Source organism: Ensifer sp. ENS02, from assembly GCF_014851885.1.
GTDB classification, from domain to species: Bacteria; Pseudomonadota; Alphaproteobacteria; order Rhizobiales; family Rhizobiaceae; genus Ensifer; species Ensifer adhaerens.
The window spans coordinates 1-226,893 of record NZ_JACVAO010000008.1; the positions used below are offsets into that span (position 1 = coordinate 1).

At 63.4% G+C, this 226,893-nt stretch carries 201 protein-coding genes, 1 tRNA gene and 1 pseudogene (1 of these 203 only partly in view); 94 read left to right on the forward strand and 109 right to left on the reverse strand.

Annotated elements, in window-relative coordinates:
- The first annotated feature begins 450 nt into the window (after positions 1-450).
- Complete coding sequence (locus tag IB262_RS17595) at positions 451-1,599, forward strand: AI-2E family transporter (protein ID WP_034787228.1); 1,149 nt, start codon at positions 451-453, stop codon at positions 1,597-1,599.
- On the opposite strand, the gene IB262_RS17600 is transcribed toward IB262_RS17595, so the two are convergent.
- Together IB262_RS17600 and IB262_RS17605 are read right to left on the reverse strand one after the other, a co-directional pair.
- Complete coding sequence (locus IB262_RS17600; RefSeq protein ID WP_112976339.1) at positions 1,600-3,366, reverse strand: hypothetical protein; 1,767 nt, start codon at positions 3,364-3,366, stop codon at positions 1,600-1,602.
- A gap of 294 nt (positions 3,367-3,660) precedes the next feature.
- Positions 3,661-5,658: an EAL domain-containing protein gene (locus IB262_RS17605; RefSeq protein ID WP_034787225.1), complete on the reverse strand. Its 1,998-nt coding sequence runs from the start codon at positions 5,656-5,658 to the stop codon at positions 3,661-3,663.
- A gap of 313 nt (positions 5,659-5,971) precedes the next feature.
- Between IB262_RS17605 and IB262_RS17610 the strand changes: the two genes are divergently transcribed.
- Positions 5,972-7,015 carry a class I SAM-dependent methyltransferase gene (locus IB262_RS17610; RefSeq protein ID WP_112976340.1) on the forward strand — a complete coding sequence of 348 codons (1,044 nt, stop codon included), beginning with the start codon at positions 5,972-5,974 and terminating at the stop codon, positions 7,013-7,015.
- A 99-nt stretch (positions 7,016-7,114) separates the two neighbouring features.
- On the opposite strand, the gene IB262_RS17615 is transcribed toward IB262_RS17610, so the two are convergent.
- A complete protein-coding gene (locus tag IB262_RS17615; RefSeq protein ID WP_112976341.1) occupies positions 7,115-7,714 on the reverse strand; it encodes a TetR/AcrR family transcriptional regulator in 600 nt (199 codons plus the stop codon).
- A 270-nt stretch (positions 7,715-7,984) separates the two neighbouring features.
- On the opposite strand from IB262_RS17615, the gene IB262_RS17620 reads away from it, so the two are divergent.
- Entirely contained in the window at positions 7,985-9,142 is a 1,158-nt protein-coding gene (locus IB262_RS17620; RefSeq protein WP_162728813.1) for an efflux RND transporter periplasmic adaptor subunit, read from the forward strand.
- Entirely contained in the window at positions 9,139-12,237 is a 3,099-nt protein-coding gene (locus IB262_RS17625; RefSeq protein WP_192493719.1) for an efflux RND transporter permease subunit, read from the forward strand. The genes IB262_RS17620 and IB262_RS17625 overlap by 4 nt, the downstream gene beginning before the upstream one ends.
- 98 nt (positions 12,238-12,335) lie before the next feature.
- Here IB262_RS17625 and IB262_RS17630 read toward each other — a convergent pair whose 3' ends face one another.
- Genes IB262_RS17630 through IB262_RS17640 form a run of 3 tightly spaced genes read right to left on the reverse strand, consistent with a single transcriptional unit; the run spans position 12,336 to position 14,993 of the window.
- A complete protein-coding gene (locus IB262_RS17630) occupies positions 12,336-13,094 on the reverse strand; it encodes an ATP-binding cassette domain-containing protein (RefSeq protein WP_060517449.1) in 759 nt (252 codons plus the stop codon).
- On the reverse strand, positions 13,091-14,059 hold the full coding sequence (locus tag IB262_RS17635) for an iron chelate uptake ABC transporter family permease subunit (protein ID WP_112976343.1): 969 nt from the start codon (positions 14,057-14,059) through the stop codon (positions 13,091-13,093). Before IB262_RS17635 ends, IB262_RS17630 begins: the two co-directional genes overlap by 4 nt.
- Positions 14,049-14,993: an ABC transporter permease gene (locus IB262_RS17640; RefSeq protein WP_112976402.1), complete on the reverse strand. Its 945-nt coding sequence runs from the start codon at positions 14,991-14,993 to the stop codon at positions 14,049-14,051. The genes IB262_RS17635 and IB262_RS17640 overlap by 11 nt, the downstream gene beginning before the upstream one ends.
- A gap of 253 nt (positions 14,994-15,246) precedes the next feature.
- Between IB262_RS17640 and IB262_RS17645 the strand changes: the two genes are divergently transcribed.
- The 7 genes from IB262_RS17645 to IB262_RS17675 all read left to right on the forward strand — a co-directional run bounded on the left by IB262_RS17645 (position 15,247) and on the right by IB262_RS17675 (position 24,161).
- Positions 15,247-16,176: a siderophore ABC transporter substrate-binding protein gene (locus tag IB262_RS17645; protein ID WP_034787212.1), complete on the forward strand. Its 930-nt coding sequence runs from the start codon at positions 15,247-15,249 to the stop codon at positions 16,174-16,176.
- Positions 16,177-17,287: 1,111 nt separating this feature from the next.
- Positions 17,288-18,088, forward strand: coding sequence for a response regulator transcription factor (locus IB262_RS17650; protein WP_060517453.1), 801 nt, complete (start codon positions 17,288-17,290; stop codon positions 18,086-18,088).
- Positions 18,089-18,628: 540 nt separating this feature from the next.
- A complete protein-coding gene (locus IB262_RS17655) occupies positions 18,629-19,669 on the forward strand; it encodes a UDP-glucuronic acid decarboxylase family protein (RefSeq protein ID WP_082566281.1) in 1,041 nt (346 codons plus the stop codon).
- 1 nt (position 19,670) lies between these two features.
- Positions 19,671-20,654, forward strand: coding sequence for a UDP-glucose 4-epimerase GalE (galE, locus tag IB262_RS17660; protein ID WP_034787210.1), 984 nt, complete (start codon positions 19,671-19,673; stop codon positions 20,652-20,654).
- On the forward strand, positions 20,651-22,615 hold the full coding sequence (locus IB262_RS17665; protein WP_112976344.1) for a glycosyltransferase family 2 protein: 1,965 nt from the start codon (positions 20,651-20,653) through the stop codon (positions 22,613-22,615). Before galE ends, IB262_RS17665 begins: the two co-directional genes overlap by 4 nt.
- Positions 22,616-22,665: 50 nt before the next feature.
- Entirely contained in the window at positions 22,666-23,181 is a 516-nt protein-coding gene (locus tag IB262_RS17670) for a DUF995 domain-containing protein (protein WP_034787207.1), read from the forward strand.
- 23 nt (positions 23,182-23,204) lie between these two features.
- Positions 23,205-24,161 (forward strand): glycosyl hydrolase, encoded by a 957-nt coding sequence (locus IB262_RS17675; protein WP_112976345.1) that lies wholly within the window; start codon positions 23,205-23,207, stop codon positions 24,159-24,161.
- Positions 24,162-24,319: 158 nt separating this feature from the next.
- Here the strand turns inward: IB262_RS17675 and hppD are convergent, their stop codons facing one another.
- The gene (gene hppD, locus IB262_RS17680) at positions 24,320-25,432 is read right to left on the reverse strand and encodes a 4-hydroxyphenylpyruvate dioxygenase (protein WP_112771875.1); all 1,113 of its coding nucleotides are present in this window, start codon (positions 25,430-25,432) and stop codon (positions 24,320-24,322) included.
- Positions 25,433-25,563: 131 nt separating this feature from the next.
- Here hppD and IB262_RS17685 point away from each other — a divergent pair, with 131 nt between their 5' ends.
- Positions 25,564-26,043, forward strand: a complete 480-nt coding sequence (locus IB262_RS17685) for an Lrp/AsnC family transcriptional regulator (protein WP_034787199.1) — start codon at positions 25,564-25,566, stop codon at positions 26,041-26,043.
- Positions 26,044-26,047: 4 nt separating this feature from the next.
- Here IB262_RS17685 and IB262_RS17690 read toward each other — a convergent pair whose 3' ends face one another.
- Positions 26,048-26,512: a MarR family transcriptional regulator gene (locus IB262_RS17690; RefSeq protein ID WP_060581235.1), complete on the reverse strand. Its 465-nt coding sequence runs from the start codon at positions 26,510-26,512 to the stop codon at positions 26,048-26,050.
- A gap of 176 nt (positions 26,513-26,688) precedes the next feature.
- On the opposite strand from IB262_RS17690, the gene hmgA reads away from it, so the two are divergent.
- The 5 genes from hmgA (at position 26,689) to purU (ending at position 31,759) form a co-directional block, all read left to right on the forward strand.
- A complete protein-coding gene (gene hmgA, locus IB262_RS17695; RefSeq protein WP_112976346.1) occupies positions 26,689-28,056 on the forward strand; it encodes a homogentisate 1,2-dioxygenase in 1,368 nt (455 codons plus the stop codon).
- Positions 28,053-28,922 carry an MBL fold metallo-hydrolase gene (locus IB262_RS17700; protein ID WP_192493720.1) on the forward strand — a complete coding sequence of 290 codons (870 nt, stop codon included), beginning with the start codon at positions 28,053-28,055 and terminating at the stop codon, positions 28,920-28,922. The genes hmgA and IB262_RS17700 overlap by 4 nt, the downstream gene beginning before the upstream one ends.
- Before the next feature lie 69 nt (positions 28,923-28,991).
- Positions 28,992-30,017 (forward strand): fumarylacetoacetate hydrolase family protein, encoded by a 1,026-nt coding sequence (locus tag IB262_RS17705; RefSeq protein ID WP_034787188.1) that lies wholly within the window; start codon positions 28,992-28,994, stop codon positions 30,015-30,017.
- Positions 30,018-30,037: 20 nt separating this feature from the next.
- Positions 30,038-30,676, forward strand: a complete 639-nt coding sequence (gene maiA, locus IB262_RS17710) for a maleylacetoacetate isomerase (RefSeq protein WP_112976348.1) — start codon at positions 30,038-30,040, stop codon at positions 30,674-30,676.
- A 198-nt stretch (positions 30,677-30,874) separates the two neighbouring features.
- Positions 30,875-31,759 (forward strand): formyltetrahydrofolate deformylase, encoded by an 885-nt coding sequence (purU, locus tag IB262_RS17715; RefSeq protein ID WP_034787183.1) that lies wholly within the window; start codon positions 30,875-30,877, stop codon positions 31,757-31,759.
- 99 nt (positions 31,760-31,858) lie between these two features.
- Here the strand turns inward: purU and IB262_RS17720 are convergent, their stop codons facing one another.
- The 6 genes from IB262_RS17720 to IB262_RS17745 all read right to left on the reverse strand — a co-directional run bounded on the left by IB262_RS17720 (position 31,859) and on the right by IB262_RS17745 (position 39,877).
- Complete coding sequence (locus tag IB262_RS17720) at positions 31,859-33,040, reverse strand: acetyl-CoA C-acyltransferase (RefSeq protein WP_112976349.1); 1,182 nt, start codon at positions 33,038-33,040, stop codon at positions 31,859-31,861.
- 135 nt (positions 33,041-33,175) lie between these two features.
- The gene (lpdA, locus tag IB262_RS17725; protein WP_112976350.1) at positions 33,176-34,570 is read right to left on the reverse strand and encodes a dihydrolipoyl dehydrogenase; all 1,395 of its coding nucleotides are present in this window, start codon (positions 34,568-34,570) and stop codon (positions 33,176-33,178) included.
- Positions 34,571-34,577: 7 nt separating this feature from the next.
- Entirely contained in the window at positions 34,578-35,876 is a 1,299-nt protein-coding gene (locus tag IB262_RS17730) for a dihydrolipoamide acetyltransferase family protein (protein WP_112976351.1), read from the reverse strand.
- Between the two features lies 1 nt (position 35,877).
- Positions 35,878-36,891 carry an alpha-ketoacid dehydrogenase subunit beta gene (locus tag IB262_RS17735; RefSeq protein ID WP_034787163.1) on the reverse strand — a complete coding sequence of 338 codons (1,014 nt, stop codon included), beginning with the start codon at positions 36,889-36,891 and terminating at the stop codon, positions 35,878-35,880.
- Position 36,892: 1 nt separating this feature from the next.
- Complete coding sequence (locus IB262_RS17740) at positions 36,893-38,125, reverse strand: 3-methyl-2-oxobutanoate dehydrogenase (2-methylpropanoyl-transferring) subunit alpha (RefSeq protein WP_034787158.1); 1,233 nt, start codon at positions 38,123-38,125, stop codon at positions 36,893-36,895.
- A 420-nt stretch (positions 38,126-38,545) separates the two neighbouring features.
- On the reverse strand, positions 38,546-39,877 hold the full coding sequence (locus IB262_RS17745; protein WP_112976352.1) for an FAD-binding oxidoreductase: 1,332 nt from the start codon (positions 39,875-39,877) through the stop codon (positions 38,546-38,548).
- 185 nt (positions 39,878-40,062) lie between these two features.
- On the opposite strand from IB262_RS17745, the gene IB262_RS17750 reads away from it, so the two are divergent.
- Positions 40,063-40,464 (forward strand): winged helix-turn-helix domain-containing protein, encoded by a 402-nt coding sequence (locus IB262_RS17750; RefSeq protein ID WP_112976403.1) that lies wholly within the window; start codon positions 40,063-40,065, stop codon positions 40,462-40,464.
- 100 nt (positions 40,465-40,564) lie between these two features.
- Here IB262_RS17750 and modC read toward each other — a convergent pair whose 3' ends face one another.
- From modC to modA, 3 genes are all read right to left on the reverse strand, one after another.
- Positions 40,565-41,638 (reverse strand): molybdenum ABC transporter ATP-binding protein, encoded by a 1,074-nt coding sequence (gene modC / locus IB262_RS17755; protein ID WP_112976353.1) that lies wholly within the window; start codon positions 41,636-41,638, stop codon positions 40,565-40,567.
- On the reverse strand, positions 41,635-42,336 hold the full coding sequence (gene modB, locus IB262_RS17760; RefSeq protein WP_034787131.1) for a molybdate ABC transporter permease subunit: 702 nt from the start codon (positions 42,334-42,336) through the stop codon (positions 41,635-41,637). The genes modC and modB overlap by 4 nt, the downstream gene beginning before the upstream one ends.
- 164 nt (positions 42,337-42,500) lie before the next feature.
- Positions 42,501-43,292, reverse strand: coding sequence for a molybdate ABC transporter substrate-binding protein (gene modA / locus IB262_RS17765; protein ID WP_112976354.1), 792 nt, complete (start codon positions 43,290-43,292; stop codon positions 42,501-42,503).
- 235 nt (positions 43,293-43,527) lie between these two features.
- Between modA and ung the strand changes: the two genes are divergently transcribed.
- The 6 genes from ung (at position 43,528) to IB262_RS17795 (ending at position 48,708) form a co-directional block, all read left to right on the forward strand.
- A complete protein-coding gene (gene ung / locus IB262_RS17770; protein WP_112976355.1) occupies positions 43,528-44,232 on the forward strand; it encodes a uracil-DNA glycosylase in 705 nt (234 codons plus the stop codon).
- A 97-nt stretch (positions 44,233-44,329) separates the two neighbouring features.
- Positions 44,330-45,100 (forward strand): precorrin-6A synthase (deacetylating), encoded by a 771-nt coding sequence (gene cobF / locus IB262_RS17775; protein ID WP_089044913.1) that lies wholly within the window; start codon positions 44,330-44,332, stop codon positions 45,098-45,100.
- Between the two features lie 110 nt (positions 45,101-45,210).
- Entirely contained in the window at positions 45,211-46,578 is a 1,368-nt protein-coding gene (cobG, locus tag IB262_RS17780) for a precorrin-3B synthase (protein ID WP_112976356.1), read from the forward strand.
- 2 nt (positions 46,579-46,580) lie between these two features.
- Entirely contained in the window at positions 46,581-47,213 is a 633-nt protein-coding gene (locus IB262_RS17785; protein WP_112976357.1) for a precorrin-8X methylmutase, read from the forward strand.
- On the forward strand, positions 47,210-47,947 hold the full coding sequence (locus IB262_RS17790; protein ID WP_112976358.1) for a precorrin-2 C(20)-methyltransferase: 738 nt from the start codon (positions 47,210-47,212) through the stop codon (positions 47,945-47,947). Before IB262_RS17785 ends, IB262_RS17790 begins: the two co-directional genes overlap by 4 nt.
- Positions 47,944-48,708, forward strand: coding sequence for a precorrin-3B C(17)-methyltransferase (locus IB262_RS17795; RefSeq protein ID WP_060517485.1), 765 nt, complete (start codon positions 47,944-47,946; stop codon positions 48,706-48,708). Before IB262_RS17790 ends, IB262_RS17795 begins: the two co-directional genes overlap by 4 nt.
- Here the strand turns inward: IB262_RS17795 and IB262_RS17800 are convergent.
- On the reverse strand, positions 48,687-49,472 hold the full coding sequence (locus IB262_RS17800) for a cobalt-precorrin-6A reductase (RefSeq protein WP_082566283.1): 786 nt from the start codon (positions 49,470-49,472) through the stop codon (positions 48,687-48,689). The genes IB262_RS17795 and IB262_RS17800 overlap by 22 nt on opposite strands.
- On the opposite strand from IB262_RS17800, the gene cbiE reads away from it, so the two are divergent.
- Positions 49,441-50,682: a precorrin-6y C5,15-methyltransferase (decarboxylating) subunit CbiE gene (gene cbiE, locus IB262_RS17805; RefSeq protein WP_112976359.1), complete on the forward strand. Its 1,242-nt coding sequence runs from the start codon at positions 49,441-49,443 to the stop codon at positions 50,680-50,682. The two genes, IB262_RS17800 and cbiE, sit on opposite strands and share 32 nt — an antisense overlap.
- A 67-nt stretch (positions 50,683-50,749) precedes the next feature.
- On the forward strand, positions 50,750-51,511 hold the full coding sequence (gene cobM / locus IB262_RS17810) for a precorrin-4 C(11)-methyltransferase (protein ID WP_060517490.1): 762 nt from the start codon (positions 50,750-50,752) through the stop codon (positions 51,509-51,511).
- A 52-nt stretch (positions 51,512-51,563) separates the two neighbouring features.
- Here cobM and mnhG read toward each other — a convergent pair whose 3' ends face one another.
- The 11 genes from mnhG to IB262_RS17865 form a co-directional block, all read right to left on the reverse strand.
- Positions 51,564-51,935: a monovalent cation/H(+) antiporter subunit G gene (gene mnhG / locus IB262_RS17815; protein ID WP_112771886.1), complete on the reverse strand. Its 372-nt coding sequence runs from the start codon at positions 51,933-51,935 to the stop codon at positions 51,564-51,566.
- Positions 51,932-52,213 carry a K+/H+ antiporter subunit F gene (locus IB262_RS17820; RefSeq protein WP_034787089.1) on the reverse strand — a complete coding sequence of 94 codons (282 nt, stop codon included), beginning with the start codon at positions 52,211-52,213 and terminating at the stop codon, positions 51,932-51,934. The genes mnhG and IB262_RS17820 overlap by 4 nt, the downstream gene beginning before the upstream one ends.
- Positions 52,210-52,695, reverse strand: coding sequence for a Na+/H+ antiporter subunit E (locus tag IB262_RS17825; protein ID WP_112976360.1), 486 nt, complete (start codon positions 52,693-52,695; stop codon positions 52,210-52,212). Before IB262_RS17825 ends, IB262_RS17820 begins: the two co-directional genes overlap by 4 nt.
- Before the next feature lie 3 nt (positions 52,696-52,698).
- Positions 52,699-54,315, reverse strand: a complete 1,617-nt coding sequence (locus IB262_RS17830) for a monovalent cation/H+ antiporter subunit D (RefSeq protein ID WP_034787084.1) — start codon at positions 54,313-54,315, stop codon at positions 52,699-52,701.
- Positions 54,308-54,655, reverse strand: a complete 348-nt coding sequence (locus tag IB262_RS17835; RefSeq protein ID WP_034787081.1) for a Na+/H+ antiporter subunit C — start codon at positions 54,653-54,655, stop codon at positions 54,308-54,310. Before IB262_RS17835 ends, IB262_RS17830 begins: the two co-directional genes overlap by 8 nt.
- Positions 54,655-57,573, reverse strand: a complete 2,919-nt coding sequence (locus tag IB262_RS17840) for a monovalent cation/H+ antiporter subunit A (RefSeq protein WP_318841761.1) — start codon at positions 57,571-57,573, stop codon at positions 54,655-54,657. Before IB262_RS17840 ends, IB262_RS17835 begins: the two co-directional genes overlap by 1 nt.
- A 311-nt stretch (positions 57,574-57,884) precedes the next feature.
- Positions 57,885-60,524, reverse strand: coding sequence for an EAL domain-containing protein (locus tag IB262_RS17845; RefSeq protein ID WP_113553367.1), 2,640 nt, complete (start codon positions 60,522-60,524; stop codon positions 57,885-57,887).
- Positions 60,525-60,656: 132 nt separating this feature from the next.
- Positions 60,657-60,842: a DUF3008 family protein gene (locus tag IB262_RS17850; RefSeq protein WP_034787077.1), complete on the reverse strand. Its 186-nt coding sequence runs from the start codon at positions 60,840-60,842 to the stop codon at positions 60,657-60,659.
- 63 nt (positions 60,843-60,905) lie between these two features.
- On the reverse strand, positions 60,906-62,525 hold the full coding sequence (locus tag IB262_RS17855) for a cisplatin damage response ATP-dependent DNA ligase (RefSeq protein WP_192493721.1): 1,620 nt from the start codon (positions 62,523-62,525) through the stop codon (positions 60,906-60,908).
- Between the two features lie 4 nt (positions 62,526-62,529).
- Entirely contained in the window at positions 62,530-63,540 is a 1,011-nt protein-coding gene (locus IB262_RS17860; RefSeq protein WP_192493722.1) for a ligase-associated DNA damage response exonuclease, read from the reverse strand.
- Positions 63,541-63,628: 88 nt separating this feature from the next.
- Positions 63,629-64,582 (reverse strand): nucleoside hydrolase, encoded by a 954-nt coding sequence (locus tag IB262_RS17865; RefSeq protein ID WP_089044921.1) that lies wholly within the window; start codon positions 64,580-64,582, stop codon positions 63,629-63,631.
- A gap of 204 nt (positions 64,583-64,786) precedes the next feature.
- Here IB262_RS17865 and IB262_RS17870 point away from each other — a divergent pair, with 204 nt between their 5' ends.
- Entirely contained in the window at positions 64,787-65,164 is a 378-nt protein-coding gene (locus IB262_RS17870; RefSeq protein WP_192493723.1) for a hypothetical protein, read from the forward strand.
- Between the two features lie 141 nt (positions 65,165-65,305).
- Positions 65,306-65,965: a hypothetical protein gene (locus IB262_RS17875; protein WP_192493740.1), complete on the forward strand. Its 660-nt coding sequence runs from the start codon at positions 65,306-65,308 to the stop codon at positions 65,963-65,965.
- Positions 65,966-66,063: 98 nt separating this feature from the next.
- On the opposite strand, the gene lysS is transcribed toward IB262_RS17875, so the two are convergent.
- Together lysS and gltX are read right to left on the reverse strand one after the other, a co-directional pair.
- Positions 66,064-67,560, reverse strand: a complete 1,497-nt coding sequence (gene lysS / locus IB262_RS17880; protein ID WP_112976364.1) for a lysine--tRNA ligase — start codon at positions 67,558-67,560, stop codon at positions 66,064-66,066.
- 10 nt (positions 67,561-67,570) lie between these two features.
- On the reverse strand, positions 67,571-69,028 hold the full coding sequence (gene gltX / locus IB262_RS17885) for a glutamate--tRNA ligase (protein ID WP_112976365.1): 1,458 nt from the start codon (positions 69,026-69,028) through the stop codon (positions 67,571-67,573).
- A gap of 257 nt (positions 69,029-69,285) precedes the next feature.
- On the opposite strand from gltX, the gene IB262_RS17890 reads away from it, so the two are divergent.
- Positions 69,286-69,633 (forward strand): metalloregulator ArsR/SmtB family transcription factor, encoded by a 348-nt coding sequence (locus tag IB262_RS17890; RefSeq protein WP_043618487.1) that lies wholly within the window; start codon positions 69,286-69,288, stop codon positions 69,631-69,633.
- A gap of 225 nt (positions 69,634-69,858) precedes the next feature.
- Positions 69,859-70,239, forward strand: a complete 381-nt coding sequence (locus tag IB262_RS17895; protein ID WP_034787050.1) for a VOC family protein — start codon at positions 69,859-69,861, stop codon at positions 70,237-70,239.
- Between the two features lie 239 nt (positions 70,240-70,478).
- On the opposite strand, the gene IB262_RS17900 is transcribed toward IB262_RS17895, so the two are convergent.
- The 3 genes from IB262_RS17900 to IB262_RS17910 form a co-directional block, all read right to left on the reverse strand.
- The gene (locus IB262_RS17900) at positions 70,479-71,228 is read right to left on the reverse strand and encodes a TerC family protein (protein WP_034787044.1); all 750 of its coding nucleotides are present in this window, start codon (positions 71,226-71,228) and stop codon (positions 70,479-70,481) included.
- Between the two features lie 169 nt (positions 71,229-71,397).
- Positions 71,398-72,237 (reverse strand): AraC family transcriptional regulator, encoded by an 840-nt coding sequence (locus IB262_RS17905; RefSeq protein WP_034787039.1) that lies wholly within the window; start codon positions 72,235-72,237, stop codon positions 71,398-71,400.
- Positions 72,238-72,348: 111 nt separating this feature from the next.
- Complete coding sequence (locus IB262_RS17910; RefSeq protein ID WP_226020723.1) at positions 72,349-73,020, reverse strand: TetR/AcrR family transcriptional regulator; 672 nt, start codon at positions 73,018-73,020, stop codon at positions 72,349-72,351.
- Positions 73,021-73,211: 191 nt separating this feature from the next.
- Between IB262_RS17910 and IB262_RS17915 the strand changes: the two genes are divergently transcribed.
- From IB262_RS17915 to xylB, 5 genes are all read left to right on the forward strand, one after another.
- On the forward strand, positions 73,212-74,423 hold the full coding sequence (locus tag IB262_RS17915; protein WP_034787034.1) for an HlyD family secretion protein: 1,212 nt from the start codon (positions 73,212-73,214) through the stop codon (positions 74,421-74,423).
- A 148-nt stretch (positions 74,424-74,571) separates the two neighbouring features.
- The gene (locus IB262_RS17920) at positions 74,572-76,161 is read left to right on the forward strand and encodes a DHA2 family efflux MFS transporter permease subunit (protein WP_089044924.1); all 1,590 of its coding nucleotides are present in this window, start codon (positions 74,572-74,574) and stop codon (positions 76,159-76,161) included.
- An 89-nt stretch (positions 76,162-76,250) separates the two neighbouring features.
- The gene (locus IB262_RS17925; protein ID WP_192493724.1) at positions 76,251-77,366 is read left to right on the forward strand and encodes a metallophosphoesterase; all 1,116 of its coding nucleotides are present in this window, start codon (positions 76,251-76,253) and stop codon (positions 77,364-77,366) included.
- 145 nt (positions 77,367-77,511) lie between these two features.
- Entirely contained in the window at positions 77,512-78,549 is a 1,038-nt protein-coding gene (locus tag IB262_RS17930) for a LacI family DNA-binding transcriptional regulator (RefSeq protein ID WP_112976367.1), read from the forward strand.
- A 50-nt stretch (positions 78,550-78,599) separates the two neighbouring features.
- Positions 78,600-80,054 (forward strand): xylulokinase, encoded by a 1,455-nt coding sequence (xylB, locus tag IB262_RS17935; protein ID WP_112976405.1) that lies wholly within the window; start codon positions 78,600-78,602, stop codon positions 80,052-80,054.
- A gap of 35 nt (positions 80,055-80,089) precedes the next feature.
- Here the strand turns inward: xylB and IB262_RS17940 are convergent, their stop codons facing one another.
- Positions 80,090-80,452 carry a nuclear transport factor 2 family protein gene (locus IB262_RS17940; RefSeq protein WP_060581313.1) on the reverse strand — a complete coding sequence of 121 codons (363 nt, stop codon included), beginning with the start codon at positions 80,450-80,452 and terminating at the stop codon, positions 80,090-80,092.
- A gap of 142 nt (positions 80,453-80,594) precedes the next feature.
- Here IB262_RS17940 and xylA point away from each other — a divergent pair, with 142 nt between their 5' ends.
- From xylA to IB262_RS17960, 4 genes are all read left to right on the forward strand, one after another.
- Entirely contained in the window at positions 80,595-81,905 is a 1,311-nt protein-coding gene (gene xylA / locus IB262_RS17945) for a xylose isomerase (protein ID WP_034787018.1), read from the forward strand.
- Positions 81,906-82,231: 326 nt separating this feature from the next.
- A complete protein-coding gene (locus IB262_RS17950) occupies positions 82,232-83,284 on the forward strand; it encodes a sugar phosphate isomerase/epimerase (protein ID WP_034787015.1) in 1,053 nt (350 codons plus the stop codon).
- Between the two features lie 260 nt (positions 83,285-83,544).
- Positions 83,545-84,726, forward strand: a complete 1,182-nt coding sequence (locus tag IB262_RS17955; RefSeq protein ID WP_112976368.1) for a Gfo/Idh/MocA family oxidoreductase — start codon at positions 83,545-83,547, stop codon at positions 84,724-84,726.
- Positions 84,727-84,872: 146 nt separating this feature from the next.
- On the forward strand, positions 84,873-86,240 hold the full coding sequence (locus tag IB262_RS17960) for a GH1 family beta-glucosidase (protein ID WP_112976369.1): 1,368 nt from the start codon (positions 84,873-84,875) through the stop codon (positions 86,238-86,240).
- A gap of 54 nt (positions 86,241-86,294) precedes the next feature.
- Here IB262_RS17960 and IB262_RS17965 read toward each other — a convergent pair whose 3' ends face one another.
- Entirely contained in the window at positions 86,295-87,167 is an 873-nt protein-coding gene (locus IB262_RS17965; RefSeq protein WP_192493725.1) for an NAD(P)-dependent oxidoreductase, read from the reverse strand.
- A 414-nt stretch (positions 87,168-87,581) separates the two neighbouring features.
- Here IB262_RS17965 and IB262_RS17970 point away from each other — a divergent pair, with 414 nt between their 5' ends.
- From IB262_RS17970 to IB262_RS17985, 4 genes are all read left to right on the forward strand, one after another.
- Positions 87,582-88,664, forward strand: coding sequence for a methionine ABC transporter ATP-binding protein (locus IB262_RS17970; protein ID WP_034787001.1), 1,083 nt, complete (start codon positions 87,582-87,584; stop codon positions 88,662-88,664).
- Positions 88,654-89,319 carry a methionine ABC transporter permease gene (locus tag IB262_RS17975; RefSeq protein ID WP_034786999.1) on the forward strand — a complete coding sequence of 222 codons (666 nt, stop codon included), beginning with the start codon at positions 88,654-88,656 and terminating at the stop codon, positions 89,317-89,319. The genes IB262_RS17970 and IB262_RS17975 overlap by 11 nt, the downstream gene beginning before the upstream one ends.
- Positions 89,320-89,356: 37 nt before the next feature.
- Positions 89,357-90,133 carry a MetQ/NlpA family ABC transporter substrate-binding protein gene (locus tag IB262_RS17980; RefSeq protein ID WP_034786995.1) on the forward strand — a complete coding sequence of 259 codons (777 nt, stop codon included), beginning with the start codon at positions 89,357-89,359 and terminating at the stop codon, positions 90,131-90,133.
- 113 nt (positions 90,134-90,246) lie between these two features.
- On the forward strand, positions 90,247-90,654 hold the full coding sequence (locus IB262_RS17985; protein ID WP_246802664.1) for a GFA family protein: 408 nt from the start codon (positions 90,247-90,249) through the stop codon (positions 90,652-90,654).
- Positions 90,655-90,917: 263 nt separating this feature from the next.
- On the opposite strand, the gene IB262_RS17990 is transcribed toward IB262_RS17985, so the two are convergent.
- The 3 genes from IB262_RS17990 to IB262_RS18000 all read right to left on the reverse strand — a co-directional run bounded on the left by IB262_RS17990 (position 90,918) and on the right by IB262_RS18000 (position 93,362).
- On the reverse strand, positions 90,918-91,874 hold the full coding sequence (locus IB262_RS17990) for a rhodanese-related sulfurtransferase (RefSeq protein WP_060604650.1): 957 nt from the start codon (positions 91,872-91,874) through the stop codon (positions 90,918-90,920).
- A 109-nt stretch (positions 91,875-91,983) separates the two neighbouring features.
- Positions 91,984-92,892: a CHAD domain-containing protein gene (locus tag IB262_RS17995; protein ID WP_112976372.1), complete on the reverse strand. Its 909-nt coding sequence runs from the start codon at positions 92,890-92,892 to the stop codon at positions 91,984-91,986.
- Positions 92,889-93,362: a CYTH domain-containing protein gene (locus IB262_RS18000; RefSeq protein WP_034786982.1), complete on the reverse strand. Its 474-nt coding sequence runs from the start codon at positions 93,360-93,362 to the stop codon at positions 92,889-92,891. The genes IB262_RS17995 and IB262_RS18000 overlap by 4 nt, the downstream gene beginning before the upstream one ends.
- Positions 93,363-93,563: 201 nt before the next feature.
- Here IB262_RS18000 and IB262_RS18005 point away from each other — a divergent pair, with 201 nt between their 5' ends.
- The 4 genes from IB262_RS18005 (at position 93,564) to IB262_RS18020 (ending at position 96,187) form a co-directional block, all read left to right on the forward strand.
- On the forward strand, positions 93,564-94,202 hold the full coding sequence (locus IB262_RS18005; protein WP_034786978.1) for a 2-dehydro-3-deoxy-phosphogluconate aldolase: 639 nt from the start codon (positions 93,564-93,566) through the stop codon (positions 94,200-94,202).
- A gap of 206 nt (positions 94,203-94,408) precedes the next feature.
- Positions 94,409-95,122, forward strand: coding sequence for a tellurite resistance TerB family protein (locus tag IB262_RS18010; RefSeq protein WP_112976373.1), 714 nt, complete (start codon positions 94,409-94,411; stop codon positions 95,120-95,122).
- Positions 95,123-95,242: 120 nt separating this feature from the next.
- Complete coding sequence (locus IB262_RS18015) at positions 95,243-95,938, forward strand: GNAT family protein (protein ID WP_060517647.1); 696 nt, start codon at positions 95,243-95,245, stop codon at positions 95,936-95,938.
- A 42-nt stretch (positions 95,939-95,980) separates the two neighbouring features.
- Entirely contained in the window at positions 95,981-96,187 is a 207-nt protein-coding gene (locus IB262_RS18020; RefSeq protein ID WP_034786975.1) for a hypothetical protein, read from the forward strand.
- Positions 96,188-96,209: 22 nt separating this feature from the next.
- Here the strand turns inward: IB262_RS18020 and IB262_RS18025 are convergent, their stop codons facing one another.
- The 3 genes from IB262_RS18025 to IB262_RS18035 form a co-directional block, all read right to left on the reverse strand.
- The gene (locus IB262_RS18025; RefSeq protein WP_089044932.1) at positions 96,210-97,253 is read right to left on the reverse strand and encodes a nickel/cobalt transporter; all 1,044 of its coding nucleotides are present in this window, start codon (positions 97,251-97,253) and stop codon (positions 96,210-96,212) included.
- A complete protein-coding gene (locus IB262_RS18030; protein WP_034786971.1) occupies positions 97,247-97,891 on the reverse strand; it encodes a DUF1007 family protein in 645 nt (214 codons plus the stop codon). Before IB262_RS18030 ends, IB262_RS18025 begins: the two co-directional genes overlap by 7 nt.
- A 101-nt stretch (positions 97,892-97,992) precedes the next feature.
- Complete coding sequence (locus IB262_RS18035) at positions 97,993-98,886, reverse strand: LysR family transcriptional regulator (protein WP_112976374.1); 894 nt, start codon at positions 98,884-98,886, stop codon at positions 97,993-97,995.
- A 695-nt stretch (positions 98,887-99,581) separates the two neighbouring features.
- On the opposite strand from IB262_RS18035, the gene odc2 reads away from it, so the two are divergent.
- The 3 genes from odc2 (at position 99,582) to IB262_RS18050 (ending at position 102,224) form a co-directional block, all read left to right on the forward strand.
- The gene (odc2, locus tag IB262_RS18040) at positions 99,582-100,721 is read left to right on the forward strand and encodes an ornithine/lysine decarboxylase (RefSeq protein WP_218686560.1); all 1,140 of its coding nucleotides are present in this window, start codon (positions 99,582-99,584) and stop codon (positions 100,719-100,721) included.
- Positions 100,722-100,809: 88 nt separating this feature from the next.
- Positions 100,810-101,400, forward strand: a complete 591-nt coding sequence (locus IB262_RS18045) for an N-acetyltransferase (RefSeq protein ID WP_112976375.1) — start codon at positions 100,810-100,812, stop codon at positions 101,398-101,400.
- Positions 101,401-101,597: 197 nt separating this feature from the next.
- Positions 101,598-102,224 carry a LysE family translocator gene (locus tag IB262_RS18050; RefSeq protein ID WP_112976407.1) on the forward strand — a complete coding sequence of 209 codons (627 nt, stop codon included), beginning with the start codon at positions 101,598-101,600 and terminating at the stop codon, positions 102,222-102,224.
- 6 nt (positions 102,225-102,230) lie between these two features.
- On the opposite strand, the gene IB262_RS18055 is transcribed toward IB262_RS18050, so the two are convergent.
- The 3 genes from IB262_RS18055 to IB262_RS18065 form a co-directional block, all read right to left on the reverse strand.
- Positions 102,231-102,638, reverse strand: a complete 408-nt coding sequence (locus tag IB262_RS18055) for a VOC family protein (protein ID WP_034786961.1) — start codon at positions 102,636-102,638, stop codon at positions 102,231-102,233.
- A 144-nt stretch (positions 102,639-102,782) separates the two neighbouring features.
- Positions 102,783-103,355 (reverse strand): hypothetical protein, encoded by a 573-nt coding sequence (locus tag IB262_RS18060; protein ID WP_090297973.1) that lies wholly within the window; start codon positions 103,353-103,355, stop codon positions 102,783-102,785.
- Between the two features lies 1 nt (position 103,356).
- Positions 103,357-103,989 carry a LysE family translocator gene (locus IB262_RS18065; RefSeq protein ID WP_192493726.1) on the reverse strand — a complete coding sequence of 211 codons (633 nt, stop codon included), beginning with the start codon at positions 103,987-103,989 and terminating at the stop codon, positions 103,357-103,359.
- Positions 103,990-104,263: 274 nt separating this feature from the next.
- Here IB262_RS18065 and IB262_RS18070 point away from each other — a divergent pair, with 274 nt between their 5' ends.
- The 3 genes from IB262_RS18070 (at position 104,264) to IB262_RS18080 (ending at position 107,329) form a co-directional block, all read left to right on the forward strand.
- On the forward strand, positions 104,264-104,710 hold the full coding sequence (locus IB262_RS18070) for a glyoxalase superfamily protein (RefSeq protein WP_112771898.1): 447 nt from the start codon (positions 104,264-104,266) through the stop codon (positions 104,708-104,710).
- Between the two features lie 310 nt (positions 104,711-105,020).
- On the forward strand, positions 105,021-106,148 hold the full coding sequence (locus IB262_RS18075) for a multicopper oxidase domain-containing protein (RefSeq protein WP_112976376.1): 1,128 nt from the start codon (positions 105,021-105,023) through the stop codon (positions 106,146-106,148).
- A complete protein-coding gene (locus IB262_RS18080; protein ID WP_060581269.1) occupies positions 106,145-107,329 on the forward strand; it encodes a metal transporter in 1,185 nt (394 codons plus the stop codon). Before IB262_RS18075 ends, IB262_RS18080 begins: the two co-directional genes overlap by 4 nt.
- A 16-nt stretch (positions 107,330-107,345) precedes the next feature.
- Here IB262_RS18080 and cysE read toward each other — a convergent pair whose 3' ends face one another.
- The 3 genes from cysE to IB262_RS18095 are packed head-to-tail and all read right to left on the reverse strand — an operon-like array spanning position 107,346 to position 110,273.
- Positions 107,346-108,173 (reverse strand): serine O-acetyltransferase, encoded by an 828-nt coding sequence (cysE, locus tag IB262_RS18085; protein WP_112976377.1) that lies wholly within the window; start codon positions 108,171-108,173, stop codon positions 107,346-107,348.
- A 10-nt stretch (positions 108,174-108,183) separates the two neighbouring features.
- Positions 108,184-109,173 carry a WD40 repeat domain-containing protein gene (locus IB262_RS18090; protein WP_060604675.1) on the reverse strand — a complete coding sequence of 330 codons (990 nt, stop codon included), beginning with the start codon at positions 109,171-109,173 and terminating at the stop codon, positions 108,184-108,186.
- Positions 109,173-110,273, reverse strand: a complete 1,101-nt coding sequence (locus IB262_RS18095) for a GTP-binding protein (RefSeq protein WP_112771902.1) — start codon at positions 110,271-110,273, stop codon at positions 109,173-109,175. Before IB262_RS18095 ends, IB262_RS18090 begins: the two co-directional genes overlap by 1 nt.
- A 187-nt stretch (positions 110,274-110,460) precedes the next feature.
- Here IB262_RS18095 and IB262_RS18100 point away from each other — a divergent pair, with 187 nt between their 5' ends.
- Positions 110,461-111,552 (forward strand): glycosyltransferase family 1 protein, encoded by a 1,092-nt coding sequence (locus tag IB262_RS18100; protein ID WP_112976378.1) that lies wholly within the window; start codon positions 110,461-110,463, stop codon positions 111,550-111,552.
- 15 nt (positions 111,553-111,567) lie between these two features.
- On the opposite strand, the gene IB262_RS18105 is transcribed toward IB262_RS18100, so the two are convergent.
- The 3 genes from IB262_RS18105 to IB262_RS18115 form a co-directional block, all read right to left on the reverse strand.
- Positions 111,568-112,446: a glycosyltransferase gene (locus tag IB262_RS18105; protein ID WP_112976379.1), complete on the reverse strand. Its 879-nt coding sequence runs from the start codon at positions 112,444-112,446 to the stop codon at positions 111,568-111,570.
- Positions 112,447-112,523: 77 nt separating this feature from the next.
- The gene (locus IB262_RS18110; RefSeq protein WP_192493727.1) at positions 112,524-113,927 is read right to left on the reverse strand and encodes a hypothetical protein; all 1,404 of its coding nucleotides are present in this window, start codon (positions 113,925-113,927) and stop codon (positions 112,524-112,526) included.
- Between the two features lie 79 nt (positions 113,928-114,006).
- Positions 114,007-114,798, reverse strand: a complete 792-nt coding sequence (locus IB262_RS18115) for a creatininase family protein (RefSeq protein WP_060581276.1) — start codon at positions 114,796-114,798, stop codon at positions 114,007-114,009.
- Positions 114,799-114,911: 113 nt separating this feature from the next.
- Here IB262_RS18115 and IB262_RS18120 point away from each other — a divergent pair, with 113 nt between their 5' ends.
- The 3 genes from IB262_RS18120 to IB262_RS18130 all read left to right on the forward strand — a co-directional run bounded on the left by IB262_RS18120 (position 114,912) and on the right by IB262_RS18130 (position 117,594).
- Complete coding sequence (locus IB262_RS18120; protein ID WP_034786917.1) at positions 114,912-115,409, forward strand: MarR family transcriptional regulator; 498 nt, start codon at positions 114,912-114,914, stop codon at positions 115,407-115,409.
- A gap of 169 nt (positions 115,410-115,578) precedes the next feature.
- Positions 115,579-116,601: a LacI family DNA-binding transcriptional regulator gene (locus tag IB262_RS18125; protein ID WP_034786913.1), complete on the forward strand. Its 1,023-nt coding sequence runs from the start codon at positions 115,579-115,581 to the stop codon at positions 116,599-116,601.
- A 27-nt stretch (positions 116,602-116,628) separates the two neighbouring features.
- Positions 116,629-117,594, forward strand: coding sequence for a 2-hydroxyacid dehydrogenase (locus tag IB262_RS18130; protein ID WP_112976381.1), 966 nt, complete (start codon positions 116,629-116,631; stop codon positions 117,592-117,594).
- A gap of 42 nt (positions 117,595-117,636) precedes the next feature.
- Here the strand turns inward: IB262_RS18130 and IB262_RS18135 are convergent, their stop codons facing one another.
- Complete coding sequence (locus IB262_RS18135; protein ID WP_034787271.1) at positions 117,637-118,395, reverse strand: gamma-glutamyl-gamma-aminobutyrate hydrolase family protein; 759 nt, start codon at positions 118,393-118,395, stop codon at positions 117,637-117,639.
- 429 nt (positions 118,396-118,824) lie between these two features.
- Between IB262_RS18135 and IB262_RS18140 the strand changes: the two genes are divergently transcribed.
- From IB262_RS18140 to IB262_RS18165, 6 genes are all read left to right on the forward strand, one after another.
- Positions 118,825-121,134 (forward strand): EAL domain-containing protein, encoded by a 2,310-nt coding sequence (locus IB262_RS18140; RefSeq protein ID WP_112976382.1) that lies wholly within the window; start codon positions 118,825-118,827, stop codon positions 121,132-121,134.
- Positions 121,135-121,366: 232 nt separating this feature from the next.
- Entirely contained in the window at positions 121,367-122,140 is a 774-nt protein-coding gene (locus IB262_RS18145) for a hypothetical protein (RefSeq protein ID WP_060517561.1), read from the forward strand.
- 235 nt (positions 122,141-122,375) lie between these two features.
- Positions 122,376-122,600 (forward strand): aa3-type cytochrome c oxidase subunit IV, encoded by a 225-nt coding sequence (locus IB262_RS18150; protein ID WP_034786900.1) that lies wholly within the window; start codon positions 122,376-122,378, stop codon positions 122,598-122,600.
- Positions 122,601-122,988: 388 nt separating this feature from the next.
- Positions 122,989-124,134 (forward strand): Re/Si-specific NAD(P)(+) transhydrogenase subunit alpha, encoded by a 1,146-nt coding sequence (locus IB262_RS18155; RefSeq protein WP_113505630.1) that lies wholly within the window; start codon positions 122,989-122,991, stop codon positions 124,132-124,134.
- On the forward strand, positions 124,134-124,544 hold the full coding sequence (locus tag IB262_RS18160) for a proton-translocating transhydrogenase family protein (protein WP_034786897.1): 411 nt from the start codon (positions 124,134-124,136) through the stop codon (positions 124,542-124,544). Before IB262_RS18155 ends, IB262_RS18160 begins: the two co-directional genes overlap by 1 nt.
- Before the next feature lie 10 nt (positions 124,545-124,554).
- Entirely contained in the window at positions 124,555-125,955 is a 1,401-nt protein-coding gene (locus IB262_RS18165; protein WP_112976384.1) for an NAD(P)(+) transhydrogenase (Re/Si-specific) subunit beta, read from the forward strand.
- Positions 125,956-126,067: 112 nt separating this feature from the next.
- Here IB262_RS18165 and IB262_RS18170 read toward each other — a convergent pair whose 3' ends face one another.
- The 3 genes from IB262_RS18170 to rpsU all read right to left on the reverse strand — a co-directional run bounded on the left by IB262_RS18170 (position 126,068) and on the right by rpsU (position 128,042).
- Positions 126,068-126,544: a DUF992 domain-containing protein gene (locus tag IB262_RS18170; RefSeq protein ID WP_034786890.1), complete on the reverse strand. Its 477-nt coding sequence runs from the start codon at positions 126,542-126,544 to the stop codon at positions 126,068-126,070.
- Positions 126,545-126,678: 134 nt separating this feature from the next.
- Positions 126,679-127,566, reverse strand: a complete 888-nt coding sequence (locus IB262_RS18175; protein ID WP_034786887.1) for a tetratricopeptide repeat protein — start codon at positions 127,564-127,566, stop codon at positions 126,679-126,681.
- 263 nt (positions 127,567-127,829) lie between these two features.
- A complete protein-coding gene (rpsU, locus tag IB262_RS18180; RefSeq protein ID WP_034786884.1) occupies positions 127,830-128,042 on the reverse strand; it encodes a 30S ribosomal protein S21 in 213 nt (70 codons plus the stop codon).
- Positions 128,043-128,366: 324 nt separating this feature from the next.
- Between rpsU and IB262_RS18185 the strand changes: the two genes are divergently transcribed.
- From IB262_RS18185 to IB262_RS18200, 4 genes are read left to right on the forward strand one after another with little or no spacing between them, the layout of a single operon-like run.
- Positions 128,367-129,620: a sarcosine oxidase subunit beta family protein gene (locus IB262_RS18185; RefSeq protein ID WP_034786880.1), complete on the forward strand. Its 1,254-nt coding sequence runs from the start codon at positions 128,367-128,369 to the stop codon at positions 129,618-129,620.
- 10 nt (positions 129,621-129,630) lie between these two features.
- Positions 129,631-129,966 carry a sarcosine oxidase subunit delta gene (locus IB262_RS18190; RefSeq protein ID WP_034786877.1) on the forward strand — a complete coding sequence of 112 codons (336 nt, stop codon included), beginning with the start codon at positions 129,631-129,633 and terminating at the stop codon, positions 129,964-129,966.
- Entirely contained in the window at positions 129,963-132,956 is a 2,994-nt protein-coding gene (locus IB262_RS18195; RefSeq protein WP_089044948.1) for a sarcosine oxidase subunit alpha, read from the forward strand. The genes IB262_RS18190 and IB262_RS18195 overlap by 4 nt, the downstream gene beginning before the upstream one ends.
- On the forward strand, positions 132,949-133,500 hold the full coding sequence (locus IB262_RS18200; RefSeq protein ID WP_112976385.1) for a sarcosine oxidase subunit gamma: 552 nt from the start codon (positions 132,949-132,951) through the stop codon (positions 133,498-133,500). Before IB262_RS18195 ends, IB262_RS18200 begins: the two co-directional genes overlap by 8 nt.
- A 67-nt stretch (positions 133,501-133,567) precedes the next feature.
- Here the strand turns inward: IB262_RS18200 and nudI are convergent, their stop codons facing one another.
- From nudI to IB262_RS18270, 14 genes are all read right to left on the reverse strand, one after another.
- A complete protein-coding gene (nudI, locus tag IB262_RS18205; RefSeq protein WP_034786869.1) occupies positions 133,568-134,005 on the reverse strand; it encodes a nucleoside triphosphatase NudI in 438 nt (145 codons plus the stop codon).
- A 49-nt stretch (positions 134,006-134,054) separates the two neighbouring features.
- Positions 134,055-134,594 carry a GNAT family N-acetyltransferase gene (locus tag IB262_RS18210; protein WP_034786865.1) on the reverse strand — a complete coding sequence of 180 codons (540 nt, stop codon included), beginning with the start codon at positions 134,592-134,594 and terminating at the stop codon, positions 134,055-134,057.
- Positions 134,595-134,617: 23 nt separating this feature from the next.
- Positions 134,618-135,106 (reverse strand): MaoC family dehydratase, encoded by a 489-nt coding sequence (locus IB262_RS18215; RefSeq protein WP_034786863.1) that lies wholly within the window; start codon positions 135,104-135,106, stop codon positions 134,618-134,620.
- A gap of 74 nt (positions 135,107-135,180) precedes the next feature.
- Positions 135,181-137,145: a glycogen debranching protein GlgX gene (gene glgX, locus IB262_RS18220; RefSeq protein WP_112976386.1), complete on the reverse strand. Its 1,965-nt coding sequence runs from the start codon at positions 137,143-137,145 to the stop codon at positions 135,181-135,183.
- Positions 137,146-137,433: 288 nt separating this feature from the next.
- The gene (locus tag IB262_RS18225) at positions 137,434-139,062 is read right to left on the reverse strand and encodes an alpha-D-glucose phosphate-specific phosphoglucomutase (protein WP_034786858.1); all 1,629 of its coding nucleotides are present in this window, start codon (positions 139,060-139,062) and stop codon (positions 137,434-137,436) included.
- Positions 139,063-139,068: 6 nt separating this feature from the next.
- Entirely contained in the window at positions 139,069-140,511 is a 1,443-nt protein-coding gene (gene glgA / locus IB262_RS18230; protein ID WP_034786855.1) for a glycogen synthase GlgA, read from the reverse strand.
- A 7-nt stretch (positions 140,512-140,518) separates the two neighbouring features.
- Positions 140,519-141,781 carry a glucose-1-phosphate adenylyltransferase gene (gene glgC / locus IB262_RS18235; RefSeq protein WP_034786853.1) on the reverse strand — a complete coding sequence of 421 codons (1,263 nt, stop codon included), beginning with the start codon at positions 141,779-141,781 and terminating at the stop codon, positions 140,519-140,521.
- A 112-nt stretch (positions 141,782-141,893) separates the two neighbouring features.
- Positions 141,894-144,104 carry a 1,4-alpha-glucan branching protein GlgB gene (gene glgB / locus IB262_RS18240; RefSeq protein WP_112976387.1) on the reverse strand — a complete coding sequence of 737 codons (2,211 nt, stop codon included), beginning with the start codon at positions 144,102-144,104 and terminating at the stop codon, positions 141,894-141,896.
- Complete coding sequence (locus IB262_RS18245) at positions 144,101-146,566, reverse strand: glycogen/starch/alpha-glucan phosphorylase (protein WP_089044955.1); 2,466 nt, start codon at positions 146,564-146,566, stop codon at positions 144,101-144,103. The genes glgB and IB262_RS18245 overlap by 4 nt, the downstream gene beginning before the upstream one ends.
- Before the next feature lie 204 nt (positions 146,567-146,770).
- Positions 146,771-148,135 (reverse strand): pilus assembly protein TadG-related protein, encoded by a 1,365-nt coding sequence (locus tag IB262_RS18250; RefSeq protein ID WP_348272370.1) that lies wholly within the window; start codon positions 148,133-148,135, stop codon positions 146,771-146,773.
- A gap of 136 nt (positions 148,136-148,271) precedes the next feature.
- Complete coding sequence (locus tag IB262_RS18255) at positions 148,272-149,150, reverse strand: transglutaminase family protein (RefSeq protein WP_112976388.1); 879 nt, start codon at positions 149,148-149,150, stop codon at positions 148,272-148,274.
- Between the two features lie 2 nt (positions 149,151-149,152).
- Entirely contained in the window at positions 149,153-151,561 is a 2,409-nt protein-coding gene (locus tag IB262_RS18260; RefSeq protein ID WP_060517588.1) for a circularly permuted type 2 ATP-grasp protein, read from the reverse strand.
- Positions 151,562-154,888, reverse strand: a complete 3,327-nt coding sequence (locus IB262_RS18265; protein WP_192493728.1) for a transglutaminase family protein — start codon at positions 154,886-154,888, stop codon at positions 151,562-151,564.
- Positions 154,889-155,050: 162 nt separating this feature from the next.
- Entirely contained in the window at positions 155,051-156,085 is a 1,035-nt protein-coding gene (locus IB262_RS18270) for an aldo/keto reductase (RefSeq protein ID WP_192493729.1), read from the reverse strand.
- 129 nt (positions 156,086-156,214) lie between these two features.
- Between IB262_RS18270 and IB262_RS18275 the strand changes: the two genes are divergently transcribed.
- Complete coding sequence (locus tag IB262_RS18275; protein WP_192493730.1) at positions 156,215-157,126, forward strand: LysR family transcriptional regulator; 912 nt, start codon at positions 156,215-156,217, stop codon at positions 157,124-157,126.
- Here IB262_RS18275 and IB262_RS18280 read toward each other — a convergent pair.
- From IB262_RS18280 to IB262_RS18295, 4 genes are all read right to left on the reverse strand, one after another.
- Positions 157,098-158,915 carry a GGDEF domain-containing protein gene (locus IB262_RS18280; RefSeq protein WP_192493731.1) on the reverse strand — a complete coding sequence of 606 codons (1,818 nt, stop codon included), beginning with the start codon at positions 158,913-158,915 and terminating at the stop codon, positions 157,098-157,100. The two genes, IB262_RS18275 and IB262_RS18280, sit on opposite strands and share 29 nt — an antisense overlap.
- Before the next feature lie 452 nt (positions 158,916-159,367).
- Positions 159,368-160,135: a VOC family protein gene (locus tag IB262_RS18285; protein ID WP_034786835.1), complete on the reverse strand. Its 768-nt coding sequence runs from the start codon at positions 160,133-160,135 to the stop codon at positions 159,368-159,370.
- A gap of 128 nt (positions 160,136-160,263) precedes the next feature.
- Positions 160,264-160,740 (reverse strand): DUF1579 domain-containing protein, encoded by a 477-nt coding sequence (locus IB262_RS18290; RefSeq protein WP_192493732.1) that lies wholly within the window; start codon positions 160,738-160,740, stop codon positions 160,264-160,266.
- Positions 160,741-160,840: 100 nt separating this feature from the next.
- A complete protein-coding gene (locus tag IB262_RS18295; protein WP_034786831.1) occupies positions 160,841-161,569 on the reverse strand; it encodes a thioredoxin family protein in 729 nt (242 codons plus the stop codon).
- Positions 161,570-161,630: 61 nt separating this feature from the next.
- On the opposite strand from IB262_RS18295, the gene IB262_RS18300 reads away from it, so the two are divergent.
- Positions 161,631-162,077, forward strand: a complete 447-nt coding sequence (locus tag IB262_RS18300; protein ID WP_034786829.1) for a MarR family winged helix-turn-helix transcriptional regulator — start codon at positions 161,631-161,633, stop codon at positions 162,075-162,077.
- 11 nt (positions 162,078-162,088) lie between these two features.
- Here the strand turns inward: IB262_RS18300 and IB262_RS18305 are convergent, their stop codons facing one another.
- Complete coding sequence (locus IB262_RS18305) at positions 162,089-162,562, reverse strand: helix-turn-helix domain-containing protein (protein WP_034787245.1); 474 nt, start codon at positions 162,560-162,562, stop codon at positions 162,089-162,091.
- 95 nt (positions 162,563-162,657) lie between these two features.
- Between IB262_RS18305 and IB262_RS18310 the strand changes: the two genes are divergently transcribed.
- The gene (locus IB262_RS18310) at positions 162,658-163,065 is read left to right on the forward strand and encodes a GFA family protein (RefSeq protein WP_034786827.1); all 408 of its coding nucleotides are present in this window, start codon (positions 162,658-162,660) and stop codon (positions 163,063-163,065) included.
- A gap of 141 nt (positions 163,066-163,206) precedes the next feature.
- On the forward strand, positions 163,207-163,611 hold the full coding sequence (locus IB262_RS18315; RefSeq protein WP_034786825.1) for a GFA family protein: 405 nt from the start codon (positions 163,207-163,209) through the stop codon (positions 163,609-163,611).
- Positions 163,612-163,629: 18 nt separating this feature from the next.
- On the opposite strand, the gene IB262_RS18320 is transcribed toward IB262_RS18315, so the two are convergent.
- Together IB262_RS18320 and ilvD are read right to left on the reverse strand one after the other, a co-directional pair.
- Positions 163,630-164,058 carry a lipocalin-like domain-containing protein gene (locus IB262_RS18320; RefSeq protein ID WP_034786824.1) on the reverse strand — a complete coding sequence of 143 codons (429 nt, stop codon included), beginning with the start codon at positions 164,056-164,058 and terminating at the stop codon, positions 163,630-163,632.
- A gap of 160 nt (positions 164,059-164,218) precedes the next feature.
- Positions 164,219-166,057 (reverse strand): dihydroxy-acid dehydratase, encoded by a 1,839-nt coding sequence (gene ilvD / locus IB262_RS18325; RefSeq protein ID WP_034786822.1) that lies wholly within the window; start codon positions 166,055-166,057, stop codon positions 164,219-164,221.
- 301 nt (positions 166,058-166,358) lie between these two features.
- Here ilvD and IB262_RS18330 point away from each other — a divergent pair, with 301 nt between their 5' ends.
- From IB262_RS18330 to IB262_RS18345, 4 genes are all read left to right on the forward strand, one after another.
- Positions 166,359-166,850: a hypothetical protein gene (locus tag IB262_RS18330; protein WP_162728814.1), complete on the forward strand. Its 492-nt coding sequence runs from the start codon at positions 166,359-166,361 to the stop codon at positions 166,848-166,850.
- Between the two features lie 11 nt (positions 166,851-166,861).
- A complete protein-coding gene (gene dapA, locus IB262_RS18335; protein WP_112976396.1) occupies positions 166,862-167,800 on the forward strand; it encodes a 4-hydroxy-tetrahydrodipicolinate synthase in 939 nt (312 codons plus the stop codon).
- Positions 167,801-167,884: 84 nt separating this feature from the next.
- Positions 167,885-168,076: a hypothetical protein gene (locus tag IB262_RS18340; protein WP_112976397.1), complete on the forward strand. Its 192-nt coding sequence runs from the start codon at positions 167,885-167,887 to the stop codon at positions 168,074-168,076.
- A 33-nt stretch (positions 168,077-168,109) separates the two neighbouring features.
- Positions 168,110-168,385, forward strand: coding sequence for a hypothetical protein (locus tag IB262_RS18345; RefSeq protein ID WP_051659088.1), 276 nt, complete (start codon positions 168,110-168,112; stop codon positions 168,383-168,385).
- A 91-nt stretch (positions 168,386-168,476) separates the two neighbouring features.
- On the opposite strand, the gene IB262_RS18350 is transcribed toward IB262_RS18345, so the two are convergent.
- The 3 genes from IB262_RS18350 to cpdR1 all read right to left on the reverse strand — a co-directional run bounded on the left by IB262_RS18350 (position 168,477) and on the right by cpdR1 (position 170,445).
- Positions 168,477-169,169 carry an alpha/beta hydrolase gene (locus IB262_RS18350; RefSeq protein ID WP_112976398.1) on the reverse strand — a complete coding sequence of 231 codons (693 nt, stop codon included), beginning with the start codon at positions 169,167-169,169 and terminating at the stop codon, positions 168,477-168,479.
- A 575-nt stretch (positions 169,170-169,744) separates the two neighbouring features.
- Positions 169,745-169,819, reverse strand: a tRNA-Val gene (locus IB262_RS18355).
- A gap of 260 nt (positions 169,820-170,079) precedes the next feature.
- Entirely contained in the window at positions 170,080-170,445 is a 366-nt protein-coding gene (cpdR1, locus tag IB262_RS18360) for a response regulator CpdR1 (RefSeq protein ID WP_034786813.1), read from the reverse strand.
- Between the two features lie 200 nt (positions 170,446-170,645).
- Between cpdR1 and IB262_RS18365 the strand changes: the two genes are divergently transcribed.
- Together IB262_RS18365 and hisN are read left to right on the forward strand one after the other, a co-directional pair.
- Entirely contained in the window at positions 170,646-171,527 is an 882-nt protein-coding gene (locus tag IB262_RS18365) for an N-formylglutamate amidohydrolase (RefSeq protein ID WP_112976399.1), read from the forward strand.
- Between the two features lie 439 nt (positions 171,528-171,966).
- The gene (gene hisN / locus IB262_RS18370) at positions 171,967-172,740 is read left to right on the forward strand and encodes a histidinol-phosphatase (RefSeq protein ID WP_112976412.1); all 774 of its coding nucleotides are present in this window, start codon (positions 171,967-171,969) and stop codon (positions 172,738-172,740) included.
- A gap of 113 nt (positions 172,741-172,853) precedes the next feature.
- Here hisN and IB262_RS18375 read toward each other — a convergent pair whose 3' ends face one another.
- Positions 172,854-173,819 carry an alpha/beta hydrolase gene (locus IB262_RS18375; RefSeq protein WP_060604764.1) on the reverse strand — a complete coding sequence of 322 codons (966 nt, stop codon included), beginning with the start codon at positions 173,817-173,819 and terminating at the stop codon, positions 172,854-172,856.
- Positions 173,820-174,208: 389 nt separating this feature from the next.
- On the opposite strand from IB262_RS18375, the gene IB262_RS18380 reads away from it, so the two are divergent.
- Positions 174,209-174,670 carry an Hsp20 family protein gene (locus IB262_RS18380; RefSeq protein WP_034786801.1) on the forward strand — a complete coding sequence of 154 codons (462 nt, stop codon included), beginning with the start codon at positions 174,209-174,211 and terminating at the stop codon, positions 174,668-174,670.
- Positions 174,671-174,754: 84 nt separating this feature from the next.
- On the opposite strand, the gene IB262_RS18385 is transcribed toward IB262_RS18380, so the two are convergent.
- Positions 174,755-175,747, reverse strand: coding sequence for a bile acid:sodium symporter family protein (locus IB262_RS18385; RefSeq protein WP_112976400.1), 993 nt, complete (start codon positions 175,745-175,747; stop codon positions 174,755-174,757).
- Positions 175,748-175,842: 95 nt separating this feature from the next.
- Here IB262_RS18385 and IB262_RS18390 point away from each other — a divergent pair, with 95 nt between their 5' ends.
- On the forward strand, positions 175,843-176,700 hold the full coding sequence (locus IB262_RS18390) for a LysR substrate-binding domain-containing protein (protein ID WP_034786796.1): 858 nt from the start codon (positions 175,843-175,845) through the stop codon (positions 176,698-176,700).
- Between the two features lie 24 nt (positions 176,701-176,724).
- Here IB262_RS18390 and IB262_RS18395 read toward each other — a convergent pair whose 3' ends face one another.
- Complete coding sequence (locus tag IB262_RS18395) at positions 176,725-177,771, reverse strand: low specificity L-threonine aldolase (RefSeq protein ID WP_089044967.1); 1,047 nt, start codon at positions 177,769-177,771, stop codon at positions 176,725-176,727.
- Between the two features lie 554 nt (positions 177,772-178,325).
- Here IB262_RS18395 and gltB point away from each other — a divergent pair.
- Together gltB and IB262_RS18405 are read left to right on the forward strand one after the other, a co-directional pair.
- A complete protein-coding gene (gene gltB, locus IB262_RS18400; RefSeq protein WP_034786790.1) occupies positions 178,326-183,050 on the forward strand; it encodes a glutamate synthase large subunit in 4,725 nt (1,574 codons plus the stop codon).
- Positions 183,051-183,158: 108 nt separating this feature from the next.
- Complete coding sequence (locus IB262_RS18405) at positions 183,159-184,616, forward strand: glutamate synthase subunit beta (protein WP_034786787.1); 1,458 nt, start codon at positions 183,159-183,161, stop codon at positions 184,614-184,616.
- A gap of 87 nt (positions 184,617-184,703) precedes the next feature.
- Here the strand turns inward: IB262_RS18405 and IB262_RS18410 are convergent, their stop codons facing one another.
- A complete protein-coding gene (locus tag IB262_RS18410) occupies positions 184,704-185,879 on the reverse strand; it encodes a DUF459 domain-containing protein (protein ID WP_246802671.1) in 1,176 nt (391 codons plus the stop codon).
- A gap of 209 nt (positions 185,880-186,088) precedes the next feature.
- Positions 186,089-187,309, reverse strand: a complete 1,221-nt coding sequence (locus IB262_RS18415) for a lytic murein transglycosylase (protein WP_060581304.1) — start codon at positions 187,307-187,309, stop codon at positions 186,089-186,091.
- Between the two features lie 398 nt (positions 187,310-187,707).
- On the opposite strand from IB262_RS18415, the gene galU reads away from it, so the two are divergent.
- Complete coding sequence (gene galU / locus IB262_RS18420) at positions 187,708-188,595, forward strand: UTP--glucose-1-phosphate uridylyltransferase GalU (RefSeq protein ID WP_034786782.1); 888 nt, start codon at positions 187,708-187,710, stop codon at positions 188,593-188,595.
- Positions 188,596-188,673: 78 nt separating this feature from the next.
- On the opposite strand, the gene IB262_RS18425 is transcribed toward galU, so the two are convergent.
- The 8 genes from IB262_RS18425 to IB262_RS18460 form a co-directional block, all read right to left on the reverse strand.
- On the reverse strand, positions 188,674-190,137 hold the full coding sequence (locus IB262_RS18425; RefSeq protein ID WP_112771923.1) for an outer membrane beta-barrel protein: 1,464 nt from the start codon (positions 190,135-190,137) through the stop codon (positions 188,674-188,676).
- Between the two features lie 94 nt (positions 190,138-190,231).
- Positions 190,232-190,702, reverse strand: a complete 471-nt coding sequence (locus tag IB262_RS18430) for an NfeD family protein (protein ID WP_034786778.1) — start codon at positions 190,700-190,702, stop codon at positions 190,232-190,234.
- A 3-nt stretch (positions 190,703-190,705) separates the two neighbouring features.
- The gene (locus IB262_RS18435; protein ID WP_089044972.1) at positions 190,706-191,704 is read right to left on the reverse strand and encodes an SPFH domain-containing protein; all 999 of its coding nucleotides are present in this window, start codon (positions 191,702-191,704) and stop codon (positions 190,706-190,708) included.
- Between the two features lie 194 nt (positions 191,705-191,898).
- Entirely contained in the window at positions 191,899-192,936 is a 1,038-nt protein-coding gene (gene hemH, locus IB262_RS18440; protein ID WP_192357152.1) for a ferrochelatase, read from the reverse strand.
- Between the two features lie 122 nt (positions 192,937-193,058).
- Positions 193,059-194,933 carry a bifunctional UDP-sugar hydrolase/5'-nucleotidase gene (locus IB262_RS18445; RefSeq protein ID WP_112976716.1) on the reverse strand — a complete coding sequence of 625 codons (1,875 nt, stop codon included), beginning with the start codon at positions 194,931-194,933 and terminating at the stop codon, positions 193,059-193,061.
- Between the two features lie 230 nt (positions 194,934-195,163).
- Positions 195,164-195,535, reverse strand: a complete 372-nt coding sequence (gene omp10 / locus IB262_RS18450) for an outer membrane lipoprotein Omp10 (protein ID WP_034806089.1) — start codon at positions 195,533-195,535, stop codon at positions 195,164-195,166.
- A gap of 173 nt (positions 195,536-195,708) precedes the next feature.
- A complete protein-coding gene (locus IB262_RS18455) occupies positions 195,709-197,160 on the reverse strand; it encodes a homospermidine synthase (RefSeq protein WP_034806092.1) in 1,452 nt (483 codons plus the stop codon).
- A gap of 191 nt (positions 197,161-197,351) precedes the next feature.
- Positions 197,352-198,230 carry a DUF3445 domain-containing protein gene (locus IB262_RS18460; protein ID WP_112976715.1) on the reverse strand — a complete coding sequence of 293 codons (879 nt, stop codon included), beginning with the start codon at positions 198,228-198,230 and terminating at the stop codon, positions 197,352-197,354.
- A 148-nt stretch (positions 198,231-198,378) separates the two neighbouring features.
- On the opposite strand from IB262_RS18460, the gene IB262_RS18465 reads away from it, so the two are divergent.
- The gene (locus tag IB262_RS18465; RefSeq protein WP_034806098.1) at positions 198,379-199,329 is read left to right on the forward strand and encodes a sensor domain-containing diguanylate cyclase; all 951 of its coding nucleotides are present in this window, start codon (positions 198,379-198,381) and stop codon (positions 199,327-199,329) included.
- On the opposite strand, the gene IB262_RS18470 is transcribed toward IB262_RS18465, so the two are convergent.
- Genes IB262_RS18470 through IB262_RS18480 form a run of 3 tightly spaced genes read right to left on the reverse strand, consistent with a single transcriptional unit; the run spans position 199,294 to position 203,027 of the window.
- Complete coding sequence (locus tag IB262_RS18470) at positions 199,294-199,926, reverse strand: aminotransferase class IV family protein (RefSeq protein ID WP_112976714.1); 633 nt, start codon at positions 199,924-199,926, stop codon at positions 199,294-199,296. The two genes, IB262_RS18465 and IB262_RS18470, sit on opposite strands and share 36 nt — an antisense overlap.
- Positions 199,923-201,122, reverse strand: coding sequence for an aminodeoxychorismate synthase component I (locus IB262_RS18475; protein ID WP_112976713.1), 1,200 nt, complete (start codon positions 201,120-201,122; stop codon positions 199,923-199,925). Before IB262_RS18475 ends, IB262_RS18470 begins: the two co-directional genes overlap by 4 nt.
- A 45-nt stretch (positions 201,123-201,167) precedes the next feature.
- The gene (locus IB262_RS18480; RefSeq protein WP_089044563.1) at positions 201,168-203,027 is read right to left on the reverse strand and encodes a M3 family oligoendopeptidase; all 1,860 of its coding nucleotides are present in this window, start codon (positions 203,025-203,027) and stop codon (positions 201,168-201,170) included.
- Between the two features lie 187 nt (positions 203,028-203,214).
- Here IB262_RS18480 and IB262_RS18485 point away from each other — a divergent pair, with 187 nt between their 5' ends.
- Complete coding sequence (locus tag IB262_RS18485) at positions 203,215-204,759, forward strand: sigma-54 dependent transcriptional regulator (RefSeq protein ID WP_192493733.1); 1,545 nt, start codon at positions 203,215-203,217, stop codon at positions 204,757-204,759.
- 180 nt (positions 204,760-204,939) lie between these two features.
- Positions 204,940-206,796, forward strand: a complete 1,857-nt coding sequence (locus tag IB262_RS18490) for a DUF882 domain-containing protein (protein ID WP_034806108.1) — start codon at positions 204,940-204,942, stop codon at positions 206,794-206,796.
- A gap of 179 nt (positions 206,797-206,975) precedes the next feature.
- Here IB262_RS18490 and IB262_RS18495 read toward each other — a convergent pair whose 3' ends face one another.
- The 3 genes from IB262_RS18495 to IB262_RS18505 all read right to left on the reverse strand — a co-directional run bounded on the left by IB262_RS18495 (position 206,976) and on the right by IB262_RS18505 (position 208,586).
- Positions 206,976-207,239: a DUF2312 domain-containing protein gene (locus IB262_RS18495; RefSeq protein ID WP_034806111.1), complete on the reverse strand. Its 264-nt coding sequence runs from the start codon at positions 207,237-207,239 to the stop codon at positions 206,976-206,978.
- 232 nt (positions 207,240-207,471) lie between these two features.
- Complete coding sequence (locus IB262_RS18500) at positions 207,472-207,780, reverse strand: DUF1244 domain-containing protein (RefSeq protein WP_112976712.1); 309 nt, start codon at positions 207,778-207,780, stop codon at positions 207,472-207,474.
- On the reverse strand, positions 207,777-208,586 hold the full coding sequence (locus IB262_RS18505; RefSeq protein WP_112976711.1) for an N-formylglutamate amidohydrolase: 810 nt from the start codon (positions 208,584-208,586) through the stop codon (positions 207,777-207,779). The genes IB262_RS18500 and IB262_RS18505 overlap by 4 nt, the downstream gene beginning before the upstream one ends.
- A gap of 297 nt (positions 208,587-208,883) precedes the next feature.
- Between IB262_RS18505 and IB262_RS18510 the strand changes: the two are divergent.
- Together IB262_RS18510 and pyk are read left to right on the forward strand one after the other, a co-directional pair.
- Positions 208,884-209,255 (forward strand): annotated as a pseudogene (locus tag IB262_RS18510) (DUF1036 domain-containing protein); the annotation flags it as partial.
- Positions 209,255-210,694 carry a pyruvate kinase gene (gene pyk / locus IB262_RS18515; protein WP_112976710.1) on the forward strand — a complete coding sequence of 480 codons (1,440 nt, stop codon included), beginning with the start codon at positions 209,255-209,257 and terminating at the stop codon, positions 210,692-210,694. The pseudogene IB262_RS18510 and the gene pyk, both read left to right, overlap by 1 nt.
- Before the next feature lie 155 nt (positions 210,695-210,849).
- Here the strand turns inward: pyk and IB262_RS18520 are convergent, their stop codons facing one another.
- From IB262_RS18520 to IB262_RS18550, 7 genes are all read right to left on the reverse strand, one after another.
- Complete coding sequence (locus IB262_RS18520; protein ID WP_112976709.1) at positions 210,850-211,854, reverse strand: alpha/beta hydrolase; 1,005 nt, start codon at positions 211,852-211,854, stop codon at positions 210,850-210,852.
- Between the two features lie 30 nt (positions 211,855-211,884).
- Positions 211,885-212,310, reverse strand: coding sequence for a lasso peptide biosynthesis protein (locus IB262_RS18525; RefSeq protein ID WP_162728845.1), 426 nt, complete (start codon positions 212,308-212,310; stop codon positions 211,885-211,887).
- A 109-nt stretch (positions 212,311-212,419) separates the two neighbouring features.
- Positions 212,420-213,034, reverse strand: a complete 615-nt coding sequence (locus IB262_RS18530; protein ID WP_034806119.1) for a hypothetical protein — start codon at positions 213,032-213,034, stop codon at positions 212,420-212,422.
- 78 nt (positions 213,035-213,112) lie between these two features.
- Positions 213,113-213,238 (reverse strand): type B 50S ribosomal protein L36, encoded by a 126-nt coding sequence (gene ykgO / locus IB262_RS18535; RefSeq protein ID WP_034806120.1) that lies wholly within the window; start codon positions 213,236-213,238, stop codon positions 213,113-213,115.
- Between the two features lie 171 nt (positions 213,239-213,409).
- On the reverse strand, positions 213,410-214,465 hold the full coding sequence (locus IB262_RS18540; protein WP_060581099.1) for a 5-(carboxyamino)imidazole ribonucleotide synthase: 1,056 nt from the start codon (positions 214,463-214,465) through the stop codon (positions 213,410-213,412).
- Positions 214,462-214,926: a 5-(carboxyamino)imidazole ribonucleotide mutase gene (purE, locus tag IB262_RS18545; protein ID WP_034806641.1), complete on the reverse strand. Its 465-nt coding sequence runs from the start codon at positions 214,924-214,926 to the stop codon at positions 214,462-214,464. Before purE ends, IB262_RS18540 begins: the two co-directional genes overlap by 4 nt.
- A 54-nt stretch (positions 214,927-214,980) precedes the next feature.
- Positions 214,981-215,184, reverse strand: coding sequence for a DUF465 domain-containing protein (locus IB262_RS18550; protein WP_034806122.1), 204 nt, complete (start codon positions 215,182-215,184; stop codon positions 214,981-214,983).
- 213 nt (positions 215,185-215,397) lie between these two features.
- On the opposite strand from IB262_RS18550, the gene IB262_RS18555 reads away from it, so the two are divergent.
- Positions 215,398-215,571, forward strand: coding sequence for a DUF465 domain-containing protein (locus IB262_RS18555; RefSeq protein ID WP_034806123.1), 174 nt, complete (start codon positions 215,398-215,400; stop codon positions 215,569-215,571).
- A 156-nt stretch (positions 215,572-215,727) separates the two neighbouring features.
- Here the strand turns inward: IB262_RS18555 and IB262_RS18560 are convergent, their stop codons facing one another.
- Together IB262_RS18560 and IB262_RS18565 are read right to left on the reverse strand one after the other, a co-directional pair.
- Positions 215,728-215,988 carry a metalloregulator ArsR/SmtB family transcription factor gene (locus IB262_RS18560; protein ID WP_034806124.1) on the reverse strand — a complete coding sequence of 87 codons (261 nt, stop codon included), beginning with the start codon at positions 215,986-215,988 and terminating at the stop codon, positions 215,728-215,730.
- A 100-nt stretch (positions 215,989-216,088) separates the two neighbouring features.
- Positions 216,089-216,868: a sulfite exporter TauE/SafE family protein gene (locus tag IB262_RS18565; protein ID WP_034806126.1), complete on the reverse strand. Its 780-nt coding sequence runs from the start codon at positions 216,866-216,868 to the stop codon at positions 216,089-216,091.
- Between the two features lie 106 nt (positions 216,869-216,974).
- Between IB262_RS18565 and IB262_RS18570 the strand changes: the two genes are divergently transcribed.
- From IB262_RS18570 to IB262_RS18595, 6 genes are all read left to right on the forward strand, one after another.
- Positions 216,975-217,622: a thiamine phosphate synthase gene (locus IB262_RS18570; RefSeq protein WP_060605949.1), complete on the forward strand. Its 648-nt coding sequence runs from the start codon at positions 216,975-216,977 to the stop codon at positions 217,620-217,622.
- A 9-nt stretch (positions 217,623-217,631) separates the two neighbouring features.
- Entirely contained in the window at positions 217,632-218,771 is a 1,140-nt protein-coding gene (locus tag IB262_RS18575; protein ID WP_034806130.1) for a tetratricopeptide repeat protein, read from the forward strand.
- Between the two features lie 271 nt (positions 218,772-219,042).
- Positions 219,043-219,843, forward strand: a complete 801-nt coding sequence (locus IB262_RS18580; protein WP_034806132.1) for an inositol monophosphatase family protein — start codon at positions 219,043-219,045, stop codon at positions 219,841-219,843.
- A gap of 253 nt (positions 219,844-220,096) precedes the next feature.
- On the forward strand, positions 220,097-221,194 hold the full coding sequence (locus tag IB262_RS18585) for a MotA/TolQ/ExbB proton channel family protein (protein ID WP_034806134.1): 1,098 nt from the start codon (positions 220,097-220,099) through the stop codon (positions 221,192-221,194).
- Between the two features lie 3 nt (positions 221,195-221,197).
- A complete protein-coding gene (locus IB262_RS18590; RefSeq protein ID WP_034806136.1) occupies positions 221,198-222,229 on the forward strand; it encodes a peptidoglycan -binding protein in 1,032 nt (343 codons plus the stop codon).
- A 160-nt stretch (positions 222,230-222,389) separates the two neighbouring features.
- On the forward strand, positions 222,390-224,036 hold the full coding sequence (locus IB262_RS18595; protein WP_112976708.1) for an FAD-binding dehydrogenase: 1,647 nt from the start codon (positions 222,390-222,392) through the stop codon (positions 224,034-224,036).
- Positions 224,037-224,285: 249 nt separating this feature from the next.
- On the opposite strand, the gene IB262_RS18600 is transcribed toward IB262_RS18595, so the two are convergent.
- Together IB262_RS18600 and IB262_RS18605 are read right to left on the reverse strand one after the other, a co-directional pair.
- A complete protein-coding gene (locus tag IB262_RS18600; protein WP_112976707.1) occupies positions 224,286-225,278 on the reverse strand; it encodes a tripartite tricarboxylate transporter substrate binding protein in 993 nt (330 codons plus the stop codon).
- Between the two features lie 136 nt (positions 225,279-225,414).
- Positions 225,415-226,893 carry the 3' portion of an ABC transporter transmembrane domain-containing protein gene (locus tag IB262_RS18605; protein ID WP_112976706.1) on the reverse strand. Its footprint extends 324 nt past the window's final position, so 1,479 of the gene's 1,803 nt are visible here — the last part of the coding sequence; its start codon lies off the right edge, out of view; the stop codon is at positions 225,415-225,417.

Below are 226,893 nucleotides of genomic sequence, written 5' to 3' on the forward strand. Positions count from 1 at the left end.
TGAGCGGCTCGGGTGCTGTCTGTTGTTCCTGAGCAGCCGGTGCGGCTGCCGTCTGCTGTGCAAGAACCGCCGTGACGGGTGTTGTTATCAAAACCGCGATTGCGCTGCCGAGCGCGATGATCGTCTTTTTGATCATCTATCCAGCCTCCCTCGTGTATTGGGCAATGGCACGGGCGCTTGGACTGGCGCGCGGGACAGCCCCCTGTCGACGCTTCTTGTTCTGCAATTTCAAGCTGATCGCGCAGCAGTCTCTGACCACAGCCGTCATCAGTCAATGGAATCTCTAGAGGAGGCCGGCGGATCGGGAAGCCCGGCAGGCGTATTCTACTGTATGTTACTGCCCCACGGTTGCCGTGGGCGTGCCATCCACGTGACGGTAGAGCTTGCAAGGTGCCGGCGAGCATAGAGCTGCGGGTGTCGGCTGTTTCGCGTCAGGGGGAAGGGGCTAGCATGGACGAGGATCCTTCCCGATCGAATGTGGTCCGCAATGGAACGAACGGGTCGCCTTCCATCGAGGCGAAGATCACGGATATCGCCCGGATCGGCATCGTCGGGCTTCTGGCCTACTGGTCTCTGACGCTGATCGCACCCTTCGCGATCATTCTGATATGGGCGGCAATCCTCGCGGTGGCGCTCTTTCCCGCCTATGCCCGGCTGGGACGCTTGCTCGGCTCGCGGCGCCTTGCCTCATTCCTGATCACGCTGATATGCCTCGCCGTCATCGTCGCCCCGCTGACTGCGATCGCGGTCAGTTTTGCCGAAGGGTTGCAGGCGCTGCTTGCCAGGCTTGCCGACGGTTCGCTGAGCGTACCGGTCCCGCCGGAATATATCCGCACGTGGCCTGTCGTCGGCGAGCGCATACATGCGGTCTGGAGCATGGCGTCGGGCAATATCGAAGCACTGCTGAGCAAGATCGAACCGGCGCTGATGCAAGCCGGGACCAAGGTTCTCGGCAAGGTCGCGAGCGTCGGCGCCGAGGTCTTAAGTTTCGTGGTCTCGGTGTTGATCGCAGGTTTTCTCTTCGGTTCGGCGGAGCGGCTGGCGGAAATGGCACAGCGCTTTGCCGGCAGGATCGGCGGCCAGCGGGGCATCGGTTTCCTCAAGCTGGCGACGGCGACGATCCGCAACGTGGCGCGCGGCGTCATCGGCGTGGCGCTGCTACAGGCATTTCTGTGCGGACTGGTGCTCAGCCTGTTCGATGTTCCGGCGCCTGGCGCGATTGCCTTCGTCGTGCTGATCCTCTGCATCATCCAGATCGGCCCCGCGCTGGTGTTGCTGCCCGTCATGATCTGGGCCTGGTTCACCATGGATTTCGGTCCGGCGCTGTTGCTGACGATTCTGTTGATCCCGCTGTTCGTCATCGACAATGTGATGAAGCCGATCCTGGTGGCACGCGGGCTGTCGACGCCGACGCTGGTGATCCTGCTCGGGGTGCTTGGCGGCACGCTGTCCTATGGCCTGATCGGTCTTTTTCTCGGGCCGATCGTGCTGAGTGTCGCGCATGATCTGCTGATGGTCTGGGCGCGCTCTGATGCGGCGCCAGAGAAGGCGGCTGCACCCGCCGTCCGTGACGGCGAGCTTGAACCCGGCAATATCTGATCAGCGTATCGCGCTGGTGGTACCTGCCTGCTGATACTCCGCTTCGGGCACAGCAACGCCGGCGGCGCGCAGGCCGTCGAACAGGCGGTGCTGATCCTCGGGACGGTGAAACTGAAGGGCAATCGCTTGCCCGAGGTTACCGAAGAGAGCCGGGGCGTTGGTCTCGAACCACTTTCGCTCCTCACGCGCCTGGTCCGCCTTGCCGAGCTTTCCGAGAATCGCAAGCAGCAGGACCCGGTCGGCCGGGTTGGCGCCCGGATTGGCGAGGCGCGTCCACCGTTCGGCGGCGACGTAGTCGCCGGCGAAATAGGCGCAGCTTGCCAACCCCCTTTCGAAAACGCCAGTCTGGCCGAGGTTGCGTTCGATTGCGTCCGACAGGAGCTTGCAGCCCGCATCCCATTGGCCCGACTGCGCGAGCCGGAGGCCGTATGCGCCGGCAAGTTCGGTGTCGTTGGGATTGATGGCAAGCGCGCGGGCGCCGACGGCCAGGGCAGCATCGACTTCGCCGCGAGCGAAGAGGACGAGCATCTGTGCTTCGAGGGCGCGAACGTCGAAGGGGGCAAGATCGACGGCGTGCGCCGCCGCTTCGCCAGCCTGTTCCAGCAGCCCTGCTGAGGCCGAGGGATCGAGGCCATTGCTCAGCGCATCTATATAGCTCATCGACAGAAGCGCCCAAGCGGTGGCGTAGGTCGGGAATTGCCGGGTCGCGCGCTGCAGGCACTCCTCGGCGGAGCGACGGGATTGCGGATCGATGTCGCCGCGATGGTCGTAGTAGGTGAGGGAGCAGGCATAGGCCTGCCAGCCCTCGGGAACCGAACGCCTGAGTTCGGCTGCGCTTGCCTGGAAGATGGCGCCATAGGGTTCTGCCACCGCGCTCGAGACCGCGGCCGCCGTCCTTGCCTGCTGATCGATGACGTCGCCGGACTGCAGTCGTTCGTCGTAGGTGTTCGCCCAGACGACCGCCCCGTCGGATCGCTGGATGAGCCTCACGACCAGCCGCAGCCGCTCTGCCTCGAGCCTTACCCGTCCCTCAAGCGCATAGGTTTGATCGGCCGGTGTCCGTAACGGATCGCTGACCGTGACCGGTACGATCTCCTTGAATTTGGCGAGGTTGCTCACGACTTCGTCCGTCAGCCCCTGCGCCATCATCGCCGATTGCCGCGTCCCCGAGATGTCCTCGAAAGGCGTGACGATCACCTTCGGAATATTTGGCCGACTGGCCGCCGTACTGTTGTCACCGGAAAGAAGCAGCAAGCCGGCCGACAGACCGGCGAGGCCACAGACAAGCGCCGCAGCGCCAAGCAGGATGCGGCGGAGATGACGCCAGCCGACCGGCGCGGCTTCGGACGGTGGCATTCCGCTTTCTCTAACGGGTGCTGGCTGCTTTTCGGCTCGTCTTTCGAAGGTCGGCACATAGGCGCCCTTCGGCATCCGGATCACGATCGGGTCGCTGCGTCCGGCGACGAGGTAATAGCGTTCGAGTGCCCGACGAATGCGGCCCGCCTCGATCCGAACGGCGGGATCCGTTTGCGGGTCGAAGGAGGAATCCCGGCCGAAAACCTCGGTGGCAATGGAATAGGCCTTGATGCGGTCGCCGCGCCCGGCCAGCGTTTCCTCGATGACATAGGCCAGGAATTTACGGTCGCGGTCTGGAGCATCGAATTCGGCGCTCAGGCGAATGCGCTCAAGCTGTGCCAGAACCTCCACGCTGCTGGGCGGAGATATGGTCTGTTCGACGCCGACGTCCTGCTGGTCCCCGATGGCCATCACGCGCCTCCATGGGCACAATGTGAGATTGTATCCGGCGGCAGTGTAGTCTCCCGTATCCTACGCACCGGTTCGGTCGGAGCGCAACATTTATTCGCGTCGGGCTTCACGTTCCTTGCCGAGGTTGCGCGGGCGCGCGCTGACGATGCCGAAGACGCGGGGCGCGGCCGGGCGTTTCGCTTGCCGATGTCATTGATCAGCGCCGAACGGGAAGCGGCAGCGGCATGCCCGTTCGCCGATACCGGTTTGCCTTCTGTCGACCGCAAATCGTGGCAAATGAAGTCGACAAGGCTTCTAGTTACGGACGCCGTTTCGAAGCGGGAGACGTGGCTTGTCGGTGGGCGTGCGGAACATGTCCGCTGGCGCCGGGCGTCCGACGTGGAAACCCTGGACATGGTCGATCCGAAAGCGCCGCATCAGGGCCAGTTGCTCGTCGGTTTCCACGCCCTCGATCAGGATCTTGTGGCCGCGGTTGCGCACGAGCCCGATGATGTCCTGCAGCATCGCGCGGCCCTTCGGCGTGGCGCAATCGTGCAGGAACGACCGGTCGATCTTCACCGTGTCGAAATCGATCAGGCGCAGCCAGGAGAGGCCGGCGAAGCCGGTTCCAAAATCGTCCAGCCAGATGCGGATGCCAAGGGTCTCCAGGTCGCTGATGCAGCGCAGGATGCCCGAGTGCATCTCCATCTCCAGCCCTTCGGTGATTTCGAAGGCGAGCCGGCTTCCGGCAACCCCGGTTTCTCCCAGGATCGCCGCGACCGAGGTCGCAAAGCCCGGCGTCTTCAGCTGGATCGGCGAGACATTGACGCTGACCAAGGGAACGTGATTGTCGACAAGCAGTTCGCGGCACACGGTCTTTATCGCCCAGCGGCCGAGATCGAGAATGGCGCCGGTCCGCTCGGCGACCGGGATGAACAGGCTTGGCGGAACCGAGGTGCCATCCAGCATCGTCAGGCGCATCAGCGCCTCGACGGCATCGACCTCGCCGGTCGTCACGTTCGTGATCGGCTGGTAGACGAGGGATACCAGGTTCTGGTCGACGGCGATCTTCAGGAGGGCCGCGATGTTCTCGCTCTCGTCGCTGCTCTGCGGATCGTTCGGATCGAACAGCTTCGAGCAGTTTCGCCCGCTCGCCTTGGCGGCGTAAAGCGCGCGGTCGGCCTCGTGGATGATTTTCTCGAGCTTGGCGCCGGTGTGGTTGCGGGTGAAGGCGGCGCCGACGCTGACGGTGACGATGGACACGCCGTCGCGTCGCTGCTCGTGGATCAGCCCCATGCTTTCAACCGTGCGGCAGATGACCTCCGCAAGCTCGGCCGCCTGCTCGCGCGTATCCAGGCGAGCAAGGACGATGAACTCCTCGCCGCCGTAGCGGCCGATCGAGCCGTGATAGTTCCTGATCGCTTCGCCGAGCGCATTGGCCACGAGAATGAGGCAGCGGTCGCCCTCCTGGTGGCCGTAGCAGTCGTTGTATTTCTTGAAGAAATCGACATCGATCAGCATGGCGGTGAAGTTCTTGCCGAGCTTCTGCCAATCGTTCCAGTAGTCGCGCAGCTGCTGATCGATGGCGCGGCGGTTGTCGAGACCGGTCAGCGGATCGGTGTTGGACAGCCGCAGAAGCGCCATTCCCCGCTCGGATGCTTCGTTCTGCTGGATCTTCGCCTCGAAGGCGTTGAGGAAAACCTTGTAGCGCTCGCGGTTGAGCTTCCAGTTCACATAGGAGGTGAAGACGAAGCAGGAGACGTAGAACGTTCCGAAGGCGATCAGGTAGGCCGGATCGTGTTCGGAGAAGAACGACAGCGCGATGAAAAACGTCACCAGCACGATGCTGGAGGCGACCACCGAGAGGCGGAACCGTAAGCTGAAAAAGAGATTGGCGCCCATCATGAAGATGGCGCCGAAGATCATGTAGTAGGACATGCTGCTCGTATCGGCCGTCATCATCGCCGGAACGAGCCAGCCTATGTAGCCGAAGACGAGGGCTGCGGCGCAGGTGCCGTCGAGCCATTTGGTCTGAGCCTTCAGCCGAAACAGGATCTCGAAGGTCAGAAGCGAGCCGATGCCGACAAAGAGGCGCGAGACGATCGTGTAGAAGGCGACGTCGGGGACGAGCAGGATGTCCGGGATGAAGAAGAGCAGGTAGACGACGACGGCAACCCACAGCCCCTGCCGGGTCGAGGCGCGCCGGCCAGCCTCGCCCTCCATACGATAGAGAGTCTGAAGCTCAGCCAGGTGCGGCCTGTGCGGCTGCTTGTGTAGGTCGATGTCAACTACGTCGGCCAACGTGTGCTTCATGCACTGATCCATCGCGCTGCGTCACGGTCAACGGAAATCTGTCGTCGCTTTTCCATCAATGGACGTTGTTTCGGACACTCCCTGCGTGTTCGCCGCGGCCCATATGCAACAAGGGCGGGAAACGCTGCGAGGCATGATAGGAGGTGTCCATTAAGTTTTGTTAAATTAATGGGTCAGGGCATCTGCGAATCGGTATCACCCAAAGGGGTGAGCTCCGAGTATTTACCTTATTATATACAAAAACTTGCATTCCGAGCCGTAATGCGCGCATCTTCGCGACTATTGTTAACAAAGCTTTAACGGATGGTCTCGCGTGCGCCAATTTCAGACTGTTTTCGACGGTCAGAGCCTCATTACTCCCAAGGCAATGGCTGATGAGTTCGTTTCGCCCCGCGGCGAACGACATGACGAACAGCTCTCGACCGCCAAGGCCGAGCTCGCATTGATTCTCAGGGTCGCTCAGGAACAATTCATTCAAGGAACGGATGCGTCGAAAATTATCGACCGGCTCGCGGCCTCCCTCCACCATACCCGTGCCAAATACCACCCGAGCGTGTGGCAGGAGCTAATCCCGATTGCCCAGGATCACCCGGTTTCGGAGTACTTCCTGCAGGATCCGTTCACCCGGTGGTCGTTCGACAAGCCCAGGGGATATTCGGGTGACGCGCAGTTGCTCGACTTCATCTACGGCCATGCGAGCGTTGCCGGCGAAATCGAGCAGGCGTCCCCGGTCGGGCGCGCCCTTTACGACTACACGAAGGACGCTTCGTCCTCGGTGGCGGTGCGCGAGCGCCGCGATATCCTCACGCGCCACGTCGACGAGATCGCGGCGAGCCGGGGTTCCGAGGCGGAGATCCTGACGATTGCCGCGGGTCATCTGCGGGAAGCCAACCGCTCCAAAGCGCTCGAGGAACGCCGCATCAAGCGTTGGGTGGCGCTCGATCAGGATCCTCTCAGTGTCGGATCGATCAGCCGCGATTTCTCCGGCACGGCGATCGAAGCGGTCGACGGTTCCGTTCGCAGCCTGCTCGGCCGCGACCAGAAGCTCGGCACGTTCGACTTCATCTATGCGGCCGGTCTCTACGACTATCTCGCCGACAAGGTGGCCATCAAGCTGACGCATCGCTGCCTGCAGATGCTGAAGCCGAACGGCGTCTTCCTTTTTGCCAACTTCGCCCAGGACATCGGTGTCGACGGTTACATGGAGACCTTCATGAACTGGGCGTTGCTGCTGCGTTCCGAAGTGGACATGTGGAACATCATCCACAAGAGTGCCGGGAAGTCTGCAATCGATGCGCGCGTCTTCTTCGGTGCCAACCGCAACATCGTCTACGGCGTCATCCAGAAGCATTCCTGAGATTGCTTCGACGAACTGCCTCGGCTTCAAGCCGAGGCGGGCCGGCAACAGGAGACCGCAGGGTGCCGAAGGGCCGCTGCGGTTTCGTATTTCTCACGCTCAGTCTTGCGTGCGCAGAAAGCGGCTCAACAGGCGGTGTAGCAGCACGCCTTCCTCCTTCGGCTTGAAGCCGGGATCGACCGCGACCCTGCTGAAGATGCCGTCGATGATCGCGCCGATCCAACGGGCAGCGCCCTCCGCGTCGAGGGTCCTGTCGATCTGGTTTCGGCTGGCGGCGTTGCGCAGGAGTGCCACGAGCGCCGACTGGAGTTCCGCGTCGTTCGTCGCCGCGAGCGTCCCGATGCGCTCGTCACGCATCGCTTCGGCGGCGATTTCGAGCGCGAGGCTCGAATAGGCAGGATCGCCCGCGAGTTCGAGAACGCTATCCATAAAGCCCAGCAAGGCGGCGAACAGATCCTCCTCTTCGCCCAGCTTTCGGAAAATCTCCGCCGTTTCTTGACGTTCCTCTTCCACGATCGCCGCGATGATGGTGTGCTTGGTCGGAAAATAATGGAAAAGATTTCCCGGGCTCATGCCTGCCTCGGCGCAGATCTCGGCCGTCGACGTGCCGTGAAAACCCTTGCGCGAAAAGCAGGCGATTGCCGCATCGAGAATCAGCCGACGCCTGGCCGCATGTTTTTCGGGGTCGATCTTGCGCATCGCCGGTTCTCCTTGCATGCCGTTCAATTATTAGATCAAGCACTCTGATTTCGGTGGGCAGACGATCGGTGTCAAGGCCGCCGGCCGTTTGCACGATCTCCGCCATCTTCCCGCAATGCTCGTGTGTGATCTGCCTTACAATTGTCGCGTTTGATGAATTCTATTGTTAGATTGAATGATCTAATAAATTATCGACGCCCTTTGCCCGACCCGGGATCCGGTATCGCAGGCGCATCACGCCGCCGGCCCCGCCAATGGAAAGCCAATGAAATGAGACGTACAGTTGAGTTGAACGTCGCTCTCGCAGCGTTGCTTGTGATTGCGGCGGCTGCTGGTCCGGCGCGCGCCTCGGGGGAGGCCGCCGCCTCCGTTCCCGCCCCGTCTGCCACCCGCACGGTAACGACGCTCGTTGCCGACAGCCGCCCACAGCAATGGACACGCTCCTTTGCCGGCATCTTCGTTGCCCGCGAGGAGATTGCCGTCGGCACAACCTTGACTGACCAGCGTATCGCCAGTGTCGAGGTCGAGATCGGCGATCGGGTAGCCGCGGGGCAGGTGCTCGCCCGGCTGGAAACCGACATGCTGGAGAACCTGCTGCGCGAGGCCAAGGGCCGCGTCGCGCGCGCCAGTGCAGCGATGGCGCGGGAGGAAGAGACGGTCACGCAGGAACAGCGAAAACTCGCGCGCGCCCGCCAGTTGAGCCACCTTCAGGCCGCGACCATTCTCGAGGAACGCGTCTCCGCGCTCGCCCTTGCCGAACAGGCTGTCGAGGTCGCGCGGGCCGATTACGACCAGGCGGAAGCGCTTGAGGCCGAGGCGCGCCGGAGGCTCGATCGTGCCGTGATCGTGGCACCTGCCGACGGGATCGTTTCGGAACGGCTGGCGCGCGCCGGTGCGCTTGCGGGCTCGGACCCGCTGCTCAAGCTCATTCGTGGTGGCGAAATCGAGTTTGCGGCCGAAGTGCCGGAAACCGAACTGCCGTTGCTCGCGGTCGGCCAGACCGTGAAGGTCAAGCTTTCGGGCCGAGCCGACTGGCTCCAGGGGCATGTGCGGGTGATCAACCCGAAGATCGACCGCGAGACCCGCCTCGGCACCGCGCAAGTCACGCTGTCCACCGAGCGCCCGCCTTTCGCGGGCACGTTCGGCCGGGCGGAGATCGTGGTGGGCGAGCGCAAGGCGATCATGGTCGACGATTCCGCCCTGCTTTTCGGTGCGCCGGATGGCGCCGTCTCGGTCTTCGTCGTCGATGGGGGCCAGGTCGTGCGCAAGTCGGTCAAGCCGGGCATGCGCCAGGGCGGCAAGGTGGAGATTACCTCGGGCCTTTCGACCGGCGAACGGGTCGTCCTTAAATCCGGGGCGTCGCTGCGCGAAGGCGAAGCGGTCGCAACGAAAGACGTCCAGCCGACGCAGACGGGCGACCAGCAATGACGAGCAACATCTCCGCCTGGGCGATCCGCAAGCCGGTTCCGACGATCGTTCTCTTCGTCGTGCTGACGCTGATGGGGATCGCCTCGTTTCTGAGGCTGCCAGTCAACGCCAATCCGAGCGTATCCTTCCCGATCGTCACGGTGACGATCACGCAACCGAGCGCGCAGCCGGGCGAAATGGAAACGCAGGTGACGCGCCGCGTCGAAGGGGTCGCCTCCGGCCTTGTCGGGGTCAGTCACATCCGCTCGACCATTACCGACGGCGTCTCCACGACCACGGTCGAATTCAAGATCGGCACGGATCCGGACCGGGCGGCAAACGACGTGCGCGAGGCCGTGGCGCAGATCCGCGCCGACCTGCCGCAATCCATTCAGGAGCCGATCGTCTCGCGCCTCGACGTCGACGGTAGCGCCATCGTCTACTACGCCGTGCGGGCGCCCCACATGTCGGAAGTGGAGCTGTCCTGGTTCGTCGATGACACGATCACCAGCGAACTGCTGACACTGCCCGGCGTGCAGAAGGTGCAACGCCTCGGCGGCGTCAGCCGCGAAGTGCGCGTTTCGCTCGATCCCGAACGGCTGCTGGCGCTTGGCGTAACGGCCGACCAGGTGAACACGGCGCTCAGGGAAATCAACATCAACATCCCGAGCGGTCGCGGCGAAATCGGCGGGCGCGAGCAGTCGATCCGCACCGTCGGCAGTGCCGGCTCGGTGGACGAGCTCCGGCAGCTTTCGATCCCGCTTGCAGGCGGCCGCTGGCTGCAGCTCTCCGACATCGCGACGATCGAGGACACTTCGTCCGAGCCGCGCAGCTTTGCCCATTTCGATGGCGAACCGATCGTGAGCTTCTCGGTTTCGCGCAGCAAGGGAGCGAGCGACACGGTCGTTGCCGAGCGCGTCATCGAGCGGCTGAAGGAGATCCAGGCGCGCACCCCCGGCGTCGAGATGACCGAGCTGATCTCTCTCGTCGAGTATACGCAGGAGAGCTACGATGCGGCCGTCACGGCTTTGATCGAAGGCGCACTTTTGACCATCGTCGTCGTCTTCGCCTTCCTGCGAAACTGGCGGGCGACGCTGATCTCGGCGCTTGCCATGCCGCTTTCCATCCTGCCGACCTTCGCGGTGATGGACCTGCTCGGCTTCACGCTCAACGGCATCAGCCTTCTGGCCCTGACGCTGGTCATCGGCATTCTTGTCGACGATGCGATCGTCGAAATCGAGAATATCGAGCGGCATGTCGACATGGGCAAGCGGCCGTTCATCGCGGCAATCGATGCGGCCGATGCGATCGGCCTTGCGATCGTCGCAACGACGCTGACGATCGTCGCCGTCTTTGCGCCGGTGAGCTTCATCGGTGGTGCGGTCGGGCAATATTTCAAGCAGTTCGGCCTGACCGTCGCGATCGCCGTTCTGTTCTCGTTGCTGGTGGCACGCCTGCTGACGCCGCTGATGGCGGCCTATCTGTTGCGGCCGAAACCTGGTCACGGCCATGCCGTCAAGCCGTCGCGCATCAGCGACGCCTATCGCAGCATGCTCGGCTGGACCCTCGATCACCGCAAGACCGCGCTTTCGATGGTCGCGCTGATCTTCGTCGGCTCGATCGCGCTTTTGAGCATGCTGCCGACGGGTTTCATGCCGACGAGCGACAGCAACGTCTCGCAGCTAAAGATCACGCTGCCGCCCGGCACAAGGCTCCAGGAAACCGCGCGCATTTCCGACGATCTGGTGGCCAAGCTCAAGGAACGCAAGGAAGTCGAGAACGTTCTGGCGACGACCGACAGTCTCAACGAGGTATCGCTGCGCATCAAGCTCAAGCCGCGCAAGGAGCGTGAACTCGACCGCAAGTCCTTCGAACTGTCGTTGCGGCCCCTGCTGGCAGAGACCCCCGACATTCAGGCAACCTTCTCCTCGACCGAAGGCGCGAAGGACCTCTCCATCTACCTGACGGGCGATGACCCGGAAACGTTGATGGCTTCGGTGCGGCGTCTGGAAAACGAGATGCGTGCACTCCCCGGGCTGGTCAGCGTTCGGTCGACCGAGCCGCTGCTTTCGCCCGAGCTTCTGGTCAAGCCGCGCTTCGACGAGGCGGCAAGGCTCGGCGTGTCGGTGACCTCGATCGGCACTGTCGCCCGTATCGCGACGATGGGCGACAGCGAGAGCAACTCCGCGCGGTTCAACCTCGGTAACCGCCAGGTGCCGATCCGGGTGATGCTCGACCGGTCGGCCCGCGGCGATTTCGACACCTTGCGCAATCTGCGGGTGGGCACGAATGCGGGTGCCCTGGTGCCGTTGACTTCCGTCGCCGACGTCTCCTTCGGTGCCGAGGAAAGCAGCGTCGAGCGTCTCGATCGCAAGCGTCTGATCGCCGTCGAGGCAAACCTCAACGGCATGACGCTCGGCACGGCCTTCGAGGCGATTTCGGCATTGCCGGCCATGAAGGAACTGCCCGCGGGCGTGTCGCAGGCCAACTATGGCGACGCGGAATACATGTCGGAGATGTTCCGCAACTTCGCCCTGGCGCTGCTTGCCGGCATCCTGATGGTCGTGGCGGTTCTGATCCTGCTGTTCAAGGATTTCCTGCAGCCGGTGACCATCCTCGTTGCCCTGCCGTTGTCGATCGGCGGCGCGGCGCTGGCTTTGATCCTGTTCGGTGCGGCACTCGACCTTTCGTCGATGATCGGGATCCTGATGCTGATGGGGATCGTCTGCAAGAATTCGATCCTGCTGGTCGACTATGCGATCGAGTGCCGCAACGAAGGTGCCGACCGGCGCACGGCGCTGCTGACGGCGGGCGTCACCCGCGCGCGGCCGATCATCATGACGACGATCGCCATGGTGGCGGGCATGGTCCCGGCAGTCATCGGCGTCGGCGCCGGTGCCGCCTTCCGCGCGCCGATGGCGGTTGCGGTGATCGGCGGCCTGATCACCTCGACGATGCTGAGCCTTGTCTTCGTGCCGGTGATGTTCACCGTGATGGACGACATCAACACGAAGATGGGCCGCTGGCTGAAGCGCTTCTCCTCCGTGACGGACGAGGACCACGCAGCGGATGCGGCCCGGATCGGCAAGGAGGGCGCACCCGGCGCGGCCGGATAGCGTCCGCGCTGTTCCCGGCATGATCATTGTCGAAGCGCGCTGCATGGGTGTCCGCGCAGCGCGCTTCGCGCATTCGGGCCAAGGCGTATGTCTGCGTTCTAGTCGAAATAGTTGACGAGGCGCGTGTCGCCGACGGCATGGACGCGGCAGTCGACATCGAAGATCGCCTGCAACCGCGACGGCACGATCATGTCTTGCGGCGGTCCCTCGAAGGCGAGGCGGCCGCCCTGCATGGCGACGATGCGGTCGGAATAGGCGGAGGCGAAGTTGATGTCGTGCAGCACGACGACCACCGTCTTGGCGAAATCGTCGGCCAACCGGCGCAGGAGCTTCATCGTCTCGACCGCATGCTTGATGTCGAGATTGTTGAGCGGCTCGTCGAACAGCATGTAGTCGGTGTCCTGGCACAGCACCATGGCGATGAAGGCGCGCTGGCGCTGGCCGCCGGAGAGTTCGTCGAGAAAGCGGTTCTGGTAGGGTTCGAGCCCGAGATAGGCGATCGATCGGTCGATATGCTCCGCATCGGCCGCGGTCACCCGTCCCTTGGAATAGGGATAGCGGCCGAAGGCGACGAGGTCGCGCACGCTCAGCCGCGCGCTGATGTGGTTGTCCTGGCGCATGATCGACAGTCGCCGGGCTAGCACGTCGCCGGCGGCGCGGCTGACGTCGAGGCCGTCGACCAGCACCTTGCCCGTATCCATCGGCATCAGCCGGCTGACGATCGACAAAAGCGTCGACTTGCCGGCACCATTTGGGCCGATGATCGAGGTCAGGCCGCCTGCGGGTAGCGTCAGCGACACCCGGTCGACGACCGCGGTGCCGCCATAGGATTTCGTTACCTCTTGGATCTCGATCATCGCGCGGAGCCTCGGACGAGCAGGAAGATGAAGACTAGGCCACCGAAGAATTCGATGACGATGCTGAGCGCCGTGTTGAAGGAAAACAGCCGCTCGAGGATGACCTGGCCGCCGACGAGCGTCGCGACCGCGATAAAGACTGCGACCGGCAGGACGAAGCGGTGGCTGGCGGTGGGTGACAGCTGCCAGGCGAGACTTGCAACGAGCAGACCGAAGAAGGTGACCGGCCCGACGAGCGCGGTGGAGACCGAGACCAGCACGGCGATCAGCACCAGGAGAAGCGTCACCACGCGCTGATGGTCGACGCCAAGCCCGATCGCCGCCTCGCGCCCGAGCGAGAGCACGTCGAAGGTGGGCGACAACCGCCACAGGACGAAGGTCACGGCGAGGGTGGCTGCGGCGGCAATGCCGAGCAGGTTGGCATCGATACTGTTGAAGCTTGCAAACAACCTGTCCTGCAGGACGATGAAGTCGTTGGGGTCGAGAATGCGCTGCAGGAACGAGGAGAGGCTGCGGAACAGGCCCCCGAGAATGACGCCGACCAGCATCAGGAGATGCAGGCTACGGCTGCCGCCCGAAAAGAGGGCGCGGAACAGGAGCAGCGACAGGCCGACCATCACGGTCGTTTCGAGCGTGAACTGCATCTGCGGGTTCATGCTTGCCGCGCCGGCGGCGCCGAGGAAGAACACCATGACCGTCTGCAGCAGCGTGTACATGGCGTCGAAACCGATGATCGACGGCGTCAGGACGCGGTTACCGGAAATTGTCTGGAACAGCACCGTCGAGACCGCGATCGCGTAGGCGACCAGCACCATGCCGAGAAGCTTTGTGCCGCGGAAAGAGAGGATGAAGCTCCAGCTTCCCTTCGCGCCGATGGTCATGAAGGCGAACATCGACAGCAGCGCCAACGCAGCGGACGCAAGAAGGACGGTCGACGGAGAGATCCGCTTGGCATCAGCCTGCATGGGACCGCCTCGAAAGCAGGAGATAAAGGAAGACGAGGCTGCCGATCACGCCCATGACCGTGCCCACCGGCACCTCGTAGGGCGCAATCACCATCCGCCCAACGATGTCGCAGGCGAGAACCAGCCCAGCACCGGAGATGGCGACCACTGGCAATGTGCGCCTGAGATTGTCGCCAAGGGTCAGGCTGACGATATTGGGAACGACGAGGCCGAGGAACGGGATCATACCGACGGTCGCAACCACCGTCGCCGTGACCATGGAGACGATGGCAAGTCCGAGGGTGACCACCTTGTCGTAGTCGAGCCCGACATTGCGGGCGATCGCCTCGCCCATGCCAATGACGGTGAAGCGCGCGGCGGTCGCGTAGGCGACCAGCGTCAGCGCGAAACCGATCCACAGCAGCTCGTAGCGTCCGCGAAGGACGACCGAGAAATCGCCGGACATCCAGGCGCCCATCGACTGCATCAGGTCGTAGCGATAGGCGATGAAGGTGGTAACGGCGTTGACCACGCCGCCGAGCATGAGGCCGATCAGCGGCACCATCAGCGCCGAGCGCAGCGGAACGCGGCGCAGGATCTGCAGGAACAGCGCGGTTCCGGCAAGCGCGGTCAGGGTGGCGAAGGCCATCTTGCCTGCCACCGGCAGGCCCGGTGCGATCAGCATGGCCAGAAGCATTCCGAGGGCGGCGGACTCGGCGGTGCCGGCGGTCGACGGCTCGACGAAGCGGTTGCGCGCCAGCATCTGCATGATCGTGCCGGACACGGCGAGGCCGGCGCCTGCGAGCATCAGCGCCAGTGTGCGTGGCAGGCGGCTTTCGACGACCAGAAGCCAGCCGCGGCCGTCGTCGCTGGCCGCAAGACTGCCGACACCGGTAAAAACGCTGACGGCGGCAAGCAACAGGACGATCGGGATGGCGAACAGGACCGGCCTCATGGTTGCGTCACGCTCCAGCTGCTTTTCGTTCTGATCACCGCTCTCGTATCCGTGGCTGCATTTTTCCATCGACCGCCGTAACGAAACCCCTGAGGCTTGCGGCCGTGAGGAGGTGCTCGATCGAAGGCTCGCCTTAGTCATATATATGATCGGCTTCGTCAAGTTTTGTGAGGCGGGAATGACGCGGAATGCGCGCATTGCCCTCCCGGCAAAATCGCGCTAGGGAGGAGGAGAAAACATGAGGTAAATAGTCATGAATATATCTCCCTTCTCTAATGGTTTGCGCGGACTGCTCGTCGCGGCCGTGATGACGGTTGGCGGCGCATCGGTGGCGATGGCCGAAACACTGAAGATCGAACACAGCAGCGGCGTCACCGAGGTGGAGAAAAACCCGAAGACCGTGCTGGTCTATGATTTCGGCATGTTGGAAACGCTGGATATGCTCGGCGTCGCCGTCGCCGGCGTCCCCGGATCGGCCGTCCCGCCGTCGCTCGAAAAGTACAAGGCCGACACCTATGCGAAGATCGGCACGCTGTTTGAACCCGACTTCGAGGCGATCAATGCGGCGGAGCCCAACCTCGTCATCGTCGGCGGGCGGTCGCAGGCGAAATATGCTGAAGTCGCCAAACTGGCACCGACGATCGACCTGACCTCGGACGACAAGGATCTGATCGGCAGCGTCAAGAAGAATGCAGAGATCCTCGGCGAGATCTTCGGCAAAGAAGCCGAGATCAAGGCAAGCATCGCCAAGCTCGATTCCTCGATCGAGGCGCTGCGTGGCCTTGCTGCGGAACGTGGAACGGGTCTCATCCTGCTGACGACCGGCGGAAAGATCAGCGCCTATGGCAAGGGATCGCGCTTCGGCGCGTTGCATGACGTCTTCGGGATCAAGCCGGCCGATCCCGAGCTGCAGGTCGCGACCCACGGCCAGGCGGTTTCCTACGAATACATTCTCGAAACCAACCCCGACTGGATCTTCGTCGTCGATCGCGATGCAGCCATCGGCCAGCAGGCACAGCCGGCAGCGGCCCTGCTCGACAACGAACTCGTGCGGCAGACCAAGGCCTGGAAGGACGGACACGTCGTTTATCTCGACTCCGCCAAGCTTTACCTCACGGCATCGGGCCTGAAGTCGCAACAGGACATTGTCGATCAGCTGGCGCAGGCGCTGAGCAAGAAGTGATCGCAGCGGCGAGCCGCCTTGCGGTGTCGCCGCGTGGTGCCCGATTGCATCATTGAGTGACAGGCAGCGCGCCGCTTTCCAGGCGCGCTGATCATAGCTGCCTCTTTCGGCGTTGCCTGACGTCGCCGGGCGCGGTTTTCGTTGCTGGAGCGGATTTCGGAAAAAGGGGAGGCCAACACCAAATACCCTTAACTCTTACGGTATTTTTCCGGTGTTGGCTCCGTTTGGAAGAACGATAATATCTTGATTTAGAGATTTTCGCTTTTTTGCTAAATTTATTTTAGTTTTTACTTTTTTATATAGTTTATGCCCGGATTTAGATCCGGTCTTTATGTTGACTTGCTTTACGCTTACTCGGTGGAACGCTGACGCTACTCTCCGGAGGTCGAGGCTTCTCACGGCTGGAAGCGCTTGGTGGCGCTCAGCCGGTCCCTTTTGATCTTCCGGAACGAACGCTCAATTTGACACCAAATGGCGTGGCGCGGAAGATACCAATTCTAGTTAGTGGTTTGTAATTACTGACACTTTCTCGCCTAGCCATCGACCGCAAGCCATTGGCGCAGCGAGGAAATCCCCTGCTTTTTCAGGGGCATCTGCCGACCGGTACCTCCGCGCTTTCCACGCTTTGCGCTTGGCTTCGGGCTATCGTCGACAGCAGCGGACGGGCCTCCTAGTACCAACTAAGTATTCCTGCGTATATCGGAGCGGAAGAGGGGGGTTAAGCGCGGCTGCACGAGGCCGCCTAACTAATCCATTTATCGCGTGCCGTCGGGTCCGTCTTGGCAGAAATGCATAGGACGCTCGCTCTGCTGGGGGTATCCTAGAGGCTTGTTTTTGAGAGCGTTCCGCGTCTTGGTAAACAGAACGTTAGCAATATAACCCAAAGATGGTTCGATTTATAACGATTTAAGTGCCCTTCCGGCGCTTCTCTAATCCTTTTGGGCTGTTTCGTTGCGGAGATCTTTACGTTACATTAGCTATCGCGAATTTTATCGCACAGGAATAATCGTGACGCATAAGTGGTTCCGAATAAATTTTTTGAAAGTGGGGCGTGCCCACGGCCAGACCGGGGCACCCATAAAAATAAATGGAAAAATCCTAGGAGGGCGTAATGTATCCTGGAAGCTCCAAAGTGGGTGATTTTGAAGATAACAACAAGGCTTTGTCACAAAAGAAAAAAATCGTAATGCTCGCCAAGATCGACCTGTTCGCCGAATGCCTGATGCAGGCCGTCGGGTCCAGGTTTCAAGGGCACGATATCGTCAGCTTCTCCGATCCCGACAATCTGCTTGACGGTAGTCTCGTCGATGTCACGCTGATCATGCTGTACCGGATGCCTCCCAAGTCCTTTCCGGCTATCTTGCGGACCATTCACGAGTTCCACCCGCGGGCATCGATTGGCCTGGTGGTGGAGAATGCCGAGGAACTCGATCCGTCGATTGCCGGCTTCGTCGAAGAGCGCCTCATCCACGGCGTCCTGCCGTTGAACCTCAATCTGGATGTCTGCCTTGCAGCCATCGACTTACTGATGAAGGGCGGCGAACATTTCCCGGCGGCTCTGCTGCGGCGGCTTTCTCCCGAGCCTTTCGCGGCGAACAGCCTTTATGGCCGGCGCGGAGAGGCCCCGGGCCAGACGACCGTTTCGGGAACAGGACGGCGCAAGCGCGATGCTGGCCCCGACGGCCTGACGACACGCGAGGTCCAGATCCTCGATCTGATCTGCAAGGGCACGCAGAACAAGATCATCGCGGACCGGCTCGGGCTGTCGGAAAATACCGTCAAGGTTCACGTCCGCAACATCTATAAGAAGATGAACGTTCGCAACCGTACGGAAGCGGCGTCTCGATACTTCACCAACGATGCGGCGACGGAGCGCAACGGCGACGTTCTCCTGTCGCGTTGGAAGAACTAGGCGCGACGTAAGGCAGACATTTGTCTGCTTGAGGGCTTGGCCGTCGTCGAAGGCGTGCCAAGTTCTATTCGGCCCCAGGTGCGTTCTCCTGGGGCTGATTCCCGAAATCAAATGCTACTTTGAACCTGCCCCGGCGATTGGCCGGGCGGTCCCGCTGTGGCATGTCTCCTCGACAGGTGCGTGAAAGTTCGAAAGATCACACCGAAAATTACCCTAGAATATACTGGTAAATATTTCGTTACTTTTGGCCTGGATTGGCTGAAATGTAATCACATATGATTATGTCAATAGTAATTTGTTGTAATTTTGGATTATTTACTGGAAATAAATTCCATAAATATTGACTGGACGGTTCGTATTTGATAATTAGCTAATATTGAAATTGAGAATCTAAAAAATATTGATTGAAATTGAATAGTTTATTTTTTGTCGGGTTGTGCGTGTCGTTGTAATAAAGAGAATATTTTTATTATCTATTGCGCTCGCATCCCGTCTCCAAATCACCAACGAAAATGGTGAGTTTAATAATTGGAGGTGCGCATGCGAAAGGTCGTCACGGGACCGCTGTCCGTGGTCGGACAGCGGGAGTTTCTTAAGAAGATCGCAGGAATACCGAAGAGAATACTAGTAACGGGTGGAAGTGGTTTTCTCGGATCTCATATTTGCGAAAGACTTATTTCCCTGGGTCATACGGTCATCTGTCTTGACAACTTTTCGACCGGCCGGCGCGAAAATCTCTCTCATCTGGCGCAGGACCCCCATCTCCACATCATCGATCACGACGTTCGAAAGCCCTACCTGATCGATGCCGATGTCATCTTCAACTTTGCCTCCCCCGCGTCACCACCGGACTATCAGGCGGACCCGGTCGGGACATTGATGACGAACGTTCTCGGCGCGCTGCATGCGCTCGAAAACGCCAAGGCCACTGGCGCCACCGTCATCCAGTCCTCGACTTCGGAAGTCTATGGCGATCCGCTGACCAGTCCGCAGCGGGAAACCTATTTCGGCAACGTCAACACGATCGGGCCGCGAGCCTGCTATGACGAAGGCAAACGGTCGGCCGAGACGCTGTTCTTCGACTACCACCGGACTTACGGCGTGAAGATCAAGGTCGCGCGTATCTTCAACACCTACGGTCCGCGCATGCGTCCCGACGACGGGCGGGTGATATCGAACTTCGTCGTCCAAGCCCTGCAGGGCAAGGACCTGACGATCTATGGTGACGGGCACCAGACCCGGTCCTTCTGCTATGTCGACGACCTGATCGACGGTTTCCTCCGTCTTTCGGTCTCGGCCGACCCGTGCACCGGGCCGATCAACCTCGGCAATCCCGGAGAGTTCACGGTTCTCGAGCTCGCGCGAATGGTGCTTTCGATGACGGGCTCGCGCTCGCGCATCGTGCATCTGGCGGCGGCCACCGACGATCCCCGCCAGCGGCGACCCGATATCACCCAGGCGCGTGGTGAGCTCGCATGGGAGCCGAAGGTGATGCTGCGCGAAGGCCTTGAGCGCACGATCGCCCATTTCGACGAGCGCCTCAGTGCGGCCGGTCGCGCAGTGGCCGGAGAGGCGGTATGACATGTCTCGCGTCGCACTGGTCACCGGCGGAGCCGGCTTCATAGGCAGCCACACCTGCAAGCGTCTGGCTGAGCAGGGCATCGTTCCCGTCGTCTACGACAATCTCTCGACGGGGCATCGAGCCAACGTGAAATGGGGCCCCCTCGTGGAGGGGGCGATCGAGGACAAGGAACGGTTGGCGGCGGCTATCCGGACCCATTCGCCCGAATGCCTCATCCACTTTGCCGCATCCGCCTATGTCGGGGAATCGGTCGAGGATCCCGGAAAATACTACACCAACAATGTCGCCGGCAGCATCGCGCTTCTGGAAGCCTGCCGGGCGACCGGACTTGGACGCATCGTCTTTTCCAGCTCGTGCGCCACCTACGGCATCCCGCCGCAGCTGCCGATTACCGAGGACATGGTTCAGCTGCCGATCAATCCCTATGGCCGCACCAAGCTGATGATCGAACTGATGCTTGGCGACTATGCCCGTGCCTACGGCATCCGCTCGGTGGCGCTGCGCTACTTCAATGCGGCCGGCGCCGATCCGGAGGGGCAGCTGACCGAAAAACACGATCCGGAAACGCATCTCATTCCCCGTGCGCTGATGGCGGCGGCCGGGCGGATCGACAGGCTCGATGTCTTCGGCGACGACTATGCGACACCGGATGGCACCTGCATCCGCGACTACATCCACGTGACCGATCTTGCCGACGCGCATGTGGCGGCGGTGAACTATCTGCGCGACGGCGGCGAGGTGCTGCACGCCAATCTCGGTTCTGGCCATGGGACGTCGGTCCGGCAGGTGCTGTCGGCCATCGACCGGGTCACCGGTCGGCCGGTTCCGGTGCAGATGCTGCCGCGCCGGCCTGGCGACCCGCCGGTTCTCTATGCCGACACAAACTGGGCGCGCCAGAGGCTGGGTTTCCGTCCGCAGCTTTCGGACATCGACACGATCATCGCGACGGCCGCGCCGAGCTTCGGCCTGGAGGTGCGCTCATGAACTGGTCGCTGGAAACCGCGAAACCGGATGAGACGATCGCCTTCGGGCAGAGCCGGAAGGCCGCTTCGGCGCCCGCCGCCCTGTTTTCGGGCCGGCTGCGACTGCTCCATGTCCTCGGCATTGCCGCATGGTTTGGCGCCCTCCTGTATTTCTGGCAGTGGTGGCTTGATCCTGCCCACGTCGTCGACTGGCCGTCCTATGTGCTGATCACGGTGGTCGTCGGATGGATCACGCTGCTGCCGGTCTATTTCATCGTGATCTTTTCCGGCGCGAAGGTTATGGCGGCAAGCGCCGGCCCGGTGCCGCAGGGGCGGGTCGCGATGGTGGTGACCAAGGCGCCTTCGGAACCCTTTTCGGTGGTGCGCAAGACGCTGCTCGCCATGCTCGACCAGATCGGCTGCGAATTCGACGTGTGGCTCGCAGACGAAGATCCGTCACCGAACACGATTGCCTGGTGCGCGGCGCGCGGGGTGATGATCTCCACGCGAAAGGGCGTCGCAGACTACCATCGCTCTTCCTGGCCGCGCCGGACCCGGTGCAAGGAGGGAAACCTCGCCTATTTCTACGATCACTATGGCTACGAGCGCTACGATTTCGTCGCCCAGTTCGATGCCGATCATGTGCCGGAAACCACCTATCTCGTCGAGGTGCTGCGCCCGTTCAACGACCCGTCGGTCGGTTATGTCTCGGCGCCGAGCATCTGCGATGCCAACGCCGCCACCAGCTGGGCAGCGCGCGGGAGGCTCCACGCGGAGGCCAGCATGCACGGCTCGCTGCAGGCCGGCTACAACAACGGCTGGGCGCCGCTGTGCATCGGTTCGCACTATGCCGTTCGGACCAAGGCCCTGAAGCAGATCGGTGGGCTTGGGCCCGAACTTGCCGAAGACCATTCGACAACGCTGATCATGAATGCCCATGGCTGGCGCGGCGTGCATGCGCTGAACGCGATCGCCCATGGCGACGGACCGGCCAATTTCGCCGATCTCGTGGTTCAGGAGTTCCAATGGTCGCGAAGCCTCGTCACGATCCTGTTGAAATACTCGCCGGTCTACGTGCCGAAGCTGTCGCCGCGGCTGAAGTTCCAGTTCCTGTTCTCGCAGCTCTGGTATCCGCTGTTTTCGTCGTTCATGGCGCTGATGTTCCTGATGCCGATCGTGGCGCTCGTCTCCGGCCGGACCTTCGTCGCTGTCACCTATCCGGAATTTCTGCTGCATTTCGCGCCGCTCTCGCTGGTGCTGATCGCGCTTGCCTATTTCTGGCGCTCGACGGGCACGTTCCGGCCCTATGACGCACGCGTCCTGAGCTGGGAAGGCACGCTGTTCCTGTTTGCACGCTGGCCCTGGTCGCTGCTCGGTTGCCTTGCGGCGGTGCGCGATCATCTGACGGGCTCCTTCGTCGACTTCCGCATCACGCCGAAGGGTGGCGGTGCCGCCGCGCCTTTGCCGCTACGGGTGCTGATGCCCTATCTGGTGCTCGCCTTGGCGTCGGCTCTGGTCGCCTGGGGTATCTCCGATGCCGGCACGGCGCGCGGGTTTTATGTCTTCGCCGGCATCAACGCGCTCATCTATACGGGGTTGGTGGCGGTGATCCTCATTTGCCACGCACGCGAAAACCGGTTGGCCCTGATCCCGCGGTCGACGATGACGGCGGCGACGGCCGGGTGCCTGGTGCTGGTCTCGGTGCTCTCGGCTCAATCGGCCGTGCGCCATGGGGCCGAGGCAACCCAGGCGCTGTCGCACGGCCTGCAGTTCGTGAGCTTCACCGAAACGAGATACACGGTCGCCGGTGCCGGCAGCGGCACCAATCTCAAAACCGTTCGCTTCCGCCTGAAATGGAGAGGGTTTTCACAGCCATCCGACGGGCAGGCGCGCGGCGAAATCAGTGCATCGAATGTCATCCAGCAAAGTAACAGGGAAACGATAACGACCAGGAAGGTCGGTCGGTTTCATGTGCCGTCATGACGACGGCAAGCAGTCGAGTGTGTGTGGTCTCCAATGCGAGGAGAAATGCAATGAAAGGGTCGTTGAAAGTCATAGCTCTCCCGCTGCTGGTGCCTTTGGCAGCGGCCGCGGTCTATTTCGGCGCCGAGCCGGTCAAGGCGAAGATGGAAGTCAAGCCAAAGCCGCTCAGCGCCTATGAGGTCTACTCGCTCTACCGCAACAAGACCTGGGAATGGTCGACAGGCGGTGCCCGGTTCGAAGCCCACGGGCGCAAGCTCGTGGCGTTCGTCGACAAGGGCAAGGGCGATCGTTCCTTTGCCGAAGGCAACTGGTACGTCAGCGACCTCGGCATGATGTGCATGCAGGCCACCTGGACGACCTCGGCCAATGCCGGCAACGCCCGGAGCTGCTTCGGTCACGCCCGGATCGGCGACACGGTCTATCAACGCAAGGTGCCCAACGGGAAGTGGTACGTCTTCAGCCATGCCAAGCCCCGCGCCGGTGACGAGTACAAACGCTTCGTCGCACACGACAACATCACGGCCAAGGCACTCCGGCTGAAGGAACAGTTCCTGGCCAAGAAATAGACGTTCTGCTGCAGGAGGATGAAATGAAACGCAAATTGGCATTCGCGCTATGCACGGCTCTGGCTCTCCAGCTGGATCTCAGTGCAAGCTTGGTATCCGCGTTGGCGCAGGAGAAAGCCAATCCTGCGACCAGTGCAGAACAGACGATGAGCGATAAACGTCCGGTCATTCACCCGGGCGGAACGAAGTTCGGTGCCTATGATCCGCATGGCGATTTCGGCGCCCAGAGCGATGTCTCGACCGAGGCGCTGTTCCTGCCTTGGGAAGACGTGGACCTCGCCTCTCTGCAGGTCGCCGACGAGTACGCGCTCCAGCGCAATCGCAACCTGCTGATCACCATCGAACCCTGGTCCTGGTCGCTGGACTGGAAACTGACGCCGACGCAGCTTCGCGACCGCATGCTCAGAGGTGAGTATGACGCCAACATGGAAGCAATCGCCAACACGATTGCCGGGCTGAAGAGCCCAGTCATCGTGCGCTGGGGCCAGGAAATGGAAGATACGTCCGGGCGTTTCTCCTGGGCCGGCTGGGATCCCCAGGACTGGATCAAGGCCTACCGGCACGCGATGGACATCGTGCGGGCGAAAGCGCCAAAAGCGCAGATCATGTGGTCGCCCAAGGGGCTGCCGAACCTGGTCGATTACTATCCGGGCGATGACTACGTCGATCTCGTCGGCCTCTCGGTCTTCGGGCTCGAACCGTTTGACAAGATCGAATACGGCGCGCCGAAGACCTTCACCGAGGCACTGAAACCCGGCTACGACCTGGTCGCCAAATACAACAAGCCGATCTGGGTGGCCGAGCTCGGATGGGAAGGCAGCCAAGCCTATATGCAGCCCTGGATGAACGCCGCGACGCAAGCGGATTCGCAGTTCCCCAATCTCGCCGAGGTCGTCTACTTCAACGACCGCGACGTCATCGATTGGCCGCACGACCTTGGTCGGCCAAACTGGCGGGTGGTCAACGACGCCACGAACTGAGGCTCTCGCCGATGCGTGCCCCTCTTGGGGCACGTTGGGGTGTACACTGGGCGCGGCTGGCTCGCAGGCGCCTCAGGTCTCCAAAGTAAAAAGCCCCTCGCTTGAGGCGAGAGGCTGATTTGATTGGGCGGTGCCGTCCGGCCGATGCCGGACCTGACTTACTCGGCCGCCTGCGGACCCAGTTCGCCGCGACGGATCTGGTCGGCTTCGATCGACTCGAACAGAGCGCGGAAGTTGCCCTCGCCGAAACCCTCGTCGCCCTTGCGCTGGATGAATTCGAAGAAGATCGGGCCGATTACGGTTTTCGAGAAGATCTGCAAGAGGATCTTTGTCATGCCACCGTTCACGACACCTTCGCCGTCGATGAGGATGCCGTGCTTCTTCATCCGCTCGATCGGCTCATCATGGCCGTGCACACGGTCGTGAGACATGTCGTAGTAGGTCTCCGGCGGGCCCGGCATGAACTTCAGGCCATTGTCCGACAGCTTGTCGGTGGCATCGTAGATGCCTTCGGTGCCGACGGCGATGTGCTGGATGCCTTCGCCCTTGTACTTGCGCAGATATTCCTCGATCTGGCTCGTATCGTCCTTGGACTCGTTCAAGGGGATACGGATCTTGCCGCAGGGCGAGGTGATCGCGCGACTGACGAGGCCGGTGATGCGGCCGTCGATGTCGAAGAAGTGGATCTGCGTGAAGTTGAACAGTTCGCGGTAGAAGGCCCACCACTTGTCCATATTGCCGCGATAGACGTTGTGGGTCAGGTGGTCGAGATAATAGAAGCCGACGCCCTCGGGCTTCGGATTGCGCTCCCCGGTCCACTCGAATTCGGCCTCGTAGGCCGAGCCCTTGGCACCGTAAGTCTCGACGAAATAGAGCAGCGAACCGCCGATGCCGACGATCGCCGGGACATCGAGACACTTGTCCTTGCCTTCGTAAGGGATGGCGCCCTTCGAGACTGCATGCTCGAAGGCGTGCTTGGCATCGACGACGCGCCAGGCCATCGACGGGGCGCAGGGGCCGTGTTCGTCGACGAAGCGCATGGCGTGCGAGCCAGGCTCGGCGTTCAGGATGTAATTGATGTCGCCCTGGCGCCAGACGGTGATGTTCTTGCTTCTGTGTTTGGCGACCGGGCTGTAGCCCATGCGAGTAAAGAGCTCGGCCAGCTTTTCCGGTTCCGGATGGGCGAATTCGACGAACTCGAAGCCGTCGGTGCCGGCGGGATTGTCAGCGGTAATCGTTGCCGGCGGGGCGTCATGCGGGAAGGGGCCCATCGGAAGTCTCCTCTTATTCTTCCAAACTTTGCTGGAGTATGACGCAATTCCCATGCATGATGCTTGTATTCTTGCGCGGTTTAGACAGAATGGCGCACGAAACATGCAAAATTGCGTATTAGGATGCACGAATGGAGCAGCTTGACGGGTTCGATCTCAAGATCCTCAGCGAATTGCAGCGTGACGGGCATCTGACCAACAACGAACTGTCGGAACGCATCGCGCTTTCGCCGTCGCAATGTTCGCGCCGGCGCACCCGGCTTGAAGCGGAAGGCTACATCACCGGCTACCAGGCACAGATCGACCGGCAGAAGCTCGGCCTCGATCTGATGGTGGTGATCTCGGTCACGCTCGCCACCCACAATCGCGACAATGCCAAGCGCTTCGGCAAGCTCATTTCCGGCCTGCCGGAGGTGCTGGAGGCCTATGCGCTCACCGGCGAGATGGACTACCACATGCGGGTGGTGACGCCGGATCTTGCGGGGCTATCGCGCTTCGTCAACGACGTGCTTCTGCCGCACGACAGCGTGCAGCATGTGAAGACGTCGATCGTGCTTGAAACCTTGAAGAGCTTCGAGGGCGTGCCGATCCCCGAGCGGATGAAGGGCTGAAGCCTCAGGCAGAGGGCGGAGGGTCGAACCTGCCGATAGCGCGTTCCACTGCTTCCAGCCCGACGGCGAGCGCCTGTATCCCGGCCGGCCCCATCAGCGTGTCGAGTTCCGCCTGATAGCGGACGGCGAGCTCCGTCAATTCGCCATAGGCCCGGATGCCGGTCTTCGTCAGTTCCAGATGTTCGATGCGGCGGTCGTTTTCGTCTTCGCGCCGCGTCAGCCAGCGGCGTTTTTCGAGCAAGGCGACGGCGCGGCTGACCTTGGTCTTGTGCATGGCCGAGTGCGCGCCGACTTCGGTGGCCGTCATCGGGCGGCTTGTGCTGCCGAGGGCGGCCAGAGTGCGCCATTCCGGGCGCGTGAGCTGGTAGCGCGCCTTGTACTGGGCGGCAAAGCGCAGCGCGACGAATTCCGCGGCGCGGTTCAGCCGATAGGGTAGGAAGGCATTGAGTTCGAAGCCATCGGCGGCCATCGGGCATCCTTGATAGTTACAAAATCGATAGTTACGATTGCAACTAATATGCCGAAGGCGACGCCTGCGTCCACCCTGGGAAAAGGCCGCCGCCGCGGTATTTGGAATTGCGCCGGACCTGTGAACAGGTCGCTTCGCGAAGCCGAAGCAGGGTGCCATGAGGAGGAGGATCGACGATGCTGGACAAGGCAGGAAAACAGGCCGGGACACAGGCCAAGGCCAACGAAGCGCTTGGCTACATGCCCGGCTTCGGCAATGATTTCGAGACCGAGAGCCTGCCGGGCGCCCTGCCGCAAGGGCAGAACAGCCCGCAGAAATGTGCCTATGGCCTCTATGCCGAGCAGCTTTCGGGCTCCCCCTTTACCGCGCCGCGCGGCACCAACGAGCGGTCCTGGCTTTATCGCATCCGCCCGAGCGTTCGCCACACCGGACGTTTCAACAAAATCGACTATCCGCATTGGAAGACGGCGCCGCACGTCGCCGAGCATTCCCTGGCGCTTGGCCAGTTGCGCTGGAATCCGCTGCCGGAGCCGACGGAAAAGCTGAACTTCCTGCAGGGCATCCGCACGATGACGACGGCGGGCGATGCGCCGACGCATTCGGGCATGGCAGCGCATGCCTATGCCTTCAACGCCGACATGGTGGACGACTATTTCTTCAATGCCGACGGCGAGCTGCTGATCGTTCCGGAAATGGGCGCGATCCAGGTGTTCACCGAGCTCGGCAAGATGGACGTCGAACCCTCCGAGATCTGCATCGTGCCGCGCGGCACCATGTTCAAGGTGACGCGGCTTGGCGACGAGAAGGTCTGGCGCGGCTATATTTGCGAAAACTACGGCGCCAAGTTCACGCTGCCGGATCGCGGTCCGATCGGCGCAAACTGCCTGGCCAATCCGCGCGATTTCAAGACGCCGGTCGCCGCCTTCGAGGAGAAGGAGACGCCCTGCCGCGTGCATGTGAAGTGGTGCGGCGGTTTCCACGTAACCGAGATCGGCCATTCGCCGCTCGACGTCATCGCCTGGCATGGCAACTACGCGCCCTACAAATACGACCTCAAGACCTATTCGCCTGTTGGCGCGATCCTCTTTGACCATCCGGATCCGTCGATCTTCACGGTGCTGACGGCGCCCTCGGGCGAAGAGGGCACGGCGAATATCGATTTCGTAATCTTCCCGCCGCGCTGGCTGGTGGCTGAACACACTTTCCGTCCGCCCTGGTACCACCGCAACATCATGAGCGAATTCATGGGGCTGATCTACGGTCGCTACGACGCAAAGGAAGAGGGCTTCGTGCCTGGCGGCATGAGCCTGCACAACATGATGCTGGCGCATGGGCCCGATGCGTCGGGCTACGACAAAGCGACGAATAGCGAGTTGAAACCGGTGAAGCTCGACCATACGATGGCCTTCATGTTCGAGACCCGCTTCCCGCAGCAACTGACCCGCTACGCCGCCGAACTGGAGACGTTGCAGGACAACTACATCGACTGCTGGACGGATCTGAAGAAGCGGTTCAACGGGACGCCGGAAGGCGATTGGTCTTGAGTACACGCCTGGTTTTGCTCGGCAGCAAGGGCGGTCCGGCGATCCGGCCGGGCGGCCCGTGGCCGACGTCGTCTCTGCTTCAAATCGGCGGCCGGACGGTTGTCGTCGATTGCGGCCTTGGCGTCACGCGCGGACTGACCGATGCCGGTGTGGCGCTGAAGACGCTGGACCTGATCGTCATTACCCATCTGCATTCGGATCATGTGCTGGAACTCGGGCCGCTCATTCACACGGCCTGGACCGCGGGGTTGTCGCAGCCGGTACGTGTGTTCGGCCCCGCAGGCACCCGCGCTTACTGGCAGGGCTTCCTGCAATCGATGGCCTTCGACATCGAGATCCGTATCGTCGATGAGGGCCGGCCCGACCTGCGGATGCTGGTCGAGGTCATCGAGTTTTCGGAAGGCGAGATCTTCTCCGAGAACGGCCTGACGCTCTCGGCGCTGCGCGTCGACCATCCGCCGGTGACCGATTGCTTTGCGCTTCGGTTCGACGATGCGGAAGGCTCGGTCGTGTTCTCGTCCGATACAGCCTATTTCCCGCCGCTTGCTGATTTCGCCAAAGGAGCTGACATCCTCGTGCATGAGGCGATGCTCGCCGAAGGCGTCGACCGGCTGGTGGCGCGCACCGGCAATGGCGCGCGGCTGAAGGAGCATCTGCTGGCGAGCCACAGTTTCGCCGAACAGGCGGCGGCGATCGCGGCGGCTGCCGGCGTCGGCCGGCTGGTGCTGCATCACCTCATCCCCGCCGACGACCCCGAGATATCTGAGGCCCACTGGATTGCGGCGGCTCGCAAAAACTGGGCGGGCGCCTTGACGATCGCCACCGACGGCCTTGTTGTGAAGATTGCGGACGATTCGTCCGCGTAAAGGAATTCCGCGACGGCCGCGAAGCGGTCTTCGGTCTGGAACAATGAGAAGTTTGAGAGGGAGGACTGCATGAAACTGGCGACACTCAAGGACAGTACGCGCGACGGAAAGCTCGTGGTCGTCTCCCGCGATCTTACCCGCTGCTCGGAGGTCGGGCACATCGCCCGCACGCTGCAGGCAGCGCTCGACGACTGGGCGCATGCGGGCCCTCGGCTTGCGCGCGTCGCCGAAGGGATCGAGACCGGTTCGCAGCCGACGATCCGCTTCCATGAACATGATGCGCTGTCGCCGTTGCCGCGCGCTTACCAATGGGCCGACGGCTCGGCCTACGTCAATCACGTCGAGCTGGTGCGCAAGGCCCGCAATGCCGAGATGCCTTCAAGCTTCTGGACCGATCCCTTGATGTACCAGGGCGGCTCCGACAGCTTCATTGCGCCGCGCGATCCGATCCCGCTTGCCGACGAGACCTTTGGCGTCGACATGGAGGGCGAGGTCGCCGTCATCGTCGACGACGTGCCGATGGGTGCGACCATCGACGAGGCACGGGCGGCGATCCAGCTCGTCATGCTCGTCAACGACGTGTCGCTGCGCGGGTTGATCCCGGCCGAGCTTGCCAAGGGTTTTGGTTTCTTCCAGTCAAAGCCGTCGTCGGCCTTTTCGCCGGTTGCCGTTTCGCCGGATGAACTGGGCGACGCCTGGGACGGCGGCAAGCTGCACCTGCCGCTCCAAGTCGACCTCAACGGCAAACCCTTCGGCCGCGCCAATGCCGGCATCGACATGACCTTCGATTTTGCGCAGCTGGTCGCGCATGCGGCCAAGACCCGGCCGCTTTCCGCCGGCACGATCATCGGTTCGGGCACCGTTTCCAACAAGCTCGACGGCGGACCGGGCAAGCCCGTTGCGGAAGGCGGTGCCGGCTATTCCTGCATCGCTGAACTCCGGATGATCGAGACGATCGCCGGCGGTGCGCCGAAAACCCAGTTCCTGAGGGTCGGCGACGTCGTGCGCATCGAGATGAAGGACAAAACCGGTCATTCCATCTTCGGAGCTATCGAGCAGACCGTCGAAGCTTACAACACAGTCGCAAACGGCTGACTGACACGAACGGGCAAGGCATGAGCGAGACCGTCCTTTACGATTACTGGCGTTCGTCGGCGAGCTATCGGGTGCGCATCGCGCTCAACAGCCTCGGTGAAAGCTATCGTTCTGTGCCGGTCGACCTGCTTGCCAAGGCACACAAGGCGCCGGAGCATCTGGTCCGCAACCCGCAAGGGCTCGTGCCTGTCCTTGAGATCGATGGCGAGCGCTTCACGCAATCGCTCGCCATCATCGAGTACCTCGCCGAGACCTGGGCAACCTCCGGCTTCCTGCCGGATGACGCCATCGGTCGTCAGCGGGTGCGCAGCCTGTCCTATGCGATAGCCATGGACATCCACCCCGTCTGCAATCTCAGCGTTGTGTCCCACGTCATGGCCAATGCCGAGGACAGCGAGGCGGCGCGGCGCAACTGGATGCGCAAGTTCATCGGCGAGGGGCTTGCCGCCTTCGAACGGTTGCTCGACCATTCCGCGACCGGGCGCTTCTGCCATGGCGACATGCCGACCATGGCGGATTTCTGCCTTGTGCCGCAGGTCTACAATGCCCGCCGATGGGACGTCGATCTTTCGGCCTGTCCGCGGCTGGTCGCGATCGACCAGAACTGCGCGGAGATCGAGGCTTTCGCCCGCGCGCACCCGGACCGCACGCCGCGCTGAGGGGCCACGCGGCTTCTCGCTTGATCCCTTCTCCTAGCACCTTCGGGCGCGCCCGCATCCTGCGGGCCGCCTTCTCTGGCCGGTTCCGTCAAGCGAATGTCGCGAATGGATCGACGGCGGCGAAAAGGCCGCGCTAGTTTTTGTATGACTGGCCGTATAAGGGGGGCCGGAAAAACCTCTGGAGCGAGAGACATACCGATGAAAAGCTATGTGCTGAACGTCAGCTGCAAGACCACCCGTGGCATCGTCGCCGCGATCACCGGCTATCTCGCCGAAAAGGGCTGTTATATCTCCGACAGTTCGCAGTTCGATGACCTCGAAACCGGCCTGTTCTTCATGCGTCTCAGCTTTATCAGCCAGGAAGGCGCAAAACTCGACGAGTTGAAGGCAGGTTTCGAAGCGGTGGTGAAGCGCTTCGACATGAACGCCGAGATCCGCGACAGCGAGGAGCGCATGAAGGTGCTGCTCATGGTGTCGCGTTTCGGCCATTGCCTCAACGACCTGCTCTATCGCTGGAAGATCGGCGCACTGCCGATCGACATCGTCGGTGTCGTCTCCAACCACTTCGACTACCAGAAGGTGGTGGTCAACCACGATATCCCGTTCCACTGCATCAAGGTGACGAAGGAGAACAAGCCGAAGGCGGAAGCCCAGCTGCTGGAACTGGTCGACCAGACCGGCGCCGAACTGATCGTGCTTGCCCGCTACATGCAGGTCCTGTCCGACGCGCTCTGCAAGAAGATGTCGGGCCGCATCATCAACATCCATCACTCCTTCCTGCCGTCGTTCAAGGGCGCCAACCCCTACAAGCAGGCCTATGAGCGCGGCGTGAAGCTGATCGGCGCGACGGCGCATTACGTCACCGCCGACCTCGACGAAGGTCCGATCATCGAGCAGGACATCGCCCGTATCACTCATGCCCAGAGTGCTGAGGACTATGTCTCGATCGGCCGTGACGTGGAAAGCCAGGTGCTGGCGCGCGCCGTGCACGCTCATATCCACAACCGTTGCTTCATCAACGGCAACCGTGTCGTCGTCTTCCCGCCGAGCCCGGGCTCCTATGCTTCCGAGCGTATGGGGTGAGGCGTCAGGCAAATCGCATGCTGAAAACGAGAAACGCCGCCGGTTCGACCGGCGGCGTTTCTCGTAGGTTGGAGCGCGAGGCGACCGGAACGCGCTACGCTATTGCAACAGCTCTAGCCCGACCGCCGTCGCCTCGCCGCCGCCGATGCAGAGCGAGGCGATGCCGCGCTTGACGCCGTTGGCGCGCATGGCGTGAAGCAATGTCACGATGATGCGGGCGCCGGATGCGCCGATCGGATGGCCGAGTGCGCAGGCGCCGCCGTTGATGTTGACGATCTCGTCCGACAGGCCGAGGTCGCGGATCGCCGCCATCGCCACCACGGCGAAGGCCTCGTTGATTTCGTAGAGGCCGACGCTGCCCTTCTCCCAGGCGAGCTTTGCCAGCAGCTTGTCGATTGCGCCAATCGGGGCGGTCGTGAACCAGGCCGGCTCCTGCGCGTGGCCCGCATGGCCCGCGACGATAGCAAGCGGGGTCAGCCCACGCTTTTCCGCTTCGCTGGCGCGCATCAGGATCAGCGCCGCTGCCCCGTCTGATATCGACGACGAATTGGCGGCCGTCACGCTGCCGCCGTCGCGGAAGGCGGGTTTCAGCTTCGGGATCTTTGACGGATCCGATTTGGTCGGCTGTTCGTCGCGGTCGAGATTGGCGGTCTGGCGCTTGCCGGCGCCAGCGACTGACACGACTTCCGCGGCAAAGGAACCATCCTCAGCTGCGCGGGTTGCGCGCTCCAGAGATCGCAGCGCAAAGCCGTCCTGATCGGCGCGCGAGAACTGATAGTGCTCGGCCGTGTCCTCGGCATAGGTGCCCATCAGCCGGCCGGAATAGGCGTCTTCGAGGCCGTCGAGGAACATGTGGTCCTTGACTTCGCCATGACCCAGGCGGAAGCCGCCGCGCGCTTTCGGCAGCAGATAGGGCGCGTTGGTCATCGACTCCATGCCGCCGACCGCAAGCACCGACGCGCTACCGGACAGCAGAGCATCGTGGCCAAGCATCAACGCCTTCATGCCGGAGCCGCAGACCTTGGAGATGGTCGTCGACGGCGTTTCCTTGCCGAGGCCGGCGCCAAGGGCTGCCTGGCGCGCCGGGTTCTGGCCAATGCCGGCCGGCAGCACATTGCCCATCAACACCTCGTCGACAGCATCAAGGCCGGCACGATCGAGTGCGGCTTTGAGCGCTATGGCGCCGATTTCCGGCGCGGTCAAATCCTTGAGGCTGCCCTGAAAGGCGCCCATTGGTGTGCGGGCCGCCGAAACGATGACGATCGGGTCAGTTCTGCTCATGTCTTTCTCCCATACGGCAAAAGGCAATGGTTGGCGCGAGTGCGTGCCCCGCGTGTGTCCTTCTCCCCGCGTGGCGGGGAGAAGGTGGCCGGCAGGCCGGATGAGGGGCACTTTTGCCCCAACCGCCCCTCGACGTCAGATATGCAGCGCGTGCCCCAGCGCCTTCAACGCAGACTCCTGGAAAGCTTCCGATTGCGTCGGATGCGCATGGATCGTACCGGCGATGTCTTCGAGGCGCGCGCCCATTTCGATCGCCAGGCTGAAGCTTGCCGAGAGTTCCGAGACGCCGTGGCCGACGGCCTGGATGCCGAGCACCAGGTGGTTGTCGGCGCGAGCGACGATGCGAACGAAACCGTCTTCGGCAAGCGTCGTCATGGCGCGGCCATTCGCCTGGAAGGGGAACTGGCCGATCTTGATCTCGATGCCGCTCGCACGCGCCTCGTCGGGCGAGAGCCCTGCGGTGACGATCTCCGGATCGGTGAAGCAGACGGCCGGGATGCAGCGCTTGTCCCAGCTACGCTTGTAACCGGCGACGATCTCCGCCACCATTTCCCCTTGCGCCATGGCGCGGTGCGCCAGCATCGGCTCGCCGGTGACGTCGCCGATCGCATAGATGCCGCGCATGGACGTCCGGCACTGGTCGTCGATGCGGATGAAGCGGCCAGTGCGGTCGAGGTCGATTTCCTCAAGGCCGAAGCCCTCGGTCACGGGTTTGCGGCCGACGGTGACCAGCACCTTTTCGGCGGCGACATCGATTGCGCGGCCGTTGTGTTCGGCTTGCAGGCTGCCGGTTTCGGCGGAGTAGCTCTTGGCGACCGTCTGGGTGAAGACCTCGATGCCGAGTTCGCCGAGACGCTTGGCGATCGGTTTCGTCAGATCGGCGTCATACAGCGGCAGAATGCGCGGCTGCGCTTCGAGTACGGTCACGTGGCTGCCGAGCTTGGCGAAAGCGGTGCCAAGTTCGAGACCGATGTAACCGCCGCCGATGACGGCGATGCTCTTCGGCACGCTTTTCAGCGACAGGGCCTCGGTCGAGGAAATGATCGACCCGCCGAAAGGCAGGTCGGGCAGCTCGACCGGCGCCGAGCCGGTGGCAATGACGATCGTCTCGGCGCGGATGCGCTGCAGTCCGATCTCGGTCTCGACATCGACGGTCTTGCCGTCGACGAAACGGGCGGTGCCGATCACCGCCTTGACACCCGCCTTCTTCAGAAGGCCGATGACGCCGCCGTTCAGCCGTCCGACGATGCCGTCTTTCCAGGCGATGGTGCGGGCGAGGTCGATTGTCGGATTGGCGAGCGACAGACCGAGCGGGCTGCGGCCGGAAGCGGCCGAGCGCAGCTTATGAAACTCTTCCGCCGCGTGGATGAGGGCCTTGGAGGGAATACAGCCGACATTGAGGCAGGTGCCGCCGGCTTTCGCCTTTTCGACGATGACCGTGTCGATGCCGAGCTGGCCGGCGCGGATTGCGCAGATGTAGCCGCCGGGGCCGGCGCCGATGACGAGCAGCTTGCAGGAAATTTCCTTCATGATCGCCTCAGGCCTCCACGAAAATAAGCGCCGGCGTTTCGAGCAGGGTCTTCAGCCGCTGCACGAAGACGGCCGCATCCCAGCCGTCGATGACGCGGTGATCGAAGCTCGAGGACAGGTTCATGATCTTGCGCGGCACGAACTGCGTGCCATCCCAGACCGGGCGGACGGCGAGCTTGTTGACGCCGATGATCGCGACTTCCGGATGGTTGATGACCGGCGTGGAGACGATGCCGCCGAGCGCGCCGAGCGAAGAGATGGTGATGGTCGATCCGGTGAGCTCGTCGCGGGTGGCCGTGCCGGTGCGGGCAGCGTCCGCCAGGCGATTGAGCTCGTTGGCACAATCCCAGATGCCGCGGGCTTCGGCATGGCGCACGACCGGAACGGTGAGGCCGGCCGGGGTCTGCGTCGCGATGCCGATATGCACGCCGTGATGGCGGCTGATGATGCCGGCGCCGTCGTCGAAAGTGGCATTGACGGCGGGTTGATCGGCAATGGTGCGCACGAGCGCGCGCATCAGATAGGGCAGGATGGTCAGCTTCGGCTGGTCGGGTTTGCGGTCGCGGTTCATCGTCGTCCGCAGGTCCTCGAGCGCCGTCATGTCGACCTCTTCCACATAGGTGATGTGGGGAATGCGCGAGGTCGAAAGCGACATCTTCTCGGCGATGCGACGGCGAAGGCCGGTTACCTTGATCTCGTCGACGGCGGTCTTGCGCTGCAGGCCGGCCGGCGCAAGCGCCGGCTGAGCGCCGCGGGCGATGAACTGATCGAGATCGTCATGGGTGATGCGGCCAGCCGGACCGGTGCCGGTCACCTGGCGCAGATCGACGCCGCTTTCCTTGGCGCGCAGGCGCACCGCCGGCGAGGCAAGGGCCTTCTCCAATCGTTCGCCGGCGGCATGTGCGCCGTTGGCGTGGACACCGTTCGTGGTCGGTGCCTTGACCTCGACCTTGGCGGGCTGGGCCGGCTTGGAGACCGACGCGGGCGCCTCAGTCTTCACTGCGGGTTTTTCTTCCACCTTCGCGACAGGCTTCTCTTCCACGGGAGCAGCCGTTTCGCCTTCGCCTGATATTTCGATGCGCACGAGCGGCGCCTTCACCGCAACGGTGTCGCCCACCTCGGCGCCGAGCCAGAGCACGGTGCCGGTGACGGGCGAGGGGATTTCGACGGTCGCCTTGTCGGTCATCACGGCGGCGAGCACCATGTCCTCGCGCACGGGGTCACCGGGCTTCACATGCCATTCGACGAGTTCAGCCTCGGCCACGCCTTCGCCGACATCGGGCATCTTGATTACGAATTCGCCCATGTCAGGCCTCCATCACTTCGACGAGCGCGCGTCCGACGCGCGCGGGGCCGGGGAAATAGTCCCATTCCTGGGCGTGCGGGTAGGGCGTGTCCCAGCCGGCGACGCGCACGACGGGCGCTTCGAGATGGTAGAAGCAGTGCTCCTGCACGAGGGCGGCCACTTCGCCGCCGAAGCCCGACGTCAGCGTCGCTTCGTGCACGACGACGCAGCGCCCGGTCTTTTCCACCGACTTGACGATCGTATCGAGGTCGAGCGGCAGCAGACTGCGCAGGTCGATCACCTCGGCGTCGATGCCGGTTTCCTCGGCAGCCGCGAGCGCCACGTGCACCATGGTGCCATAGGCGACGACGGTGACGGCGGAGCCCTCTCGGCGGACTTCCGCCTTGCCGATCGGAACGGTGTAGTGGCCTTCCGGCACCTCGCCGAGATCGTGTTTCGACCAGGGAATGACTGGCCGGTCATGGTGGCCGTCGAAGGGACCGTTGTAGAGCCGCTTCGGTTCCAGGAACATCACCGGATCGGGATCCTCGATCGAGGCGATCAGCAGGCCCTTGGCGTCGTAGGGATTGGAGGGCACGACGACTTTCAGGCCGCAGACATGGGTGAAAAGCGCTTCGGGGCTCTGGCTGTGCGTCTGGCCACCGAAGATGCCGCCGCCGGTCGGCATGCGCAGGACGATCGGGCAGGTGAAATCACCGTTGGAGCGGTAACGAATACGGGCCGCTTCCTGGGTGATCTGGTCGTAGGCCGGATACATATAGTCGGCGAACTGGATCTCGACGCAGGGCTTCAGCCCGTAGGCGGCCATGCCGATCGCCGTGCCGACGATGCCGCTTTCGCTGATCGGCGCGTCGAAACAGCGGGTCTTGCCGTATTTCGCCTGGAGGCCTTGCGTGCAACGGAAGACGCCACCGAAATAGCCGACGTCCTCGCCGAAGACGACGACATTGTCGTCGCGCTCCATGGAGACATCCATGGCGCTGCGCACGGCTTCGATCATTGTCATTCTGGCCATATCAGTATCCTGCCTTCTGCCGCTGGCGGCGAATGTGCGGCGGCATCTCGGCATAGACGCCCTCGAAGATATCGCGCACCGACGGCTTGCCGCCGGCATGCAGCGTGCCGTGGCCCTCGGCCTGTTTCTGGGCCTGGATCACTTCGTCTGTGATCTCGGCTTCCGCCTGCGCATGACGCTCTTCCGACCAGGCGCCGCGCAGAATTAGGTGCTTCTTCAATCTCAGGACTGGGTCGCCGAGCGGCCAGGCCTCGGATTCCGTCTTCGGGCGATAGGCGCTCGGATCGTCGGAGGTCGAATGGGCGCCGACGCGGTAGGTGACGTATTCGATCAGGGTCGGGCCGAGATTGCGCCTTGCACGCTCGGCCGCCCATTTGGCGACGGCGTAGACGGCGAGATAGTCGTTGCCGTCGACGCGCAGGGCCGGAATGCCGAAGCCGAGGCCGCGGGCGGCAAAGGTGCCGGAGCCGCCGCGGGCGATGCCCTGGAAGGTCGAGATCGCCCACTGATTGTTGACGATGTTGAGGATAACGGGCGCCTTGTAGGTGGAGGCAAAGACGAGCGCCGAGTGGAAGTCCGATTCCGCCGTCGAGCCGTCACCGATCCAGGCGGCTGCGATCTTGGTGTCGCGCTTGATGGCCGACGCCATCGCCCAGCCGACCGCCTGCACATATTGGGTGGCGAGGTTGCCGGAGATGGTGAAGAAGCCATGCTCCTTGGAGGAATACATGATCGGCAGCTGCCGGCCGCGCAGAGGGTCGCTCTCGTTCGAGAAGATCTGGTTCATCATCTCGACCATGGGATAGCCGTCGGCGATCAGAAGACCGGCCTGTCGATAGGTCGGGAAGTTCATGTCGCCCTTCACCAACGCCTTGCGGAAGGCGCAACTGACGGCCTCTTCGCCCAGATGCTGCATGTAGAAGGAGGTCTTGCCCTGGCGCTGCGCCATGACCATGCGCGCATCGAAGGCGCGCAGCAGCATCATGTGCCTGAGGCCGGAGAGCAACTCGTCATCCGAAAGCAGCCCGGCCCAGGGACCGACCGCTTCGCCGTCGCGGTTCAAGACGCGGATGATCGAATAGGCGAGGTCGCGCATCTCTTCCGGCGCGACGTCCACCTCCGGGCGCGGCACGGAGCCGGCCTTCGGGATCTTGACGTTGGAGAAATCCGGCTGGCCGCCGGGCCGAACGGCGGGTTCGGGGACATGCAGGCTAAGTCGATCGAGATCGCTCATGCGGTTTCCGGCCTCCTCCGGAGTGCGCAGTGCACCAAATCAAGATCGGTTCGAGTCGAACCGCTCTTCATTTCTGTTCTCACGCATTTCCGGACGCAAAGGCGCTAGGACCCTCGCTGGAAATGCTCTGGGACGGGATAACGATGGGCCTGAGGTGTACGAGGACGTGCAATGTGACCGGCAAGGCTCCTCCGCCCAAGGTCTGCACAGACTCCTCCTAAAAACCCCCGCTCTCCCGACGGGAATGCTCACAGACTGCCACGAGTTCCGGGGCTTATGAAGGTCTTTCCGTGTTGCGGGGCAGGGGCAGGCGAAGAAAGATAGAATCCTGCCGGGAGTGCGCCCACGCGTTGTGTCGTTCACCTTCCTGCCGGTCGTTGCCGGTAATTTTCTTTCGCGGCGATCCGTCGGCGGTAGCGCTCAGACCGGCGGGGCGATGGTGACCGGCGTTCCATCGAGGAAGCGCGAGAGCCGGAATGGCGTCGGATCGACGATCGGTTTCTCGCCGGTTACGAGGTCGGCGACGAGGTGTCCGGCGCCAGGCCCGATGCCAAAACCGTGGCCGGAAAAACCCGTCGCGACAATGAGGCCCGGAACGGTTTCGGCGGGTGAGATGACGGGGACGGCATCGGGCATCACATCGATCAGTCCTCCCCATATCTGTTGCACCTTGGTTTTGCGCAGGAATGGCAAGGCCCTGCCGGCGGCGTCGAGGGCCCGCAGGGCGCGCCGCGAATCCGGATTGGGATCGAGCACGCGGTGGCGCTCGAAGGCGCCGGGCCGGTCGAGCGGGACGGTGCCGATCTCGAACAATTCGTTCCAGCTCTGGGCGTTGATGCCCACCTGCACGGCATCGCCCTCCGCCTTTCGCGCCGGCTGGAAATCCCGGAAGAATGCGAAGCTGTCGGGCACGACCGCGTGCAGGTTGGCGGCACCGTCGGCAATCGTGTAACCGCCATCGAGGCGCTTGCGATAGGCATAGGTCGCGGTTGCCCCGGCCCCTTCCGGACCGCCGGAGACCGGCCCGGTTCTCAACACCGTATTCCGCACCTTCAGCTGCGGCAGCCGGATGCCGAGGCTTTTGAGAAAGAGCCTGGACCAGGCGCCGCCGGCGACGATGACGGTCGACGTCTCGATGCGGCCTCTCTCGGTGACGACGGCGGAGATCCGGCCCGCTGCCTTTTCGACCCCGCGCACGGCGCAGCCCGTCAGGATACGGGCACCGGCGCGGCGTGCACCGGCGACAATCGCGGGCACCGCCTTCTGCGGTTCTGCCCGGCCGTCGCTCGGCGTGAAGAGCCCGCCTTGGTAGCGGATGGCGGCGCCCGGCATCATCGCCTCTGTCATGTCGGAGCTGAGTTGTACGCTGTCGACGCCGTAGGGTCGGGCCATGGCAAGCCAGGCGTCGCGATTGGCGATGTCGCGCTCATTCTCTGAGACATAGAGAATGCCGCTGCGACGAAAGCCGGTCTCGCCACTGATGCGCGCGTCGAGCGTGTCCCAGATCTTCAGCGCCTCGATCGCCAGCGGGATTTCGCGCTCGTCACGGCCCATCACCCGAACCCAGCCCCAGTTGCGGCTCGATTGCTCGGCGCCGGGCGTGCCCTTCTCGCAGAGCACGACGTCGATGCCGCGTTCGGCAAGGAAGAGCGCGGTGCTGACGCCGATGATGCCGCCGCCGACGATGACGACGTCAGCCCTGGCGGGCAGGGTGGTGTCTGTGGCGATGGGATCGAGCGTGGGACCGGGCATGGGGAGGGCACTTTCGGGCAGGAGGTGTCGTGGCCATCGGTGCATGCCGCCGCCGCGAGATCAAGACCTGCAATCTGGCCGTCGTCGGCCGGCGCTCGGTTGCTGGCAATCTTTTATCGCCAACCCGTCCGGTTCGCCGCGAGACGGTCTTTCGGAATTTTGCGCGTGCTTCTATGCTCGCGCGCATGAGTGAGAGCCGCCCCGATCTTCGCCCCGTCCTGCGCATCGATTTTCCGCCCGCCGACCGGCTCGGCCGCGGCAAGATCCTCTTGCTCGAACTGATCCGCGAGACCGGCTCCATCTCCGCCGCCGGCCGGGCGATGGACATGTCGTACCGCCGCGCCTGGCTGCTGGTCGATGCCCTGAACCGGATGTTCAGCGAGCCTTCGGTAGAATCACAGCGCGGCGGCAAGCAGGGTGGCGGAGCCTTGGTGACGCCGTTCGGCGAAGAGCTTATCCGGCGCTACCGCGAGATGGAGGAGAAGGCACGCCTTGCGATCGGCGAGGATCTGGCCTGGCTCGAATCCGTTCGGAGCAGCGATACACCAGCGTTCCATACGGCCGAGGCTGTTTCCAAAAAGGCCTAATGCATGTCGCGCAAAAGTGTGCAGCGGTATCGCGGCAACGACATGCATAAAAACAAGAGCTTAGAGCCTGGCGCGCGAATGCGTTTTCATGTGACAGGCTTTAGTGATCGATCGCGACCGACTTGATGACGGCATAGACGGTTTTGCCGGGAACAAGCTGCAGCGCGTCGCAGGAAAAGCGGGTGATGCGGGCGGCAATCGTCGCATCGCCGCAAGTCACCCGGACATCGACGCTGCCATCCTCCTCCGATGTCAGCGTCAGAATGCGCCCTTCGAGTACGTTGAGCGCACTGATTTCCACTGGCCTTGAGGTCGCCAGCATGACGTCGCGGGCGGCTATGTGAAGGCGAAGCCTGACGCCGGCCGTCGCGCTGACACCGGCGATGCGCAGCCGTTCCCGTCCGACCCGGACGGTCGTCGGTTCGTGCACCGGATCGGTTCCCTCGACTTCGCCCTCCAGCAGGACACCGGCTTCGCGCCTGCCGGTGGCAAGCGTTGCGGCGGGCGCGCTCAACACCTCGGCGGCCGCGCCCGATGCGGTGACCCGACCGTTTTCGAGCACGACCACGCGCCGGGCCAACCGGGCGACTTCGCCGACCGAGTGGCTGACATAGACGATCGGTATGCGGGCATCGTCGCGCAGCCGTTCGAGATAGGGCAGGATTTCGGCCTTGCGCGCCTCGTCGAGCGCGGCCAGCGGCTCATCCATCAAAAGCAGGCGCGGTGCCGCGAGCAAGGCGCGGCCGATGGCGACGCGCTGCTTTTCGCCGCCGGAAAGGGCCGAAGGGTTGCGTTCGAGCAGATGGCCGATGCCGAGCAGGTCGACGATGCGGGTAAACTCATTGCTGGTGCCGCTCTTGCCGGCGAACCAGCGGCCATAGGCGAGGTTGCGGCGTACGCTCAAATGCGGAAACAGCCGGGCCTCCTGGAAGACATAGCCGAAGCGCCGGCGATGCACCGGCGTGAAGATTCTCCTCTCGCTGTCGGCGATAACGTCGCCATCGAGCAGGACACGTCCGCTTTCGGGCTTCATAAGCCCGGCGATGATGTTGATGAGCGAGGTCTTGCCGGAGCCGGAGCGGCCGAACAGTGCGGTCACGCCTCCATCCGAGGTGAAGGCGGCGTCGAGCGCAAAATTGCCGAGTTGATGATGAGCTTCGACGGTAAGGCTCATTGGGCTGCCACCCGGCGCGCGGCAAATGTCGCCAGCAGTTCCGAGAGGATCAGCGCGGCCATGGAAATGATGACGGAAATGATTGTCAGCCGCATGGCGCCGGCATCGCCACCGGGCACCTGGGTGAAGGTGTAGATGGCGGCCGAAAGCGTCTGCGTCTCGCCGGGAATGTTGGAGACGAAGGTGATCGTGGCGCCGAACTCGCCCATCGCCTTGGCAAAGGCGATGATCATGCCGGCGATGATGCCGGGAATGATCAGCGGCAGCGTGACGGTGGCAAAGACCCAGAGGGGGCTCGCGCCGAGCGTGGTCGCTGCGTCCTCGAGCTTGCGGTCGACCGCCTCGATCGACAGGCGGATGCTGCGCACCATCAACGGGAAGGCCATGACGGCGCAGGCAAGGGCGGCACCGGTCCAGCGGAAGGAAAAGACGAGGCCAAAATAATCGGCGAAAAAGGCGCCGAGCGGGCCGCGGCGGCCGAAAAGCAGGAGCAGCAGGAAGCCGGTGACGACAGGCGGCAGGATCAGCGGCAGATGAACGAGGCCGTTCAGCAGTGTCTTGCCCCAGAAGCGCCCGCGGGCAAGCAGCATGGCGACCACGAGTGCGAAGGGCAGGCTGCAGATCATTGCGACGGTTGCGACACGCAGGCTCAAGAGGATCGCCGTCCATTCCGCATCGCTCACTGCAAGCCAGTCCAATGGATATCGCTCCCCGATACGAGGCTTGTGGGACGCGGCTGTCTGCCCCCTATTGCCTCTGACAAATGTTCGCGTCGTCCGCGTTTGGGCGCGGGCGACGCGAACATGACGTTAGATGCTTCGCCTGCCTCTGGACAGACGGCACTAGCGCCTATTTCAGCCGGCTACTTCAGGACTGTGAAGCCCTGCTTTTCAAAGAGTTCAGCAGCCTTTGCCGACTTGACGAAGTCGATGTAGGCGGCCGCATCAGGGCTCTTGCTCTCGGCCGTGATCGCGATCGGGTAGATGATCGGCGGATGGCTGTCTTCCGGGAAGGTGCCGACGACCTTGACGCCCGGGTCTGCCGCGGCATCGGTCTGGTAGACGATGCCGTACGGCGCTTCGCCGCGCGAAACGAGCAGGAGGGCGGCACGCACGCTTTCAGCGCCGGCGACCTTGCCCTCTACGGCCTTCCAGGCGTCGAGCTTTTCGAGCGCAGCCTTGCCGTACTTGCCGGCCGGAACGGAATCGACGGCACCCATGGCAAGGCGACCGTCACCGAGAATGGCTGCGAGATCGAAGCCCTGCTTGATTTCGACCGGGGCAGCGTCCTGCTTGCCGGAGACGAGCACGATGCGGTTGCCGAGCAGGTTTGCGCGGGTGTCGTCCTTGATCAGCTTCTTTTCGGCGAGGTAGTCCATCCAGGCGAGGTCGGCAGAGATGAAGACGTCGGCGGGCGCGCCCTGTTCCACCTGCTTGGCCAGTGCCGAGCTGGCCGCGTAGGAAGCGGTCGTTTCCTTGCCACTTTCCTTCTGCCACTCGGCATTGATCGCATCGAGCGCGTTCTTCAGGCTCGCAGCCGCAAAGACCGTCACCTTCTCTTCCGCCTGTGCGGACGCCGGCAGAACACTTGCGCCGGCCCAGGCGAGGCCGAGCGCCAGCACCAGTCCCTTCAGCCAGTCTCTTCTCTTGATCATCGATTTCCCTCCAACGATGCGTGATATCTCTTAGGATACAACGATATCGCCTCCTGATTACCGTTGTATCTGTTGAAATACAATGCTCCTCAAAAGGGCTAGCGTAATACCCGTGTGGTTGTGGCCGCCCGGCAAAACCGGTGCAGCATTCCCGCGGCGGGCGCGATTGGGCTTGCGATGATGTCCGGGCGGCCTAAATTGCGGCCTCGATCCCCTGACATGGAGCGGACGTGCAATGGAAACGGCAGTGAAGCTTGAAGAAAGCTGGAAGGAAGCGTTGGCACCGGAATTCGCCAGCGCCTACATGGCTGACCTCAAGCAGTTCCTCGTGGCCCAGAAGAACGAGGGCCGGCAGATTTTCCCTCGCGGGCCTGAGTATTTTCGCGCGCTCGACCTGACGCCGCTCGACAAGGTGCGCGTGGTCATTCTCGGCCAGGATCCCTATCACGGTGACGGCCAGGCGCATGGGCTCTGCTTCAGCGTTCGCCCCGGTGTCAGGACGCCGCCGTCGCTGGTCAACATCTACAAGGAACTGAATACCGATCTCGGTATTCCGCCGGCGCGTCACGGTTTTCTCGAAAGCTGGGCAAGGCAGGGCGTGCTGCTTTTGAACAGCGTGCTGACGGTAGAGCGCGGGAACGCTGCGTCACACCAGGGCCGCGGCTGGGAAAAATTCACGGATGCGATCATCCGTGCGGTCAACGAGGCCGAGCATCCCGTCGTCTTCATGCTCTGGGGCTCCTATGCGCAGAAGAAGGCGGCCTTCGTCGACCGCTCGCGCCATCTTGTCCTGAGGGCACCGCATCCATCGCCGCTCTCGGCCCATTCCGGCTTTCTCGGCTGCCGGCATTTTTCCCAGGCCAATGCCTTCCTTGAAGGCAAAGGCTTCGATCCGATCGACTGGCGGTTGCCGGAAAATCCGGCTGCGGACATCAACTGAAGGCTTGGCGCGAATGACGGCTTTGTCGTCGCCCCGAGGCCTTGCCTTGGCGGCGGCGATCCGCCTAAGACGCCCGAACGAAATGGCGGAGGCGGGCATGCGCAAAATTCTGATCATCGGCATCGGTTCGGGCAATCCCGAACACATGACCGTGCAGGCGATCAACGCGCTGAACCGCGCCGACGTGCTCTTTATCCCGACCAAGGGAGCGAAGAAGACCGAGCTTGCCGAAGTGCGCCGCGACATCTGCGCCCGCTACGTCACGCGCAAGGACAGTCGCACCGTCGAGTTCGCGGTGCCCGTGCGGCGCACCGAAGGCGTCAGCTATGACGGCAGCGTCGATGACTGGCACGCCCAGATCGCTGGGATTTACGAAGCGCTTCTGTCGAAGGAGTTGGGCGAAGAGGGAACTGGCGCGTTTCTCGTCTGGGGCGACCCGATGCTCTATGACAGCACCATTCGCATCGTCGAGCGGGTCAGGGCACGCGGTGAGGTCGCCTTCGCCTACGACGTCATTCCCGGGATCACCAGTCTGCAGGCGCTTTGCGCCAGCCACCGCATTCCGCTGAACCTCGTCGGCAAGCCGGTGGAGATCACCACGGGGCGTCGGCTGCACGAAAGCTTTCCCGAGAAGAGCCAGACCTCGGTCGTCATGCTCGATGGCGAACAGGCGTTTCAGCGGGTCGAGGACCCGGAGGCGGAGATCTATTGGGGCGCCTATCTCGGCACGCCGGATGAGATCGTCATTTCCGGCCGCGTGGCTGAGGTGAAGGACCGGATCCTTGAAACGCGGGCGGCGGCGCGCGCGAAGATGGGATGGATCATGGACATCTATCTCCTGCGCAAGGGCGCCGACTTCGACGAGTGACGGGGAGGGCCGATCTGCGTCGTGTTTGATCTCACTCAAGGTTTGCGGCTGTGTTATAGCGTCTTAAGAGGCTTCTTCAGGGAGGAGAGCCTCAAGTGATGACGGATTTGATGACCAGCTGCGCCCTTCCATTGACCGGAGAAACCGGCACCGTCGCTTCGATGCGCCGCGGCGCCTGCCCGTCCTTGGCAGAGCCGATGCAGACCGGCGACGGCCTGCTCGTCAGGCTGAGGCCAACGGATGACAGTCTGACGCTACCGAAGGTCATTGCCCTTGCCACGGCTGCCGAGCGCTTCGGCAATGGCATCATCGAGATTACCGCGCGCGGAAACCTGCAGCTTCGCGGCCTGAGTGCGGCTTCGGTGCCAATGCTGGCGCAGGCGATCGGCGATGCGGAGATCGCCATTGCCGAGGGGCTCGCGATCGAGGTGCCGCCCCTGGCCGGCATCGACCCGGACGAGATCGCCGATCCGCGGCCGATTGCCACCGAGCTTCGTGAAGCGTTGGGTGCGCGCCAGGTGCCGTTGAAGCTTGCACCCAAATTATCCGTCGTCATCGATAGCGGTGGCCGGTTTGGTCTCGGCGCTGTCGTCGCCGACATTCGCCTTCAGGCGGTTTCGACTGTCGTGGGGGTGGCCTGGGTGCTGTCGCTTGGCGGCACGTCAACGAAGGCATCGATCGTCGGGACGTTGGCCGGCAACGCGGTCGTGCCGGCCCTGGTCACCATTCTCGAGAAACTGGCGATCCGGGGCACGACGGTGCGCGGGCGCGATCTGGACCCGTCGGAAATCCGCGCGCTCTGTCGCTGTGAGACATCGTCCGAACGCCCGGCCGCTCCGCGTTCGGCCGCAATACCCGGCATTCATGCGCTGGGTAACGCCGACACCGTTCTCGGCCTCGGTCTGGCCTTTGCTCAGGTGGAGGCCGCCGCGCTGGCATCCTACCTGCATCAGGTCCAGGCGCTTGGCGCCAATGCGATCCGGCTTGCGCCCGGGCACGCCTTCTTCGTCCTCGGCCTTTGCCCCGAGACCGCGGCTGTGGCGCAGAGCCTGGCAGCGTCACACGGTTTTCGCATTGCCGAGCAGGATCCGCGCAATGCGATCGCCACCTGCGCCGGCAGCAAGGGTTGCGCCTCGGCGTGGATGGAAACCAAGGGCATGGCCGAGCGCCTCGTCGAGACGGCGCCGGAATTGCTCGACGGGTCGCTCACCCTGCATCTCTCCGGCTGCGCCAAGGGTTGCGCCCGGCCGAAGCCGTCCGAACTGACGCTTGTCGGTGCGCCATCAGGATACGGGCTTGTCGTAAATGGGGCTGCCAATGGCTTGCCAAGCGCCTACACCGATGAGAATGGAATGGGATCCGCCCTTGCCCGGCTCGGCCGGCTGGTGCGGCAAAACAAAGACGCTGGCGAATCGGCGCAGTCCTGTCTTACACGGCTCGGAGCTGCGCGCGTCTCGGCAGCGTTCGAACAGGGATAGACATGCCTGAGTATGATTACATTCGCGATGGCAACGCCATCTACGAGCGTTCCTTCGCCATCATCCGCGCCGAGGCCGATCTGTCGCGCTTCTCCGAAGAGGAAGCGGATCTGGCTGTGCGCATGGTGCACGCCTGCGGTTCCGTCGAGGCGACCAGGCAGTTCGTGTTTTCTCCCGATTTCGTAAGCTCGGCCCGTGCGGCGCTGAAAGCCGGTGCGCCGATCCTCTGCGATGCCGAGATGGTTGCGCACGGTGTCACCCGCGCCCGTCTGCCGGCCGGCAACGAGGTGATCTGCACGCTGCGCGATCCTCGCACGCCCGCACTTGCGGCCGAGATCGGCAACACCCGCTCCGCCGCAGCCCTGAAGCTCTGGAGCGAGCGGCTGGCCGGTTCGGTGGTCGCGATCGGCAACGCGCCGACGGCGCTGTTCTTCCTCTTGGAAATGCTGCGCGACGGCGCGCCGAAGCCGGCGGCAATCCTCGGCATGCCCGTCGGTTTCGTCGGTGCGTCGGAATCGAAGGATGCGCTGGCCGAGAACTCCTATGGCGTTCCCTTCGCCATCGTGCGCGGCCGCCTCGGCGGGAGTGCCATGACGGCGGCAGCGCTTAACTCGCTCGCGAGGCCGGGCCTGTGAGCGGCGTCGGCGTGGGGCGCCTGATCGGTGTTGGGACCGGCCCCGGTGATCCGGAACTTTTGACGGTCAAGGCGGTGAAGGCGCTCGGGCAAGCCGATGTGCTTGCCTATTTCGCCAAGGCCGGGCGAAGCGGTAACGGCCGCGCGGTGGTCGAGGGTCTGCTGAAGCCCGATCTTGTCGAGCTGCCGCTGTACTATCCGGTGACGACCGAAATCGACAAGGACGATGGCGCCTACAAGACCCAGATCACCGACTTCTACAATGCGTCGGCCGAAGCGGTAGCGGCGCATCTTGCCGCCGGGCGCACGGTCGCCGTGCTCAGTGAAGGCGACCCGCTGTTCTATGGTTCCTACATGCATCTGCATGTGCGGCTCGCCAATCGTTTCCCGGTCGAGGTGATCCCCGGCATTACCGCCATGTCCGGCTGTTGGTCGCTTGCCGGCCTGCCGCTGGTGCAGGGCGACGACGTGCTCTCGGTGCTTCCGGGCACCATCGCCGAGGCCGAGCTCGGCCGCAGGCTTGCGGATACCGAAGCCGCCGTGATCATGAAGGTCGGGCGCAATTTGCCGAAGATCCGTCGGGCGCTCGCTGCCTCCGGCCGTCTCGACCAGGCCGTCTATGTCGAACGCGGCACGATGAAGAACGCGGCGATGACGGCTCTTGCGGAAAAGGCCGACGACGAGGCGCCCTATTTCTCGCTGGTGCTCGTTCCCGGCTGGAAGGACCGACCATGACCGGTACGCTCTATGTCGTCGGTACCGGACCGGGCAGCGCCAAGCAGATGACGCCGGAAACGGCGGAAGCCGTTGCGGCCGCTCAGGAGTTTTACGGCTACTTTCCCTATCTCGACCGGCTGAACCTCAGACCGGATCAGATCCGTGTCGCCTCGGACAACCGCGAGGAGCTCGATCGGGCACAGGTCGCGCTGACGCGGGCTGCGGCAGGCGTGAAGGTCTGCATGGTCTCCGGTGGCGATCCCGGTGTCTTTGCCATGGCGGCCGCCGTCTGCGAGGCGATCGACAAGGGACCAGCGGAATGGAAGTCGGTTGAACTGGTGATCACGCCCGGCGTGACCGCGATGCTCGCCGTTGCCGCCCGCATCGGCGCGCCGCTCGGTCATGATTTCTGTGCGATCTCGCTTTCCGACAATCTGAAACCCTGGGAAGTCATCACCCGGCGCCTCAGGCTGGCGGCGGAAGCGGGCTTCGTCATTGCCCTCTACAATCCGATCAGCAAGGCGCGGCCCTGGCAGCTCGGTGAGGCCTTCGAGCTTCTGCGCAGCGTTCTGCCGGCAACGGTTCCGGTCATCTTCGGCCGTGCGGCCGGGCGGCCGGACGAACGGATCGCGGTGATGCCGCTCGGCGAGGCCGATGCCAACCGCGCCGACATGGCGACATGCGTCATCATCGGCTCGCCGGAGACGCGCATCGTCGAGCGCGACGGCCAACCCGATCTCGTCTACACGCCGCGCTTCTATGCAGGGGCGAGCCAGTGAGCGATGCGGTTGAGTGCCTCGTCGCAACTGCCGACCGTCGGCACGTCCGCGGGCTTGCGCCGCTCGACCATGATCACCTCGATGCCGAGCCGGCGCGCTGCGGCAATCTTGCCGTAGGTGGCGCTGCCGCCGCTGTTCTTGGCGACGATCACATCGATCTGCCGGCTCCTGAGCAACGCGGCTTCATCGGCTTCCGCAAAGGGACCGGTCGCCAGGATCGCCTCTTGGTCGGGCAGATTAAGCGGCGGCGTCACCGGATCGACGCTGCGGATGACGTAGCTGTGCTGCGGCGCGACCTCGAAGTGGAAAGCTTCCTGTCGACCGATCGCCAGGAAGACGCGGCGTCGCCGATCACCGAGCGCGCTGACGGCCTCGACAACGCTATCGACAGCAGTCCAGCGGTCGCCAGGCAGGGGCACCCATTCCGGTCGGCGGAGGGCGATAAGCGCAACGCCTGTTCTTTGCGCTGCGTCCGCGGCGTTGTGCGAAATGCGTGCGGCAAAGGGGTGCGTCGCATCGACCAGCAGCGCGATGTTTTCGTCATGCAGGAAATGCGCCAGCCCATCGGCGCCGCCAAAGCCGCCGATGCGCGTCTTGACCGGCTGCGGCCGCGGGTCCGCAGTGCGGCCGGCCAGCGAGATGGCGGTGTCGTAGCGGACATCTTCGGCCAAGCGGCGCGCGAGTTCGCGTGCCTCGGTGGTGCCACCCAAAATCAGAATACGAGGTTTTTCCATGGCTGACGTGTCGAACAGCGAACCCGCCATAGTCTCCCCCTGGCTGACCGTCATCGGTATCGGTGAGGATGGTGTAGCGGGTCTCGGCGACGAGGCCAAGCGGCTGATCGCCGAAGCTCCGATCGTCTACGGCGGCCATCGTCATCTGGAGCTCGCCGCCTCCCTCATCACCGGCGAAGCGCACAATTGGCTAAGCCCCCTCGAACGCTCGGTCGTCGAGATCGTCGCGCGTCGCGGCAGCCCGGTGGTGGTGCTTGCCTCGGGCGACCCGTTCTTCTTCGGCGTCGGCGTGACGCTGGCGCGCCGCATCGCCTCGGCCGAAATACGCACGCTTCCGGCGCCGTCGTCGATCAGTCTTGCCGCCTCGCGCCTCGGCTGGGCGCTGCAGGATGCGACGCTCGTCTCCGTCCATGGGCGGCCGCTGGATCTCGTCCGGCCGCATCTTCATCCGGGCGCCAAGGTGCTGACGCTGACCTCCGATGGCGCCGGCCCCAGGGACCTTGCCGAGCTCTTGGTTTCGAGCGGCTTCGGTCAGTCGCGGCTGACGGTTCTCGAGGCGCTTGGCGGCGCCGGCGAACGGGTGACGACGCAGATCGCCGCGCGCTTCATGCTCGGCCTCGTGCATCCTTTGAACGTCTGCGCCATTGAGGTGGCGGCCGACGAGGGCGCGCGCATCCTGCCGCTTGCCGCCGGCCGCGACGATGCGCTGTTCGAACATGACGGGCAGATCACCAAGCGCGAGGTCCGGGCGCTGACGCTGTCGGCACTCGCACCGCGCAAGGGCGAACTGCTATGGGACATCGGCGGCGGCTCCGGCTCGATCGGCATCGAATGGATGCTCGCCGATCCGACCATGCAGGCGATCACCATCGAGGTGGAGCCGGAGCGGGCAGCGCGCATCGGCCGCAACGCAACGATGTTCGGCGTGCCCGGGCTGACTGTTGTCGAAGGCGAGGCGCCGGCGGCGCTTGCCGGCCTGCCACAACCGGACGCGATCTTCATCGGCGGCGGCGGCAGCGAAGACGGCGTCATGGAAGCAGCGATCGAGGCGCTCAAGTCAGGCGGACGGCTGGTTGCAAACGCGGTGACGACGGACATGGAAGCGGTGCTGCTCGATCATCACGCGCGGCTCGGCGGTTCGCTGATCCGCATCGATATCGCGCGTGCAGGACCGATCGGTGACATGACCGGCTGGAAGCCGGCCATGCCGGTCACCCAATGGTCGTGGACGAAGGGCTAAAGCAGTTCCAGCGAAAGTGTGACGCGGTTTTGCGTCCGGAACTGCGCAAGAAAAGAAAGAGTAACCTATGACGGTACATTTCATCGGCGCCGGCCCGGGAGCCGCAGACCTGATCACGGTGCGCGGTCGCGACCTGATCGGGCGCTGCCCGGTCTGCCTCTACGCCGGCTCGATCGTCTCGCCGGAGCTGCTGCAATATTGCCCGCCGGGCGCCCGCATTGTCGATACGGCACCTATGTCGCTCGACGAGATCGAGGCGGAGTATGTGAAGGCCGAAGCCGAAGGGCTCGACGTGGCGCGGCTTCATTCGGGCGACCTCTCGGTCTGGAGTGCTGTGGCCGAACAGATCCGCCGGCTCGAGAAGCATGGCATCGCCTATACGATGACGCCGGGCGTTCCTTCCTTTGCGGCGGCGGCTTCAGCGCTCGGTCGCGAACTGACCATTCCGGCGGTGGCCCAGAGCCTGGTGCTGACCCGCGTTTCGGGCCGCGCCTCGCCGATGCCGAACTCAGAAACGCTTTCCGCTTTCGGCGCTACGGGATCGACGCTGGCAATCCACCTTGCGATCCATGCGCTTCAGCAGGTAGTCGAGGAACTGACGCCGCTCTACGGTGCCGACTGCCCGGTCGCCATCGTCGTCAAGGCCTCCTGGCCGGACGAACGCGTGGTTCGCGGCACGCTCGGTGACATCGCCGCCAAGGTGGCGGAAGAGCCGATCGAGCGCACGGCGCTGATCTTCGTCGGTCCGGGGCTCGAAGCCTCTGATTTCCGTGAAAGCTCGCTCTACGATCCCGCCTATCAGCGGCGCTTCAGAGGGCGCGGCGAATAGGCCGCACTCCCTCGGGGTCGGCCTAAGTTTCCCGCTGAGAGGGTTTTGAAACCTATTCTGCCGGTTCTTCGCGCGGCGGCCGCTGCTTGAGCGGGACGCCGCGCTTTTCCTCGACGCGGTCGCGGTAGAGCGCTGCCTGTCCAAGCAGCATCAGCGTCACCGGCGTGGTGGCGACGACGAAGACGATGATCAGGATTTCGTGGAATACCCAGCGGCTCTGCAGCACGGCAAAGCAGATGATAGAGGCGGTGCAGATCATCAGTACGCCGCCGCTGGTCGCCAGCGTCGGTGCGTGCAGGCGCTCGTAGAAGCTGGTGAACCGGAGCAGGCCGACGGAGCCGATCAGCGCCACTGCGGCGCCGAGGACGGTGAGCCCGCAGATGAGAACGGCGGCCCAGACGGGAAGGTCGGTGAGGTGGCTCATTCGATGATCTCCCCGCGCATCAGGAACTTGCCGAAGGCGATCGACGAGACGAAGCCGATCAAAGCCACGATCAGGGCGGACTCGAAATAGAGCGAGTTGGCCGTGCGGATGCCGAAGGTCAACAGCATCAGCATGGCGTTGATATAGAGCGTGTCGAGGCCGAGGATGCGGTCCTGGGCGCGCGGTCCCCTCACCATGCGATAGAAGGCAAAAGCCATCGCCAGGCCGAGCATGATCTGGGCAATCAGGATCGACCAGATGATTGAAAGTTCCATCATCCGAATATCTCCTTCAGGGCGGTCTCATAGCGCTTGACCGTATCGAGCCAGATGTCCTCGTTCTCCATGTCGAGCACGTGGAAGAGCAGGGACTTGCGGCCGCGATCGTATTCGAGCCAGGCCGTTCCCGGCGTCGCTGTCATGACACAGGCAAGCAGCGCCAGGGCGTTTTCGTCTTCCAGATCGAGATCGATGGTCAGGAAGCCCGAGTTCGGCGGTCGGCGCTGGCCACGCAGGATGACGGCGATGACGGCGATGTTCGAGCGGATCACGTCGACGGCGACGGCAAGGCCGAAGCGCACGATCAACAGAACCCGGCGCGGGTGCGAGCGCACGAGGCCAAGCTTCAGCGTCACCCAGCCAAGACCGGTTGCCAGTACCGTCCCCATCAGGAAGGTGCCGGGCGCAACCGACTGATTGAGCAGGAGCCAGATGATGAGCAGCCCGACGGAGAGCAGGGGATAGGGGAGCCAGGTACGCATCGCCTATTGCCCTCCCGCCCGCGGCGCTGAGAGCACCCGTTCCGTATAACCCGCAGGATCGAACAGCGAATCCGCTGTTGCCTGCATGTAGCGCATCGCCGGCCCGGCCTGCACGCTTAAGAAGATGCAGGCAGCGAGCAACACGACGACGGGGGTGATCTCGATGACCACGACGCGCGGCACGGTGTTTTCGATCGACGCCCAGAAGGTGCGGATGCCGACGCGGTTCATAGCGATCATCGCGGCGAGACCGGAAACGATCAGCAGCGTGACATAGGTCCAGTCGGCGGCGGAGACCGCCGGGGTGGCTTCCGCTCCCGACAGGCCGAAGAGACCGCCGAGGATCGCGAACTTGGCGACGAAGCCGGAGAGCGGCGGCAGGCCGGCAAGCAAGAGGGCGCAAAGGCAGAAGCAGAGGCCGAGGATCGCCATCGTGCCGGGGATCGCCGAGCCGACTTCTTCTTCCTCCTCGTCCTCGTCGGCGTCGCCGTAGGCTTCCATCGTCACCGCCAGAACGTCGGCGCCGGCGTCACGTCCGCGCTCGACCAGTTCGATCAGCAGGAAGAAGGCGGCGATCGTCAGTGTCGAGCTGACGAGGTAAAAGAGCGCACCGGCGATCATGCTTGGGTGGCCGAGGCCGATGGCGGCGAGCAGGGTGCCGGAGGAGACCAGCACCGAATAGGCGGCGAGGCGGCCCATGGCCTGCGATGCGAGCACGCCGATGGCGCCGAAGGCGATCGTCAGCAGGCCGCCGGCAAGCAGGATCGGTTGGCCGAAACCGGCAGACGCGCCGGCACTGGCGCCGAAGACCAGCAGCGACAGCCTGAGGATGACATAGATGCCGACCTTGGTGAGGATCGCAAAGACGGCGGCGACCGGCGGCGTCGCGGCTGCATAGGCCGTCGGCAGCCAGAAGCTCAAGGGCCACATGCCGGCCTTCACCAGGAAGGCGACGCCGAGCACGCCGGCACCGACCTCGACCATCTGGCGATCCTCCGGCGAGAGCGTCGCCAGCTTCATGGAGAGATCAGCCATGTTGAGCGTGCCGGTCGCGCCATAGATCAGGCTGACGCCGATCAGGAAGAGCGAGGAGGCGGCGAGGTTGATCGCGACATAGTGCAGGCCGGCCTTGACGCGCAGCGGCCCGGAGCCGTGCAGCAGCAGCCCGTAGGACGCCGCCAGCATGATCTCGAAAAAGACGAAGAGGTTGAAAAGGTCACCGGTCAGGAACGAGCCGTTGAGGCCGGCGATCAAGAGCTGGAACAGCGAATGGAAATGATGGCCCGCGGTGTGCCAGCGCGCGATCGAATAGGCCTGGGCGGCAAGCGCCAGTCCGCTCGTCAGGCACAGCATCAGTGCCGAAAGGCGGTCGAGCACCAGCACGATGCCGAAAGGGGCGGGCCAGTTGCCGAGCTGATAGACGCCGTTGCCTGCGGGCGCCCCATCCATCGAGGCGATCCGCATCAGCACGATCGAGAGGATGAAGAGCGCGAGCGTCGAAACGAAGCTCAGCACACCCTTGAGCGAGCGGTTGCGCTCGTCGATCGGGATCATCGCGGCGCCGACCATCAGCGGCAGCAGGATCGGCAGGATCAGCAGGTGGTGCATCCAGTTAGTCATGGCGCTGCTCCCTGCCGTCGACGTGGTCGGTGCCGGTGAAGCCGCGCGAGGCGAGCAGCACGACGAGGAAGAGCGCGGTCATGGCAAAGCCGATGACGATCGCTGTCAGCACCAGGGCTTGCGGCACCGGATCGGTGAAGCGGCTGAGATCGCCGACACCGCCTGGCTCCAGCACCGGCGGCGCGTTCACGCGAAGGCGCCCCATGCCGAAGATGAAGAGATTGACCGCATAGGAGAGCAGCGAGAGGCCGATGATCACCTGGTAGGTGCGCGGGCGCAAAAGCAGGTAGACGCCTGATGCCGTAAGCACGCCGATTGCGGCAGAGAGAATGATCTCCATCAGCGTGCCTCCTTTCGCATGGCGCGTGCATGGGCTCGCGGCGCGCGGATCGACTGGTGGGCGAGCGCGATGAGGATCAGCACGGTTGCGCCGAGCACCAGCGAGAAGACACCGAGATCGAAGAACAGGGCGCTGGCCAGAGGAAACTTGCCGATGATCGGCAGCGTCACGTATTGCGAATGCGATGTCAGGAACGGATAGCCGAAGAACCAGGAGCCGATGCCGGTCGCAGCGGCCACCAGAAGCCCGATGCTCATCCAGCGCAGCGGATGGATGCGCAGGCGCTCCTCGACCCAGCGGGTTCCGCCGGACATGTATTGCAGGATGAAGCCGATCGACATGGCGATGCCGGCAGCAAAGCCTCCGCCCGGCAGGTCATGGCCACGCAGGAAGAGGTAGGCTGCGAGCATGCCGATGACCGGGAACATCCAACGCATGATCACCGATGGCACGAACAGGTATTCAGCCACGCTGTCACCCTTGTTGCGATCCGGGTGATCGTCGTCGAAGGCGTTCTGGACGCGCTGCTGTTCCGGAGCCTCCAGGCTGTCGGCCTGCGGGCGGAAGCGCAGCAGCAGGGCGAAGACGGTAAGCGCGACGATCGCCAGCACCGCGATCTCGCCGAGCGTGTCGAAGCCGCGGAAGTCGACGAGGATGACGTTGACGACATTGGTGCCGCCGCCTTCCTTGTAGGCGCGCTCGAGGAAGTAGCTCGCGATCGTGTCAGGCATGGGCCGGGTCATGATCGTATAGGCGATCAGCGCCACGCCGCCGCCGGCGACGACCGCCAGCAGGAAGTCACGCAGGCGCCGGAAGCGGACCTTCAGCGACAAGAGCTCGGTTTCCTCGGTGTCCTCGATGCGCTTCGGCAGCCATCGCAGGCCGAGCAGGATCAGCACCGTCGTGACGATCTCCACGAGGAGCTGTGTTACCGCCAGATCCGGCGCCGAAAGCCAGACGAAGGTGAGGCAGGTGGTGAGCCCGGCGCCGCCGAGCAGCACGAGTGCCGCCAGCCGGTGGAACTTCGCCAGGATCGCAGCACCGATCGCACAAGCGATGCCGACCGCCCAGAGGAGGGCAAAGGCCGGATCGATGCTGCGCACGAGAAGCGGCGGCAGCTCGAAATGATTGAGAAGCAGCGGCAGCGCGCCGGCGGCGATCGCGATGAAGACGAGGAAGCGCATCTGCGGCTGCAGCCGCCGCGTGCCGAGGCGCTGCTCCAGCGAACGCGCCCATTTCCAGGAGAGCGTTACCAGCACGCGCTCGAAGATGCGCTGGCCGTGCAGCAGGCGGAAGATCGGTGGCCCCTCGACGCTGGTGGCGAGGTAGTTGCGCATGAGGAAGTAGAGACCGATGCCGCCGGCAAGAGCGACGAAGCTCATGATCAGCGGCAGGTTCCAGCCGTGCCAGACGGAAAGGCTGTAATAGGGCGTGTTGGCGCCGAGAATGGAGACGACAGCCGTGTGCAGGAACGGGCCGATGGTGATCGCCGGAATGATGCCGACGACGAGGCAGGCGAGCACCAGGAACTCGATCGGCACACGCATCCAGCGCGGCGGCTCGTGCGGCACCTTGGGCAGGTCCTCCGGCGTCTTGCCGAAGAAGACGCTGTGGATGAAGCGCAGCGAATAGGTAACGGCAAACATGCCGGCGAGCGTCGCGACATAGGGCGTCATCGTATCGAGAATGTTGGCCTGGTGCGTTTCGATCGCTTCGGCGAAGAACATTTCCTTCGAGATGAAGCCGTTCAAGAGTGGTACGCCAGCCATGGCCGCGCTCGCGACCATGGCGAGCACCGCCGTTCCAGGCATGTACCTGATCAGCCCTCCGAGCTTGCGCATGTCGCGCGTTCCGGTCTCGTGGTCGATGATGCCGGCCGCCATGAACAGCGACGCCTTGAAGGTCGCGTGGTTGACGATGTGGAAGACCGCGGCGACCGCGGCCAGCGGGCTGCCTAGGCTCAGGAGCACGGTGATCAGGCCGAGATGGCTGATAGTGGAATAGGCGAGCAGGCCCTTGAGGTCCTGCTGGAAGATGGCGAAATAGGCGCCGAGCAGCAGCGTCGAAAGACCGGCAAGGCCAACGATCCAGAACCAGGCCTCGGTGCCGGCCATGACCGGCCAGAGGCGCGCCAACAGGAAGACGCCGGCCTTCACCATGGTTGCCGAATGCAAATAGGCTGAAACCGGCGTCGGCGCCGACATGGCGTGCGGCAGCCAGAAATGGAACGGGAACTGCGCGCTCTTCGTCAGCGCGCCGAGCAGCACCAGGATCAGTACCGGCATGTAGAGCGGCGAGTTGCGGATGAGGTCGCCGGAAGCGAGCACCACGTCGAGATCGTAGCTGCCGACGATGCGACCCATCAGCAGAAGGCCGACGAGCATGCAGAGGCCACCGGTGCCGGTCACGGTCAGCGCCATGCGGGCGCCGTCACGGGCGTGGGCATTGTGGTGCCAGTAGCCGATCAATAGGAAGGAGACGATGCTCGTCAGTTCCCAGAAGACGGCGAGCAGGATGAGATTGCCTGATAGCACGACGCCGAGCATCGAGCCCATGAAGGCGAGGAACAGCGACAGGAAGCGCGGCACCGGGTCTTCCGCGGCCATATAGTAGCGGGCGTAAAGCACCACGAGCACGCCGATCGCGGTTACCAGGACCGTGAAGAGCCAGGCGAAGCCGTCCATCCGGAGCGTGAAGTTGAGGCCGAGTTCCGGCAGCCAGGCGATGTCATAGCGCAGGACGCCGCCCGAGGTGACGAAGGGATAGAGGCCGGCGGCGACGAGGAAACAAAGGAGCGCGATCGCTCCTGCAAACCAGGCTGTCGCACCGCGCTGATCGGGCGGAAAGAAGATTGCAAGGAGGCTTCCCACAAATGGGGCGAGAATGAAGACAGAAAGCAATTTTCCCGCGTATTCGATCGTACCGTTCCCTTCGTTCGGGTTCATGGAGAGCGGGCACCCGAGCGCCGTGCTTTCCAAAAGAATGCACAAGGGACGCACCAGGATTTTGATTCTAGAGCATCTTTTCCGCTTTCAGTGGTTCCACTTGAAGCGGGACACTCTAGAGGCCCGAAAGGGCGGTCGCATCAGCGACTGCCGCAGGTGATGCCGCCATTCCCAAGAATGTGGAGGCAGGCAATTGTTTTTATGGCGATTCGCGGCAGGGCTGCCAAGCCTCAAGCCTGCGAAAAATGCACGCACCTGCGCTTTTTAGCTGTGGCCGAAGCCTCTCAGGCTGCCAGCCACCGACGCTCGAAGGCGAAGGTCGCAAGGTCGTTGGCGCTCATGGGCCGCGCGAAAGCATAACCTTGCAGCCCATGGCAGCCGAGTTCCTTCAGGATGGCCGCGTGTTCGAGGGTCTCGACGCCTTCGGCGATCACTTCGATGCCGAGCGACGTACCGATGTCGATGATGGACTCGACCAGACGCTTTTCGGCTGGGGATTTGAGGATCGGCAGGACGAGCTGGCGGTCGATCTTCAAGCGCCGCGGCGTCAGCTTCAACAGGCTGACGATGGATGCATAGCCCGTGCCGAAATCGTCGATCTCGATGGCGATGCCGAGTTCCTTGATCCGGCGGATGTTCGACAGGACCGTCATGTCGCTTTCGTCGAAGGAGATCGACTCCAACAGTTCAAACGACAGGCGGCCGGCCGGGATCTGCAACTGTTCCAGGCGCTCGATCAGATTTTCGTCGTGAAGCCGGGCATAGGAGAGATTGACAGAGACTTTGGGGATACGAATGCCGCTTGCTTCCCAGCGATAGATCTGGAACAGCGCCTGCTCCAGGATCGCCTGGTCGATCGCGGCCACGACGTTGATGTCTTCGGCCGTCTTCAGGAACGTGTGCGGGCCGAGCAGGCCCTTGGTGGGATGGTCCCAGCGCGCCAGCGCCTCGACGCCGATGATGTCGAGCGAGCGCGGGCAGAACTGCGGCTGGAAATGCGCGATGAATTCGTTGTGTTCGAGCCCGCGCAGGATCTCGTCGGCCGTCTGCTTGGTCTTGAAGACGGCCGTCTTCAGTTCGCCGGTAAAGATCTCGTGGCGGTTGCGGCCGCGGCGCTTGGCTTCATAGAGCGCGATGTCGGCGTTGACGAGCACGTGCGACAGCTCTTCGCTCGTCTGGCTTTGGGCGGCGATGCCGATGCTGACGCCGATGCGGCACTCCTGGTCCTTGTAGCGGACGGGCACGCTCATCGCCTCGATGATGCGTGACGCCAGCCGGGCATCCGGCTCGATGCCTCCATCCTGGCGGACGAGCACGAATTCGTCGCCGCCGATGCGGGCGACGAAGTCCTTTTCGTCGGCATTGCCGCGCAGAAGCTCGGCGGCATGCCGCAGGATCTCGTCACCCGCCGCGTGGCCGAGCGTATCGTTGATCTGCTTGAAGCGGTCGAGGTCCATGTGGAAGATGCTGAGTTTCGCCTCCCGCGCGAAATGCCGGTCGCGATCGGCCAGGACCTGGTCGAGGAAACGCCGGTTTGGCAGGCCGGTCAGCGGATCGTGCAGCGCGTTGAACTCCATGCGATGGCGCGCCGCTTCGAGTTCGACGCTGTGCGCCTCGGCCGTGCGCTTGGCTTCGAAAAGCGTTTCGCGGGTTTCGAAGTCGGCGGTCACGTCCCAGTTGACCCCGACGATCTTCCTGTGCCCGTCGGCGCCGATATAGAAGGAGCCGTTGGCCCGGATGTGGCGCGTGCTGCCGTCGGGCAGGCGAACGCGGAAGTCGGAATTGTAGGCGAGCCCGGATTCCAGCGCCTCGGAAAATTCCCGCTCGGCGCGGTCGAGGTCGTCCGGGTGCAGCGCGTCCTTCCAGTCGTCATAGGCCTGACGCAACGACGTCTTTTGCCCATAGAGTTCCTTGGTCCGCTCGTCCCAGAGCAGCTTCTTGCTGGCGATGTCGAGTTCCCAAATGCCGATCTGGGAGGAGTCGAGCGCGATCTTCAGCCGATGGGACAGTTCCTGGAGCTGCACCTTGCTGTATCTGAGCGCACGAATGTTGCCTTGCCGCTCGCTCAAGAGGCGCCCGGTCAACACCATCGGCAGGATGATCATCAGTCCGCCGATGACGATGAGGCCGCGGATGAGCCAGGCGTTGCCCGCCGTCGTCGGCCAACCGCCCTTCGGAACGGCTGCGATATGCCAGGAACCGCCGGGTAGGAGCACGGTCATTTCGACCGGCGAGCCACGGAAAATATTGGCGTCGCCGTAAAAGACCGGACCTTGCGCGCCTGTGCCGTCCTGACCGGCAATGGCGACGTCTATGCCGAGTTCATCGGAAGAAAGGCCGCTGTCGCGATAGAGCCGGTCCACGTCGATGATGGCCGAGACGATGCCCCAGAAGCGGTTGCTGCCGCCGCCGGCGTCGATCGATACGGGGAAGCGGCCGATCAGCCCTTTGCCGCCCTGGACGAGATCGACAGGCCCGGCAAGCACCATTTGGCCGGTGTCCTTTACGCGCATGACGGCGGCGCGCTGCGCTTCGTTCCGGCGGTAGTCGAGGCCGAGTGCGCGGCGATTTTGTTCGAGCGGGTAGACGAGCGAGACGATCAGATTGGGCGCAGCCGCGATGCTGCGCAATTGCGAGCGCTCGGTGAAGACGCTGCGCGACAGCGCGGCGAAGCGCTGCTGATCCATTGCCGGCTCGGTGACCAGCGTGCCGATCAGCCCGCGCACGAGCTGGATGTTGCCGTTGACGTTGGCCTCGAGCTTGGAGCGGATGGGATTGAGTTCCTCGGCGACGCGCGCGCGCTGGCGCGCCTCGTCGACCACCTGGTTCTGGTTGTCCGCAAGGATGCCAGCGACCAGAACCACGAAGGCGGCAATGATCGCCGGAAGATAGCTCGGCGTCAAAACCCTGGAGAGCCTCTTCATCCCGAGGTTGAAAGCATGTCTGGCAGGCACGAAACACCCCGGCGGCACGCGAATGGCTATGTCTTGAGCCGGATAATCCCAAAAGGGTCTTAATAAACCTTGTTTTAGGTTCCGCTTTTATTCCTTCGCGTCTCAGTCACCTTTGTGCTCGGGCAGCTTCTTGTGCTTGGTTTCTGCAAGGTCTTCGAGTTCACCTTCACTCATGGATTTCTCCATTTCGCGCGAGGCGCCCTTGAGGCTGGATTTCTTGACGTCGCCGCGCTTGGCGGCAAGGGCAGCGCCGGCTGCACGCTGTTGCGCTTTCGACTTGGCTGGCATGGCACATCGCCTTTCGGTTGGTTGCCCTGGCCAACGCGAGGCAGCGCCGGATGTTCCGCGAAGCTAGGTATTCTCCCGCGCCTCGATCATCGCCTGCAGCGTCTCCAGCCGGTCGGCGTCACGCGGCAGCTTGTCCTGTCTCAGGCGCGCGATGCGCGGGAAGCGCATGGCGACGCCCGACTTGTGCCGGCTCGAGCGGTTGATACCCTCGAAGGCGACCTCGACGACGAAACCGAAATCGGGCTCGGCCCTGACGGCGCGCACCGGCCCGAAGCGCTCGGTCGTATTGTCCCGGACGAAACGGTCGAGAATTTCCAGTTCGGCGTCGGTGAAGCCGAAATAGGCCTTGCCGACCGGTACCAGCGTTTCCTTTCCGTCGATGTCGGTCCAGACGCCGAAGGTGTAATCGGAGTAGTAGCTCGAGCGCTTGCCGTGGCCGCGCTGGGCATACATCAGCACCGCATCGATGTTGAAGGGCGCGCGCTTCCACTTGAACCACGGGCCTTTGACGCGGCCGGGCGTATAGGGCGAATCCAGCCGTTTCAGCATGATGCCCTCGATCACCGGATCGGGCGGGTCGGCGCGCAGGCTGTCGAGTTCTTGCCAGGACGCGAAGGGCACCAGCGGCGACAGGTCGAAATGCTGCGGCGAGGCGCGCTCGACGACGTCGGCGAGCCGCGCGCGTCGTTCGACGAAACCCAGTGGGCGAACGTCCTCTTCGCCTGAGAAGAGAATGTCATAGGCGCGGACGAAGGCCGGATAGGTCTCGATGAGCTTAGGGCTGACTGTCTTGCGGTTCAGCCGTTGCTGCAGGTCGGCGAAAGTTCGGGTTGCGCGGTTGGTGCGCGCGGTGCCGCCGACGAGCAGTTCGCCATCGATCACCCCGGTGAAGTCGGCGGCCTCCAGGACGTCGGGAAAGGCGCCGGAAATCTCGTCGCCACTGCGGGAATAGAGCCGGCGCACGCCGCCGATATTGGCAAGCTGCACGCGGATCCCGTCCCACTTCCATTCGGCAGCGAAGTCCTTGGGGTCGAGCCCGTCGAGATCGCCGTCGCCGACAGGATTGGCGAGCATGACCGAATGAAAGACGGCCGGCGTCGAAAGCTCGGGCTTTTCCGCCTCGCCCGAAAGCCAGCGGAAGAGCGGCAGATAGGGCGGCGACAGGCCGTGCCAGAGGGTCTCGATCTCGGCGACGTCCTTGCCGCCCATGTCGGCGAGCGCCTGCTTGGCGAGCTTCGCCGATACCCCGATGCGAAGGCCGCCCGTCACAAGTTTGAGGAAGGCGAAGCGCGCCGACGTATCCAATCGGTCGAGCATGTCGCGAACGACGCCGCGCACATCGGCCCGTCCGGTCCTTTGCAGACGCTCGATCGCCTCGCCAATCGGAATGTCCGCCTCTACGGTGCCGACAGGCGGCTCCCAGACGAGCGACACCGTTTCGGCGAGGTCACCGACATAGTCGTAGGAATACTGGAAAAGCACCGCGTCCATGCGTTCGAGCAAGAGATCGCGGATCATCGCCGGCTTGACGGTGTTGAGCGACAGTGTGCCGGCGATCGCCGCGAGCGCATAGCCGCGATCCGGGTCCGGCGCGGTCCGGAAGTAATCGACAAGCAGGCGGATCTTGGCATTGCGCTGCGGGCTGAGGACGAGGCGGTCGAGCAGTTCGGCGAAGGCGCGCATCTCGTCACTCTCCCTCGTCGTCGTAGCCGACGAGGTGAAGCGGGCGGGCGGCGATGCCCTTGAGCTCGCACCAGCGCACCAGCGCTTCTTCGCGTCCGTGCGTGACCCAGACCTCGGCCGGCGCGATCTCGGTGATCGTTGCCGTCAGTTCGGCCCAGTCACAATGGTCGGAGATGATCAATGGCAGCTCGACGCCCCGCTGTTTCGCTCGTTGCCGGATCAACATCCAGCCGGAAGCGAAACTGGCAATCGGGTCGGAGAAGCGCCGCGACCAGCGATCGGCGAAGGCGGCGGGCGGGCCGATCACGATCGTGCCCCTGAAATCCTGCTTTTCGTCGGCGGCAAGCGTTGCCGGGCGCAGGTCGCCGAGGTCGATGCCCTGGCTCTGATAGTAGTCGCACAGCCGTTGCAGGGCGCCATGGATGAAGATCGGCTGGTGATACCCCCCTTCGCGCAGAAGTGCGATCACCCGCTGCGCCTTGCCGAGCGCATAGGCACCGACCACGTGGGTGCGCTCGGGAAACTGGGCGAGCGACGTCAGCAATTTGCGGGTTTCCGCGCGATCGTCCGGGTGGTGGAAGACCGGCAGGCCGAAGGTGGCTTCGGTGATAAAGACATCGCAGGCGACCGGCTCGAAGCCGGCGCAGGTCGGATCCCGTCGCCGCTTGTAGTCGCCAGACGCGACGATGCGCACGCCGTTTGCACGAACGGAGATCTGCGCCGAGCCGAGTACATGACCGGCCGGATGGAAGCCCACGTCGACGCCATTGACGACAAGGGGTTCACCGAGGCTGATCGCCTGGCTCGTGCCGCAGAAGTCGTCGCCGTAGCGGATGCGCATGATGTCGAGGGTCTCGCGGGTGGCGAGCACGTGGCCGTGCCCCGCGCGGGCATGGTCGGAATGGCCGTGTGTGATCAGCGCCCTTTCGACCGGTTGAACCGGGTCGATGTAGAAGTCACCGATCGGGCAATAGAGGCCTTTGGGGGCGGGGTAGAGCAGGGCGTCCGGTTTCATGGACTGAAAGATAGCCGGCGAATGCGCATTCGCCAGCCGTCTTGTTCAAGTTTTTCAAGGCGCAACATTTGCTGCGCCTCGATGAGGTTCAGCCGGGCAGAACCAGCGTGTCGATAATGAGCTTCAGCGTGCGGGCGGCATCGATGTCGATGCAGGCCTTCTGGCTCGGCAGATCGTCCCAGGGGCTTGGCGGGAACAAACGGTTGTCGGGGCTCTGGATCGTCTGGCCGTCGGCAATGCCGCCGCAGACGACACGGATCGATCCGCTCCTGACGGTGAAGAGGTCGGGCGCCACGACATAGGCGCAGGCGCAGCTGTCATGCACGACCATGCCGTCGGGCACGTGCTGCTCGTAGAAGGTGACGTAGAATTTTGAGATATCGGCAAGCAGCTTGCCGGCGTCGCCGCCGCGTTCGGCGATATCGGCGATCATCGCCTTGGTCATCACGGTCTGGGTGGTGACGTCGAGGCCAACGACGGTGACCGGCCAGGGCGCCGTCATGACGACGTCGGCAGCTTCCGGGTCGCCGTGGATGTTGGCCTCGGCAGCCGGCGTGATGTTGCCGTTGACGTCGAAGGCGCCACCCATGATGACGACTTCGCGCACGAGCGCTGCGAAATCGGGATCCTCGCGCAGTGCCAGCGCCAGGTTGGTCATGCGGCCAACGGCGATCAGCGTCACTTCGCCGGGATGGGCGCGAACGGTGTCGATGATGAAGCGGTGCGCCGGGCGCGGATCGACCGGCAGGTCGACCGTCTCGGGCACGTCGATGTTGCCGAGGCCATCGTCACCGTGGATGAAGGTCGGCCAGCCGACATGCGGGCGGTCGGGATTGAAAGTCTTGTCGAGACCCTTGGCGACGGGCGCACCGATGCCCCAACGCTGCTTCAGGAACAGCGCGTTGCGGGTAGTGGTTTCGACCGAGGCGTTGCCGAATACGGTGGTAATGCCGATCAGGTCGATGGCCGGGTGACGGTGCAGGAAAAGCAGCGCCATTGCATCGTCGATGCCCGGATCCGTATCAAAGATGACTTTATGCATTCTCGTTCTTCTTTTCTTGTTCTTGTGTTTGACGGCTCGCAATGGAGGCAAGATGGCCGCGAATGTCAATCGCCCTCCGGGTTGACGCGGGGAGCGACCGCGCCTCTGGCCATGGTTTCCATGGGAACATCACCAACCGGACGAGCATGGCAAGCTTTGCGTGTGGATGGGAACGGCTCATCCAGTCAACCGGGAGGTAATGTCATGCATCGGCTGGTCCTTGTTTCCATGATCGTCGTCACCGCGGCAACGTCGTTTGCCGCTCCCTCCTTTGCCCAAAGCGCCGGTGGCAAGGGCCGCGGCGGCGGTGGCGGCGGACACGGTTCTTCCGACAGCAGCGACTGGTATGCCGGTATCGGTTCCTTCACCCATGCCAACGACAGCTACAGCCGGCGGCGCCCCAAGGTCATCCTGACGAAGTCGGGCGCCTATTGCGTCGAAAACCGCCGGTGGATCGATGCCTCGGGCAAGGCGCATCTTTCGCCGCGAGTGCCGCGACCGGATCGATATCGCCGTCGACTGATCGGCGTGCACGCTTCAGACAGGAGGCCGGCGCACAATCACCGGCCTCCTGTCTGTTGATCTGCCACCCGCCGGTGTCTTGCGGGTTGCCGGCAGATCGCTACCGCAATTTAAACTTTCCGAAAGGTCGCGCGCCTAATGTTGTGCTGCCCGTTCCGGGCTTTTTTGCAATTTCTGGATATGATGGCGGAGTCCACGCTCGTGAAGGCTATCCTCGGCAAGATCAGGCCATCAAAGAGACTGCTTGTCATTCTCACGGCGGCTTTCGGTGTTTCCGCCGCTTCGGGCGGTGCTGCCGTCTATGTCAGCCGCGATGCACTCATGGCGGAACTTTCCAAGCCGAAGGTTTCGGGCCTCGAGTGCACGACCATTCGCACGCTGAAGCTCGGCCATAACGGCCAGCGCTGGATCCGCATGCACGTCAAGACCGACCGCGCCGACGGCCAGGCGCGCATGCGCACGGCGTTGCGCGTCGTGGGCGCCCTGGCGAAGGCCGAGCGGGCAGATCTCTATCAGGTCGTCGTGCTCGATTCCGCCGGTCCCGAAAACCGGGCTGACGTGCGCGGTGCGGCGATCGGTGCGGAGGTGCTCTTCGCCCCCGGTCCGCAGAGCGTTCCGGGCATGAGCGAGACGTTTCGGGCGTTCTACAATGACGGCACGGCAAATTCTGTCGGCGTCTTCCATGGCAAGACCGTCGACCTTTCGATGGACGACATCCGCACGATGATGGCGGCCATGGACGACCATTCGCCATGCATCGACCCGTCGGCCGCACCGGCCGATGGCGTGGGCGCCGAGGGCGGCGCCGGTGAGCAGGAGGCCAAGCCGGCCGAGACCGCCGAAGCGCCTGCGGACCACTAGGCCCGGGTTACGTTCGGTAATCCGTTCTTTCTGAGAATTGAAAAAAGGCCCGGCGCGTGAGCGGCGGGCCTTCGTGTTCGTGGGTTTTGCGACCTTGATCAGTCAGCCTTCTGCCGGCGGGCCGGGAAGAGGATGACGTCGCGGATCGACGGTGCGTTGGTGAGCAGCATGATCAGGCGGTCGACGCCGATGCCGAGGCCACCGGCCGGCGGCATGCCCTGGTCGATCGCGTCAAGGAACTCGTCGTCGAGCTGCTTGGCCTTTTCGCCGCGGGCGTGCGCCTGCTCGAGCTGCTCGACCATGCGGGCGCGCTGCTCTTCCGGATCGTTGAGTTCCGAGAAGGCGTTGCCCAGTTCCCAGGCGTTGCAATAGGTCTCGAAACGTTCGACGAGGCGCGGTTCGCCCGGCACTTCCTTGGCAAAGGGCGAGATGTCCTTCGGGAAATGCGTGACGTGGGCCGGCTGGATCAGCGTGCCTTCGACCTTCTCTTCGAAGATGAAGGCGAGGCACTCGCCCCAGGTCCAGTCCTTCTCGACCTCGAAGCCGGCAGCCTTGGCGGCAGCGCGGGCTTCTTCGTCGGTCTTCATCGCCAGGAAGTCGATGCCGGTCGCTTCCTTGACAGCGTCGGGCATCGGCACGCGGCGGAACGGACCCTTGAAGGAGATTTCCTTGTCGCCATAGGCAAACTCGGTCGAGCCGTGGATCGCCATGGCAAGCTCACCGAACAGCCGCTCGACGAGGTCCATGATGTCCTCGTAGTCGGCATAGGCCCAGTAGCACTCCATCATGGTGAATTCCGGATTGTGCCGGGTGGAGACGCCTTCGTTACGGAAGTTGCGGTTGATCTCGAAGACCTTGTCGGTGAGGCCCGAAACCAGCGTGCGCTTCAGGTACAGTTCCGGCGCGATGCGCAGGAACATGTCGAGCTTCAGCGTGTTGTGATGCGTCTTGAACGGCTCGGCGGTGGCGCCGCCGTAGACCGAGTGCAGCATCGGCGTTTCGACTTCCATGAAGCCGTCGTTTTCCATGAAGCGGCGGATGCCCGAGACGATCTTGCTGCGCTGCTGGAAGCGCAGCTTCGATTCCTCGTTGGTCATGATGTCGAGGTGGCGCTTGCGGTAGCGGATCTCGATGTCGGAGAGGCCGTGCCACTTTTCGGGCATCGGCAGCAGCGACTTCGTCAGCATGGTGATTGCCTGGGCGTTGATCGTCAGCTCACCACGCTTGGTGCGGCGAACGACGCCGGTCACGCCGATGATGTCGCCAATGTCGATCATCGGCAGTAGCGCGCGGGCGTCTTCCGGCGTGGTGTCCTTATGGCTGAAGATCTGGATCTTGCCGGAGGCGTCATGGATGTCCATGAACATGCCGGAGTTGCGCGAGGAATAGACGCGGCCGGCAACGGTCACGACATCCTGGGTCTCGGTATCCGGCTCCAGGCCTTCGTACTTGGCAGTCAACTCGGCATTGCTCATCGTCCGGTGGAAATGCGCCGGATAGACGTCGCCGATCTGCTCGCGCAAAAGCTTCAGCTTCTGTGCGCGCACTTCCGTGGCGTCGGAGGAGAGGCCAGTGGTCTCGGTCTTGTCGTTCATCGTGCTCTCCTTACTTTCCGCTGCCGACCAGGGAGGCGACCACCTGGGACGCGACCTTGAGACGCTGGCGGACCACGGCGCGGCCGAGGATTTCCATGCTGTCGAACAGCGGCAGCGAGCGCTGCGAGCCGGATACAGACACGAAGAGCGGCGCCAGGATCACCTTCAGCTTCTTGCCCATGCGCTCGGCGACCGCGCGCAGTTCGGCTTCGATCGATTCCTTGTTCCATTCGAGGATCTTTTCAAGGTCCGGCTGAACGGTGTTGAGGATCTCGAGCAGTTCTTCGGGCGTCGACTTGACGCCGGCGAAGGCTTCGGGCTTGAGGCCGAGGTCGGACTTCAAAAGGAAGCTTGCGAGATCAGGCAGTTCGCCGAGCTTCGAAATGCGCGACTGGCTGAGCTTCAGGCCCTGTTTCAGGCGGTCGTTTTCCATGGCCCAGGCAAGGACGCGGGCACCGAATTCTTCTTCCGAAAGCTTCTCGCGGATCCAGCGGGCGTTCAGCCAGTCGAGCTTCTGGATGTCGAAGATCGCGCCGGCCTTGGAGAGGTTCTCCGAGTCGAACTTTGCAGCCAGTTCCTCGATCGTCAGCAACTCCTCGCCTTCGGCGATCTGGATGAAGAACAGGCCGAGGAAGTTCATCAGCGCTTCCGGCAGATAGCCAAGCGCCGTGTAGTACGAGATCGACGTCGGGTTCTTGCGCTTCGACAGCTTCGACTTGTCGGCATTGCGCATCAGCGACAGGTGCATGAAGACCGGCGGCTCGAGGCCGAGATAGCGGTAGATCAGGATGTGCTTCGGCACGGAGGCCAGCCACTCCTCGCCGCGGGCGACATGGGTGATCTTCATCAGGTGGTCGTCGACGACGTTGGCCATGTGGTAGGTCGGCATGCCGTCGGCCTTCAAGAGGACCTGCATGTCGACGGCATCCCACGGAATTTCCACGTCGCCATAGACGCCGTCAGTAAACTTGCACGAGCCCTCGGTCGGGATCTTCATGCGCACGACATGCGGCTCGCCGGCGGCAACGCGCGAGGTCACTTCTTCGGCGGACAGGTGGAGACACAGGCCGTCGTACTTCGACGGCTTGCCGGCGGCGCGCTGGCTCTCGCGCATCTGCTCGAGCCGCTCGGGCGTGCAGAAGCAGCGGAAGCCGTGACCATTCTCGACGATCTTCTCGACGTAGGGGCGGTACATGTCCTTGCGGTCGCTCTGGCGGTAGGGACCATAGGGACCACCGACATCAGGACCTTCCGACCATTCGAGCCCGCACCATTTCAACGCGTCCAGCACCTTCTGTTCGAACTCGGGCGTCGAGCGGGTGGCATCGGTGTCTTCGATGCGCAGGATGAACTCGCCGCCGTGCTTCTTTGCGAAGAGGTAGTTGAACAGAGCGATGTAGGCGGTGCCGACATGCGGCTCGCCGGTGGGGGAGGGTGCGATGCGTACCCGGACTGCTGAATTTGCCATGGTCTTTGCCCGTCTGACGTGCTTTTCGCCCCTTGCCGGAGAAGAAACCGGCCGCCGGGGGCGCGCATTTTATGGGAAGGAAAGGCCCGCAAGGGTGCCGCAACAACGGTATCGGCAGGCTATTCCAATAGGCTCGCGTGAGACCATAGAACGCCGATCATGTCAACGGAAACCCGATCACGCCGGTTTTTGTTGACACTGCCGCCAGCGGGCGTTAATGAACCAAAAGGTTATTTAACTGAAAGGTTTTTTAGAAAATGCCGGAAGATCGCTTGTCGACGACGCTCTCAGCCCTGGCCGATCCAACGCGAAGGGCCATTCTCGCCCGCCTCGCACTTGGAGAGGCCTCGGTCGGCGAGCTGGCGGAGCCCTTCGAAATGAGCCTGCCGGCAGTCTCCAAGCATCTCAAGGTTCTCGAGCGCGCCGGGCTGATCAGCCGTGGCCGCGAAGCGCAGTGGCGACCATGCAAGCTTGAAGCCGCCCCGCTGAAGGACGTCAACAGCTGGCTCGATGGCTATCGTCGCTTCTGGGAGCAGAAGTTCGACCGTCTCGACGCCTATCTGCAGGAACTCCAGCATATCGACCCCGGTGCCGGCAAGAACTGATCGCCGCCCCGTCTTCCGTCCTTGGCCGTTCTGCGCTAAGCAGGGACGTCGAAAAAGGCAGGACCGGATAAGGTAAGCCCGGTCCCTTCGGTTTTCTAAACGAAGCTCTGCTCGAACGTCCCGTTCGAACCCGCGACGTGGTTCCGATGCAATCGCATCGGTCCGCGGCGGGGTGTATGCAATCGACGCAGTCCGCCGCGTTTCTCGAACTCGGAGACTGTAAACATGCGACTGAACCATATCGACCTCTATAGCCCTGTCGTTGCCGAAACGGCGTCCTTCCTCATCGATCATTTCGGCCTGACGCTGGTCGAAAAACGCGGCAAGGATGCCTTTTTCCGCCTGACGGACGGTTCCGGCCTGGTGCTCGTCGTCAGCCCGCCGATCACTGCGCTCGGCGGCGGCGATCAGGTCAGCCTCGGGACCCAGACCTACCACATCGGCTTTTTGCTGCCGGTGCGGGCCGACGTCGACGATGCCTATCAGCGGGTGCTTGGATCCGGCGCCCAGGTGATCCCGCCTGCCGATCGGCACGGCGCCTATGTTTTCTACGTAGTGATACCCGGCAACATTCTGGTCGAGGTCGGCCATCGCCCGGATGTTTGAGCGGCTGAAACCGGATCGGAACGTTTCCTGAGGAGATGCGTTGTCCAACCAGAAGGCGTGGGGACTGGCCCCGGCAAGCTTGGCGGAAAGAGGAAACGACCCCGTTTGTCTTGCCGCCGATGGCTCGCGGTTGACGGCCGGTCAGCCGGGCTCCGCGTCTTCCAGAACTCCCGCAAGCAGAAGGCCCGCATCTTGGATGCGGGCCTTTCTCATGACGGGATTGTTTTCGGCCCGGCGCGTCAGTCGAGCTTTCCGGCCTTCCTCAGGCGCGCATTGCGCGCGACCATGTTGAGGATTTCGACGAGCGCCGAGAAGGCCATGGCGGCGTAGATGTAACCCTTCGGCACATGCAGGCCCATGCCTTCGGCGATCAGTGTCGTGCCGATCATCAGCAGGAAGGCGAGCGCCAGCATGACGATCGTCGGGTTCTTCTCGATGAAGTTGGCGAGCGGGTTGGCGGCAACGAGCATGACCGTGACGGCGGCGATGACGGCGATGACCATGATCGGCAGGTGCGGTGTCATGCCGACGGCGGTGATGATGCTGTCGACGGAGAAGACGAGGTCGAGCAAAAGGATCTGGGCGATCGCGGCGCCGAAGCTGTTGATCGCCGAGGAGGCGATAAAGTCCTCGCCGTGATCGGCCGGATCGACATTGTGGTGGATTTCCTTGGTCGCCTTCCAGACGAGGAACAGGCCGCCGGCAATGAGGATCATGTCCTTCCAGGAGAAGCCGTGGCCGAAGGCCTCGAACACCGGCGTCGTCAGCTTGACGATCCAGGCAACCGTGCCGAGCAGCGCAAGGCGCATGACGAGGGCAAGGGCGATACCGATGCGCCGGGCCTTTTCGCGATGCTCGACAGGCAGCTTGTTGGTGAGGATCGAGATGAAGATCAGGTTGTCGATGCCGAGAACCACCTCCATGACGACCAGGGTGACGAGGGCGACCCAGGCGGCGGGGTCTTGAGCAAGCAACAGGATATCCTGCATCGGCGATCTTTCTCTTTCAGCACTTCAAAAGTTCCACAGCGCCGCGCGTCCGATGGACGCGCGGCGCTGTGGGGGATGGCGCGTCGACGCGCAAGAATCGCCGAAAGTATTTAAGAAACATTGCGGAAGAGACAAGCGCCGCTGCCCGATTGCAGCGGCGCTTTACCGTTTACGATTTGACAGGAATCCACATTTCGACCACGCCCATGCCCGAATGCGGGTCAAAGCGCGCATCATAGCGTTCGATGAGGTCGGGCGTTTCTCCATGCTGCAGTCCGGATTCGGGCAGCCATGTGCCGAAGACGTAGTCGGCGGTTTTGGCGATCGCGGAGATGTGCCCGCGATGCAGAAAGACGGCGTAGCGCTGCTTCGGCAGCCGTAGCGTCGAAAAGCCTTCCGCCAGGTCGTCGGCGTCGCTGATTTCGGCCGCCGCCATGTAGCGGAAGGTGCCAGCCTCGCCGTTGCTGTCGGTGCACACACCGTAGGCGATGTCGCCTCTCTGTCCGGGTATCGCGCCGAAATGGCGATTGAACCGTTGCCAGAGCGACGGGATGCCTTCGGTGCGGCCGTAGGTGTAGGTTTCCGAAAGGCCGGCCAGAAGCAATGGCGGGCTGTCTTCGAAGCGGGGCGGGTCGATCTTGAGAAGGCGAGTATCGTCCATTCTTAAAGGCTCCATCAGCTCGATGTTTCGAATGTGCCTTTGCTTGCGAACCGTTTCGGGTGTCACGCCGAACTGGTCGCGAAAGGCACGGGTGAAAGCCTCGTGCGAGCTGTAGCCCGCATCGAGTGCCACCGAGAGAATGCTGATGGAGCCATCGGCAAGCGCGCTGGCGGCATCGCTGAGACGCCGTCCGCGGATATAGGCGGTGATCGAGCGGCCGGTGACCAGCCCGAAAACGCGCGAAAGATGGAAGCGCGAAAGGCCCGCGGCCCCGGCGATTTCATCCAGCGATATCTCTTTTGCGAAATGGCTCTCGATGAACCAGACCGCCCGTCCGATGGCACTCATCTTCACTCCCCTGGCAACGCCCTTTTGATAGGGGCTCGGCTGAAGGCGCGCTTGATCGAAATTGCTCGATTGAAACGCAGGAGGGCTGAAGGAGGTTCGGCGTCAGTCCGCCTATTTCTTCTTCTTCGGACCGTAGGCGGACATGAAGACGCGGACGGCGGCGGTCACTGTCGCCTCGATCTGTTCTTTCGGCGGTGCCGAACACATGCCGCCGAAAAGCCGGTGCTTGAAGAGGCCGGCTTGGGCCATCTCGATAAACTGGCGGGCGGCCATTTCTGTGTTGTCGATGTCGAGCACGCCGGTCGGGACCTGGCGGTCGAGATAGGCCTTGAGCACAGTGTAGCCGTTCTCCGGTGCTTCGCTGAAGAAGCGTTCGGCCAGATGCGGCATGCGGTCGATCACCCCGATCACCATGCGCATGGAGCGGATCGTCTCTTCCGCCGTCATGCTCGTCGTCAGCGTCACGCCGAAATCGTAGAGTGATTCTTCGACGTCGTCGTGATCGTTGAGCGCGTGCTTGGCGGTCTGGACCACCCGGGTCTTGCCCTTGATGATCAGTGCCTTGAACAAGTCTTCCTTGTTCTCGAAATAGACGTAGAGCGTGCCCTTGGAGACGCCCGCCTCGCGGGTGATGTCGTTCATGCTGGCGGCATCGAAACCCTGGCTCAGGAACGCGCGTCGCGCGCCTTCGAGGATCTGTTCACGCTTGGCTGGATCCTCGCCGGCGGCGTGACGGCCGCCACCCGAACAGAGATCCTCATCCATGCCGGCTGCCGGCTGCATGACGTCCTGGGTTCCGTTCTTTGCCTCGCTCATGATGGTCGCTTGTTTCCGCCCTGCTCATATTAAATTTAAGTCATCGAACCACGCGGTTCGATTTCCTCTTGATATGCGACCAGAAAGGGCCTATGTCAAGTTCCAATCGAACCGAACGGTTCAGTTCGTTCAGCAATCCTTAACCAGGCCGGTGCCCAATGTCCGCATCCAACACGTCCAGCGCTGCCCGCGTCCGTCCCGTCGACGAGACTTTCGAAGTGCAGCAGGAAACCGCGCTTGAGGCGAAGGCGCCCGCTGCGGAGCAGGCGGTCGCGCCGGCTCCGGCAAAGGAAGCCGCTGCGCCGCAGAAGAAGGCGCGCAAGCCCATCCTTCCCGTACTCGGCCTGGCGCTTCTGGCTGCTGGTGCCTGGTATGGCTACGACTGGTGGACCAATGGCCGCTTCATGATCTCGACCGATGACGCCTATATCGAAGGCGACATCGCGACGATTTCGCCGAAGGTTTCCGGTTATGTCGCCAAGGTCGACGCCGTCGCCAACCAGAAGGTGAAGGCCGGCGACCCGCTGGTCACGCTCGATGACGGCGACTACCGCATCGCCGCCGAGCAGGCCGAGGCGAAGATTGCCACCCAGAAGCTTGCGCTCAGCCGCTTCGATGCGCAGATCGCCGGCGCCAAGGCGAGCCTTGCCCAGACCGAAGCGCAGAAGAAGGCTCTCGAAGCGACGGTGCGCGGCGCCGAGCTCGCGCAGAAGCGCGCGAGCGACCTCCAGTCCAAGGCCGTTGGCACCGTCGCTTCGCTCGATAACGCCGATGTGGCGCTCGACCAGGCACGGGCAAACCTTGCCGGGGCGGACGCCAACATCGCCGCCGCCAACGCCAGCATCACCGTTCTCGAAGCGCAGCGCACGGAAGCCGAAAGCGAGATCCGTTCGCTGGAGCTTGCGCGCGACAAGGCCAACCGCGACCTCGGCTTCACCGTGCTGAAGGCGCCCTATGACGGCATCGTCGGCAACGTCGCGGTGCAGGTCGGCGACCTCGTGTCGGCCGGCCAGCGGCTTGCCGCCCTGGTTCCGGTCGACCAGCTCTATATCGACGCCAACTTCAAGGAGACCCAGATCGCCCATCTGGTGCCGGGCTCCAAGGTGAAGGTGCATGTCGACGCCTATGAGGATCATGCGATCGAAGGCACGGTCGCCTCGATCTCGCCGGCCTCCGGTTCGGTCTTCTCGCTGCTGCCGGCGGAAAACGCCACCGGCAACTTCACCAAGGTGATCCAGCGCGTGCCGGTGCGCATCACCCTGCCGGCCGACGTGCTGGCTGAAGGTCACCTGCGCGCGGGCTTGAGCGTTGTCGTCGATGTCGACACGCGCACAGCGCCGGATCAGACCAAGGTTGCCGCGACCAAGTAAGCGGACGAAATGCCGGCGCGCCCTTGGGCGCGCCTTTTGTCGAGACCCTGGCGCTACGGAGCGCGGTAAAGTCCGGAACGCCGGCGCGGCGAAACGCGCATGTCCAGAACGCTGGCGCCCAAGCGCGCCCATGCAAGGAGTGGCTGAGATGGCCGCAACGGCAACAGCAGGCTCGGTGGCGGCCGCCGCACCGAAGGTCGAGGAACATATGGACCCGAAGAGGCTGATCGCCTTCTTCGCCATGGTCGTCGGCATGTTCATGGCCATCCTCGACATCCAGATCGTCTCGGCCTCGCTTGCCGAGATCCAGGCCGGCCTTTCGGCCGGTTCCGACGAGATCGGCTGGGTGCAGACCTCCTATCTCATTGCCGAAGTCATCATGATCCCGCTCTCGGGCACGCTGGCGCGCATCGTCTCGACGCGTGTGCTGTTCTCGGTTTCGGCGGCGGGCTTCACCGCGGCAAGCGCGCTTGCGGCGACCGCGACGAACATCGACCAGATGATCGTCTACCGCGCGATCCAGGGCTTCATCGGCGGCGGCATGATCCCGTCGGTCTTTGCGGCCGCCTTCACCATCTTCCCGCCGTCGAAGCGCAACATCGTCTCGCCGATCATCGGCCTGATCGCCACGCTTGCCCCGACGATCGGTCCGACGGTCGGCGGCTATCTCAGCCACGCCTTCTCCTGGCACTGGCTGTTCCTCGTCAACGTCATTCCCGGCATCATCGTTGCGACGCTCACCTGGACCTTCATCGACTTCGACAAGCCGGAGCTTGGCCTGTTCAAGAAGTTCGACTGGTGGGGTCTCGCCTCGATGGCGATCTTCCTCGGCGCGCTCGAATACGTGCTGGAAGAGGGCAACACCAACGACTGGTTCAACGACGAGCACATTGTCATCGGTGCCGTCGCTTCGGCGATTGCCGCCATCGTGTTCTTCTACCGCGCCTTCAAGGTGGAGTTCCCGGTTGTCGACCTCAGGGCTTTTGCCAACCGAAACTTCGCCTTCGGCTCGATGTTCTCCTTCGTGATGGGCATCGGCCTGTATGGTCTCACCTATCTTTATCCGCTCTATCTCGGCCGTATCCGCGGCTACGATTCGCTGATGATCGGCGAGACCATGTTCGTCTCGGGCCTTGCCATGTTCTTCACGGCGCCGGTTGCGGGTATTCTCTCGGGCAAGCTCGATCCGCGCGTGCTGATGACGATCGGCTTCACCAGCTTTGCAAGCGGCACCTGGATCATGGGGCACCTGACGGCCGACTGGGACTTCTACGAGCTGTTCATCCCGCAGATCCTGCGCGGCGTCGGGCTGATGCTGTGCATGGTGCCGATCAACAACATCGCGCTCGGCACCATGCCGCCGGCGCGCATGCGCGGCGCCTCGGGCCTGTTCAACCTGACCCGTAACCTCGGCGGCGCGGTGGGGCTCGCGGTTATCAACACGATCCTGACCCAGCGCCAGGACTTCCACTATGCCCGCCTTGCCGAGCATATCCAGTGGGGTAACCCGGAAGCCATGGAACGCTTCAACAACATGGCCGCCAACTTCAACGCCCATGGTCTCGACGGCACGACGATCGCGATCAAGCAGCTTGCGGGCATGGCGCAGAAGCAGGCGATCATCCTGTCCTTCGGCGACATTTTCATGCTGCTGACGGTGCTGTTCCTGTCGCTGATCCTCGGCGTCATGATGATCAAGAAGCCCGAGGGCGTCGGCCCTAGCGGCGGCGGTCACTAGCTCCCCCTCTTAAGCAGGACGCGACTCTCGGTTTACGCGAGCCGCGCCTTGCGGCACACTTCTGTCCCAAGTGTGAGAGGGGGAGCGGCATGCGGCGATCGGGTTCTGACGGCATATCCAGGCGATCATTCGTTGCGAGCCTTGCCGGTCTCGGGGCAGCGCTTGCTGCCTCCCGAAGCCGCGCCGCAGTCCCGGCCATCGACGCGACATTCCTGTTTTCCAACGATATCCATGCCTGCCTCGTTTCGATCGAAGGGCTTGCTCCCAACTGCGCGGCCGAAGGCAAGACGGACGGAAATCTACTGCGCCACGTCGCGGCGCTGAATGCCGTGCACGCCATGCGCTGGCCGGAGACGGTTGCCGGCAAGCCGAGCGGGCTTGCAAGCGCCGGGCGAGAGATCGGCAAGCCGCTCGGCCTGGTGCTCGGCGGCGATCTCACCGATGACGGCGGCGGCCAGGTGCGCCAGCCGCGCGAGGGGCGGCAGTTGCAGCAATTCTCAAGTCGCTACCAGGAAGGGGCGGGACCCGACCACGTCCACATGCCCGTCTATGTCGGCCTCGGCAACCACGACCTCGACCAGGATGGGCCCTCGCCGCATGTCGACTGGTATCGCCGCGAACTGCGCGACTATGTCGAGCTCAACCACCGCCAGTCGGTGTTCTACAAGCCTCCGGTGCCGGTCACCAACTACGATCCGCTGTCGGATTGCTACTCCTGGGACTGGGGCGGGCTGCATCTGGTGCAGTTGCAGCGCTTCGGCGGCGACGAGACCAAGGGTGCGGTCAATGCGCTGCCCTGGCTGAAACAGGATCTGGCGTCCTATGCCGCCGACGGCCGGCCGGTGATCCTCTTCCAGCACTACGGCTGGGACGCCTTTTCGACCGAGGTCTGGGATGCGAAAGCGAAAATCTTCGACGACGAGGGCGACGGCGCTCCCCACTGGTGGAGCGTCGATGAGCGCCAGGCGCTGCTCGACACCGTCAAAGGCAGCAACGTCATAGGCCTGTTCCACGGGCATCAGCACGAAACCGCAATGATCTACCGGAAGGGCGGGCTCGATCTCATCAAGCCGAAGGCCGCCTACATGGGCGGCTTTGCCGTCGTGCGCGTGACTGATGGCTTCATGGACGTGGCACTGGCGGAGGCTGGACAGAGCCATGGCGAGGTTGTCTTTACCGATGCCTTCAGCAAGCGCCTTTCCTAGGTCGAAAAATCTATCTGAATCAAACCATTAAGGGGTCGAATCCCCTGTCTCCGGACAGCCGCGCGGCGCTCCGTTTTCCACGTCTTGCGGATTTTTGATTTACGTACATCAGAAATTCCTCTAAAGGCAGAACCCGGAGGAAAACATGCGCCCGACAGTTCACGATATCGCTGCTAGAGCGGGGGTCAGCCTCGCGACCGTCGACCGGGTTCTGAACAACCGCCCGGGCGTGCGCAGCGTCACCCGCGACAAGGTCGAGCGCGCCATCGAAGCGCTCGGCTATGTGCGCGACGTCGCCGCCGCCAACCTCGCCAAGAGCCGGATCTACCCGCTGGTCTTCATCCTGCCGGAGGGCGACAACACCTTCATGCGCGGCCTTGCGGCCGAGGTGGAGGCGGCGAAGGCGCGCTCGGCAGTCGAGCGCACGGCGATCACGGTCTTGTCCGTCCCGGTCTTCGACCCGGAAGCGTTAGCTGCAGCGCTTCATAAAGCGCGGGCGCTTGACCCGGCCGGCGTCGCGGTCGTTGCGATCGATGCGCCCGAGGTCGTCAGTGCGGTAGATGCGCTGCGTGAAGACGGCGTCGCCGTCGTGACGTTGGTTTCCGACCTGCCGGGGTCGTCGCGCGATCATTTCGCCGGTGTCGACAACGTTGCCGCCGGCCGGACCGCCGGCACCCTGATGGGGCGTTTCCTCGGTGGCCGAAACGGCCCGGTGGCGATCGTAGCCGGCTCGATGCTGGTGCGCGACCATCGCGACCGTCTCGAAGGCTTTGGCGCGGCCATGGCAGAAAGTGCGCCTGGCCGCCGGCTGCTGCCCGTCGTCGAAGGCCATGACGATCCGGCCGAGGTCGATCGCCTCGTCTCCAACCTTCTCGCCGATCAACCGGAGCTTGCCGGCATCTACAGTCTCGGCGCCGGCAATCGCGGCCTGATCGCGGCACTGGAAAAGGCAGGTCGCGAAAAGGCTGTCTGCGCCATCGCCCATGAACTGACGCCGCACAGCCGCGCGGCACTTCTCTCCGGCACGCTCGACGCTCTCCTCAATCAGGACGGCGGCCATGAGGTGCGCAGCGCCATCCGGGTGCTGAAGGCCCGCGCCGACGGCCTTTCGGTGATCGGGGCGCAGGAGCGCATCCGCATCGAAATTTTCCTGAAGGACAACCTGCCGGTCGATCCGGCGTAGCGCTTTGAATTTACGCAGTTCTTTCGAAGAATTGCTCAATGGAGGCAAGCATGTATCTCGGACTGGATCTCGGCACCTCGGGCGTCAAGGCAATGTTGATCGATGGCGGCCAGCGCATCGTCGGTTCGGCCTCCGGCGCGCTCGACGTCTCGCGGCCGCATCCCGGCTGGTCGGAACAGGACCCGGCTGATTGGGTGCGCGCCACCGAAGAGGCAATTGCCGGGCTGAAGGCGGCACACCCGGCGGAGCTTTCGGCGGTGCGCGGTATCGGCCTTTCCGGCCAGATGCACGGTGCGACGCTGGTTGATGCCGACGACCGGGTGCTTCGGCCCTGCATCCTCTGGAACGACACCCGCAGCTTCCGAGAGGCGGCAGCGCTCGATGCGGACCCGCAGTTCCGCGCCATCACCGGCAACATCGTCTTCCCCGGCTTCACCGCACCGAAGCTTGCCTGGGTGCGGGCCAACGAGCCCGACATCTTCGCCAAGGTGCGCTGGGTGCTGCTGCCGAAGGATTATCTGCGCCTGTGGCTGACCGGCGAGCACATGTCGGAAATGTCCGACAGCGCCGGCACTGCCTGGCTCGATACCGGCAAGCGGCAGTGGTCGGAAAGCCTGCTTGCCGCCACCGACATGGACGAAAAGCAGATGCCGAGTCTGGTCGAGGGAACCGATGCGGCCGGGAAGCTGCGTTCGGAACTGGCCGCGCGCTGGGGCATTTCCGGTGACGTCGTGGTTGCCGGCGGTGCAGGCGACAATGCGGCTTCTGCCTGTGGCATGGGCACGGTCGGCGAGGGCAATGCCTTCGTCTCGCTCGGTACCTCGGGTGTTCTCTTCGCGGCGAATGCGAGCTACTTGCCCAACCCGGAAAGCGCCGTGCATGCCTTCTGCCACGCGCTGCCGAATACCTGGCACCAGATGGGCGTGATCCTGTCTGCGACCGATGCGTTGAACTGGTACTCCGGCATCGCCGGCCGCAGTGCTGCCGACCTGAGCGCCGAACTCGGCGATCATCTGAAGGCGCCTTCGGGCGTCACTTTCCTTCCCTATCTGTCGGGCGAGCGTACGCCGCACAATGACGCGGCGATCCGTGGCGCCTTTGTCGGACTTGGCCATGAGAGCGGCCGGGTGGTGCTGACCCAGGCGGTGATGGAGGGCGTGTCCTTCGCCATTCGCGACAGCCTGGAAGCCTTGCGCGCCGCCGGCACGACGCTTTCTCGGGTGACGGCGATCGGTGGTGGTTCGCGCTCGCGCTACTGGCTCAAATCGATCGCCACGGCGCTCAACCTGCCGGTCGATCTGCCCGCTGACGGCGATTTCGGCGCTGCCTTCGGGGCGGCCCGCCTTGGCCTGATCGCCGCGACCGGTGCCGATCCCGTTGTCACCTGCTACGCCCCACAGACGGCCGAGACCATTGCGCCGGAGGCGTCGCTGGTTTCGGCCTATGAGGCGAGCTACCAGCGCTACCGCCGGCTCTATCCGGCGATCAAGGGCGCCGTGTCGTGATACGGCGCCCCCTGTCTCGATCCGCCGCCGCGTGCTCAGCCGGCCGGAACCTTGTCGAGGAAACCGGTGACCGTCTTCAGGCGACCATCTTCGATCTGGCAGACATCGGTGCCTTCGATGACAGAGGGAACGCCGTCCGGACCGAGTGCCCAGGAAAAGCGGATCGTGTCGGCGTAACCGTCGGCGGCACCCTTCAGCGTGAAGCGGAAGCCGGGGAACTGTCCGTGCACGCCGGCAATGAGCGCATCCACGCCGGCATGGCCGTCGCCCTGCATGATCGGGTCGCGATAGGCGACGTCGGCGGTGAAGGCCTTCTCGATCAGGCCGGCGCGGCTTGCGGCGTCGGTCGTGTTCCAGGCGGCGATGTAGGCTCTAGCGATAGCGTTGAAGTCGTGCATCGAAGTGTTCCTTTCGTTTGGCGTTTCGATGCTTCCGGTATCGCCGGACGAGGGAATGAAACCAATTACCTTCCACGTAATGGCCGCGCCTATCGCATGGGCGACGCCGGCCGACACCACTCTTGAAAGAGGAGCAAGACCCGTGAGCACTGGCTTTTTCGGCGATATCGCCAAGATCAAATATGAAGGACCGGATAGCGCCAACCCGCTCGCCTTCCGCCATTACAACAAGGACGAGGTCGTGCTCGGCAAGCGCATGGAAGATCACCTGCGCTTCGCGGTTGCCTACTGGCACACCTTCGTCTGGCCGGGCGGCGACCCCTTCGGCGGACAGACCTTCGAACGTCCCTGGTTCAAGGACGACATGGCTGCGGCCAAGCTGAAGGCCGACGTCGCCTTCGAATTCTTCGACCTGCTCGGCGTCCCGTTCTATTGCTTCCACGATGCCGACGTGCGCCCGGAAGGCAAAAGCTTCGTCGAGAACACGAAGAACCTCAACGAGATTGTCGACTACTTCGAAAAGAAGCAGGCCGAGACCGGCGTAAACCTGCTCTGGGGCACGGCGAACCTCTTCTCCAACCGGCGCTACATGTCGGGTGCGGCGACCAATCCAGATCCGGATGTCTTCGCGTTCGCAGCCGCGACGGTGAAAACCTGCCTTGACGCCACAAAGCGCCTCGGCGGCCAGAACTACGTGCTCTGGGGCGGTCGTGAAGGCTACGAGACGCTGCTCAACACCGACATGAAGCGCGAGCTCGACCAGCTCGGCCGTTTCGTCAACCTCGTCGTCGAGTACAAGCACAAGATCGGCTTCAAGGGCGCGATCCTGATCGAGCCGAAGCCACAGGAACCGACCAAGCACCAGTACGACTACGATGTCGCGACGGTCTACGGCTTCCTGAAGAACTACGGCCTGGAAAACGAGGTGAAGGTCAACATCGAGCAGGGCCATGCGATCCTTGCCGGCCACTCCTTCGAGCACGAACTGGCGCTTGCCAACGCGCTCGGCATCTTCGGCTCGATCGACATGAACCGCAACGACTACCAGTCCGGCTGGGATACCGACCAGTTCCCGAACAACGTGCCGGAAATGGCGCTCGCCTATTACCAGGTTCTTGCCGGCGGCGGCTTTGCGACCGGCGGCACGAACTTCGACGCCAAGCTGCGTCGCCAGTCGATCGATCCGGAGGACCTGCTGATCGGCCATATCGGCGGCATGGATTGCTGCGCGCGTGGCCTGAAGGCAGCGGCAAAAATGATCGAGGACAAGGCGCTCTCCGCACCGCTCGAAGGCCGCTATGCCGGCTGGCAGGTGCCGGAAGCCAAGAAGATGCTCGACGGCGGCTTCTCGCTGGAAGAGATCGAGGCCTGGGTGCTGAAGTCGGACCTCAACCCGCAGCCGAAGTCCGGCAAGCAGGAGCTGCTCGAAAACGTCGTCAACCGCTACGTCTGAGCGGAGATGGATATCGAAAGGGCGCCTCGAAAGCGCCCTTTCTCTTCGTCGACGCGCACGGGAGGCGATCATTGATGTCGCGGATTTCTGCAGCAAGGGCGTGCCGTGGCTGGCCCAATGCCGTGTGCAATGAAATCGATTACAAAACTTTTCGGAATCCGGTCGTGCGCTGTTGCCCCTCGCTGAAAATCTGCTAGCTTCGGCGCCTGCAACGTTTCAGATCCGGCAGTTCTGGGAGAAAACAAAGGCGTGCAATCGCCTTTCATGCCGGCTGTCAGGACAAGGCCAACACCAATTTCGGCCATTCCATCGGGAGGAAAATCAGCATGAAGACCATCAAGGGGCCAGGGCTCTTTCTTGCGCAATTCGCTGGCGATGCCGCGCCGTTCAATTCCTGGGATGCGATCACCAAATGGGCGGCCGATTGCGGCTACAAGGGTGTGCAGGTGCCGAGCTGGGACGCGCGGCTGATCGATCTGAAAAAGGCCGCGACCTCGAAAGCCTATTGCGACGAGTTCGCCGGCACGGCGCGCGACAATGGCGTCGAGGTAACCGAGCTTTCGACCCATCTGCAGGGTCAGCTCGTCGCCGTGCATCCGGCCTATGATGAAGCCTTCGAGGGGTTTGCAGCACCCGAGGTGCGCGGCAATCCCAAAGCACGCCAGGCCTGGGCGGTGGAACAGGTGAAGCTGGCGCTGACGGCCTCGAAGAACCTCGGCCTCAACGCCATGGCAAGCTTCTCCGGCGCGCTCGCCTGGCCTTTCGTCTATCCCTGGCCGCAGCGGCCGGCCGGTCTCGTCGAGACCGCCTTCGATGAACTGGCGAAGCGCTGGAAGCCGATCCTCGACCATGCCGAGGATTGTGGCGTCGACGTCTGCTACGAGATCCATCCGGGCGAGGATCTGCACGACGGCATCACCTACGAGATGTTCCTGGAGCGCACCGGCAACCATGCCCGCGCCTGCATGCTCTACGACCCTTCGCACTACGTGCTGCAGTGCCTCGACTATCTCGACAATATCGACATCTACAAGGACCGCATCCGCATGTTCCACGTCAAGGACGCGGAGTTCAACCCGACCGGGCGCCAGGGCGTCTACGGCGGCTACCAGGGTTGGGTCAACCGCGCCGGCCGCTTCCGCTCGCCCGGCGACGGCCAGGTGGATTTCGGTGCGGTGTTCTCGAAGATGGCCGCCAACGATTTCGCCGGCTGGGCGGTGGTCGAGTGGGAATGCGCGCTGAAACATCCAGAGGATGGGGCACGCGAGGGGGCCGATTTCGTCAAGCATCACATCATCCGCGTGACCGAGAAGGCGTTCGACGACTTTGCCGGGGCTGGCACGGACGAGGCGGCCAACCGGCGCATGCTGGGGATCTGAGGTAGGTAGGACTTGAGGGTGCGACTGCCCGCTCTCCTCGGGTTAACCCGAGGACTGGCCCTCTTCCCGCAGGCGGGGAGAGGGGACGTGGATTGCCTCTGACCACGGGTTATCGTGGCTGCTGTTGCTGCGCTTTCGCAAGCGGGTGCGGCATGAGCCCTTCTCCCCGCGTGCGGGGAGAAGGTGCCGGCGGGCGAATGAGGGGCATCCCTTGCGCCAGGAAACGAACAAACAACACGGAACGAACAGGGGAGAAGATCATGGCAATCGAAGGAACGAGCGAGAAGCGCGAGCGTCGCATCCGGCTCGGCATGGTGGGCGGCGGCTCCGGCGCATTCATCGGCGCGGTGCATCGCATCGCAGCCCGTATCGACGATCACTATGAGCTGGTGGCCGGCGCGCTGTCGTCGACGCCGGAAAAGGCGGAAAGCTCAGGCCGAGAGCTCGGGCTCGATCCGTCGCGGGTCTATTCCGACTTCAAGCAGATGGCGATCCGCGAGGCGAAGCTGAAGGATGGCATCGAGGCGGTGGCGATCGTCACGCCAAACCATGTGCACTACGCTGCGGCCAAGGAATTCCTGAAGCGCGGCATCCACGTGATCTGCGACAAGCCGCTGACTTCGACGCTTGGCGACGCGAAGAAGCTGAAGAAAGCGGCGGACGAGAGCGATGCGCTGTTCGTGCTGACGCACAATTACACCGGCTATCCGATGGTGCGACAGGCGCGCGAGATGGTCGCCAATGGCGAGATCGGTGCGGTGCGGCTGGTGCAGATGGAGTACCCGCAGGACTGGCTCACCGAAAACATCGAGCAGTCGGGCCAGAAGCAGGCGGCCTGGCGCACCGATCCGGCGCGCTCGGGTGCCGGCGGCTCGACGGGTGATATCGGCACGCACGCCTATAATCTCGGCGCCTTCGTCTCCGGCCTCGAACTCGAAGAACTCGCTGCCGATCTCGACAGCTTCGTTGGCGGCCGCCAACTCGACGACAATGCCCATGTGATGATGCGCTTCAAGGTGAAGGACGGCGAGCGCGCCAAGGGGCTGCTCTGGTGCAGCCAGGTGGCGCCCGGCCACGAGAACGGCCTGATGGTGCGCGTCTACGGCACCAAGGGCGGGCTTGAATGGACGCAGAAGGACCCGAACTATCTCTGGTACACGCCGTTCGGTGAGCCGAAGCGCCTGCTCACTCGCGCCGGCGCCGGGGCGGGTGCGGCCGCAAACCGCGTCAGCCGTATTCCGTCGGGCCATCCGGAAGGTTACCTGGAAGGCTTCGCCAACATCTACGCGGAGGCGGCGCGCGCCATCTTTGCCAAGCGCAAGGGCGAGAAGATCGATCCGGCCGTCACTTACCCGACCATCGACGATGGCATGAAGGGCATGGTCTTCGTCGACGCCTGCGTACAGTCATCCAAACGAAATGGGGCGTGGGTAAAGGTATAGCCGCAGGCCAATACCGGCGGAAGGGCGGGGCTTTCCCGCCCTTTTTCGCGAGTTGACATTTGCCGGCATGGATTTAGGTCGGCCCGCTACAAACCGAAAACCAAGGTCCCGCTGGCAGCGGGGCCGGAACGAGACGAGACAAAGAGATGACCGATCCCAAGATCCTGGCAGAGCGCTTCCCGGGCGATTTCGTATTCGGGGTGGCGACCGCCTCCTTCCAGATCGAAGGCGCGACCAAAGCTGACGGGCGCAAGCCGTCGATCTGGGATGCCTTTTCGAACATGCCGGGCCGTGTCTTCGGGCGTCACAACGGCGATGTCGCCTGCGATCACTACAATAGGCTCGACGAGGATCTGGACCTGATCAAAAGCCTCGGCGTCGATGCCTATCGGTTTTCCGTTGCCTGGCCGCGGATCATTCCTGAAGGCACCGGCCCGATCAACGAAAAAGGTCTCGATTTCTACGACCGCCTCGTCGACGGCCTGAAGGCGCGTAACATCAAGGCCTTCGCCACGCTTTACCATTGGGACCTGCCGCTGGCGCTGATGGGCGATGGCGGCTGGACGGCCCGCACGACGGCCTATGCCTTCCAGCGCTACGCCAAGACCGTGATCGCTCGCCTCGGCGACCGGCTCGATGCGGTCGCGACCTTCAACGAGCCCTGGTGCTCGGTGTGGCTCAGCCACCTCTATGGCATCCATGCGCCGGGCGAGCGCAACATGGACGCAGCCCTGCATGCGCTGCACTTTACCAATCTGGCGCACGGGCTCGGCGTCGACGCCATCCGCTCCGAGCGGCCGAACTTGCCTACGGGCATCGTCATCAATGCGCATTCGGTCTACCCGGGCAGCGACAGCGCGGCCGACACGAAAGCCGCCGATCGGGCCTTCGACTTCCACAATGGCGTCTTCTTCAGCCCGATCTTCAAGGGGGAGTACCCCGAAAGCTTCATGAGTGCGCTCGGCCATCGCATGCCCGCGATCGAAGACGGCGACATGGAGACGATCTCCCGGCCGCTCGACTGGTGGGGGCTCAACTACTACACGCCGATGCGGGTCAGTGCCGATCCGGCCAAGGGCGCAGAATATCCGGCAACCATCAATGCCAAGCCGGTGAGCCAGACAAAGACGGATATCGGTTGGGAGGTTTACGCTCCGGCGCTCGGCAGCCTGGTCAAGACGCTGAACGCGACCTACCAGCTGCCCGACTGCTACATCACCGAGAACGGCGCCTGCTACAACATGGGCGTCGAGAACGGCATTGTCGACGACCAGCCGCGGCTCGACTATATCGCCGACCACTTGTCGGTGACGGCGGATCTGATCGCCGAGGGTTATCCGATGCGCGGCTATTTCGCCTGGAGCCTGATGGACAATTTCGAATGGGCCGAAGGTTACAAGATGCGTTTCGGCATCGTCCATGTCGACTACGACACCCAGGTCCGCACCATCAAGAAGAGCGGTGAGTGGTACCAGGCTCTGGCCGAGCAGTTCCCGAAGGGCAACCACATCTGACGCTCAAGCGGGCGGGCTCACCCGCTCGCAACGCTTCCGTGCGGCTCGGTCAATTCACCGCCGGACCGGCAGGACTTCCAGGCTCTGCCGGTCGAGCTGGGCCAGCACTTCCTTGAAACCGTAGCGCGGCTTCCAGTCGAGCTTTTCGATCGCAGCACTCGGGTCATACACCCGGTCGATGGTCGCGGGCAGCGGCCAGTCGCGATCGGCAAAGGCCTGCGACAGTTTTGGCGCACGCTCACGCAGGAGCCCTGCGGCATCCTCCGCCAGCCGGCGGCAATCCGTTGGAAGGAACGGCGTTTCGCCCGAGATGATGTAGCGCTGAAAAGCCGGGCCGCCGTTGTCGAGTGCTGCCACATGCGCGGCAGCCACGTCGCGCGCATCGATGCCGCGGTGCAGGCGGTAGCTTGCGATACGATCGGCGACCTCCGGGAAACAGCGCGACATGCGCAGCACCCGCACATGCAAAGCACGATCCGCCGCGTTTTCGAGCAGAGCTTCGGCCGCAAGCTTGGTGTGGTGGTATATGGTGTGCGGCTTCGGCGGCGTCTCCTCGGTGATCCAGGCGCAGCCGCCTTCCGTGACCGCATGACCATAAAGTGCCGTCGTGCTGGTAAAGACGATGCGGCCGACGCCGGCGGCCTGGGCTGCGGCAATCACCAGATGGGTGCCCATTACATTGACGCGCTCGAACTCCTGGTCGGCGACGGCGTCTACATGTGGCGCGTGCAGGGCCGCCGTATGGATGACGGCGTCCGCCCCTTCCATCGCGCTCTCCAGCAGTTCGCCATCGACGAGATCGCCGACGATGGCCGTCGTGCCGAAGGGCGCGCGATCGATGCCGATGACGTCATGGTCGGCGGCGGCGAGCGCGTTGTAGATCGCTCTGCCGATGCGGCCGGAACTTCCGGTCAAGACGATGCGCATTTCTCACCTCATATTCCTGTTCCTGCCCGTTAGCATGAAATGCGGTCGGACACAGTCCGCCCGAACAAGGATTTCCAAGATGGCGATTTGCGGGATGACGGCGCGTTGCGAAGCAAAAGAGCATGGTTTTGCCGTTGCTTGGCAAATTCGGCAAAATCATGCCTGTGAAAGGGCGTGGCAATTCTCCATAAGAGCCGTAGATTATGTCGCATGCGGGCCATGCGGCAGCAAAGTTGAACTGACTGGTTGCTTGATGTTAGAGAAGTGCTCCCTGTTCCGAATGCGTTGTCGAATGTCGGCCTGACCAGACGCGCGTTCCATCCCGGCCAGGCCCGGGATCATGAGTTTTGAACATCCGAGAGCACTTATGTACCCGCACATTCCGACTGCGCCTCATTCGGGGAATTCCGAACGATGAGCGTTTCCGCCCAAAACGCCGCGCCATCGGCTGACGCGGCCGTCGTCTTCGACGGCGTTTCCAAGCATTTCCCCGCGTCCGGCACCAGCGGCGCCTTCACTGCGCTCGACAAGGTCTCGCTGACTGTCGACCGTGGTTCGATCACCGGCATCATCGGCCGCTCTGGCGCTGGCAAGTCGACGCTGATCCGACTGGTCAACGGGCTCGAAAAGCCGACGGGCGGCAAGGTGCTGGTTGACGGCGTCGATGTCGGCGGGCTCGACGAGGCGGCGCTGCGCAGCCTTCGCCGCTCCGTCGGCATGATCTTCCAGCACTTCAACCTGCTGTCCTCGCGCACCGTGTTCGGAAACGTCGCGCTGCCGCTCGAAATATCCGGCATGGACAAGCGCGCGATCGAACAGCGCGTTCGGCCGCTGCTCGATCTCGTCGGTCTCGCCGATAAGCACGGGCGCTATCCGGCCGAACTTTCGGGCGGCCAGAAGCAGCGCATCGGCATCGCCCGCGCGCTTGCGACCGAGCCGAAGCTCCTTCTCTCCGACGAGGCGACCTCGGCGCTCGATCCGGAAACGACCCAGTCGATCCTGGAGCTTTTGAAGCGCATCAATGCCGATCTCGGCCTGACGGTGCTGCTCATCACCCACGAGATGGAAGTGGTGAAGGCGGTGACCTCAGACGTCGCCGTCATCGATCATGGCCGCATCGTCGAGCGTGGCCACACCTTCGACGTCTTCACCCATCCGAAGCACGAGACGACGCGGGCGCTGCTCTCGGGGCTGCCGGGTTCGAAGCTTCCAGACGCGGTCGCCCGCGCCCTGAAGCCTGCACCCGCGGCCGGCGATCGCGCCGTCGTGCGGCTCACCTTCTTCGGGGCTGCGGCCGAGAAGCCGCTGATCTCGCAGCTGATCAAGTCTGTCGGCGCCGAGGTCAACATCATCGCCGGCACGATCGACGAGATCGGCGGCGCGCCCTATGGCTCGCTGGTCGTCGCCTATGGCGCGGATGCCGAGACGTCCGGCCGCGCCGAACGCTTCTTTGTCGAAAACGGTCTGGTCACGGAGGTGCTCGGTTATGTCGCCTGATATTCTCCTGCGCATCGGCGGGGCCACCGTCGACACGATTTACATGGTCGCCATCGCCGGCCTGATCGGCTCGCTGATCGGCGGGCCAATCGGAATCTTCCTCGCCACCAGCGGCAAGGGTGAACTCTTCCCGGCGCCGACGCTCAACCGCATCATCGGGCTGATCGTCAACGCCACGCGCTCGACGCCGTTCATCATCCTCGTCGTCGCCATCATTCCGTTTACCCGACTGCTCACCGGCACCTCCATCGGTACGAAGGCTGCGATTGTGCCCTTGACGATTGCCACCATTCCCTTTGTCGCGCGGCTGGTGGAAGCGGCGATCCGCGAAATCGACAAGGGGCTGATCGAGGCGGCGCGCGCCATGGGCGCGACCCCGATGCAGATCGTCTTCAAGGTGCTGCTCGCCGAAGCGCGGCCCGCGCTGACCCTGGCGCTCACCATGACCGCCGTCAGCCTCATCGGCTATTCGGCGATGGTCGGTGCCGTCGGCGGCGGCGGGCTCGGCGACCTTGGCATCCGCTACGGCTACCAGCGCTTCATGCCCGACGTGATGCTCGTCGTCGTCATCGTGCTGATCGTGCTGGTGCAGCTCGTCCAGAGCGCCGGCGACGGGCTGGCGCGGCGCTTCGACAAGAAAAACCGCAAGACCTGATTTCCTCCCAAGACTGAACGTGAACAAGGAGACGACCATGAAGAAGCTTATCATCGCGGCAGCGATTGCCGCTCTTTCCGCCGGCACGGCACTCGCCGAAACCATCAAGGTCGGCGTCACGCCGGGCGAACACGCCCAGATCATGGAGAAGGTGAAGGAAATCGCAGCTCCCAAGGGCCTCGATATCGAGATCCTCGAATTCTCCGACTACGTCGTCCCGAACCAGGCTCTGGCTGACGGCGACCTCAACGCCAACTCGTTCCAGCACCAGCCCTATCTCGACAACCAGATCGCCGATCGTGGTTTCGACATCGTCAGCGTCGGCACCACCATCACCACCCCGATGGGCGTCTATTCGCAGAAGGTGAAGAGCCTCGACGAGCTCAAGGACGGCGCCACGATCGCCATTCCGAACGACCCGACGAACGGCGGCCGCGCGCTGCTGGTTCTGGCGTCGAAGGGCCTGATCAAGGTCAAGGAAGAGGTCGGCCTCAAGGTCACGCCGGCCGACATCACCGAGAACCCGAAGAACATCACGTTTGCCGAGCTTGACGCTGCCCAGTTGCCGCGCTCGCTGCAGGACGTCGATGCCGCCGTCATCAACACCAACTACGCGATGGAAGCCGGCCTGCACCCGAAAAAGGACGCGATCGCGATCGAAGGCGAGAAGTCGCCCTACGCCAACGTGATTGCCGTGCGCAAGGCCGACAAGGATGCTCCGTGGGTGAAGACCCTGGTCGAATCCTACCACGACGAAAAGGTGAAGGCCTTCATCAACGACACCTTCAAGGGCGCGCTGATCCCGAGCTGGTAAGCGTCTCTGGTAAAGAGAAACATGGACCGCGCGCTGCAACTTACGGCGCGCGGTTTTTCTTTGACCGCATGGCTTGCTTGGCTATCCTCCTGGCACTTCGAGGAGGACGAACCATGAGCGTCTTGAAAGGCGGATGTCTCTGCGGTGCAATCCGGTATGAGCTGAATCGTGAGCCGCTCTTTTCCGGTTTCTGCCATTGCCGCGATTGCCAGCGCACGACAGGCACCGGTCATTGCTGTTACATGATCTTCGAGCGGGCCGATGTGAAGATGTCGGGAAACGGCCGCGGTTACGAGACGCGCGCTGAAAACGGCAATCCTTCGATCCGCTATTTTTGCGAAACCTGCGGCAGCCAGGTTTATGGCTCCGGCCCGCCGGACGATCCGCGTGTGTCGATCTATGCCGGCACGCTCGACGACCCGTCGGTATTTCGACCGACAGACGCCATTTTCACCCGCAGCCGCCATGAATGGGACCGCAGTGCATTGGCACTTGAGGAATGCGAGGCGTTGCCGGGCTGACTGCGTTCGCGAGTGAAACCGCCGCTCACCCCAACCCTCTCCCCGCAAGCGGGGCGAGGGGACGTGCCACGCTGGGGCGCCGCGAAACGCAGCTCTCGGTACCCGGGGAACTGCGTGCAAGTCGCAGCCGTAAGCTGGAGTTAGCGTTGTCGGCTGGGGCGGTGCCACAAGTCCCTTCGCCCCGCTGCGGGGAGAAGGTGCCGGCAGGCGGATGAGGGGTGCTTCCCGCTCGCACGAGCGACGGGCGGATGCCCAAGCGTATGTCAGCTACCGAGGTGGCGCTCGCCGCGCTTCTTGGCAAGTTCGATCTGCCGCTGGCGCTGGCGGTAGCGTTCGCGGTCCTCGTCGGTGCGGACCTCGTGGCAATGGATGCAGGAGACGCCGTCCTCGTGGTGCGGTGAAGCGAGGTCCGCCTTGGTCAGCGGCTGGCGGCAGGCGTGGCAGAGCGTGTGCTCGCCTTCCTCGAGGCCATGGGTGACGGAGACGCGATCGTCGAAGACGAAGCAGGCGCCTTCCCAGAGGCTTTCTTCCTGGGGCACTTCCTCGAGATATTTCAGGATGCCGCCCTTGAGGTGGTACACCTCATCAAAGCCCTGCTCTTTCATGAAGGCGGTCGCCTTCTCGCAGCGGATGCCACCGGTGCAGTACATGGCGATCTTCGGCTTGTTGTGCAGGCCGGTGTTGTTGCGCACCCAATCGGGAAATTCGCGGAAAGTTTTGGTGTTCGGATCGACCGCACCCTTGAAGATGCCGATGGCGGTTTCGTAGTCGTTGCGCGTATCGATGACGATCGTCTCGGGATCGGAGATCAGTGCATTCCAATCCTTCGGATCGACATAGGTGCCGACGATCTTGTTGGGGTCGATATCCTCGACGCCCATGGTGACGATTTCCTTCTTCAACCGCACCTTCATGCGCAGGAACGGCATGGACGATGCACGGCTTTCCTTGTGCTCCAGTGCGCCGAATTCGGGCTGCACGCGCAGGAAGGAAAGCACCGCGGCGATGCCGGCATCCGTGCCGGCGATCGTGCCGTTGATGCCTTCATGCGCCAGAAGCAGCGTTCCCTTGACGCCGTTTTCGTCGCAGACGGCCTGCAGCGGTTCGCGAAAATCGGCGAAACGCGGGAAGCGTGCGAAATGATAGAGCGCGGCCACCAGAAACTGGCCATGCGTCTCACCATGGGGCTCAGGGCGCGGGGTCGTGAAAATGTCGGTCATGGCCGGTGCAAATACAGCTTTCGCGCCGCAAGCGCAATCGCGGCGGGGCCCAGGGGCACTCTGTCGCGGCGCGGACAGTCGGTCCGCCCGCCGAAATTTCGCCGAAACATCAGCGCGCGGCGTCGAGCCAGAGCAACCGGATCGTTCGGCTTTCGTCGTCCGGTTCCTCCTGGAAGACCTCGGCGGCGAGATCAAGAGCGTGCTTGCGCAAGCTTCCCTGTCGGTCGATGACGGCCGCGATGAGGTGGGCCTGATCCTGACTGTTACCGGCAAGCCCCGGATCCTCGTTGATCAACTGGGTCATGACCGCGAGATCGTTGAGGTGCCCGAGCGTGTCGACCAGCGCTTTAGCCTCGGCGCGCTTGGCCTGCAGGGCGGAAGGCCAGACCGCGTGCATCAGGCCGAGATGCATGCGGTAGTCCTGCGCCCGCTTTCGCAGCTCGTGGAACGCCGGGGCTTCCGAAGTCTCGCTGCATGCCTGCCTGGCGCGCTTGGCCCGCCTCAGAGTGCGCCGCCATCCCTTCGTCAGCCGGTCTGCGGTCTTGCGGCGTCGATCGTCGAATGTCACTTGGCTGAGGGCCTGCAGTGCCTGCTCGCAGCGCACGATGGTGGCTGCCACGCGGTCCTCGATATCGGTCGCGCTTGCCGTGATGCGGTCCCGGCGTGTCGTCAGCCGCTCGCAGACATGGTCGAGCGCCCGTTCTTCCTCCTCGTTGCACGCGGCTGCCTTGAGGTAATGGGCGTTCTCGACCAGTGCGGCCGCGTCCCGAACGGTTGAGAGGTTGCGGGCCATGTCGCGGATGCGCGCATTCTCATGCTTCTGAAAAAGCGGCACGTCCGCTGCGACGAGACGGTACAGCGAGCGCAGGCGCTTGAAATTCTTGCGGGCGTCATGGATCGCCTCGTGCACCCCGTCAGGCCGATCCTCGAGCTTCATCACCGCCTGTGTGAGCTGTTCGGCGGCGATCGTGCGGAAGTCTTCGGAAAAAGGCCGTCCAGGTTCGAAGGCGTAAGTCATGGTTGCGGTTCCGTCAGTCCTTCTGTGGCGAGGGACTGGTTGGAGTAGCGGCGATCGCCCGTGATTTCCTGCCCGACCCAATCGGGCAGCGCCGGCATGTCGGTTTCGCGCTTCATCTCGACTTCCGCAACGACGAGGCCTTTGAGCGCGCCTCCATAGACGTCGACTTCCCAGGTGAACCCCTTGTGCGGCACCCGGTAGCGCCTCTTCTCGATGACGATCCCGACCGCCTGGGTCAGCATCTCGCGGGCATCGTCCATCGGCAGGTCGTACTCGTATTCGTTTCTGACCAGTGCCGACTTGCCGATCTTGATGGTCAGCCGCGCCCATTTGTCGCCGTGGATGCGCACGCGCAGCGAGCGGTCGTCCATGGTCACGACATAGGCCTGCCTGAGGTCAATGCCCTTGTCCGCACGCTCTCGCCACCCATCGGAAGCGACCAGAAACTTGCGCTCTATTTCCTTCGCCATGGAAAATCCGCCATTTCGAGGGCCCGCGGCCTTCAACCTATCGCTTTCACGCAAAGGCTCAAGTCATCTCTTTGTCGCAAGTTGCATATTACCGTTGCCTTACATGCGAAAGCCGCGCTCCCGCCGCCTTGGGTCTCGACAACCGGTGGCAGGGGGAGTATGCGGAGGGCATATTCAATCGTTTTAAAAAGGACGATCGGCATGAGCGCGAAATCCGACAGGCTTCTTTCAACCCTCAAACTGGCGCCGGTTGTTCCGGTGCTGGTGATCGACGACGTGGCGACCGCCGTTCCCCTGGCGCGCGCGCTCGTTGCCGGCGGGTTGAAGGCGATCGAGATCACATTGCGCACGCCGGCCGCACTCGAAGCGATCCGCGCCGTTGCCAACGAAGTCGAAGGCGCTGTTGCCGGCGCCGGTACGATCCTCAACGCCGCCCAGTTCGAAGCCGCGGTCGAAGCCGGCTCGAAGTTCATCGTCAGCCCCGGCACGACGCAGGAGCTGATCGATGTGGCCAACGACCACGAGGTGCCGCTTTTGCCGGGTGCGGCGACGGCGAGCGAAGTCATGGGTCTGCGTGAAGAAGGCTACGACGTCATGAAGTTCTTCCCGGCCGAGCAGGCCGGCGGCGCCGCCTACCTCAAGTCGCTGTCCTCGCCGCTTGCCGGCACGCTCTTCTGCCCGACGGGCGGCATTTCCCTTGCCAATGCGCGCGACTATCTGACGCTGCCCAACGTCGTTTGTGTCGGCGGCTCCTGGGTTGCGCCGAAGGAACTGGTTGCCAAGGGCGACTGGGCCGGCATCACCAAGCTTGCGGCAGAAGCCTTCGTGCTCAAGGGCTGAGCGGCAAGCAACGCCTTCCGTTTTTTGAAAGGCCGGGTGGAGAGCCCGGCCTTTTTCTTTGGCTGTACGGCGTCGCTCGCCTCTGGCGCGAATTTGTATTTTCCCTGCAACGTTCCTATGTCTCAATCCATTCAGCGACGGGCGCGCGGGCGGCGCACCCTTGAGCTCGCCTTCAACCGCCCGGAACCGACAAGGAGCGAAACCCGATGTTCGACGCGAAGAAATTGCTGGATCAGTTTCTGGGATCGCAGGTGCCCGGTGCCGGCGGCACGGTGCGCGATCGCGCGACCCAGGCGACGCAGCTTGCCAAGGACAATCCACTGGCGAGCGGCGCCATTGCCGCTGTTCTGCTCGGCACCAAGTCGGGTCGCCAGCTGGCCGGCAACGCCGCCGTGCTTGGCGGTCTCGCGGCGATCGCCGGTCTCGGCTACCAAGCCTACAAGAATTATCAGGCCGGCAATACGCCGGGCGGTGCAACGGTTGCCAAGGGCGAGCCGGAACTTCTGCCGCCGCCGGCCGATTCCGGCTTCGCCTCTGCTCCCGAAGCCGTCAGCCATGATTTTGCGCTGACCCTCGTGCGCGCAATGATCGCCGCTTCGCGTGCCGACGGCCATATCGACGAGGCCGAGCGCCAGCACATCATGGACAAGCTATCGGTCTCGGGCCTTTCGGCCGATGCCGCGGCGTTCCTCGAAGGCGAGCTTGCCAACCCGGTCGATATCGACGCGATCGTCGGCGCGGCAAAGACCGAAGAGGAGCGCGTAGAGATCTACACCGCGTCGCGCCTGACGATCGAGCCGGAAACCCGTGCGGAGCGCGGCTATCTCGACCTGCTCGCCGGACGCCTCGGACTTCCCAACGCGCTGGTTGATCACATCGAGGCGACGGTCTCGGCCGCCAAGGTGCCGGCCACCGCGTAGGATACCGTTCGGGGGGCATGGTTTCATCACCGGTTCGAACAGGGTTCATCACCAGTTTGAATTTGTGTCGGCCGCCACTCTGGCCTATGCCGAAGGGCAGGGATGAAGGAGGAGCGGCCGATGCAGGATCTGAAGAACTGGAAAGGGTGCCCGGCGCCGAAGGGCGTCGCGCTCGAAGGGCGTTTCGTCAAGCTCGAGGCCTATGAGCGCGACCGGCATCTGCAGGACCTCTGGGACGGCCTCGGCGGTATGGCGATCAACCCGCTGCTCAAATACTTCACGCAGCCGGATTTTAGGGATATCGACGCTTTCGATGCCTGGCTGACGGCGGCGCAGGAGAAATCCGGCTGGGTTACAGAGGTCTTCCGCGACAAGGCGACCGGCATTGTCGTCGGCATGGCCAATTACATGCGTGCCGATCCCGCCAACGGCGTCGTCGAAGTCGGCTCCGTGGCACACGGCGCCGCCATGGCCCGCTCGCCGCTCTCGACCGAAGTGCATTACCTGATGGCGAAGCACGCCTTCGAGGATCTCGGCTATCGCCGCTACGAGTGGAAATGCCATAGCGAGAACATGGCGAGCCGCAAGACCGCCGCCCGGCTCGGTTTTACCTTCGAGGGCATCTTCCGCCAGCACATGATATCCAAGGGCGGCAACCGTGACACGGCCTGGTTTTCGATGATCGACAGCGAATGGCCGCTGCTCAATGCCGCATTCGAAACCTGGCTTGCAGCTGATAATTTCGATGAAGACGGTCGCCAGAAGCGGCGGCTTGAAGATATACGTTCGGATCTGGAGCGGCAGGCGTCGAAATAGGCGCAGGCTGCTTAAGCCGCAGCAGACAACAACAGGAAAGTCATGCAGAACAAGGAAAAGTCACCGGCGATCGCCGCTGCGATCATTCTCGTCGTCGCCGGTCTCGGCTTCTTCGTTCTGCCGTCGATCATGCTCAAGCTCGGCGATATCTCGCCCTGGCTGGCCGCCGCCTTCGGCGTGATCTTCGTGCTCGGCTTCTTCCTGCTCTTCTGGCTGCGCGCCCGCTACCAGCGCAAGCGCGGGCTCTGACGGCCCGATCAGGCCGCGTGCGTCAGCTCTGCAGAGCCGCGCCGAGCAGCGCCAATCCCAGCAACAGAACCAGGGCAGCGCCGGCGATCTCGATGCCGTTCGAGATCCGGGCAGCCGCCGCGCCGTTTGCCGCATAGCGCAGCGCAACGCCCTTGGCGGTGACGGCCATGGTCGCAAGGATTGAGACGGTGATCGCCGTACCGATCGACATGGCGAAGACCGAAAGCACGCCGCCGAGGTAAAGCCCGTTCAGGAGTGCGAAGGACAGCACGATGAGTGCGCCGGAGCACGGGCGCAGGCCGACGGCGATGACCGCTGACCAAGCTTCGCGGAGCGCAAAACGATCCCCTTTCAGCATCGACGGGTCGGGCGCATGCGCATGGCCACAGCTTGAGCAGACTTCGCCCGGGCCATGGCTGTGCCCGTGGTGATCATGATGGTGGCTATGATGATGATCGTGATGGTGATCGTCCGCGAGCTGGACGTGCCCGCCGCCGGCAACGGAAGCCAAGGCAACCGGACGCAGCATCGACCGTAGCTTGCGCAGGAGAAGCCAGCCGCCGAAGGCGGCGATCAGCGCGTAACTTGCGATCTCCAGCCAGCGCGTTGCGCTGGTCATGCTGATCGAGGTACCGCGCAGGATGAGGTAAACGGCGCCGATCAGGAGGATCGCAACCACGCCCTGCAGCAGCGAGGACAGGAAGGAGAGCAGCACGCCGCGCTTCAGTTCCGTCTCGTTGGCGATCATGTAGGACGAGATCACCGCCTTGCCGTGGCCGGGGCCGGCGGCGTGCAGCACGCCATAGGTGAAGGACAGGCCGACCAGCGACCAGAGCTGCCAGGGGTTCTCACGCATCCCCTTCAGCGCATTGGTCATCAGCCGGTAGAAGCCCTGCTGCTCCATGTTGATCCAGGCGAAGAAGCCGCCGAGAAAACCGGTCGTCTTGAACGCGGGCTCGGCCGTGCCGATGCCGAGGGGCGACTGCGCCGCGGCGATCGTTGCAGAAAGCGCCGTGACGACGAGCGCGGCCGTGACCAGACGCGCGATCCCGCGGGTGTTCAGCATGTGATCTCGATCCTGGTTGCAAAGAGCTTCGACATGTCGGTGCCCGTCGGGTCGCTCCAGAAGGCGTCGGTCAAGGTGTCCTTGTTCTCGGCGAGAACTTCGTCGGGATCAGGGCGGACGACCTTGTGCTCACAGGCATTGATCTTGTCGCCGACGACCGTCAGGTCATCGTCGGTGGCGAAGTCCATGGCCGTATACATCGTTGGATCGTAGACGCCGAAGGAGAGCTTGCCCTTGAGCGGCATCGGCTCGGCCGGCTTGACCGCGAACATCATCAGCAATTGCCCGTCCTTGTAGTCGACGGTGATGTGATCCGGCTTGTTGACCTTGATGGTTTTGCCGTTGTCGAGGATCGTCGTGTAATAATTGTACTCGGACAGGGACTCCATCACCGTCTGCCCGACTTCGGCCAATTCATCCGGATCGAGCGTCGCGTTCGAGTTCTTGTCGAAATCGAGCACCACGCTGGAGGAGAACAGTTCGTCGAAGCGCCAGACGTTCCTGAGTTCGCTGATCTCGTCCTTGTCGTCGGAGACGACCTCGAGGCGCGCTTCCGCAAAGATGTGCGGGTGGGCAAAGGCCAGCGACGGGGCAGCCAGGGTGGCAAGGCCGGCCATGACGAGGCGTTTGGTTCTCATGTGGCGGCAATCCTTTCGGCTGGAGCGATCGCTCCGCGATTCGTTTCCGGGAATGTACCGGAAATGGGACGGAATTGGGACTTTGAGGTGCCGGCGCCCGATCACCGGGGCTTGCGAAACCAGGCGTGCAGGAAGTCGACGAGGGTTCTGACCTTGGCCGGGAGGTAGCGGCGATGCGGATAGATCGCATAGATGCCGCGGTCGCGGGGGAGGAAATCGTCGAACAGCGTGACGAGTTCGCCGGAAGCGATTTTCGGGCGGGCGATGAAATCCGGGATGATCGATACGCCGAGGCCGGAGACGGTGGCTCTGAGGGCTGCAAGCGGGCTGTTGACCTCGATCGGGCCGCTGACGGGCACGGTGAAGGCCGAACCATCGGGCTCGACGAAGCGCCAGTTGGAGTAGGAGCGGCCATTGGTATCGAGAATGCAGGGCAGCTTGGAGAGGTCCGTCGGGTGAGCGATGGGGCCAGATTTTTCCAGGAATTCCGGGGCAGCGCAGATCAGCACCTGGAAATCGTCGAGCTTGCGGGCGATCAGCGTCGAATCTTCGAGCCGGGTGATGCGGATGGCGACGTCGAAGCCTTCCTCGACCAGATCGACGAAACGGTCGTCGGAGATGATTTCGAGCGAGAGTTCGGGATGCTGCTTGCCGAAATCGACCAGGGACTGGCCGATGTCGGCATCGACGAAGGTGCGCGGCGCGGTGATGCGTAGCCGTCCCTTCAGGTCGGAATTGTTGGCGCGCACGAGATCAGCAAGATTGTCGATCTCCTTCAGGATTTCCGACGCGGTGCGATAGTAGGTGTGGCCAGCCTCGGTCAGCGAGAACTGCCGTGTCGTGCGGTTGAGGAGCAGCGCACCGAGTTCATCCTCGAGCTCGCGCACATATTTCGAAAGCAGCGCCTTCGACTTGCCGACACGCCTTGCGGCGGCCGAGAACCCCTCGGCGTCCACGACATCGATAAAGGCGCGGATGCGGGTGAGTGTGTCCATGGCGATCTTTCTTTCGTGCTCTCAATCGTGCTTCGCCGATTCGCCGGCGAAGGCCTCTTTCCGCGTCGATAATGCAGACGGCAGATTGTCCGTCGCTTGCGTCATTGCGCCGGGTTCTGCCTTCAGTGCCTGTTCTTATAAATAATACTCTTCTTTCAATGCTTTAGCGTTGTGGACGATCTGGCGCCAAGCGTTCAAAATTTGTGAACATCGACAGTTTTGCCCGGCTGGAAAAAAATTCAACCGCGGTTGTGAAAAAACTCTTGATTACGACGGGCTTTTTTCTTACCTACGCCCTTGCCCAAAGTCGCACGTGCCTGTGGGTGTCCGCCGACCCTCGATTAGGTGAGGGTATCGGTAAGGTACCTGGAACTAACCCCTCCAGTCGCTATTCCGGCCAACCGGGAAATGCGAGGACATCTTGAAGCAACGACGGTGCGGGCCTTTCTGGTGTCTGCCGGCTTTCCAACAGCCGGGGTTACTGAAGAGGCACACCTTCATTGCCGGAAGTGCGGTTGGGTTATTCCCTCCAATCCATGGCAGACAAAGCCGAATTGAAGCCTAGGCGGGCTTTGATTCACCGTTCGCGCATCGAGCGCATGCATGGTTCCGGGGTCTCCACCGGCTGGTTCCAGAGCATGTGCGCGTATGCCCTTTGTCCTCCGCGAAAGCGGGGCATCTTGGATCAGGGGAATATGGCCATGACCACGGCTCGCATCATCGACTTCATCAACACCCGACGACCGGAAGGCCCGTGCCTTGTTGTCGACCTCGACGTCGTGCGCAACAATTTCAAGGCTTTCCGCCATGCAATGCCGGACAGCTCGATCTATTATGCGGTCAAGGCAAACCCGGCGCCGGAAATCCTGCGCCTGCTCGCCGGTATGGGCTCCTCCTTCGATTGCGCGTCCGTCGCCGAAATCGAAATGGCGCTCGACGCCGGTGCGACCGCGAGCCGCGTCTCCTATGGCAACACCATCAAGAAGGAGCGCGACATTGCCCGCGCCCACGCGCTTGGGGTCAACCTGTTCGCGGTCGACAGCCACGAGGAAGTGGAGAAGGTTGCCCGCGCAGCCCCCGGCGCTCGCGTGTTCTGCCGCGTCCTGACCGATGGTGAAGGCGCCGAATGGCCGCTGTCGCGCAAGTTCGGCTGCGTCCCGCAGATGGCCGTCGACGTGCTCGTCTACGCCCACCAGCATGGCCTCGTTTCCTACGGCGTCTCGTTCCATGTCGGTTCGCAGATGACGAAGCTGGATGCCTGGGATCAGGCCCTTGCCGATGCCAAGCGCGTCTTCGTGCAACTGGCCAAGCAGGGCATCGAGCTCAAGATGGTCAACATGGGCGGTGGCTTCCCGACGAAGTACCTGAAGGACGTGCCGACGGCGGAAGCCTATGGCCAGGCGATCTTCGGCGCGCTGAAGAAGCACTTCGGCAACCACATCCCGGAAACGATCATCGAGCCCGGTCGCGGCATGGTCGGCAACGCCGGCGTGATCAAGGCGGAAGTCGTTCTCGTCTCGAAGAAGTCGGACAACGACGCCCATCGCTGGGTGTTCCTCGACATCGGCAAGTTCGGCGGACTCGCCGAAACCATGGACGAAGCGATCCGCTACCCGATCCGTACGGCGCGCGATGGCGACGAAATGGAGCCTTGCGTGCTCGCCGGCCCGACCTGCGATTCGGCCGACGTGCTCTATGAGAAGAACATGTATCCGCTGCCGATAACCCTTTCGATCGGCGACGAGGTTCTGATCGAAGGTACCGGCGCCTATACGACGACCTACTCGGCCGTCGCCTTCAACGGCTTCGAGCCGCTGAAGGCCTATGTGATCTGATCCGGCCTGCTCCCGTCCTCGGGCGGGAGCGCCACTTCACAATTTTCGTTCGGTCCGCCTGAAGCGGTTTTGATGACGGGAGGCCCCGATGGCCGCTGTTGTTGACGCCCTGCGCGCGTTTTTCGCGCCCACTACATTTGTAATCGATGCCGAGAATCCGGGCGACGTCGTCGCGCGCGAGAACTTGCTCGACCGTGCCATGGGGCCGGAGCGCCGCCGCAAGTCGTCGGAGAAGCTGCGTAGCGGCCGGCTGCCGGCCGAAGGCCTTGCCTTCGTCGCCCGCGATGTCGATGGTCACGTGATCGGCACGGTCCGGCTCTGGAACGTCGAGGCCGGCGTCAGCCGTGACGGCCATGCCGTGCCGGCGCTGCTGCTCGGTCCGCTCGCAGTCGACCCCGCCCATGAGGGCAAGGGCATCGGCGGCATGCTGATGCGGGCCGCGATCGAAGAGGCCAAGAACCGCGGCCATGGCGCGATCCTGCTCGTCGGTGATGCTGCCTATTACGAGCGCTTCGGCTTCTTTGCCAGCCGCACCCAGCATCTGGTGATGCCAGGGCCGTTCGAACGCGACCGGTTCCTGGCGCTCGAGCTTCGGGACAACTGGCTCGAGGGCACTGCCGGCCTGATCGTTGCCAGCGGCCGCAAGCTCGCCATGCCGCCGGTTCGCCGCGCCGCCTGAGATCTCTTTCCGCCGCCAACCCTGCGGTGGCGGATTTTTCGCTGCTCCCTCGCTGGTCCGATCTGATCGGCGAGGGGGCAGACGCATGACATGCCGGGCGCTCCCTGCTGATGGGTTTGTGATCTTCCTTGACAATGCGGCACCGCTGACCTGTCCTTGCGGCAAGGCCTCGTTGCAGGCGGATGGAAGTCTCGCGCATGGATCCGTTCATTTTCGGGGCAGCGACCCTGCTGCCCTTTCTACTGACATCCTTCATCATCGAACTGACGCCGGGACCGAACATGGCCTACCTCGCCATGGTCGCGGCCTCGGAGGGGCGCAGGCCCGGCATGGCGACCGTCGCCGGCGTGGCGCTCGGCCTGGCGATCGTCGGCTTTGCCGCATCCTTCGGGGTCGCCGAGTTCGTCGGCCAGTCGGACATGCTCTATGGGGCGCTTCGCTGGGCAGGCGTCGGCTTCCTGCTCTATCTCGCCTTCGAGGCCTGGAACGGTGACGGTGAGGAGGCGGGGCCGAGCGGCAAGCCCGCATCCTTCTATTTCCGGCGCGGCCTGATCACAAATCTGCTCAATCCGAAGGCGGCGCTGTTCTTCGTCACCGTGCTTCCGACCTTCGTCGACGATACACGCCCGCTCTTGCCCCAGAACCTGACGCTTGCCGCGCTCTATGTGGGGGTCGCGACCGCGGTTCATGCCGCGATCGTGCTTCTGGCCGGGGCGTTGGAGCCGGTCCTCAACTCGCCTGCACGCGAACGGTTGGTGCGGCGTGTGCTCGCGCTGATGCTTGCGGCCGTGGCGATCTGGTTCGGCTGGTCGACGCGACGCTAGGACCGATCAGGACGGGCTCTCGACCTCACGGGCGTCGTAGCAGACGAAGGCCAGCTTGTTGCCGTCGGGATCACGCACATAGGCCGCGTAGAAGCCATCGCCATATTGCGGACGGAAGCCTGGTTTTCCCTCTTCGCTGCCGCCGCGCGCCATGGCGGTCTCGAACAGCCGGTCGATGACCTCGGCGCTTTCCACCAGGAAGGCGGTCATCGCACCGTTGCCGACCGAGGCGGCTTTCCCGTCGAAGGGGTGGCAGGCAAAGAAACGCGGCGCCTTGTCATCATCCTTTCGACCCCAGGAGGAAACCTGCTCGTCGCAGTAGCAGCGCTCCTGGCCGATCAGCGCCATCACCGGATCGTAGAAGCGCTCTGCGCGCCTCAGGTCCGCCGTTCCGACCATGGTGTAGCCGATCATGCCTGTCTCCTCGCCTTGCCTGATGGGGGTGGTCCGTTTCGGTGGCAAGTCGTCTCACACCTGCTTTAGGCACGCAACAGCGGCGATCGGGATTGGAAGGAATGACCGATCGTGTCCGCGTCACCGCCCGCTTTTTCACGCGGGCTATTCGCCGTCGAGATAGGCGCGCCCGCGGCCGGATAGGCGATAGCCGACATCGAGGCTTTCGGTGAGGCCGAGCTCCTTCAATTTGCGGATGCGCGCCTTGAGCTTCAGTTTCTCCATGCCGATGGCGGCGCTCAGCTCCGCCGCGGTCGTTCCGTCACGGACGGCGATCAGCTGCAGTACCGGACGCGTCCAGCCCATCCCGGCGCTGTCGTCGAAGCGCGCGAGCTTGCGATCGATTTCTGCCCGTCCTTCACCGTCGAGGTCGGCTGCCTCCCGCAGGGCGATGCGTGGATCGTCGCCGGCCCGGTGGAAGGCGATGCGATAGCAGCGCCCTTCCGGGCGAGCGGCCAGCTCCTTCAAGAGAGCGCCGAGATCGACAAAGCCAGCTTTGCGGGCATCGCTGTCGGTAATCGCGCCTTCGTCGATCTCGTCGACGGCATCGATGGCGAGAACACCGACTGAGGTGCGCAAACTACCGCCGGCCTTGACCGTCGGCTTGGTCCAACGCCGGAAGGCCAAGGTCACGTCGCGGCTGGCGATGCCAGCGAGCACGTTTTGGCGAAACAGCATTTCAGGCGATGGCGCGGCGATAGAGGGCGAGCGAGCCGGCGAGCGCCAGCAAGGCGCCGCCGCAGAGGCGGTCGAGCCAGACGGCGCCGGAGCGCTTAAGGAAGGCTGCAGCCTTCGCGCCGAGCAGCGCATAGCCGAACATCACGTTAAAATCGACGACTGCGAAGACGAGCGCAAGCATGGCGTATTGCGACGCCTGTGGTGCCGTCGGATCGATGAACTGCGGCAGGAAGGCGGTGAAGAACAGATAACCCTTGGGATTGGTGACAGCGACCAGGAAGCTTTTGAGGAAAATCGCGGCAGAGGAAACGGGAGCCGCGCCTCCGGCTTCGTTTTCCACCTGGATCGTCCCTTTCGACCGCAGCAGCATGATGCCGAGAAAGGCCAGATAGCCCGCGCCCAGCCATTTGACGACGGTAAACCAGAATTCGGAGGCCGCCAGCAGCGCGCCGAGGCCAAGCGCGACCGCGCCTATCAGCACGAAATCGGAGAGCACGGCGCCGACCATGCCGGCGATTGCGCGCCGCACCCCGTAGCGCGATCCGTTGGTGAGTGCGAGGAGGACCGTCGGGCCCGGTGTCGCGATGCCGATGAAGGCAACCAGCGCAAATGCGAGTATCGTCATTTCGGTCATGAGTTCCTCCCTCGTCGTCTCCTTCAGTCGTCCCACAGCTTTTGCGCGTGCGCAATCGTGTTTCGCGCGGACGCAGCCGCATTTCCGGGCCTGGTTTGACAGTCGAGGCGGCATCCCCTATGGAAGCGGCAGGGTGAAGGTCCCTGCCGTCCGCGAGCGTCATGCTTTGGTGAAGTCCTTCTTTTGAGACACGGTCAGCCGAAACGGCATGCGAACCGGTGGCAATGCGGGCTCCCATCTTCAAGGAATGCATGCCGCTGCAGGAGACCTTCTCATGACGCGCGGATCAATCCCGCTTCCCTCGCTCGACGCCCTGAAAGACCAGGCCAAGCGTCTGCGCATCCGCCTCGCATCCGAAGGCGAAACCATCGGCCATTCCCGCTCGCTCGAACTGATCGCCGCCCAGTACGGCTATCGCGACTGGAACACGCTGCATGCCGCCGCCGGCAACCGGCCGCCCTTCAATCCCTGGATGCTCGGGTCCCGCGTGAAGGGGCGCTATCTCGGCCAGGCCTTCGAAGGCGAGATCCTGGGCGTCCAGGCGATCGCGGCGCAGCCGGGACGCTATCGTCTGACGATGAAATTCGACCAGCCGGTCGACGTCGTCACCTTCGAGAGCTTCTCGGCCTTCCGCCAGCGGGTTACCGCGACGGTGGACGAGAGTGGCCGTACGGTCGAAAAAACCTCCAACGGGATCCCGCAACTCGAACTTGAATGGTGAGGCGCGGCCACCGCCTGCCGAGGCCCTGCGGACATGTCCGTTTCCGGTCCGGCGCCGAAGTTCAACCCAATGTCCCCGAGGCCGGCGCCTTCCGGGGACGTTTTGGTTTCCGGGATGATGACGGGCGCGCCGTGCTGAGCGCGCGGTCCTGCCGGCCCCTTCGGACATCACGCTTCCCAAGTCAGTTGCGAATGGGATGCATTTGCACTATTGATGTTGTTGCAAATGATTTGCAGAAGCAGGTGGATCGTTGCTGGCCCCAGTCAGGCGCGGTGCGGTGCGTGTTACCCAATGAGGGAGAGGGGCGAATATGGACAAGCCGACAAGACCGGACCTGCTGCGAAGGCGCAGTCTGCTGATGGGCGGGCTGGCGGCAGCGGGTGGAACGGCGATCTGCACCAGCGCCGCCTTGGGTCAACAACAGGCGAGCCATGTCGGTCATGCCGCGCCATCGGGAGCGGCGGGACAGGAGCCGATGCCGGCCATGGGGCATGGCGCGATGATGACGGTCGGCGAGGTCGATAGCGCCGTCAACGGCTTCGACCCGACGGAGATGCTCACAGATTGGGACACGGGTACGGTTTCGACGCTGCCGGACGGACGGACGCTGCGCACCTTCGAGATGACGGCGGAGGACCGCGAGATCGAAATCGCGCCCGGCATCAAATTTCCCGCCTGGACCTATAACGGTCGGGTCCCCGGGCCGGCGCTCCGGGCGAAGGAAGGCGAGCGGCTGCGGATCGTCTTTCGCAACTATGCTTCGCATCCGCACTCGATCCATTTCCACGGTATTCACGCGGCGCGCATGGACGGCGTTCCTGGGGCCGGCATGGTCGATCCGGGTGACGAATTTATCTATGAGTTCGATGCCAAGCCCTTCGGCTGCCATCTCTACCACTGCCATGCGATGCCGTTGCGCCGGCACATCCACAAGGGCATGTACGGCGCCTTCGTGATCGATCCCGACCCGGAGCGCCGGCCGGAGCATGTGGCGGTCGCCCGCTCCCGGCTGCTCGGCACACCAGAGAACGCGGGCTGGCAGGAACTGGTGATGGTGATGAACGCCTTCGACACCAACTTCGATGCCGAGAATGAATTCTATGCGGTCAACACCGTCGCGCACGCCTTCATGAAACGGCCGATCCGGATCGTGAAGGGCAGGCCGGTGCGCATCTATCTCATCAACGTCATCGAGTTCGACCCGATCAACTCCTTCCACCTGCACGCCAATTTCTTCGACTATTACGACCAGGGCACGACGTTGACGCCGACCTTGAAAACCGTCGATCTCATCACCCAGTGCCAGGCGCAGCGCGGCATCCTCGAATTCACCTTCGCTGAGCACGAACCCGGCCTCTACATGTTCCACCCGCACCAGACCGAGTTCACTGAGCTTGGTTGGGTCGGCATGTTCGACGTGGTGGAGGCGCTCGCATGAACGAGATGCCAAGAGCTGCCATTCGCGCGGCAAAGACCAACCTGGTGTGGCTGGCGTTGCCTCTTATCGTCTTTGGCATCGCCGTTGCCTGGCTCGTATCGACCGATCCGTTGTCGGGCTTCCGCAACGGTGCGCCGCCGGTCGAAAACCTCACTTTCGAAAGAACCGTTCTCGACGATAGTGGTCTCAGTCTGCTTGTTCGCGCCGGCGGATCGGAACCGATGACGGTGGCGCAGGTCCAGGTGGACGACGCCTATTGGCAATTCGCCCAGGACCCGCCGGGGCCGATCGCACGCGGTGGGGCCGCATGGCTGAAACTGCCATTTCCCTGGATGCTCGGTGAGGCGCATGCCGTGAAGGTGGTGACCAACACCGGCGCCACCTTTGCGCATGACATTGCGGTTGCCGTGCCGACGCCCCAGGCGACGACGGGCCAATTGCGGCTGCAAGCCCTGGTCGGCATCATCGTCGGCATCGTGCCCGTGGCCGTCGGGCTGATGTTCTATCCGGTGCTGCGTGGTGTTGGGCGCGAGGGCATGGCCTTTCTGCTGTCGCTGACGATCGGCCTGCTCGGCTTCCTGCTGGTCGATGCGAGTGGCGAGGCGCTCGAGCTTGCCGGCGAAGCCGCGGCGATCTTCCAGGGGCCAGTCATGGTGGTGCTGGCGGCTTTAAGCAGTTTCCTCCTGCTGATGGCAATCGGCCGGCGAAGTGGTGCGCCGACCGGGCTGGCGCTCTCCACCTACATCGCGCTCGGCATCGGCCTGCACAATCTTGGCGAGGGGCTGGCGATCGGGGCCGCCTTTGCGGCCGGCTCGGCCGGGCTCGGCACCTTCCTCGTGCTCGGCTTTGCGCTCCACAATGTCACCGAAGGCATCGGCATCGCCGCGCCGATCCTGAAGAAGAGGCCGCCGCTCTCGGTCTTCGTCGGATTGACACTGCTGGCGGGCAGCCCGGCCGTCATCGGCATGTGGCTCGGGAGCCTTGCCGCCTCGGCGCAATGGTCCGCCTTGGCGCTGGCGATCGGGGCAGGCGCGATCCTGCAGGTGATCGTCGAAGTGGGCGCCTATCTGATGCGCCAGAGCGAGCGCCGGAGCGACGTGTTCCTGACGCCGCCGGTTCTGGCCGGCCTGGCAGCCGGTGCGGCATTCATGTATGCCACCGCGGCGCTGGTGAAGATCTGACAGGCAACAGGATGGGTCAGACGATCGTCTGGTCCATCTCCGCTGCCGGAATTTCATCGACGCGATGGATGCGCACGACGGTTGCCGGCACGCCCGCGACGGTGGTGCGCGGCGGAACGGTCTTGAGGACGACACTGCCGGCGGCGACCTTGCTATAGGCGCCGACCTCGATATTGCCGAGGATCTTGGCGCCGGCGCCGAGCATCACGCCGCGGCCGATCTTCGGGTGGCGGTCTCCGGTTTCCTTGCCGGTACCGCCGAGCGTGACATTCTGCAGGATCGAGACCTGATCTTCGATGACCGAGGTTTCTCCGATGACGATGCCGGAGCCATGGTCGAGCATGACAGCCTTGCCGATGCAGGCGGCCGGATGAATGTCAGGTCCGAAGACGAGCGAGGCGAGGTTCGAAAGCCAGCTCGCGACTTCACGTCGGCCGTCGACCCAGAGCTGGTGAGCAGCGCGGTAGGTCTGCAGTGCCTGAAAGCCCTTGAGGTTCACCAGCACATGCTTGAGGCCCGGGCAGGCCGGGTCACGCTCTTTCACCGCCTGAAGATCGGCTTCGGTCGCCAGCAGGATCTGAGGGTTTGCCTTGAAGACGTCGGTGAGCAGCTGCGCAAGCGAGCGTTCGTCGACGCGCGCGACGGCCAAGCCGGCTGCGAGCACGCCGGCCAGCAATTCGGCATCCGATCCGGCATCGATGATCGGCATCAGGGCGGGCGCCATGACCGGTTCACGTGCGGCAAGCACGCGCGCTTCCGCCCGGATCAGGCTCCAGACCGCGCCATCGGCGAGCGGTGCCGCAAGCGAGCCTTCGTACCGTAGCGTCTCAATCAATGCGGTCATGCGCCACCGTTTATCCCGCGATATCGACGACGCCGCAGTCGCCCTCGGCCGAGCCGAAGGCCAGCTGCCGGCCATCCTTGTTCCAAGCCATGGCGGTGATTGCGCCCTTGCCGGGACGGCGCAGCAGCACTTCCTTGCTGTCGGCAAAGCGTGCGCCGAGGATCATGCCGTCCTGATAGCCGATGGCGACGATATCTTCGGCCGGATGGCAGCAGACGGAGGTCACCATGATGTCGGCGCGGGTGCCGAGTTCGAGCGGCGCCTTGCCCATCGGGCCGTCCTTGCCCTGGAAGGGCCATACGATGGCAGCTGGCGCGCCCGAGGATGCGAGCCACTTGCCCTTGGCCGACCAGGAAAAGGACTTCACCTTGGCCGGATAGCCGGTCATGCGCATGTGGCGCGCTTCGGCGCCGGGCTTGGCGTCGAGCTTCCAGCCGTGCAGCGCGTTTTCCTGCATCGTGGTGACGAGGAAGCGGCCGTCGGGCGAGAAGGTGACGCCGGTGTGGGCGCCCTTCCATTCGAGGTCGATCGGCTGGCCCGATGTGCCGACCCAATGCAACGACACGCCGTTGTAGCGCGCTGCGGCGACGCGAAGGCCTTTCGGCGCGAAGGCGAGGCCTTCGACGGTGCGTTGCTCGGCGAATTCCTTCGTCGTGCCGTCGGCAAGCTTCACGTGCGTGGTCTTGCCATAGGCATAGCCAACGGCACCTTGCGGGCCGGCGGCAACCTGGGCGATCCACTTGCGCGGCGCTTCGGCGACCAGCGCCGTGGTACCGTCGGCGGCCGTGCGCATGACCTTGCCATCTTCGCCGCCCGTCAGCAGCGTATCGTTGGCTTCGTCGACCACGAGCGAGAGCAGGCCCTCGTGGACCTCCGTCGTCTTGTGGCCGAGGTCGAGGCGGTGGATGGCGCCGGTGGCTTCCGCGAAGAAGGGGACGCCTTTGAGAAAGGCCACGCCGACGACGTGACCTTCGAGATCGAGGGGAGCGACAGTCGGCATCAGTTCGGCTGCGCCTCGCAGGCCTTGAAGGTGCGCTCGAGCTTTTCGCGGTCGAGGTCACGGCCGATGAAGACGAGGCGGCTTTCGCGCTTTTCGCCTTCCTTCCACGCACGCTGGTGATCGCCCTCGATGATCATGTGCACGCCCTGAACGACGTAACGCTCGGCGTCGCCAGCAAAGGCGATGATGCCCTTCAGGCGCAGGATGTTCGGGCCGTCCGTCTGGGTGATCTTCTGGATCCAGGGGAAGAAGCGATCCGGGTTCATCTCGCCGCCGCGCAGCGAGATCGACTGCACCGTCACGTCGTGGATCGGCGAGGGGGCATCGTGGTGGTGATGATGGTCGTGATCGTGGTCATGATCATGATGGTGATCATGGTGGTGATGGTGATGATCGTGGCCGCAATCCGGACCGCAGGTGTGATCGTGTTCGTGATCGTCCTGGTCGAGGAAGTGCGGATCGTTTTCCAGCGCCTTTTCGAGATTGAAGGCGCCCTGGTCGAGGACCTTGGCGAGATCGATCTCGGAGCGCTGGGTGCGATAGATGCGGGCCGACGGATTGATGACGCGCACGGTCGCCTCGATGCGCTCCAGTTCCTCGGGCGTGACGAGGTCGGTCTTGTTGAGCAGAACGACATCGGCGAAGGCGATCTGGTCTTCGGCCTCGCGGCTGTCCTTCAGCCGGAGCGGCAGGTGCTTGGCGTCGACCAGCGCGACGACGGCGTCAAGCTCGGTCTTGGCGCGCACGTCGTCGTCCATGAAGAAGGTCTGGGCGACCGGGACCGGGTCGGCAAGGCCCGTGGTCTCGACGATGATCGCATCGAAGCGGCCGGGGCGGCGCATCAGGCCTTCCACCACGCGGATCAGGTCGCCGCGCACGGTGCAGCAGACGCAGCCGTTGTTCATCTCGTAGATTTCCTCGTCGGATTCCACGATCAGGTCGTTGTCGATGCCGATCTCGCCGAACTCGTTGACGATGACCGCGTATTTGCGGCCATGGTTCTCGCTGAGGATGCGGTTTAAGAGCGTCGTCTTGCCGGCGCCGAGATAGCCGGTGAGCACGGTGACGGGGATCGGCTTCTGCGGGGATGTTTCGGTCATGGGAACCTCTGGGATTTCCGGATGCGGGAGCAGGCATCCTAGTCGCGTCTCATATAGGAGATGCGGCGGCGATGCGCAAATGGCGCAGGCGATTTTGCCGGTCGGGCGGCGTTGATCGCTGCGATCCCGATAACCCTCCTTTCATCAAGATCGGCGAGAGTGCGCGGCACATCGAAGGGGTGCGCACGTGAAGACGATTTCCATCAACGGCCGGTTCCTGACCCAGCCGCTTACGGGCGTGCAGCGCTTCGCCCGCGAGATGACCCGGGCGCTCGATCAGCGCATCGCTTCGGGTGCGGTGCCGCATGCGCTGAAGGGCGTGCGCTGGCGGCTCCTTGCTCCCGGCAAGGCTGTCGACGATCTCGGCCTCAAGGCGATTTCGGTGGAGCGCTTCGGCTCCGGCCCGGGCCATCTGTGGGAGCAGGGGCCACTCTTCTGGCGGTCACGCCGCGACACGCTCATCGGCTTCGGCGGCAGCGGTCCGGTGCTGCATGGCGACCAGGCGGTAGTGATCCACGATGTCACGCTCTTTCGCCATCCCGCCTCGTTCGGGCGCGGATACCGGCTGTTCCACGGAACGCTCGGCTATCTTCTCACGCGGAGGGCCAAGATCGGCACGGTCTCGAACTTCTCGCGCAAGGAACTAGCCGACGTCTTCCGCGTGCCTTCGGCCGGTATCGATGTGATCTACAATGCGACCGATCACTTCGCCGGCCTTCAGCCGGACGACGGTGTCATCGCGCGGCTCGGGCTGACCGATACGCCCTTCTTCCTTCTGGTCGGCACGCTGAAACCCAACAAGAATGTCGAGTTTGCCGTGCGCGCCTTCGAGGCCTTGGGTGCCGGTGACCACAAGCTGGTCGTGGTGGGCGGCACCGATCCCAACGTGTTTCGCGCGATCGCGCCGACGTCGAAGGGCAATCTGATCTTTCCGGGGCGCCTGACCGACGCGGAGATCGCCGGGCTGCAACGCCGCGCTGTCGCCTTCGTCTTTCCGAGCCTCTACGAAGGCTTCGGCATCCCGCCGCTCGAAGCGATGACGCAAGGCTGCCCGGTGCTGGCCGCCGACATTCCACCGGTGCGCGAGGCCTGCGGCGATGCGGTGCGCTACTTCGATCCGTTGAAGACGGAAACGCTGGTCGAGGCCATGCGGACGATCTCCGTCGACGCGACTTTGCGCCGTGAGTTGACGCATGCCGGTTACGACAATGCCAAGCGCTTTTCCTGGGATGGAAGCGCGGTCCTGCTGCTCAACATGCTGGCTGCCAGCCGGGCTTGATGGCTGCGGAGGGCGTTAGAGGTCGAGCACGCGCATCGGGTCCAACCGTCCGCGCAGCATATCCAAGACGGCGATGACGTTGCCCTTCAGCCGACCGCGGCGGTCGATGAGGCCTTGCGACCTGACGCTGCCGAGGATGTTGGCAGCGACGTTGCCCCCCATCAGACGCAGCGCCCATTTGAGGCCGACCGTGCCCTTGTTGCGCAGATAGAGCGGATTGGCGACCTGCGAGTAGCCGAAACGCAAACCCGAGGTGCGGCCGCGCTTGTTGCCGAGATGGACGCCGCGCAATCTCGGCGACTTGACGATGCGCCCGCGTGACGCAAGCCGCCGGCAGAAATCGACGTCCTCCTGCCAGCCGTAGAGCGGCAGGCGCTCGTCGAAGCGGGTGTGCTCGACGGCGATCGCCGCAACACGGAAGGCCATGTTGCAGCCGTAGGCATTGAAGGCGGGCGTGATTTGATCCTCGGGCGCGGGACCGGCGTCGCCATCGAGGATCGCCTTCGCATCGGCCACCGAAATGCCGGGTCCGTGAATGCCGTCTGCCAGAACCAGGCCGGTTGCAACGACGATATCCGCCTCGCGCGCAAACAATCGCTCGGTCTCTGCGAGAAAGTCGTGGTGTGGCAGGAAGTCGTCGTCGAAGAAGACAATCAGGTCGGCGGTCGTCGCGTGGTCGAGGATTGCATTGCGCTGCGCGCTCGAGCCTTTGCTGCCCTTAACGACGCGGACGTCGACTGCGAGGGCACTGAGGCGGTTTTCGTCGATGTCCTCGGGCGCGCTCGGGCAGACCAGGATGGAGTCCGGCAAGCGGGTCTGCCGCGTCAGATGCAGCAGGGTCTCCGAAAGGACTTCGCGGCGGCCCGCGGTCGCTATGCCGACGACGATGTTCATGGCGGACTCTCCGAAAGTTTCGGCGGCGATCTAACCGGAAATTCGTGCAGTTTTTCTTAGCGCAATTGTTTCCAGCCCTATGGGGCGGCAAGCTTCGGAGCCCGCATCATCAGCCGCAATTGGTTGAGTGCGAGCAGGCACAGGACGCCGCTCCCGAGGATGCCGGCGCCGATCGCGAGATAGCTGGTTTCGCCGGCGAGCGCGAAGGCGAAGCCGGCCGTGGCGAGCCCTGCGGCGGCAAGAAGCACCGGCGACCAGGGGAGGTCGAAGGGAAGCACCGCCATCAGGCGCAGACCGAAGGCGGTCGCAAGGACCGCGCCGATCGCACCACCGGTCGCAAGCGCCGTATCGCTCGGGCCTGCGACAACCAGTGCCGCGAGCGCCCCGAGGTTCAGCAGCAGGCAGTCGATGACGGCGAGCAGAAGGATCAGCGCAAGACGCTGCTTCAGGTGCAGCGGCGTCGGCAACATGATCTGCGTCAGCGTGCGGGCAAGCGAAATGAGGATGATCGCGGGCGCCGTGGCGAGGAACCCCTGCTGCAGGTCCGGGCTGATGACGACCCACGTGACCGGCAGGAGCACTGCAAAGATGCCGGCCGCCATCATCAGCGCGAAGCTGGCAAGCAGGGCATAGTATTGCCCGAGCGTCCGGGCGAGGTCCGCGCGGTTGTCGGTCCGGTCGTGGGCGGCGACGATTTCGGGGTACTGGATCGCCTGAAGCGCCGAAACGATGAGCACGAAGGGCCGCTGCAAAAGGTCGAGCGCCAACAGCGCGCCGGCGGCACCCGTCGCTCCGAGAACGGATGTCAGCAGCGTCTTGAGGGCGAGCGGCGCGAACATGGCGGCCGTTGCAGCGCCGGCCGAAACGCTGCCATAGACGAGGTGCTTGCGGAAGCGCGCAGTCTCCAGTGCAACGGTCGGTCGCGCTGCCGGGCTGCGGGAAAGAACCGAGGCGAGCAGGCCGTAGGCAGCGTAGCCGGCCAGAAGCCCCGTGACCGTCGAGAGGAAGGTGGGCGAGGCCAATGCCCCGGCGAGCGTGCCGACTGCCAGAATTGTGGCGCGTGATCCCTGCAACACGGAAAAGGCGCGAAAGTCCTGACGAAACCGCAGCATCGTCAGATGCAGGTCGCTGCCCCCTTGCGCGATCGACACCAGACCGCCGACAAGGGCGACGACCGGCGGCACGCCGAAGAACACGGCTATCGAGGCTGCGGCCAGGCAGAGTGCTGCGCAGACCGTCGCTTCAACGAGGATCGTGCGCCGCTCAGCCGCCTCGCTGTCAGCGTCCGGCCCCGGATAGAAGCGGGTGCAGGCGAAGCGCACCCATTCGAAAGCGGCGATCGCTGCGAATTGGCAGATCGAGACGAACAGCGAATAGCTGGCGTAGTCCGCAGGCGCCAGCCAATGGGCGACGATGATCAGCAGGCCGAAGGCGATGACGGCCTGATAAAAATAGGCGCCGAGCGCTATGATCTTCGCCATGGGTTCTCTGCTCTTCCAACGGACGTCCTTGATAGCGCAAAACCGCAAAGAAAGTGTTTGCCGGGCGTCGGTTCACGGGTCAGGCGAGTTCAGACGGGTCGAAATTCCTGACGTCTTCGAGCAGTTCGACAAGGCCTTTGACGGCATGGGCAAGCAGCGCCTCGCCGCGCGCAGCCGTTGCGGCTGACGCGTTGCCGGCAACGCCATCGGCGTTGAGGTCGCGCATCTTCCAGCCGAAGGCATGCGGGCCGTAGGCACGCAGATGCTTGAAGCGACCGGCAAAGTCGCGCTGACGCGAGGGGAAATCGGACGCTTTTGTCGTGTCCACCTTGTCGGGATGCAGCGCCAGCATCACCGAAGTCTCGATATCGCCGCCGTGAATGTCGAAGGCCTTGTCTTCTGGCGCGATCCAGCCGTCCGGCTGGCCGAAGCGGGTCCAGCTGGTCGCGACCGCCAGCATGTTCAAGCGCACGCGCGCTTCGGTCGCGACGATCGTCATCAACGGCGAATTGCCGCCGTGGGCGTTCAGCATCACGAGCTTGCGAATACCAAGGCCATGGAGATCCCCGGCGATGCCGAGCCAGCGCTCCACGGCCTCGTCATAGGCGAGCGTGCGGGTGCCGGCGACATCCATGTGCTCGATCGAGTAGCCGACCGGCTCGGCCGGCAGGAAGGTTACAGGCAGATCGGCGGGAAGGACGGCGATGGTGCGGGAGACGATCCCCTCGGCAATCAGCGTGTCGGTTTCGAAGGGCAGGTGAGGTCCGTGCTGCTCATGCGCGCCGAGCGGCAGCACCGCGATCCAGTCGCGACGGGCGTCAGGCGGAAGATCGGCCGGATTGTCCTGCCATCGCGGCTCGGGCATCGACATTTCTCTTCGATCCTCCACGTCAATTGTCGTAAAATTGTTATTTGAGTCATACAGTTCGTAATCGCAAGCTGTATTGTTATAAGTGTTCGAGACGGGATTCGGCAGGAGGTCCAATGGGCAAGAAGAACAAGGCCGAAAAGAAGGGCAAGAACGGCAAGAAGAAGGACGAGCTCCTGATCGAGCCGCACGATCTTGCCGCCGTCCTTGTCCAGGCTGCGCGGTCCATGCGCACCGTGCTCTCCCGCAATTTGCTCGAAAGCGGCCTCTATGCCGGACAGGATGGCGTCATGCTGGCGCTGGCCGAGACCGATGGCCTGACGGCCGGCGGGCTTGCGGTCAAGCTCGGCGTCAAGGCGCCGACCATGACCCGCACCATCGGCCGCATGGAAGCGCAGGGCTTTCTCGAGCGGCGTCCGGACGACGATGATGCCCGGCTCACGAAGGTCTATCTCACTGAGCCCGGCCGCAACCGGCTGCAGACGATCGCCGAGGCCGGACAGCACTCGGAAAAGCTCGCGACCCGCGGCCTGACCGATAAGCAGGTTCGCACGCTGATGAAGCTGCTGCGCGCCGTCGACAGCAATCTCCAGGCTGCGCGCGCGGCCGATTGAACCGGATTTGCCGCATATTGCCGCGGCGATTTAAACAGTTTAAATAGGGATTTAAATTTATGGCACGCGTGCCGTCTCAAAGGCGCGCGAAGGATGTCGAACGGCTTGACGCACCGCTCCTGGCTGGGGTTCGTGCGGATGGGGCGAAACAGGGCTTACAGGGGGCATCGTGGCGCAAAAGGTGAAGCTTTCGACGATCGCGGAAACACTCGGTCTTTCGACGGCGACGGTATCCCTGGCCCTGCGTGACAGCCCGCTGGTGGCGACCGTCACCCGCGACAAGATCAAGGAACAGGCGCGCGCGCTCGGCTATATCTACAACCGCCGCGCTGCCAGTCTCAGGACATCGCGATCGGGCATCATCGGCGTCGTCGTGCACGACATCATGAACCCGTTCTACGGGGAAATCCTCAAGGCGATCGAGGCCGAACTCGACCGCGACAAGCAGACCTTCATTCTTTCCAATCACTACGATTCCGTCGACAAGCAGCGCGATTTCATCGAGACGCTGCTGCAGCTCGGCGGCGACGGCGTCATCATGTCGCCGGCGATCGGCACGCCGCTGGAGGATATCCAGCTTGCCGAGGACAACGGCATGCCGGCGATCCTGATCGCCCGCTCGATCGAGGGTGTGGACGTGCCGATCTTCCGCGGCGACGACGCCTACGGCATCTCGCTTGCCGCCAACCACCTGATCGGCCTTGGCCACCGCTGCATCGCCATGGTCGGCGGCACGGACGAGACCTCCACCGGACGCGACCGCTACCAGGGCTACGTCAACGCGCTGCGCAAGGCGAACATCGAGGTCGATCCGGAACTGCGCATTCCCGGGCCCCGCACGAAGCAGGGCGGCTTCGAGGCCGCAGTGCACCTGCTTTCGTTGCCGCAGAAGCCGACCGCGGTCGTCTGTTGGAACGACCTCGTGGCGATCGGCATGATGAACGGCATCGCGCGCGCCGGTCTCGTGCCGGGCGTCGACATCTCGGTTACCGGCTACGACGACCTGGAAGAGGCGTCGATCGCGACGCCGGCGCTCACCACCGTCTGGAATGGGCAGGCCGATGTCGGCCGCAGTGCTGCCCGCGCACTACTCGACAAGCTCTCCGGCAGCCATGAGCCGGACGGAATTCACCTGATCAAGCCGGAGATGCGCATCCGGCAGTCGACCGGCCCCTTGCGGGTCATCGCCTGAGGCCCATCACCCGCAAGGAAAATTGCCATGTCTGCCCGCATTCGCGTTCTCGTGCCCGGAAAAATCAATCCGCGGGTGATCGATCGTCTGGCGGAACGGTTCGACGTGGTGCGGATCGAAGGTGCCGATGCGACGCTGGTGACGCCGCAGATGCAGGACGTCAAGGCGATCGCCGTTTCCGGGCGCGTGCCGGCTGCACTGATGGACGCCCTGCCGCAGCTTGAGATCATCGCCAATTTCGGCGTCGGCTACGACGGGGTGGAGGTCGGGCATGCCGCGGCCAAGGGAATTGCCGTCAGCAACACGCCCGACGTCCTGACGGAAGAAGTGGCCGATACCGCGGTCGGGCTGCTGCTCAACACGCTCCGTCAATTGCCGCAGGCGGAGCAATGGCTGCGCCAGGGTCGCTGGAGCCGCGAGGGCGCGTTCCCGCTATCGCCGCTGTCGCTGCGGGGTCGAAGCGTCGGTCTTTACGGTCTCGGACGCATCGGTCTTGCGATTGCCAAGCGGCTCGAAGCCTTCGGCGTATCGATCGCCTATCATACGCGCAGCCCGCGCGAAGGCCTTGCCTATGCCTACCATTCGACGCTGACGGGGCTCGCAGCTGCGGTCGACACGCTTGTTGTCATCGTACCCGGCACCGAGGCGACGCGGCGGACGGTCAATGCGGAGGTGCTTGCCGCGCTTGGCGGCAATGGGGTGCTGATCAATGTCGGACGCGGCTCGACGGTCGACGAACAGGCCTTGATCGCGGCGCTTCAGGCGGACGTGATCGCCGGTGCCGGTCTCGATGTCTTCGAGAACGAGCCGCAGGTGCCGGAGGCGCTTGTGGCGCTGCCGAATGTTTCGCTCCTGCCGCACGTGGCCTCTGCCTCGGTGGTGACGCGCAACGCCATGGCCGACCTCGTCGCCGACAACGTCGTGGCGTGGTTCTCGACCGGCAAAGCGCTGACGCCCGTGCCGGAAACACCGTTCACGCGACGCGCGGACTAAGGCCCGACGTCGACGCGCCAGGCGCAAGGTCAAACAGATAGCTCAGGCAGCCAGACGACCGGCGGCGTAGGTTCTGACCGCATCGCCGAACGCCTTGAACAGGCTCGCGGACGGCGTGTCCGTGCGCACCCAATATTCCGGATGCCATTGCACGCCGACGGCAAAGGCCTTGGAGCCGATCACCGAGACGGCCTCGATCGTGCCGTCGTCGGCAACCGCTTCGACCGCAAGACGGGGTGCGGCAGCGCCGATCGCCTGGCGATGGAGCGAATTGACGCGGATGCGGCCGGCGCCGAGCACCGGCGCGAGGCAGCTTCCTTCCTTGACGATCACGTCCTGGCGGATGCCGTAGGCGACGTCGAGTTCCTTCACGTCGGGCTTGCGGTGATCCCAGATGCCCGGTTGGTCCTGAATTTCGGAGGCGAGCGTGCCGCCGAGCGCGACGTTCAGTTCCTGAATGCCGCGGCAGATGGCGAGAAGCGGCACGCCGCGCTCCAGCGCGCGGGTGATGAGCGGCAGGCTGGTCGCGTCGCGGCCGGGATCGAAGGGGCCGTCGCTCTCCTTGGCCTCGGCTCCATAGAGCGAGGGATGGACGTTCGAGCGGGCGCCACTTGCCAGCACGCCGTCGACGCGGTCGAGGATCTCGTCGATGTCGTTGCCGGTCTCGAGTGCCGGGATGAGGAAGGGCATGACGCCGGCGCCTTCGACGGCGGCGCGGACATATTGATGGGCAACGACATGCCAGACATTGCCGTCGAATTCGCGGAAATCGCACGGGATGGCAACGACAGGTTTCGACATCATCAGGCTCCGTTGGATGCTTGAGAAAAGCCTTGCCTTCAGTTGCAGATGAAAGTCAACTGAGAAGGTGGTGAGCGCGATCGTCGCGCCGATCCCGGGCGGCGAGACAGGAGGAGCGATCCGAAACGGCAGGAAATCGCAGGTATTTCTTCAAGAACGAGTAACCATCACAGGCGCAAGTTTGGGATCATCTACGGGCGTCGCAGAATTGTCGAAGTTGCGATCAAGCCGTTTTATTGTGCGAATGCCTATGTTTGGTTGTAGAAACCGAGTATTGTCCCGTGCGGTTCGCACTACTGAGTTGAACTCTTGGGCGATGCCGGCGAAGACCCGTGGTTTTGCTGGGATTCGGTACATTTTTCGGGGCGTTAGACGAAATCTTTCGTTAAGTCATCACCCCTAACAATCCGGTAAACCGGAGCTTGGTTCATGATGCGACTTGGACAGAGCGCTCTTCCGACTGACGTGTATCTGTCATCCGTGAGCTCGCTCTACGAACATCGCAAAACGCTGGTGATCGGCATGCTGTCGCATGTCGTGACGTTCCTGCTCGTCTATCTGAAAACCAGTGATCCGCTCTATCTCGCCTGCTCCGGTGTGATCTTCGTCCTCTGGGCGCTGCGCAATCTCGACATGGCGCGGTTCGACCGGCAGGATTTCTCCAATGCCGATCGGGCGATGGTCCGCAAGTGGGAGAACCGCTACATCGTCGGCGGCGTCAGCGTCACGCTCACCTGCGGTATTGCCTGTGGCTACGCCATCGCCATCAGCCAGGACTCCTTTTCCGAGCTCGCCACCATTTCGGTGACGCTTGCGTCGATGATTTCGCTCGTCGGTCGCAATTACGGCTCCGAGCGGGCCGTGCTCCTCTTGTCTTCCTCGGCCTGCCTGCCGATCGTCATCGGCCTGCTCACGCTGCAGGACGTGTTCATGCTGGCGCTTGCCGTGCTGATCCTGCCCTTCATCCTGTCCACCTGGATGATGGCCAACAATGTGCGCGCCTTCCTCTATGAAAACGTGATGGCAGCGCGCGAGATCGCCACGATCGCCGGCCAGTTCGACACGGCGCTCAACAACATGACGCATGGGCTGTTCATGCTTGATGCCGATGGCCGGGTGGTCGTCGCCAACGAGCGGGCCTGCGAATTGCTGGCCCTCGGCGACCGCACCGAACTCAAGGGCTGGTTGCTCGATGATGTGATCCGGCGCGGCGCCCGGCGCATGCGGCTCGATCCGGACAAGACCAAGGCCATTTCGCGCCAGCTCGACCTTCTGCTCAAGGGCAAGCGGCCGCAGGTGCTGATCCCTGTCAGCGAAGAGCTGCATCTGGAATTTTCGGCGAGCCGCCGCGATAACGGCGACACGGTGCTGATTTTTGAAGACGTGACCGCGCGCGTCCAGGCGGAAAAGCAGATTCTGCATATGGTGCGGTTCGACAAGCTGACGCAGCTGCCGAGCCGCGACTATTTCGGGGAGCTGGTGCAGGCGACGGTGAGCGCGGACGACACGGCCGAACGGTTGGTCGGGTTGATGGTTCTCGACGTAACGGAATTCAAACACGTCAATGACATGCGCGGCCATATCGTCGGCGACAGACTGCTTCATGCGATTGCCGGTCGGCTAAGGGTGCTTGCCGGTGACGATGCGATCGTCGCGCGGCTGATGGGCGACGAGTTCGTCGTGTTCATTCCCGATGGCAGTGACGCTATTGCTCTCGAAGAGCGGATGCGCGGACTTCATGCCGATCTACGCGACACTTACGAAGCCGGCGGCTTCACCTTCAGCATGACGATGAGCGCTGGCATCGTCATCGCTTCGAGCCTCGACCTCAAGCTCGAGGACTTGCAGATCAAGGCGGATCTTGCGCTTTCGGAAACAAAGCTGCGCAACCGCGGCGGCTGCACGGCCTTCGAGGCCGAGATGGATGCGCGCTACGTCGATCGCCAGAAGCTGAAGGCGGACCTGCGCGAGGCGATCAACGCCCGCAGCCTGACGCTCTCCTACCAGCCGATGTTCGCCCCGAACGGCGGGCGCGTGGAGTGCTGCGAGGCGTTGGCGCGATGGACCCATCCCGAACGCGGGCCGGTGCCGCCGAACGTATTCATCCAGCTTGCCGAAGAGCTCGGGCTGGTCACGGAAATCACCCGCTTTGTTCTCGATCAGGCGTGCCGGGACTGCATGAACTGGCCGGGCGACGTATCGGTGTCGGTCAACCTGTCGGTGCTCGACCTTCGCAGCAGCGAAATCGTGGTCATGGTCACGGACGCACTTCGCGGAACCGGTCTCGATGCCGCGCGGCTGCATCTGGAAGTGACGGAAAGCTGCCTGATGGACGAGCCGCTGAAGGTGCAGGCGATCCTGCGCGAACTGCGCGGACTGGGCATCACCATCGCCATCGACGATTTCGGCACCGGCTACTCGAGCCTCAGCTATCTCGATGCGCTGCCGGTCGACATCATCAAGATCGACCGTTCCTTCGTGCGCAACATCCGCGAGGATTCTCGGCGCTTCAAGCTTCTGCGTGGGACCGCCAACCTTGCCCGCGCGCTCGGCCTGCGCATCGTCGTCGAAGGTGTCGAGACGGCGGACCAGCTACAACTTATCAACGAGCACAATTGTGCCGATTTGATACAGGGCTTCGTCTTTGCCGCGCCCATGCCGGCTTCGGCCATTGCTACGCTTTGCAAGAATGGTGTGCCAAAACGAGGCACAAAAACCACCAGCAAGCGCATCGCCTAACCCCTGAAATCTTCTTGAAACTGTCCTGTTTTGCTGCTGGTTTTCCGGTAGCAAGTCATTGATTAGGTGCGCCAAATTGATCCCGCTTTGGTGCACTTGATTTCAAATCGAGCAAATAAGTTCACGAATTTTTATGGTTAACGAAAAGTTAACGGTGAACTGTTTCGATTTGCGGTTGCCGCCCCATCACCCGTCAATAGGTTAACGATTTGTTAACCATGAGGTGTTGAGTATGGGTGAGACGGTTCACCAGGCTGAGCCTGGGCGCTTTTCTGAAAAACTGATGCAATTGCTCGATCGCGTCGAATACCGGCGGGTCGAAACCGGCGAGGACATGGAGGACATCGCGCGGCTGCGCTACAAGTCCTACAAGTCCGTCAATCTGATGGAGTTGACCGGCTCGACGCTGATCGACGATCTCGATTTCGACAGTCACGCCTATGTCTTCGGTCTCTATCTCGACGAAGTGCTTGTCAGCACCGTGCGCGTTCATCATGTGACGCCGGATCATCGCGCCAGCACGTCGGGCATGATCTTCGCTCCCGAGATCGACGCGTTCCTCGACGCCGGCATGGTGCTGGTCGATCCCGGCCGGTTGGCGGTCGATCCTGACGTGATCGGCGACGAGATGCGGGCGCTTCCCTATCTGACGCTGCGACCGGTCGCGATGGCCTGCGAGTATTTCGCTGCCGACCGCTGCCTGACGGCCTGCCGTCCGCGCCACGCGGCTTTCTACAAGCGCATCTTTGCGTCGGAGACGGTTGTCGCCAAGCGCGAGAACCTCGGTGTCTACAATGCCGACGGCGCGCTTCTGGTGGCACAGGTGCGGGGGCAGCGGCCGTCGATCCTCGACCGCTACCCGGTCTTCGATTCCGAACCGTTCGAACGCCGCATGATGTTTGCCGACCGCAGCGAGGTGCCGTTTGCGCCGCTGACGATCCTGCCGACCGCGCGCATGGCGCAGACCGGCTACGGCCGCTCCTACCGGATGTCCGTCTTCCGGTAAGCGGCCTTGATTGCGCATGCGAATTCGGGGCGCGTCGAGGCGCTCCGCACCTTGCTATGTGGCGTGACATTTCGCCCCATCAGGTACGGCTAAAGAACGGGTTTTCGTTGCGCCAGCCGTGCGCATTGTGTAAGGGCAGCTATAAGGGTTTCGCGGCTTTTCGCGAGACCATGCTTCGATAGGGGCGGCGATGACCCCAAGGTGGCGCCGCGGCATTCAGGGAGAATTTTGAACGATGGCTGAGCATCATTCTGGACCGGTCGATGTGGGCGCTCCGATGGACTATCCGGAACACGAGAAGACCTACCTCATGTTCCTGAGTGCCTCGAAGTACGGCACGCTTTTCTGCGTCGCCCTGCTGATCGCGATGGCTGCCGGCTTCTTCACGACGATGGGCCTGATCTCCTCGATCGTGCTTTTCATTCTGATCAACGTCGCCGGTTTCTTCTTCCTTCGCTAATCGGCGCGACCAAACCGACCGTTGAGGGAGCGCAGACCGTGCTTCCTCGGCGACCGGGCGTTTGCCCGGAAGAAGCTGCATGTCGCCGGCTGGAGGTGCCGACGCATATGGCTTGAGGCCCGGATGCCCGTCGTAGGGCAGGGGGCGGATAATCCTCACCCGCGTGAGGGAGGAGTGGACAGCAGGCCCGCAGAGCCCGATTGCGGCTCGATGCCGGTGGATCGCCAAAGGTCCCGCATCCAGGCGATGGCTTGTTCCAGACGATTGCGCCGGGCACAGGTGTGCCGCGCACATGAGGGCGTGTCGGCCCGGTAGGCCACCCGCTTTGCAGTCGGAGAGAATGCCCGCATTCCGGCCCTGGCTCGATTGCGGCCAGGAGGGGGGACTTGTGAGCGAGATCGTCTTCGTCGCCAAGGAAACGGATCCGAACGAGGGTCGCGTTGCCGCATCACCGGATACTGTGAAGAAACTGAAAGGTCTCGGCTTCGACGTCGTCGTCGAGGCGGGCGCCGGGTTTCTGTCGCGCATTCCGGATGCCGAGTTCGAAAAGTCCGGAGCCCGGATCGGCACGACGGCAGACGCCAGGGCGGCGGATGTCGTGCTCAAGGTCCGTCGGCCGACGAGTGTCGAGATTGCCGGCTACAGGTCCGGCGCCATCGTCATCGCCATCATGGATCCCTACGGCAACGAGGCGGCGATCGCCGACATGGCGAATGCCGGATTGACCGCTTTTGCGATGGAGCTGATGCCGCGCATCACGCGCGCGCAGTCGATGGACGTGCTGTCCAGCCAGGCCAACCTCGCCGGCTATCAGGCGGTCATCGACGCGGCCTACGAATATGACCGGGCGCTGCCGATGATGATGACGGCGGCCGGCACGGTTCCTGCCGCCAAGGTCTTCGTCATGGGCGCCGGCGTTGCCGGTCTGCAGGCGATCGCGACGGCCCGCCGTCTCGGGGCCGTGGTCTCGGCAACCGACGTGCGTCCCGCCGCCAAGGAGCAGGTCGCCTCGCTCGGGGCCAAGTTCATCGCCGTCGAGGACGACGAGTTCAAGGCGGCTGAGACCGCCGGCGGCTACGCCAAGGAAATGTCCAAGGACTATCAGGCCAAGCAGGCAGCACTTGTCGCCGAGCATATCGCCAAGCAGGACATCGTTATTACTACGGCGCTTATCCCCGGCCGCCCGGCGCCGCGGCTCGTTACCCGCGAGATGCTGAAGAGCATGAAGCCCGGTTCGATCGCGGTCGACCTTGCGGTCGAGCGCGGCGGCAACGTCGAGGGGGCAGAGGCCGGCAAGGTCGCCGAGGTCGAAGGCGTCAAGGTTATCGGCCATCTGAATGTGCCTGGCCGCATCGCCGCTTCCGCCTCCGGGCTTTATGCCAAGAACCTCGTCACCTTCCTGGAGACGATGGTCTCCAAGGAGACCAAGGCGCTCGCGCTCAACATGGAAGACGAGCTCGTCAAGGCGACGGCGCTCACCCATGGCGGTCAGGTCGTGCATCCGAACTTCGGCGCCAGCAAGGGGGACAAGTGATGGCGAATGAACTTCTCGACAAGGCGCTCGCCGATCTCGACCGGGCGGTAGAAGCGGTCCGCACCGCGGCCGAATACGTGCCAGATGCGGCCGGTGCCGTCGCCCATGGCGCCACCGGCGGTGCGATCGACCCCTTCGTCTTTCGCCTGGCGATCTTCGTGCTGGCGATCTTCGTCGGCTACTACGTCGTCTGGTCGGTGACGCCGGCGCTGCACACGCCGCTGATGGCGGTCACCAACGCGATCTCCTCGGTCATCGTCGTCGGCGCCCTGCTGGCGGTCGGCATTTCCGCCTCGGGGCTGGCGACCGGCTTCGGCTTCATCGCGCTGGTGCTCGCCTCCGTCAACATCTTCGGCGGCTTCCTCGTCACCCAGCGCATGCTCGCCATGTACAAGAAAAAAGACAAGTGAGGCCGGCCTGATGAACGCCAACTTCGCAGCCTTCCTCTACCTCGTCTCGGGCGTCCTGTTCATCATGGCGCTGCGCGGCCTTTCGCATCCGACCACCAGCCGTAAGGGCAACACCTACGGCATGGTCGGCATGGGCATTGCCATCGTCACGACGCTGCTGCTTGCCAAGCCGAGCTTCGGTGGCCTGATGCTGATCGTGCTTGGCCTTGCCATCGGCGGCGGTATCGGTGCGTTCATCGCCCGCCGCATCGCCATGACGTCGATGCCGCAACTTGTTGCTGCCTTTCACTCGCTGGTCGGTCTTGCCGCCGTCATGGTGGCGGCTGCCGCCATGTATGCGCCGGAAAGCTTCGGCATCGGTACGATCGGCGACATCCACGCGCAGGCGCTGGTCGAAATGTCGCTCGGCGTCGCCATCGGCGCGATCACCTTTACCGGCTCGGTCATCGCCTTCCTCAAGCTCGACGGTCGCATGTCCGGCAAGCCGATCATGCTTTCGGGTCGCCATGCGATCAATGCCGGCCTGGCCGCCGCGCTCGTCGTGCTGGTGATCATGCTGGTCCTGACCCAGAGCACGACGGTGTTCTGGCTGATCGTCGTACTGTCGCTGGCGCTCGGCGTGCTGATCATCATTCCGATCGGCGGCGCCGACATGCCGGTGGTGGTCTCGATGCTCAACTCCTATTCGGGCTGGGCCGCGGCCGGTATCGGTTTTACGCTCGGTAACCTGGCGCTGATCATTACCGGGGCGCTCGTCGGTTCGTCCGGTGCGATCCTCTCCTACATCATGTGCAAGGGCATGAACCGCTCGTTCATCTCGGTCATCCTGGGCGGCTTCGGCGGTGAGACAGCAGCGGCCGCAAGCGACGACGGCGCCCAGCGCACGGTCAAGCAGGGCTCGGCCGATGACGCGGCCTTCCTGATGGCGAACGCCTCCAAGGTGATCATCGTGCCCGGCTACGGCATGGCGGTCGCCCAGGCACAGCATGCGCTGCGCGAAATGGCCGATCAGCTGAAGGCGGCCGGCGTCGAGGTCAAGTATGCGATCCATCCGGTCGCGGGCCGCATGCCCGGCCATATGAACGTTCTGCTGGCTGAAGCAAACGTTCCCTATGACGAAGTGTTCGAGCTCGAGGATATCAATTCCGAGTTCGCGCAGGCCGATGTCGCCTATGTCATCGGCGCCAACGACGTCACCAACCCGGCGGCGCGCGACGACAAGTCCTCGCCGATCTACGGCATGCCGATCCTCGACGTCGACAAGGCCAAGACCTGCCTGTTCGTCAAGCGTTCGCTCGGCTCCGGCTATGCCGGCATCGACAACACGCTGTTCTACAAGGACGGCACGATGATGCTGCTCGGCGACGCCAAGAAGGTGACGGAAGACATCGTCAAGGCGCTGCACGCCTGAGGGCTGCTCGCATCGACCGATAAAGAAACGCCCGCCTTTCGGCGGGCGTTTTGCGTTGAAGGACATGCGCGCGCCGTATGCGGCGATGTGTCGAGCTTTAGTCCAGGTCGACTTAGCCAGCCGGTGCCAGTGTCAGCTCATCAATGCCGACGGCGAGGTTCAGGCCTTCCTGCACCTGGACATTGACCGGCTGTAGCATAAACGCCTTGTTGGTGCCGCCGCCGATCACCTTGGCGCCACCGCCGACGGCGAGACTCGCATCGGCGCCGACGCCGTAATACTCACCGGCAAGCGCGAATTCGCTGATCGGTGTGCCTGTCTTGGCAAGCACGTCCCAGATCATCGTGCTCTTTCCCGTCTTGCCGATGTCGATGCCGATCTTGCGGATCGTGCCGGCATAGACGGCCTTCGGTGCGCCATTGGTGGGCGTGAAGGTGCACATCAGGTTCTTGGTTGAGGTCAGGATCATGCCAGTGCCGCCTTCCGAACCACAAACGAGGCGGCCAAGGGCGACATAGTTTTGCGCGGCGGCCGGGCCCGTGGCAAGCGCGGCGAGCGCCAGCGCAGTGACGAGGGTTCGTTTGATCATGGCTAGTCTCCGTTCTTGATGCTTCAAGCAAACGGATGGCGGGCAGGAAGGTTCCGCTGTGCAGGGGCAATGCCTGCAAACGAAAACGCCCGCGATGCGGTCGCGGGCGTTTCGAAATGCGTGATCGGGTTGGCTCAGGATGCCTTGACGCGGGCAAGGCCTGCGCGGGCCGGCTCGTATTTCGGGTCGAGCTGCAGCGCGTGCGAATAGGATTTCGACGCTTTGGCCTTGTCGCCCTTGCGCTCGTAGATCAGCGCCTGGTTGGCCCAGGATTCGGCGACCTTGCCGTTCAGGTTGATCGCGGTGTTGAAGTCGGAGAAGGCGTTGTCGTCGTCGCCTTGTGCGACATAGGAGATGCCGCGGCCGTTATAGGGTTCCGGCGAGCTCGGCGACAGCGAGATCGCGGTCGAGAAGTCTTCGATCGCCTGACCGTGCTGGTTGCGTGCCTGGTAGATCAGGCCGCGATTGTGATAGGCGCGCGGATCGGTGGTATCGAGCTGGATGGCCTTGTTGAAATCGTTGAATGCGGAATCGAGCTGGCCGGCCTGGCGATAGAGATTGCCGCGGCCGATATAGGCGACGTCGTAGTTGGCGTTGAGCTGCAGGGCCGTGTTGTAGTCGGCAAGCGCTGCCTGGGTATTGCCCATGTTGCGATGAACGAGCGCCCGGTTGGCATAGGCCTGGTAGAAGCGCGGGTTCAGCTTGATCGCTTGGTCGAAATCGGCAATCGCGCGGCGGTATTCGCCGGCGCGGCCGTAAGCCGAGCCGCGGACATTGTAGCCTTCCGGATCGCTTGGGTTGGAGGCGATGACGCTCGAAAGCGAGGCGATGTTTTCCTGCGAGCCCTGTTCGCGCTCGACCTTGTTGGTGACGGAGTCCGGACCGTCGGTCGTGCAGCCGGCGATGAGGAGGGCCGAGCCGAGAAGCAGCATGGCGGCAAGCCTCGGCTTGCGCTGGTGGCGGCGAGACGCCTCATGGACATTAAAACCGGAGACGTCCGCAGTCATGGCAGCAAGTGTCAAAGGTTGATCCCTCAAATCGACAAGGTCTCGAAAGCCATCGGCTTTCCGTTTCTGGAGCCGCTGAACTCCCCGCGGGCTCCTCAAGCCGGGCCAAAGTCGGCCTTGGCAGACCACCGGTCCAAACACTCCGGTCGGTCGTCCGTCGGTGGCAGCGTCGAGCACGCTAGCCTGTCGGCGGAAAAGATGTCCATACCAAAAAAAGGCGGTGGCGATATTTCGCCCCCGCCACGACTTACATCGAATAGCGTCGAAAAAACGACAAATCAGCGAGCCAGGAGGCCTTCGCGCTGTGCACGCTTGCGTGCCAGCTTGCGGACGCGGCGAACGGCTTCAGCCTTTTCGCGAGCGCGCTTCTGGGACGGCTTCTCGTAGTAGTCACGCATCTTCATTTCGCGGAAAATGCCTTCGCGCTGCATCTTCTTCTTGAGAGCGCGGAGCGCCTGATCGACATTGTTATCGCGGACTAGTACCTGCACGTGAATCCCGTTCCTTGGTTCGTGTTGTTTGCTGCTCCGTCAGGTGCGGAGGCAAAAGAGTGACATTCGCTAAGCTGGAAGCTTTACGATTAGATGAGCGGATACCAGATCATCAGGCGAAAGTCCAGCGACGACATGAGGCGGCGCTGAAAAAAACCTGAGATACGAGTGTCGCGCGACTTATCCCCCGCCGCTTAACCGATCCATAGTCATGTCGCAACTGCGCGCAAGTCCACGCAAATGCGTCGCAAAAGAAACGTTGCGCAGGTCTCGGATTTGCGATTTCTAACTCCAACGAGAATGATCACCGGGAGTAACGGGCCGATGCGCAAATATTCAGTTTTCGCCGTGGCGCGCGAGGCGCTGCGCGGCCACAAGGGATGGGGCCCGCACTGGGCATCGCCGGAGCCGCGCAAGGAGTATGACGCCATCATCATCGGCGGCGGCGGCCATGGCTTGGGAGCAGCCTATTACCTTGCCAAGGAGCACGGCATCACAAATGTCGCGGTGCTCGAAAAGGGATGGATCGGCGGCGGCAATACCGGCCGCAACACGACGATCATCCGGTCCAACTATCTCTATGAAGAGAGCATGGACATCTACGAGCATTCGCTGAAGCTCTGGGAAAACCTCTCGCAGGATCTGAACTACAACGTCATGTATTCGCCCCGCGGCGTGATGATGCTGTCGCACAACATCCATGACCAGCAGTCGTTCAAGCGCCACATCAATGCCAACCGTCTCTACGGCATCGACAACGAGTGGCTGACGCCGGAGCAGGCCAAGGCCTATTGCCCGCCGCTCGATATCGCCAAGACTGCGCGCTACCCGATCAACGGGGCGGCCCTGCAGCGCCGTGGCGGCACGGCCCGCCACGATGCGGTTGCCTGGGGCTATGCGCGTGCGGCCTCCGACCGCGGCGTGCACATCATCCAGAACTGCGAAGTGACCGGGATCCGCCGCGACGAGACCGGCCGGGTCGTCGGGGTCGACACCAATCGCGGCTATATCGGCGCTAAGAAGGTCGGCATTTCCGCCGCCGGCCACACCTCGGTGCTGATGCAGATGGCCGATGTGCGCGTGCCGCTGCAGAGCCAGCCGCTGCAGGCGCTGGTCTCCGAACCGCTGAAGCCGATCTTCCCCTGCGTCGTCATGTCGAACTCGGTGCATGCCTATATCTCGCAGTCCGACAAGGGCGAGTTCGTCATCGGCGCCGGCACCGACCAGTACAATTCCTATTCGCAGACCGGCGGCCTGCAGATCATTACTCATACGCTCGATGCGATCTGCGAGCTCTTCCCGATGTTCCGCCGCGTCAAGATGATGCGGCAGTGGGGCGGCATCGTGGACGTCACCCAGGACCGCTCGCCGATCCAGGGTGTCACGCCGGTTCCGGGCCTCTACCTGAACGCCGGCTGGGGTACGGGCGGCTTCAAGGCGACGCCGGGCTCGGCCCATCTCTTCGCCCATCTGATCGCCAAGGGCGAGCCGCATCGTCTCGCCGCAGGGTTGACGCTGGAGCGCTTCCGCACCGGCCGGCTCATCGACGAAGCGGCTGCCGCCGCCGTTGCGCACTGAGGATTTCGAGATGCTTTTGATCTACTGCCCCTATTGCGAGGAAGAGCGTTCCGAGCTCGAGTTCCGCGGTGCCGGCGACGCCCATATCGCCCGCCCGGAAAACATCGCCGACATCACCGACGAACAGTTTGAGGAATATTTCTTCCTGCGTCAGAACCCCAAGGGTCTGATCTTCGAACGCTGGCGCCACATCCATGGCTGCGGCCGATTCTTCAACGCCGCCCGCGACACGGTCAGCGACCGTTTCTACACCACCTACAAGGCTGGCGAACCGAAGCCTGACATCGCCACCATTCTTCAAAGCGAGCAGGACAAGAACGGCCAGGATAAGGGAGCCGCGAAATGATGGGCGCCAATCGCATTCCAGGCGTCGGCCGCCTGACCCCCGCCCGCACCGCGCGCTTCACCTTCGACGGCCGCACGCTGACGGCGCTCGAGGGCGACACGGTCGCTTCGGCGCTGCTTGCCAACGGCATTCATCTGGTCGGCCGTTCGTTCAAGTACCACCGCCCGCGCGGCATTCTTTCGGCCGGAGCCGAGGAGCCGAACGCGCTGCTCGACGTCTCGCGGGATGCCGCCCGGCGCCAGCCGAACGTGCGCGCCACGGTGCAGGAAGTCTTCGACGGCATGAAGGTGGAATCGCAGAACCGCTGGCCGTCGCTCGCCTTCGACATCGGCGGCCTCAACGATCTCATGTCGCCGTTCTTCGCCGCCGGCTTCTACTACAAGACCTTCATGTGGCCAAAGGCCGCCTGGCACGCGATCTACGAACCCTTCATCCGCCGTGCTGCCGGCCTCGGCGTTACGCCGACGGAAGCCGATCCGGATCACTATGCCAGCCGCTACGCGCATTGCGATGTGCTTGTCATCGGTGCGGGTGTTGCCGGTCTATCCGCAGCACTTGCCGCTGCCAAGGCCGGCGCCAAGGTGATCATCTGCGACGAGCAGCCGGAAGTCGGTGGTGCGCTTCGCTACGAGAGCGGCACGACCATCGACGGCAAGGATGGCTGGGACTGGGCGCAGGAGACCGCCAAGACGCTTGCCTCCATGGACAACGTCACGGTGCTCACCCGCACCACCGGCTTCGGCTACTACAACCACAATTTCGTCGGCCTCGTCGAGCGCGTGACCGATCATCTGGCGGCCCTCGACAAGTCGCTGCCGCGTGAACGGCTGTGGCAGGTGCGCGCCAAGAAGGTGATCCTCGCCAACGGCCAGATCGAGCGGCACATGGTGTTCGCCAACAACGACCGCCCGGGCATCATGCTCGCTTCGGCCGGCCGCACCTATCTCAATCACTTCGGCGTCGCAGTCGGCTCCAAGGTTGGCGTCTACACGGCGCATGACTCGGCCTATGAAGCGGCTTTCGATCTGAAGCGGGCCGGTGTTTCGGTTCCTGTTATCGTCGACTGCCGCGAAAATCCGGGCGAGGCGGTGCTGGCCGAAGCGCGCAAGCTCGGCATCGAGGTGCTGACCGGGCATTCGGTGATCAAGGCTGGCGGCAAGCTCCGCGTCAACTCGATCAGCGTCGCCCGCAATGGCGGCGGCTCTGCCCGCAAGTTCGCCGTCGACGCGCTTTTGGTCTCGGCCGGCTGGACACCGTCGGTGCACTTGTTCTCGCAGTCCCGCGGCAAGGTGAAGTTCGATGCGGCGACGCAGCGCTTCCTGCCGGGCACGTACCTGCAGGATTGCTTGTCGATCGGCGCCTGCAACGGCACCGACGATCTGCAGGCAACCATCGACGAGGCGCTTGCGGCCGGCGAACTGACCGCGCGTGCGGCCGGTACAGAGGGCGGTGCGCAGGTGACGCTTTCGGGCGAAAACCGCTACGGCTGGACCGGCGGCATGATCGGCGCTGCCGAAGGCGCTGGTCCCGATACCACGGTCAAGGCCTTCATCGACTTCCAGCACGACGTCTGCGCCAAGGACATTCGTCTGGCGGTGCGCGAAGGCATGCACTCGATCGAGCACATCAAGCGCTTCACCACCAACGGCATGGCGTCCGACCAGGGCAAGCTTTCCAACATGCATGGTCTGGCGATCGCCGCCGAAGCGCTTGGCAAGGACATTCCGCAGGTGGGTCTGACGACCTTCCGCCAGCCCTACACGCCGGTGACCTTCGGAGCGATCGTCAACCACTCGCGTGGTGCCCTGTTCGACCCCGCGCGCAAGACGCCGATCCATGCCTGGGAGGAGGCGCATGGCGCCGAGTTCGAGGATGTCGGCAACTGGAAGCGCGCCTGGTTCTACCCGCGCTCCGGCGAAGACATGCATGAGGCGGTCGCGCGCGAGTGCAAGACGGTGCGCGACGTGGCTGGTGTCTTCGACGCCTCGACGCTCGGCAAGATCGAGGTTGTTGGCCCGGATGCGGCGCAGTTCCTCAATCTCATGTACACCAACGCCTGGGACAACCTGAAGCCCGGCCGCTGCCGCTACGGCATCATGCTGCGCGACGACGGCTTCGTCTATGACGACGGCGTGGTCGGTCGACTGGCCGAGGATCGCTTCCACGTGACGACCACGACCGGCGGTGCGCCGCGCGTCATGAACCACATGGAAGATTATCTGCAGACCGAGTTCCCGCACCTGAAGGTGTGGCTGACCTCGACGACGGAACAGTGGGCCGTCATCGCCGTGCAGGGACCGAAGGCGCGCGAGATCATCGCTCCGCTCGTCGAGGGCATCGACCTCTCCAACGAGGCCTTCCCGCACATGAGCGTCGCCGAGGGCAGGATCTGCGGCGTGCCGACACGGCTCTTCCGCATGTCGTTCACCGGCGAGCTGGGCTTCGAAGTCAACGTGCCGGCGGACTACGGCCAGGCGGTATGGGAAGCGATCTGGGCGCGGGCCGAGCCGATGGGCGCCTGCGCCTATGGCACGGAAACCATGCACGTGCTGCGCGCCGAAAAGGGCTATATCATCGTCGGCCAGGACACCGACGGGACCCTGACGCCGGACGATGCCGGTCTTTCCTGGGCCGTCTCGAAGAAGAAGCCCGACTTCGTCGGTATCCGCGGCCTGAAACGCCCGGATCTCGTCAAGGATGGCCGCAAGCAGCTTGTCGGTCTTCTCACCAAGGATCCGAAGGTGGTGCTGGAGGAAGGCGCGCAGATCGTCGCCGACCCGAACCAGCCGAAGCCGATGACCATGCTCGGTCACGTGACGTCGTCCTACTGGTCGGCAAACTGCGGTCGCTCGATTGCGCTGGCCATGGTGGCCGGTGGCCGCGAGCGCCTCGGCCAGACGCTCTACGTGCCGATGACCGATCGCACCATTGCCGTCGAAGTGAGCGACATGGTGTTCTTTGACAAGGAAGGGGGCCGCCTCCATGGCTGACCAGGTTACTGCAAGCCGCAAGGCGGCACTCACCGCGCGCGGGGGCTCGGCCGAGGCGATCCTGACGCCTGCGCCGGCAGCAACGCGCATTTCGCTGCGCGCCGGCGCCGACGCACTGCCGGCCCTTTCGGCCGCACTTGGCGTGACGCTGCCGACCCGGCCGAAGACCTCGGCTTCTTCCGGCCAGCGCCATGCGCTGTGGATCGGCCCGGACGAGTGGCTGGTCATCGATGAGAGCCAAGCCGACCTGATGGCGGCAGCGGCCTCAAGCGGCACGCTGCATTCGGCGGTCGACATTTCGCATCGCAACGTCGCCGTCATTGTCAGCGGTCCGGGCGCCGACGTGGCTATCAACAGCGGCTGCCCGCAGGATCTGTCGCTGGCGATCTTCCCGGTAGGTGGCTGCTCGCGCACGATCCTCGGCAAGGCGGAGATCATCCTCTTCCGCACAGCTGAGGATCAGTTCTGGGTCGAGTGCTGGCGGTCGTTCTCGCCCTTCGTCTTCGGACTGCTTTCCGAGGGCGCTGCTGACGCCGGCCACTAAATGAAAAAGCCGGGAGGTGCGAGCAAGCACCTCCCGGCATTCGAAGACTGTTTGAAACAGCTCGCTCTCATTGCCGAGCGAGCAAGATGCCTTTTTCGAGGAGCGTGCGCTTCGTCGCGTCGTTCAGGTCGTAATCCTGAAGGTGCTCGGGTTCGACCCAGGCATGTTCGACGAACTCGTCGTTGAGGCTGACCTCGCGATTTTCGGCCTCACAGTCAAAGATCAGATAGATCATATGAAGCTGCTCGGTTGAGCCGTCGGCATAGGACTTTGTCCGGATGTCGTCCCGGAAGGTCCAGGGCTTGATCGTTCCGATCTCCAGACGGTCTCCAAGCTCTTCCCGGATTTCACGGCGCAGGCCCTCATCGAGACGTTCGCCCGGCTCGAGGCCGCCACCCGAAAGCGCCCATTGCCCGGGAAACACGCCGCGATCGGGCGGCATCTTGCAGAGCAAGTAGGCGCCCCTGTTCTGAATGAGCGGGCAGACGATGATACGCTGGCGCAATGACTTCTCCATTTACTGATTTTGCGACCACGACAGCCGCCTTGCTTTTTTACGCGAAGCGCAAGTACCAGAAGAGCGCAATCTCGTGCGTTCCCGGCGTCAATGCCGAATAGAGGTGTCGGTCGTGGCCGGCGAGCTCGAAGCCGTAGCGCTCGTAAAAGCGGCAGGCGGCGACATTGTTCGATTGGGTCTCAAGCCTGATCCCCGGCAGGCCCCGTTCCCGCGCCCAGGACACTGCCCTGTCCATGAGAGCTCGCGCGACGCCGGCGCGGCGCGCGTCCTTGTCGACGGCGATATCGTCCACCTCGGCATAGCCGTTCCACGCCTTCGAGAGTGCAATGTAACCGGCGAGCCGGCCGTCGAGACGCGCTGTGAAGAGGGCGGCATCCGGCCCAGCCGCGGTCTCCACAAGCTCGTCCGGGTCGGATCCATAGGTCTTGATGTAGCTCTCGACCGGAGCGACGTCGCCGAGATCGGGGCCGATGAAGGGCGGCCGTGCCTCGGACGTGACCTCGAAGGAAAAGTCGCAGCCGGCAAAGTCGCTGACGAAACGCCCGTCGGCCGGCTCGACGATGACTGCTACTGTCATGGGATCTTCCTGCTCAAACCGCCTCAGGCATCGGCGGGGCGATCCTTGGGATCGAACTGGATGATCGTCTGCCAGGTTGCCGTCAGCGCCGGCTTGCGCTCGCCTTCGATCTCGACGCTGACGTCGTAGGTGATCATCAGCATGCTGGCGCCGCGGAAGCGGGCATCGGCCATGGTGAAGTGGCCGCGCACCTTGGCGCCGCTCTTCACCGGCGCGATGAAGCGCACTTTCTCGAAGCCGTAATTGATGCCCATGGTCTGTTCGCGGATTTTCGGCAGGCAATTGTAGTTCATCGCGGAGAGCAACGAGAGCGACAGGAAGCCATGCGCGATCGTGCCGCCGAAGGGCGTTTCGGCAGCGGCCCGCACCGGGTCGACGTGAATATACTGATAGTCGCTGGTTGCCTCGGCGAATTTGTCGATTGTTTCCTGCGTGACCGTGATCCAGTCGGAAACGCCGACCTCCTTGCCGACCAGCACCTTGATCTCAGAAAGTGAAATGTCGTGCAGCATGTAAACGCCTCGAAACAAGCCCCCCAAGCGATCTATAGGCTCGCCCGTTGCAACCTGCAAGTGGTGGAAAAGCTTTAGAAAACCTCGACGAAGAAGGCAACCGAGCGCGGCGCCACGTGATCGGCGGGGGATGACGCTGCGAGCGCATCCTGCCATTTTCCATCGACGCTGTCGGGCAGGCGGAGGGGATGCGGCGCATGGCTGCGATTGATGACGACGGCAAGCCGCGTTGCCCGCTTCTGCGTGCGGTCGGGGGTGGTCAGCACCATTGTCAGATTGTCCGTTGCCGGATGCTCCCAGTCGGTCACGGTCATCGGGTGACCGTCGAGACGGCACCACTCGACGTCGCCGTTTCCTGTCAGGAACGTGGTCTCGTCGAAAACGCCGAAGCGGGAGCGCATGGCTGACAGGGCCTCAGTATGGGCGACGATCTCGTCGTCCATCGCCGTCCAGTCGAGCCAGGTGATGGCGTTGTCCTGGCAGTAGGCGTTGTTGTTGCCCCGCTGGCTGCGCCCGGCTTCGTCGCCGGCGGTCAGCATGATCGTGCCGCGGGTGGCAAAGAGCGTTCCGATGAGCGCCATCACGTCATGGCGGCGAGCCGCCTTGATTTCCGGATCCGCCGTCGGCCCTTCGGCGCCATTGTTCCAGGAATGGTTCTCGTTGTGGCCGTCGCGATTTTCCTCGCCGTTCGCCTCGTTGTGCTTGCCGGCATAGGAGACGAGATCGGCCAGCGTGAAGCCGTCATGGGCGGCGATGAAGTTGACCGTGCGCGTGCCGCTCTCACCCCAGCGGGCGAAACTGCCTGAGGAGCCGGCAAGCGCTGTCGCCAGCGCGCCGATCGAATGGCGATCGCCGCGCCAGTAGATGCGGAGGTCGTCGCGGGCGCGGTCGTTCCACTCGAGGAAGGGCGCGGGGAAATTGCCGAGCTGGTAGCCACCGGGACCGATATCCCAGGGCTCGGCGATCAGCACCCGGTCGGCAAGCAGCGGATCGGCCGCAATCGCCTGAAAGAGTGGGGCATCGCGGTGGAAGCCGCCCATGTCGCGGCCGAGGATCGAGGCGAGATCGAAGCGGAAGCCGTCGACGCCGGCAGCGCTGACGAAGTGGCGCAGGCTGTCGAGGATCAGTGCCTCGACAACCGGATTGTCGCAGGCGATCGTGTTGCCGCAGCCGGTATCGTTGATCAGTTCGCCCGGGCGGTCGGTGGCGTGACGATAATAAGTCAGGTTGTCGAGGCCGCGCATCGACAGCGTTGTGCCGAAGCGATCGCTTTCACCGGAGTGGTTGAAAACGAGATCGAGGATGACGCCGATGCCGGCCTTGCGCAGCGCCTCGACGGTCTTTCGCAGCTCCTTGATGCCGCCCGGCACCAGGCGCGGATCGAGTGCCATAGGGGCGATCGGATTATAACCCCAGCCGTTCTTCAGACCGAGCGGTGGCAGATGGCGTTCGTCGATCCAGGCGACGATCGGCATCAGCTCGATGGCCGAGACGCCGAGGCGCTTCAGATGTTCGATGATGGCGGGCTCGGCGAGGGCGGCCACCGTGCCGCGCTTGGCTTTGGGTACGTCGGGATGGAGGATGGTGAAAGGCTTGACGGCGATTTCGTAGACAAGGCCGCCGGAGCGAAAGAGCGGCGCCTTCACCTTGGCAGCCTTCACCTCGGTGACGATCGCTTTCGGTACGAGGTCGGCGGTGTCTTCGCCAAAGATCGTCAGGCGCGGATCATGGCCAAACGGGCGGTCGAGTTCGATGGCATAGGGATCGACGAGAAGCTTGGATGGATCGAACCAGAGACCGTGATCGGGCGAATAGACGCCATCGGCCCGGAAGCCGTAGCGCGTTCCTTTCGGCGCGTCGGCAACCTTCAAGCTGTGAATGTCGCCGTTCCGCGTCATCGGCAGCTGGCGCAGCTGTTTGGCGCCTGATTTGTCGAAAAGGCAGAGATCGATACGGGCGGCATTGTGCGACCAGACCGAAAACACGGTGCCTTCGGAGGTGATGGTGGCACCGAGGGGTGGGTTTCCTTTGGTCGGCATGAAGGCGGCCCTCTTCGTGGTGTCGTCGGTGTGTGTGACCCACCCCCCTCTGCCCGGCCGGGCATCTGCCCCACAAGGGGGAGGTTGACTTGTGGCATCCTCCCATTCCACCGATAAACCGATGCGTTGGTTTACGGGCGAGGGGATCCCTGCGACGTCAACGCCATCTTAGGGCAAGGCCGTGCCGCAGATCGATCTCCCCCTTGTGAGGGAGATGCCCGGCAGGGCAGAGGGGGGTAAGCGGCAAACGAAAAAGGGCCGCATCAGCGGCCCCGATAGTGCGGTATTTCAGGTAATGACGCTCGGCTCGGTGCGGCCGGTGCGGGTCTTGATGCTGGCGATCTCTTCGGCAACGGCGATGAGATCGGCGAGCGCCGTCTGCGTCTCGATATCGTGACGCGAGGCGTCCGGCTCGAAGCGCTCGATATAGACGCGCAGCGTTGCTCCCGATGTGCCGGTGCCCGACAGGCGGAAGACGACGCGGGAGCCGCCTTCGAACAGGATGCGGATGCCCTGGTTCTTGCTGACGGAATGGTCGACCGGATCGTTGTAGGCGAAGTCGTCCGCGGTCGCGACCTTGAGCGCGCCGAAGGACTTGCCGGGCAGCGTGGCAAGCTGGTCGCGCAGGTTGGCGATCAGGCCATTGGCCGCATCAGAATCGACCTCTTCGTAGTCGTGGCGCGAATAGTAGTTGCGGCCGTAGGTCGCCCAATGGTTCTTGACGATGTCGAGCGCGCTTTCCTTGCGCACCGCCAGAATGTTGAGCCACAGCAGGACTGCCCAGAGCCCGTCCTTCTCGCGCACGTGGTTGGAGCCGGTGCCCGCACTTTCCTCGCCGCAGATCGTCGCCATGCCCTCGTCGAGCAGGTTGCCGAAGAACTTCCAGCCGGTCGGCGTCTCGTAGATGCCGATGCCGAGCTTTTCGGCGACACGGTCGGCAGCACCACTGGTCGGCATCGAACGGGCGATACCTGCAAGACCCTTGGCATAGCCGGGTGCCAGATGCGCGTTGGCGGCGAGCATGGCCAGACTGTCGGACGGTGTGATGAAGATGCCGCGGCCGATGACGAGGTTGCGGTCGCCGTCGCCGTCGGAAGCGGCGCCGAAATCCGGTGCGTCGGGCGCCATCATCGTCTCATAGAGTGCGCGGGCATGAACCAGATTCGGGTCCGGGTGGTGGCCGCCGAAATCGGGCAGCGGGATGAAGTTCATCACCGAGCCCTTAGGCGCGCCGAGTCGCTTTTCGATGATCTCCTTGGCATAGGGACCGGTAACGGCGCTCATCGCATCGAAGACGACGCGGAAGCCGCCTTCAATCATTTTGCGGATCGCGCCGAAGTCGAACAGGCTTTCCATCAACTCGGCATAATCGGCGACGGGATCGATGACGGTGATCGTCATGCCGTCGATGTCCTGCGTGCCTTCGGCATCAAGGTTGATGTCGGCGACATCGGAGATCTTGTAGCTGTCGATCACCTTGCTGCGCGCGAAGATCGCGTCAGTGATCTTCTCCGGTGCCGGGCCGCCATTGCCGATGTTGTACTTGATGCCGAAGTCTTCGGTCGGGCCGCCAGGATTGTGGCTGGCCGACAACACGATGCCGCCAAAGGCTTTGTACTTGCGGATGACGTTGGAGGCAGCCGGCGTCGACAGGATGCCGCCGCGGCCGACGAGCACGCGGCCGAAGCCGTTGGCCGCCGCCATCTTGATGGCGATCTGGATGACTTCGCGGTTGTAGAAGCGACCGTCGCCGCCGATGACAAGCGTTTCGCCCTGAAAGCCTTCGAGCGAATCGAAGATCGACTGGATGAAGTTCTCGGCATAGTTCTTCTGCTGGAAGACCGGGACCTTCTTGCGCAGCCCTGACGTGCCAGGCTTCTGGTCGCCGTAGGGGGTTGTGGTAACCGTTCTTATCATGCTGACTTAACCTTTCCCGAGAAGTCCGGAATAAAGAGAGACGTAACGCTCGGCACTTGTGGCCCAGGAAACGTCCGATTTCATGCCCTGGGTCTGAATTTTCGACCAGACTTTGGGCTCGCTGTATGCACGCAGCACCCGCCGGATCGCAAGCCGCAACCCATCGGCATTGACAGGCGTGAACTGGAAGCCGGTCGCGACCTTGGCCGCAAGCCCGGCCTCGTTGGCGTCGATGATGGTATCGGCAAGGCCGCCGGTGCGGGCGACGACCGGCACGCAGCCGTAGCGCAGGCCATAGAGCTGGGTAAGCCCGCAGGGCTCGAAGCGCGACGGAATGAGGATGGCGTCGGAGCCCGCCTGCATCAGATGCGACAGCGGCTCGTTGTAGCCGGTGACCATGCCGATATGGCCGCGATGGCGGGAGGCAGCGGCGAGCAGCGCGCCTTCGAGCGCCGCGTCGCCGGAGCCGAGCACCACGAGCTTGCCGCCCATGGCGACGAGCTCGTCGGCGATCTCGGCGACCAGATCCATGCCCTTCTGCCAGGTGAGCCGGCTGACAACGCAGAAGATCGGGCCGTTGCCTTTTTCAAGGCCGAAGCGTTCCTCGAGCGCACGCCGGTTGGCCGCGCGCTGCTTCAGGCTCGTTGCGCTGAAATGCTGGGCGATGTGCGGGTCGGTCTGCGGATCCCAGATGTCGGCGTCGATGCCGTTGACGATGCCAGAGAGGTCGGCGACGCGGCTCTTCAACAGGCCTTCGAGGCCCATGCCGAATTCGGGCGTCAGGATTTCCTGCGCATAGGAGGGGCTGACGGTGGTAATGGCGTCGGCGGTCTGCAGGCCGCCCTTCAGGAAGCCGACGTCGCCGTAATATTCGACGAACTGCATCGAGAAGGCTTCGGCGGGAAGGGCAAGCTCGGGGAAGACTAAGGCGCCGAACTGGCCCTGGAAGGCGATGTTGTGGATCGTCATCACCGTCGGCGTTGCGGCCGCCGGGCCGAAATGCATGTAGACCGGCGTCAGCGCCGTCTGCCAGTCATGGGCGTGAACGATATCGGGTTTCCAGCCCGAGACGACATCGCCGCCGGCAATTTCGGCCGCCGCAAGCGAGAGTGCGGCAAAGCGGCGGAAATTGTCGACGTAGTCGCGGCCGGTGGCATCGACATAGGGGCCGCCGTCTCGGGCGTAGAGTTCAGGCAGGTCGAGGACCAGCAGATCGAGCCCGTCGATTTCGGCGGCGAGAACTGTCGCCGGATTGCCGAACAGGTTTTCGAAACTGCCGACCTTCTTTTTCTTCTTCAGCTTCTGCAGCACGGCCGGATAGCCGGGCACCAGCGTGCGGGTCTTGACGCCGTGCGGCAAAAGCGCTGCCGGAAGCGCGCCGACGACATCGGCGAGCCCCCCGGTCTTGATCAGCGGATAGACTTCGGACGCAACGGACAGGACGTTCATGAAGTGCCTACATTCCCAGTTTGTCGATCATCGTTTGCGTGATCAGGCAGACGCCGTTTTCCGAACGCCGGAAACGCTTGGCATCGAGCACCGGATCGTCACCGACGACGAGGCCCTCGGGGATCACGACACGGCTGTCGATGACCACGTTGCGCAGCGTCGCGTGGCGACCGATCTTCACATCGGGAAGAACTACGGCATTCTCCAGACGGGAATATGAATTTACGCGGACACCTGTGAACAACAGGCTGCGGTTGAGCGCGGCGCCTGAGATAATGCAGTCGCCGGAGATCAGCGACGAGGTTGCCGAGCCGCGGCGGTTTTCATCGTCATGCACGAATTTCGCCGGCGGCTTGATCTCGGCAAAGGTCCAGATCGGCCAGGTGCTGTCGTAGATGTCGAGCTCCGGCGTCACGTGGGTCAGGTCGATATTGGCCTGCCAATAGGCATCGATCGTGCCGACGTCGCGCCAGTAGGCCTCGCGCTCGAAGTCCGACCGCACGCAGGACTCTGCGAAACGGTGGGCGACGGCTTTGCCGTTATCGACGATGTAGGGGATGATGTCCTTGCCGAAGTCGCGGCTCGATTTCGGATCGGCGGCGTCGCGGCGCAGAAGATCCATCAGGAACTTCGTGTGGAAGACATAGATGCCCATGGAGGCAAGCGCCATCTCCGGATTGCCGGGAATGCCCGGCGGATCGGCCGGCTTCTCGACGAAGGCGATGATGCGGTCCTTTTCGTCGACATGCATCACGCCGAAGCCGGTTGCTTCCATGCGCGGCACCTCGAGGCAGCCGATGGTGACGTCGGCGCCGGAATCGACGTGCTGCTGCAGCATCAATTCGTAGTCCATCTTGTAAATATGGTCGCCAGCAAGGATCACCATGTATTCGACGCCATGATCCTCGATGATGTCGATGTTCTGGTAAACGGCGTCGGCCGTGCCTTCGTACCATTGCGTTTCGGAAACGCGCTGGCTGGCCGGGAGAATATCGAAGCTTTCGTTTCGCTCCGGGCGGAAGAAGTTCCAGCCACGCTGCAGGTGGCGGATCAGCGAATGCGCCTTGTACTGGGTGGCGACGCCGATGCGGCGGATACCGGAGTTGAGCGCGTTCGACAGCGCGAAGTCGATGATACGCGCCTTGCCGCCGAAATAGACCGCCGGCTTCGCCCGTCGGTCGGTCAGTTCCTTCAGGCGACTGCCGCGACCGCCGGCGAGAACATAGGCCATGGCATCACGTGCCAGAGGTTGCGTACGCTTTTCCACCATTTGTCCTCCCCATTCATTGACCTTAAGGGGTCGTCACGGCGGCCTTCTGCGACGCCTTGCGGCCCTCGATATTTGCAGTCTTCCGCCGCCTTCGGCTGGCGGATCGGATAAATTACTCCTGTTCCAGCATCAGTGTCGCGAGCGGCGGCAGGGTGATGTTGGCCATGATCGCTCCCGTGCTGTTCTTCTCGGCAAAAACCGCGCCGCCATTGCCCTTGCCGCTTCCTCCATAGATTTCCGCGTCGCTGTTGAGGATCTCCTTCCAGCGACCCTTGACCGGCAGCGGGATGGCGTAGCTTTCCCGGTAGACGGGGGTGAAATTGGTGATGACGGCGACGAGTTTTTCGCCGGGCGCCTTGCGCAGCCAGGCAAAGACCGAGTTGTCGCGGTCGTCGGCCAGCAGCCATTCGAAACCTTCGCCTTCGCAATCGCGCGCATGCAGCGCCGGCTTGGCACGGTAGGTGCCGTTCAAGTCACGCACCAGCCGTCGCATGCCCTCGTGCAGATGGTATTCGAGCAGGTTCCAGTCGAGCGCCCGATCCTCGGACCATTCGCGCCATTGCGCGAACTCCTGACCCATGAACAAGAGCTTCTTGCCGGGATAGCCCCACATGAAGGCATAGTAGGCCCGGAGATTGGCGAACTTCTGCCAGTCGTCGCCGGCCATCTTGGCGATCAGCGAGCCCTTGCCGTGCACGACCTCGTCATGGGACAGCGGCAGCACGAAGTTCTCGTTGAAGGCATAAAGCAGGCCGAAGGTCAGGTCGTTGTGGTGGAACTTACGGTGCACCGGCTCGCGCGACATATATTGCAGCGTGTCGTGCATGAAGCCCATGTTCCACTTGAAGCCGAACCCGAGACCCCCCGCATGCACCGGATGGGAGACCTTCGGCCAGGAGGTCGATTCCTCGGCGATCGTCAGGATACCCTTGTGAGAGCCGTATATTTCCGTGTTCAGCGTCTGTAGGAAACGGACGGCCTCGAGGTTCTCGTTGCCGCCATATTCGTTCGGCACCCACTCGCCGTGCTTGCGCGAGTAGTCGAGGTAGAGCATCGAGGCGACCGCATCGACGCGCAGGCCGTCGACATGGAATTTTTCCGCCCAGTAGAGCGCATTGTTGACGAGGAACGACAGCACTTCCTGGCGGCCGAAATTGTAGATCGCCGTGTTCCAGTCGGGGTGGAAGCCTTGGCGCGGATCCTCGTGTTCGTAGAGTGCGGTGCCGTCGAACCAGCGCAGGCCGTGCTCGTCGGTCGGGAAATGCGCCGGCACCCAGTCGAGGATGACGCCGATGCCGACCTTGTGGCAGCCGTTGACGAAGCGGGCAAAACCTTCGGGCTCGCCGAAACGGGCGGTCGGCGCATAAAGACCGGTTGTCTGGTAGCCCCAGGAGGGGTCGAAAGGAAACTCCGAGATCGGCAGAAACTCGATATGAGTAAAGCCCATGTCGACGCAGTAGGGGATCAGCCGGTCGGCAAGCTCGTCCCAGGAGAGCATCTCGCCATTGTCGCGGCGCTGCCAGGAACCGGCGTGCACTTCGTAGATCGAGATCGGTTGCCGTCTTGCGTCGGCCGAGGCCCAATGCTTGCGGTGTGCCTCGTCGTCCCAGGTCTGCGCGATTTCCGGCGTGGTCATCGAGGCCGTGTTCGGGCGTAGTTCGGAGCGCCGGGCAAAGGGATCGGCCTTGAGCGGCAGACGCGTGCCGTTGCGGTCGAGGATCTCGTACTTGTAGACAAGGCCCGCATCGACGCCGGGAATGAAGATTTCCCAGATGCCGGTGTCGGTGCGCAGCCGCATGACGTGGCGACGGCCGTCCCAGTCGTTGAACTGGCCGACGACCGAAACACGCTTCGCATTCGGTGCCCAGACGGCGAAATGGTAGCCGCTGGCACCGTCATGCTCGATCGGGTGCGCCCCCATCTTGTCGAAGAGCCTGAGATGCGAGCCTTCGCGAATGTAATAATCGTCCATCGGTCCGAGAACCGGACCGAAGCTGTAGGGATCGACAACCACCCATTCGCCGCCCTGATTGCGGGCGCGGTAGCGGACGGGCTGTGGTTTCTTCAGCGCCACCGAGCCTTCGAAGAAGCCGGCATCGTCGCGCCGTTCGATCGCCCCCAGGTCCTTGCCCGAGAGCGTTTCGACCGTCACCGTCTCGGCATCGGGGACGAAGCAGCGGGCAAGGACGGTCTTGCCGACGGGGTGCACGCCAAGAACCGAAAAGGGGTCGTCATGCGTGCCCTTGAGGATGGCCGCGATATCCGGGGCTGACAGCAGACCTGAAGCTGCGGGTTCCGGGTCCTTGCCGGCCGAGGGCGTCATCCAGCTCTCCAGATTTCCCCGGCATATTGCCGGATGGTGCGATCGGACGAGAACCAGCCCATCCGTGCGGTGTTGCGGATTGCCTGCGCGTGCCAGTCGGACGGCGTCGTCCAGAGCTGGTCGAGCTCGCGCTGCGCCTTGGCGTAGGCTTCAAAATCGGCAGCGACCATGAACCAGTCGTGATTGTAGAGCCCTTCGACGAGGCTTGCGAAGCGATTGCGGTCATCGGGCGAGAACACGCCGGACGCAATCGCCTGCAGCGCCTGCGACAGCTCGCGCGAGCCTTCGATGATGGCGCGCGGATTGTGACCTTCGGCTCGTGCCCTGGTCACCTCTTCGGCGGTCATGCCGAAGATCTTGATGTTTTCCTCGCCGATCCAGTCGCGCATCTCGACATTGGCGCCGTCGAGCGTACCGATCGTCAAGGCGCCGTTCAGCGCGAACTTCATGTTGCCGGTGCCCGATGCTTCCATGCCGGCCGTCGAGATCTGCTCGGAAAGGTCGGCAGCCGGAACCATGATCTCGGCGAGCGAGACGTTGTAGTTCGGCACGAAGACGATCTTCAGGAGGCCGCGCACCGCCGGGTCGTTGTTGACGACACGGGCGACGTCGTTGGCCAGTTTGATGATCAGCTTGGCATTGTGATAGCTCGGCGCCGCCTTGCCGGCAAAGAGCTTGACGCGCGGCACCCAGTCGAGCTCCGGATGGGAGCGGATCTGGTCGTAGAGCGCCACGGCCTCGATGATGTTGAGGAGCTGGCGCTTGTACTCGTGGATGCGCTTGATCTGGATGTCGAACATCGCCGACGGATCGAGCCGGATGCCGAGGCGGCTCTGCACGAGCTGCGCGAGGCGCACCTTGTTGGCGCGTTTGACCGCGGCGAAATGTTCCTGGAAGTCCGCCTTGTCGGCGAAGACGTCGAGCGCCTGCAGCGCCTCGGTATTGTCCATGAACTCGTCGCCGATCGCGTCGCGGATCAGTCCGAAGAGACCGGGATTGCACTGCATCAGCCAGCGGCGCGGCGTAATGCCGTTGGTCTTGTTGTTGATGCGGTCCGGGTAGAGCTTGTGCAGGTCGGCAAACACCGTTTCCTTCATCAGCTCGGTGTGCAGTGCCGAAACGCCGTTGATCGAGTGCGAGCCGACAAAGGCGAGATTGCCCATGCGCACGCGTCGTTCGCCGCTTTCGTCGATCAGCGAGATGTTGCGGATTTCGTCGTCCGTGGCGCCCTTCTGGCGGCGGGCCTCGATCAGGATCTTGGCGTTGATCGCATAGACGATCTGCATGTGGCGCGGCAGCAGGCGCTCGATCAGCGGTACCGGCCAGCTTTCGAGCGCTTCGGGCAGCAGCGTGTGGTTAGTGTAGGAGATCGTGCGGCGGGTGATGTCCCAGGCCTGCTCGAAATCGAGGCCGTGCAGGTCGGTCAAGAGCCGCACCAGTTCGGCAATGGAAATGGCTGGATGGGTGTCGTTGAGCTGGATGGCGACGGCGTCCGGCAGCGAGTTGAAATCCGGGTATTGCTGCAGGTGACGGCGCAGGATGTCCTGCAGCGAGGCCGAGGAGAAGAAGTATTCCTGGCGTAGGCGCAGCTCCTGGCCCGCTGGCGTCGCGTCGGCCGGATAGAGAACACGCGTCAGGCTTTCCGCCTTGTTGCTTTCGCGAAGGGCGCCGATGTGGTCGCCGGCGTTGAAGGCGGCCAGCAGGATCGGGTCAATCGGCTGCGCGGTCCACAGGCGCAGCGTGTTGACGCGTTTTGCCCGCCAGCCGACGGCGGGCGTGTCGAAGGCGGTGGCGATGACGCGCTCGGCCGGTTTCCACACGAAACGCTGGATTTCCTCGTCGACATTGGCGGTTTCGACGACGCCGCCGAAGCCGATTTCGTAGGAGCTTTCGCGGCGTTCGAATTCCCAGGGGTTGCCGTGGGCAAGCCAGGTTTCGGGTAGTTCCACCTGCCAGCCATCGGCCATCTGCTGGCGGAAGAGGCCATGCATGTAGCGGATGCCGTAGCCATAGGCGGGTACGTCGACGGTCGCCATCGATTCCATGAAACAGGCAGCCAGCCGTCCGAGACCGCCATTGCCGAGGGCCGCATCCGGCTCGAGCTGGGCGACGACATCGATATCGACGCCGAGGGAGGCGAGCGCATCGCGCATCTCGTCCATCAGGCCGATATTGGTCATCGCATCGCGCATCAGCCGGCCGATGAGGAATTCGAGCGAGAGATAATAAACGCGCTTGGCGCCGGTTGCGTAGGTCTTGCGGGTGGAGTCCATCCACTTGTCGGTGATGCGGTCACGCGCAACCAGGATCGCCGCCGTCAGCCAGTCATGGGGCTTGGCGACCTTCGGGTCCTTGCCGATGCGGTACTTCAGACGTTCGAGGATTTCGACGGCGAGCTGGCTAGGTTCAGACGACCTTGGGGCGGGCTGCGGCACGTCGTTGGTGGAGAGCCTGTTCATCATGAAACTGTCTTTACCCTTTTGCGTTGGGAGATCGCAGGCCGGACCCGACCGGGGATAAAGCCAATTTATGCATCGATCCGAAGCGCTTGCAACAGATGTTTTTAAATGGATTAGACTTGTCTCAGACGGTGGAGAACGTATCCCGCCGAAACGCAAAATGCCGCCCGGCGGGGCCGGGCGGCATCGTCAGCGATGTGGTCTGTCTTACCTTGTCAGGCGTGCCATCTTGCCCGAGGTGGTGGCGCCGATTTCACCGAAAACCTTGACCAGAGCTGCGGCATCTTCCGGCGACTTGTAGTCGGCTGTGCTGCTGGCGCATCGGCTGAGCACCGATTTTCCCTGGATCGGCGCCATGAAGGCGATGGTGAAGACGCGAATGCCGGCGTCCTTGGCATCCTGGCACGCCTTGAGCGTTGCCGTGTCGGATTTGGAATCCTGGGCTTTGTATTTGTCGAGTTCCGGTTCCGGCTTTGGCGCCGCCGGGATGGTCAACGCCTTTCCTTCGAAATGTGTGTTCGCCCCATCGGTCATGAAGACGATGTACTTTTTCGGCGTCAGGCCGTTGGATGCCGTGTGCGCGTCGTTTTCGCCCTTGAGCTTCAGATCCGTGACGGCCTTGGCGAAGGCGCCGCTCGAATCCGTGCCGCCGTTCGCCTCCAGGTTCTTGACGTAGGTACTGGCCTTCGTCGTGCCCCAGGCCAGTTTCTCTTCCGGGAAGATGGAGCTGCTATACGAAACAGCGCCGACACGGACATACTTGTTGTCGGGGTCCATCTCGGTGAGTGGCTTCAGCAGCGTCTCAACCGCGGATTTCAAGGTCGTGATCTTGTCGATCATGCAAGGGCTGGTCTCAGAGATGCTCTTGCCCCAGTTCTCCGCCGTCCAGTTCTTGCACTTGGTGCGCTTCTCGTCCTTCACATTCGTCACGAAGGCCATCGAGCCCGAGCGGTCGAGCACGAGATACATCGACATGGCGTTCTTGGTTTCCGTCGCGCTCTCGGCAACGGCTACCGTTTCCAGATTGACGGACTTCTGTCCGAGCAACCGCGTCATGGGGTTGAGCTGAATTGTCTGCTTGTTGACGATCGTGACCTTGAAGGCCTTGTCGCTCTTGCCGACAGTCGTCATGACGATGTCGACCGTCGGCTGAACCTGGGTCTCCGTCGGGTCGGTCACGCCGCCCGCGGAAGCGCTGCTGGTGCCCGGGTCGCTGCCGCCGGCTCCACCGGGCAGATCGGTCGAGCTTGCGCCCGACTGCGCCTTCAGGAAGTTCAAGGCGATTTCCTTGGCCTTCTCGGTCGCCAGGGTATCCTTGTTTGCAACGAGTGCGGACGCAGCCGCAAGTGCTGCCGCGTCGGCTGCATCCTGCATCTGGTTTTTCGTCGTCATCATGGTGGCCAGATCGACGGCGACGCCGCCGGCTGCCAACACCAATGGCGCCGCGAGTGCTGCCATGATGCCAAAATTGCCACCCCGGTCCTTGAGCATAGCTACGAAGGACCGGCCTACCGTGTATCGTCTTCCCATCTTTGCACACCCCAAAGGAACACGTTGCAAGCTTGGGGGCATCAATAGCGGCGATGGCTTACGATATCGTTCCGGCAATCCTTGCAATTTTAATGGATTGACGGAAAACCGGTTGTTGTAAGGGGTTCTGCGGCACCCTGTCTGTTCCGAAGCGGGAATCGGCCTGTGCCAAATCGGGTCACGCTACCGGAATGACGTCGACCGCCTGTTTCGTCGTTTGGCTGCCGTAGCTTTTCAGGACCCCGATGACGGGCGCGACATCGCCGTAGTCGCGGCCATGGCCGACGACGATATGGTCGGTTCCAGCCGGAATATTGTTGGTCGGATCGAGTTCGAGCCACCCACCGGTTGTGCCGCACCAGACGCGCACCCAGGCGTGCATGGCATCGGCCCCCTCCAGGCGCTCCTTGCCGGGCGGAGGGATCGTCCTTAGGAAACCGCTAACATAGCCGGCAGGGATGCCGAGGCTTCTGAGCGCCACGATCATGACATGGGCGAAATCCTGGCAGACGCCGCGCTTGAGCTTGAACGCTTCTGCCGGCGTCGTGTTCACGGTCGTCGCCTCGCCGTCATAGGCGAAGTCGCGATGGATGCGGTCACACAGTGCAACGGCGATCTGGCGCACGGTCATCGTGTCGGTAATGGTGTCACGCGCGTAGGCGGCAATGTCGGCGACCTCGGGCAAGAGTGGGCTCGGGCCGGCGAAGTGATGCGGCGCGTCGGCATCGACGGACCAGCAGGCCGCAAGCTCGGCCGGCAGGCCGGTGAGGTCAGGGGAGAAGTCCGCGGTCAGGGCCTGTGCTTCCACCTGCACGCGCGCCTGCATGCGGATCGTCAGGTCTGCATGCGAGTTGCGAAAGAGAATCGACGTAAACGGGTTGGCGAAGAAGTCGATGCTCTCGGTACGTTCGGCCGGCATGGGATGGCAGCTGAGCGAGCCGACGACGAGACGTTGGCGACCGGGCAGCGTCGCCGGCAGCACGCGCACGAGGTGGCGGCCGCCGGACACCGGCACTTCGTAGTCATAGATGATCTTCAGGCTGATGTCGTAAAGCATGGCTAGCCGAGATAGGTGCGCGCGAGCAGATCGGACAGGCTTTCGAGATCCCGCTCCAACCGATTGTAGACGCCGAGGTTCATGGCTTCCGGTGTCATCACCGCCAGGCCCGAATGCAGCCGCATCGCCTCGCGGTAGAAGGAGGACATCTGGCCGTTGACGAAGGCGTTCGGCAACAGCTCGACCTCGGTCTTGATCTCATTCAACTGGTAAAGCACCGAGCGCGGATTGAGCGGATCGAGCGCCAGGAGGTCGGTGACCGTCAAGGCGGCGGTGCTGACATTGTAGCGCCGGCGATGGGTCATGACGCTGTCGCCGATTTCGAGCAGCATGTCATAGGCGCCATCGGGCGCATCCGGCCCCGACATGTGGCCGAGCAGCCGGGTCATGTGCAGGCCGCGCTCGATATAGCGGCCGATCGAAAGGAAGCGCCAGCCGGTGAAGCGGTACATGTTTTCATGCACGAGACCGGCAAAGCCGGCGAGCTTGCGCAGGAGCACGGTGATCGCGCGGGTCGCGTCGTCGCCGGCCTGCACCGTCGCGTGGAACTTGCGCGCCGTCTGCGACAGGTCGTTCAGTGCCAGCCAGCCGTCCGGCGAGAACCGGTCGCGGATGTTGCCGGCGCTGAAGAGGGCGCTTGCGATATTGGCGAGCAAGCTGTCGGGCACAGGCTGGCGCGCATCGATGTCGAGGGCTGCGAGATAGTCGCCGACATCCTTAAGGAGCGGCAGGTCCGGATCGGCGGTTTCGGCGAAGCGGCCGTGCCAGGCGCGCAGGATGCGTAGCGCCCCTTCCGCACGCTCGATATAGCGGCCGAGCCAGAAGAGATTGTCGGCCGCCCGGCTCGGCAGGCTTCCCGGCATGTTGCGGGTGAAACTTTCCTCGGCCGGAAGCAGCGTCGTGCGCTCGACCGGTCGGTCGCTGACGATCCAGACATCGGCGGCGGTGCCGCCCGCCTGCATCGCGATCGCGGCGACATCGTCGCCGGAGCCGATGCGGGCAAAGCCGCCTGGCATAATCTGCCAGCCGTCGCGGGTGCGTGCCGCAAACACCCGCAGGCTCATCGGCCGCGGCGTCAGCCGCCCGCGCACCCAGGCAGGGGTGGTCGAGAGCGTGACCACCTCCTGGCCCACGAGCTTGCCGCCCTCGGCGCTAAGCCAATCTGCGATCGAGGCTCGAGCCTTCTCATCAAGCGTACGGCCGAGTACCGACTGGCCATTGTCGTCGAAGAAAGGGCGGGTCTGGTAGGCGGGGCCGATGACCATGCGGTCGAGGTTGGCGGCGACCTGTTCGCGTTCGGCGCCTTGGCCGCACCACCAGGTGGCGATCGAGGGCAGCTTCTGTTCCTCGCCCAGCAGATGGCGGCAGATCGCCGGCATGAAAGCGAGGAAGGCGCGGGTTTCGACGATGCCGGTGCCGAGCGCGTTCACGATTGAGACCGAGCCGGCCCTGAGCGCCTCGACAATGCCCGGTGTGCCGATATGCGAGGACTGATTGAGCTCGAGCGGATCGGCAAAGGCCGCGTCGAGACGACGCCAGAGCACGCCGATGGGCTTGAGGCCGGCGACGGTGCGCACCATCACCCGGCCGCCGATCACGGTCAGATCCTCGCCTTCAAGAAGCATGAAGCCCAGATAGCGGGCGATATAGGCATGTTCGAAATAGGTCTCGTTGGCGATCCCCGGCGAAAGAACGGCGATGCGGTCGTCCGGGTGCAGCCGGCGGCTCTGCAGCGTGTCGCGGAACTCGCCAAAGAAGCCGGCCAGCCGGTGGACGTGGCTTTCGGCATAAAGATTGGAGAAGGCACGCGTGGTCGCGACCCGGTTCTCCAGGGCGAAGCCGGCGCCCGAAGGTGCCTCGGTGCGATCGGACAGGACCCACCAGTTACCGTCGGGTCCACGGCCAATCTCGAAGGAGACGAAATGCAGGAAGTGGCCGTCGGCCGGTTTCACGCCGACGAGAGGGCGCAGGAACTCCGGATTGGAGGCGACCAGCGCCGGCGGCAGCAGCCCTTCGCGCACCAGCCGGTTCTCGCCATAGATGTCGGCGACCACCTTTTCCAGAAGTTCGGCGCGCTGCACGAGGCCTTGCGAGACGTGCGCCCATTCCTTTTCGTCGATCAGAACCGGAATGTGCGACAGCGGCCAGCTTCGCTCGGAACTCTCCTTGGCGCCGTAGACGCGATAGAACACGCCGGCGTCGCGCAGATAGCGGTCGGCGCGCGCGAAGCGGTTGGCAAGTTCGGTCTCGTCGAGCCGCCCAAGCGTCGCGAGCAGCCGCTGCCAGACCGGGCGGACATTGCCCTCCTGGTCGAGCATTTCGTCGGCAATGCCCGGTAGGGCACGGTAGCCGAAGACCGGATCGTCGTCGGTGCCCGGATGGTTTGCGGCCGCTGTCTGCTTCTTCGGCATTTACGCTCCTGGTGGACGCCTGAGATCAAGCGTCATCGGGAATTCCGTCGACGGGCTTTCGGGGCGCAGCGGATAGCCTCCCGGCGTATGACCCCAAGGCTCGAACCGCGCCAGGCGCCGCGCCTCCGCCTCGTTGCCGTTGACCGGAAACGTGTCGTAGTGGCGCCCACCCGGGTGGGCGACATGGTAGATGCAACCGCCGATCGCCCGATTCGACCATGTATCATAGATATCGAATGTGAGGGGAGTGTTGACCGGTAGCACCGGGTGTAGCCCAGAGGCCGGCTGCCACGCCTTGTAGCGGACGCCGGCCACCGCCGTGCCATTCGAACCAGTGCGTGTGAGCGGCACGGGCCGACCGTTGCAGGCGACCGTATATCGCTCGGGATTGGCGGTATCGAGCTTGACCTGCAGCCGTTCGATCGAGCTGTCGACATAGCGCACGGTGCCGCCGATCGCGCCCTGTTCGCCCATCACGTGCCAGGGTTCGAGCGCCTGGCGGATTTCGAGCTTTGCACCCTCGTATTCGACCTCGCCGCAGAAGGGGAAGCGGAACTCGAGCTGGGCCTCGAACCATTCCGGTTTCAGATCGAAGCCATGCGCCCGGAGATCGGCGAGCACGTCGAGAAAGTCCTGCCAGACGTGGTGCGGCAGCATGAAACGATCGTGCAAAGCTGTGCCCCAGCGCACGAAGCGACCGTCGACCGGGTGTTTCCAGAAGCGGGCGATGAGGGCGCGCACCAGCAATTGCTGGGCGAGCGACATACGGGCGTTCGGCGGCATCTCGAAACCGCGGAACTCGACGAGGCCGAGGCGGCCGGTGGGCCCGTCAGGCGAAAACAGCTTGTCGATGCAGATCTCCGCCCGATGGGTGTTGCCGGTGACATCGACGAGCAGGTTGCGGAACAGCCGGTCGACGAGCCAGGGCAGGGGCGGCGGCGTTGCAGAGCCCGGCATCGGCACCTGCGCCAGGGCGATTTCGAGTTCATAGAGCTGGTCGTGCCGGGCTTCGTCGATACGCGGCGCCTGCGAGGTCGGGCCGATGAAGAGGCCGGAGAACAGGTACGAGAGCGAGGGATGCCGCTGCCAGTGCAGCACCATGCTTTTTAGCAGATCCGGGCGGCGCAGGAACGGGCTGTCATTCGGGTTGGCGCCGCCGACGACCACGTGATTGCCGCCGCCGGTGCCGGTGTGACGGCCGTCGATCATGAACTTGTCGGCACCGAGCCGGCCCTGGCGCGCCTCCTCGTAGATCGCCGTGGTGATGTCGACGCAGTCCTGCCAATGGGCGGCCGGATGGATGTTGACCTCGATGACGCCGGGATCGGGCGCGACGCGGATGACGTTGATGCGCTCGTCCTGCGGTGGTGCATAGCCCTCGATGTGCACGGGCAGGCCGATCGCAGCGGCAGCGCGCTCCGCAGACGCGATCAGATCGAGATACTCCTCAACGCTGGTCGTCGGCGGCATGAAGACGCAGAGCCGGCCGTCGCGCGGTTCGACGCTGATGGCGGTGCGCACCAATCCGGCGATCTCGTCGCGCGGCGCCGGGAGCGGCGTTTCCGGAACTTCCGAGGCCTGGAAGCGTGCATGCTGCGTGCGGGCGCTGCTTTCGCTGAAGTCCGGCAAATCGTCGCGCGGGACCGTCGGATCGACCGGATGGATATAGGGGTAAGCGGAGGGCGCGACATAGGGTAGGGCGCCGAGCGGAAGGCGATAGCCGACGGCGCTGTCGCCGGGAACGAGGAAGATGCGGCCACGGCGCGTCTGCCATTTCTCGCTCATCCACTTCACGCCGGTGGCGCGCGTGTTCCAGGCTTGCACCGGCAGAACATAGCCGGTCGGCGCCGTCAGGCCGCGCTCGAACACGCGGGCCATGCGGCTGCGCTCCTCGGGATCCTTCAGCTTGGAGTTGGCAGGATCGACGTTGTCGGGGAGGTTTGCCTCCTTCAGCAGCCAGTCGGCCGGGTCTTCGAAGGCCGGCACGACCATTTCGGTCGGCACGCTCAATTCGCCTGCAACCAGATGCAGCAGGCGTTCGGCATCCGCTACCGTCACGTCGTGGCGGCCGCTCTCCTCGGCGATCAGGTCCGGCCGGCGCCAGATCGGCACGCCGTCCTTGCGCCAGTAGAGGGAGAAGGTCCAGCGCGGCAGGGTTTCGCCCGGATACCATTTGCCCTGGCCATAATGCAGGAAGCCACCGGGGGCGAAGCGTTCGCGCAGCCGGCGGATCAGTGTGTCGGCCTTCTCGCGCTTGGTTGGTCCGACGGCCTCCGTGTTCCATTCCTCGGACTCGAAGTCGTCGATCGAAACGAAGGTCGGCTCGCCGCCCATCGTCAGGCGAATGTCGTTTTCCTCAAGCTCCCGGTCAACCTTCCCGCCGAGTGCATTCAGCGCATCCCAGCTTTCGTCGGAGAAGGGTTTGGTGATGCGCGGGTGCTCGGCGACGCGCCTCACCTTCATGTCGAAAGCGAAGTCGGTGCGGGTCTCGGGATCGCCGAAAAATTCTCCGGAGATCGGCGCGGCGTTGCGGTAATGGGGCGTTGCGGCAAGCGGAATGTGGCTCTCGCCGGTCAGCAGGCCCGAGGTCGGGTCGAGCCCGACCCAGCCGGCGCCGGGCAGGTAGACTTCGGCCCAGGCATGCAGGTCGGTGAAGTCGTGGTCGGTGCCGGAGGGGCCGTCGAGGGCTTTCAGATCCGGCGTCAGCTGAATGAGATAGCCGGAGACGAAGCGGGCGGCGAAGCCGAGATTGCGCAGGATCTGTACGAGCAGCCAGCTGGAATCGCGGCAGGATCCTCTTGCCGATGTCAGCGTCTGCTCCGGGTCCTGCACGCCCGGCTCCATGCGGATCACATAGCCGACTTCCTTCTGCAGGCGTGCGTTGAGCCCGACGACCATGTCTATGGTGCGCTGGCTGGAACGGTCGACCGTTGCCATGAAGGCGGCGAGCGCCGGGCCGAGCGGCTCCGGCGTCATATAGATCCGGAGATCGTCGCTGAGATCCTCGGGGTAGGGGAAGGGCCAATGCTCGGCCTCTTCCTCGACGAAGAAGTCAAAGGGGTTGTAGACGGTCATGTCGGCGACGAGATCGACTTCGATCTTCAGCTCGCTCACCGGATCGGGAAAGACGAAACGGGCGAGGTAGTTGCCGTAGGGGTCCTGCTGCAGGTTGACGAAATGGTTGCCGGGCGAAACCTTCAGCGAGTGGCTGATGACCTTGGTCTTGGAATGGGCAGCGGGCTTCAGCCGGATGATCTGCGGCGAGAGGCTTACGGGACGGTCATAGATATAGTGGGTCAGGTGATAGATACTGGCCTTGATCGACATGCCGGATTTGATCCCCTTCGTGGCGGGTCTGACGCCCCCCATCGCCACGAAGTTTGTGCAATGCAAATCGAGAATGCAAGCGCGAAAGCGCCCGCAGAAAATCAGGGCGGCGCAACGCATTCGCACGCCCGGACGGGCGTGCGAAACATTGGCCATCCTCGGTCAGACGATCGGCGGATTGATGCGGCCAAAACCCTCCTGGCGGTAGTAGGGGAAGTAGGGGTAGGCCGGCGTCGTTCGGCTCGCCGCGTCGAGTCGGGCGATCTGGTCCGCTGACAACGACCAGCCGACGGCGCCGAGGTTCTGGCGAAGCTGCTCCTCGTTGCGGGCGCCGATGATGACGCTCGAGACCGTCGGGCGCTGCAGCAGCCAGTTGATGGCGATCTGCGGGATCGTCTTGCCGGTTTCCTCCGCGAGCTGGTCGAGCACGTCGACGACATCGTAGAGCTTCTCATCATCGACCGGTGGGCCGAAGGCCGCAGTGTCGTGCAGGCGGCTGCCTTCGGGCCACGGCTTGCCGCGGCGAATCTTGCCGGTGAGACGCCCCCAGCCGAGCGGGCTCCAGACCAGAGCGCCGACGCCTTGGTCGGCGCCAAGCGGCATCAGTTCCCATTCGTAGTCGCGTCCAACCAGCGAATAGTAGACCTGGTGGGCGACGTGGCGCACGAGGCCGTACTTCTCCGAGACAGCCAGCGATTTCATCAATTGCCAGCCGGCAAAGTTCGAGGCACCGACGTAGCGCAGCTTGCCGGCGGCAACCAGACTGTCGAGTGTCGAAAGCACCTCCTCGACCGGCGTCCCCGCGTCGAAGGCGTGCAGTTGCAAAAGGTCGATGTAGTCGGTGCCGAGCCGCTTCAAGGCATCGTCGACGCCCTTGACGAGACGCGTGCGCGACGTGCCGGCGTCGTTCGGTCCGTCGCCCATCGGCAATGCCATCTTGGTGGAGAGAAGCACGGCATCACGCCGGCCCTTGATGGCCGCGCCGAGCACGCTCTCGGACGCACCGTCGGAGTAAACGTCTGCGGTATCGAAGAGATTGACGCCGGCTTCGAGCGAGATGTCGATCAGCCGCCGGGCTTCCGCGGCGTCGCTGTTGCCCCACGCGCTGAAGAGCGGCCCCTTGCCGCCGAAGGTGCCGGCGCCGAAGCTCAAGGCAGGCACTTTCAGTCCCGATGATCCAAGCTGTCTGTATTCCATGTCGTCAAACTCCTCGTTGGTTTTGTCTTTGCGAGAGCGGAAGTACGCTCGCCCACCAGGAGAAGGTGGTATCGCGGCCATTTGCGATGTAGACCGGATGAAAGAACATCATTTGTGAGTTGAAGTCACATGTCGCGCTTGTCTATCAACCGTTCGGGGGAGATGGCGGTTTTCGCCAAGGCGGTGGAGCTCGGCGGCTTCTCGGCCGCTGCAAAGGTCTGCTGCATGACACCCTCGGCCGTCAGCAAGCTCGTGCAGAGGTTGGAGGAAAGGCTCGGCGTCCGGCTCATCAACCGCTCGACGCGGCGGCTGCAGCTGACGGCGGAAGGCTGTGCCTTCTATGAGCGGGCGGTGCGCATCCTTGCCGATATCGACGAGGCGGAGCGCGAGGCGGGTTCAGGCGAAACGCCCGAGGGCCGCGTGCGGCTAAACGTCAGCGCTTCCTATGCGGTGCATGTGCTGATGCCGGTGCTGCCGGAGTTTCTCTCGGTCTTTCCATCGGTCTCGCTCGATATCCTGCAGACCGACGCCGTGGTCGATCTGATGGCGGAGCGGGCCGACATCGCCGTGCGCGCCGGTCCTCTGAAGTCTTCGAGCCTGATCGCCCGCAAGCTCGGCAGCACGTCGATGACGATCGTGGGCGCGCCGTCCTACCTTCAACGGTTCGGTATACCCGAGAGTGTCGGCGACCTCGAAGCGATGAACAGGCTGAGCCATAGCTATGCGCGTTCGATCGATGGCTGGCCGCTCCTGTCGAACGGGGAGCCTTTCACGCTGGCGCCGACGGAGCAGGTCCGCGTGAGCGACGGCGAGGGTTTGCGCCAGCTTACGCTCGCCGGTGTCGGCCTGGCGCGACTGCCCACGTTTACGGTCAAGGAGGATATCCGTTGCGGCCGGCTGACGGCGGTCGCCGAGCACTTGAACCCGGGCGACATCGAGGCATTCCATGCGGTGTTCCACGGGCAGGGTGGAGCCCTGCCGGCGCGCGTGCGGGTGGTACTTGATTTCCTGGCTAAGCGCGCGCGGATTTCATCGCCTTGAACGGCTGGTGCGTCGCTTCGGCCGGCTGGCCGCAGACGCGATTGCGGCCCTCGGACTTGGCGCGATAGAGCTCGTTATCGGCAAGTTCGATCAGGTGCTTCCAGCCACCGTTCGCGCTGCGGCCTTCGGCCACGCCGAAGCTGGCGGTGACGTTCAGCTTCCGTCCGTCGGCAAGGACGATCGGTTCGTGCGCGAGGTTGACCCTGATCCTTTCGGCAAGGGCAAGGGCGGACTCGATGCTGTCGCCGGGCGTGATCACGGCAAACTCCTCACCGCCGAAGCGGGCGACGAGATCGGAATTGCGCACGGAATTGCGGATGATGCGGGCGGTTTCCTGAAGCACGATGTCGCCGATCAGATGGCCGTGGGTATCGTTGATCTGCTTGAAATGGTCGATGTCCATCAGGATCAGACAGGCGTCCTGATCCTTGCCGTCCATGTCTTCCGCGCCGCCGATCAGCTCCAGCGCGCGGCGGTTGAGCAGGCCGGTCAGTTCGTCGGTTTCCGCCTGGCGTTCGAGATGCTGCATCAGCAGCGTGCGCTCGTCGAGGCGCTGGCGCAGAATATCGATCGCATCGAACAGGCGCCCCATTTCGCCTTCTCCACCCTTGCCCTGAAGGCGCGCGATCGGGCGATCATTGGCAAGCTCGATGATGCTGTGGCGCGCAAGAAGCAGCGGTTCGAACACCAGCGATCGGGCGCGCCGCATCAAGATCAGCAACATCAGGAAGAGCGAGAAGGTCGCAAGGCTCGCCACGGCGAGCTTGATCGACGCGCGGGTCTTGTTGGCGGACAGGCGCTCGACGGTCGAATCCATGAAGGCGCGACGCAGATCTTCGAGCGGTTTCATCTTCGGGACGAAAAGGTCGGTGAGCTGTTCGGCGGTCATCGGGTAGTCGCCCGAGCGTTTACCGACGGCGACGATGTTGTCGATGATTGCAAAACCTTCGGCAAAGAACTCGCGGTCGATCTTGGCGAGATCGCCGATCTTCGACGGATCCAGGCCTGGAAGCGCGCCCGGCTTGCCGACGATCGCCCAGACCTCCTGCAGCCTGCCGCGCGTGCGCTCGCTGTCGGCGAGATTCTTGATCGCGAGCGGCTTGCCGACGGCAACGGGCGCCATGACGTGCGACCCGAGGCGCCCTCCGTCCTCACGCAGATTGGCAAGCATCTGGGCTGCAAGGGCAATGCCCGCAAGGTTCGGGTCGGTGTTGGTCAGGCGCTGAATGTTCCAGTCGATCGCGGGGCGAAGCGCATCGATCACGCCGAACATGGCCTCGATCGTCGCTTCGATTTCGGCAAGGTTCCGCCGTTCCGGCGGAAGGGCCGCAATGCGATCGACTTCCGCACGCGCAAGCATCAGCCGACGATGGACCTCGACCAGGATGGGCGAAAGCGCGCCGGCCGGTTCGGAGCGGCTGGCATTGTCGATGTCGGCGGTGATCTGAGCCAATGCCGCGTCGCTGCGGGCACGAAACTCCGCCAGCCGCGCCTGGACAGTCGAGCCGGGCGCTACGCCAAGGCCGAGCACACCGTTGGACGGGCCACGTTCGGCCGAGAGGTAGTTTGCGGCGTCGAGGACGCGGCAAAAGGCCATGACTTCCGTCAGGTTGCGGCGCGCGACGACAAAGTCGCTATAGGATGCGGCGATGATTTCGGTCGCAAGAATGCCCGTGCAGGCAACGACGATCGCCACCAGCCATTGGAGCTTGCGTCGCAGGGCCCTGGCCGTACGCGCTTCCCCCACGCCCATCTGAGGGGACGCATAGGTGCTGCCCTTATTGCTCATATGCGCGAAGTTGCTCCACTCATGTCGCCGCCCGTCTGCTCGACAATCGCGACAAATTCTTGCCACCCGACAAGAAACCCATCCGAAATCAGTGTGCTTGCCGCCCCTGCTATCGTATAAGATGTTAAATAAGCTTGAAATACCCTGAAATACTAGGGGCTATTCCGCAACCGAGGGATGCGCCCGGCGCACGGCAGACCCCAGCTTTGCGGCCCCCGTATTCGCTTTCCGGTCCATGATCGCAATAAATCCTGCCCGCCTTCTTGCCGAAAGCGGGCCTGGACTTGGTTGGTCGTCATTTTACTTCAGCAACTCTTCACGGCAACGTGATCTGTGCTGCCGCCTAAAGCGCCGCGCGTCTTATCAGACGGGCTAAGGTCGCTGTAACACTTTGATTTTCTGCAAGTCTGTTCCCTTACGTCGAGGACGATTTAAGGAGACATGCAGTCGTCTCAGCGCTTCGGCCCGACCAGTGCGAAGAGGGCGCCCTGCGGGTCGAGCGCCTGAACGATCCAGGCGCCTCCGGGGACCTCCATCGGCTCCAGCACGATCTTGCCGCCGCCAGCCTTGATGCGTTCGATGGCGGCATCGATGGCCGGTACGTTGATGTAGTAGAGCCAGTAAGGCGCGGGCACCTCCTTCGGCTTGGTCATCATCCCGCCGATCGGGGCGCCGCCATGGGCGAAGATCTGGTAGATGCCCATTTCGCCCATGTCCATGCCCTGGTCCTTCGTCCAGCCGAAGAGTTCGGAATAGAAGGGGAAGGCGGTGTCGAGGTCGCCCGAGGCAAGCTCGTGCCAGCCGATCAGTCCGGGGGCCATCGGGTCGGTGACCGGCGGCGGATCGCCCGTACCCTTGAAGATCGAGAAGACCGCGCCGTGCGGATCGGTGACGACGGCGAAGCGCCCTATCCCCGGGATATCGTCCGGCGCCCGGTGCACCTTGCCGCCCTTGGCGGCGATGCTGGCGGCGCTCACATCGACATCGTCGACGCCGACATAGCCGAGCCAGGCGGGCGGCACGTTCATTTCGAGCGCGCCTTCCGGCATGGTCATCAATCCCGCCACCGGAATCTCGCCGACGTTAAACAGCGTGTAGCTGATGCCGGCCATGCCGGCATCGCTGGCGGCCCAGCCGACCACGTCCTTGTAGAACGTCTCGGCGGCCGCCATGTCGGTGGTCATCAGTTCGTACCAAACGAATTTGCCGTGATCTGCCATTGCCTTCCTCCGGGTTGCTCTGGCGCGGCGTATCTGGCGCCACTTGTTTGCCTGTTCGAATGAACTGTCGTCGGGTCAGCCTGACATGATGCGTGGCCGAACAGCCAAGGCCGTCGTCAGCGCGGCTTTCAATCCCGACGTAGGTATTCCGCCGTCATCAAGTCTTTCCAGTTTCCGTCCGCTGTTTGCGCCTGCGCCGTCAGCAGCCGACGGGATGGCCCGGCAAGCGTGATGACGTCGCGGTAGCGCATGGTCCTGCCGGGGTTTTCGAAATCTGGCCCCTCGCAGTAGAGGGAGAGGGACGTGCCGTCCGCGTCCAGTTCTCCGTCATAGATCCACATGTGGCTCATCATCGAACCGACCCAGGTGCCGACGTAACGTTTTGTCTGCGGATTGAAGCCGAGCGTCATCAGCGTCTGGCCGAAACTGCCGCCCGGCATCGTTCCCTGACCCTCGCAGACGATCCAGAGGCCTTCGAGTGACCGGACATGCTCGGTCCAGGGCCCGCTGCCATCGGGCTCGCCATCGGAGCCGGCCGTGCGAACGTGCCAGTCGCCCAGCAATTGCTCGAGCCAGCGGTGCGCTTCTTCCGGTTCTGCTCTCACGGGATTTCCTTCTTGACCGGGCGCAGACGTTCGGCCCGGCACGCGAGCGTTCTCAAAACGATTTTGCGGGCGAAAAGTTCCGTCCGCCGGGATGCGGAATTCAGCCCGCCTTGCGTCCGGGCTCCCGATCATATTCGTCGTGGCGGCGAACGAAGCTCATGGTCCCGTCCTCGTTGCGCCCCTTGGGTGCGCGGTCGAGCAGCATCAGTGTGCCCACGAGTTCCTCGAGCCCGCGGGCATAGGACGAATAGGTGTGGTAGATCGTGCCGTCCTCGCCCTTCTGGAAGGCGCTGAGACCGGGCAGTTCCTCATGCGCATTAGCGCTTTCTATGTCGGTGAAGTTGTACCCGACTTTGCCGCTTGCGAGCTCGTCTGGCGAAAAGGCCACGTGGAAGTCATGGTTGAAGCCGTTGCCTTCCGCCGAGACCCAGGGGAAATCCCACTCCATGCGTTTCTTGTAGGTTTCGATCTTTGCGAGCGGCGCGTTCGATGCGGCGACCAGCGTCACGTCGTGATGGTTGAGGTGCGGCAGCATGCCGGCGAAATGATCGACCAGGAAGGAGCAGCCGGGGCAACCGGCCTCCCAGGTGGGGCCGAACATGAAATGGTAGACCATGAGCTGGCTGCGGCCGTCGAAAAGCTCGGACAGGGATTTGCGGCCCGCCCGCGTATCGAAGACGTAGGTCTTTTCCATCTTCACCCAGGGCAAGGCCAGCCGGGCGGCATTGACCTTGTCGCGTGCGTGGGTGTGTTCCTTTTCCAGCGCAAGCAGATCTTTGCGCGCTTTCAGCCACTCTCCAGGCGATACCACTGCGTGATCCTGTCTCATGCCCGTTCCTCCTTCCAACGTTGCACTTGACTATTTACGTTGATATCAACATTAATCGGGCATGTCAAAAATGCCGCTTGTTTCGTTCGACACTACCCTGCATGTGAAGGACACCTGCCTCTGCCTGCATGTGCAACGCGCAGCGCGCGCCATTGCCCGCCGGTTCGACGAGGCGCTACGCCCGCTCGATATCACCAACGGACAGTTCTCTCTCCTGATGTCGCTCAACCGCCCGGCGCCGCCCAATATGGGCTCGGTGGCGTCGCTTCTTGCCATGGACCGGACGACCTTGACGGCGGCGTTGAAGCCGCTGGAACGGCGCAGCCTGGTCGAAAGCTTCCCGGATGCCGACGACCGGCGGTCGCGGCGATTGCGGCTGACGACCGAAGGGCAGGCGCTGCTGGCGCGCGCCGTGCCGATCTGGCGGAACCTGCATGAGGCGCTCGATCCGGTGCTCGATGACGGCGGTTCGGACCGCCTGCGTGCCGATCTCTTAAGGCTGGCTTGACGCGCGGCCGGTCAGTCCTCGGACGGCTCTGGCGCGGGGCGCTCCTTGAGCACCTCGATCACCTCGGCGATCAAGGCAGAGGCCTGCCGCAGCCGTCGTTCGCCGAGTGCGCCGCCCAGGCCGTCCGCCCAGGCCGCCTGCCGCTCCTTGATGTCGTGCAGTGCCGTTTCTCCTGCCGCAGTCAGAACCATGAGCTTTGCCCTCTGGTGGGTCGGGTTGTCCCTGTAGGCGATCAGCCCTTCGGCCTCCAAGAGATCGGCGATGCGCTGCACCCCCTGGCGCGCAAGGCCGAGCGCGCGTGCCGCATCGGCAACCGACATCGGCGCATGGTTTGCCGCGGCCAGCACCTGCCAGCGGGCGCTCGTCTGTCCGGAAGGTTTGGCGAGTGCGTCGCCGGCCTGCGTCAACGGGCCGGCTAGCCGCAGTACCGATATGGCGAACTCCGCAAAGGCGTCTCCGGCGGGTGTCCGATCGGGATCTTTCATGTTGACAGCACCACCGTCGTGTGAATGTTTGTATGACATCATGTTGTCATGATGCGGTCGTTTCAGCAAGTCATTTTAGCAAGGGAGATGAGAGCATGGCGAGAAGGACTTACAGCGGCGGTTGCCATTGCGGCAAGGTCAGATACGAAGCGACTTTCGATCTTGATGCGGGGACGACGCGATGCAATTGCTCGTTCTGTGGCAAGGCCCGCTACTGGGGTGCACAGGTCCAGCCGGAGGATTTTCGCCTCCTGTCACCGGAAGATCAGGTTGGGCTCTATCAGTTTGGCGCCAAGGTTGGCAACCACCGCTTCTGCCCTGCCTGCGGCATCGCCTCCTATAGCCATGGTTATGTCGAGGAACTCGGCGGCGCCTATTGCAGCATCAATGTCGCAACGCTGGACGATGTCGATCCGACGGTCCTGGCTAAGGTGTCGGTGCAATATCTGGATGGCCGGAACGACCGCTGGGATGAAACGCCTGCCGAATTCCGTCATCTCTGACGCGTGCGAGATCTCGCTCCTATTTGACAATATGTTGTCAATATGGCATATGGACTGCATCAGCTTCACCTGGCAGCATATCGCCTGCCGGGTGGGCGGCAATAGGGGGCCTGCCTGGCCCGCCACGCAGGAGCGACGGGTATGAAACTGACCTATAAGGGAAGCTGCCATTGCGGAAACATCCGCTATGAGGCCGACATCGACCTCGATGCCGGCACCGGCAAATGCAACTGCTCGATTTGCTGGAAGCGGCGCTACTGGGGGGCGGTCGTGAAGCCCGACGCTTTCCGGCTGCAGTGCGACGAAGCCAATATCGCCGACTACCAGTTCGGCAGCGACAGCGTGCATCACCGCTTCTGCAGGACCTGCGGCGTTGCCGCCTTCGGCCACGGCTATATCGAGGAGATTGGCGGCGCCTATTACTCCGTCAACCTCGCCTGCCTCGACGACCTCGATCCGGCGGTGCTGGCCGAAGCACCGGTGCAGTACATGGACGGGCGCAACAACAACTGGTTCCACGCGCCAGCCGAGACCCGTCACCTCTAGAGCCCACAGCTAAGCTGGTTACATCTTGCGAAATTCGAGGTGATAGATGACCTCCTCGCCAGTTGCCGGGTCCACGCCCGGCGCGCCGTAGATCACCAGCTTATCCCCTTGCAGGACAAAGGGGCGGATCAGGTCGGAGACGCCCCAGGCCGGGTTCCAGCTTGCCTCGACATGATGGATGATCCGGCCGTCCTTGAGCGAATAGGAGCCGGAATAGGCGAGCATGGAATCAAACAGTGCCGCCTTTTCGTCGTGAGACGGCACGAGTCCTTTGAGCTGCGGTCGATCGCGTTTCACCACAACGGCGGTCATCCGGCCATCGGGAAAGTACGAGAGATAGCCGATAGGATCAGGGCCCATGGCATCGGTGACCTCGCCAGTGGCGACGACCTCGCGCGTCCAGGAAAGCATCTTCCAGGTGCCGAGCAATCCAGACTCGTCCGCCATGACCCACCTGTTTGATTTTAGGGTAAACTAAAATAGCAGATGCTTCCTGTCCGGCAAAGCCGGGCCGATCCCTAGGATGAGATCAAAGAAAAGGGCCCCCGACGCGCGGGAGCCCTTCGTTGTTTCTTGCGCCGCTCGGGCGCAGCCCGAACGTAGCTGGTCAGTGTTCGCCGAGGTCGCGCACAGCACCGCGGTCGGCGGAGGTGGCAAAGGCGGCATAGGCCTTGAGTGCCGTCGTCACCTTGCGCTTGCGCTGTTCGGTCGGCTTCCAGCCCTGGGCGTCCTGCTCAGTGCGGCGACGGCTAAGTTCCGCCTCGTCGACGCGCAGGCTGATCGTGCGGTTCGGGATGTCGATGTCGATCATGTCGCCTTCGCGCACCAGGCCGATCGTGCCGCCATTGGCCGCTTCCGGCGAAACGTGGCCGATCGACAGGCCCGAGGTGCCACCGGAGAAGCGGCCGTCGGTGATCAGCGCGCAGGCTTTGCCGAGGCCCTTCGATTTCAGGTAGCTCGTCGGATAGAGCATTTCCTGCATGCCCGGGCCGCCCTTGGGGCCTTCATAGCGGATGACGACGACGTCGCCGGCCTTGATCTCGTTGCCGAGGATCGCCTTGACCGACGCATCCTGGCTTTCGAAGACGCGGGCCGGGCCGGAGAACTTCAGGATGCTCTCGTCGACGCCCGCGGTCTTCACGATGCAGCCGTCGATCGCGATGTTGCCCTTCAAGACGGCGAGGCCGCCATCCTTGGAGAAGGGATGTTCGACCGAGCGGATGACGCCCTTTTCGCGGTCGGTGTCGAGCTCGTCCCAGCGCGCTTCCTGGCTGAAGGCCACCTGGGTCGGGATGCCGCCCGGTGCCGCGCGGAAGAAGTTGCGAACGGTTTCGCTGGTCGTGCGGGTGATGTCCCAGCGGTCGATGGCGTCGCCGAGCGTGGCGCTGTGGACCGTCGGGCAATCGCGGTTGATGAGGCCGCCCTTCTCGAGTTCGCCGAGGATCGACATGATGCCGCCGGCACGGTGCACGTCTTCCATGTGCACGTCGCTTTTCGCCGGAGCGACCTTCGACAGGCAGGGAACCTTGCGCGACAGGCGGTCGATGTCCGCCATGGTGAAATCGACCTCGCCCTCGTGGGCGGCGGCGAGAATGTGCAGCACGGTGTTGGTCGAGCCGCCCATGGCGATATCGAGCGCCATGGCGTTTTCAAACGCCTTCTTCGAGGCGACCTTGCGCGGCAGCACGTTCTCGTCTTCCTGCTCGTAATAGCGGCGGGCGAGATCGACGACCAGGTGGCCGGCCTCGACGAAGAGGCGCTTGCGGTCGGCGTGGGTGGCGAGCGTCGAGCCGTTGCCGGGCAGCGACAGGCCGAGCGCTTCGGTCAGACAGTTCATCGAGTTGGCGGTGAACATGCCGGAGCAAGAGCCGCAGGTCGGGCAGGCCGAGCGTTCGATGACCTTGACGTCCTCGTCCGAGACGTTGTCGTCGGCTGCGGCGACCATGGCGTCGACCAGGTCGAGTGCATGCGTCTTGCCGTGCAGCACGACCTTGCCGGCTTCCATCGGGCCGCCGGAAACGAAGACTGCGGGGATGTTGAGGCGAAGCGCCGCCATCAGCATGCCGGGCGTGATCTTGTCGCAGTTGGAGATGCAGACCATGGCGTCGGCGCAGTGGGCGTTGACCATGTACTCGACGCTATCGGCGATGATTTCGCGCGACGGCAACGAATAGAGCATGCCGTCGTGACCCATGGCGATGCCGTCGTCGACGGCGATGGTGTTGAATTCCTTGGCGACGCCGCCGGCAGCCTCGATCTCGCGGGCGACGAGCTGGCCAAGATCCTTAAGGTGCACGTGGCCGGGCACGAACTGGGTGAACGAGTTCACCACCGCAATAATCGGCTTGCCAAAATCGCTGTCCTTCATGCCCGTCGCGCGCCAGAGGCCGCGGGCACCGGCCATGTTGCGGCCGTGGGTGGTGGTACGTGAGCGATAGGCAGGCATGGCATGTTCCTTCACGGACAAGGGGTATTGCTCGGGAATGGCGATCCCTGATCGCCACCGAAGGGGCTACCTAGCGCAAAATTGCGCGCGCGTCATCTTTTGCGTCAGATTATTTCGACGCTGCGCGCGCTGTCGCGCCAGGCTTTCGCCGCTTCGGAAATCAAATCTAGACCGCGGCCGGCGCCTTGGACAACACCCGCCGAAGCGCTTTACGGAAATCTTATGTCGAGCGCCTGAAGTCGCAATCGAAACTGGACGCCTGCCGGGTCTAGCCTTGTCGCATCGAATAGGGATGCGTGCCATGTCTCTCCAGGATTTCAACATCCACCGTCATTTGCCCGAGGCTCTACGCGAGGTCGATGCAGGCCCTGAGCTCACAGGTGGCGAAAGGGCTCCGGAGGCGCTCGATGCGCTCATGCTGCGGCTCACCGCCGTTCGCCGCCTGCGCGAGCACCATGTCTGGGAGGCGGTGCGGGTGATCGCGGACCTGCTGGATCTGGCGGCTGGAGAATGGCCGTCGCGTCGGTTCCGTGAACTGATGGCCGCCGATGCGCTGGTCGATGCCGTCATTCACCTGACGTCGGCGACCGAAGCGAAACTGTGCCTTCGAACGCTCAGTCACGAGTTCGGGCTGTGGACCTGCGCGCTGCGCTATCAGCCACCCGGAGCCGGCCGCATCACCTTCAAGGCACGGCATGCCGACCTTGCCGCGGCGATCCTTGGCGCCTTCCTGCGCTCCTGCCGCGGCCATCAGCTTGCGGCTGCTGCCGGCCGTGGCCAACTTCCCACCTGAAGGATATTTCCATGAACATGCATTCGCTGCGCCTCGAAGGCGCGATCACGGCGCTCGTCACGCCGTTCCGGGACGGCAAGGTTGATGTCGTCGGCCTGATGTCGCTCGTGGAATGGCAGATCCGACACGGCATTTCCGGCATCGTCGCCTGTGGCACCACCGGTGAGGCGCCGACGCTGTCGCGGGCGGAACGGGCCATGGTGATCGAACGCTGCGTCGAGGTGGCGGAACGCAAGATCCCGGTTATCGCCGGAACCGGCACCAACAGTACTGCGACGACGATCGAACTGACGGCGGAAGCCAAGACGCTCGGCGCCGACGCGGCGCTCGTCGTTGCGCCCTATTACAGCAAGCCGTCGCAGGAGGGGCTTTATCGCCACTTCGAGGCGGTCGCCCGGGCGGTGGATCTTCCCATCATCATCTACAATGTGCCCTCGCGCACCGGGGTCGATCTCGCCGCGCGGACGATCGAGCGGCTGGCGGAGCTTCAAAATGTCGTCGGCATCAAGGACGCCACCGGCGACGTCGGTCGCTTCCTGTCTTCGTCGCCAGCCCTGAAGGCCAGACTCATGCAGCTCTCGGGTCACGACCAGACGGCGCTGCCGTTCAATTTCTGCGGCGGTCACGGCACCATCTCGGTGGCGTCCAATGTCATGCCGCGGCTGGTGGTCGCCATGCACCAGGCTGTCACGACCGGAAATGTCGCAGCGGCGCTCGCCCTTCATGAGCGGCTCCGCCCGCTGCTCACGGCGCTCGAGCGCGAGACCAATCCGGGGCCGGTGAAATACGCGTTGCACCTGGTGCGGGCGCTCAGCCCGGAGGTGCGTCTGCCGCTGACGCAGGTGGCGCCGGAGACGGCGGCCGAGATCCGCGCGGCGCTCGAACCGCTGACCGAGCTTCCGGCCCGCACCCAGATCGGCCGCGGGGTGCGCATCGCGCTTGCTGGCTGACGGTTCGTCTTCGCACGGATCTGTCGTGCCCGATTGCCCGGCGGCTCCCGCCGTCCGCATCCATCTCACCTGAAAGGAAAGACCATGTCCCGTTTCCCCCATCTTGCCGCGCGCGCCGCTGAGCGCCGGCGCATCGAAAGCAGCGAGCGCGCTGAGCGCCTTCCGCCCAGGGACAGCGCCGTTCGCGATGCCTTTCTCGGTATCGGCATCAGGCTCGCCGTTGTCCTCGGCCTTGCCTACGGCATCCAGGCCGCACTTCCGTGGATTGCCGGCTAAGGCTTCGCTTTCGTCAACAAGGATTGTTCGATCATGGGCAGTATGCAGCAGATCCGTCGTGGTTTCCTGGCGCGCGCGCGTTTCGTCGTTGGCCGCGACCGGCACGGCTGGTGGGTCGTATCCGACCGCAAGGGTCTCGTCGGCGGCCTCTTTACCAATGAGAGCGCCGCAATCCATTTCGCCGTGGAAGCGAGCGACCGGCATCCGGAGGAGGTGTGTCGCGCGCCGGAAGGGGCGGCCATCGACCTTGATACGTTTTCGCGCAGGCCGAGGGCCATGCGACAGCGCCGGCGCGGCGCCTATGCCTGACGCCGCATCCTGATGCAGGCGTAAGGAAGAAACCCCACCAGTTCGGCGCTGGCGGGGTTTTCTCTTGTCGGGGCGCCGCGCTGGCGGACGCTCAGCCGAGCGAAGCGATCGCCTCGTCGATCAGCGCCACGATCTCCTTGGCGTGCGAGGCAAGGGAGGCGTGGCTGGCATCGAGCGTGATGATCTTCTTCGCCTTGATGCGCTCGGCCATCCATTGTTCGGTTTCCGGCGGGATCATGTGGTCGTGGCGCGAGACCTGGTACCAACTGGGCTTCGTCTTCCAGGCGGGAGCCCCGGCCTTGTCCTCGAAGCAACGCCCGGCGATCGGTTTCTGTGCGACCGCCATGACCAGTGCTTCGGTCTCGCTCAGGTCCTGGCCGAAACTCTCACGGAACGTATCCTGCGCCAGCCAGAGGAAGCCGTCCTTGTCGGGACGGATGCTGGCGGCGCCGGATGGCGGCTCGCGCCTTGCAAAGATGCTGCCGAGGCTGTCGCCTTCATCCGGCGCGAATGCCGCGACATAGACGAGCCCGACGACGTTGGCCGCATGACCGGCGCCGCTGATAACAGCACCACCATAGGAGTGGCCGACGAGCAGGGTCGGGCCCTCGAGCGATTCGGCCAGCTTGCGGGTGCGCTCGACGTCGTCGGCAAGCGAGGTCAGCGGGTTCTGAACCGCGGCAATTCCGTAGCCCTTGGCGTGGAGCGGCGGAATGACGTGGCGCCAATGGGAGGCATCGCCCCAGGCGCCGTGCACAAGCACGATGTTCTTGACTGCCGGCATGATCAGTTCCTTTCGCTCGAATGGAGAGGTGCTCGGTTCGGCATCACACTCGCTCGGGTGAGGCGAGGCATGCTGCCCGTCGTCGGTTTTGGTGGGTTCCCTTGCTTTGCGCCTGGCGCGTGGCAAGGCGTTGAGATTGCAGACGTAAATTAGGGCGGGAAGGCGTGCGTTCCATGACGCAAACCACAAATTTTCGTGACGGAAGACCAACCCTGCGCGTCCCCGCAGGCGGTGGCCGCGATGGCAGGCCGATGGCGACAGGATGAGGAGAAGACGGGGTCCCAGAGCGGCGTATTGGGGCTACGGGGCATCGCTCTGGGACCGGTTGCGCCCAGGAGGCGGGCTGTGCTTCCGGGCGCATCGGCATCAAGTCACTGCGAAGCCGATTCGACAATGCGCCCCGGACCTTTGCCGGCCCCCGTCGGACCAAAGTCTGAGCGTTGGCTGTGGGCAACTTGGCGCACAGCGTTTTGATCAAGGCCGCGGCGAGCGGGCCGTTCGTCTGTTGTTGCCAGGAAGAAATCGAGGGAAACGAAAAAGGCCTTTCGATTTCTCGAAAGGCCTTTGAATTCGAATGGTGGGCGTGACAAGGATCGAACTTGTGACCCCTACGATGTCAACGTAGTGCTCTCCCGCTGAGCTACACGCCCATCCGATGTGGCGCATAGACCACAAAAGCCGTTGTCGCGTCAATAGGGTTTTCGAAGGTTTTTTGACAGAAATTTAGAGGCGGTGATTTTCCCCATGGGGGCGGCGTCGATGAGACACCGGCAAGACGCCGGATTTGCTGGGTTTCTGCTAAGGTATTGAAACGAAAAGACCGCCGGAGATCCCTGTGGATCGCGGCGGTCGGTTCTAAGTCGCATTCTTTACAGTCGCGGGACGTCGCGCCTGTGGAAAACTGCCTTGATCAGGCAGCAGCCAGCATCTTGTTGACCTCGTCGACGAGGTCACGCAGGTGGAAGGGCTTGGACAGCACCTTGGCATCCTTCGGCGCCTTGCTGTCGGGGTTGAGCGCAACGGCGGCAAAGCCGGTGATGAACATGACCTTGAGGTCCGGGTCGAGTTCCGTCGCGCGCCGCGCCAGTTCGATGCCGTCCATCTCAGGCATGACGATGTCGGTCAAAAGGAGCGAGAACGGTTCTTCGCGAAGCCGGTCGTAAGCGCTGGCGCCGTTGTCATAGGACATGACCTTGTAGCCGGCCTTTTCCAGCGCCTTCACCAGGAACCGGCGCATGTCGTTGTCGTCTTCGGCAAGAAGGATTTTCGCAGTCATGAATTGGGCCGTGCTTCTCTTTATTCAGTTCATTGCGCGTAGATTGCGGCGTTTTATCCAAACCGCAACGCGGTAAATATCTCGTGAACGCGGGACGTCAATTCCCCGGGATGCTGTGATTGGCCACTATGGACACAGAGCGGGCCAACTGGCAACATGATGACAATTGCAAGTACCGCATATGGTAAAAAAGGGTTCAGATGGGGGAAATTGCGGAGAGGGAACTGTTCGAGGTCCTTGAACCTCCAATCCAGCGCATTCCCTTTGTGTTCAATTCGCCGCACAGCGGCCGCTCCTATCCCCAGAGTTTTCTCGACCAGTCCAGGCTCGACGCGCTTTCGATTCGCCGGTCGGAAGACCACTATGTCGATGAGCTGTTCCAGAACGCGACGTTCCTCGGCGCGCCGATGCTGCTTGCGCATTTCCCGCGCGCCTTCCTCGACGTCAACCGCGAGCCATACGAACTCGATCCGCGCATGTTCGACGGGCCGCTACCGCCGCATGCCAACATCAGCTCGATGCGCGTCGCAGGCGGGCTCGGAACGATCCCGCGGCTGGTGGCCGAGAACATGGAAATCTATCGTGGACGGTTCCCGGTCGAGGACGCGCTGACGCGGATCGAGACGATCTACAAGCCCTATCACGCCACCTTGCGCAAGCTGATCGCGCGCACACACGTGCAGTTCGGCCTCTCGGTGCTGATCGACTGCCACTCGATGCCGGGCAATGTGCATCTGCCGGGCAGCGCCCAGCGGCCCGACTTCATCATCGGCGACCGTTACGGTACCAGTGCTGCCGGTGAGCTTTCGCGCGCTGCGGTCGATCTGCTGCAGCAGCTCGGCTACAGCGTCGTGCGCAACAAGCCCTATGCCGGCGGCTTCATCACCGAGCACTACGGCCGGCCGACGCGCGGGCTGCATGCGCTGCAGATCGAGATCAACCGGGCGCTCTATGTCGACGAGGCGACGCTGGTGCGCAAACCTGACTTCGGTGTGCTGGTTGCCGATCTCACGACCTTCATCGGCTCGCTTGCCCGCCACGTCGAGGACTACGGCGCTTACCTGCCGCTGGCGGCCGAGTAGCCTTTCCCAAAAACCAGGAAGAACCGGCAAAGCGGGATGGCGTCCAGCAAGGTACTGGCGACGCTTGGTATTTTGCAGTCGGGGAGGTTCAAAAAAAACCGCGCCAACGGCGCGGTCAAGTCTAGGGAGGAAACACCCAAGGAGGGTATTTACAGTCACAGGTGACTGCAGGAAAACCATAATATTGCACTGCACAAATGTCAAGTTTGCCGGTGAAAACTTTTGCGTCGCGTCAAAAGTTTTTCAGCCGGAAATGGCGAATCAACCGATTGAATTCTCCAAAGTCGCGTTTGAAGTGCGAAGCGGTCGTGGTGCAGTGCGAAATGCTCCGGCCCTGACGCCGACGACGCCCGCAGGTGGGCGTGCTCGGTCGTTTGCCTTTCGACAAATTTCGTCTATGCAGGACGTACCTTCCTCCATGTTTTTCAGAGAGATCGCCATGTTGCCTGACCGCGCCTTCTTCGATCGCCTTGCAGATGCCGCCAAGGCGGAAACCCTGCCGCGCTTTCGGATCGGGACCAGCGTGGTCAACAAGCTGGAGAGCGGCTTCGATCCGGTAACGGAAGCGGACCAATCGGCGGAAGCGGCGATCCGCGCGCTGATCGAGGCGCATTTCCCGGACCATGGCATTCTTGGCGAAGAGCACGGCAATATTGGCCTCGACCGCGAGTATGTCTGGGTCATCGACCCGATCGACGGCACGCGCGCCTTCATTTCCGGCTTGCCGGTCTGGGGCACGCTGGTCGGCCTCTATCGCAATGGCGATGCGGTCATGGGCCTGATGGACCAGCCTTTCACCGGCGAGCGCTATTTCGCCGACGGCACGAAATCGGTCTACCGCGGGCCGGGTGGCGAGCAGGTGCTTTCGACCCGCGCCTGCAGATCGCTTGACGACGCGGTGCTTTTCACCACCTCGCCGCATCTCTATTCCGGCGATCTCAAGACCCGCTATGAGACGGTGCAAAGCAAGGTGCGTCTGTTCCGCTACGGCTGCGATTGCTACGCATTCGCACTTCTGGCCGCCGGCCATGTCGATCTGGTAATCGAATGCGGGCTGAAGCCCTATGATGTCGGCGGGCTCATCCCTCTGATCGAGCAGGCCGGCGGCATCGTCACCAACTGGCAGGGCGGTCCGGCGGAAATGGGCGGCGAAGTTATTGCTGCCAGCAATGCCGAACTGCACGCGCAGGCGCTGGAAATCCTGAAGGGCTGATGCGCCCTGCGCCTCGCGCGGCGGTCCAGACATCCGTAAAATCAACGTGTTACAGTGACCTTTGCGCGTCTGATAGGACGTGCGGCGCTGTGTAGCGCGAGCGACCGCTTGCTTCAGGCGGCGGTGGTTTCGCGCGCGTCGCCTTCTTCGGGGATGACGAAGGCGAGGATCGCCGCCATCGCCTGGGCGCGGTAGCGGTCCGCCTCGTGCAGCAGCTCGTGTCGGGCGCCGTCGATCGGGATCATCTGGGCGGCGCGGAAATTGCGCGCCAGCCATTCGACCGCGATATGGGGTACCAGCCGATCGGCCGTCGGTGCCAGGATGATCGTCGGCAGGGTGATGCGGGTCAGATGCTCGCGGCGGATGACCCGGCGCATGGCGTGGAAAGCCTCGCTCAGCCAGCGCGCCGTCGGGGGGCCGAGCCTCAGTTCCGGATGCGCATCGGTCAGCGCGATGTTGCGGGCGTAGCGGCGGCGATCGGCCGTCAGCACGTTGTTTTCGAAGGGGCGGTTGCCCTTGTCGGGATGTGCCGGCAGGGCGCCGAGGCCGACCAGCCGCATGAAGGTCGCAACCGTCGCGATGCTCTTTTCGCCGAGCGCCTGGCCGCCAAGGCCGACGAAGGGTGCGAGCACCACCAGCCGATCGATGCGGCTTGCCAGCATCGGGGCGAGGGAGAGGGCAACGAGAGCGCCCATGGAATGGGCGACGATCGAGAAGGGCAGGCGGGTATCGGGCAGCACGATCTGTTCGAGGAAGGTGCTGAGGTCGCGCTCATAGTCGGAAAAGTGGTCGACATAACCGCGTCCGGGGTGCGCCAGCAGCCGCTCGGAGCCGGCCTGGCCGCGCCAGTCGAAGGTGGCGACCCAGAGGCCGGCCGCAGTCAGATCGGCAATCGTCTCGAAGTACTTCTCGATCGATTCGTTGCGGCCCTGCAGCAGAACGACCGTGCCGCGCGCCACCGGCTGCTTCGTCTTGAAGATCGCATAGCGGATCTTGCGGCCGCCGATGCCATCGAAAAAGCCAGCGACATGATTGTCCGGGATCGGATTGTCCGGTGTCGCGTGGAGGATCGAGGTCATGGGGTCGTGGCCGGAGGTGAAAGCGTGTTGATCGGTAGCATCAAGGGATAGGCGGCAGGGTCTTCGCCGTCAAAGAAAAAAGCCGGAAACGGTGGGTGAAATCCGGACGATCACCGTTTCCGGCCGCTGAAGGGGAAGGGACATGTCACTTCAGCCTGGGCGTTGCGGCCCAGGATTTTGTTTTAGTCCCGTCGGGCTGAACGGAAGCCGAAGCCGGCGTTCATGTCGGGTTCACGGAAAAATCGTCGGCGGGGGCGTCTTGAAGTCGTCAAATCGCCTCCCCAAATCAGGGTCACGGGCGCCGAAGACGGGTCCGTTCACCGGTCCTGCCACTGCCAGAATGGGGTGGCCGACCAGACATCGCAAAAAGTTGCTCCAAGGAGGACACCATGCGTCACTTCGATTTCTCTCCCCTTTACCGCTCCACCGTCGGATTCGACCGCCTGTTCACCATGCTCGACAGCCTCGGCCAGCCGGGTGAAGCCCAGACCTATCCGCCCTACAACATCGAGCGCACCGGCGAAAACGCCTACCGCATCACCATGGCCGTTGCCGGTTTCGACGAGAGCGAGCTTTCGATCGAGGCGCGTGAACACACGCTGACGGTCAAGGGCGAAAAGGCCGAGGACAAGGGCGAAGAAAGCCAGTTTCTCCATCGCGGCATTGCCAAGCGCGCCTTCGAACGCCGCTTCCAGCTCGCCGATCACGTGGAGATCAAGTCCGCTTCGCTGAAGAATGGCTTGCTGCACATCGATCTTACCCGCGAGATCCCGGAAGCCGCCAAGCCCCGCCGGATCGAAATCGCGTCGGTCGCATCGCAGCCGAAGCAGATCGAGGCTCAGACCCTCTAAACATCACGCCCGAACAGGGCATGAAACAGACCTCCCACAAAGAACGGCGTCCTCTACGGGCGCCGTTTTTTGTTGTCGGATCAATCAGGGCTGGGCCGGTACCGGCATGGCGGAAGCCGCCGCTTTCCTTGCTGCATAGCGCTGTGCAATCACCGCGCAGGCCATCAGCTGGATCTGGTGAAACAGCATGACGGGCAGTACGATTGCGCCGATGTTCTGGCCGGCGAAGATGGCGCTTGCCATGGGGACGCCGCTCGCAAGGCTCTTCTTCGAGCCGCAGAAGGTGATGGCGATCTCGTCGGCCTTGTCGAAACCGAGCAGGCGGCTGCCGTACATGGTGACGGCAAGCACGAGCGCCAGCATGACGATCTCGATGACGACGAGCACGCCGAGATCGGTCAGAGAAAACGTCTGCCACAGGCCGGAGGTGACCGCCTGGCTGAAGGCGAGGTAGACGACCATCAGGATCGAGCCGCGATCGACCGGCGCCAACAGTCCCTTGCGGGCGCGGATCCAGTTGCCGATCACGGGCTGCAGCATCTGGCCGATGACGAAGGGGGCAAGCAGCTGCAGCAGGATCTGCTTGACCGCATCGAGCGTGACGGTGCCATGGCCGCCGGCGGAAAACAGCAACCCGACGAGCAGCGGCGTCAGGAACATGCCGAAAATGTTGGAGGCCGACGCCGAGCAGATCGCGGCCGGCACATTGCCACCGGCCATGGAGGTGAATGCGATCGACGACTGCACCGTCGAGGGCAGCACGCAGAGGAAGAGGATGCCGGTATAGAGCGATTGCGGCAGGATCGAATCCGGCACGAAGCCGACCGCAAGGCCGATGAGCGGGAAGAGCACGAAGGTCGAGGCAAGGATGGTCAGGTGCAGGCGCCAATGCAGGATGCCGGCGATCACCACGTCGCGCGACAGGCGCGCCCCGTGCAGGAAGAAGACCATGCCGACAGCCACCTTCGTCGCCAATCCGAACCATTCGGTTGCCTCGCCATGGATCGGCAGGACGGATGCAAGCAGCACCGTCGCCAGAAGCAGGATCGTGAAGGTATCGGGAAGGTAGCGGCGCATATCAGCTCACTTGCTCGTTATCGAACGTCTTGCGGGGATCGCTCATTGTGAAGCAGGATGCAAGGAATAACAGTTATCACGAAATGAGATGAGCTATGTTGGATCTCGTGCAGTTGCGCAGTTTCGTCGCCCTCGAACAGATGGGCAGCTTCACGCTTGCGGCGGAAAAACTATCGCTCGGGCAATCGACGGTCAGCCAGCATATCCAGCGGCTCGAAGCCTCGCTCGGACGCACGCTCGTCGACCGCGATACGCACCGCGTTTCGCTGACGGCAGACGGGCAGGCGCTGCTTGCCCACGCGCGCTCGATGCTGGCGATCGACGGCGAGGTCCGGGCGCTGTTTGCCGAAAGCAGTTTGCGCGGCCGTCTCCGCCTCGGGGTCTCCGAGGACTTCGTCATGAGCCGGCTGCCGGCGGTGCTGGAAGACTTCGTCCGCGCGCATCCGTCGGTCGATCTGGAACTCACGGTGGCCTTGAGCGGCGTGCTCTACCAGATGCAGGACAATGGCGAGATCGATCTGGTGCTTGCCAAGCGCAGGCTCGGCGACCTCAGAGGCGAGCTCGTCTATCGCGAACCGCTGGTTTGGCTCGCGCGCGATCCCGAGAGGATCAAGCGCGACAAGGTGCTGCCGCTGATCGCCTTTCCGCCGCCGAGCATCACCCGCAGCGTCGCGCTCGAAGTGCTCGACCGCCACCGCCTGCCGTGGCGGATCGTATGCACCTGTGGCAGCCTCAGCGGCCTGACGGCGGCGGCCCGTGCCGGCATGGGCGTGCTCGTGCAGCCGCGCAGCATGGTGCCCTCGGGGCTGAAGGAAATCCCGGCCGGGCTCCTGCCGCCGCTCGAAGACGTGGAATTCGTGCTGGTGCCGAGCAAGGGCGTCGACCGAAAGCTGAGTGCGGCGCTCTCGGTCGAAATCCTCGCCAATCTGAGGACCCTGCAAGGGCAGTCCTGAAGGCAGGGCTGATACCGATACCGCTCAGCAGCCGGCGACGAAGCGGTCGACGTCCTCGGCCTTGGTCGCAAAGCTGGTGACGAGGCGATAGAGGCCCTCGTTCTTAGCAAGCTTGCCCTCGAGGTCGTGCGGCACTGGCCAGTCGTAGAAGACGGCGCCATCCTGCCTGAGCTTCGCCGCCACATCCTTGCTGATGATGGCGAAGACCTCGTTGGCATCGGCCTGCCAGGCAAGCCGGCTCGTCTTTGCGGCGGCAATGCCCTCGGCCAGGCGTGTGGCCATGGCGTTGGCGTGACGGGCGAGATTCAGCCAGAGATCGCCGGCGAAATAGGCGTCGAACTGCGCCGAGACGAAACGCGACTTGGAGAAAAGCTGGGCGGAGCGCTTGCGCAGGAAGTGCATCTCGTGGGCCCTGGAGAGGTCGAACAGCACCAGCGCCTCGGCGCACCAGCAGCCGTTCTTGGTGCCGCCGAAGGAGACGAGGTCGACGCCGCGCTTCCAGGTCATTTCGGCGGGCGTTACGTCGAGGCTGACCAGCGCGTTGGCGAAGCGCGCACCATCCATGTGCAGCGGCAGCTTGTGTCCCTTGGCGACGGCCGCGATCGCTTCGATTTCGGCGAGCGAATAGACGGTGCCGCTTTCCGTCGCCTGCGTCAGCGATACCGCACTGGGCTGGCCGCCATGGACGTTATCGAGCGGGAAGCGCCGGATCTCGGCTTCAAGGCGGGAGGCCTCCATCTTGCCCCGCGGTCCGTCGACGGGTTTCAGTCGGGCGCCATGCGAAAAGAATTCGGGCGCGCCGCATTCGTCGGCGATGACATGGGCCTCGCGATGGCAGAAGGCGACGCCGCCGGCGCGGTTGGCTGTTGCCAGTGCCAGCGAATTGGCGGCTGTTCCGGTGCCGACGAAGAAGACGGCGACGTCCCTTTCGAAGATGTCCGCGAACTTCTTCTCCACCTTCCGGTCAAGCTCGCTGGTGCCATAGGCCGACGCGTAGCCGCCGGCATGGGCCATCAGGCTTTCGGCAATCGCGGGATGGGCGCCAGCCCAGTTATCAGACGAAAAAATCATCACTTCTCACCCTGTTTCACCGTCAATTCGACGGCTTTTGCCGACCTTAGCCGAGTTTATAGCCGGATCAATCACGGTCAGCGGCCGAAAGGCCAACAGGAGACCGGTTTGAAACCAAAATGAAGAAAACGACGATATGCCGTAATTAAATTATAAAAGCCGGAAATTTCCGGCAATGTTCGGCAAAATCTTCTCCATTATTTGCTGATATGCCTCTTGCGGAGGGGGGTGGTTTCTGGCATAGAGCACATGAAATAGGACAGGTTTGCTGTCCTATTTCGGTCTAGGGACCGGAACAATCGCCGTGAGTGCCTAAAAAAGTGGCATCCGGCGTGCGAAGCGGGAGGATTGGCCGGATTTCATCCGGTTGTTATCGCCTGCCGTCAGGATGGTCGCAGACATCAGTGCCTGATGATGCCGTGCTTATTTGCGACCTGATCAGGATCATGAGACGATGAGTGCCCCGGCTTTTCGGCGTGTCTTTGCGCGCAACGAAGAGTCATGCGCGGGCGGTGCCATGCCCGGCGGTGCCGGGTTCAACAGGAGGGAAAACGATGACGGATCATTCGCCATCACAGCAATCTGGGCTCAACCTCGCACACAGCGTTGCGACGGCTGAAAAAACGCCCGCATTCCCGACTGGCCTGCCGCGAAAACAGGGGCTCTACGATCCGCGCAACGAACATGACGCCTGCGGTGTCGGCTTCGTCGCCCATATGAAGGGTCAGAAGTCGCACCAGATCGTGCGCGATGGTCTCTTCATGCTCGAAAACCTGACGCACCGTGGTGCCGTCGGCGCCGACCCGCTGATGGGAGATGGCGCGGGCATCCTCGTGCAGATTCCCGACCGTTTCTTCCGCGAGGAGATGGCCAAGCAGGGCATCACCCTGCCGAAGGCGGGCGAATATGCCGTCGGCCACATCTTCATGCCGCAGGACGATGCGCTCGTCGAACACTTCAAGCAGGTGATCAAGGACGTCGTCACCGAAGAGGGCCAGGTGCTCATCGGCTACCGCGACGTGCCCGTCGACAACGCGTCGCTGTCGAAGGCGCCGGAAATCGCCGCGACCGAGCCGCGCCATGTCCAGATCTTCATCGGTGCCGGCCGTGACGCCGCCACGAACCCGGAGTTCGAGCGCCGTCTCTTCACGCTGCGCAAGGTGATCTCCAACCGCATCTATGACGAATACAAGGGCGAGGAGAGCAACTTCTACCCCGTGTCGCTGTCGTCCTCGACGATCGTCTACAAGGGCATGTTCCTCGCTTACCAGGTCGGCGCCTATTACAAGGATCTGTCCGACCCGCGCTTCGAAAGTGCGGTGGCGCTCGTTCACCAGCGCTTCTCGACCAACACCTTCCCATCGTGGAAGCTCGCGCATCCCTACCGCATGGTCGCCCACAACGGCGAAATCAACACGCTGCGCGGCAACGTCAACTGGATGGCGGCGCGCCAGGCGTCGGTTTCCTCGCCGCTCTTCGGCGACGACATCTCCAAGCTCTGGCCGATCTCCTATGAAGGCCAGTCGGACACCGCCTGCTTCGACAACGCACTCGAGTTCCTGGTGCAGGGCGGCTATTCGCTGTCGCACGCCGTCATGATGCTGATCCCCGAGGCGTGGGCCGGCAACCAGTTGATGTCGCCTGAGCGAAAGGCGTTCTACGAATACCACGCAGCGCTGATGGAGCCGTGGGACGGTCCGGCAGCGGTCGCCTTTACCGACGGTCGCCAGGTCGGCGCGACGCTCGACCGCAACGGTCTGCGTCCGGCCCGCTATATCGTCACCTCGGACGATCGCGTCATTCTCGCGTCGGAAGCCGGCGTGCTGCCGGTCGACGAAGACAAGATCGTCAAGAAATGGCGCCTGCAGCCGGGCAAGATGCTCCTGATCGACATGGAGCAGGGCCGCATCATCTCCGACGAGGAGGTGAAGTCCTCGCTCGCGCAAAAGCACCCCTACAGCAAGTGGCTCGAAGACACGCAGCTGATCCTCGAGGAGCTGAAGCCGGTGGAGCCGCGTGCGCTCCGTCGCGACGTTTCCCTGATCGATCGCCAGCAGGCCTTCGGCTACACGCTCGAAGACACCAAGATCCTGATGTCGCCGATGGCGACGACCGGCCAGGAAGCGATCGGCTCGATGGGCACCGACACGCCGATCTCGGCGATGTCGGACAAGCGCAAGCTGCTTTACACCTATTTCAAGCAGAACTTTGCGCAGGTCACCAACCCGCCGATCGACCCGATCCGCGAGGAGCTGGTGATGAGCCTCGTCTCCTTCATCGGTCCGCGTCCGAACATCCTCGACCACGAGGGCATGGCGCATGCCAAGCGGCTCGAGGTGCGCCAGCCGATCCTGACCAACGGCGATCTCGAAAAGATCCGCTCGATCGGTCACACCGAGGATCGTTTCGACACCAAGACGCTCGACTTTACCTATGACATTTCGCGCGGTGCCGAAGGCATGCCCGAAATGCTCGACCGGCTCTGCGAGCGCGCCGAAGCCGCGGTAAAGGGCGGCTACAACATCATCGTGCTCTCCGACCGTCAGGTTGGTCCGGACCGCGTGGCGATCCCCGCGCTGCTCGCAACCGCCGCCGTGCACCACCACCTGATCCGCAAGGGTCTGCGCACGTCGGTCGGCATCGTGCTTGAATCCGGCGAACCGCGCGAAGTGCATCAGTTCTGCCTGCTCGCCGGTTACGGCGCCGAGGCGATCAACCCCTATCTCGCCTTCGATACGCTCACCGACATGCACAAGCGTGGCGAGTTCCCCAAGGAAGTCGACGGCAGCGAAGTGGTCTACCGCTACATCAAGGCCGTCGGTAAGGGCATCCTCAAGGTCATGTCCAAGATGGGTATCTCGACCTACCAGTCCTATTGTGGCGCGCAGATCTTCGACGCCGTCGGCCTGTCGTCGAAGCTTGTCGACCAGTTCTTCTTCGGCACGGCGACGACGATCGAAGGCATCGGCCTCGAAGAGATCGCCGCCGAAACCGTCGCCCGCCACAAGGCGGCCTTCGGCGCCGACCCGGTTCTCGCCAACTCGCTCGATATCGGTGGCGAATATGCCTTCCGCATGCGCGGCGAAAGCCATGCCTGGACGCCCGACGCAATCGCCTCGCTGCAGCACGCAGTTCGTGGCAACGCAGAGGACCGCTACCGCGAGTTCGCCGAGATGGTGAACAACTCGGCGCTGCGCATGAACACCATCCGTGGCCTGTTCACGATCAAGAGCGCCGAGGCCCTTGGCCGCAAGCCGATCTCGGTCGACGAGGTCGAACCGGCCGTCGACATCGTCAAGCGCTTCTCGACCGGGGCCATGTCCTTCGGCTCGATCAGCCGCGAGGCACATACGACGCTGGCGATTGCCATGAACCGGATCGGCGGCAAGTCGAACACCGGCGAAGGGGGCGAGGAAAGCGACCGCTACCTGCCGCTGCCCGATGGTTCGATGAACCCGGAACGTTCGGCGATCAAGCAGATCGCGTCCGGCCGCTTCGGCGTGACCACCGAGTATCTGGTCAATGCCGACATGCTGCAGATCAAGGTGGCGCAAGGGGCCAAGCCCGGCGAAGGCGGGCAGCTGCCCGGCCACAAGGTCGATGCAACGGTTGCCAAGACTAGGCATTCGACCCCGGGCGTCGGCCTGATTTCGCCGCCGCCGCACCATGACATCTACTCGATCGAAGACCTGGCACAGCTGATCTACGATCTGAAGAACGTCAATCCGGAAGCCGACGTTTCGGTCAAGCTCGTCTCGGAAGTCGGCGTCGGCACGGTTGCCGCCGGCGTTGCCAAGGCGCGCGCCGACCATATCACCGTTGCTGGCTTCGACGGCGGTACCGGTGCTTCGCCGCTCACCTCGCTGAAGCACGCCGGCAGCCCTTGGGAAATCGGTCTGGCCGAGACCCAGCAGACGCTGGTGCTGAACGGCCTGCGTTCGCGCGTCGCCCTTCAGGTCGATGGTGGTCTGAAGACCGGTCGCGACGTCATCATCGGCGCGCTGCTCGGTGCCGACGAATTCGGCTTCGCCACCGCACCGCTGATCGCCGCCGGCTGCATCATGATGCGCAAGTGCCACCTCAACACCTGTCCCGTCGGCGTTGCGACCCAGGATCCGGTGCTGCGCAAGCGCTTCAAGGGCACGGCCGAACACGTCATCAACTACTTCTTCTTCGTGGCCGAGGAAGTGCGCGAGATCCTGGCGTCGCTCGGCGTCAGGAAGCTCAACGACATCGTCGGCGCTTCGGAACTGCTCGAAAAGGACAGTGCGCTTGCGCACTGGAAGGCCAACGGCCTCGACTTCTCGAAGATCTTCCACAAGGTGGAAGCCAAGAAGGAAGAGACCTACTGGACCACGCGCCAGCAGCACCCGATCGACGATGTTCTCGATCGCAAGCTGATCAAGGAAGCGGCGGTCGCGCTCGAAACCAAGGCTCCGGTCAAGATCGAAGCCGAGATCAAGAACGTCGACCGTTCGGCCGGCGCGATGCTTGCGGGTGCGCTTGCCAAGCGCTGGGGCCACAAGGGCCTGAAGGACGACACCATCCACGTGACCCTCAAGGGCACGGCTGGCCAGTCCTTCGGCGCGTTCCTCGCACGCGGCATCACCTTCGATCTCGTGGGTGACGGTAACGACTATGTCGGCAAGGGTCTTTCGGGCGGTCGCATCATCGTCCGGCCGCCGGAAAATGCCACGATCGTTCCGCAAGAATCGATCATCGTCGGCAACACCGTGCTTTACGGCGCGATCTCGGGCGAGTGCTACTTCAACGGCGTAGCCGGCGAACGTTTCGCCGTGCGCAACTCCGGCGCGGTCGCGGTCGTCGAGGGCGTGGGTGACCACGGCTGCGAATACATGACCGGCGGCGTCGTCGTCGTGCTCGGCGGAACGGGGCGCAACTTTGCGGCCGGCATGTCGGGCGGTGTCGCCTATGTGCTCGACGAGGAAGGCGATTTCGCCCGTCGCTGCAACATGGCGATGGTCGAGCTGCAACCGGTTCCGGAAGAGGACGACATGCTGGAGAAGCTGCACCACCACGGCGGCGACATCATGCACAAGGGCATGGTCGACGTGTCGGGCGACATGACGCGCCACGACGAGGAGCGGCTTTATCAGCTCATCTCCAACCACCTTCACCACACGGGTTCGCCCCGGGCGAAGGAGATCCTCGATCACTGGACGGATTATCGGCCGAAGTTCCGCAAGGTCATGCCGGTCGAGTACCGCCGTGCGCTCGAGGATATGGAACGCATGAAAATGGCAGAGGCGGCCGAATAGGAGGCCCCGGTGACCAAGGCTCCCGGTTCATCACAGATCGGTTCGGGGGCCCCTCACGCGCGCTCGCAAAAAGCGCCTGTTCAGACGCACAGCTTTCAGGATGAAACGATGGGTAAGGTAACTGGATTTCTCGAGATCGACCGGCAAGTGGCAAAGTACCAGCCGGCGTCCGACCGCATCCGCCATTTTCGCGAATTCACCATTCCGATGTCAGAACCGGAAGTGCAGAAGCAGGCTGCTCGCTGCATGGACTGTGGCATCCCCTATTGCCACGGCCCGACCGGCTGCCCGGTGCACAACCAGATCCCGGACTGGAACGATCTCGTCTACAACGGCAACTGGGACGAGGCGATCCGCAACCTGCATTCGACCAACAACTTCCCGGAATTCACCGGCCGCGTCTGCCCGGCGCCGTGCGAGGAAGCCTGCACGCTGAACCTCGAAGACACCCCGGTCGCGATCAAGACCGTCGAACAGGCGATCGCCGACAAGGCCTATGAAATGGGCTATATCGTGCCGCAGCCGGCCGTCACCAAGACCGGCAAGAAGGTCGCGATCATCGGCTCGGGACCTGCCGGTATGGCCGCGGCCCAGCAGCTTGCCCGCGCCGGCCACGAGGTGCACGTCTACGAGCGCGAAACCAAGCCCGGCGGCCTGCTGCGCTACGGCATCCCGGACTTCAAGATGGAGAAGAACTTCATCGATCGCCGCGTCGACCAGATGCGCGGCGAAGGCGTCACTTTCCACTGCGGCATCAATGTCGGCGTCGACGTTCCGATGCAGCGCCTGCTCGACGAGCATGACGCCGTGCTCTACTGCGGCGGCTCCGAGACCCCGCGCGACGCGGGAATCCCCGGCGTCCAGTTCGCCGGCGTGCATGACGCGATGCCCTATCTCGTCCAGCAGAACCGCCGCGTCGGCCGCGAGAACATCGACAGCGTCGGCTGGCCGTCGCAGCCGATCCTTGCCGGCGGCAAGCATATCGTCGTCGTCGGCGGTGGTGATACCGCGTCCGACTGTGTCGGCACCGCTTTCCGCCAGGGCGCCGTCAAGGTGACCCAGCTCGACATCCGTCCGCAGCCGCCGGAAAAGGAAGACAAGCTTGCCGTCTGGCCGTTTTGGGCGACGAAGATGCGCACCTCTTCGAGCCAGGCCGAAGGCGCCATCCGCGAGTTCCAGGTGGCGACCCTTGAGTTCATCGGCGACGAGGACGGCAACCTGACCGGCGTGAAGTGCTGCCAGGTGGATGATCGCCGCAAGCCGGTCGCCGGCACGGAGTTCATCATCAAGGCGGATCTTGCCTTCATCGCCATCGGTTTCAGTGGTCCCTTCACCAACAGCGTGATCAAGGACCTCGGCGACAAGCTGACGCTCAACACCGACCGCCGCGGCTCGACCAACGTCGTCGCCAACGAGCGCGACTACAAGACCTCGGTCGACAAGCTCTGGACGGCCGGCGACGTGCGCCGCGGCCAGTCGCTCGTCGTCTGGGCGATCCGCGAAGGCCGCCAGGCGGCGCGTGCGATCGACGAGGCGCTGATGGGTTCGACCACGCTGCCGCGCTAAGGCATTACTCCCAAGCATGAAAAAAGCCCCGCAGCGATGCGGGGCTTTTTTCATGGTGTGCCAGAAGGCTGAATGGGGATCGTCGGCCTAGTTGCGGATCACCGGGTTGCTGATGACCGTGTTTGGCTTCGAGAGGCGGAAGTCATCGACGCGGCCGGCCGGAGCGGCGGCGACGTCACCCTTGCCAACCAGCAGGTCGCGTGGGCTCTTGCCGTTGCCCTTGTCCGGTGCGGCGCTGCCGAGCAGGGACGCGGCGCCATCCAGCGCCGGATCGGTCAGCCCGATCGGCTGGGTCTTGACGATATCCTCGTTGCCGAGCGGTGCGGTCACCACCAGGTCCTTGAGCTCGTCGGCGCCCGGCACGTTCTTGTCGGTGGCGGCGGCATCGCCGAGCAGCCGACGGATGTCCTTCTCGACGTAGAAGGCAAGCTTGCGCTTGCCGGCCTTGGTGAGGTTGACGCCGTCGGCGCCGCGCAGGCGCACCTGCTGGCCGTTGATATCGGAGCCGGTCAGAACGAACTTGCCGCCCTCATCGACGAAGCCGTCCCAGATGTCGACGAACTGTCCGCCGACCTTCTCGATCTCCTCGCGATAGATGCCGTTGAAGGTGACCATGTCGGCGGTCATCGCGGCCGACTGGAACGGCGGCATGCCGACCCAGAGAACCGGCAGCTTTTCCTTGCGCGCAAGGGCTGCCAGCGCGTTGACACGCTTGCGATATTCTTCCGTCCAGAGGTCGGAGCGGAACTTCTCCTTGGTGCTGCCGATCTGCATCTGCTGACGATCGTTGGCGCCGAGGCTGATGATGATCACCGACGGCTTCACGTCGCCGACATAGCCCGGCAGCGTGCCCGGCCAATTGAAATAGTCTTCGCGCACGAGACCGGACGAACCGTTCGCCCGCGTCTCGATGGTGATGCCGGGCGTCATCTCGAAGGCGGTCTTCAGGCCATCGCCGAGGCTGCCGGCCATGAAGTCGCCGACGACGAGCACCTTCTTGGCATCTGGCGCCTTCTCCACCACTACCGGCGCCGGGGCAGGGGTGTCGGCAACCTTTGGCTTCTGCTTCTGCTGCCCCTGGCCCTTCTGCCGCTGCTGCGGCTGGCGCTGGCGCTTCGGGCGCGGCTGTTCGGGATAATAGTCGCGATCCTGGTAGGCCGGCCGTTCGCGGGTCAAGCCGCCGAAGAGCATCTGAAACAGGGTGCGGCGTTGAACGCGCTCCTGCGCCTCGGCAAAGCTCGCAAAAAGGCTGACGGTGAGCATCGCCACAAGGGCAATGCAGATCGTCGCAATCCCGAACGGCGTACGGCTATCGTGCCTGCGGCGCCTGCTGATCATCTGCTTTCTGCCCCGTTCATCGCGTATTCGGGCGGCCTTGCCGCGCCAAAGTTTCAGCGCGCCGCACGGGGGTGCAGCGCGCTTGCCCTATTGTATCTCACGGATACTCAGATCGTGAAACCGTTTCGAACCTGCTAGTTGCGGAGCGCCCGCAGCAGCATCTGCGTCGGCTCACCATCCGGCGCCAGTCCGTTCTTCGACTGGAATGCCTGGATCGCGGCCTTGGAGCCGGAGCCGAAGTTGCCGTCGACTTCGCCACTGTAGTAGCCAAGCTCCTTCAGCCGGTTCTGCAGCTCGAACTTCTCGCTGATGTCAAGTGAACCGTCCGGACGCGGCCAGCGCTGCTGCATGCCCTGGTAGCCGGCGATCTGGTCGGCAAGCAGGCCGACGCCGAGCGCGTAGCTGTCCGAAGCGTTGTAGCGCTTGATGACGAAGAAGTTCTTGGTCATCAGGAAGCCGGGGCCGTTGCCACCGCTCGGCAGCTTGAGCTCGGCGCGCGTGCTGCCGTTGCGGAAGCCCTTGCCGTTCGGCCGGGCAAAACCGAGCGACGCCCATTCCTTGAGCGTCTTCGTCTGGCCCGAATACTTCGCGGCGTTGGCCGGCGGGGCGACTTCGTAGCCCCAGGTCTCGCCCGGCTGCCAGCCATTTTTCTTCAGAAGGTTGGCGGCAGTCGCCAGCGCGTCTGGCACCGAGTTCCAGATGTCGCGGTGACCGTTTCCGTCTGCGTCGACCGCATAGAGCAGGTAGCTCGTGGGGATGAACTGGGTGTGGCCCATGGCGCCCGCCCAGGAGCCGGTCAGCTCACGTGGGGTGATATCGCCCTTCTGCAGGATTTTCAGCGCGGCGATCAGCTGCTTCTTGGCGTAGTTCGACCGCTTCGGATCCGCATAGGCAAGGGTTGCGAGCGCGCGCGGGACGTAGTGCAGGCGATCGTCCTTCTCCAGCACGGCGCCGTAGTTGGACTCCATCGACCAGATGGCCAGAAGGATGGTCTTGTCGACGCCGAAGTGTTTCTCCAGCGCGTTCAGCGTGCGGGCGTGCTTGGTCGCCATCTCCTGGCCGACGCGCTTGGTGTAGGGGTTCACGCGGGAATCGATATATTCCCAGATCTTGTGCTTGAATTCCGGCTGGTAGTTGGCCTTGTCGATCACCGTCTGGTCGGGCGACTTCACGCCGGCAAAGGCCTGGCGATAGGTCGCCTTGGTGATGCCGGCCTGGGCGGCGGTCGCGTAAAACTCGTTGATCCAGTTCTGGAACCCGGTATCGGCGCGCGCGGGGGAGGTGCCGAGCGTGGCGGCGGATAGGACGAGGGCGGCTGCGATATGACGGAAAAACGTCCTGCGGTTTCTGATCATCAGCTGTCGGTTCCGTTTCTCTGCGGAGCTTCGGCCGTCATGGCCCGAATCACTCCGCAAGGTGGCAGTCTGGGGCCAGCCTGGACGGTGGGGGCAGTCGTCGGCGGCTCCTGTTTCGGATCCGGCCGCGCTTGTTGCATTGCCGGATTGCAACGAATCTACAGAAACGTGGTCAACAAACCCTTTACCATGAAAATGTGGTGGCGTCTTCGGCCACAGAAAATGTCAAGCGTTGGTCGTGGAGTTCGCATATGCATTTGTTTCGTCGGTTCATGCTGTGTTCAGCTGACGGCATAGAGATTGCGGCTCCATTACGGAGCGCTGTATGGTTCGGGACGGATTGACGTCCAGGACCATTCGGCAAGAGTTATGAGTGAAATCCTTTCAAGGAGGTATCGATGACCGACAAGCGTAAAGTCCGCAAAGCCGTGTTCCCGGTCGCAGGACTGGGCACCCGTTTCCTGCCGGCGACCAAGGCCGTGCCGAAGGAAATGCTGACGGTGGTGGACAAGCCGGTCATTCAATATGTGGTCGACGAAGCGCTGGAAGCCGGTATCGAGCATCTGATCTTCGTGACCGGCCGCAGCAAGGCTGTCATCGAGGACTATTTCGACATTCAGGTCGAGCTCGACCAGACGCTGCGCGAGCGCAACAAGAAGGCCGAGATCGCGCTGCTCGACGGCATCCTGCCGAAGGCTGGCACCACCAGCTTCACCCGCCAGCAGGCGCCGCTCGGCCTTGGCCACGCGGTCTGGTGCGCCCGTGAACTCGTCGGCAACGAGCCCTTCGCGCTGCTCCTGCCCGACATGATCATGAAGGGTGAGAAGGGCTGCCTGAAGGGCATGGTGGAGCTCTATGAGCAGAGCGGCGGCAACGTCATCGCGGTTGAGGAATGCGCGCCGGACCAGGCGCACAAATACGGCATCGTCGGCGTCGGCGACAAGGTCGGCGAAGGTTTCAAGATCACCAAGATGGTCGAGAAGCCAGCACCGGGCACTGCCCCCTCCAACTTCTTCATCAACGGCCGCTACATCCTGCAGCCGGAGATCTTCCCGATTCTCGAAAAGCAGGAGCGCGGCGCCGGCAACGAGATCCAGCTGACCGACGGCATGCTCAAGCTTTCCGACAACCAGCAGTTCGCCGCTTACCACTTCCGTGGCGATACCTACGACTGTGGCGCCAAGGACGGCTTCATCCTGGCCAACGTCGCCTTCGCGCTCGAGCGTGGCGATATCCGTCCGACCGTCGAAGGCCCGCTGAAGAGCCTGCTCGGCAGCCTGAAGTAATCGGCTTTCTCTTCTCGAAGGCAAGAAAGGCCGCGTCCATCGGGCGCGGCCTTTTTTTATCTGGATAATGGGATTGCGTTAGCGGCGCAGCGTCAACCCGACGCCGACGCGGGTGATGTCGGTGGTGTCGCCCTGATCGCGGGTGGTGCGCTCGTAGCTGACGTCGCCCGTCAGCGCCAGGTAGCGGTTGATGTCGTAGGTGAGGCCGGCGCCCGTGCGCCAGGTGGTCTCGTCCGACGAGCGGGCGTTCGAGGGGTAGTTGCGCAGCGTCAGGCTGTTCGTCAGCCGCGCGACCAGATCCGAGCGCATCTGGTGGGTGATGATGTTGGTGAGGTTGTAGTCGATCGAACCAGCGTCGCCGGGCGTCGTCGAGGGGTTGAGGTCGGTCGACACGGCGAAGAGCACGTCGGTGCCGCGTTGCGGCGACCAGTTGAGGCGGCCATCGACCGACAGGCCGCGGAGTTCGCCAAGCCGGTCATCCTCGAAATTGTAGGTTTCGTAGCCGAGGCCGAGCTCGCCATAGAGTTTCTCGCCGAGGTCGAGCTCGATACCGCCGCGTGCAGCATAGGTCTGATAGGAGCGTTCGAAACCGAGCGGATCTTCGCGCAGATCGTAGAGTGACTTGCCGACGGAGGCTTCGAGGAACGGGATCAATGCCGGCGACAGTTCGTAGCCGACGCGGGCCGTGAGCACACCGGTGTTGCGGTTTCGATACTTGACCGAAAGGTTCGTGCCGTTTTCGAGTTCGACATCACCATAGGTGCGTCGGTCGAAATCGATGCCGACCGAGCCGCGGATCAGACCGAAATCACGCTCAACGGCCGCGCCGAGGCGGTAGGTGTTGACCGCGGACTGGTTTTTGGCGTTGGAGATCGCGTTCGGGTCGTCGGCGTCCTCGCGCTCGAAACTGTAGCCGGCGCGCAGACGGGCGATCGTTTCGTCCCAGAGATCGAGCCGCAGTTCCGCATCGACATTGGCGCGGGGCTCTTCCTCGCCCTCGCCGGAGATGTTGTTCTGCAACACGCCTTCGCCGGTGACGGTCAGCTGATGCCGCGACCAGTCCGAGGTCAAGGTGCCGCGGATTCCGGTTTCGAGATAGCCGCGGTTGGTCTTGGTGTCGCCGTCCTTGCGCCATTCGTGGTTGATGGTCTCGCTGACGCTGGGGCGCAGCGTGAAGGTGCCGATTCGGATGCCCGGGGCGCGATCGTATTCGGGGTTGTCGGTCCGCAACCGCAGACCGTCGATCGTCGGCTCGCGCTGGTTCAGGCGAAGGTAATCCTCGTTAGAGGCCGGGGTCAGGTCGTCAGCGCTGACGGCGCCGGTGGTCTGCGGATCGGTGATTGCGGGCGTCGCGGCCGGAACGGCTGAAGGCGCTGTGCCCGCGCCATAGGTGGTCGTCGTCGGAGCGGTGGCGGGTGCGGTCGCGGCGGTCTGGGCGTTCAAGGATGCGGGGGCAAGCATCGCCGTGCCGGCCAGCAGCAGCGCCAGCGACGTCGAACGCCGCGCGCCTCCTTTGATCGAGCGAGATGAGCCTGGCACCATATGCCGTTTGTCCACGAGCCTGATTGCAATCCTTTCGCAACCGTAAAGCGACGTGGTTAATCAATCGTTTCCAAACGGAAAAAACGTCGTGGCATCAGCCGCTTGCGGTTACGCTTTCGACGGTCAGGTTGCGGCCGTGGGTGGAAACGACGCGCACCCTTGTACCGGCCGGCAGGTCCGGTCCCTCAACGACCCAGAACGTGTCGTCGAGCCGGATGCGCCCTCGGCCTTCGGCGATCGGTTTTTCCAGGACCGCGGTGCGGCCGACGAGGCTTTCAGCGCGCTGGTTCAAAAGCGGCTCGTCGGTGGTCTCGGATGTGGAGAGAACGAAGCGGCGGCCAAGGAGAACGGCCGCCACCGAGAGCAGCGCGAACAGCACGAGCTGGACCTGCCACGTCCAGAAGCCGACCTCCCAAAGCATGAGGGAGAGGATGCCGACTGCCAAGGCGGCGACACCGATCCAGATCAGGAACACGCCGGGGGCGATGAGCTCGGCGGCGAGAAGCACGAAGCCCAGAACCCACCAGCTCCAGGGCCCGAGTTCTTGAATGGCGCGTTCGATCATCGTCTACTTCCCTTGCGCGGGATCGGTCGGGAAAGCTGGCGTGGTGCGCGGCGTCGACTGGCGCGGGCGGGTCGCTGGCGCCGTCTGGCTGTCGCCAAAGACTTCCTTGGCGATGGCGCCGATGCCACCGAGCGAACCGATCAGCGCGGAAGCTTCCATCGGCATCAACACGATCTTCTGGTTGTTGGCGGTGCCGATCGAGGCGAGTGCTTCGGTGTACTTCTGGGCGACGAAGTAGTTGATCGCCTGCACGTCGCCGGCCGCAATGGCCTCGGAGACCATCTTGGTTGCCTTCGCCTCTGCCTCGGCCAGGCGCTCGCGCGCTTCGGCGTCACGAAACGCCGCTTCGCGCTGGCCCTCGGCCTGCAGGATCGCCGACTGCTTGGCGCCTTCGGCGCGCAGGATCTGGGCGTTTCTGGCGCCTTCGGCTTCGAGCACCTGCGCGCGTTTCTCGCGCTCGGCCTTCATCTGGCGCGCCATGGCATCGACGAGATCCTTCGGCGGGGCGATATCCTTGATCTCGATGCGGGTGATCTTGATGCCCCAAGGGCTGGCAGCTTCGTCGACGACGTGCAGCAGCCTGTCGTTGATCGTATCACGGTTGGAGAGCAGTTCGTCGAGGTCCATCGAACCCATGACCGAGCGGATGTTGGTCATCGTCAGGTTGAGGATGGCGTTTTCCAGATGCGCGACCTGGTAGGCGGCCTGCGCCGCATTCAGGATCTGATAGAAGGCGACGGCATCGGCCGAAACGCTGGCATTGTCCTTGGTGATGACTTCCTGGGTCGGAACGTCGAGCACCTGTTCCATCACGTTCATCTTGGCGCCGATGCGGTCGATGAACGGCACGATCAGATTGAGGCCCGGCTCCAGCGTTTTGGTGTAGCGACCGAAGCGCTCGATCGTATAGCGGTAGCCCTGCGGCACCGTCTTGATCCCCATGAAGAGGACCAGGATGATGAGCACCACGAAGCCAATGACGACGATATCCATTCCGCCCAAGACTTACCCCCTTAAATTGCAATCTCGACCTGTGGCTGCAGTCTAGCGTATTCCGTTTCCCTTCGGAATCGGTTTTCCGCGGATTGCGCGTAAATTCAAAATGTTAGATTGCCGCGCTCGCCGGTGGGCAAGAGCGCGGCTCCTTCATCCTGAGTTGGCGGTCAGCGCGCCGTTCAAGTGGGGTGATGGGACGATTAAAGCCAGCCGGCAAGCTCCCGGCGCACGACGTGTTCGAGCACGGCCATGCCTTCGGCGCTGTCGTTCAGGCAGGGGATGTGGGTGAACTTCTCGCCGCCATTGTGATGGAAGCTTTCGGCCGCCTGCTCGGCGATCTCTTCCAACGTTTCCAGACAGTCGGAGACGAAGCCCGGGTTGAGGACGGCAATGCGCTTGACACCGTCCTGCGCAAGTTTTTCGACCGTCTTGTCGGTATAGGGCTGCAGCCATTCCTCAGGCCCGAAGCGCGACTGGAAGGTGACCTGCAGCTTCTCCTTCGACCAGCCGAGCTTTTCGCGCAAAAGCCGCGCGGTCTTCTGGCACTGGCAGTAGTAGGGATCGCCCTTGTCGAAATAGCTCTTCGGAATGCCGTGGAAGGAGGTCAGAACCACCTCCGGCACCCAGTCGAGCGTCGCCAGGTGACGCTCGATCGAGGTTGCCAGAGCGTCGATGTAGACGGGATCGTCGTGGTAGGGCGGAACGGTGCGCAGTGCCGGCTGCCAGCGCATCTTCAGAAGCGCCTCGAAGGCCTTGTCATTAACGGTGGCGGTGGTGGCGGCGGCATATTGCGGATAGAGCGGGAAGACGAGAATGCGTTCACAGCCGGCCTTCTGCAGTGCGTCCATGCGCGAGGCGATCGACGGCTGGCCGTAGCGCATGCCCCAGTCGACGATGACGTTAGGCTGGTCGGCGAAGGACTTCGCCATCAGTTCGGACTGGTTGCGGGTGTAGGTCCGGAGGTAGCTTTCGTTCAAGTCCTTGTTCCAGATCGTCTCATAGGCCTTGCCGACCTTGCCGGGGCGGGTGTTGAGCACGATGCCGAACAGGATCGGGTACCAGAACAGTCGCGACCACTCGATCACCCGGCGGTCGGTCAGAAACTCCTTCAGGTAGCGGCGCATCGAGGTGTAGTCGGTGCCATCAGGCGTGCCGAGATTGACCAGCAGGATACCGACCTTTCCGGATTTGACGGACGGGTGGTTGGCAGGGGTGGTCACGGCAAGCTGATCGGTCATCTTCATCCTCGTCGGGTCCCCGTATCGGGACGCCGCTTTCGTTCCTTCGGTTTCCAGTCCTTCTAAAAAGAAAAGCCGGCGCGGGGAAGCCGCGCCGGCTCTGAAAGTAGAGGCAAATTGTCTTACTTTGCCGGTATCTCCAGTTCCTTGCCGACATGCAGGTGGCGTGGCGCCGGCTTGCCGTTGGCGTCGGAGATCTTCTTCCAGAGCGCGCCTTCGCCGTAGAAGACCTTGGCGAGATCCCAGAGCGTGTCGCCCTTGGTGATCACGTGCTTCTGCGGGCCGCTCGCTGCCGCCGTGCCGCCGGCCGTTGCCGCCGGCTGGGCTGCCGTGGCGTCGGCAGCAGGCTTTGCGTCCGCCGCCGGCTCGGCCGTTGCCGCACCGGCCGCCGAAGCGACCTCGGTGATGCGGCCGTCGGTATAGGGCTTGAACGGCTGGTGGGCGGCAAGGTAGTCGGCAAGCACGGTTTCGAGGCCCGGACCGTAGTCGTAGGCGTTTTCACCCTTCTCCTTGAAGACGTCGTAGCCGTCGCCGCCATTGCGCATGTAGTTGTTGGTGACGAGCGAATAGGTCTTGGCCGGATCGAGCGGGACGTAGGCCTCGCCTTCCTTCACCTCGACCGAGACGACGCGGCTGCCGACCGGCTTCGACTTGTCGAAGGAGAACTTCATGCCGGCCACCTGCGGGAAACGGCCGCCGCCTTCCTCAAGCTTGCTGAGACCGTTTTCCAGGGCTTCACGAATGCCGTCGCCCTTCATCTGGAAGGTCGCAACCGTGTTCTGGAACGGCAGGACCGTGATGGCTTCGCCCATCGAAACGTCGCCGGCATCGATGGAGGCGCGCAGACCGCCGCCGTTGGTGATGGCGATGGTCACACCCTGGCCCTTGACGCGGTCGAGCATGGCGTCGGTGAGCAGGCTGCCCATTTCGCACTCTTTGGTGCGGCAATTCTCGCGCGAGCCGTCGATCGGTGCTTCGGTCTTGGCGATGATCTTCGAGCGCAGCTCTTCGATCGGCTTGCCGAGTTCGGCGACGCGGGCGAGCACGGCCTCATCCGGCTTGAACGAGCTGTCGACCAGGATCGGATCGCCCTTGGCAGCCTTGACCACGCCCTTGTCGTCGAAGGTAACGACGAGGTCGCCAAGATATTTGGTGTAGGAGCCGGCCTGGACGACCGGAACCTTGTAGCCGCCTGGGTTATCGACCATCGTCGGGTAAGGACCCTCGGCTTTTGCATCGGTGTTGGACAGCAGGCTGTGCGAGTGGCCACCGACGACGACGTCGACATCCGGGATCTTGGCGATGGCCGCGAGGTCGCGCGGATAGCCGACATGGGTGAGCGCTATGATCTTGTCGACGCCCTGCTTCTTCAGCTCCTCGACGGCTGCCGTGGTGGTGGCGACGTCGTCGCCGATCAGGATGTCCGGGCCGGGGGAAGAGAGTTCCGGCGTGTCGTTGGCAACCGCGCCGACGATGCCGACCTTCTGGCCACCGACGTCGAGCACGATCGACGGCTTGATGCGGTCGCCGATCTTCGACTTCTGGCTCGGCAGCACGTTGGCGGTGACGACCGGGAAGGCGATCTTGTCGAGGAAGCCGGCAAGGCCGTCCTCGCTCTCGTCGAACTCATGGTTGCCGACGGTCATCGCGTCGAACTTCATCAGGTTGAGGAATTCGGCTTCCGCGAGGCCCTTGTAGGTGGTGAAGAACAGCGAACCCTGGAAGTTGTCGCCGGCGTTGAGCAGCAGCACGTTCTTGCCCGAGAGGTCCTGACGCTTCTGGTCGATCAAGGCCTTGAGGCGCGCGACGCCGCCGAAGCACTCGTTCTTGCCCTCCTCTTCCGCCGAGCAGGTGGAATCGAACTTGTTGATCGATTCGATGCGGGAATGGAGGTCGTTGATATGCAGGATGTTCAATTCATAATCGGCGAAGGCTGCGCCCGAGGAGAGGGCAAGAATGGACGCGGTCATCAGGCCGGTCCGCACGTGTCTGATCATGATGTTCTCCTGTTTTGCCGGTTGTCGCCCGACCGCATCCGGTCCGCCGAAACGGATCCGGTCCCCACGGTCGGGGTGGCTTTGCCGGGCCGGATGTTTTCATCACTTGAAGGCGACTTCAAGCGATAAAACCATGCCCTGGTTGTCGGGTTTACCGTTAAGGTTAAGTCGTGGCCCGCAAACGAAAAAAGCCTCCGGACGGAGGCTTTTGCAATTTCGTGTTTTTTGTTTTAGCCGCGACGCGCGAGCGAGAACTGTGCCCCGGCGTCGGTGGTGCAGTTGAGCTGGTTCTGCGTGACCAGAGCGCAGGCGACCTTCGACTGGGTGTTGCGCACCAGCGAGGTCATATTGATCTCGACAAGCGTCGGGCTCGTCTTGACGTAGTTGCCCGAGGCGAGCAGCTGGTTGGTGTCGGTCGTGCGCGTGGAGAAGGTACCGCCGGCAAATGTCGAGACGATACCGTTCGGGTCTACCCAGGAGCCCTCGACGCCCGAAGCCTGGCGTGCCGGCTGCCCACCCTCATCGATGATCCGTGGCGACGACTGGCAGGAGGCAAGCGCGGCCGCGGTTGCGATTAGGGTCAGAACGGCGAATGGCTTCATAGGCGATTTCCCCCGCGTTTGGGTCGAGCGGATTGTTTCATTCCGGCAGACCATGCCGCGATCATGAGTTGAAAGCAAGAGCGGCAGGCCGCGGCCTCGGGCTTTTCCGCCGGAGATGAAAAGGCCCGGGGCACGTTCGTGTCCCGGGCCGGATGCGCTTACGTCTCAGCAGCTTAGCGAACGAGGATGTTCTTGAACTGCCACGGATCCTTGGTGTCGATGTCTTCCGGGAACAGGCCCGGGCGACCGTCGAGCGGGGTCCAGTCGGTGTAGTGACCTTCGACCGGGCCGAGGTAGGGCAGCTGGACTTCGAGGCAACGCTTGTAGTCCATCTCGTCGGCTTCGACGATGCCGGCCTTCGGGTTCTCGAGAGCCCAGACCATGCCGGCAAGAACAGCCGAAGTGACCTGCAGACCGGTCGCGTTCTGGTAAGGCGCGATGCGGCGGGTTTCTTCGAGCGACAGGCGCGAGCCGAACCAGTAGGCGTTCTTGTCGTGGCCGTAGAGCAGCACGCCGAGTTCGTCGACGCCGTCGACCAGTTCCTTTTCGTCAAGGACGTGGTGCACCGGCTGGGCGTTGCCGCCGTTGCCGAACATTTCGTGCAGCGACAGAACGGCGTCGTTGGCCGGATGGTAGGCGTAGTGGCAGGTCGGGCGATAGGTGACTTCGCCTTCCTTGTCGCGAACCGTGAAGAAGTCGGCGATCGAGATCGCCTCGTTGTGGGTCACGAGGAAGCCATACTGCGGGCCGGGGGTCGGGCACCAGCTGCGCACGCGGGTGTTGGCGCCCGGCTGCTCCAGATAGATCGCTGCCTTGCAACCCTTCTTGTGTTTCTTGGCGTTCTTCGGCATCCAGTTTTCATGTGTGCCCCAGCCGAGTTCGGCCGGCTGCAGGCCTTCCGAGATGAAGCCTTCGACCGACCAGGTGTTCCAGAAGGTGTTGAACGGCTTCGGGTTCTTGGTGCGCTGGGTGTCGCGCTCGGCGATGTGCACGCCCTTGACGCCGACCTTCTTCATCAGCTTGGCCCAGCCTTCGCGGTCGTCCTGATGCGGCTCTTCGAACTTCACGCCAAGGTCGTTGGCGAGGTTGAGGAGGCCCTGCTTGACGAACCAGGAGACCATGCCGGGGTTGGCGCCGCAGGTGGAAACCGCGGTTGTGCCGCCCGGGTTCTTTTCCTTTTCCTTGCGCACGGTTTCGCGCAGCGCATAGTTGGTGCGCTCGGAATTGTCCATTTCGGCGTCGAAGTAGAAGCCGAGCCACGGCTCGACGACCGTGTCGACGTAGAGCACGTCGAGCTTGCGGCACATCTTCATCAGGTCGAGCGAGCCGGTGTCGACCGACAGGTTGACGCAGAAGCCCTGGCCTTCGCCTTCGGTCAGAAGCGGCTTCAGCAGTTCCTTGTAGTTGTCCTTGGTCACATGCGCGCGAACGTGACGAACGCCATGGCGTTCGAAGATCTCGTTGTCGGCAGCATCCTCACGGGGCTCGACCACGATCAACCGGTTCTTGTCGTATTTGAAGTGGCGCTCGATCAGCGGCAAGGTGCCGCGACCGATCGAACCGAAACCGATCATCACGATCGGACCGGTGATCTCGCCATAAACCGGATAGGTGGTATCTGCCATTTTTGTCTTACTCCTGAGAAAACTTTCCCTGTGGCGGTGGGTGACTAAGCATGAGGAAGCGGCTGTGGCCGCTGTTCTGGCTCGTATGAATGTGCCGACGGCCGCGATGCCCGTGGGGCACGCGGCGCTGTAGAGCATAGATTGCTGTCACAATAAAGAGCCGGCGGGTCAACCGCTATTTGCGTCTGTGCTTAACCGGCGATCGTGAGCAGTGCTTCAATCAGCCCGTCCCGCTTGCTGACAAGCCCCTTGTAGGCGGCCTGCGGCAAGGTCAGGGCGCGCAGCTGCTCGACGAAGGACGCGGCCAGCGCCGCGGCATCCGGTCGCTTGCGCAGCATCGTCAGCGGGTCCGAATAGATGCGGATGGTGAAGACGAGCGCACCGGTCTCAGGCAGCTTGCGCAGCGTCTGCCGTTCGATGCGGATGAAGGTCCGCTCCTCGGTCATCTCGATCGCACCGGCGGCGATGCCTTCGGATTTCGATTTCGGCAGGTGCAGCGCGCCGTCGACATTGACCGCCCAGTTGAAGCGCTCGACGAAGCGACCCGGCGGCAGGTTGTCGAACATGCGGGCAATCAGTTCGGCATTGCGGGTGCCATGCTCGAAACCCGGGACGGGGCCATGGATCTCGTTCATGGTGCGGCCGTATTTTTCGGCGAGCGACCAGGACGAGGGAAAGGCGACATAGGCGGCATTGAGACGCCAGCCGTCTCCGGTCTTTTGCATGATGGCGAGATCGTCTTGGACAAGCGATCCCGAAACGGCCAGTGGATCATCGCCGTCGAGTGGCACGGGCTCGCCGCTGACGATCATGCTGTCGCCGTCGCGGCGGTAGATCTCTGGGTAGGCGGCCGGCAGGTAGTCGACCAGAATGCCGAGCAGTTCGCGCTGAGCGTCCTGCGTACCGTCGGCTGCGGCAAACACGGTACCGCGCGCTTGCGCAAGCAGCAGCTTCTTTTCGGAGAGATAGTGCTGCAGCTGGTCGTCCGGCTCAATCCAGCGACCGGGGTCGAGCTGGGCAAGGCCGATGGTGAAGGGTTTTGAAGAACCGTCGTAAGGCGTATGCTTCATGCGGAGCGACCGGTCTAGGTTGCGATTTAACCATATTCGCTATCGTTTCGCACGGTGAAACGCTTGTCACAAGCGGTTCGTGCTATAGCTACGGTAGAAGCATCCGCTTCGCGCCATAATTGATTAGTTCCCGGAGGCGTGACAGACCGTGACCGGTAGTCATCTCAAGGCTCTTGCGGCCCTACAGAGTAAAACACCCGTGCTGATCGCACTTTATGATCAGCACGATCGACTGCGCTTCGCCAATCCGGCGTTTCGCGCGGCCTACCATGTCGGTCCGGACGAGAGCCCGACCTGGGAAGAGATCATGCGTCGGAACCATGCCGCCGGACAGGGCACCATCCTGAAGTCGGAAGACATCGATGCCTGGATCGCCTCGACATTGCACCGGCGCGGCAAGGTGCCGTTCCGCGCCATGGAAACGGACCTGCACGACGGTCGCTGGCTGTGGATGACGGAGACGGTGGATGCGGATGGCTGCATGCTGTGCATCGCCGTCGACGTCACGACGATCCATGCCGAAGAACGGGAACTGCGCCAGGACCGCGACTTTGCGCTTCGGGCCGCCCAGGTCGACGAGCTGACGAGCGTGCCCAACCGCCGCTACACGATGGGGCGTCTCACCGAGTTCATCGCCAACTGCGCCGAGAACCCGCATATGTGGGGCTGTGTCGCGATCATCGATATCGATTACTTCAAGGCGATCAATGACCGCCACGGCCACCAGCGCGGCGACGAGGTTTTACTCGACTTTGCGCGCCAGATGCAGGAGTTCGTGCGCCGTTCGGACTGCTTCGGCCGGATTGGCGGCGAGGAATTCATGCTCATCCTGCCTGATACCACCATCAGCGAGGGCCACCGCATTCTCGATCGTCTGCTCGAACGGGTGCGCAATTCCCGCCCGCTCGAGAACATCCCGGAGTTCTTCTACACCTGTTCGGTCGGGGTTGCGGAGTATCGCGACGGGGACACGGTCAGCGACCTCTATGCACGCGCCGATCAGGCGCTCTATCTCGCCAAGCGCGATGGACGGGACCAGGTCAGGCGCCACACGCTTCCCGGCTCAGACCAGGAGGTTCACCCGGATCAGGCCCCGTAGCGAGTTGCCGAAATAAACGTCGCCGCGGGCGAGGTCGTTAAGCGAAAGCCGCGCAACTCGCGCGCGGCGCTGGCAGATGAGCTCGGTACGCAGCACGCCGGCAAGCAGGCCGCAGGCGATCGGCGGCGTCTTGAGGATGCCGCTGCCGTCGTCGAGGAAGACGGAGGTGATCGTGCCTTCGCAGACCTCATCCTTCTCGTTCAGAAGCAGAACTTCGTCGGCCTCGCTCGGGCCGAACTCGCCGCGGGCTGCCTCATAGGCGGCGCGGCGACTGGTCTTGTAGCGCAGCAGCGGATCGCCCGACTTGAGCCGGGTGCTGGCAACCCGTACCCGCCAGACCGTATCTTGGGGGAGCGGCGCGAAGGGGGCGGTCTTCACCTCGATATGGCCGTCAGGGAAGAGCTCGAGGCGAACGCGAAGCGCGGCGCCGCCATCGCCGGCCTTGACCGCTGCAAGCAGCGCGGCCTGCGCGCCATCCGCGCCCGAAATGCCGAGACGACGGGCGGATCGGACCAGCCGGGCGAGGTGCAGACGCAGGCGGATGAAACCGGCTTCGGGCTCGTAGCGCAGGGTTTCGATCAACGAGAAATCCGTCATCGGACGACCGCGTCGTCGGCGGGCGCGACATCGCCTTCGCCGAGCGCGATCCTATCGTCGCCAACGGCAAAGCGGGCCTTCAGGAGGCACTCTTCGTATTCGGACTGGGCGGTGCTGTCGAAGACGATGCCGCCGCCGACATTAAAGACGGCATCGCCATTTTCGAAGAGCGATATCGTCCGGATCGCGACGCTGAAGCGCATCACGCCGTTCGGGGCGATGAAACCGATGGCGCCGCAATAGGCGTCGCGGGGACCGTCTTCCAGGTCGTGCAGGATTTCCATGGCGCGCATCTTCGGCGCCCCGGTGATCGAGCCGCAGGGGAAGAGCGCCGTGAAAATATCCTTGAGGCTGATCTCGGGCAGGAGCTTTGCTCGGACGTGGCTCACCATCTGGTGCACGGTCGGGTAGGTCTCGATGTCGAAGAGCTTGGGGACATCAAGCGTGCCGACCTCGGTGATGCGCGAGATGTCATTGCGCAGGAGATCGACGATCATCCGGTTTTCGGCCTGGGTCTTTTCGTCGGCGCGCATGGCGGCGATGATCTCGGCGTCTTCCAGCGCCGACGCGCCGCGCTTGGCCGTGCCCTTCATCGGGTGGGTCTCGATCCAGCCGTCCGCATCGACACGGAAGAAAAGCTCCGGCGAGCGCGACAGGAGCACTGGCCCGTCGAGCGCGACGAGCGCGCCGTACTTGACCGGCTGTCGGTCGATCAGCGACCAGAAGGCTGCGCGCGGGTCGCCGGACCAGCGGGCATGGATCGGCATCGTCAGGTTTGCCTGGTAACAATCGCCCTTTCGCAGATGCAGGTGCAGGCGGTCGAAACGTTCGCGGTAGGTATCGAAATCCCAGCCGGCGCGCGGTTCGCTCAAGAAGGGTTCGTTCTCGGTTCGCCGCTGCGGCTCGGCGAGGGGATGATCCTCGCTCGGCGCATCGAAGATGCCGAATGACATCAGCGGCGTCTTGCGATTTTCCTCGGCAAAGCCTTCGAGCTTCTCCTCGAAGAGATGGCCGGCCTCATAGGACATGAAGCCGGCAATCCATTTGCCTGATTTGTGCGCGCGTTCAAGCGCGGCAAGGCCGCGGACAAATTCGGCCTTCGTGCGGGCCGTAATGACGCGCGAAGGCGATGCGAAAACCGTGGTGCGGCTTTCGCTGTCGTCCCGGAACAGCACATAGGGTGCAGTGTCGCTCATAAAGTCGTCTTGTCGATCGCGCCGCGATCCGGACCCTTGTCCGGATCAGGCCTTATCAAGCGCTTCGAGTTCGTCGATGAGCCCTTCGATCATCGACAGTCCCTGTGCCCAGAACGACGGATCGGTGGCATCGAGGCCGAAGGGGGCGAGCAGTTCGGAATGGTGCTTGGTGCCGCCGGCCTTCAGAAGCTCGAAGTACTTGTCCTGGAAGCCCTGTTCGGCGTTCTGGTAGACCGCGTAGAGCGAGTTCACCAGGCAGTCGCCGAAGGCATAGGCATAGACGTAGAAGGGCGAATGGATGAAGTGCGGGATATAGGCCCAGTAGGTCTCGTAGCCTTCGGAAATCCGGATGGCCGGGCCAAGGCTCTCGTTCTGCACCGACAGCCACAGCTTACCGATATCGTCGGCCGTCAGCTCGCCTTCCTTCCGCGCGGTGTGCACCTTGCGCTCGAACTCGTAGAAGGCGATCTGGCGCACGACCGTGTTGATCATGTCCTCGACCTTCTGGGAGAGCATGGCCTTGCGCTCGCGCTTGTCCTTCGTCTGGTCGAGAAGCGCGCGGAAGGTCAGCATCTCGCCGAAGACAGACGCGGTTTCGGCGAGCGTCAGCGGCGTCGAGGCCATCAACGCGCCCTGTCCGCCGGCAAGCACCTGGTGCACGCCGTGGCCGAGCTCGTGGGCGAGCGTCATCACGTCGCGCGGCTTGCCCATGTAGTTGACGAGCACATAGGGGTGAGCCGACGGCACCGTCGGGTGGGCGAAGGCGCCCGGCGCCTTGCCGGGCCGCACCGGCGCGTCGATCCAGCGCTCGTCGAAGAAACGGCGGGCGATATCAGCCATTTCCGGCGCGAAGGCATTATAGGCGGAGAGCACCGTGTCCTTGGCCTCGTCCCAGGAGATCAGCGCGTTCGGCGTTTCCGGCAGCGGCGCGTTGCGGTCCCAGAAATCCATCTGCTCCATGCCGAGCCACTTTGCCTTCAGCGAATAGTAGCGGTGCGACAGGCGCGGATAGGCGGACTTGACCGCTTCGGCGAGTGCATCGACGACCTCGCGCTCGACGCGGTTGGCCAGATGCCGGCTGTCGGCAATATCCTTGAAGCCGCGCCAGCGGTCGGAGATTTCCTTGTCCTTGGCGAGCGTGTTGGTGATCAGCGTGAAGGTGCGGATATTGGCCTTGAAGGTTTCCGCCAGCGCCATCGCCGCCTTCTTGCGAACGTCGCTCGACGGGTCCTGCAGCAGGTTCAGGGTGACCTCGAGCGGCAGCGCTTCACCGTCGACAGTGAAGGTGAGGCTTGCCATAGTCTCGTCGAACAGCCGGTTGAAGGCGGCGGCACCGGTCATCGATTTTTCCAGGAAAAGCTGCTCCAGCTTGTCGTCGAGCTGATAGGGCTTGTCCATGCGCAGGTCGGTCAGCCAGGGCTTGTAATGGGCGGCGAGCGCGTCTGTTTCGAGTGCCTTGTCGAGGATCGCGTCGTCGATCCGGTTCAGCTCCAGGGAGAAGAACAGGAGATGCGCCGACATGTCGGTGAGCTTCGACTGCACATCGCCGTAAAGCTTGCCATTCTCCGGCTTGGACGTGTCCGAAAAATAGGTGAGGCCCGCAAACGACGCGATGCGGCCCATGATGTCTTCGAGCGCTTCGAATTCCCGCACGGCAGCGCCGATGCCGGCTTCGCCGCTCTTCGTCGCCGCTTCGGCCAGCTTGCCCTTCCACTTGGTCTCGAAGGCGATCGCGTCGGCATCGGCCTTCTTCATATCGTTGCGAAACGCATCCGAGGAAGCGGAGGCATAAAGATCCTCCAGCCGCCAGGAGGGCAGATCACCGAGGTCGGCAGCGGCGCCATGGCTCTGGCCGGCGGCGGCGCGGACAACAAATTGCTCGGGGGCGAAGGGGCGGAAGGTCATCGTCGGATTTCTCTCGTTCGTGACAGGAAGAGGCAGCGATATGGGCCCCATTGCTATCGCCGGCAATGGATAAAATGCAAGCATTTCTCAAAACATGATGTTCAGCCCTTTATGGCACAGATGCCTGACGTGATTTGGCACATGAGGTTGGCCAAAGAGTACCGCGTGTCCAGAGCAGGAGGCTTCCGTGACATCACACATTCTGGTCATTGATGACGATCCGGTGCAGCGCCGGTTGCTGACGAACATGATCGAGCGTCTCGGTCATGTGGCGCATCTCGCCGATAACGGCCGCAGCGGTCTGGAACTGCTGGAGCGCAAGGGCGGCATGATCAATGTCATCCTTCTCGATCTCCTGATGCCGGAAATGAACGGCCACGGCTTCCTCGAAGCGCTGGCCGAGCGCGGCGTCGACACGCCGGTCATCGTCCAGACCGGACAGGGCGGCATCGAGACCGTGGTGCACGCGATGCAGGCCGGCGCCTTCGACTTCCTGGTCAAGCCGGTCTCTCCGGAACGGCTGTCCGTGGCCATCAGCAATGCGCTGAAAATGGCAAGCCGTGACGGCAAGGTCAAAACCTCGCGCCGTCCGCGCGGTGGCGCCGTCGGCTTCGACGATATCGTCTCGGCAAGCCCCGCGATGATCCGGGTGATCGACCTTGCGCGCCGCGCCGCGCAGTCCAACATCCCGATCGTGCTCGAGGGCGAATCCGGCGTCGGCAAGGAAATGGTGGCGCGCGCCATCCAGTCGGCAAGCGACAGGGTCGGCAAGCCCTTCATCACCGTCAACTGTGGCGCCATCCCGCACAATCTGGTCGAGAGCATTCTCTTCGGTCACGAAAAGGGTGCCTTTACCGGCGCGACCGAAAAGCACACCGGCAAGTTCGTCGATGCGGACGGAGGAACCCTGTTCCTCGACGAGATTGGCGACTTGCCGCTCGAGGTTCAGGTGAAGCTGCTGCGCGCGGTTCAGCAGGGCGAGGTCGAGACGATCGGCGCGCGCCATCCGCAGAAGGTGAACGTGCGGCTGATCTCGGCCACCAACAAGGATCTGATCAACGAAGTGCGCGAAGGGCGGTTCCGCGAGGATCTCTACTACCGCCTCAATGTTTTCCCGATCACCATTCCGGCGCTTCGCCGACGCAAGGAAGATATCCCGGTGCTGGTGCGCTCCTTCGTCGAGCGCTTCGCCACCGAGCAGCGGCTGAACCAGCCGCTGACGGTATCGAGCGGTGCGCTCGCGCTTCTGACCGCCTATGATTGGCCGGGCAACATTCGCCAGCTCGAGAACGCGATCTTCCGCGCCGTCGTGCTTGCCGAGGGCAACGAACTGACGGTGAAGGATTTCCCGCAGATCGCCACTCAGATACCCGGCTACGTGGTTTCCGATCGTTCGGGCTTCTCCTGGGGCGAGGGCGGACCGGAGCGGGCGCCGGCTGGCGGCGAGACGGCATCAAGCGTCTATCCAGACTTCGCGAGTGCGGCGAAATCCATGGAGGCGGAAACCTCCAGCGACCCGCGCATGGAGAATGCGATCGCCAGCGTCGACGAGGGCGGAGACGTGCGCAAGCTTGCCGAAGTCGAGGAGGAATTGATTCGTTTTGCGCTGAAATTCTACCGCGGCCAGATGAGTCAGGTGGCCCGAAAGCTCGGTATCGGCCGGTCTACCCTCTACCGCAAGCTGAAGGATTATGGCATCGATCCCGATAACCCTTTGAGAGAGGCGGCATAAAATCGACGCATTCACGATTCATTAGCCGTGCTATTCAGTCACCGCCGTTTAGACCTTGTTAGTGAAGTATTCACTATATTATAAGGGGCGGTGACGACTGTGGCAAATTTGCCATGCTGTCACCTTATTTGACAGTCATCTGAGACAGCGAAGCACGGTTGTCCGTCGGACGGGGATTGAATGCCAAATTTGTTCGGTTTTAAGAAGCCGCTCGGCTCCTTAGCGAGAGTCTGCGCGGCGGTCACCCGCCGGGTGCCGCAGGTTCTGACATCCGTTGCTCTTGCGGCTGCCCTCGTTACGCCTGGTTTTGCTCCTCCCGTGGAGGCCGCAGGCCAGACCCGGACACTGAAGCTCTATTTCATTCATACTCAGGAAAAGGCGCAGATCACCTTCAAGCGCAATGGCCGCTACGACGCCAAGGGTCTGCAGGAAATCAACCGTTTCCTGCGCGACTGGCGTCGCAACGAGCCGACGAAGATGGACCCGCGCCTGCTCGATCTCGTCTGGGAAGTCTACCAGAAGAGCGGATCGCGCGATTACATCCACGTCGTTTCGGCCTATCGTTCGCCGGCGACCAACGGCATGCTGCGTTCGCGTTCGAAGGGCGTCGCCAAGAAGAGCCAGCACATGCTCGGCAAGGCGATGGACTTCTATCTGCCGGATGTGAAGCTGAAGACGCTGCGTGAAATCGGCGTGAAATTCCAGGTGGGCGGCGTCGGTTACTACCCGACTTCCGGCTCGCCTTTCGTCCATATGGATGTCGGTGGCGTTCGCGCCTGGCCGCGCATGAGCCGTGCCGAATTGGCGCGCCTCTTCCCCGACGGCAAGACCATGCATCTGCCGTCCGACGGCAAGCCGCTTCCGGGTTATGACCAGGCGGTTGCCGACTACAAGCGTCGCGTCGGCGCGTCGGCGATCCAGGTCGCTGGCGGCGGCGATACGGGCCCGGGCGATACGGCGAGCGGCAAGCGCCGCGGCAACCTGTTCGCCATGCTCTTTGGCGGCGGCGGTGACGAGGATGAAGAACCCTCGGCAATCGCAGCCGGCCCTGGTGCCGACGATGAAGGTGGCGCAGCTCCTGCTGCCAAGGTACAGACGGCTGCCGCGCCCGCCGCTCAGGAAGCGCTGCCCGGCGTCGCCGGTTCTGTCGCCGCCGAGCCGACGGTTGCTGCCGAACAGAACATCAATGCGCCGGTCCCGGCGGTGCGGCCTGCCTTCAAGCAAGCGCCTGCCGATGGTGGCGTAGCCGTCGCCCTGGTGGCGCCGGAGAAGAACCCGGCGCAGGAAGCCCTTGCTGCCGCCCTGCCGCCAACCTCGGAAATGCCGAGCGAGTTTGCCGACCTCGGCTCGATGAAGGTTCCTGTGCCGCAAATGCTTGACCGCCGCGACATGAACACGCTCGTCGCATCCGCCGATGCCGAGCCGGACATGCAGGCGCTCGGTTTCGTGCCGGTTCCGGCCGTGCGGCCCGCGGGTGACGCGGCGCTTGCCGCCGTTGCCGATGCACAGGTCGTGATCCCCTCCTTCGCGGAGCGCCCGGTCGTGGCATCCGCCGAACCGCCGCGCGACGTGGCGGCCGAAGCCAAGACCCGTGTCGCGCTTGCCCAGCCGACGCCAGCTGAACGTCAGCCGGTTGCCCAGCCGCAGCCGATCGAGATGGCAGCCTATGCGCCGCAGTCGGGTACAAATGCGCGCGCCGCGATCTTCGACAGCGCCTTCGACACGCAGGCGGAAGCTCCGGCCAAGGGCGGCCGACCGAAGAAGAACGACGCCGATGCCGCGACCCGCTCGTCGGTGCGCGCCGAGCCGAAGCTGACCCAGAAGATCATTTCCGAATGGGCGCTTTCGACCGGCCGCGTCGCAACGCTTTCCAAGCCGGTGAAGGCGCCGCGCTTCGTCAGCAAGTCACTGCGTACTGCTCCGACGACGGTCTATGCTGCCGGCTTCTCCAGCAGCGCCGGACCAAACGTCGACACGGCCCGGTTCAGCGGCAATGCCGTCAACTTCATGGAAGTGAAGAAGTTCAGCACCAACTGAGCTTCCACCAAACCCTAGACACGAAAAAGCCCGCCGACCTGGCGGGCTTTTTCGTATCTATATTCTGCCTTATGTCGGCTCCCGGCATTTCGGCTCCCGGCTGCATTGAGAGCCTCTGCTGCCGGCGTTCACGCGCGGAAGGCGAAGGCCGCCGACAGGCGGCCTTCAAAAAGGCTTGCTTATTCCTCGTCGGCTGCCGGCACCATGCCGAGCGCCTGGAGGTAGGTGTCGAGGATCGCTTCCTGTTCCATGCGCTCGTCGTGGTCCTGCTTGCGGATCGAAATGACCTTGCGCAGGATCTTGGCGTCGAAACCTGTGGACTTGGCTTCGCCATAGACGTCCTTGATGTCGTCGGCGATGGTCTTCTTTTCTTCTTCCAGGCGTTCGATCCGTTCGATGAAAGCACGAAGCTGATCGCGTGCGACGCCGTGAGCATCCGACATGGTCTTCTCCTTGATAGGGGGAATAGAATTTCTTGGGTGCCGTGACGTGCCGCGAACGGCCGCCAAGGTCAAGGGTGATTGCGCAACAACGCGGTCATTTCCGTGGCAGAGGCGGGCGAAACGACCCTTATTCCTTTGATCACGACGGTTTGCGTCGGCTCGATCCAGCCATCATTTTCAAGCGGCTTACGAGTTAGAGTGGAATGCCGCGGAAACCCGCACACGCCTTTCCTCACTCAGCTTTGGGCCGGTTGAGCTCGAACGCCGCCTTTTGTTCTGCGGATGCTTCCCTCTGGTTGCGCTCGCGCCATTCCTCGTAGGGCATGCCGTAGATGATCTCGCGCGATTCCTCCTTGGCAAGCGGAACGCCCGCCTGTTCGGCGGCTTCGCGATACCAGTTGGACAGGCAGTTGCGGCAGAAGCCGGCGAGGTTCATCAGGTCGATGTTCTGGACATCGCTGTGCTCGCGCAGATGGTTGACCAGCCGGCGAAAGGCGGCGGCCTCGAAGGCGATCTGTTGCTCCGGGGTCAGTTCGGTCATGGTCGCTCGTCCTCTTCATCATAGGCGCCGGTGCGAGAGATGTGCCGCTCGTACCGATGCAGTTCGGGCATGGCGTTGAGGCTTGCCAGGATCGGCGCCAGCCGCTCGGCCCAGGCGGCAACGCCTTCAGCGTCGGCGATCAGATCCTGCCGCACCTCGATCAGGGCATGCGCAATGCCCGGCACCATGCAGTGCCGGAACATGGTATCGCCGCGCAACGCGCCGTCATAGGGTTCATTGTTGCCGACGACGATATCGCCCGGTGCCTCGAGCCTGTCGATCAGTGGCCGAACGGCGCGGCCGTCGCTGTCCCAGAGGACGGCGGCGTGCCAGGGACGGGCGACGCCCTTCCAGGCCGGCGTGTAGGAATGGATGGAGATGACCAGTGGTGCTGCGCCCTGCGCCTCGGCGCTTCGGCCGATCGTCTCGGAGACGGCGCGGTGATAGGGACGATGGAACCGGTTCAGCCGGTTTTCCCACTCCTTCTCGGTGATGGGATGGTTTCCCGGAATGATCGCTCCGTCGGAAATCCGCATGATCAGCGTCGGGTCGTCCTCGCCGCGATTGGGATCGATCAGCAAGCGCGAGAAGCAGCCGAGAACGGCCGGCGCATCGAGCATCGCCGACAGGCGCCGCACGAGCGCTTCGACACCGATATCATAGGCGATGTGCCGCTCGAAGGCCGCGGCGGGAAGGCCGAGACTGCCATACTCGGCAGGCAGCCGGTTCATCGCGTGATCGGCAAGGAGCACGAGCCCGGTTGTGGGCTTGGCTTCGATAATCTCATAGGGAGAATAGTGTTGCATGCCGTTCCAGTCCGTTTCAGCGTCCCGTCTCGCTGATCGCACGCGAGGGCGTCAATCGCAAGAAAAACGCAACTGTTTATCGAAATCCGAAAGCAATTTACCGATTGTAATCGATTAGAGTTGCGTTGACTTTCGGGGCTGCCCGTCGCAAGAAAGTGCCACGCAAATCAAAACGGAGTTCCATCGGAAACCGTGTCCAGATATCCTTTTTCCAAAGCGAAGCCGGGGCTGACGACACTGGGAGGCATCCTCCTGTTTCTCCTGGCAACATCAAGCTCATTTCTTTTCGCCAGCGACGCACGCGCCGACTTCCGTGTGTGCAACGGCACCCAGACACTGGTCGGCGTAGCCATCGGCTACCGGGCCAAGGACGGCTGGATGACGGAAGGCTGGTGGCAGGTGCCTGCCAACACCTGCGCGACCCTGATCGAGGGCGAGCTTCAGTCACGATATTATTATCTTTACGCGGAAGATGCGGCCCGTGGCGGCCGCTGGACCGGTGACGTCAACATGTGCGTTGCCGAGAACGAATTTAAAATCACGGGCGTGCAGGACTGCTTCGCCCGCGGCTTCCAGCGCATGGGATTCAAAGAGTACGACACGGGACGGCAGGGAAGCTGGATGGTTCAGCTTTCGGATCCGTCCGGCACGCAGGAAAGCCAGAATTGATGAAGCGGAACAGAAAAGTCAAAATCCTCGCAACGCTCGGACCGGCGTCTTCGGACGAGCAGATGATCCAGAAGCTGCACGAGGCCGGGGCCGATCTGTTCCGCATCAACATGAGCCACGCGAGCCACGAGGTGATGCGCACCCTGGTGCAGCGCATCCGCGCGGTCGAGGCGCGCTGCGGCCGGCCGATCGGCATTCTCGGCGACCTGCAGGGACCGAAGCTGCGTGTCGGCAAGTTCGCCGACGGCAAGGTCGATCTCAAGGTCGGCCAGACCTTCACGCTCGACAACAAGGACGAGCCTGGCGACAACACCCGTGTCTATCTGCCCCATCCGGAGATCCTCGAAGCGGTCAAGCCCGGCCATCGCCTGCTGATCGACGACGGCAAGCTGCACCTCAAGGCCGAGAAGACCGACGGCAAGAGCATCGTCACGACCGTTGTCGCCGGCACCAAGATTTCCGACCGCAAGGGCGTCAGCCTGCCCGACACGCTGCTTGCCGTCGGCGTGCTGACCGACAAGGACCGCGCCGACCTCGACGCCGTTCTGGCGACCGGTGAATTCGACTGGGTGGCGCTCTCCTTCGTGCAGCGCCCGGAAGACCTGGCCGAAGTTCGCAAGATCGCCCGCGGCCGCGTCGGCCTCATGTCGAAGATCGAGAAGCCACAGGCATTGGACCGGATCGACGAGATCATCGAACTCTCGGACGCGCTGATGGTTGCCCGCGGTGACCTCGGCGTCGAGATGCCGCTGGAATCGGTGCCGGGCCTGCAGAAGCAGCTGACGCGCGCATGTCGCCGCGCCGGCAAGCCGGTAGTGGTCGCCACGCAGATGCTGGAATCGATGATTTCGGCTCCGGTCCCGACGCGCGCGGAAGTCTCCGACGTCGCGACGGCCGTCTTCGAAGGTGCGGACGCCGTCATGCTTTCGGCAGAATCGGCCTCGGGCGAATATCCGGTGGAAGCCGTTTCGACCATGGCGTCGATCGCCAGCAACGTCGAGCGCGACCCGCATTATTCGAGCATCATCTACGCGCAGCGCACGCCGCCGGAGGCGACCGGCGCCGACGCGATTTCGCTCGCTGCCCATCAGATCGCCGAGACGCTGCGGCTTTCGGCAATCGTCTGCTACACGTCGTCGGGTACGACGGGTCTGCGCGCCGCCCGCGAGCGCCCGCAGGTGCCGATCATCGCGCTGTCGCCGATCGTGCAGACGGCCCGCCGCCTCTCGGTCGTATGGGGTCTGCATTGCGTCGTTACCGAGGATGCGACGGATCTCGACGACATGGTCAACCGCGCATGCCGCATCGTTGCCTCGGAAGGCTTCGGCAAGCCGGGCGAACGCATCATCATTTCGGCCGGCGTGCCGCTCGGTACCCCCGGCGCGACCAACATGCTGCGTATCGCCTATATCGGCTCGGACGGCATGAGCGGCGTCTGACGCCCGCTCTCTTTTTAGGACTGCAACGAAACCCCAGGAGCGCTGATCCGCTCCCGGGGTTTCGTGTTTTGTTGATGATGGCAACTAGCGGGATAACGGGCGCGCCGACAAAGGCTGCCAGATGAGGTGCGGCCGCAACGGATGGTCTGGCGCGATCACGGTGTCTTGGCGGCGGCAAGCCTTTCTTCGGCGCGCTTTACTGCCGCATCCAGATCCCCGGGCTTGCCGGCCAGCTTCTCCACCGCGGCGACGATGACATCGGTGACCACATAGTCGGGCTTGTGGCCGAGATTGCCGATCCAGAGCAACTCGGCGCCGGGGATATCGCGCGCCAGCCCGCGTGAGTGGATATCGGCCAGCACGATGCCATCGCTGTCGCCGGTGATGATCACCGTCGGTGCGGCGATCTCGCGGTAGCGCGGCGCGGTCGCGGTCAGATAGGCGTGCAGGTTGGCGATGTCGCGGGCATTGCTGAGGAAGGTCGAGGGACGCAGCACCAGATGCGGGCCGGTCTTGTCGATGTAGTCGGCCGGCCGTGGATTGGGCGAAAAGATCGAGTGCGTGCCGCCCTCGATGCGCCGCTGCCCGAGCGGCGTCACCAGCGTGTGGGCGAAGAGCCAGCCGACGAAGGGCAGGGCCGTCAAGCGGTAATACCAGTCGATGCCGCCGGGCCAGGGATGGGTCGCCGGCGCCAGCAGGACGAGGCCGGCGGTCTTGTCCGGGTGGTTGAGGGCGAAGCTCGCTGCAATCGCGCCGCCGAAGGAGTGGCCGACGATCACGGCGTGACGGATGCCGCGCCTGTCCATCAGCTTTGCGATCGCATCCGCCTGACCGTCCGGCAGGTCGTTTTCCGGTCCGCCGCGCTCCGAGTAGCCGTGTCCCGGGCGATCGACGAACAGCATCTCGGCGCGGCCGTCAAGGGCCGGTGCGAAGGCATGCAGCTGGTCGAGCAGGTTGCCGCTGGCGCCATGGATGAAGACGACGGGCAAGAGGTCGGCTTGTCCGCCGGCGGGCAGGTGCGCGCTGTTCATGCGGTAGCCGCCGATGTCGATCAGTTCGCCGACATTGGGAAAGCGCCGGGCGAAGCTACGCGCGTGCCAGAGGCTGTAGGCGACGCCGGCGAGTATCAGTGCAAGGGACAGGAGCGCAACTGGGAACATAGTCTCTATTTGTCTTCCGGCGCCCGGCTTTCAAGGCGTAAGCGAACCCTTGGGGCCACCGGCACTTATTCTTTGCCATTGCGGCCAGATGTCGTCCACGGCGCGCCGGCGGGCCAGCACGAACTCTGGCAGCGCCCCATCCCGGTTGCCTTTGTTGTAGCGGTTGTCCGTGCGATCGACAACGAGGACCGGAGGCGCGCCGAATTGATCGGCTGTGATGTCGACGATGAAATCGCCGCATTCGACCCAGGCGTGGCTTTGCCAGCTCTTCCCGCAGTTGAAGCCGAACGGTCCGATTTCAGGCTCCAACGGCCCGCTGCGCGGCGTTCCGCAGACCCAGTCGGCGCTGAAGCCTTGGGTGCTCAAGACGCGCTGCAGGAACAGGCTCGTGCGGCCGCAGGTGCCTTGCGAGGCGATCGTGGGGCGGTCCGCGCCGGCGTGACGATGCCATTCCATCCAGATCGGTTCGATGAAATGGCGCGCGGCTGTCGCGATCTTCAGAAGCGACGTCCTGTCGGAGGGGATGGGCGTTGGCGGGCTTGGCAATCGACTGGAACGCGCGTTGTCAGGTCTTGCTGCCGGCGAGTTTCTCGGCAAGTTCGCCCAGTTGTTCCTGCGCCTTGCGATCGGCGGGATAAATGTCCAGGAACTGTTCCCAGGCACGCATGGCAAGCTCATCCTTGCCGGAGGCGCCGAGGATTGCCGCCATGCCGGCAAGTGCGCCAAAGTGGCGGGGCTCGATCGACAGCACGCGATTGATGTCCGACATGGATTTCCGGTAGTTGCCCATCGCGTAATGCAGTGTCGCGCGGCGGTTCCAGCCTTCGACATAATTGGGTGCAAGGGCGATAACCTGGTCGAGGATATCGAGAGCGGCCGGCTGCTTGTTGTCGGTGATCGCCTTGTCGGCCCATTGCATCAGCAGGTTGACGGTGGCGCTGCCGGAATCCTGCCACTCGATGCGGATCTGGTTGGAGAGCTCGCGTGCCTTGTCGGGGTCGCGTTCCTTTTTCAGGTCGGCGAACAGGGTGTCGAGGCGCTGCTTCGGGGTGGTGAGGCTGGTTGCTTCCGGTTGGGTCGAGGCTTCCGCCGCGAAGGAAACATTGCCAGCTCCCGTGGAGGTGGCGAGCAGGGCGGAACACGCCAGAATCAAGGGTATAAAAACTCGCATGGCGAGCATGTTAGCTCGCCACGGAATAACTTCAAAATCAATTCTGGGACATCGCTTGAGCGCTGTCCCCAAGTCCCCTGTCGGGTCTCAGCCCTGACGAGCCTTGAAGCGCGGGTTGGACTTGTTGATGATATAGATGCGGCCCTTGCGACGAACCAGACGGTTTTCGCGGTGGCGGGTCTTGAGCGACTTGAGCGAATTCTTGATCTTCATTTTCCTGATCCGCAGGTTTCGGGGAATGAAAATTCGCCCGGTATCTCTAACAATCAAAAGCGCGCCCGTGAGCGCGCTCCTTTAAGGTGGGATGGCAAATACCGTGTCACCCCTGGTGTGTCAACCACAAGACGCCCCATTTTGGTGTCTTGCCCCGCATTTCTATGGTCCTCAGCCGCGGACGAGCCGCGTGACGTGGCCCATTTTGCGGCCGGCGCGGGCCTCGGTCTTGCCGTAGAGGTGCACCAGCACGTCATCCTCGGCAAGCCATGTGGGGACCGTGTCGAGGTCGTCGCCGATCAGGTTCTGCATGACGCAGTCCGAATGGCGACGCGGATTGCCGAGCGGCAGTCCGGCGACGGCACGGATATGCTGCTCGAACTGCGAGACGACGCAGGCAGCTTCCGTCCAGTGGCCGGAATTGTGCACGCGGGGCGCCATCTCGTTGACGATCAGGCTGCCGTCGGCGAGCACAAAGAACTCGACGCCGATGACGCCGACATAGCCGAGCGCATCGAGGATCGCCTTGGCTGCAACCCGTGCCGCTGCGCCGGTCGCAGCACCGATCTCTGCCGGGACCGTCGAGGTATGGAGGATGCCGTTGCGATGCACGTTTTCCGCCGGATCGAAACAGGCAACGGCGCCATCGGGTGCGCGGGCGGCGATGATCGAGATTTCGCGCTCGAAGGGCACGAAGCTTTCGAGGATCAGCGGTACGCCGCCGAGTGCTGCGAAAGCGCCCGCCGGGCTGTCTGCCGTCGAGCGGAAGACGCGCTGTCCCTTGCCGTCATAGCCGAGGCGACGGGTTTTCAGCACGCCGGTCCCGCCGAAATCCGCAAGTGCCGCTTCCAGATCGGCCTGGCTGTCGACGGCATGGAAGCGCGCCGTGGCAATGCCGCAGCCGTTGATGAAGCGCTTCTCGGTGAGGCGGTCCTGCGCGACTTCCAGCGCTTTCGGTGGCGGGAAGACGGGGCGTTTTGCCGCCAGTCGCTCGGCAGCCGCGACCGGAACGTTCTCGAATTCGTAGGTGATGATGTCGCTGACTTCAGCAAGCTTTCCGAGCGCGGCTTCGTCGTCATAGGCAGCGACGATCTGGTCGTTTGCGACCTGGGCAGCCGGACAGTCGACCTGCGGCTCGAGGATGACCGTGCGGAAGTTCAGTCGGGCGGCTGCCATCGCCAGCATGCGGCCGAGCTGGCCGCCGCCGATAATGCCGATGGTGGTCATGCCTCGTCCACCGGATACTCGGCAACGGCAATGGTCTGCTGTTCGCGCCAGTCGTCGAGCCGGTCGGCGAGGTCCTCGTCGCCAAGCGCAAGGACGGCTGCGGCAAGGAGGGCTGCGTTGACCGCACCGGCGCGGCCGATCGCCAGCGTTCCGACCGGGATGCCGGCCGGCATCTGGACAATCGACAGCAGGCTGTCCTGGCCGGAAAGCGCCTTCGACTGGACGGGGACGCCGAAGACCGGCAGCGGCGTCATCGAGGCGCACATGCCGGGCAGATGCGCTGCACCTCCGGCACCGGCGATGATCACCTTGAAGCCCTCGTCGCGAGCGCCCTTGGCGAAGCTGACAAGCCGATCGGGCGTGCGATGGGCCGAAACGATGCGTGCCTCATAGGGAATGTCGAGCGCGTCGAGCGTATCGGCGGCGTTCTTCATCGTCTCCCAGTCCGACTGGCTTCCCATGATGATGGCGACGGGTGGGGTCGTGGTGTCGATCACGTCTGTCCTGTTCCGCGTTCAGGCGATGATATCGGGAATGATCTGGTCTTCGATCTTGCTGATCTTGTCCTTGATCGCCAGCTTCTTCTTCTTCATGCGCTGCACTCTGAGCGCGTCGCAGCCGGTCTCGATCATGGCGTTGATGGCAGCATCATAGTCTTCATGTTCCTGCCTCAGCCGCGCGGCGGTCAGTCTGAGTTCGGCCTGGTCCTGGTCCGGCATGCAAAGCGATCCCCATCAGCCCGGTTGCGAAGTCCTCCTCGAACCGGAATTTCATGCGCCGCTCTATCACATCTTGGGCGGTAACGGGAAGTTATCCCTCGTCATCATTTCGCCTTCGACAAATGAAAAATGGCATGGCACAGTAGTAAGGTTACAACCATGAAACATCCGGCATTTGCGTGCCGGATGCAAGCAAAAGGAAGGGACTGCCAAATGACTGTTGAGGCTCATCTTGCAACGCTTGAGAAAAAACATGGCGCCCTGGAGCAGGAGCTCCACGTAGCGATGAATCAGCCGTCCGTGGAAGACGAACTGATTACCGATATCAAGCGAAGGAAGCTGCGCATCAAGGACGAAATCGAAAGGCTTCGCTCCTCGACTCACTGATTATCAACGGTATTTCCCAGAACCATCGGGAAGCGCCATCTCCCCTCTGAGTAGGCGCAACAAGGTTTAGAACCAATCCCCCACAGTGGAATATATGGAATTTCGGGCCGGGCTTGACGCCCGGTCCTCTTGTTTTCCGGGTCGTCGCTTCCAAGCTCAAGACCAGAACTGGTCGAGCCAGAGGTTGAGGCGGTCAAACCCCGGCCGGTTGATCGCATAGATCCGCCGCGTGCCGCTCGCCGAGACCGAGACCAAATTGCAGTCCAGCAAGGCTTTCAGGTGCTGCGATACGGCCGGACGGCTGATCGGCAAGCCTTCGGCCAGCTCGTTCACGGTTTTCGGCGCGCGCCGCAATTCCTCCAGCAGGTGGCGCCGGTTCGGGTCCGCAATGGCATCGAAAGGGTCCGCGATCGTCATGGGCGGACGTTAGGGGAATTTTTGCAAGGCAGCAAGAATTTTGTGCGGTGCGAAACGCTAATTTTGCTTTGCAATATTTCCGTAATACTTGGGTGGCGGCTCAGCCGCCCGCAGCGAGGCCGACGATACCGTCCCAGAGCAGCTTCGAGCCCGCGATGAATGCCATGCTATACATGAAGGGGTAGAAGATCTGCGGCTTCATGCGGCGAACGATAAAGGCGCCGCACACGGTCGCGACGATCGCCAGCGGAAAGAGTGTCGCCGAGATTTTCAGGTTGCTGAGGTCGAGTTGCCCGAGCGCGAAATAGGGAATGAGCTTCACCGCGTTCAGGATCGCGAAGAAGCGCACGATCGTGCCCGTATATTCACGTGGGTCGAGCTGCAGTGGCAGCGCGTAGATCTGGAACGGCGGGCCGCCGGCATGCGCAACGAAGCTGCCATAGCCGGCGAACGAGCCCCAAAGCGCTGCCGGCCCGGCCCGCTGCGTCTTCGGCGCGATGGTGATGCCGAGGCGCATGCGCCAGATGTTGTAGACGTAGCGAAGCACGAAGAGCACGGTGATCAGGCCGATGATCAGGCGGAGCAGGTCACGCGAGACATAGGCGGAGGTTGCCCAGCCGATGACGATGCCGGCAATGGCGCCGGGCAAAAGCATGAAAAGGGTCTTGCGGTCGCCATGCTTGCGCCACATCCAGAGCGATACAAGATCCATCGCGATCAGGATCGGCAGGAGAAGGGCGGCGGCCTGGACGGGCGACACCGCCATCGACAAGATCGGTACACCCATGAGCGAAAGTGCTTCCCCCATGCCGCCCTTGCTGAGGCCGACAAGCAGAACGGCCGGGATGGCGATAAGGTAGAAGTCGAGATCCGGAAGCATGGGTGGCTGTTGATCCTTTTGCAGTCTCCGTCTATCGGTTTTCGGAAATGAAATCGAGCGCTGGTTTCGCGGCTTACGCGGCACAGCCGGAAATGGATATCTGAGCATGACAACAGAACGCTGCCGCCTGGTGCTGATCGCGCCCGACATGCCCGATGCGGCGGAACGTGCCAAGGTGCTCGCCGACGCGCTCAAGGGTGGCGACGTCGCCTCGGTGATCGTGCCGCAATACGGGCTCGACGATAGCGAGTTCCAGAAGCATGCCGAGCGCCTGGTGCCGGTCATCCAGGAGGCGGGCGCCGCAGCGCTGATCGCGGGCGACTCGCGCGTTGCCGGTCGCGCCAAGGCGGATGGCCTGCATGTTTCCGGCAATGCCGAAGTGCTCGGTGAGGCGGTCGAGAAGCACACGCCGAAGCTGATCGTCGGCGGCGGCAACGCGGCCGACCGCCACCATGCGCTGGAGATCGGCGAAGTGCGCCCGGACTACGTGTTCTTCGGCAGGACCGACGGCGACATCAAGCCGGAGGCGCATTCGAAGAACCTCGCGCTTGCCGAATGGTGGGCGTCGATGATCGAGATCCCGTGCATCGTCATGGGCGGCACCGATCCGCAATCGGCGCTTGCAGTGGCGGAGACCGGTGCCGAGTTCGTGGCGCTTCGTCTGGCCGTCTTCGGTGAGCCAGGACAGGCGCCCTCCGTCGTTGCCGCGGTCAACGCGTTGCTTGACGAAAAAGCGCCACGGTTTGAAGATTAAGACGTTTCGATGTTGAACCGTCCGTCTTCCAGATTGAGTCGAGGTCTTTCCCTTGTCGCCCTGGCCGTTGCCCTGGCGCTGCCGGCGCATGCGCAGGAGAAGCCGTCCGCAAGCGACGATGCCGGCGTCGAAAAGCGTGGCCGCATCACGCCCTTCAACGGCGCTGCGATGCCCGAAGGAGCCGAGACTGGCGACAAGTCGAACGCGGCTTCGGACAAGAAGCCGGCGGACGGCACGGCGCCATCTGGAGGCGTGGGTGTCTTTGATCGCATGGGCGCCGAATTGCCGGCGCTGCCGGCCGAAAAACCCTTCGCCGGCAAGGTCGACGACGCCTACGGCGCGTTTCAGCGCGGCTATTACCTGACCGCGATGGATCTGGCGCTGCCACGGGCGCAGCTCGGCGATCCTGCGGCACAGACGCTCATTGCCGAAATCCTGCAGCAGGGGCTTGGCGTCGTGCGCAACCCGCAGCAGGCTGCCTTCTGGTATGGCCAGGCGGCAGAAAAAGGCGACCCGGCGGCGATGTTCAAATATGCCCTGATCCTGATGGAAGGGCGCTATGCCAAGCGTGACCGGAAAAAGTCCGAAGAGCTGATGAAGAAGGCGGCCGATCTCGGCAATGGCTCGGCACAGTTCAATTACGGCCAGACGCTCGTTGCCGACAATCCCGGGCCGAAGGGATTGAAGCTGGCGATGCCCTATTACGAGAAGTCGGCCGAACAGGGCATTGCCGACGCGCAATATGCGTTGTCGCAGATCCTGGTCAATGTCGACGGCATCGAGGAAAGCAAGCGGGCGCGTGCCCGCGAATGGCTGATCCGTGCGGCGCGGGCGGGCTTCGATACCGCCCAGTTGGACATCGCGATCTGGATGATCGAAGGCATTGCCGGTGATCGGAACCTGGAGGACGGCTTCGGCTGGATGCGCCGGGCGGCCGAGGGCGGCAACGTGGTGGCGCAGAACCGTCTCTCGCATCTCTATGTCAATGCCATCGGCACGAGGCCCAACCCGGTCGAGGCGGCGAAATGGTATGTGCTGTCACGCCGTGCCGGTCTCAAGGACGATGCGCTCGAGGACTTCTACCTCGGTCTCAATGAAGAGCAGCAGAAGCAGGCGCTGAGTGCGGCCAACAGGTATCGCCGGAGCTGAGCGAGGGGGAATCCCGTCGCCGCCGGCCGGCAAAAATGCTATTTCGCTTGAACTCGCGGGGCTTTTGTGGTTCTGAGGCCGCGGTTTTGCTCGTGGCGCCATGACAGTGGCAGCAATGCGCGAGCGGAGTGAGACTTCACTCGGTTTTTTGACGACGGAGCACGGTTTGCAGCTTGCCCTTGAGGCCAGTAATGCGCCTGTGTTTCGTCAAGCAGGTTCAACGTCCGATCGAACGCGTTCGATCGGCCTTCGTTTTTCAAGGGATCGCCAGATGGCCCGTTCAGCACTTCTCAATGTCATGGTTCAGGCCGCCTTCAAGGCGGGCAAGTCGTTGTCCCGCGATTTCGGCGAAGTCCAGAACCTGCAGGTCTCGCTCAAGGGACCGGGCGACTATGTTTCGCAGGCCGATCGTAAGGCCGAAAAGCTCATTCGCGAAGAACTCCTGAAGGCTCGCCCGACCTATGGCTTCCTCGGCGAGGAAGGCGAAGAGATCATCGGCACCGACGGTGCGCACCGCTGGATCGTCGATCCGCTCGACGGCACCACCAACTTCCTGCACGGCATTCCGCATTTCGCCGTTTCGATCGCACTGGAGCGCCAGGGCGAGATCGTCGGCGCTGTCGTCTTCAACCCGGCAACCGATGAACTCTACACGGCCGAGCGCGGCGGTGGCGCCTTCCTCAACGACCGTCGTCTGCGCGTCGCTGCACGCAAGCATCTTTCCGATGCCGTCATCGCCACCGGCACGCCGCATCTTGGCCGCGGCAACCACGGCAAGTACCTGATCGAACTGCGCCATGTGATGGGCGAAGTTGCAGGTATCCGCCGCATGGGCTCGGCTGCGCTCGATCTTGCCTATGTCGCTGCCGGCCGTTTCGACGGCTACTGGGAGCGCGACCTTGCCGCTTGGGATATTGCTGCCGGTGTGCTTCTCATTCGCGAAGCCGGTGGTTGGACGCACGATATCAACGGCGGCGCCCGCCCGGTCGATGACGGTTCGGTCATCTGCGGCAACGAATACATCGTCAAGGCGCTGACGGAAGTCGTTCACCGCCCGGTGCCGACGAAGTAAGTCGCAATCCCGTTCGTTCCGAAGCCTCCGATGCGCATCCCGCATCGGAGGCTTTGTTTTTGGCGCGAAGCTGGGCGGTGCAACACGACACCGCCACAGGCCTGTGCCTAGCTGGCGACCTGCAGGCCGTGGCGTGATCCCGGCTGCATACACAAATTGGCCCTTGAATCGATTTCGGTTTCAGGAATTATGCGATAGGCTCCGGGCCGGCGCGGCGCCGTTCCGTCAAGTGAAGCGGGAGATACTCATACCCATGACGAAACTGCATCTGTCCGGGTGGAACGGTCGGGAAGGTATGGAAGACGGCTACAACCCGCACAAGCTCTCGAGCCCCATGCACTATTTCTGGACGATGGTGGTCTTTCTGATCATCGTCGGCTTCGTGGGTGCAATCCTCTTCCGTCAGGCCCAAAACGCCTTTCTCGCCAATCCGGGCCTCAACGGCCTGATCCTCGGTGTCCTTCTGATCGGCATCCTGCTCGTCTTCAACCACGTGCTGGGCTTGCGCCCCGAGGTGCGCTGGTTCAACTCGTTTCGTGCCGCCGGAAGCGCCGACAAGGTCGGGCGCGATCCGGTGCTGCTTGCGCCGATGCGGGCGCTGATCGGCGGTCGCCAGACGGCGATCTCGACCACGGCGCTGCGGTCGATCCTCGATTCCATCGCCACCCGCCTCGACGAATCGCGCGACATTTCGCGTTACCTGACCGGGCTTCTGGTGTTTCTCGGCCTGCTCGGCACCTTCTGGGGCCTTCTTGGAACGATCGGCTCGATCAACACGGTCATCCAGTCTCTGGATGCCGGATCGGGAACGACGGAAGACATCCTCTCGGCGCTGAAGAATGGCCTGTCGGCACCGCTCACCGGCATGGGCACGGCGTTTTCGACGTCGCTTTTCGGCCTTTCCGGTTCGCTGATCCTCGGCTTTCTCGATCTGCAGGCCGGGCGCGCGCAGAACCGCTTCTACACCGAGCTTGAAAACTGGCTCTCCTCCGTGACGGACGTCGGCTCGGAACTTTCGCCGGCGCTCGATCTGCCCGCCGGCGCGCCGGTCGAGGAGCTGAAGAGGCTCACCGACCAGCTCGTCCGCCTCAACCATGAGGGCGGCGCGAACCAGCGCACGACCGCGGCCATGGCAAGCCTCGCCGAAGGCATTCAAGGGCTGGTCAAGAACATGCGCGGCGAACAGCAGATGCTGCGGGATTGGATCGAGGCTCAGCAGGACGAAGCCAAGGCGATGCGCAAGACGCTCGACAAGCTGGCATCGCGGGTCGGCATCTCCGACCGGTCGCCTGCGCATGACAAGCCGGCCGTGTCGGCCAAGGCGCGCGTGGAAGAGGCCGGAGGAGAGTAATCCATGGCGCTTGCCCGAAAAGGCCGCTCTCAGCGCACGATCGACTATTGGCCGGGCTTCGTCGACGCACTGTCGACGCTGCTGCTGTCGATCATGTTCCTGCTGACCGTCTTCGTCCTTGCACAGTTTCTGCTCAGTCGCGAAATCAGCGGCAAGGACGAGGTGCTGACGCGGCTGAACAGCCAGATCAACGAACTCACCCAGCTTCTGGCGCTCGAAAAGAGCGGCAAGCAGGATCTCGAGGATTCGCTTGCCAATCTGCAGGCGTCGCTCGCCACGTCCGAAGGCGAACGCTCACGGCTGCAGGCCCTGCTCGACCAGGGCGCCGGGAGCACGGACGCCGCCAACCAGAAGATCGGCCGTCTCGGCTCTGAGCTTGAGACCGAGCGTGAAGTCAGCGCCCGAGCCATGAGCCAGATCGAGCTGCTGAACCAGCAGATCGCCGCGCTCCGCAGCCAGATCGCCGCCATCGAAGTCGCGCTTCAGGCGTCGGAAGCCAAGGACCAGCAGTCGCAGACCAAGATCGCCGATCTCGGACGCCGGCTGAACGTGGCGCTTGCCCAGCGGGTGCAGGAACTCAACCGCTACCGCTCGGACTTCTTCGGACGCCTCCGGGAAATTCTCTCCGACCGCGAGAACATCCGCATCGTCGGCGACCGCTTCGTCTTCCAGTCGGAGGTGCTGTTTCCCTCTGGTGGCAACGACCTCAATCCGGAGGGGCAGGCGGAAATGGCCAAGCTCGCCACCGCGCTGCTCGACCTCGCCAAGGAAATCCCCGCCGAAATCAACTGGGTGCTGCGCGTCGACGGCCACACGGACAATGTGCAGCTTTCAGGCGCCGGGCGCTTCGCCGACAACTGGGAGCTTTCGTCGGCGCGTGCGACCTCCGTGGTCAAGTTCCTGATCTCGAAAGGCGTGCCAGCAGATCGGCTAGTGGCTGCGGGCTTTGGCGAGTACCAGCCGATTGCACCGGGTGAAACCCCTGAGGCGCGGGCGCAGAACCGCCGCATCGAGCTCAAGCTGACCGAGAAATAGAATTCGCTCTCCGCGTATCCCGTCGTCGGGCGACGCAGCCTGACGCTTGAATTGACCTTGACGTACGCGTAACAATTTCTGCAGCCATTCAGATGGCTGCGGCGGCCTTTGCGTGTCAGTGCGTGGGGGGCCGGATGGGATGCGAGGGGGAGAGCATTTCATGGATTGCGACGTTTTGGTTATCGGCGCGGGGCTTGCCGGCCTTGTCGCCGCAGCGGAGGCGGCGGCACTCGGCCGCAGGGTCATCGTGCTCGACCAGGAAGGGGAACAGAATCTTGGCGGACAGGCCTTCTGGTCGCTTGGCGGCCTGTTCTTTGTCGACAGCCCTGAACAGCGCCGCATGGGCATCCGCGACACCCGCGAGCTTGCCGGGCAGGACTGGGTGGGCTCCTCGCAGTTCGACCGTCCGGAGGATCACTGGCCACGGCTCTGGGCCGAAGCCTATCTCGACTTTGCCGCGGGCGAGAAGCGCTCCTGGCTGCACTCGCTCGGCATGCGCTGGTTTCCCGTGGTCGGCTGGGCGGAGCGCGGCGGTGGGCTCGCCCACGGGCACGGCAATTCGGTGCCGCGCTTTCACGTCACGTGGGGTACCGGCCCGGCGGTGCTCGAACCGTTCATCCGGTTGACGCGCGAGGCGGAAAGTCGTGGTCTCGTGCGCTTCCGCTTCCGCCATCGGGTGGATGAACTTGTGACCACCGACGGCCGCGTGACGGGTGCGCGCGGTGCGCTGCTCAAGGACGATCCGGTCGGGCGCGGTGAGCGCAGCTCCCGCGACATCGTCGGCGATTTCGAGATTTCGGCGGGCGCGATCGTCGTCACGTCAGGCGGTATCGGCGGAAACCATGATCTGGTGCGCCGCAACTGGCCGCGCAAGCGGCTCGGCCAGCCGCCGGCGACGATGGTCGCGGGCGTGCCCCACCATGTCGACGGGCGCATGCTGGAGATCGCCAGCCAGGCGCGCGGCGCGGTCATCAATGCGGATCGCATGTGGCACTATACGGAGGGGTTGAAGAACTTCGATCCGATCTGGCCGGACCATGGCATCCGCATCCTGCCGGGGCCTTCGTCCTTCTGGTGCGACGCCGACGGCAATCGTTTTCCGGCGCCGGCCATGCCCGGCTTCGATACGCTCGGCACGTTGAAGGCAATCCGCGACAGCGGTCATGATTACAGCTGGTTCGTGCTGACGCGGGCGATCATCAAAAAGGAGTTCGCGCTTTCCGGTTCGGAGCAGAATCCCGATCTCACCGGCAAGAGCATCGCCCTTCTGTTAAAGCGGCTCGGCAAGAACCCGCCGGGGCCGGTCCAGGCGTTCATGGACAAGGGCGAGGATTTCATCGTGCGCGACCGTCTCGAAGACCTGGTGCCGGCGATGAATGCGCTGAGCGGTGAGAACCGGCTGTCACTGGAGCACTTGCGGCAGCAGATCGAGGCGCGCGACCGGGAAATTACCAACGCATTCTCCAAGGACGCGCAGGTGACCGCGATCCGCGGTGCGCGCGCCTATCGCGGCGACCGGCTGCTGCGCACGGCCAAACCGCATCGGCTGCTCGATCCCAAGGCCGGCCCACTGATTGCCGTTCGGCTGCATATCCTGACGCGCAAGACGCTGGGCGGGCTTCAAACCAACCTGTCAGGCCAGGTGTTGGAGCAATCGGGCGAGCCGGTGCCCGGTCTCTACGCTGCCGGCGAAGTCGCCGGCTTCGGCGGGGGCGGCATGCATGGCTACAACGCACTCGAAGGCACGTTCCTCGGCGGCTGCATCTTTTCCGGCCGGGCCGCGGGGCGGGGTGCTGCCGGGGTGTGATGGCTCCTTGCCGCGTATTTGCCCCTCATCCTAGCCCTCTTCTCGTCAAGCGGGGAGGTGACGGTCGATTGTGCAACGATACCCTCACGTGTAATCGCCGCCGAGGCGGCGCGGTACATCGAGGTTCAGGCAACCGAGTAACATCGTATGTGCTGGCGCATACGCACGGACCGCGCCACAAGTCCCTTCTCCCCGCCTGCGGGGAGAAGGTGGCGGCAGTCGGATGAGGGGCCCCGCTCGTTCTGATCGTCAATCCATCTGCACATTGGCGTCACGAACGACCGGCGTCCACTTCGCCAATTCGGCTTTCACATGGGCTTCCAGCTCTTCCGGCGTCGAGCCGACAATCGTGGCGCTGAATTCCTTCATGCGCTCGACGACAGCGGGATCCTTCAGCGCCTTGTTGGCCGCCTCGTTGAGGCGGACGACGACCGGCTGAGGCGTGTTGGCCGGGGCAAAGAGCGCATTCCAGGTGTAGGTCTCGTAGCCCGGAATGCCGGCCTCGGCGACTGTCGGCACATCCGGGAAGGACGGTGCCCGTTCCGCCGTGGTCACCGCAAGCGCCCTCAGCGTTCCCGCCTTGATGTGGCTGGAGGAGGAGGGGAGGTTGTCGAACATGATCGGCACCTGGTTGCCGATGACATCGTTCAGCGCCGGGCCTGCGCCCTTGTAGGGGATGTGCTGCATGCTGACGCCGGCCATCTTCTTGAAGAGTTCGCCGGAGAGGTGCAGCGGCGTGCCGTTGCCGGAAGACGCATAGCTGTACTCGTCGGGCTTGGCCTTCAGGAGTGCCAGCAGTTCCGCAACGTCCTTGGCCGGGAGTTCCGGATTGACGACGAGCACGTTGGGCACGACGACGAGCAGGGAGATCGGCGCGAAATCCTTTTCGGGATCGTAGGGCTTGGTCTTCAGGATCAGCGGATTGAGCGCGTGGGTGGCGACCGTGCCCATCAGGATCGTATAGCCGTCCGGATCGGCGCGGGCGACATTGTCTGCGCCGAGATTGCCACCGGCGCCGGCAACGTTCTGGACGATCACCTGTTGGCCGAGGTCCTCCGACATTTTCTGCGCGACGATGCGGGCAACCACGTCGGTGGAACCGCCGGCGGCAAAGGGAACGACGAGCGTTATCGGCCGGTCGGGGAAGTCCTGGGCCAGTGCCGTCGAGCCAAGGGGCAGCGCCGTCAGCGCCATCAGGCCCAGCGCCAGAGCGGCACGCCGGGTCAGGTGCGAAAATGCCATGCGGTAGTCCTCCCGATCAATTCAGCAGAAAGCGATGCCGGCCTCCTCGGCCGGCCCCCTAACAATAGGGCTCGGCCTCCCGTCGGCAACCGCTTTACGGCAAATCGGAGGACGCTTTTCGCGCCGTGCGGTGCGTTTAGCTCTGCACGTTGACGAACAGGGCCTCTGCGCCATGGTTGAACTGCAGCCGCGCAAGCTTGGCGTAAAGCCCGCCCTGGCGGATGAGGGAGGCGTGGGTTCCTTCCTCGACAATACGGCCATGATCCAGCACCAGGATACGATCTGCCTTCAGCACGGTCGCCAGCCGATGGGCGATGATGATGGTCGAACGCTCGTGCAGCAGGCCGTCGAGCGCCTTTTGAACCAGCGTCTCGCTCTCGGCGTCGAGGGCCGAGGTTGCTTCGTCGAGAAGCAGCACCGGCGCGTTCTTGAGGATGGCGCGGGCGATGGCGATGCGCTGGCGCTGGCCGCCGGAAAGTGTAACGCCACGTTCGCCGACATAGGTGTCGTAGCCCTTGTCGAGCCTGTTGATGAAATCGTCCGCCTGCGCGGCGACGGCGGCGGCACGCACCGCCTCGCGGCTGGCATTCGGCATGCCGAAGGCGATGTTGTCATGCACGGACGAGGCGAACATCGTCACATCCTGCGGCACGATCGCAATGCGGTCGCGCAGATCCTTCGGATCGACGGTGCGAATGTCGACGCCATCAACGCGCACCGCGCCCTTGGCAGGGTCGTAGAAGCGAAGCAGCATGGAGAACACAGTGCTCTTGCCGGCGCCGGACGGTCCGACGATCGCAACAGTCTCGCCGGGCGCGATGTTGAAGCTGAGGCCGTTGAGGCTCTTGTAGTCGGGTCGCGACGGGTAGGCGAAATGAACGTCGTCGAAGGCGATGGCGCCGGTCGCCGGGACCGGCATGGCGACGGGATTTTCCGGCGCCTGGATCTCGGGGACTTCGGTCAGAAGCTCGTTCAGCCGCTCGGCAGCACCCGCTGCCTGCGAGAGTTCGCCCCAGACTTCCGAGAGCGAACCGAGGCTGCCCGCGGCAAAGACCGAGTAGAGCAGGAACTGGCTGAGCGTACCGGCGGAGAGATTGCCCGAGAGCACGTCGTGCGCGCCGAACCAGAGCACGGCGACAACGCTGCCGAACACCATGGTGATGGCGAAAGCGGTCAGCACCGAGCGCGCCTTGATCGCGGCGCGCGCCGCGCCATAGGCATCCTCGACGGCGGCTCCGAAGTGGCTGTTGGCAAGCCCTTCGCCATTGAAGGCCTGGACTGTGCGCGATGCGGCAATCGCCTCGCCGGCATAAGCCGAGGCGGCAGCGAGCGTGTCCTGCGCCTGGCGCGAGCGGCGGCGGACGGAACGGCCGAAGCCGACGAGCGGGAAGACGATGATCGGGATCGCGATCAGCACCAGGCTCGACAGCTTGGGGCTGGTATAGACCATCATGCCGATGGCGCCGAGACACAGGATCAGGTTGCGCAGCGCGACCGAGGCCGTGGCGCCGACCGCGGATTTTACCTGCGTCGTGTCGGCGGTCAGCCGCGAGACGATCTCGCCGGACTGGTTGACGTCGAAGAAGGAGGCGGAAAGGCGGGTGACGCGATCGAA

What these genes read in the sequence shown, in the direction of transcription:
- IB262_RS17595 (WP_034787228.1), top strand. Translation starts at nt 451, where the DNA reads ATGGACGAGGATCCTTCCCGATCGAATGTGGTCCGCAATGGAACGAAC.
- IB262_RS17600 (WP_112976339.1), bottom strand. Translation starts at nt 3,366, where the DNA reads ATGGCCATCGGGGACCAGCAGGACGTCGGCGTCGAACAGACCATATCT.
- IB262_RS17605 (WP_034787225.1), bottom strand. Translation starts at nt 5,658, where the DNA reads ATGAAGCACACGTTGGCCGACGTAGTTGACATCGACCTACACAAGCAG.
- IB262_RS17615 (WP_112976341.1), bottom strand. Translation starts at nt 7,714, where the DNA reads ATGCGCAAGATCGACCCCGAAAAACATGCGGCCAGGCGTCGGCTGATT.
- IB262_RS17620 (WP_162728813.1), top strand. Translation starts at nt 7,985, where the DNA reads ATGAGACGTACAGTTGAGTTGAACGTCGCTCTCGCAGCGTTGCTTGTG.
- IB262_RS17625 (WP_192493719.1), top strand. Translation starts at nt 9,139, where the DNA reads ATGACGAGCAACATCTCCGCCTGGGCGATCCGCAAGCCGGTTCCGACG.
- IB262_RS17630 (WP_060517449.1), bottom strand. Translation starts at nt 13,094, where the DNA reads ATGATCGAGATCCAAGAGGTAACGAAATCCTATGGCGGCACCGCGGTC.
- IB262_RS17635 (WP_112976343.1), bottom strand. Translation starts at nt 14,059, where the DNA reads ATGCAGGCTGATGCCAAGCGGATCTCTCCGTCGACCGTCCTTCTTGCG.
- IB262_RS17640 (WP_112976402.1), bottom strand. Translation starts at nt 14,993, where the DNA reads ATGAGGCCGGTCCTGTTCGCCATCCCGATCGTCCTGTTGCTTGCCGCC.
- IB262_RS17645 (WP_034787212.1), top strand. Translation starts at nt 15,247, where the DNA reads ATGAATATATCTCCCTTCTCTAATGGTTTGCGCGGACTGCTCGTCGCG.
- IB262_RS17650 (WP_060517453.1), top strand. Translation starts at nt 17,288, where the DNA reads ATGTATCCTGGAAGCTCCAAAGTGGGTGATTTTGAAGATAACAACAAG.
- IB262_RS17655 (WP_082566281.1), top strand. Translation starts at nt 18,629, where the DNA reads ATGCGAAAGGTCGTCACGGGACCGCTGTCCGTGGTCGGACAGCGGGAG.
- galE (WP_034787210.1), top strand. Translation starts at nt 19,671, where the DNA reads ATGTCTCGCGTCGCACTGGTCACCGGCGGAGCCGGCTTCATAGGCAGC.
- IB262_RS17665 (WP_112976344.1), top strand. Translation starts at nt 20,651, where the DNA reads ATGAACTGGTCGCTGGAAACCGCGAAACCGGATGAGACGATCGCCTTC.
- IB262_RS17670 (WP_034787207.1), top strand. Translation starts at nt 22,666, where the DNA reads ATGAAAGGGTCGTTGAAAGTCATAGCTCTCCCGCTGCTGGTGCCTTTG.
- IB262_RS17675 (WP_112976345.1), top strand. Translation starts at nt 23,205, where the DNA reads ATGAAACGCAAATTGGCATTCGCGCTATGCACGGCTCTGGCTCTCCAG.
- hppD (WP_112771875.1), bottom strand. Translation starts at nt 25,432, where the DNA reads ATGGGCCCCTTCCCGCATGACGCCCCGCCGGCAACGATTACCGCTGAC.
- IB262_RS17685 (WP_034787199.1), top strand. Translation starts at nt 25,564, where the DNA reads ATGGAGCAGCTTGACGGGTTCGATCTCAAGATCCTCAGCGAATTGCAG.
- IB262_RS17690 (WP_060581235.1), bottom strand. Translation starts at nt 26,512, where the DNA reads ATGGCCGCCGATGGCTTCGAACTCAATGCCTTCCTACCCTATCGGCTG.
- hmgA (WP_112976346.1), top strand. Translation starts at nt 26,689, where the DNA reads ATGCTGGACAAGGCAGGAAAACAGGCCGGGACACAGGCCAAGGCCAAC.
- IB262_RS17705 (WP_034787188.1), top strand. Translation starts at nt 28,992, where the DNA reads ATGAAACTGGCGACACTCAAGGACAGTACGCGCGACGGAAAGCTCGTG.
- maiA (WP_112976348.1), top strand. Translation starts at nt 30,038, where the DNA reads ATGAGCGAGACCGTCCTTTACGATTACTGGCGTTCGTCGGCGAGCTAT.
- purU (WP_034787183.1), top strand. Translation starts at nt 30,875, where the DNA reads ATGAAAAGCTATGTGCTGAACGTCAGCTGCAAGACCACCCGTGGCATC.
- IB262_RS17720 (WP_112976349.1), bottom strand. Translation starts at nt 33,040, where the DNA reads ATGAGCAGAACTGACCCGATCGTCATCGTTTCGGCGGCCCGCACACCA.
- lpdA (WP_112976350.1), bottom strand. Translation starts at nt 34,570, where the DNA reads ATGAAGGAAATTTCCTGCAAGCTGCTCGTCATCGGCGCCGGCCCCGGC.
- IB262_RS17730 (WP_112976351.1), bottom strand. Translation starts at nt 35,876, where the DNA reads ATGGGCGAATTCGTAATCAAGATGCCCGATGTCGGCGAAGGCGTGGCC.
- IB262_RS17735 (WP_034787163.1), bottom strand. Translation starts at nt 36,891, where the DNA reads ATGGCCAGAATGACAATGATCGAAGCCGTGCGCAGCGCCATGGATGTC.
- IB262_RS17740 (WP_034787158.1), bottom strand. Translation starts at nt 38,125, where the DNA reads ATGAGCGATCTCGATCGACTTAGCCTGCATGTCCCCGAACCCGCCGTT.
- IB262_RS17745 (WP_112976352.1), bottom strand. Translation starts at nt 39,877, where the DNA reads ATGCCCGGTCCCACGCTCGATCCCATCGCCACAGACACCACCCTGCCC.
- IB262_RS17750 (WP_112976403.1), top strand. Translation starts at nt 40,063, where the DNA reads ATGAGTGAGAGCCGCCCCGATCTTCGCCCCGTCCTGCGCATCGATTTT.
- modC (WP_112976353.1), bottom strand. Translation starts at nt 41,638, where the DNA reads ATGAGCCTTACCGTCGAAGCTCATCATCAACTCGGCAATTTTGCGCTC.
- modA (WP_112976354.1), bottom strand. Translation starts at nt 43,292, where the DNA reads ATGATCAAGAGAAGAGACTGGCTGAAGGGACTGGTGCTGGCGCTCGGC.
- ung (WP_112976355.1), top strand. Translation starts at nt 43,528, where the DNA reads ATGGAAACGGCAGTGAAGCTTGAAGAAAGCTGGAAGGAAGCGTTGGCA.
- cobF (WP_089044913.1), top strand. Translation starts at nt 44,330, where the DNA reads ATGCGCAAAATTCTGATCATCGGCATCGGTTCGGGCAATCCCGAACAC.
- cobG (WP_112976356.1), top strand. Translation starts at nt 45,211, where the DNA reads ATGACCAGCTGCGCCCTTCCATTGACCGGAGAAACCGGCACCGTCGCT.
- IB262_RS17785 (WP_112976357.1), top strand. Translation starts at nt 46,581, where the DNA reads ATGCCTGAGTATGATTACATTCGCGATGGCAACGCCATCTACGAGCGT.
- IB262_RS17795 (WP_060517485.1), top strand. Translation starts at nt 47,944, where the DNA reads ATGACCGGTACGCTCTATGTCGTCGGTACCGGACCGGGCAGCGCCAAG.
- cbiE (WP_112976359.1), top strand. Translation starts at nt 49,441, where the DNA reads ATGGCTGACGTGTCGAACAGCGAACCCGCCATAGTCTCCCCCTGGCTG.
- IB262_RS17800 (WP_082566283.1), bottom strand. Translation starts at nt 49,472, where the DNA reads ATGGCGGGTTCGCTGTTCGACACGTCAGCCATGGAAAAACCTCGTATT.
- cobM (WP_060517490.1), top strand. Translation starts at nt 50,750, where the DNA reads ATGACGGTACATTTCATCGGCGCCGGCCCGGGAGCCGCAGACCTGATC.
- mnhG (WP_112771886.1), bottom strand. Translation starts at nt 51,935, where the DNA reads ATGAGCCACCTCACCGACCTTCCCGTCTGGGCCGCCGTTCTCATCTGC.
- IB262_RS17820 (WP_034787089.1), bottom strand. Translation starts at nt 52,213, where the DNA reads ATGATGGAACTTTCAATCATCTGGTCGATCCTGATTGCCCAGATCATG.
- IB262_RS17825 (WP_112976360.1), bottom strand. Translation starts at nt 52,695, where the DNA reads ATGCGTACCTGGCTCCCCTATCCCCTGCTCTCCGTCGGGCTGCTCATC.
- IB262_RS17830 (WP_034787084.1), bottom strand. Translation starts at nt 54,315, where the DNA reads ATGACTAACTGGATGCACCACCTGCTGATCCTGCCGATCCTGCTGCCG.
- IB262_RS17835 (WP_034787081.1), bottom strand. Translation starts at nt 54,655, where the DNA reads ATGGAGATCATTCTCTCTGCCGCAATCGGCGTGCTTACGGCATCAGGC.
- IB262_RS17845 (WP_113553367.1), bottom strand. Translation starts at nt 60,524, where the DNA reads ATGAAGAGGCTCTCCAGGGTTTTGACGCCGAGCTATCTTCCGGCGATC.
- IB262_RS17850 (WP_034787077.1), bottom strand. Translation starts at nt 60,842, where the DNA reads ATGCCAGCCAAGTCGAAAGCGCAACAGCGTGCAGCCGGCGCTGCCCTT.
- IB262_RS17855 (WP_192493721.1), bottom strand. Translation starts at nt 62,525, where the DNA reads ATGCGCGCCTTCGCCGAACTGCTCGACCGCCTCGTCCTCAGCCCGCAG.
- IB262_RS17860 (WP_192493722.1), bottom strand. Translation starts at nt 63,540, where the DNA reads ATGAAACCGGACGCCCTGCTCTACCCCGCCCCCAAAGGCCTCTATTGC.
- IB262_RS17865 (WP_089044921.1), bottom strand. Translation starts at nt 64,582, where the DNA reads ATGCATAAAGTCATCTTTGATACGGATCCGGGCATCGACGATGCAATG.
- IB262_RS17870 (WP_192493723.1), top strand. Translation starts at nt 64,787, where the DNA reads ATGCATCGGCTGGTCCTTGTTTCCATGATCGTCGTCACCGCGGCAACG.
- lysS (WP_112976364.1), bottom strand. Translation starts at nt 67,560, where the DNA reads ATGAACGACAAGACCGAGACCACTGGCCTCTCCTCCGACGCCACGGAA.
- gltX (WP_112976365.1), bottom strand. Translation starts at nt 69,028, where the DNA reads ATGGCAAATTCAGCAGTCCGGGTACGCATCGCACCCTCCCCCACCGGC.
- IB262_RS17890 (WP_043618487.1), top strand. Translation starts at nt 69,286, where the DNA reads ATGCCGGAAGATCGCTTGTCGACGACGCTCTCAGCCCTGGCCGATCCA.
- IB262_RS17895 (WP_034787050.1), top strand. Translation starts at nt 69,859, where the DNA reads ATGCGACTGAACCATATCGACCTCTATAGCCCTGTCGTTGCCGAAACG.
- IB262_RS17900 (WP_034787044.1), bottom strand. Translation starts at nt 71,228, where the DNA reads ATGCAGGATATCCTGTTGCTTGCTCAAGACCCCGCCGCCTGGGTCGCC.
- IB262_RS17905 (WP_034787039.1), bottom strand. Translation starts at nt 72,237, where the DNA reads ATGAGTGCCATCGGACGGGCGGTCTGGTTCATCGAGAGCCATTTCGCA.
- IB262_RS17910 (WP_226020723.1), bottom strand. Translation starts at nt 73,020, where the DNA reads ATGCAGCCGGCAGCCGGCATGGATGAGGATCTCTGTTCGGGTGGCGGC.
- IB262_RS17915 (WP_034787034.1), top strand. Translation starts at nt 73,212, where the DNA reads ATGTCCGCATCCAACACGTCCAGCGCTGCCCGCGTCCGTCCCGTCGAC.
- IB262_RS17920 (WP_089044924.1), top strand. Translation starts at nt 74,572, where the DNA reads ATGGCCGCAACGGCAACAGCAGGCTCGGTGGCGGCCGCCGCACCGAAG.
- IB262_RS17925 (WP_192493724.1), top strand. Translation starts at nt 76,251, where the DNA reads ATGCGGCGATCGGGTTCTGACGGCATATCCAGGCGATCATTCGTTGCG.
- IB262_RS17930 (WP_112976367.1), top strand. Translation starts at nt 77,512, where the DNA reads ATGCGCCCGACAGTTCACGATATCGCTGCTAGAGCGGGGGTCAGCCTC.
- xylB (WP_112976405.1), top strand. Translation starts at nt 78,600, where the DNA reads ATGTATCTCGGACTGGATCTCGGCACCTCGGGCGTCAAGGCAATGTTG.
- IB262_RS17940 (WP_060581313.1), bottom strand. Translation starts at nt 80,452, where the DNA reads ATGCACGACTTCAACGCTATCGCTAGAGCCTACATCGCCGCCTGGAAC.
- IB262_RS17950 (WP_034787015.1), top strand. Translation starts at nt 82,232, where the DNA reads ATGAAGACCATCAAGGGGCCAGGGCTCTTTCTTGCGCAATTCGCTGGC.
- IB262_RS17955 (WP_112976368.1), top strand. Translation starts at nt 83,545, where the DNA reads ATGGCAATCGAAGGAACGAGCGAGAAGCGCGAGCGTCGCATCCGGCTC.
- IB262_RS17960 (WP_112976369.1), top strand. Translation starts at nt 84,873, where the DNA reads ATGACCGATCCCAAGATCCTGGCAGAGCGCTTCCCGGGCGATTTCGTA.
- IB262_RS17965 (WP_192493725.1), bottom strand. Translation starts at nt 87,167, where the DNA reads ATGCGCATCGTCTTGACCGGAAGTTCCGGCCGCATCGGCAGAGCGATC.
- IB262_RS17970 (WP_034787001.1), top strand. Translation starts at nt 87,582, where the DNA reads ATGAGCGTTTCCGCCCAAAACGCCGCGCCATCGGCTGACGCGGCCGTC.
- IB262_RS17975 (WP_034786999.1), top strand. Translation starts at nt 88,654, where the DNA reads ATGTCGCCTGATATTCTCCTGCGCATCGGCGGGGCCACCGTCGACACG.
- IB262_RS17980 (WP_034786995.1), top strand. Translation starts at nt 89,357, where the DNA reads ATGAAGAAGCTTATCATCGCGGCAGCGATTGCCGCTCTTTCCGCCGGC.
- IB262_RS17985 (WP_246802664.1), top strand. Translation starts at nt 90,247, where the DNA reads ATGAGCGTCTTGAAAGGCGGATGTCTCTGCGGTGCAATCCGGTATGAG.
- IB262_RS17990 (WP_060604650.1), bottom strand. Translation starts at nt 91,874, where the DNA reads ATGACCGACATTTTCACGACCCCGCGCCCTGAGCCCCATGGTGAGACG.
- IB262_RS17995 (WP_112976372.1), bottom strand. Translation starts at nt 92,892, where the DNA reads ATGACTTACGCCTTCGAACCTGGACGGCCTTTTTCCGAAGACTTCCGC.
- IB262_RS18000 (WP_034786982.1), bottom strand. Translation starts at nt 93,362, where the DNA reads ATGGCGAAGGAAATAGAGCGCAAGTTTCTGGTCGCTTCCGATGGGTGG.
- IB262_RS18005 (WP_034786978.1), top strand. Translation starts at nt 93,564, where the DNA reads ATGAGCGCGAAATCCGACAGGCTTCTTTCAACCCTCAAACTGGCGCCG.
- IB262_RS18010 (WP_112976373.1), top strand. Translation starts at nt 94,409, where the DNA reads ATGTTCGACGCGAAGAAATTGCTGGATCAGTTTCTGGGATCGCAGGTG.
- IB262_RS18015 (WP_060517647.1), top strand. Translation starts at nt 95,243, where the DNA reads ATGCAGGATCTGAAGAACTGGAAAGGGTGCCCGGCGCCGAAGGGCGTC.
- IB262_RS18020 (WP_034786975.1), top strand. Translation starts at nt 95,981, where the DNA reads ATGCAGAACAAGGAAAAGTCACCGGCGATCGCCGCTGCGATCATTCTC.
- IB262_RS18025 (WP_089044932.1), bottom strand. Translation starts at nt 97,253, where the DNA reads ATGCTGAACACCCGCGGGATCGCGCGTCTGGTCACGGCCGCGCTCGTC.
- IB262_RS18030 (WP_034786971.1), bottom strand. Translation starts at nt 97,891, where the DNA reads ATGAGAACCAAACGCCTCGTCATGGCCGGCCTTGCCACCCTGGCTGCC.
- IB262_RS18035 (WP_112976374.1), bottom strand. Translation starts at nt 98,886, where the DNA reads ATGGACACACTCACCCGCATCCGCGCCTTTATCGATGTCGTGGACGCC.
- odc2 (WP_218686560.1), top strand. Translation starts at nt 99,582, where the DNA reads ATGGCCATGACCACGGCTCGCATCATCGACTTCATCAACACCCGACGA.
- IB262_RS18045 (WP_112976375.1), top strand. Translation starts at nt 100,810, where the DNA reads ATGGCCGCTGTTGTTGACGCCCTGCGCGCGTTTTTCGCGCCCACTACA.
- IB262_RS18050 (WP_112976407.1), top strand. Translation starts at nt 101,598, where the DNA reads ATGGATCCGTTCATTTTCGGGGCAGCGACCCTGCTGCCCTTTCTACTG.
- IB262_RS18055 (WP_034786961.1), bottom strand. Translation starts at nt 102,638, where the DNA reads ATGATCGGCTACACCATGGTCGGAACGGCGGACCTGAGGCGCGCAGAG.
- IB262_RS18060 (WP_090297973.1), bottom strand. Translation starts at nt 103,355, where the DNA reads ATGCTGTTTCGCCAAAACGTGCTCGCTGGCATCGCCAGCCGCGACGTG.
- IB262_RS18065 (WP_192493726.1), bottom strand. Translation starts at nt 103,989, where the DNA reads ATGACCGAAATGACGATACTCGCATTTGCGCTGGTTGCCTTCATCGGC.
- IB262_RS18070 (WP_112771898.1), top strand. Translation starts at nt 104,264, where the DNA reads ATGACGCGCGGATCAATCCCGCTTCCCTCGCTCGACGCCCTGAAAGAC.
- IB262_RS18075 (WP_112976376.1), top strand. Translation starts at nt 105,021, where the DNA reads ATGGACAAGCCGACAAGACCGGACCTGCTGCGAAGGCGCAGTCTGCTG.
- IB262_RS18080 (WP_060581269.1), top strand. Translation starts at nt 106,145, where the DNA reads ATGAACGAGATGCCAAGAGCTGCCATTCGCGCGGCAAAGACCAACCTG.
- cysE (WP_112976377.1), bottom strand. Translation starts at nt 108,173, where the DNA reads ATGACCGCATTGATTGAGACGCTACGGTACGAAGGCTCGCTTGCGGCA.
- IB262_RS18090 (WP_060604675.1), bottom strand. Translation starts at nt 109,173, where the DNA reads ATGCCGACTGTCGCTCCCCTCGATCTCGAAGGTCACGTCGTCGGCGTG.
- IB262_RS18095 (WP_112771902.1), bottom strand. Translation starts at nt 110,273, where the DNA reads ATGACCGAAACATCCCCGCAGAAGCCGATCCCCGTCACCGTGCTCACC.
- IB262_RS18105 (WP_112976379.1), bottom strand. Translation starts at nt 112,446, where the DNA reads ATGAACATCGTCGTCGGCATAGCGACCGCGGGCCGCCGCGAAGTCCTT.
- IB262_RS18110 (WP_192493727.1), bottom strand. Translation starts at nt 113,927, where the DNA reads ATGGCGAAGATCATAGCGCTCGGCGCCTATTTTTATCAGGCCGTCATC.
- IB262_RS18115 (WP_060581276.1), bottom strand. Translation starts at nt 114,798, where the DNA reads ATGTCGATGCCCGAGCCGCGATGGCAGGACAATCCGGCCGATCTTCCG.
- IB262_RS18120 (WP_034786917.1), top strand. Translation starts at nt 114,912, where the DNA reads ATGGGCAAGAAGAACAAGGCCGAAAAGAAGGGCAAGAACGGCAAGAAG.
- IB262_RS18130 (WP_112976381.1), top strand. Translation starts at nt 116,629, where the DNA reads ATGTCTGCCCGCATTCGCGTTCTCGTGCCCGGAAAAATCAATCCGCGG.
- IB262_RS18135 (WP_034787271.1), bottom strand. Translation starts at nt 118,395, where the DNA reads ATGTCGAAACCTGTCGTTGCCATCCCGTGCGATTTCCGCGAATTCGAC.
- IB262_RS18140 (WP_112976382.1), top strand. Translation starts at nt 118,825, where the DNA reads ATGATGCGACTTGGACAGAGCGCTCTTCCGACTGACGTGTATCTGTCA.
- IB262_RS18145 (WP_060517561.1), top strand. Translation starts at nt 121,367, where the DNA reads ATGGGTGAGACGGTTCACCAGGCTGAGCCTGGGCGCTTTTCTGAAAAA.
- IB262_RS18150 (WP_034786900.1), top strand. Translation starts at nt 122,376, where the DNA reads ATGGCTGAGCATCATTCTGGACCGGTCGATGTGGGCGCTCCGATGGAC.
- IB262_RS18160 (WP_034786897.1), top strand. Translation starts at nt 124,134, where the DNA reads ATGGCGAATGAACTTCTCGACAAGGCGCTCGCCGATCTCGACCGGGCG.
- IB262_RS18165 (WP_112976384.1), top strand. Translation starts at nt 124,555, where the DNA reads ATGAACGCCAACTTCGCAGCCTTCCTCTACCTCGTCTCGGGCGTCCTG.
- IB262_RS18170 (WP_034786890.1), bottom strand. Translation starts at nt 126,544, where the DNA reads ATGATCAAACGAACCCTCGTCACTGCGCTGGCGCTCGCCGCGCTTGCC.
- IB262_RS18185 (WP_034786880.1), top strand. Translation starts at nt 128,367, where the DNA reads ATGCGCAAATATTCAGTTTTCGCCGTGGCGCGCGAGGCGCTGCGCGGC.
- IB262_RS18190 (WP_034786877.1), top strand. Translation starts at nt 129,631, where the DNA reads ATGCTTTTGATCTACTGCCCCTATTGCGAGGAAGAGCGTTCCGAGCTC.
- IB262_RS18195 (WP_089044948.1), top strand. Translation starts at nt 129,963, where the DNA reads ATGATGGGCGCCAATCGCATTCCAGGCGTCGGCCGCCTGACCCCCGCC.
- IB262_RS18200 (WP_112976385.1), top strand. Translation starts at nt 132,949, where the DNA reads ATGGCTGACCAGGTTACTGCAAGCCGCAAGGCGGCACTCACCGCGCGC.
- IB262_RS18210 (WP_034786865.1), bottom strand. Translation starts at nt 134,594, where the DNA reads ATGACAGTAGCAGTCATCGTCGAGCCGGCCGACGGGCGTTTCGTCAGC.
- IB262_RS18215 (WP_034786863.1), bottom strand. Translation starts at nt 135,106, where the DNA reads ATGCTGCACGACATTTCACTTTCTGAGATCAAGGTGCTGGTCGGCAAG.
- glgX (WP_112976386.1), bottom strand. Translation starts at nt 137,145, where the DNA reads ATGCCGACCAAAGGAAACCCACCCCTCGGTGCCACCATCACCTCCGAA.
- IB262_RS18225 (WP_034786858.1), bottom strand. Translation starts at nt 139,062, where the DNA reads ATGATAAGAACGGTTACCACAACCCCCTACGGCGACCAGAAGCCTGGC.
- glgA (WP_034786855.1), bottom strand. Translation starts at nt 140,511, where the DNA reads ATGAACGTCCTGTCCGTTGCGTCCGAAGTCTATCCGCTGATCAAGACC.
- glgC (WP_034786853.1), bottom strand. Translation starts at nt 141,781, where the DNA reads ATGGTGGAAAAGCGTACGCAACCTCTGGCACGTGATGCCATGGCCTAT.
- glgB (WP_112976387.1), bottom strand. Translation starts at nt 144,104, where the DNA reads ATGACGCCCTCGGCCGGCAAGGACCCGGAACCCGCAGCTTCAGGTCTG.
- IB262_RS18245 (WP_089044955.1), bottom strand. Translation starts at nt 146,566, where the DNA reads ATGATGAACAGGCTCTCCACCAACGACGTGCCGCAGCCCGCCCCAAGG.
- IB262_RS18250 (WP_348272370.1), bottom strand. Translation starts at nt 148,135, where the DNA reads ATGCCCCCAAGCTTGCAACGTGTTCCTTTGGGGTGTGCAAAGATGGGA.
- IB262_RS18255 (WP_112976388.1), bottom strand. Translation starts at nt 149,150, where the DNA reads ATGCTTTACGACATCAGCCTGAAGATCATCTATGACTACGAAGTGCCG.
- IB262_RS18260 (WP_060517588.1), bottom strand. Translation starts at nt 151,561, where the DNA reads ATGCCGAAGAAGCAGACAGCGGCCGCAAACCATCCGGGCACCGACGAC.
- IB262_RS18265 (WP_192493728.1), bottom strand. Translation starts at nt 154,888, where the DNA reads ATGTCGATCAAGGCCAGTATCTATCACCTGACCCACTATATCTATGAC.
- IB262_RS18270 (WP_192493729.1), bottom strand. Translation starts at nt 156,085, where the DNA reads ATGGAATACAGACAGCTTGGATCATCGGGACTGAAAGTGCCTGCCTTG.
- IB262_RS18275 (WP_192493730.1), top strand. Translation starts at nt 156,215, where the DNA reads ATGTCGCGCTTGTCTATCAACCGTTCGGGGGAGATGGCGGTTTTCGCC.
- IB262_RS18280 (WP_192493731.1), bottom strand. Translation starts at nt 158,915, where the DNA reads ATGAGCAATAAGGGCAGCACCTATGCGTCCCCTCAGATGGGCGTGGGG.
- IB262_RS18285 (WP_034786835.1), bottom strand. Translation starts at nt 160,135, where the DNA reads ATGGCAGATCACGGCAAATTCGTTTGGTACGAACTGATGACCACCGAC.
- IB262_RS18295 (WP_034786831.1), bottom strand. Translation starts at nt 161,569, where the DNA reads ATGAGACAGGATCACGCAGTGGTATCGCCTGGAGAGTGGCTGAAAGCG.
- IB262_RS18300 (WP_034786829.1), top strand. Translation starts at nt 161,631, where the DNA reads ATGTCAAAAATGCCGCTTGTTTCGTTCGACACTACCCTGCATGTGAAG.
- IB262_RS18305 (WP_034787245.1), bottom strand. Translation starts at nt 162,562, where the DNA reads ATGAAAGATCCCGATCGGACACCCGCCGGAGACGCCTTTGCGGAGTTC.
- IB262_RS18310 (WP_034786827.1), top strand. Translation starts at nt 162,658, where the DNA reads ATGGCGAGAAGGACTTACAGCGGCGGTTGCCATTGCGGCAAGGTCAGA.
- IB262_RS18315 (WP_034786825.1), top strand. Translation starts at nt 163,207, where the DNA reads ATGAAACTGACCTATAAGGGAAGCTGCCATTGCGGAAACATCCGCTAT.
- IB262_RS18320 (WP_034786824.1), bottom strand. Translation starts at nt 164,058, where the DNA reads ATGGCGGACGAGTCTGGATTGCTCGGCACCTGGAAGATGCTTTCCTGG.
- ilvD (WP_034786822.1), bottom strand. Translation starts at nt 166,057, where the DNA reads ATGCCTGCCTATCGCTCACGTACCACCACCCACGGCCGCAACATGGCC.
- IB262_RS18330 (WP_162728814.1), top strand. Translation starts at nt 166,359, where the DNA reads ATGTCTCTCCAGGATTTCAACATCCACCGTCATTTGCCCGAGGCTCTA.
- dapA (WP_112976396.1), top strand. Translation starts at nt 166,862, where the DNA reads ATGAACATGCATTCGCTGCGCCTCGAAGGCGCGATCACGGCGCTCGTC.
- IB262_RS18340 (WP_112976397.1), top strand. Translation starts at nt 167,885, where the DNA reads ATGTCCCGTTTCCCCCATCTTGCCGCGCGCGCCGCTGAGCGCCGGCGC.
- IB262_RS18345 (WP_051659088.1), top strand. Translation starts at nt 168,110, where the DNA reads ATGGGCAGTATGCAGCAGATCCGTCGTGGTTTCCTGGCGCGCGCGCGT.
- IB262_RS18350 (WP_112976398.1), bottom strand. Translation starts at nt 169,169, where the DNA reads ATGCCGGCAGTCAAGAACATCGTGCTTGTGCACGGCGCCTGGGGCGAT.
- cpdR1 (WP_034786813.1), bottom strand. Translation starts at nt 170,445, where the DNA reads ATGACTGCGAAAATCCTTCTTGCCGAAGACGACAACGACATGCGCCGG.
- IB262_RS18365 (WP_112976399.1), top strand. Translation starts at nt 170,646, where the DNA reads ATGGGGGAAATTGCGGAGAGGGAACTGTTCGAGGTCCTTGAACCTCCA.
- hisN (WP_112976412.1), top strand. Translation starts at nt 171,967, where the DNA reads ATGTTGCCTGACCGCGCCTTCTTCGATCGCCTTGCAGATGCCGCCAAG.
- IB262_RS18375 (WP_060604764.1), bottom strand. Translation starts at nt 173,819, where the DNA reads ATGACCTCGATCCTCCACGCGACACCGGACAATCCGATCCCGGACAAT.
- IB262_RS18380 (WP_034786801.1), top strand. Translation starts at nt 174,209, where the DNA reads ATGCGTCACTTCGATTTCTCTCCCCTTTACCGCTCCACCGTCGGATTC.
- IB262_RS18385 (WP_112976400.1), bottom strand. Translation starts at nt 175,747, where the DNA reads ATGCGCCGCTACCTTCCCGATACCTTCACGATCCTGCTTCTGGCGACG.
- IB262_RS18390 (WP_034786796.1), top strand. Translation starts at nt 175,843, where the DNA reads ATGTTGGATCTCGTGCAGTTGCGCAGTTTCGTCGCCCTCGAACAGATG.
- IB262_RS18395 (WP_089044967.1), bottom strand. Translation starts at nt 177,771, where the DNA reads ATGATTTTTTCGTCTGATAACTGGGCTGGCGCCCATCCCGCGATTGCC.
- gltB (WP_034786790.1), top strand. Translation starts at nt 178,326, where the DNA reads ATGACGGATCATTCGCCATCACAGCAATCTGGGCTCAACCTCGCACAC.
- IB262_RS18405 (WP_034786787.1), top strand. Translation starts at nt 183,159, where the DNA reads ATGGGTAAGGTAACTGGATTTCTCGAGATCGACCGGCAAGTGGCAAAG.
- IB262_RS18410 (WP_246802671.1), bottom strand. Translation starts at nt 185,879, where the DNA reads ATGCTCACCGTCAGCCTTTTTGCGAGCTTTGCCGAGGCGCAGGAGCGC.
- IB262_RS18415 (WP_060581304.1), bottom strand. Translation starts at nt 187,309, where the DNA reads ATGATCAGAAACCGCAGGACGTTTTTCCGTCATATCGCAGCCGCCCTC.
- galU (WP_034786782.1), top strand. Translation starts at nt 187,708, where the DNA reads ATGACCGACAAGCGTAAAGTCCGCAAAGCCGTGTTCCCGGTCGCAGGA.
- IB262_RS18425 (WP_112771923.1), bottom strand. Translation starts at nt 190,137, where the DNA reads ATGGTGCCAGGCTCATCTCGCTCGATCAAAGGAGGCGCGCGGCGTTCG.
- IB262_RS18430 (WP_034786778.1), bottom strand. Translation starts at nt 190,702, where the DNA reads ATGATCGAACGCGCCATTCAAGAACTCGGGCCCTGGAGCTGGTGGGTT.
- hemH (WP_192357152.1), bottom strand. Translation starts at nt 192,936, where the DNA reads ATGACCGATCAGCTTGCCGTGACCACCCCTGCCAACCACCCGTCCGTC.
- IB262_RS18445 (WP_112976716.1), bottom strand. Translation starts at nt 194,933, where the DNA reads ATGATCAGACACGTGCGGACCGGCCTGATGACCGCGTCCATTCTTGCC.
- omp10 (WP_034806089.1), bottom strand. Translation starts at nt 195,535, where the DNA reads ATGAAGCCATTCGCCGTTCTGACCCTAATCGCAACCGCGGCCGCGCTT.
- IB262_RS18455 (WP_034806092.1), bottom strand. Translation starts at nt 197,160, where the DNA reads ATGGCAGATACCACCTATCCGGTTTATGGCGAGATCACCGGTCCGATC.
- IB262_RS18460 (WP_112976715.1), bottom strand. Translation starts at nt 198,230, where the DNA reads ATGAAGCATACGCCTTACGACGGTTCTTCAAAACCCTTCACCATCGGC.
- IB262_RS18470 (WP_112976714.1), bottom strand. Translation starts at nt 199,926, where the DNA reads ATGACGGATTTCTCGTTGATCGAAACCCTGCGCTACGAGCCCGAAGCC.
- IB262_RS18475 (WP_112976713.1), bottom strand. Translation starts at nt 201,122, where the DNA reads ATGAGCGACACTGCACCCTATGTGCTGTTCCGGGACGACAGCGAAAGC.
- IB262_RS18480 (WP_089044563.1), bottom strand. Translation starts at nt 203,027, where the DNA reads ATGACCTTCCGCCCCTTCGCCCCCGAGCAATTTGTTGTCCGCGCCGCC.
- IB262_RS18490 (WP_034806108.1), top strand. Translation starts at nt 204,940, where the DNA reads ATGCCAAATTTGTTCGGTTTTAAGAAGCCGCTCGGCTCCTTAGCGAGA.
- IB262_RS18495 (WP_034806111.1), bottom strand. Translation starts at nt 207,239, where the DNA reads ATGTCGGATGCTCACGGCGTCGCACGCGATCAGCTTCGTGCTTTCATC.
- IB262_RS18500 (WP_112976712.1), bottom strand. Translation starts at nt 207,780, where the DNA reads ATGACCGAACTGACCCCGGAGCAACAGATCGCCTTCGAGGCCGCCGCC.
- IB262_RS18505 (WP_112976711.1), bottom strand. Translation starts at nt 208,586, where the DNA reads ATGCAACACTATTCTCCCTATGAGATTATCGAAGCCAAGCCCACAACC.
- pyk (WP_112976710.1), top strand. Translation starts at nt 209,255, where the DNA reads ATGAAGCGGAACAGAAAAGTCAAAATCCTCGCAACGCTCGGACCGGCG.
- IB262_RS18520 (WP_112976709.1), bottom strand. Translation starts at nt 211,854, where the DNA reads ATGTTCCCAGTTGCGCTCCTGTCCCTTGCACTGATACTCGCCGGCGTC.
- IB262_RS18525 (WP_162728845.1), bottom strand. Translation starts at nt 212,310, where the DNA reads ATGGAATGGCATCGTCACGCCGGCGCGGACCGCCCCACGATCGCCTCG.
- IB262_RS18530 (WP_034806119.1), bottom strand. Translation starts at nt 213,034, where the DNA reads ATGCTCGCCATGCGAGTTTTTATACCCTTGATTCTGGCGTGTTCCGCC.
- ykgO (WP_034806120.1), bottom strand. Translation starts at nt 213,238, where the DNA reads ATGAAGATCAAGAATTCGCTCAAGTCGCTCAAGACCCGCCACCGCGAA.
- IB262_RS18540 (WP_060581099.1), bottom strand. Translation starts at nt 214,465, where the DNA reads ATGACCACCATCGGCATTATCGGCGGCGGCCAGCTCGGCCGCATGCTG.
- purE (WP_034806641.1), bottom strand. Translation starts at nt 214,926, where the DNA reads ATGGGAAGCCAGTCGGACTGGGAGACGATGAAGAACGCCGCCGATACG.
- IB262_RS18550 (WP_034806122.1), bottom strand. Translation starts at nt 215,184, where the DNA reads ATGCCGGACCAGGACCAGGCCGAACTCAGACTGACCGCCGCGCGGCTG.
- IB262_RS18555 (WP_034806123.1), top strand. Translation starts at nt 215,398, where the DNA reads ATGACTGTTGAGGCTCATCTTGCAACGCTTGAGAAAAAACATGGCGCC.
- IB262_RS18560 (WP_034806124.1), bottom strand. Translation starts at nt 215,988, where the DNA reads ATGACGATCGCGGACCCTTTCGATGCCATTGCGGACCCGAACCGGCGC.
- IB262_RS18565 (WP_034806126.1), bottom strand. Translation starts at nt 216,868, where the DNA reads ATGCTTCCGGATCTCGACTTCTACCTTATCGCCATCCCGGCCGTTCTG.
- IB262_RS18570 (WP_060605949.1), top strand. Translation starts at nt 216,975, where the DNA reads ATGACAACAGAACGCTGCCGCCTGGTGCTGATCGCGCCCGACATGCCC.
- IB262_RS18575 (WP_034806130.1), top strand. Translation starts at nt 217,632, where the DNA reads ATGTTGAACCGTCCGTCTTCCAGATTGAGTCGAGGTCTTTCCCTTGTC.
- IB262_RS18580 (WP_034806132.1), top strand. Translation starts at nt 219,043, where the DNA reads ATGGCCCGTTCAGCACTTCTCAATGTCATGGTTCAGGCCGCCTTCAAG.
- IB262_RS18585 (WP_034806134.1), top strand. Translation starts at nt 220,097, where the DNA reads ATGACGAAACTGCATCTGTCCGGGTGGAACGGTCGGGAAGGTATGGAA.
- IB262_RS18590 (WP_034806136.1), top strand. Translation starts at nt 221,198, where the DNA reads ATGGCGCTTGCCCGAAAAGGCCGCTCTCAGCGCACGATCGACTATTGG.
- IB262_RS18595 (WP_112976708.1), top strand. Translation starts at nt 222,390, where the DNA reads ATGGATTGCGACGTTTTGGTTATCGGCGCGGGGCTTGCCGGCCTTGTC.
- IB262_RS18600 (WP_112976707.1), bottom strand. Translation starts at nt 225,278, where the DNA reads ATGGCATTTTCGCACCTGACCCGGCGTGCCGCTCTGGCGCTGGGCCTG.